This window comes from Brevibacterium oceani (assembly GCF_017948325.1).
GTDB lineage: Bacteria > Actinomycetota > Actinomycetes > Actinomycetales > Brevibacteriaceae > Brevibacterium > Brevibacterium oceani.
Genome location: NZ_CP072846.1, coordinates 4,086,564 through 4,304,299, shown reverse-complemented (window position 1 = coordinate 4,304,299; position 217,736 = coordinate 4,086,564). Strand labels below are relative to the sequence as shown.

Annotated in this window: 189 protein-coding genes, 1 tRNA gene and 4 pseudogenes (1 of these 194 only partly in view); 104 read left to right on the top strand and 90 right to left on the bottom strand. The window is 65.5% G+C overall.

The features are described 5' to 3' along the window. Nucleotides 1-207 precede the first annotated feature (207 nt). From rpmH to J9314_RS19030, 8 genes are all read left to right on the top strand, one after another. Complete coding sequence (rpmH, locus tag J9314_RS19065; RefSeq protein ID WP_166975345.1) at nucleotides 208-345, top strand: 50S ribosomal protein L34; 138 nt, start codon at nucleotides 208-210, stop codon at nucleotides 343-345. A 2-nt stretch (nucleotides 346-347) separates the two neighbouring features. After that, nucleotides 348-713 (top strand): ribonuclease P protein component, encoded by a 366-nt coding sequence (gene rnpA / locus J9314_RS19060; RefSeq protein WP_210603826.1) that lies wholly within the window; start codon nucleotides 348-350, stop codon nucleotides 711-713. Then, nucleotides 697-1,053: a membrane protein insertion efficiency factor YidD gene (yidD, locus tag J9314_RS19055; RefSeq protein WP_246490522.1), complete on the top strand. Its 357-nt coding sequence runs from the start codon at nucleotides 697-699 to the stop codon at nucleotides 1,051-1,053. Before rnpA ends, yidD begins: the two co-directional genes overlap by 17 nt. A gap of 134 nt (nucleotides 1,054-1,187) precedes the next feature. After that, a complete protein-coding gene (yidC, locus tag J9314_RS19050; protein WP_210603825.1) occupies nucleotides 1,188-2,141 on the top strand; it encodes a membrane protein insertase YidC in 954 nt (317 codons plus the stop codon). 8 nt (nucleotides 2,142-2,149) lie between these two features. Continuing rightward, nucleotides 2,150-2,695, top strand: coding sequence for a Jag family protein (locus J9314_RS19045; protein ID WP_210603824.1), 546 nt, complete (start codon nucleotides 2,150-2,152; stop codon nucleotides 2,693-2,695). Continuing rightward, complete coding sequence (gene rsmG / locus J9314_RS19040) at nucleotides 2,688-3,350, top strand: 16S rRNA (guanine(527)-N(7))-methyltransferase RsmG (RefSeq protein ID WP_246490521.1); 663 nt, start codon at nucleotides 2,688-2,690, stop codon at nucleotides 3,348-3,350. Before J9314_RS19045 ends, rsmG begins: the two co-directional genes overlap by 8 nt. 67 nt (nucleotides 3,351-3,417) lie before the next feature. Further along, nucleotides 3,418-4,314 carry a ParA family protein gene (locus J9314_RS19035; protein ID WP_246490520.1) on the top strand — a complete coding sequence of 299 codons (897 nt, stop codon included), beginning with the start codon at nucleotides 3,418-3,420 and terminating at the stop codon, nucleotides 4,312-4,314. 655 nt (nucleotides 4,315-4,969) lie between these two features. Next, nucleotides 4,970-6,247, top strand: coding sequence for a ParB/RepB/Spo0J family partition protein (locus J9314_RS19030; protein ID WP_246490519.1), 1,278 nt, complete (start codon nucleotides 4,970-4,972; stop codon nucleotides 6,245-6,247). A gap of 2,178 nt (nucleotides 6,248-8,425) precedes the next feature. Here the strand turns inward: J9314_RS19030 and J9314_RS19025 are convergent. From J9314_RS19025 to J9314_RS18995, 7 genes are all read right to left on the bottom strand, one after another. Beyond that, entirely contained in the window at nucleotides 8,426-9,514 is a 1,089-nt protein-coding gene (locus J9314_RS19025) for an N-acetylmuramoyl-L-alanine amidase (protein ID WP_246490518.1), read from the bottom strand. Nucleotides 9,515-9,682: 168 nt separating this feature from the next. After that, entirely contained in the window at nucleotides 9,683-10,000 is a 318-nt protein-coding gene (trxA, locus tag J9314_RS19020; protein WP_210603821.1) for a thioredoxin, read from the bottom strand. An 89-nt stretch (nucleotides 10,001-10,089) separates the two neighbouring features. After that, the gene (gene trxB, locus J9314_RS19015; protein WP_210603820.1) at nucleotides 10,090-11,064 is read right to left on the bottom strand and encodes a thioredoxin-disulfide reductase; all 975 of its coding nucleotides are present in this window, start codon (nucleotides 11,062-11,064) and stop codon (nucleotides 10,090-10,092) included. A 177-nt stretch (nucleotides 11,065-11,241) separates the two neighbouring features. After that, nucleotides 11,242-13,755, bottom strand: coding sequence for a protein kinase family protein (locus J9314_RS19010; protein ID WP_210603819.1), 2,514 nt, complete (start codon nucleotides 13,753-13,755; stop codon nucleotides 11,242-11,244). Between the two features lie 22 nt (nucleotides 13,756-13,777). Further along, on the bottom strand, nucleotides 13,778-15,397 hold the full coding sequence (murJ, locus tag J9314_RS19005) for a murein biosynthesis integral membrane protein MurJ (protein WP_210603818.1): 1,620 nt from the start codon (nucleotides 15,395-15,397) through the stop codon (nucleotides 13,778-13,780). 3 nt (nucleotides 15,398-15,400) lie between these two features. Further along, nucleotides 15,401-17,752 (bottom strand): DUF6049 family protein, encoded by a 2,352-nt coding sequence (locus J9314_RS19000; protein WP_246490517.1) that lies wholly within the window; start codon nucleotides 17,750-17,752, stop codon nucleotides 15,401-15,403. After that, the gene (locus J9314_RS18995; RefSeq protein WP_181274264.1) at nucleotides 17,749-18,237 is read right to left on the bottom strand and encodes an NUDIX domain-containing protein; all 489 of its coding nucleotides are present in this window, start codon (nucleotides 18,235-18,237) and stop codon (nucleotides 17,749-17,751) included. Before J9314_RS18995 ends, J9314_RS19000 begins: the two co-directional genes overlap by 4 nt. Before the next feature lie 131 nt (nucleotides 18,238-18,368). Here J9314_RS18995 and J9314_RS18990 point away from each other — a divergent pair, with 131 nt between their 5' ends. The 8 genes from J9314_RS18990 (at nucleotide 18,369) to rplI (ending at nucleotide 27,666) form a co-directional block, all read left to right on the top strand. Then, nucleotides 18,369-19,844 carry a CCA tRNA nucleotidyltransferase gene (locus J9314_RS18990; protein ID WP_210603817.1) on the top strand — a complete coding sequence of 492 codons (1,476 nt, stop codon included), beginning with the start codon at nucleotides 18,369-18,371 and terminating at the stop codon, nucleotides 19,842-19,844. 108 nt (nucleotides 19,845-19,952) lie between these two features. Beyond that, nucleotides 19,953-21,659, top strand: a complete 1,707-nt coding sequence (locus J9314_RS18985) for an AMP-binding protein (RefSeq protein ID WP_210603816.1) — start codon at nucleotides 19,953-19,955, stop codon at nucleotides 21,657-21,659. Between the two features lie 371 nt (nucleotides 21,660-22,030). Then, nucleotides 22,031-24,427 carry a transglycosylase domain-containing protein gene (locus J9314_RS18980; protein ID WP_246490516.1) on the top strand — a complete coding sequence of 799 codons (2,397 nt, stop codon included), beginning with the start codon at nucleotides 22,031-22,033 and terminating at the stop codon, nucleotides 24,425-24,427. 26 nt (nucleotides 24,428-24,453) lie between these two features. Next, nucleotides 24,454-25,806, top strand: coding sequence for a hypothetical protein (locus J9314_RS18975; protein WP_210603815.1), 1,353 nt, complete (start codon nucleotides 24,454-24,456; stop codon nucleotides 25,804-25,806). 146 nt (nucleotides 25,807-25,952) lie between these two features. Further along, on the top strand, nucleotides 25,953-26,243 hold the full coding sequence (gene rpsF / locus J9314_RS18970) for a 30S ribosomal protein S6 (protein WP_025779601.1): 291 nt from the start codon (nucleotides 25,953-25,955) through the stop codon (nucleotides 26,241-26,243). 34 nt (nucleotides 26,244-26,277) lie between these two features. Then, nucleotides 26,278-26,916 (top strand): single-stranded DNA-binding protein, encoded by a 639-nt coding sequence (locus tag J9314_RS18965; protein WP_210603814.1) that lies wholly within the window; start codon nucleotides 26,278-26,280, stop codon nucleotides 26,914-26,916. A gap of 35 nt (nucleotides 26,917-26,951) precedes the next feature. Then, nucleotides 26,952-27,191, top strand: coding sequence for a 30S ribosomal protein S18 (rpsR, locus tag J9314_RS18960; RefSeq protein WP_025779604.1), 240 nt, complete (start codon nucleotides 26,952-26,954; stop codon nucleotides 27,189-27,191). Nucleotides 27,192-27,207: 16 nt separating this feature from the next. Further along, on the top strand, nucleotides 27,208-27,666 hold the full coding sequence (gene rplI / locus J9314_RS18955; RefSeq protein ID WP_181274269.1) for a 50S ribosomal protein L9: 459 nt from the start codon (nucleotides 27,208-27,210) through the stop codon (nucleotides 27,664-27,666). Nucleotides 27,667-27,871: 205 nt separating this feature from the next. Here the strand turns inward: rplI and efeB are convergent, their stop codons facing one another. The 8 genes from efeB to J9314_RS18915 form a co-directional block, all read right to left on the bottom strand. Continuing rightward, the gene (gene efeB / locus J9314_RS18950) at nucleotides 27,872-29,158 is read right to left on the bottom strand and encodes an iron uptake transporter deferrochelatase/peroxidase subunit (protein WP_281412386.1); all 1,287 of its coding nucleotides are present in this window, start codon (nucleotides 29,156-29,158) and stop codon (nucleotides 27,872-27,874) included. A gap of 65 nt (nucleotides 29,159-29,223) precedes the next feature. Beyond that, a complete protein-coding gene (efeO, locus tag J9314_RS18945) occupies nucleotides 29,224-30,537 on the bottom strand; it encodes an iron uptake system protein EfeO (RefSeq protein ID WP_210603813.1) in 1,314 nt (437 codons plus the stop codon). Between the two features lie 64 nt (nucleotides 30,538-30,601). Further along, on the bottom strand, nucleotides 30,602-31,561 hold the full coding sequence (gene efeU, locus J9314_RS18940) for an iron uptake transporter permease EfeU (protein ID WP_210603812.1): 960 nt from the start codon (nucleotides 31,559-31,561) through the stop codon (nucleotides 30,602-30,604). Nucleotides 31,562-31,777: 216 nt separating this feature from the next. After that, entirely contained in the window at nucleotides 31,778-32,374 is a 597-nt protein-coding gene (locus J9314_RS18935) for a DUF488 domain-containing protein (RefSeq protein WP_246490515.1), read from the bottom strand. Then, nucleotides 32,371-32,586 (bottom strand): hypervirulence associated TUDOR domain-containing protein, encoded by a 216-nt coding sequence (locus tag J9314_RS18930; RefSeq protein ID WP_210603811.1) that lies wholly within the window; start codon nucleotides 32,584-32,586, stop codon nucleotides 32,371-32,373. The genes J9314_RS18935 and J9314_RS18930 overlap by 4 nt, the downstream gene beginning before the upstream one ends. A gap of 122 nt (nucleotides 32,587-32,708) precedes the next feature. Further along, nucleotides 32,709-33,884, bottom strand: a complete 1,176-nt coding sequence (gene argE / locus J9314_RS18925) for an acetylornithine deacetylase (protein WP_246490514.1) — start codon at nucleotides 33,882-33,884, stop codon at nucleotides 32,709-32,711. Between the two features lie 198 nt (nucleotides 33,885-34,082). Next, a complete protein-coding gene (locus J9314_RS18920; RefSeq protein WP_210603810.1) occupies nucleotides 34,083-34,904 on the bottom strand; it encodes a class I SAM-dependent methyltransferase in 822 nt (273 codons plus the stop codon). A gap of 50 nt (nucleotides 34,905-34,954) precedes the next feature. Continuing rightward, nucleotides 34,955-35,395, bottom strand: coding sequence for a hypothetical protein (locus J9314_RS18915; protein ID WP_210603809.1), 441 nt, complete (start codon nucleotides 35,393-35,395; stop codon nucleotides 34,955-34,957). Between the two features lie 318 nt (nucleotides 35,396-35,713). On the opposite strand from J9314_RS18915, the gene J9314_RS18910 reads away from it, so the two are divergent. From J9314_RS18910 to J9314_RS18900, 3 genes are all read left to right on the top strand, one after another. After that, nucleotides 35,714-37,030 carry a DUF445 domain-containing protein gene (locus J9314_RS18910; RefSeq protein WP_210603808.1) on the top strand — a complete coding sequence of 439 codons (1,317 nt, stop codon included), beginning with the start codon at nucleotides 35,714-35,716 and terminating at the stop codon, nucleotides 37,028-37,030. A gap of 155 nt (nucleotides 37,031-37,185) precedes the next feature. After that, entirely contained in the window at nucleotides 37,186-37,383 is a 198-nt protein-coding gene (locus J9314_RS18905; RefSeq protein ID WP_210603807.1) for a type II toxin-antitoxin system VapB family antitoxin, read from the top strand. Further along, nucleotides 37,380-37,751 carry a type II toxin-antitoxin system VapC family toxin gene (locus J9314_RS18900; protein ID WP_210603806.1) on the top strand — a complete coding sequence of 124 codons (372 nt, stop codon included), beginning with the start codon at nucleotides 37,380-37,382 and terminating at the stop codon, nucleotides 37,749-37,751. Before J9314_RS18905 ends, J9314_RS18900 begins: the two co-directional genes overlap by 4 nt. A 17-nt stretch (nucleotides 37,752-37,768) precedes the next feature. Here J9314_RS18900 and J9314_RS18895 read toward each other — a convergent pair whose 3' ends face one another. Continuing rightward, nucleotides 37,769-38,422, bottom strand: coding sequence for a TetR/AcrR family transcriptional regulator (locus J9314_RS18895; protein WP_210603805.1), 654 nt, complete (start codon nucleotides 38,420-38,422; stop codon nucleotides 37,769-37,771). 121 nt (nucleotides 38,423-38,543) lie between these two features. On the opposite strand from J9314_RS18895, the gene J9314_RS18890 reads away from it, so the two are divergent. From J9314_RS18890 to J9314_RS18850, 9 genes and pseudogenes are all read left to right on the top strand, one after another. Beyond that, nucleotides 38,544-39,335: an SDR family NAD(P)-dependent oxidoreductase gene (locus J9314_RS18890; RefSeq protein WP_210603804.1), complete on the top strand. Its 792-nt coding sequence runs from the start codon at nucleotides 38,544-38,546 to the stop codon at nucleotides 39,333-39,335. 9 nt (nucleotides 39,336-39,344) lie between these two features. Continuing rightward, the gene (locus tag J9314_RS18885) at nucleotides 39,345-40,559 is read left to right on the top strand and encodes a DUF5938 domain-containing protein (RefSeq protein ID WP_246490513.1); all 1,215 of its coding nucleotides are present in this window, start codon (nucleotides 39,345-39,347) and stop codon (nucleotides 40,557-40,559) included. Between the two features lie 95 nt (nucleotides 40,560-40,654). Beyond that, nucleotides 40,655-42,214 carry an acyl-CoA synthetase gene (locus tag J9314_RS18880; protein WP_210603803.1) on the top strand — a complete coding sequence of 520 codons (1,560 nt, stop codon included), beginning with the start codon at nucleotides 40,655-40,657 and terminating at the stop codon, nucleotides 42,212-42,214. Nucleotides 42,215-42,485: 271 nt separating this feature from the next. Then, entirely contained in the window at nucleotides 42,486-43,235 is a 750-nt protein-coding gene (locus J9314_RS18875; RefSeq protein WP_210603802.1) for an ABC transporter ATP-binding protein, read from the top strand. Then, entirely contained in the window at nucleotides 43,235-44,590 is a 1,356-nt protein-coding gene (locus J9314_RS18870; protein WP_210603801.1) for an FtsX-like permease family protein, read from the top strand. The genes J9314_RS18875 and J9314_RS18870 overlap by 1 nt, the downstream gene beginning before the upstream one ends. 11 nt (nucleotides 44,591-44,601) lie before the next feature. Then, complete coding sequence (locus J9314_RS18865) at nucleotides 44,602-45,981, top strand: FtsX-like permease family protein (protein ID WP_210603800.1); 1,380 nt, start codon at nucleotides 44,602-44,604, stop codon at nucleotides 45,979-45,981. 212 nt (nucleotides 45,982-46,193) lie between these two features. Beyond that, complete coding sequence (gene dnaB, locus J9314_RS18860; RefSeq protein ID WP_210603799.1) at nucleotides 46,194-47,531, top strand: replicative DNA helicase; 1,338 nt, start codon at nucleotides 46,194-46,196, stop codon at nucleotides 47,529-47,531. A gap of 26 nt (nucleotides 47,532-47,557) precedes the next feature. Further along, nucleotides 47,558-48,193 carry a hypothetical protein gene (locus J9314_RS18855; RefSeq protein ID WP_210603798.1) on the top strand — a complete coding sequence of 212 codons (636 nt, stop codon included), beginning with the start codon at nucleotides 47,558-47,560 and terminating at the stop codon, nucleotides 48,191-48,193. Between the two features lie 47 nt (nucleotides 48,194-48,240). Then, nucleotides 48,241-48,426 (top strand): annotated as a pseudogene (locus J9314_RS18850) (helix-turn-helix domain-containing protein); the annotation flags it as partial. Here J9314_RS18850 and J9314_RS18845 read toward each other — a convergent pair. From J9314_RS18845 to J9314_RS18820, 6 genes are read right to left on the bottom strand one after another with little or no spacing between them, the layout of a single operon-like run. Continuing rightward, complete coding sequence (locus J9314_RS18845) at nucleotides 48,425-50,002, bottom strand: class I adenylate-forming enzyme family protein (protein WP_210603797.1); 1,578 nt, start codon at nucleotides 50,000-50,002, stop codon at nucleotides 48,425-48,427. The pseudogene J9314_RS18850 and the gene J9314_RS18845 sit on opposite strands and share 2 nt — an antisense overlap. A 56-nt stretch (nucleotides 50,003-50,058) precedes the next feature. Beyond that, the gene (locus J9314_RS18840; protein ID WP_210603796.1) at nucleotides 50,059-50,988 is read right to left on the bottom strand and encodes a VOC family protein; all 930 of its coding nucleotides are present in this window, start codon (nucleotides 50,986-50,988) and stop codon (nucleotides 50,059-50,061) included. A gap of 10 nt (nucleotides 50,989-50,998) precedes the next feature. Further along, nucleotides 50,999-51,523: a DoxX family protein gene (locus J9314_RS18835; protein ID WP_210603795.1), complete on the bottom strand. Its 525-nt coding sequence runs from the start codon at nucleotides 51,521-51,523 to the stop codon at nucleotides 50,999-51,001. A gap of 16 nt (nucleotides 51,524-51,539) precedes the next feature. Then, nucleotides 51,540-51,962: a nuclear transport factor 2 family protein gene (locus J9314_RS18830; protein ID WP_210603794.1), complete on the bottom strand. Its 423-nt coding sequence runs from the start codon at nucleotides 51,960-51,962 to the stop codon at nucleotides 51,540-51,542. 25 nt (nucleotides 51,963-51,987) lie between these two features. Beyond that, the gene (locus J9314_RS18825; RefSeq protein ID WP_210603793.1) at nucleotides 51,988-53,793 is read right to left on the bottom strand and encodes an FAD-dependent monooxygenase; all 1,806 of its coding nucleotides are present in this window, start codon (nucleotides 53,791-53,793) and stop codon (nucleotides 51,988-51,990) included. Between the two features lie 22 nt (nucleotides 53,794-53,815). Then, nucleotides 53,816-54,664, bottom strand: coding sequence for a fumarylacetoacetate hydrolase family protein (locus tag J9314_RS18820; protein ID WP_210603792.1), 849 nt, complete (start codon nucleotides 54,662-54,664; stop codon nucleotides 53,816-53,818). Nucleotides 54,665-54,773: 109 nt separating this feature from the next. On the opposite strand from J9314_RS18820, the gene J9314_RS18815 reads away from it, so the two are divergent. The 3 genes and pseudogenes from J9314_RS18815 (at nucleotide 54,774) to J9314_RS18805 (ending at nucleotide 56,694) form a co-directional block, all read left to right on the top strand. Next, nucleotides 54,774-55,478, top strand: coding sequence for a GntR family transcriptional regulator (locus J9314_RS18815; RefSeq protein ID WP_210603791.1), 705 nt, complete (start codon nucleotides 54,774-54,776; stop codon nucleotides 55,476-55,478). A gap of 164 nt (nucleotides 55,479-55,642) precedes the next feature. After that, nucleotides 55,643-55,813 (top strand): annotated as a pseudogene (locus J9314_RS18810) (helix-turn-helix domain-containing protein); the annotation flags it as partial. A gap of 32 nt (nucleotides 55,814-55,845) precedes the next feature. Beyond that, a complete protein-coding gene (locus tag J9314_RS18805) occupies nucleotides 55,846-56,694 on the top strand; it encodes a uroporphyrinogen-III synthase (protein WP_210603790.1) in 849 nt (282 codons plus the stop codon). 37 nt (nucleotides 56,695-56,731) lie between these two features. Here the strand turns inward: J9314_RS18805 and J9314_RS18800 are convergent, their stop codons facing one another. Beyond that, nucleotides 56,732-57,229, bottom strand: coding sequence for a GNAT family N-acetyltransferase (locus J9314_RS18800; protein WP_210603789.1), 498 nt, complete (start codon nucleotides 57,227-57,229; stop codon nucleotides 56,732-56,734). A gap of 54 nt (nucleotides 57,230-57,283) precedes the next feature. On the opposite strand from J9314_RS18800, the gene J9314_RS18795 reads away from it, so the two are divergent. The 6 genes from J9314_RS18795 to J9314_RS18770 all read left to right on the top strand — a co-directional run bounded on the left by J9314_RS18795 (nucleotide 57,284) and on the right by J9314_RS18770 (nucleotide 61,434). Next, nucleotides 57,284-57,787 carry an SRPBCC family protein gene (locus J9314_RS18795; RefSeq protein ID WP_210603788.1) on the top strand — a complete coding sequence of 168 codons (504 nt, stop codon included), beginning with the start codon at nucleotides 57,284-57,286 and terminating at the stop codon, nucleotides 57,785-57,787. Between the two features lie 130 nt (nucleotides 57,788-57,917). Then, nucleotides 57,918-58,325 (top strand): acyl-CoA thioesterase, encoded by a 408-nt coding sequence (locus tag J9314_RS18790; RefSeq protein WP_210605776.1) that lies wholly within the window; start codon nucleotides 57,918-57,920, stop codon nucleotides 58,323-58,325. A gap of 76 nt (nucleotides 58,326-58,401) precedes the next feature. Further along, a complete protein-coding gene (locus J9314_RS18785; RefSeq protein ID WP_210603787.1) occupies nucleotides 58,402-59,310 on the top strand; it encodes a helix-turn-helix domain-containing protein in 909 nt (302 codons plus the stop codon). 3 nt (nucleotides 59,311-59,313) lie between these two features. Beyond that, nucleotides 59,314-59,727, top strand: a complete 414-nt coding sequence (locus J9314_RS18780; RefSeq protein WP_210603786.1) for a (R)-mandelonitrile lyase — start codon at nucleotides 59,314-59,316, stop codon at nucleotides 59,725-59,727. A gap of 77 nt (nucleotides 59,728-59,804) precedes the next feature. Beyond that, nucleotides 59,805-60,827: a zinc-dependent alcohol dehydrogenase family protein gene (locus J9314_RS18775; RefSeq protein WP_210603785.1), complete on the top strand. Its 1,023-nt coding sequence runs from the start codon at nucleotides 59,805-59,807 to the stop codon at nucleotides 60,825-60,827. A 37-nt stretch (nucleotides 60,828-60,864) separates the two neighbouring features. Then, the gene (locus tag J9314_RS18770) at nucleotides 60,865-61,434 is read left to right on the top strand and encodes a DapH/DapD/GlmU-related protein (RefSeq protein WP_210603784.1); all 570 of its coding nucleotides are present in this window, start codon (nucleotides 60,865-60,867) and stop codon (nucleotides 61,432-61,434) included. A gap of 80 nt (nucleotides 61,435-61,514) precedes the next feature. Here the strand turns inward: J9314_RS18770 and J9314_RS18765 are convergent, their stop codons facing one another. Further along, nucleotides 61,515-62,738, bottom strand: coding sequence for an amidohydrolase (locus J9314_RS18765; protein WP_210603783.1), 1,224 nt, complete (start codon nucleotides 62,736-62,738; stop codon nucleotides 61,515-61,517). A gap of 79 nt (nucleotides 62,739-62,817) precedes the next feature. Next, nucleotides 62,818-63,438 carry an HAD family hydrolase gene (locus tag J9314_RS18760; RefSeq protein WP_210603782.1) on the bottom strand — a complete coding sequence of 207 codons (621 nt, stop codon included), beginning with the start codon at nucleotides 63,436-63,438 and terminating at the stop codon, nucleotides 62,818-62,820. Nucleotides 63,439-63,574: 136 nt separating this feature from the next. Here J9314_RS18760 and J9314_RS18755 point away from each other — a divergent pair, with 136 nt between their 5' ends. Continuing rightward, a complete protein-coding gene (locus J9314_RS18755) occupies nucleotides 63,575-64,219 on the top strand; it encodes a GNAT family N-acetyltransferase (protein WP_210603781.1) in 645 nt (214 codons plus the stop codon). Nucleotides 64,220-64,340: 121 nt separating this feature from the next. On the opposite strand, the gene J9314_RS18750 is transcribed toward J9314_RS18755, so the two are convergent. Further along, on the bottom strand, nucleotides 64,341-64,532 hold the full coding sequence (locus J9314_RS18750; protein WP_210603780.1) for a hypothetical protein: 192 nt from the start codon (nucleotides 64,530-64,532) through the stop codon (nucleotides 64,341-64,343). 298 nt (nucleotides 64,533-64,830) lie between these two features. Beyond that, a complete protein-coding gene (locus J9314_RS18745; RefSeq protein WP_062240453.1) occupies nucleotides 64,831-65,034 on the bottom strand; it encodes a cold-shock protein in 204 nt (67 codons plus the stop codon). A 591-nt stretch (nucleotides 65,035-65,625) separates the two neighbouring features. On the opposite strand from J9314_RS18745, the gene J9314_RS18740 reads away from it, so the two are divergent. Continuing rightward, nucleotides 65,626-66,687, top strand: coding sequence for an LCP family protein (locus J9314_RS18740; RefSeq protein WP_246490512.1), 1,062 nt, complete (start codon nucleotides 65,626-65,628; stop codon nucleotides 66,685-66,687). Nucleotides 66,688-66,733: 46 nt separating this feature from the next. Here J9314_RS18740 and J9314_RS18735 read toward each other — a convergent pair whose 3' ends face one another. After that, a complete protein-coding gene (locus J9314_RS18735) occupies nucleotides 66,734-67,615 on the bottom strand; it encodes an SDR family oxidoreductase (protein ID WP_210603779.1) in 882 nt (293 codons plus the stop codon). Between the two features lie 51 nt (nucleotides 67,616-67,666). Between J9314_RS18735 and J9314_RS18730 the strand changes: the two genes are divergently transcribed. The 7 genes and pseudogenes from J9314_RS18730 (at nucleotide 67,667) to nrfD (ending at nucleotide 76,535) form a co-directional block, all read left to right on the top strand. Further along, nucleotides 67,667-68,296 carry a TetR/AcrR family transcriptional regulator gene (locus J9314_RS18730; protein WP_210603778.1) on the top strand — a complete coding sequence of 210 codons (630 nt, stop codon included), beginning with the start codon at nucleotides 67,667-67,669 and terminating at the stop codon, nucleotides 68,294-68,296. Nucleotides 68,297-68,334: 38 nt separating this feature from the next. Beyond that, entirely contained in the window at nucleotides 68,335-69,081 is a 747-nt protein-coding gene (locus J9314_RS18725; protein ID WP_210603777.1) for an ABC transporter permease, read from the top strand. A 94-nt stretch (nucleotides 69,082-69,175) separates the two neighbouring features. Then, nucleotides 69,176-69,604, top strand: coding sequence for a thioredoxin (gene trxA / locus J9314_RS18720; protein ID WP_210603776.1), 429 nt, complete (start codon nucleotides 69,176-69,178; stop codon nucleotides 69,602-69,604). Continuing rightward, nucleotides 69,601-70,329 carry a class I SAM-dependent methyltransferase gene (locus J9314_RS18715; protein ID WP_246490511.1) on the top strand — a complete coding sequence of 243 codons (729 nt, stop codon included), beginning with the start codon at nucleotides 69,601-69,603 and terminating at the stop codon, nucleotides 70,327-70,329. The genes trxA (J9314_RS18720) and J9314_RS18715 overlap by 4 nt, the downstream gene beginning before the upstream one ends. 127 nt (nucleotides 70,330-70,456) lie before the next feature. Further along, nucleotides 70,457-73,642, top strand: a pseudogene (gene fdnG, locus J9314_RS18705) (formate dehydrogenase-N subunit alpha); the annotation flags it as partial. Nucleotides 73,643-74,106: 464 nt separating this feature from the next. Continuing rightward, nucleotides 74,107-75,231 (top strand): 4Fe-4S dicluster domain-containing protein, encoded by a 1,125-nt coding sequence (locus J9314_RS18700; RefSeq protein WP_210603773.1) that lies wholly within the window; start codon nucleotides 74,107-74,109, stop codon nucleotides 75,229-75,231. Beyond that, entirely contained in the window at nucleotides 75,228-76,535 is a 1,308-nt protein-coding gene (gene nrfD, locus J9314_RS18695; protein ID WP_210603772.1) for an NrfD/PsrC family molybdoenzyme membrane anchor subunit, read from the top strand. Before J9314_RS18700 ends, nrfD begins: the two co-directional genes overlap by 4 nt. A 753-nt stretch (nucleotides 76,536-77,288) precedes the next feature. Here nrfD and selD read toward each other — a convergent pair. Then, on the bottom strand, nucleotides 77,289-78,275 hold the full coding sequence (gene selD / locus J9314_RS18690) for a selenide, water dikinase SelD (RefSeq protein ID WP_210603771.1): 987 nt from the start codon (nucleotides 78,273-78,275) through the stop codon (nucleotides 77,289-77,291). A 56-nt stretch (nucleotides 78,276-78,331) separates the two neighbouring features. Here selD and J9314_RS18685 point away from each other — a divergent pair, with 56 nt between their 5' ends. The 5 genes from J9314_RS18685 to J9314_RS18665 all read left to right on the top strand — a co-directional run bounded on the left by J9314_RS18685 (nucleotide 78,332) and on the right by J9314_RS18665 (nucleotide 83,969). Continuing rightward, entirely contained in the window at nucleotides 78,332-78,658 is a 327-nt protein-coding gene (locus J9314_RS18685; protein WP_210603770.1) for a hypothetical protein, read from the top strand. 10 nt (nucleotides 78,659-78,668) lie between these two features. Next, nucleotides 78,669-78,763: transfer RNA gene (locus J9314_RS18680), tRNA-Sec, on the top strand. 77 nt (nucleotides 78,764-78,840) lie between these two features. Then, complete coding sequence (gene selA / locus J9314_RS18675; RefSeq protein WP_210603769.1) at nucleotides 78,841-80,250, top strand: L-seryl-tRNA(Sec) selenium transferase; 1,410 nt, start codon at nucleotides 78,841-78,843, stop codon at nucleotides 80,248-80,250. After that, nucleotides 80,243-82,222 (top strand): selenocysteine-specific translation elongation factor, encoded by a 1,980-nt coding sequence (gene selB / locus J9314_RS18670; RefSeq protein WP_210603768.1) that lies wholly within the window; start codon nucleotides 80,243-80,245, stop codon nucleotides 82,220-82,222. The genes selA and selB overlap by 8 nt, the downstream gene beginning before the upstream one ends. Nucleotides 82,223-82,592: 370 nt before the next feature. Beyond that, entirely contained in the window at nucleotides 82,593-83,969 is a 1,377-nt protein-coding gene (locus J9314_RS18665) for an NAD-dependent succinate-semialdehyde dehydrogenase (protein WP_210603767.1), read from the top strand. Between the two features lie 119 nt (nucleotides 83,970-84,088). On the opposite strand, the gene J9314_RS18660 is transcribed toward J9314_RS18665, so the two are convergent. After that, the gene (locus tag J9314_RS18660; RefSeq protein WP_210603766.1) at nucleotides 84,089-85,009 is read right to left on the bottom strand and encodes an aminoglycoside adenylyltransferase domain-containing protein; all 921 of its coding nucleotides are present in this window, start codon (nucleotides 85,007-85,009) and stop codon (nucleotides 84,089-84,091) included. Nucleotides 85,010-85,625: 616 nt separating this feature from the next. Here J9314_RS18660 and J9314_RS18655 point away from each other — a divergent pair. After that, complete coding sequence (locus tag J9314_RS18655; RefSeq protein ID WP_246490510.1) at nucleotides 85,626-86,225, top strand: hypothetical protein; 600 nt, start codon at nucleotides 85,626-85,628, stop codon at nucleotides 86,223-86,225. A 116-nt stretch (nucleotides 86,226-86,341) separates the two neighbouring features. On the opposite strand, the gene J9314_RS18650 is transcribed toward J9314_RS18655, so the two are convergent. The 5 genes from J9314_RS18650 to J9314_RS18630 form a co-directional block, all read right to left on the bottom strand. Beyond that, the gene (locus J9314_RS18650) at nucleotides 86,342-87,340 is read right to left on the bottom strand and encodes an aldo/keto reductase (protein ID WP_210603764.1); all 999 of its coding nucleotides are present in this window, start codon (nucleotides 87,338-87,340) and stop codon (nucleotides 86,342-86,344) included. Further along, nucleotides 87,337-87,810, bottom strand: coding sequence for a MerR family transcriptional regulator (locus J9314_RS18645; protein WP_210603763.1), 474 nt, complete (start codon nucleotides 87,808-87,810; stop codon nucleotides 87,337-87,339). The genes J9314_RS18650 and J9314_RS18645 overlap by 4 nt, the downstream gene beginning before the upstream one ends. Nucleotides 87,811-87,916: 106 nt before the next feature. Further along, nucleotides 87,917-89,182 (bottom strand): M20 family metallo-hydrolase, encoded by a 1,266-nt coding sequence (locus J9314_RS18640; RefSeq protein WP_210603762.1) that lies wholly within the window; start codon nucleotides 89,180-89,182, stop codon nucleotides 87,917-87,919. Nucleotides 89,183-89,306: 124 nt separating this feature from the next. After that, nucleotides 89,307-91,112, bottom strand: coding sequence for a thiamine pyrophosphate-dependent enzyme (locus tag J9314_RS18635; protein ID WP_210603761.1), 1,806 nt, complete (start codon nucleotides 91,110-91,112; stop codon nucleotides 89,307-89,309). 34 nt (nucleotides 91,113-91,146) lie between these two features. Further along, nucleotides 91,147-92,478: an MFS transporter gene (locus tag J9314_RS18630; protein ID WP_210603760.1), complete on the bottom strand. Its 1,332-nt coding sequence runs from the start codon at nucleotides 92,476-92,478 to the stop codon at nucleotides 91,147-91,149. 201 nt (nucleotides 92,479-92,679) lie between these two features. Between J9314_RS18630 and J9314_RS18625 the strand changes: the two genes are divergently transcribed. Beyond that, nucleotides 92,680-93,894 carry a PucR family transcriptional regulator gene (locus J9314_RS18625; RefSeq protein WP_210603759.1) on the top strand — a complete coding sequence of 405 codons (1,215 nt, stop codon included), beginning with the start codon at nucleotides 92,680-92,682 and terminating at the stop codon, nucleotides 93,892-93,894. 182 nt (nucleotides 93,895-94,076) lie between these two features. Here the strand turns inward: J9314_RS18625 and J9314_RS18620 are convergent, their stop codons facing one another. Beyond that, nucleotides 94,077-95,147 carry a DUF2332 domain-containing protein gene (locus tag J9314_RS18620; protein ID WP_210603758.1) on the bottom strand — a complete coding sequence of 357 codons (1,071 nt, stop codon included), beginning with the start codon at nucleotides 95,145-95,147 and terminating at the stop codon, nucleotides 94,077-94,079. 191 nt (nucleotides 95,148-95,338) lie between these two features. Here J9314_RS18620 and J9314_RS18615 point away from each other — a divergent pair, with 191 nt between their 5' ends. Together J9314_RS18615 and J9314_RS18610 are read left to right on the top strand one after the other, a co-directional pair. Continuing rightward, entirely contained in the window at nucleotides 95,339-96,706 is a 1,368-nt protein-coding gene (locus J9314_RS18615) for an MFS transporter (protein WP_246490509.1), read from the top strand. Between the two features lie 32 nt (nucleotides 96,707-96,738). Next, nucleotides 96,739-98,241, top strand: coding sequence for an FAD-binding oxidoreductase (locus tag J9314_RS18610; protein WP_210603757.1), 1,503 nt, complete (start codon nucleotides 96,739-96,741; stop codon nucleotides 98,239-98,241). Nucleotides 98,242-98,300: 59 nt separating this feature from the next. On the opposite strand, the gene J9314_RS18605 is transcribed toward J9314_RS18610, so the two are convergent. Together J9314_RS18605 and J9314_RS18600 are read right to left on the bottom strand one after the other, a co-directional pair. Continuing rightward, nucleotides 98,301-98,873: an SAM-dependent methyltransferase gene (locus J9314_RS18605; protein ID WP_210603756.1), complete on the bottom strand. Its 573-nt coding sequence runs from the start codon at nucleotides 98,871-98,873 to the stop codon at nucleotides 98,301-98,303. A 98-nt stretch (nucleotides 98,874-98,971) separates the two neighbouring features. Then, nucleotides 98,972-100,000, bottom strand: a complete 1,029-nt coding sequence (locus J9314_RS18600; protein WP_210603755.1) for a siderophore-interacting protein — start codon at nucleotides 99,998-100,000, stop codon at nucleotides 98,972-98,974. A 239-nt stretch (nucleotides 100,001-100,239) separates the two neighbouring features. Here J9314_RS18600 and J9314_RS18595 point away from each other — a divergent pair, with 239 nt between their 5' ends. Next, a complete protein-coding gene (locus J9314_RS18595) occupies nucleotides 100,240-101,205 on the top strand; it encodes an ABC transporter substrate-binding protein (protein WP_210603754.1) in 966 nt (321 codons plus the stop codon). Here the strand turns inward: J9314_RS18595 and J9314_RS18590 are convergent. Continuing rightward, nucleotides 101,195-101,749, bottom strand: coding sequence for a TetR/AcrR family transcriptional regulator (locus tag J9314_RS18590; RefSeq protein ID WP_210603753.1), 555 nt, complete (start codon nucleotides 101,747-101,749; stop codon nucleotides 101,195-101,197). The two genes, J9314_RS18595 and J9314_RS18590, sit on opposite strands and share 11 nt — an antisense overlap. A gap of 54 nt (nucleotides 101,750-101,803) precedes the next feature. Between J9314_RS18590 and J9314_RS18585 the strand changes: the two genes are divergently transcribed. Further along, a complete protein-coding gene (locus J9314_RS18585) occupies nucleotides 101,804-102,400 on the top strand; it encodes an SDR family oxidoreductase (RefSeq protein WP_210603752.1) in 597 nt (198 codons plus the stop codon). 134 nt (nucleotides 102,401-102,534) lie between these two features. Further along, nucleotides 102,535-103,335 carry an SDR family NAD(P)-dependent oxidoreductase gene (locus J9314_RS18580; RefSeq protein WP_246490508.1) on the top strand — a complete coding sequence of 267 codons (801 nt, stop codon included), beginning with the start codon at nucleotides 102,535-102,537 and terminating at the stop codon, nucleotides 103,333-103,335. Nucleotides 103,336-103,338: 3 nt separating this feature from the next. Here J9314_RS18580 and J9314_RS18575 read toward each other — a convergent pair whose 3' ends face one another. After that, nucleotides 103,339-103,917 carry a TetR/AcrR family transcriptional regulator gene (locus tag J9314_RS18575; RefSeq protein ID WP_210603751.1) on the bottom strand — a complete coding sequence of 193 codons (579 nt, stop codon included), beginning with the start codon at nucleotides 103,915-103,917 and terminating at the stop codon, nucleotides 103,339-103,341. 160 nt (nucleotides 103,918-104,077) lie between these two features. Here J9314_RS18575 and J9314_RS18570 point away from each other — a divergent pair, with 160 nt between their 5' ends. From J9314_RS18570 to dsdA, 3 genes are read left to right on the top strand one after another with little or no spacing between them, the layout of a single operon-like run. Further along, on the top strand, nucleotides 104,078-105,895 hold the full coding sequence (locus J9314_RS18570; protein ID WP_210603750.1) for a flavin-containing monooxygenase: 1,818 nt from the start codon (nucleotides 104,078-104,080) through the stop codon (nucleotides 105,893-105,895). Then, on the top strand, nucleotides 105,895-107,031 hold the full coding sequence (locus J9314_RS18565) for an SMP-30/gluconolactonase/LRE family protein (RefSeq protein WP_210603749.1): 1,137 nt from the start codon (nucleotides 105,895-105,897) through the stop codon (nucleotides 107,029-107,031). The genes J9314_RS18570 and J9314_RS18565 overlap by 1 nt, the downstream gene beginning before the upstream one ends. Before the next feature lie 32 nt (nucleotides 107,032-107,063). Continuing rightward, nucleotides 107,064-108,419 (top strand): D-serine ammonia-lyase, encoded by a 1,356-nt coding sequence (gene dsdA / locus J9314_RS18560; RefSeq protein ID WP_210603748.1) that lies wholly within the window; start codon nucleotides 107,064-107,066, stop codon nucleotides 108,417-108,419. A gap of 35 nt (nucleotides 108,420-108,454) precedes the next feature. Here dsdA and J9314_RS18555 read toward each other — a convergent pair whose 3' ends face one another. After that, the gene (locus J9314_RS18555) at nucleotides 108,455-111,928 is read right to left on the bottom strand and encodes a hypothetical protein (protein WP_246490507.1); all 3,474 of its coding nucleotides are present in this window, start codon (nucleotides 111,926-111,928) and stop codon (nucleotides 108,455-108,457) included. A 180-nt stretch (nucleotides 111,929-112,108) separates the two neighbouring features. Here J9314_RS18555 and J9314_RS19280 point away from each other — a divergent pair, with 180 nt between their 5' ends. Then, nucleotides 112,109-113,080 carry a hypothetical protein gene (locus tag J9314_RS19280; RefSeq protein WP_246490506.1) on the top strand — a complete coding sequence of 324 codons (972 nt, stop codon included), beginning with the start codon at nucleotides 112,109-112,111 and terminating at the stop codon, nucleotides 113,078-113,080. An 85-nt stretch (nucleotides 113,081-113,165) separates the two neighbouring features. Here J9314_RS19280 and J9314_RS18545 read toward each other — a convergent pair whose 3' ends face one another. Both J9314_RS18545 and J9314_RS18540 read right to left on the bottom strand, forming a co-directional pair. Then, on the bottom strand, nucleotides 113,166-114,500 hold the full coding sequence (locus J9314_RS18545; RefSeq protein WP_210603747.1) for an APC family permease: 1,335 nt from the start codon (nucleotides 114,498-114,500) through the stop codon (nucleotides 113,166-113,168). Nucleotides 114,501-114,603: 103 nt separating this feature from the next. Next, nucleotides 114,604-115,527 carry a LysR family transcriptional regulator gene (locus J9314_RS18540; RefSeq protein WP_210603746.1) on the bottom strand — a complete coding sequence of 308 codons (924 nt, stop codon included), beginning with the start codon at nucleotides 115,525-115,527 and terminating at the stop codon, nucleotides 114,604-114,606. Between the two features lie 155 nt (nucleotides 115,528-115,682). On the opposite strand from J9314_RS18540, the gene J9314_RS18535 reads away from it, so the two are divergent. Continuing rightward, entirely contained in the window at nucleotides 115,683-117,035 is a 1,353-nt protein-coding gene (locus J9314_RS18535) for an aromatic ring-hydroxylating oxygenase subunit alpha (protein WP_343207031.1), read from the top strand. A gap of 173 nt (nucleotides 117,036-117,208) precedes the next feature. Further along, nucleotides 117,209-118,285, top strand: coding sequence for an FAD-binding oxidoreductase (locus tag J9314_RS18530; RefSeq protein ID WP_246490505.1), 1,077 nt, complete (start codon nucleotides 117,209-117,211; stop codon nucleotides 118,283-118,285). A gap of 6 nt (nucleotides 118,286-118,291) precedes the next feature. On the opposite strand, the gene J9314_RS18525 is transcribed toward J9314_RS18530, so the two are convergent. Continuing rightward, complete coding sequence (locus J9314_RS18525) at nucleotides 118,292-118,930, bottom strand: TetR/AcrR family transcriptional regulator (RefSeq protein WP_210603744.1); 639 nt, start codon at nucleotides 118,928-118,930, stop codon at nucleotides 118,292-118,294. Between the two features lie 73 nt (nucleotides 118,931-119,003). Between J9314_RS18525 and J9314_RS18520 the strand changes: the two genes are divergently transcribed. Beyond that, a complete protein-coding gene (locus J9314_RS18520) occupies nucleotides 119,004-119,873 on the top strand; it encodes a quinone oxidoreductase family protein (protein WP_210605768.1) in 870 nt (289 codons plus the stop codon). A gap of 14 nt (nucleotides 119,874-119,887) precedes the next feature. Here J9314_RS18520 and J9314_RS18515 read toward each other — a convergent pair whose 3' ends face one another. Together J9314_RS18515 and J9314_RS18510 are read right to left on the bottom strand one after the other, a co-directional pair. Beyond that, complete coding sequence (locus tag J9314_RS18515; protein WP_210603743.1) at nucleotides 119,888-121,018, bottom strand: proline racemase family protein; 1,131 nt, start codon at nucleotides 121,016-121,018, stop codon at nucleotides 119,888-119,890. Then, a complete protein-coding gene (locus tag J9314_RS18510) occupies nucleotides 121,015-123,138 on the bottom strand; it encodes an oxidoreductase (protein WP_281412348.1) in 2,124 nt (707 codons plus the stop codon). The genes J9314_RS18515 and J9314_RS18510 overlap by 4 nt, the downstream gene beginning before the upstream one ends. A gap of 162 nt (nucleotides 123,139-123,300) precedes the next feature. Here J9314_RS18510 and J9314_RS18505 point away from each other — a divergent pair, with 162 nt between their 5' ends. Continuing rightward, complete coding sequence (locus tag J9314_RS18505) at nucleotides 123,301-123,966, top strand: GntR family transcriptional regulator (RefSeq protein WP_246490503.1); 666 nt, start codon at nucleotides 123,301-123,303, stop codon at nucleotides 123,964-123,966. 119 nt (nucleotides 123,967-124,085) lie between these two features. Here J9314_RS18505 and J9314_RS18500 read toward each other — a convergent pair whose 3' ends face one another. Together J9314_RS18500 and J9314_RS18495 are read right to left on the bottom strand one after the other, a co-directional pair. Beyond that, on the bottom strand, nucleotides 124,086-125,546 hold the full coding sequence (locus J9314_RS18500; protein WP_181274430.1) for an MFS transporter: 1,461 nt from the start codon (nucleotides 125,544-125,546) through the stop codon (nucleotides 124,086-124,088). Nucleotides 125,547-125,914: 368 nt separating this feature from the next. Continuing rightward, complete coding sequence (locus tag J9314_RS18495; protein WP_343207030.1) at nucleotides 125,915-127,507, bottom strand: aminotransferase class I/II-fold pyridoxal phosphate-dependent enzyme; 1,593 nt, start codon at nucleotides 127,505-127,507, stop codon at nucleotides 125,915-125,917. Between the two features lie 165 nt (nucleotides 127,508-127,672). On the opposite strand from J9314_RS18495, the gene J9314_RS18490 reads away from it, so the two are divergent. After that, nucleotides 127,673-128,686 carry a LysR family transcriptional regulator gene (locus J9314_RS18490; protein WP_210603742.1) on the top strand — a complete coding sequence of 338 codons (1,014 nt, stop codon included), beginning with the start codon at nucleotides 127,673-127,675 and terminating at the stop codon, nucleotides 128,684-128,686. Between the two features lie 67 nt (nucleotides 128,687-128,753). Here J9314_RS18490 and J9314_RS18485 read toward each other — a convergent pair whose 3' ends face one another. The 7 genes from J9314_RS18485 to J9314_RS18455 form a co-directional block, all read right to left on the bottom strand. Continuing rightward, a complete protein-coding gene (locus tag J9314_RS18485) occupies nucleotides 128,754-129,212 on the bottom strand; it encodes an RrF2 family transcriptional regulator (RefSeq protein ID WP_210603741.1) in 459 nt (152 codons plus the stop codon). A 110-nt stretch (nucleotides 129,213-129,322) separates the two neighbouring features. Continuing rightward, complete coding sequence (locus tag J9314_RS18480; RefSeq protein WP_210603740.1) at nucleotides 129,323-130,231, bottom strand: sulfite exporter TauE/SafE family protein; 909 nt, start codon at nucleotides 130,229-130,231, stop codon at nucleotides 129,323-129,325. 180 nt (nucleotides 130,232-130,411) lie between these two features. Beyond that, nucleotides 130,412-131,794 carry a tripartite tricarboxylate transporter permease gene (locus J9314_RS18475; protein WP_246490501.1) on the bottom strand — a complete coding sequence of 461 codons (1,383 nt, stop codon included), beginning with the start codon at nucleotides 131,792-131,794 and terminating at the stop codon, nucleotides 130,412-130,414. Then, on the bottom strand, nucleotides 131,791-132,228 hold the full coding sequence (locus J9314_RS18470) for a hypothetical protein (protein WP_210603739.1): 438 nt from the start codon (nucleotides 132,226-132,228) through the stop codon (nucleotides 131,791-131,793). The genes J9314_RS18475 and J9314_RS18470 overlap by 4 nt, the downstream gene beginning before the upstream one ends. Before the next feature lie 68 nt (nucleotides 132,229-132,296). After that, entirely contained in the window at nucleotides 132,297-133,580 is a 1,284-nt protein-coding gene (locus J9314_RS18465) for a pyridoxal phosphate-dependent aminotransferase (RefSeq protein ID WP_210603738.1), read from the bottom strand. Between the two features lie 138 nt (nucleotides 133,581-133,718). After that, the gene (locus J9314_RS18460; protein ID WP_210603737.1) at nucleotides 133,719-135,356 is read right to left on the bottom strand and encodes an FAD-dependent oxidoreductase; all 1,638 of its coding nucleotides are present in this window, start codon (nucleotides 135,354-135,356) and stop codon (nucleotides 133,719-133,721) included. Further along, nucleotides 135,353-135,796 carry a MarR family winged helix-turn-helix transcriptional regulator gene (locus tag J9314_RS18455; RefSeq protein WP_210603736.1) on the bottom strand — a complete coding sequence of 148 codons (444 nt, stop codon included), beginning with the start codon at nucleotides 135,794-135,796 and terminating at the stop codon, nucleotides 135,353-135,355. The genes J9314_RS18460 and J9314_RS18455 overlap by 4 nt, the downstream gene beginning before the upstream one ends. Nucleotides 135,797-135,864: 68 nt before the next feature. Between J9314_RS18455 and J9314_RS19500 the strand changes: the two are divergent. The 4 genes and pseudogenes from J9314_RS19500 to J9314_RS18440 all read left to right on the top strand — a co-directional run. Further along, nucleotides 135,865-136,044: pseudogene (locus tag J9314_RS19500) on the top strand (TetR/AcrR family transcriptional regulator); the annotation flags it as partial. 68 nt (nucleotides 136,045-136,112) lie between these two features. Beyond that, nucleotides 136,113-136,385, top strand: coding sequence for a hypothetical protein (locus J9314_RS18450; protein WP_210603735.1), 273 nt, complete (start codon nucleotides 136,113-136,115; stop codon nucleotides 136,383-136,385). Nucleotides 136,386-136,495: 110 nt separating this feature from the next. Continuing rightward, on the top strand, nucleotides 136,496-137,302 hold the full coding sequence (locus J9314_RS18445; protein WP_210603734.1) for an ABC transporter ATP-binding protein: 807 nt from the start codon (nucleotides 136,496-136,498) through the stop codon (nucleotides 137,300-137,302). Continuing rightward, nucleotides 137,299-138,033 (top strand): ABC transporter permease, encoded by a 735-nt coding sequence (locus tag J9314_RS18440; protein ID WP_210603733.1) that lies wholly within the window; start codon nucleotides 137,299-137,301, stop codon nucleotides 138,031-138,033. Before J9314_RS18445 ends, J9314_RS18440 begins: the two co-directional genes overlap by 4 nt. Before the next feature lie 37 nt (nucleotides 138,034-138,070). On the opposite strand, the gene J9314_RS18435 is transcribed toward J9314_RS18440, so the two are convergent. The 3 genes from J9314_RS18435 to phoA all read right to left on the bottom strand — a co-directional run bounded on the left by J9314_RS18435 (nucleotide 138,071) and on the right by phoA (nucleotide 142,250). Beyond that, nucleotides 138,071-139,567 carry an amino acid permease gene (locus J9314_RS18435; RefSeq protein ID WP_210603732.1) on the bottom strand — a complete coding sequence of 499 codons (1,497 nt, stop codon included), beginning with the start codon at nucleotides 139,565-139,567 and terminating at the stop codon, nucleotides 138,071-138,073. Between the two features lie 174 nt (nucleotides 139,568-139,741). Further along, nucleotides 139,742-140,317, bottom strand: coding sequence for a GNAT family N-acetyltransferase (locus tag J9314_RS18430; RefSeq protein ID WP_210603731.1), 576 nt, complete (start codon nucleotides 140,315-140,317; stop codon nucleotides 139,742-139,744). A 142-nt stretch (nucleotides 140,318-140,459) separates the two neighbouring features. Continuing rightward, nucleotides 140,460-142,250 (bottom strand): alkaline phosphatase, encoded by a 1,791-nt coding sequence (gene phoA / locus J9314_RS18425; RefSeq protein ID WP_210603730.1) that lies wholly within the window; start codon nucleotides 142,248-142,250, stop codon nucleotides 140,460-140,462. A 259-nt stretch (nucleotides 142,251-142,509) separates the two neighbouring features. Between phoA and J9314_RS18420 the strand changes: the two genes are divergently transcribed. The 4 genes from J9314_RS18420 to J9314_RS18405 all read left to right on the top strand — a co-directional run bounded on the left by J9314_RS18420 (nucleotide 142,510) and on the right by J9314_RS18405 (nucleotide 146,313). Next, nucleotides 142,510-143,514, top strand: coding sequence for an ABC transporter ATP-binding protein (locus tag J9314_RS18420; RefSeq protein ID WP_210603729.1), 1,005 nt, complete (start codon nucleotides 142,510-142,512; stop codon nucleotides 143,512-143,514). Between the two features lies 1 nt (nucleotide 143,515). Continuing rightward, a complete protein-coding gene (locus tag J9314_RS18415) occupies nucleotides 143,516-144,382 on the top strand; it encodes an ABC transporter permease (RefSeq protein WP_210603728.1) in 867 nt (288 codons plus the stop codon). 123 nt (nucleotides 144,383-144,505) lie between these two features. Further along, a complete protein-coding gene (locus tag J9314_RS18410; protein WP_210603727.1) occupies nucleotides 144,506-145,711 on the top strand; it encodes a sensor histidine kinase in 1,206 nt (401 codons plus the stop codon). After that, entirely contained in the window at nucleotides 145,708-146,313 is a 606-nt protein-coding gene (locus J9314_RS18405) for a response regulator transcription factor (protein ID WP_210603726.1), read from the top strand. The genes J9314_RS18410 and J9314_RS18405 overlap by 4 nt, the downstream gene beginning before the upstream one ends. Before the next feature lie 180 nt (nucleotides 146,314-146,493). On the opposite strand, the gene J9314_RS18400 is transcribed toward J9314_RS18405, so the two are convergent. After that, nucleotides 146,494-147,618: an ABC transporter permease gene (locus J9314_RS18400; RefSeq protein WP_210603725.1), complete on the bottom strand. Its 1,125-nt coding sequence runs from the start codon at nucleotides 147,616-147,618 to the stop codon at nucleotides 146,494-146,496. Further along, nucleotides 147,615-148,502 carry an ABC transporter ATP-binding protein gene (locus tag J9314_RS18395; protein WP_210603724.1) on the bottom strand — a complete coding sequence of 296 codons (888 nt, stop codon included), beginning with the start codon at nucleotides 148,500-148,502 and terminating at the stop codon, nucleotides 147,615-147,617. The genes J9314_RS18400 and J9314_RS18395 overlap by 4 nt, the downstream gene beginning before the upstream one ends. Before the next feature lie 352 nt (nucleotides 148,503-148,854). On the opposite strand from J9314_RS18395, the gene J9314_RS18390 reads away from it, so the two are divergent. Genes J9314_RS18390 through J9314_RS18380 form a run of 3 tightly spaced genes read left to right on the top strand, consistent with a single transcriptional unit; the run spans nucleotide 148,855 to nucleotide 153,627 of the window. After that, the gene (locus J9314_RS18390) at nucleotides 148,855-151,221 is read left to right on the top strand and encodes a SpaA isopeptide-forming pilin-related protein (protein WP_210603723.1); all 2,367 of its coding nucleotides are present in this window, start codon (nucleotides 148,855-148,857) and stop codon (nucleotides 151,219-151,221) included. A 10-nt stretch (nucleotides 151,222-151,231) separates the two neighbouring features. After that, nucleotides 151,232-152,614 (top strand): SpaH/EbpB family LPXTG-anchored major pilin, encoded by a 1,383-nt coding sequence (locus tag J9314_RS18385; protein WP_210603722.1) that lies wholly within the window; start codon nucleotides 151,232-151,234, stop codon nucleotides 152,612-152,614. Beyond that, the gene (locus tag J9314_RS18380) at nucleotides 152,611-153,627 is read left to right on the top strand and encodes a class C sortase (protein ID WP_210603721.1); all 1,017 of its coding nucleotides are present in this window, start codon (nucleotides 152,611-152,613) and stop codon (nucleotides 153,625-153,627) included. The genes J9314_RS18385 and J9314_RS18380 overlap by 4 nt, the downstream gene beginning before the upstream one ends. Here J9314_RS18380 and J9314_RS18375 read toward each other — a convergent pair. The 8 genes from J9314_RS18375 to J9314_RS18340 form a co-directional block, all read right to left on the bottom strand. Next, a complete protein-coding gene (locus J9314_RS18375) occupies nucleotides 153,599-156,277 on the bottom strand; it encodes a helix-turn-helix transcriptional regulator (protein ID WP_210603720.1) in 2,679 nt (892 codons plus the stop codon). The two genes, J9314_RS18380 and J9314_RS18375, sit on opposite strands and share 29 nt — an antisense overlap. 227 nt (nucleotides 156,278-156,504) lie before the next feature. Continuing rightward, nucleotides 156,505-157,176, bottom strand: a complete 672-nt coding sequence (locus J9314_RS18370; protein WP_210603719.1) for a response regulator — start codon at nucleotides 157,174-157,176, stop codon at nucleotides 156,505-156,507. Beyond that, nucleotides 157,173-158,708, bottom strand: a complete 1,536-nt coding sequence (locus tag J9314_RS18365) for a sensor histidine kinase (protein WP_210603718.1) — start codon at nucleotides 158,706-158,708, stop codon at nucleotides 157,173-157,175. The genes J9314_RS18370 and J9314_RS18365 overlap by 4 nt, the downstream gene beginning before the upstream one ends. 162 nt (nucleotides 158,709-158,870) lie before the next feature. Next, a complete protein-coding gene (locus J9314_RS18360; RefSeq protein ID WP_210603717.1) occupies nucleotides 158,871-159,458 on the bottom strand; it encodes a class I SAM-dependent methyltransferase in 588 nt (195 codons plus the stop codon). Between the two features lie 104 nt (nucleotides 159,459-159,562). Next, nucleotides 159,563-160,438 carry an anti-sigma factor gene (locus J9314_RS18355; RefSeq protein WP_210603716.1) on the bottom strand — a complete coding sequence of 292 codons (876 nt, stop codon included), beginning with the start codon at nucleotides 160,436-160,438 and terminating at the stop codon, nucleotides 159,563-159,565. Beyond that, a complete protein-coding gene (locus tag J9314_RS18350) occupies nucleotides 160,435-161,010 on the bottom strand; it encodes a sigma-70 family RNA polymerase sigma factor (RefSeq protein ID WP_210603715.1) in 576 nt (191 codons plus the stop codon). The genes J9314_RS18355 and J9314_RS18350 overlap by 4 nt, the downstream gene beginning before the upstream one ends. A 228-nt stretch (nucleotides 161,011-161,238) precedes the next feature. Continuing rightward, nucleotides 161,239-161,931, bottom strand: coding sequence for a fasciclin domain-containing protein (locus tag J9314_RS18345; protein WP_246490500.1), 693 nt, complete (start codon nucleotides 161,929-161,931; stop codon nucleotides 161,239-161,241). A 153-nt stretch (nucleotides 161,932-162,084) separates the two neighbouring features. After that, a complete protein-coding gene (locus J9314_RS18340; RefSeq protein WP_210603714.1) occupies nucleotides 162,085-163,746 on the bottom strand; it encodes a molybdopterin-dependent oxidoreductase in 1,662 nt (553 codons plus the stop codon). 126 nt (nucleotides 163,747-163,872) lie between these two features. Here J9314_RS18340 and J9314_RS18335 point away from each other — a divergent pair, with 126 nt between their 5' ends. The 5 genes from J9314_RS18335 (at nucleotide 163,873) to J9314_RS18315 (ending at nucleotide 169,381) form a co-directional block, all read left to right on the top strand. After that, on the top strand, nucleotides 163,873-164,376 hold the full coding sequence (locus tag J9314_RS18335) for an OsmC family protein (protein WP_210603713.1): 504 nt from the start codon (nucleotides 163,873-163,875) through the stop codon (nucleotides 164,374-164,376). Nucleotides 164,377-164,398: 22 nt separating this feature from the next. Next, nucleotides 164,399-165,088 carry a trimeric intracellular cation channel family protein gene (locus J9314_RS18330; RefSeq protein WP_246490499.1) on the top strand — a complete coding sequence of 230 codons (690 nt, stop codon included), beginning with the start codon at nucleotides 164,399-164,401 and terminating at the stop codon, nucleotides 165,086-165,088. 218 nt (nucleotides 165,089-165,306) lie between these two features. Then, nucleotides 165,307-166,236 (top strand): alpha/beta fold hydrolase, encoded by a 930-nt coding sequence (locus J9314_RS18325; protein WP_210603712.1) that lies wholly within the window; start codon nucleotides 165,307-165,309, stop codon nucleotides 166,234-166,236. Then, complete coding sequence (locus tag J9314_RS18320; RefSeq protein WP_210603711.1) at nucleotides 166,233-167,498, top strand: M20 family metallopeptidase; 1,266 nt, start codon at nucleotides 166,233-166,235, stop codon at nucleotides 167,496-167,498. Before J9314_RS18325 ends, J9314_RS18320 begins: the two co-directional genes overlap by 4 nt. Beyond that, a complete protein-coding gene (locus J9314_RS18315; protein ID WP_210603710.1) occupies nucleotides 167,495-169,381 on the top strand; it encodes a S9 family peptidase in 1,887 nt (628 codons plus the stop codon). Before J9314_RS18320 ends, J9314_RS18315 begins: the two co-directional genes overlap by 4 nt. Here J9314_RS18315 and J9314_RS18310 read toward each other — a convergent pair. Further along, on the bottom strand, nucleotides 169,372-170,106 hold the full coding sequence (locus J9314_RS18310; RefSeq protein ID WP_210603709.1) for a TetR/AcrR family transcriptional regulator: 735 nt from the start codon (nucleotides 170,104-170,106) through the stop codon (nucleotides 169,372-169,374). The genes J9314_RS18315 and J9314_RS18310 overlap by 10 nt on opposite strands. A 249-nt stretch (nucleotides 170,107-170,355) precedes the next feature. Here J9314_RS18310 and J9314_RS18305 point away from each other — a divergent pair, with 249 nt between their 5' ends. The 8 genes from J9314_RS18305 to J9314_RS18270 all read left to right on the top strand — a co-directional run bounded on the left by J9314_RS18305 (nucleotide 170,356) and on the right by J9314_RS18270 (nucleotide 178,991). Next, on the top strand, nucleotides 170,356-171,975 hold the full coding sequence (locus J9314_RS18305) for an ABC transporter substrate-binding protein (RefSeq protein ID WP_210603708.1): 1,620 nt from the start codon (nucleotides 170,356-170,358) through the stop codon (nucleotides 171,973-171,975). A gap of 78 nt (nucleotides 171,976-172,053) precedes the next feature. Continuing rightward, entirely contained in the window at nucleotides 172,054-173,019 is a 966-nt protein-coding gene (locus tag J9314_RS18300; RefSeq protein WP_210603707.1) for an ABC transporter permease, read from the top strand. After that, nucleotides 173,016-173,906, top strand: coding sequence for an ABC transporter permease (locus J9314_RS18295; RefSeq protein ID WP_210603706.1), 891 nt, complete (start codon nucleotides 173,016-173,018; stop codon nucleotides 173,904-173,906). The genes J9314_RS18300 and J9314_RS18295 overlap by 4 nt, the downstream gene beginning before the upstream one ends. A gap of 8 nt (nucleotides 173,907-173,914) precedes the next feature. Continuing rightward, nucleotides 173,915-174,931 (top strand): ABC transporter ATP-binding protein, encoded by a 1,017-nt coding sequence (locus J9314_RS18290; protein ID WP_210603705.1) that lies wholly within the window; start codon nucleotides 173,915-173,917, stop codon nucleotides 174,929-174,931. Then, nucleotides 174,928-176,007 carry an ABC transporter ATP-binding protein gene (locus J9314_RS18285; protein ID WP_210603704.1) on the top strand — a complete coding sequence of 360 codons (1,080 nt, stop codon included), beginning with the start codon at nucleotides 174,928-174,930 and terminating at the stop codon, nucleotides 176,005-176,007. Before J9314_RS18290 ends, J9314_RS18285 begins: the two co-directional genes overlap by 4 nt. Next, nucleotides 176,004-177,089, top strand: coding sequence for a tartrate dehydrogenase (locus tag J9314_RS18280; protein ID WP_210603703.1), 1,086 nt, complete (start codon nucleotides 176,004-176,006; stop codon nucleotides 177,087-177,089). Before J9314_RS18285 ends, J9314_RS18280 begins: the two co-directional genes overlap by 4 nt. A 113-nt stretch (nucleotides 177,090-177,202) precedes the next feature. Beyond that, nucleotides 177,203-177,994, top strand: coding sequence for a hypothetical protein (locus J9314_RS18275; protein WP_210603702.1), 792 nt, complete (start codon nucleotides 177,203-177,205; stop codon nucleotides 177,992-177,994). A 133-nt stretch (nucleotides 177,995-178,127) separates the two neighbouring features. Continuing rightward, nucleotides 178,128-178,991 carry a PPK2 family polyphosphate kinase gene (locus tag J9314_RS18270; RefSeq protein ID WP_210603701.1) on the top strand — a complete coding sequence of 288 codons (864 nt, stop codon included), beginning with the start codon at nucleotides 178,128-178,130 and terminating at the stop codon, nucleotides 178,989-178,991. 94 nt (nucleotides 178,992-179,085) lie between these two features. On the opposite strand, the gene J9314_RS18265 is transcribed toward J9314_RS18270, so the two are convergent. From J9314_RS18265 to J9314_RS18250, 4 genes are all read right to left on the bottom strand, one after another. After that, nucleotides 179,086-179,508 carry an OsmC family protein gene (locus tag J9314_RS18265; protein ID WP_210603700.1) on the bottom strand — a complete coding sequence of 141 codons (423 nt, stop codon included), beginning with the start codon at nucleotides 179,506-179,508 and terminating at the stop codon, nucleotides 179,086-179,088. A 121-nt stretch (nucleotides 179,509-179,629) separates the two neighbouring features. Next, nucleotides 179,630-180,004: a hypothetical protein gene (locus J9314_RS18260; protein WP_181275172.1), complete on the bottom strand. Its 375-nt coding sequence runs from the start codon at nucleotides 180,002-180,004 to the stop codon at nucleotides 179,630-179,632. A 270-nt stretch (nucleotides 180,005-180,274) separates the two neighbouring features. Beyond that, nucleotides 180,275-180,730, bottom strand: coding sequence for a rhodanese-like domain-containing protein (locus J9314_RS18255; RefSeq protein WP_210603699.1), 456 nt, complete (start codon nucleotides 180,728-180,730; stop codon nucleotides 180,275-180,277). Continuing rightward, nucleotides 180,727-181,317, bottom strand: a complete 591-nt coding sequence (locus tag J9314_RS18250; protein WP_210603698.1) for an isochorismatase family protein — start codon at nucleotides 181,315-181,317, stop codon at nucleotides 180,727-180,729. Before J9314_RS18250 ends, J9314_RS18255 begins: the two co-directional genes overlap by 4 nt. Nucleotides 181,318-181,508: 191 nt before the next feature. On the opposite strand from J9314_RS18250, the gene J9314_RS18245 reads away from it, so the two are divergent. Both J9314_RS18245 and J9314_RS18240 read left to right on the top strand, forming a co-directional pair. After that, nucleotides 181,509-182,789, top strand: coding sequence for an MFS transporter (locus J9314_RS18245; RefSeq protein WP_246490498.1), 1,281 nt, complete (start codon nucleotides 181,509-181,511; stop codon nucleotides 182,787-182,789). Continuing rightward, nucleotides 182,770-183,639 (top strand): MOSC domain-containing protein, encoded by an 870-nt coding sequence (locus tag J9314_RS18240; RefSeq protein WP_210603697.1) that lies wholly within the window; start codon nucleotides 182,770-182,772, stop codon nucleotides 183,637-183,639. Before J9314_RS18245 ends, J9314_RS18240 begins: the two co-directional genes overlap by 20 nt. Nucleotides 183,640-183,713: 74 nt before the next feature. On the opposite strand, the gene kynU is transcribed toward J9314_RS18240, so the two are convergent. Further along, nucleotides 183,714-184,979, bottom strand: a complete 1,266-nt coding sequence (gene kynU, locus J9314_RS18235) for a kynureninase (RefSeq protein ID WP_210603696.1) — start codon at nucleotides 184,977-184,979, stop codon at nucleotides 183,714-183,716. Nucleotides 184,980-185,272: 293 nt separating this feature from the next. On the opposite strand from kynU, the gene J9314_RS18230 reads away from it, so the two are divergent. Further along, nucleotides 185,273-185,842, top strand: coding sequence for an OsmC family protein (locus J9314_RS18230; RefSeq protein WP_181275167.1), 570 nt, complete (start codon nucleotides 185,273-185,275; stop codon nucleotides 185,840-185,842). A gap of 65 nt (nucleotides 185,843-185,907) precedes the next feature. Here J9314_RS18230 and J9314_RS18225 read toward each other — a convergent pair whose 3' ends face one another. The 5 genes from J9314_RS18225 to J9314_RS18205 form a co-directional block, all read right to left on the bottom strand. After that, nucleotides 185,908-188,076 carry an iron ABC transporter permease gene (locus J9314_RS18225; protein ID WP_246490497.1) on the bottom strand — a complete coding sequence of 723 codons (2,169 nt, stop codon included), beginning with the start codon at nucleotides 188,074-188,076 and terminating at the stop codon, nucleotides 185,908-185,910. Then, nucleotides 188,073-189,122 (bottom strand): ABC transporter substrate-binding protein, encoded by a 1,050-nt coding sequence (locus J9314_RS18220; RefSeq protein WP_210603695.1) that lies wholly within the window; start codon nucleotides 189,120-189,122, stop codon nucleotides 188,073-188,075. The genes J9314_RS18225 and J9314_RS18220 overlap by 4 nt, the downstream gene beginning before the upstream one ends. Nucleotides 189,123-189,385: 263 nt before the next feature. Beyond that, entirely contained in the window at nucleotides 189,386-190,393 is a 1,008-nt protein-coding gene (locus J9314_RS18215) for a helix-turn-helix transcriptional regulator (protein WP_246490496.1), read from the bottom strand. Next, nucleotides 190,390-192,228 (bottom strand): DNA helicase RecQ, encoded by a 1,839-nt coding sequence (gene recQ, locus J9314_RS18210; RefSeq protein WP_210603694.1) that lies wholly within the window; start codon nucleotides 192,226-192,228, stop codon nucleotides 190,390-190,392. Before recQ ends, J9314_RS18215 begins: the two co-directional genes overlap by 4 nt. 92 nt (nucleotides 192,229-192,320) lie before the next feature. Beyond that, complete coding sequence (locus J9314_RS18205; protein ID WP_210603693.1) at nucleotides 192,321-193,532, bottom strand: MFS transporter; 1,212 nt, start codon at nucleotides 193,530-193,532, stop codon at nucleotides 192,321-192,323. Between the two features lie 283 nt (nucleotides 193,533-193,815). On the opposite strand from J9314_RS18205, the gene J9314_RS18200 reads away from it, so the two are divergent. Further along, entirely contained in the window at nucleotides 193,816-194,382 is a 567-nt protein-coding gene (locus J9314_RS18200; RefSeq protein WP_210603692.1) for a Rieske (2Fe-2S) protein, read from the top strand. A 21-nt stretch (nucleotides 194,383-194,403) separates the two neighbouring features. Here the strand turns inward: J9314_RS18200 and J9314_RS18195 are convergent, their stop codons facing one another. The 3 genes from J9314_RS18195 to J9314_RS18185 all read right to left on the bottom strand — a co-directional run bounded on the left by J9314_RS18195 (nucleotide 194,404) and on the right by J9314_RS18185 (nucleotide 196,709). Beyond that, on the bottom strand, nucleotides 194,404-194,778 hold the full coding sequence (locus tag J9314_RS18195) for a hypothetical protein (protein WP_210603691.1): 375 nt from the start codon (nucleotides 194,776-194,778) through the stop codon (nucleotides 194,404-194,406). A gap of 2 nt (nucleotides 194,779-194,780) precedes the next feature. Next, complete coding sequence (locus J9314_RS18190) at nucleotides 194,781-195,878, bottom strand: serine hydrolase domain-containing protein (RefSeq protein WP_210603690.1); 1,098 nt, start codon at nucleotides 195,876-195,878, stop codon at nucleotides 194,781-194,783. A gap of 147 nt (nucleotides 195,879-196,025) precedes the next feature. After that, nucleotides 196,026-196,709 (bottom strand): ArsR/SmtB family transcription factor, encoded by a 684-nt coding sequence (locus J9314_RS18185; protein WP_210603689.1) that lies wholly within the window; start codon nucleotides 196,707-196,709, stop codon nucleotides 196,026-196,028. 103 nt (nucleotides 196,710-196,812) lie between these two features. Here J9314_RS18185 and J9314_RS18180 point away from each other — a divergent pair, with 103 nt between their 5' ends. The 3 genes from J9314_RS18180 to J9314_RS18170 all read left to right on the top strand — a co-directional run bounded on the left by J9314_RS18180 (nucleotide 196,813) and on the right by J9314_RS18170 (nucleotide 202,041). Continuing rightward, nucleotides 196,813-197,778 carry an HdeD family acid-resistance protein gene (locus J9314_RS18180; protein WP_210603688.1) on the top strand — a complete coding sequence of 322 codons (966 nt, stop codon included), beginning with the start codon at nucleotides 196,813-196,815 and terminating at the stop codon, nucleotides 197,776-197,778. 85 nt (nucleotides 197,779-197,863) lie between these two features. Next, a complete protein-coding gene (otsB, locus tag J9314_RS18175; RefSeq protein WP_210603687.1) occupies nucleotides 197,864-200,509 on the top strand; it encodes a trehalose-phosphatase in 2,646 nt (881 codons plus the stop codon). 602 nt (nucleotides 200,510-201,111) lie between these two features. Then, nucleotides 201,112-202,041 (top strand): endonuclease domain-containing protein, encoded by a 930-nt coding sequence (locus J9314_RS18170; protein ID WP_210603686.1) that lies wholly within the window; start codon nucleotides 201,112-201,114, stop codon nucleotides 202,039-202,041. Nucleotides 202,042-202,298: 257 nt separating this feature from the next. Here the strand turns inward: J9314_RS18170 and J9314_RS18165 are convergent, their stop codons facing one another. After that, the gene (locus J9314_RS18165; protein ID WP_181275157.1) at nucleotides 202,299-202,751 is read right to left on the bottom strand and encodes a MaoC family dehydratase; all 453 of its coding nucleotides are present in this window, start codon (nucleotides 202,749-202,751) and stop codon (nucleotides 202,299-202,301) included. 251 nt (nucleotides 202,752-203,002) lie between these two features. Here J9314_RS18165 and J9314_RS18160 point away from each other — a divergent pair, with 251 nt between their 5' ends. Then, nucleotides 203,003-203,542 (top strand): DUF1990 domain-containing protein, encoded by a 540-nt coding sequence (locus J9314_RS18160; protein ID WP_210603685.1) that lies wholly within the window; start codon nucleotides 203,003-203,005, stop codon nucleotides 203,540-203,542. 159 nt (nucleotides 203,543-203,701) lie between these two features. On the opposite strand, the gene J9314_RS18155 is transcribed toward J9314_RS18160, so the two are convergent. The 4 genes from J9314_RS18155 to J9314_RS18140 all read right to left on the bottom strand — a co-directional run bounded on the left by J9314_RS18155 (nucleotide 203,702) and on the right by J9314_RS18140 (nucleotide 208,001). Further along, the gene (locus J9314_RS18155; RefSeq protein WP_210603684.1) at nucleotides 203,702-204,817 is read right to left on the bottom strand and encodes a M15 family metallopeptidase; all 1,116 of its coding nucleotides are present in this window, start codon (nucleotides 204,815-204,817) and stop codon (nucleotides 203,702-203,704) included. Nucleotides 204,818-204,968: 151 nt separating this feature from the next. Further along, entirely contained in the window at nucleotides 204,969-206,255 is a 1,287-nt protein-coding gene (locus tag J9314_RS18150; RefSeq protein WP_210603683.1) for a sensor histidine kinase, read from the bottom strand. Nucleotides 206,256-206,259: 4 nt separating this feature from the next. Continuing rightward, on the bottom strand, nucleotides 206,260-207,234 hold the full coding sequence (locus tag J9314_RS18145) for a response regulator transcription factor (RefSeq protein WP_210603682.1): 975 nt from the start codon (nucleotides 207,232-207,234) through the stop codon (nucleotides 206,260-206,262). After that, a complete protein-coding gene (locus tag J9314_RS18140; protein WP_246490495.1) occupies nucleotides 207,234-208,001 on the bottom strand; it encodes a hypothetical protein in 768 nt (255 codons plus the stop codon). Before J9314_RS18140 ends, J9314_RS18145 begins: the two co-directional genes overlap by 1 nt. A 373-nt stretch (nucleotides 208,002-208,374) precedes the next feature. Here J9314_RS18140 and J9314_RS18135 point away from each other — a divergent pair, with 373 nt between their 5' ends. Continuing rightward, nucleotides 208,375-208,656: a hypothetical protein gene (locus tag J9314_RS18135; RefSeq protein WP_210603681.1), complete on the top strand. Its 282-nt coding sequence runs from the start codon at nucleotides 208,375-208,377 to the stop codon at nucleotides 208,654-208,656. Nucleotides 208,657-208,968: 312 nt separating this feature from the next. On the opposite strand, the gene J9314_RS18130 is transcribed toward J9314_RS18135, so the two are convergent. From J9314_RS18130 to J9314_RS18120, 3 genes are all read right to left on the bottom strand, one after another. Next, nucleotides 208,969-211,326, bottom strand: coding sequence for a heavy metal translocating P-type ATPase (locus tag J9314_RS18130; protein ID WP_210603680.1), 2,358 nt, complete (start codon nucleotides 211,324-211,326; stop codon nucleotides 208,969-208,971). Beyond that, nucleotides 211,326-211,538: a heavy-metal-associated domain-containing protein gene (locus J9314_RS18125; protein WP_210603679.1), complete on the bottom strand. Its 213-nt coding sequence runs from the start codon at nucleotides 211,536-211,538 to the stop codon at nucleotides 211,326-211,328. Before J9314_RS18125 ends, J9314_RS18130 begins: the two co-directional genes overlap by 1 nt. Before the next feature lie 81 nt (nucleotides 211,539-211,619). Further along, nucleotides 211,620-211,913 (bottom strand): metal-sensitive transcriptional regulator, encoded by a 294-nt coding sequence (locus tag J9314_RS18120; RefSeq protein ID WP_210603678.1) that lies wholly within the window; start codon nucleotides 211,911-211,913, stop codon nucleotides 211,620-211,622. A gap of 114 nt (nucleotides 211,914-212,027) precedes the next feature. Here J9314_RS18120 and J9314_RS18115 point away from each other — a divergent pair, with 114 nt between their 5' ends. From J9314_RS18115 to J9314_RS18100, 4 genes are all read left to right on the top strand, one after another. Next, a complete protein-coding gene (locus J9314_RS18115) occupies nucleotides 212,028-213,950 on the top strand; it encodes a 2Fe-2S iron-sulfur cluster-binding protein (RefSeq protein ID WP_210603677.1) in 1,923 nt (640 codons plus the stop codon). Nucleotides 213,951-213,992: 42 nt separating this feature from the next. Then, complete coding sequence (locus tag J9314_RS19360; protein WP_210603676.1) at nucleotides 213,993-215,987, top strand: sensor histidine kinase; 1,995 nt, start codon at nucleotides 213,993-213,995, stop codon at nucleotides 215,985-215,987. An 86-nt stretch (nucleotides 215,988-216,073) separates the two neighbouring features. Beyond that, nucleotides 216,074-216,808 carry a response regulator gene (locus tag J9314_RS18105; RefSeq protein ID WP_181275146.1) on the top strand — a complete coding sequence of 245 codons (735 nt, stop codon included), beginning with the start codon at nucleotides 216,074-216,076 and terminating at the stop codon, nucleotides 216,806-216,808. A gap of 250 nt (nucleotides 216,809-217,058) precedes the next feature. Next, nucleotides 217,059-217,736: the 5' end (the start) of a penicillin-binding transpeptidase domain-containing protein gene (locus tag J9314_RS18100; RefSeq protein WP_210603675.1), read on the top strand. Its footprint extends 1,437 nt past the window's final position; only the first 678 of its 2,115 coding nucleotides appear in the window; its start codon is at nucleotides 217,059-217,061; its stop codon lies off the right edge, out of view.

Genomic DNA, 217,736 nt, shown 5'->3' with positions numbered 1-217,736 from the left:
GGAGCGTGATGTGAAACATGACCCCGCCGTTTGACCGCTCGGCGGCGGCCTCGCTAAGATGGAGTGTCCTGTGTACCGGGCTTCATCCGATTATCCTGATCATCTTTGGCTCTTATGCACAGGAGTGCTCGGCGGTCGAGACTCTCACCGCCGTTTTTTGTGAGAACGCACCGGCGTTCACCCGCAACCTAGAAATCGGAGACTGAAGTGAGCAAGCGTACATTCCAGCCCAACAACCGCAAGCGCGCCAAGAAGCACGGCTTCCGTCTGCGGATGCGCACCCGTGCGGGCCGTTCGATCCTGGCCGCACGCCGTCGCAAGGGACGTTCCGAAGTTTCGGCCTGAGTGTGCTCGACGCAGCACACCGGATCCGCAGCGGCGACGACTTCAGACGAGTCTTCAAAGCGGGAGTCCGGGTGCGCTCAGCCCATCTCATGGCGCACAGCCTGAGAGACACCGATGACGCCCACGCCACTCGCGTGGGTTTCATCGTATCTAAGGCCGTCGGCAATGCCGTGGTGCGCAACCGCACGAAACGGCGCCTGCGCGCGATCATGCGCGACCGCCTCGGTGAGCTGAGTCCGGGCGAGCTGTTCGTGCTGCGGGCCCTGCCGCATGCAGCAGAGGCGGATTTCTCCGTCCTCGACTCCGAGGTCGTCGAGCTGATCGACAAGGCGCGGAAGAAGCTGGATCGCCGTGGACGCCGAGCATGATCTGAGACATGTCTCCGAGGTGCCCCGTCGGCCGGCGGGGTTCTGGCCGACGGTGGGCTGGATCTTCAGCATCGGGCCGAGGATGCCGTTCGTCTGGTTCATCAGGGCGTATCGACTGGTCATCTCACCGCTCTACGGCCAGGTGTGCCGGTACTATCCCAGCTGCTCCATGTATGGTCTCGAGGCCTTCGAGATTCACGGTGTTCTCAAGGGGATGGTGTTAACTGGGTGGCGAGTGCTGCGGTGCAATCCGTGGTCCCACGGCGGGGTCGACCATGTGCCGGGCTCGGCACGGGAGGCCAGATCGGCAGACATCCACCGCGACGATCACCGCAGCTGAGACCCTTTCGACTATGCAGGCCCGACATGCACGGCGCTCGGGACTGCCTCGGGGCACAGAAGTCGTGTCGCGAAGACCTGTGAACAATGGCAAGATTAACGACGCGCAAGAGTCGTTGTAACGAGGAGAACTGAATGGACTGGATGGACAAGCTGCTCTACCCGCTGCAGTGGGTAGTTGCTTGGATCCTCGCGATCTTCCACGAGATCTTCACCGCCATCGGCCTGCCCGCCGACAGCGGGTGGACCTGGGTGCTCTCGATCGCCGGACTGACCGTCGTCATCCGCGCTCTCCTCATCCCTCTCTTCGTCTACCAGATCAAGTCACAGCGCAAGATGCAGCTGCTGCAGCCGGAGATCCAGCGTCTGCAGGCCAAATACAAAGGCAAGAAGGACCAGTACTCGCGGCAGGCAATGGCCGAGGAGCAGATGACTCTGTTCCGCGACAACAAGACGAGTCCTTGGGCATCGTGTCTGCCGCTGCTCGTGCAGATGCCGATCTTCTTCTCCCTCTTCCGTGTCATCCACAACATGCCGCAGGTCGCCAGCGGCGACATCGGAGCCATCGGCGGCTTCACTCAGCAGCTGGCGATTCAGGCCGAGAACTCCTCGGTCTTCGGCATCTTCCTGTCCGAGACCTTCCGCAGCCCCGGCGTTGAGGTCAAGCTGCTCACCGGTGTGCTCATCGTCATCATGGCCGCCACCATGTTCATCACGCAGCGGCAGATGATGGCGAAGAACATGTCCGAGGCCGCAATGGCCAACCCGATGATGCAGTCGCAGAAGATGCTGCTCTACGTCATGCCGCTCGTCTTCGGCATCGGCGGCATCTACTTCCCGCTCGGCGTCCTCATCTACTGGTTGGTCTCGAACTCGTGGACCATGGCCCAGCAGCACATGGTCATCCGCAATATGCCCGCTCCTGGCTCGAAGGCCGAGAAGGAGATGCTTGAGCGCAAGGCTCGCAAGGGCAAGGCGGCGAAGCCGAATGAGATCAAGGGCGAGACCGTTGCCGAGGAGGCCCCGAAGAAGAGCGGCCAGCGGCAGCAGCCTGTGAGCAAGAACCGCAAGAAGAACAAGAAGCGCTGAGGACGAACATGACCGAAGAGAAGATCGACGAGACCTCCGAGCAGACGCCGGAAGAGACCTCGACGAAGCCCAGCCGCGCCGAACTCCTCGAAGAAGAGGGCGAGATCGCCGCAGACTACCTCGAAGAACTGCTGGATCTGGCCGATATCGACGGTGACATCGACATCGACGTCGCCGACGGTCGCGCCCAGCTGTCCATCGTATGCGAGGACGAAGAGGACACGAACCTCGGCACTCTCGTGGGCAAGGACGGACGCACCCTCGGGGCCCTGCAGGAACTCAGCCGCCTTGCCGTGCAGACGCAGACAGGTCAGCGCTCTTGGCTGATGCTCGACATCGACGGATTCCGCAACAGCCGTCGTGAAGAGCTCATCAAGAAGGCCAAGCGCGCCATCGATGAGGTCAAGGAAGGGGCCGCGGGGTTCGCCTTCAATCCGATGAACAGTTTCGAACGCAAGATCATCCACGATCAGGCGGCTCGTGCCGGACTGGTGTCCGAGTCCGAGGGAGAAGGCGACGGCCGTCATGTCGTCATCCGGCCCGCCGATGACTGATCAGACCGACGTCGAATCGGATAGTCCCGAGATCGAAACACCTCCGGCCGGCACCGAGGAGTACTTCGGCGCTGCCTTCCCTGCTGCGCAGCGCTATGCCGAGCACCTGGCGGGCACCGGCATCGAATGGGGTCTCATCGGCCCGCGTGAGGTCGACCGGCTGTGGACGAGGCACATCCTCAACTGCGCGGTGGTCTCCGAATACGTCGACGACGGTGACGTCGTCGGTGATGTCGGCAGCGGTGCAGGCCTGCCCGGCATTCCGATCGCGCTGCTGCGCCCAGAGGCCAAAATCGTGCTGATCGAACCGATGGAACGCCGCGTCGAATGGCTGCGGATGGTCGTCGACGACCTGGGACTGGAGAACGTGCGCATCGTCCGGGCCCGGGTCGAAGAACTCGTGGACGAGGAGATGTTCACGGTCGTCACCGCTCGCGCTGTCAAAGCAATGACGACTCTCATCGAATGGACTCGAGAAGTCATCAGTCCCGGAGGGCGGATTCTGGCCCTCAAAGGCGCTTCTGTCGAGGGTGAGCTGCTCAAGGCGAAGAAGCTGATCAAACGCTATCGTCTGTCGCAGCCCACGGTTCACGTCGTCGATGGGGGCGGCCTCCTCGATGTCCCGAGTCGTGTCGTCGAGATCGTGAAGAAATAGTACGAAGTAGAGTTGGTCTAGGCTGGATCAGAGTCTTGTGAAACCGATGGATGATGGAGTGCGCCCTATGCCGATCATGGACGAGTCGTCTCCCATTGGTGCCGCGATCGCCCGGGACAACCGGCGTGCGGATCGACTGTCGCAGACGACCTTCCCACGGCCCGACTCGACTCGGATCTTCACGATCGCGAACCAGAAGGGCGGCGTCGGGAAGACCACGACGGCGGTGAACATCGCAGCGGCCCTGGCCAATCAGGGTCTCAATGTGCTGCTCATCGACATCGATCCGCAGGGCAATGCGAGTACCGCACTGGGGATCGACCACTATTCCGAGGTCACGAGCATCTACGATGTGCTCATCGACGACGTGCCGATGCGCGAAGCGGTCGCGCAGTGCCCCGATTTCGATACGCTCAGATGTGTTCCGGCGACGATCGACCTTGCGGGCGCCGAGATCGAACTGGTGTCCCTGGTGGCCAGGGAACAGCGTCTGCAGCGTGCGCTGGGCATCTACCTCAGGGAAGAGGAGGAAGCCGGTCAACGTGTCGACTACATCATCGTCGACTGCCCACCGAGTCTGGGCCTGCTGACCGTGAATGCCTTCGTGGCCGCCCGTGAGGTCCTCATCCCCATCCAGTGTGAGTACTACGCGCTCGAAGGCTTGAGCCAGCTTCTCAAGAACATCCAGCTCATTCAGAAGCATCTCAATCCTGAACTCGCGATCTCCACTATTCTGCTGACGATGTACGACGGCCGGACGAATCTCAGCGCGCAGGTGGCCGAGGACGTCCGCACACATTTCCCGGAGCAGGTGCTCGGAACCGCGATTCCTCGCTCGGTGAGGATCTCCGAAGCTCCGAGCTACGGGCAGACTGTCATCTCATATGACCCACACTCGAGCGGTGCACTCTCGTACCGTGAGGCCGCCGAGGAAATTGCGAATCGAGGAGTAAGTCGTGGCTGAACGCAAGAAACGGGGTCTGGGTCGAGGACTCGGAGCTCTGATTCCAGACGCGAACTCCAACGAGCGTCCTGTCGACGTCTTCTTCTCCGGAGGAGAGACGGAACGGGAGGGTGAACAGACCCAGAAGAGTTCACGGACGGCACGCAATGACCCGGCCGCGTCGATGCAGTCGTCCCGCCGTCGCAAGACCAAGGCGGGCTCTGGGCCGAAGACCGCGAACACCGAAGAGTCCACAGGTACGGCGGACACCGGAGCCGGTACGAAGTCCGGCGGAGCGACGAAGACGTCCACCGGTAATGCAAAGACCTCGGACTCGAAATCTGCCAAGGCGAGCTCGACTTCGGCGAAGGCCGGTGCTTCGAAGGTCGGTTCAGCGAAGACCTCGAAGGCAGAGTCGACTTCTGCCAAGTCCGGCGCATCGAAAACCGCTGCATCCAAGAGCGGTACGTCGCAGCCGGTGGGAGCGAAGGCGGGGGCAACGAAGTCGTCCGGTAAGTCCGCCGGCACTCAGGCAGCGAGTTCGAAGGCCAGCGGAACGAAGTCCTCCCCGTCCTCGACCAGAGCGGGTAACTCATCGACCTCTACGAAGGCGTCGGCAAAGGCGGGCTCTGCCAAGGCACCCTCAACGGGCTCTTCTCCGTCGAAGCCTTCTGAATTGGCCGAATCACCTGTCGAGCCCGAATCTGCGGCTCAGACGGCGCGTTCGGTCGATGATGGCATCAAGGTCGATCGTGAGGCTCGTTCAGGCTCTGAGGCTTCGTCTGCGGCGTTTGCCGACGTCCTCGAGGACGTGCGTGAGACTCATCCTGGCGTGTTCACATCATCAGGTCACGAGAACACCGATGAAGCAGCAACTGGTTCGTCGGAGGACGACAGCGGCGTGGATGCCATTGGAGCGACACGCAAGAGAACTACTGATGTAGTGTCGTCTGGCGGTGGTCGGAACTCCGAGACCGCGCCTGCCGCTGAAGCGCCGGTGGCTGCGACTCCTGCTGATTCGGTCCCAGGTGTCGGTGAATCCGGCAAAGACGACGAATTTGGCGATATTGATGAAGCCGACGACAGTTCGGCAAGCGATTCAACAGACTCTGATCAGGCTTATGACGGTGTCGAGTCGATCCCGGACACGGAATTCGGTGAGATCGAAGTCGATCTCATCGATGCGAACCCGCGGCAGCCCCGTACGGTCTTCGACGAAGATCTGCTCGCCGAACTCGTCCACAGCATTCGCGAGATCGGCGTTCTGCAGCCCGTTGTCGTTCGCCAGAAGCCGAGCGATCGCAGCCGCTTCGAACTCATCATGGGTGAGCGGCGTCTGCGCGCTACGAAGGATGCGGGTCTGTCAACGATCCCCGCGATCATTCGCTACGTCGAAGACACCGATCTTCTCCGCGACGCGCTTCTTGAGAACCTTCACCGCGCAGAGTTGAATCCCTTGGAAGAGGCTGCGGCATATGGACAGCTGCTTGAGGACTTCGGCTGCACTCAGGAGGAGCTGTCCGAACGTATCGGACGATCACGTCCGCAGATCTCCAATACGCTTCGTCTTCTGCGTCTGCCTCCATTGGTTCAACGTCGAGTTGCGGCCGGCGTTATTTCGGCCGGTCATGCGAGGGCCATCCTTGGTCTGCGGGACCCGGAGCATATGGAAGTTCTGGCGCAGAGGATCGTAGCGGAGGGACTTTCGGTCAGGGCATCCGAAGAAGCGGTCGTCCTGCTCAATCGCGGTGATTCGATCAATGTTTCACGTGCAACATCGAAGGTTGCTCCTGAATTCTTAGCTGTGGCGGAGCGTCTCGGGGACCGTCTGGATACGAAGGTGAACATCTCCGTCGGTAAGAAGAAGGGCAAGCTGAGCGTCGAGTTTGCGAATCAGGAGGATCTCGACCGCATTCTCGGCCTGTTGGGAATCAGCGAGGCTGCTAGCGAATAAGAGTCTTTGAGTTCCTAATCGTTTCGAACTCGGAACCCCGGCGATTTTGTTCGCCGGGGTTCTCTTCTGTTCGCACGACGAGCGCAGTATGCATCCGGATATGCACTATGGCGTTGGGGTGGGGTCCCGTTCGGCCGTCCTCGCGTCTCTTGGCGTTTCACGTGGAACATTTCGGACTGAATTCCACGGCGTCGGCCCGATGCGCGCTCTTCCTTTAGTAGAACACCCGCGATCCGCTTGTAGCTTCCAGGTGAGCGACAACCGTCGCGGTTTCACGTGAAACATAATTTCTGCTCAGATCTCCGTCCATGAAGTTGCATTATATGTTCACATAGCAGCTGGTTGACGGCCGCATTTCGTGGCAATTGGGCGTTGTCGAAGCTCCAACCGGTTCGCGATTCGACATCAGACGCCTGTCATTGCAAGCCGGAAGGTGGTTGTCTTATGGGAGGTGCGAGCGTTCTTCTGCAGATGGCACCTCGTTCCGACCTATCGTCCTACAAGGGTCTTCGAAAGAACTGCTAAAGAGGACGCGACGTTAGTGCGCCACCTTTGAGCGATCGTGCCCGAAGGGTACGCCCAAGGGTTTTCTATCGCGTCCAACATTTTGGGCTTATGAATCGCTGATGAGTTCATATACAGAGCCCAAACGGTTTCACGTGGAACATTTCGGAGTCACGCAAATTTCGCTTGTTCGGGTGTCTTTGGAATCCCCCAATCGATGCGGAGCCACTACCGGGTTGATTGAAGCTTTACCTGCAACGGGTTCGACGTTCGGTTCTCTCAGCTTTGCACTCGTTTCACGTGAAACGGGATCAGCCGTGGCTATAAGGACAATGTTTGGAGGGTTCCACGTCTTTCATACGTGGTATGTGCAGTATTCGCAATATCTTGCTGAGAGTACACGTCGGACCTGACTGGGAAGACCATTGCTCTGATAGTGGAGGAGAATGAGGCTGGCTCTGTGAGTTGGCGCTAAGCACCGTGTGTCGCACTCGGTCAAGATTCGCCTTTCGCTTCATCCGGATGGTATTGAATGTGGCCCCAGGTGTCGCAGTCAAGATCGTGCTCGGATGAGTTGTTTCACGTGAAACATACGCGGCCGTTCCTTCATAGGTTGGCCAGCACATGGGAATTTGAAGGGTGGTACTGAACCGACTGAAGTACACCATACGCAACCGGAAGACCGCGTCGTGAGGTACCCGTTCCACGTGAAACTTGTTCCTCGGGAGCCGTCGGTAGTGATGCCGGTGGGTGACAGTACGTGGACTAGAGATCGAAATCTACCTGGTGGTCGGATCGGACGGCAGCTCGACAATATCAATTGCTAAGCCCGCAGGACTGGGAGCCCCCCGGGAGCCTGATATCCGACTCCGCGCCAGAAGGAGCCCACGCCGAAGTTTAAACGGGGCGGTTCTGTGTTCCACGTGAACCATCCCCCCGTGGAACATTCACTCGGTAGCTGATGCTGGCCGCGAGCCATGATCTGCGATCGTGACATCTGTTCGTTGGCGGATAGGGCCGTATGACGGACTAGGAGCGGAAAGGCCGATTGAAAGCGACCACCACTCTCTGTAGAGAATTATATGTGAGCTAATGAATGATCGATATACGCCCTGGACGAGGGCACCATCTAGGTAAACGAGATTTCGGCTGAACTCCGTTTCACGTGAAACGGCAGTAACGAAGCAATGGATTCTTCGGCGGCAACAGAGGCTCGACACAATTGGCGCTGGGTGAGCGCACCAATGATGTATGTGTGTTGACATCGGAGTGGGATTCGGTATCCGCTCCAAGCGCGGCAAATGTGGATATCCAACGTGCGTTGGCATGGCAAGTGGTACAGACTGTTTCACGTGAAACACGGGCAGAAAGACGAACTGGCCATCTCACCTAGGGGTCTCTGGCTCTGGGTCTGATTGTTCGTAACAATGCGCGCCGAAGTGGAAGTAGGAGAATATATCAGTTGAGAACCGGATGGAAGTCGGTGGCGCGTGTAGATCAGATCGAGTTCGTGAATGAGTTGAAGCGGGCCGTGTGAGTGCCGAAGCCAGCTAGCTGTCGTCGATAGCGGAGGCCTCGGGGCCTGTGGCCATAGCAGTATCGGCACAAAGCGAGATTCTGGTATCGAGCTGTGATCGCCTCATCTGGCTGGGAGAGAGCCGAATGGAAGAAGGTTCAGCCGAAGGCCTTGATCTCTTCAAGGCTGAGTGTACCGGTCTGAGGATCCTTATCCTCAAGAATGTAGAGACGCTGCAACCCGACCGCAATTCCGTCCGCAATGGAATCACGAATATTCGGATCCTGTAGGCGATCCCGATCATCTTCGTTCGTGAGGTAGCCGGTCACGACGTGGATCTTCGGTGTCTTCAGACGTTTGAGCGATGACCACGTACGGGCATGAGTGCGGCAGTCCAGCATGCCGGTCCTTGCGACGACCTCCCCTTGGATGAGTTCTGCAAGCTTCTGCCCGGTCGGAGAGTTCAGATCGGACTTGCGTTCATGTCCGAAATAGAAGGTTGCGATACCGTTGGCATCCTTTGACTTGCTGACATCGGCCGTCACTGTGATGACAGCAGAAGCGCCAAGACCATCGGCCCTGTTGACCTCGGCGGCATCGCCCTCGAGCAAGATCGCCCCGGCGCCGATCGCCTCGAGACGGCCGACAAGGCGGTTTGCTATATCGGAAGTGACCTGACGCTCGAGTTCGGACTGCTCCTCGGTCATTGGAAGAGTCTCGAAATCTACAACTGTAGTTGCTGCCTCGATGACAAAGGTTCGCCCCACGAGAGACGTGCCGGATGCTGCTACTCGGGCGCGTTCCTGGAGGGCGAAGAGATTGCCGGTGTCTTGGTTGCGATCGATGGCGGCGAGTCCACGCAGGGTCTGGGGTCCCGTGACACCGTCGACCTTCGTTCCCAGGCTCATCTGGAGTTCCTTCACCGCGGCTTCGGTGAGGGCGGCGTATTCGGAGTCGATGCGCCCCGGATAGAAGCCGAGCCCGGCCAGTTGGGTCTGGAGGCGGACGACATCGTCGCCTGTGAGGACCCTGACGGGGTCAAAACGGAGGACACGATCACCCAACTGGAATCGCGCCTGTTCCAGCTCTGAGAATGTCTCAGGGCCTAGCACACCGTCGCAGAGAATTCCCCTGTCCTGTTGGAACTGTCGTACTCCGAGTTCGAAAGCTCGATCGAAATCGGCCGATGCGACGTCCCCGACACTGAGTCCCAGCCGGGCCATCTGTGATTTGAGGGTGGGCAGCATCTCAGAAATGTCGCCACGCGAATAGCGTGGTTGGTTTGTATTCGTCAATGCGTTGCCAATCGTGTGTGAAACGGGTCGAGGGTCAGTGTGCTGGTGCAGGTGTATGCGTGCAGGTGCAGATACGCCTAAGGCGCCTGTTGATACTACAACAGGCGCCTTAGAGATCGATCAGATGAAGTCGGAGAGCTCATCTTCGAGGGCAGGCTTCGGTCGTGCACCGATGATGGTCTTGGCGACTTCCCCGTCCTTGAAGACGTAGAGGGCCGGGATCGAGGTGATTCCGTAGGTGCTCGCGGTCTCAAGGTTCTCGTCGGTGTTGACCTTGACGACATTGAGCTTCTCGGCGTTCTCCTCCGCGATCTGGTCGACGATCGGGCTGACCATGCGGCAGGGTCCGCACCAGGGTGCCCAGAAATCGACGAGCACGGGCTTATCGGACTTCAGAACGGTCTCTTCGAACGTGGCGTCAGTGACTTCTGTCGACATGAGCAGCCTTTCTCTTCAGGAACGGTTTTCTCTATCATGAACAGTGGGTCTGTCGGTTTCATTCCCCACTCGCCCGTGGGCGATGGTGGTCAGGACCCGATGGGAGCGGCCTCGGCTATCGCGGGCTTCTGTGCCGCCTCGAGGTCTGCGAGGTAGTGTTCGGCATCGAGAGCTGCAGAGCACCCGGATCCGGCCGCAGTGATGGCCTGACGGTAGACCGAGTCAATGACATCTCCGGCGGCGAAGACACCTTCGACCGAGGTCTTCGACGAGCGTCCATCCACGCGGAGGTAACCGTCGGCGCGGAGGTCGAGCTGATCGGCGAACAGGCTGGTGCGCGGATCCGATCCGATGGCCACGAACATGCCTGTGACCGGCAGTTCCGAGGTCTCGCCTGTGACGGTGTTGCGGATGGTCAGTCCCGTGAGCGAATCCTCACCGTGGACCTCGGCGACCTCACTGTCGAAAAGGAACTCGAGCTTCTCGTCGGCCCTGGCCCGATCCTGCAGCGCCTGCGACGCGCGCAACTCCTGGCGACGGTGGACGAGAGTGACCTTCGAGGCGAAACGGGTGAGGAATGTTGCTTCCTCGAGAGCGGAGTCGCCACCACCGATGACGGCGATGTGCTGGTCGCGGAAGAAGAATCCGTCGCAGGTGGCACACCAGCTGACTCCGTGGCCGGAGAGCTGCTTCTCATTCGGCAGTCCCAGCTCACGATAGGCAGAACCGGTCGCGAGGATGACGGACTTCGCTGTGTAGCGTGCGCCGAGTGCGGTTTCGATCTCGTGTGCACCGGGGTTGAGCTTGAGGCTTGAGACATCGTCGTAGATCACCTCGGCACCGAACTTCTCGGCCTGCTCCCGCATGCTCTCCATGAGTTCGGGACCCTGCACGCCTGCGGGGAATCCGGGGAAGTTCTCCACATCGGTGGTGTTCATGAGTTCGCCGCCGGCGGTCACCGATCCGGCGATCACCACGGGTGAGAGGTTCGCACGCGCCGCGTAGACAGCTGCGGTGTAGCCGGCCGGCCCCGACCCGATGATCACCAGTTGAGTATCAGTCATGTGAAAAGATCCCTGTTTCTGCTTGCTGTGCCCGGCGCGTCACGGCGTGTCGCGCGGAATGACATTCGTACCTATAACCGTACGGTGCCGAAGACTATTCCGCACCTGTCCGCCTCGAACCAGGCTGCGATCGAACGACCGGCGAGCCGGCGTTCGAACAGCGAGGCCTGCGGTGGCCTACTTGAATGAGACCGAGCTGATGGTCGCTTTGTATCCGCCTTCGGTCTGTGGAAGCTCGGTCACCCAGAGGATGAGCGTGTCCGTGGTGACCTTCTCGTCGAACTTGACCGTGACACCGCCGTCGGAGTCGAAGGTGCCTTTCCCGATGACCTTCGCGTCCTCAGGATCGTCTCCGTCGCGGATCTCGAACTTTCCGCCGGAATTGTCCGAAAAGACCTTGGCCTGGCTGACGGTCGCCTCGTCCTCGAATTGGAAGAGCAGTCCGACGCCCGACTTCAGGTTGCCGAACTCGGCCGAGTTGTAGCGGTCGGTATTCCACGCACCCTCGGCCTTCGGGATCACGTTCTCGGTTTCGCTGTCGTGTTCCTCACCGTCGCCCTCGGGGTCCAGCGACTCGACAGAATCGATCGTCACCGGCTCGGCCTTCGGAGACTTCGTCTCCTTCTTCTTCGTCGGCTCTTCGCTCGGCGCGGACGACTCGGTCACCGGCGTCGACTCGTCGTCGCCGGAGTTGAGGTTGATGACGACGATGCCGAACACGATGACCGCGACGACGACGAGACCGAGGACCAACCACAGGAACGGCTTGCGAGTTGCCGCCGGATCACGGTCCTCAGGGCCTGGGCCGCCCGACGAACCGGATCCGCCGGCGGAACCGCCGCTCCCGGCGGCGGCGCTGTGTCCAGCCCCGGTGCCGGAGGAACCGCCTGCAGCAGCCCCGGCACCCACGGCTGCGGCCCCTGCTACGCCGGCCGCTGCCGCGCCGAAATCGGCCGAGCGTGGCGACGGCTTCGTGCCTTCAGCGGATTCGCTGTGCTGCTGACGGGGTGCGCCCGCAGCCTTGCGTTGGGCCGGTTTGACCGAAGACGAACTTGCGGCGGGACCGGAACCCGTCGACGAACTCGCTGATGAGCCGGCCGACGAACCGCCACCCGTCGATGACGTCGTGTTCGCGGCCGGGCCCGGACCCGCCTCGGCGACGGTGTCCGGCGACAGTCGGCGCATCTCCTTCGGAGGCGAGGAGGCATTGGCCTCCTCCTGCCGGGCCGCGGAACTCGCTTCGAAGGCGGCGAGGCGCCTGCGCGCCTCGTCCTCCTTCGCCTTCGCGATGCGGCGCTCGCGTTCGTACTCTCGCCGCTGGTGTTCGCGCTGCTGTTCGTTCGTCTCGAACATCCCGCCGAGGAACCAGGACCCGTCGTCCTCATCCTCTTCGTTGTCCATGATCACGCGGGTGTCGTTCTCATCACCCTCGTCCTCCGGGACGATCTCGAGAGCCTGAGTGTCCGGGTCGGGATCCTCCTCCCGGCTCATGATCGGGGTCGTGAGGTTCTCGTCGTATTCGTGAGCGGCGTACGCCGAATACTCGGAGTAGGTCTGTTCCGGCTCCCATTCCTCCCACTCCTGGGCGGCGTTGTCGAGTTGCTCTTTGCCGATGGGGAAGCTCGAGGCCTCACGCATCTGCATCCGATCGGCGTAGCGGCCCGTGGTGTTCCCGACGACTCCCGCGGCCAGACCGCGTGTGCCGGGTCGAGTGATGCCGATGCGGACGAGAGCGGCCTGCACCTGGTCCTCACTGGCCCCGGCCGAGCCGTCGGGGCCGGAACCGATCGACCGGGACCGCGGCGCCGGCAGACTCGTCGCCTCATCGAAGCTGCGCGGAGAGCTGTCGAAGAGAGTGTCGTTTTCGGTCGCCGGGGCGCGGTTGACATAGCGCAGGAGCTGCGGATCCCAGTCGTCGATGTAGCCGAGCACCTCGGCGACCGACCCGGGCCCGGGGTCCGAACCGGTGATGATGCCGCTGACGAAATCGTCGAGTTCGTCGGAGACCTCGGGGTTGAGAGCCTTGACCCGCGCGATCCGGGCATTCTCCTTCTCTGCGGGAGGAATGCCGTCGAAGGCCTCATCGCCGGGCCAATACCCGGTCAGAGCCGTGTAGAAGAGCTGGACGAGAGCCAGCGCGTCCCGCCGTGATGCCTTCGTCGGCGTGTAGTCCGTCTGCTCGACGAGCCCGGTGTCCAGCGCCAGTGCCGCATCGACGCCGATGCCTGCGATGACCACCGCACCCTTCGAGGTCAGACCCACCACGCTCGGGCGCAGGAACATGTGGAACAGTCCGCGCCGGGCCGAGGTCACCAGGGCCGAGCCGACCTCGCCGATGAGGGCGCAGGCGGCGTCGACGGGCAGCGGCGAACGCGGCAGGATCTGATTGCACGGGGTGACCGCGATGCGTTTGATGACGATGTAGTCCAGCCCGTTCGAATGACCGACGTCGAGCGTCGGGGCGATGCGCGGATCACCGAGGATCGACACACGGCGGGCTGCTTCGAGGACATCATTGGATCCATCGGCATCGGCGACGAGGATGAGGACGGGTTCGTCGAGGATCGCGTCCAGGCCTGTGCAGACGGCGCCGACATCGGGCTTCTCGGGCAGCCAGCGACGGTCGACAGTCGATACGACGTAACGGCCGGCCACCACCATGCCGGGTTCGATATCGATCAGGGCGACCACCTCCGGTGGGGATTGAAAGGGATCAGGCTGCTTTTCTTAGTTTTCCAGCAACCACGTCAATAATCGAATGCAACTCTCTGACTCTGAGCAAATAGCAAGCTCCGATGAAGAAGGCGAGCATCACGATTCCCACGCCTGCCGTCGAGGCCAACGCCGGCCAGCGGCCGGAGAGAGCGAAGTCCGGGAAGAAGCTGAGGAGTCCGAAGCCGGCACCGCCGGCGACGATGGCCGCGAGGAGGAACTTGAAGTGTGAGGTGAGGATTTCGCGCAGATCGATTTCGCCGAGGCGCTTCTTCAGGACTGCGAACGAGATGATCATCGCCATGAGGTAGCCGAGGCTCATGATCAGACCGATGATCGCCACGGTCACCGACTTCGGGAAGATCGATGCCGAAAGCACCGCCAGGGACTGGAAGACGATCTGCGGCAGCTGGATGAGGAACGGAGTCTTCGCGTCTCCGTAGGCGTAGAACACGCGCTGTGCCAGATAGTTCGCGCTGAAGGGAACGAGGCCGAAGACCATCGTGATGATGACCAGACCGATGGCCATGGCCTGCTCGCGACCAGGACCGGCGATGATCATCGCCACCGGCGAGGCGAGGACGACGAGGGCGGCGAGTGCGAAGGTATTGACCATGCCGACCATCCGCACACCCATCGAGAAGTCGCCGACCACCGCCTCGGTGTCCTCATCGGCCGCATTCTTGGCCAAGGAGGTGAACAGGGCGGTCGCCAGGGACACCGCGATGAGCGAATGCGGGAGCATGAAGACGAGGTAGGCGTTCGTATACGCCGTGTTCGCGGCGTTGCCGTCGCCGGGAACAGAGGCTCCCGAGGCGACGCGGGAGATGATGAGGAATCCGATCTGGCCGATGAGCATCGCCGCGAATGTCCAGAACGCGACCTTCCCGGCCGACCCCAGGCCGACTCCGCGGAAGCCGAACGTCGGCTTGTATTTGAAGCCGATCCGTTTGAGCGGCCAGATGAGGATGAGCGCCTGAGCGACGACGCCGAGAGTCGCGGTGCCGGCGATGAGGGCGATCTTCTCTGGCGTCCACGTGTCGAGGTTGTGCGGGGATGCGTCGTTGCTGCCGAAGACGAGGATGAAGACGGCGAGGCCGGCGATCGCGACGACGTTGTTGAGCACGGGTGCCCACATGTAGGGGCCGAACGAGGATTTCGCGTTGAGCACCTGACCCAGCAGCGTGTAGAGGCCGTAGAAGAACAGCTGCGGCAGGCACCAGTAGGCAAACGCGGTGGCCAGAGCCAGCTGCTCGTGGCTCCACCCGGAAGAGTAGAGCCACACGAGCAGCGGTGCCGCCAGTGTCGCGACGACGGAGACCAGGCCGAGGATGAGGAAGGACAGGGTAAGCAGACGGTTCGTGAAGTCCGTGCCGCCGTCCTCACGCTTCGAAGCACGCACCAGCTGCGGGACGAGCACGGCGTTGACCACACCGCCGGCGAGCAGCATGTAGAGGGTGTTGGGCACCTTGTTCGCGACGTCGAAGGCGTCGGCCTGCACGTAGACCACGCCGATTGCCATGGCCAGCATCGAGGCCTTGACGAATCCGAGGACGCGGGAGGTCAGTGTGCCCGCGGTCATGATCGCCGAGGACCGGGCCAGGGATGAGAAGCCGGACACGTTCTACCTCTTTTCGTTCTCGTCGGTCTGAGCGCGGGCCATCGCATCGGCCAGCTGGTCTTCGGGGATCTTCGGGCGACCTCGGGCGATCGTTTTGACCAACCCGATCACGAACACCGCGGCCAGCGCCAGTCCGATCACCGCTGTGCCGATGTTCTCCCAGTCGGCACGCACTCTGACCATGAGCGATTCGTGTTTGGGTAGGACGACGTCGTCGGCCGAGACCATTTCGATCGTCGTCGGAACGTCCGCATTGGCCAGCCCTTCGACGGGCACGTCGACGCGCATCGTCTCCGCCGGCGGCACCTTCACGGTCGTCGTCTCCTGCGCCCGCAGCTGCGGGGTCGCCGGTTTCATCCGGATCCTCAGGCTCGCCTCGGCGGGGGAATCATTGACGATCGTCACCGGGATCGTCGTCTCCTCCCCGGTCACGAGGAGAACCGAGGATCCCTTCCGCAGGTGCAGGCTGTCCATGAGCTTCGTGCTCTGCTCACGCGCCGCTCCCGCACAGATGTTCGCGTTCCTGCCCAGGGTCCACGCCGCCGAGGTGCAGCTGAGCAGCTCCCGATCCATCCGGATGTCCGCGCTGTCCCGATCGGTGAAGACGCTGTTGAAATCCTCCTGCTCGGCCCGAGTCTGGCCCAGGGATCGCACGGCACGCGCACGGATGTGCGGTGCGTCGGAGTCCGACTGGAGCAGTCCGCGCTGAGTGGAGGGAGAGTCGAGCAGATCGTCGACCCCGGTGGGGGCGATCCAGGGCGCGGAGGTGAGCGTCTCGATCGTGTCCTCCCATCCCGCCGAGGCGGCCGCACGTGGGAGCGGAACGAGCAGTTCGCGTGTGCGGTAGGGGGCTTCGGATTGGATCGCCGCCGACTTCGCGACGAGCTCGGACAGCGCCGAGGCGGGATGATCCGAGGCGATCGCCTCGGCGCTCTGATCCGTCAGCCCAGTGTCCGTGACGAGGGTGTCGATCGTCGACTCCCCATCGTCGGTGGTCGTCGTCTGCGAATGCGCATCGTCGCGGATGCCGGTCGTCGACGGCTGCTGTTCATCGCTGACGATCGCGGTGGAGTTGCCCGTCTTCTCCAGTGCGCGCAGGCCGGACTTCGTCGCGCTGCCGGCCACCGGCCAGGCGATGTCCGCCCGGGCGTCGGGGAACACATCGGAGACGATCGAGCGCTGTTTCTGCGCGAAGTCGCCGAGCCGGTCGATCTTCGTCCCGCGCAGAGAGCTGAGGTCCGGATCGCCGAAGGGCAGGGCGACGATCGTGTGCTTCTGCGCCTCGGATACGAAGTCCTGATACCAGGAGTCCAAGCGTTTGCGCTGATCCTCTTCGGCCTTGAGCTCGGCCGCGCTGGCGTCCTCGTCGGTGTCCTCGGCGGCTCCGGCAGGCGGGGTCTGCGTCTCCGCACCGTCCTTGTCCGCAGGCTCTTCGGTCTCTTCGGGGGCGTCGCTGTCGGGCGGTTCGGCGATCGCGGCTTCGAAGGAGGTCAGCACCCGCGGGTCGATGGCCAGTCCGAGCTTCTTGTGCTCGAGCAGCTTCTTCACCGTCGCGAGCGAACCGCCGTCGGCGATGGCATCGTCGAGGCGGTCGGGGCTGATGAGCCCACCCTCCGAGTGCCCGGGCAGGGTGACGGGAGCGAGCAGACTGACCTTCGTCTGATCGAACTTCGGGCTCGGGTACCACGTGGTGAAGCCGATCTGGGAGGCACGCAGTCCGGTGGAGTCGCCGAGCTGCACGGCCAGTCCCCGCGGACCCCATGAGCTCACGGGCGAGGACTTGCTCAGGCCGAGATCGTCGGCGGGGACTTCGAAGGTGAACTCATACGAGGCGCCGGGGTCGATCTTGTCATCGAAGGTCGCATCGACTTCGGGTGCCTTGGAGTCGTCATCGCTGCGGTTCTTCTCGGCCTTCTTGCGGGCCTCGGGTCCGTCGTGTTCGAGGTCGGCGATGGTCCGGTGCCGTGCCTGACTCTGCTTCCACGCGCTGATGCGCGATTCCGAATCGAGGGTGCGCGTCGACATCTCGAGTCCCAGGCTCGGCTTCTCGATCGCCTTCTTGGTGCCGTTGGACACGAGCCCGCGGACCGTGAGCGTTCCCTTCTCATCGACCCAGGGGGTCACCTCGTCGATGCGGACCGAGACGCCGGAGCCCTGCGCGGCGTCGTTGCCGGATCCATCGGACGCTGATCCATCGGAGCCGGTATTCGCGGTCGGGCTCGCGGCCACGTTCGTCGTGGCCTCCGCCGAGGTGGCCGTGAGGAGCGGAAGTGCGAAAACCGGCCCTGCGAGCAGGAAGAGGATGCTCAGCAGGGCGATGAGGAAACGCGGGCGGTGGACGGGAATGGGTTTCACTGCTCCATTCGGGAGACCATCGGTCGGGCGGCGGCGACGATGCGGCGTTCGTTGGCGAACGAGAGGCGCGAACGCAGCTCATTGAAGGGCACCCATGCCGCATCGATCGCTTCTTGGTCAGGATCATTATCCACGGTCAGCGTTCCCGATTGTGCACGGAGCAGGAAATGGTGGACGAGTTTGTGGATCCGGATGCCGGTGACGGTGAACCAGTAGTCGACGGTTCCCAGGGGGCAGATGATCTGGCCGGCGATCCCGGTCTCCTCTTCGACCTCACGGCGGGCCGCCTCGGCGGGGGTCTCCGTCCCTTCGAGATGGCCCTTGGGAAGGCACCATTCGATCCGACCGGCCCGATTGATCCGGGCGATGACGGCCACGGTCAGCCGCGGATGGGAGAAGTCGACGACGATGCCACCGGCGGAGATCTCCTCCACCGTGGTGCGGCGGGACGTTCGGGGTCCCGGCTTGGGCATCGGTGTGGTCATTCTCCTACCTTAGTAGGCAAAGCTTGGAAGTTCCGTGTCATCGGCGCCCGGTAGGCTTACCGTGACGAGAACTTCCGCCTGCCCGCGGGCGGCACTTGCCGGACGAGCAGGACCCAAGAATAAGGAGCTCGGTGGATCCGCAGACCGCGCACACCCGACTGCACGACAAGCTCGACGAACTCGAGCACATCCTCGGCCCGCTGGGTCAGAGGTTCTCCGAGGCCGGATTCGAACTCGCCCTCGTCGGCGGGTCGGTCCGTGATGCGCTGCTCGGTCGCCCGATGCCAGACCTCGACTTCACCACCGATGCGCACCCGGATGACATCCTGGCCCTGATCAGGGACTGGGTCGACACGCATTGGGACATCGGACGCGAGTTCGGCACGATCGGGGCGGTGAAGTCCGGTGTGCAGATCGAGATCACGACCTATCGCGCCGAGGCCTACGAGTCGGATTCGCGCAGACCCGTCGTGCGCTTCGGCACCGACCTCGATGCCGACCTCGTGCGCCGCGACTTCACGATCGGGGCGATGGCGATCCGCCTGCCGGGCAAGACCTTCGTCGACCCGCATCGCGGCTTCGACGATCTCATCGCCGGACGCATCCGCACGCCCGGAGCGGCCGCAGACTCCTTCTCCGACGACCCGCTGCGGATGATGCGGGCCGCCCGCTTCACCTCGCAGCTGGGCCTCGACCCCGTCGTCGAGGTGGAAGAGGCGATGACGGCGATGGCCGAGCGGATCGACATCATCTCCGCCGAACGCGTCCAGGTCGAACTGTTCAAACTCATGACCGGCATCGACCCGGCCGCCGGCGTCGACCTGCTCGTGCGCACCGGCATCGCCGATCACGTCCTGCCCGAGGTGGCGGGACTGCGACTGGAGACCGACGAGCACCATCGGCACAAGGACGTCTACCAGCACTCGCTGACCGTGCTGCGTCAGGCCGTCGACCTCGAGGCCCGCTACGCTGCGGCGCAGCAGGAGGCCGGAATGGCCGATGACGACCCGCAGCGGCTGCGGGCCCCCGATTTCGTGGTCCGCTTCGCCGCGCTCATGCACGATGTGGGCAAGCCGGCGACCCGGCGCTTCCAGCCCGGCGGCGCGGTGACCTTCTACCACCACGATGCGGTGGGGGCGAAGCTCACGGCCAAGCGGATGAAGGCGCTGCGCTTCGACAAGGACACGACGAAGGCTGTCGGCCGCCTCGTCGAGCTGCACCTGCGCTTCTACGGCTACGGCGATGCCGGGTGGACGGATTCGGCGGTGCGTCGCTACGTCACCGATGCCGGCCCGCTGCTCTCCCGCCTGCACATCCTCACCCGCGCCGACGTGACGACACGGAACAAGAAGAAGGCCGACCGTCTGGCGTTCGCCTACGACGACCTCGAAGAGCGGATCGAGGCGCTCGCCGAACAGGAGGAACTCGCAGCGATCCGGCCCGACCTCGACGGCAAGCAGATCATGGCGATCCTCGACATCGAACCATCACCGCTGGTGGGCAAGGCATACAAGCATCTCCTCGAGCTGCGGATGGAGCACGGGCCTTTGGGACCCGAACGCGCCGAGGCGGAGCTGCGGTCCTGGTGGGAGACGCAGAGCGGGTGAGAGACCCCGCTGAGCTCTTCGCAGCGTGGTGCTGATAGCTTCGGTATCGCGTAGATTTGTGCTCGACGTCACAGCATGTGACGGCGGCGATGATGTGAGGAGACAGCCATGACAGTGACCGAGGAGTTCCGGGCAGCCCGAGACCAGCTGATCGAGCTTCGCACCGACTATGAAGCCGCCCGTTCGACCTTCGAATGGCCGCGCTTCACCCACTTCAACTTCGCCCTCGACTGGTTCGACAAGGTCGCCAAGAACAACGACAACCCGGCCCTGTGGATCGTCGAGCAGGACGGAACCGAGGGCAAGTGGAGCTACGCCGAGCTCTCGGCACGGTCGAACCAGGTCGCCAACTACCTCCGCCGCGCCGGAGTCAAGCGCGGCGACCATGTCATGGTCATGCTCAACAACCAGGTCGAGCTGTGGGAGACGATGCTCGCCGGCATCAAGCTCGGTGCGGTGCTGCTGCCCGCGACCACCCAGCTCGGCCCCATCGATCTGGCCGACCGCGTCGACCGGGGCCGCGCCGAATTCGTCGTCGCCGGTGCCGCTGATGCCCAGAAGTTCGATGACGTCGAGTCCGACGTCGTGCGCATCGTCGTCGGTGCCGACGCCACCCGTCAGCAGGACTACACGTACTCCGAGGCCGCCGAGGAGAGCACATCGTTCGACCCGCAGGGCCAGTCGCGGGCCGATGACCTGCTGCTGCTCTACTTCACCTCGGGCACGACGTCGAAGGCGAAGATGGTCGCGCACTCGCACGTCTCCTACCCCGTCGGACACCTGTCGACTATGTACTGGATGGGTCTGACTCCCGGCGATGTCCATCTCAACGTCGCCTCGCCCGGCTGGGCCAAACACGCGTGGTCGAACATCTTCACCCCGTGGATCGCCGAGGCCTGCGTGTTCCTCTACAACTACTCGCGCTTTGACGCGAACGCTCTGATGGAGACCATGGACCGGGTCGGCGTGACGAGCTTCTGCGCCCCGCCGACCGTGTGGCGGATGCTCATCCAGGCCGACCTCGGTCACCTCAAGACCCCGCCGCAGAAGGCTCTGGGGGCCGGCGAACCGCTCAACCCCGAGGTCATCGACCGGGTCAAGAGCGACTGGGGTGTGCTCATCCGCGACGGCTTCGGCCAGACGGAGACGACCCTGCAGGTCGGCAACTCACCGGACCAGCCGCTCAAGTACGGTTCGATGGGCAAGGCGCTGCCCGGCTTCGATGTCGTCCTCATCGATCCCAGCACGGGCGAGGAAGGTGACGAGGGTGAGATCTGCCTCCGTCTCGATCCCCGCCCGATCGGTCTGACCAGCGGCTACTGGAGCAACGAGGAGAAGACCGCCGAGGCGTTCGAAGGCGGTGTCTACCACACCGGTGACGTGGCTCAGCGTGACGAGGACGGCTACATCACCTACGTCGGTCGCGCCGATGATGTGTTCAAGGCCAGCGACTACCGGCTCTCCCCGTTCGAGCTCGAGAGCGTGCTCATCGAACACGAAGCCGTCGCCGAGGCGGCTGTCGTGCCGTCGCCGGACCCGGTGCGCCTCGCGGTGCCGAAGGCCTATGTCGTCGTGTCCGAGAAGTTCGCCGCCGACTCCGAGACCGCACGGTCGATCCTCGCGTACTGCCGGGAGCACCTGGCCCCGTACAAGCGCATCCGCCGCCTCGAGTTCGCGGAGCTGCCGAAGACGATCTCCGGCAAGATCCGTCGCGTCGAACTGCGGGCGCGCGAGGACCAGCTGCACCCCTTCAGCGGCGAGCCGGGCGTAACCGGCGAGGAATACGCTGACACTGACTTCGACCTCAGGGGCTGACGGGGGCCCGATAGCGTTGGCGGCGCTCGTTCAAGGCTGAGCGCGTCTGTGGATCGGTCCTCCGGTCTGCAGACGCGCTTCGCCTTGAATGACGGAAATGGGCAGGTAAGGGAAGACTGAGATCGTGAATGTGAGCAAACACGCACATGTCATGGTTGACTCCGGCTCGGTGAATTAAAATGCCTGGTGAGAGTTCATATGAGGCATTACTCGATGTACCATTTGGTAACCTCGGCCGGTGATCGGGCGGGTGGTTCAGCACTTTTTCACGGTCTACTAAAGAAGGCGTGCGAAACTGATTTGCGTCTTTGACCTTTTTCGGACCTCGTCGCCACGCATTGCGGCAGGCTGACTGACCTGGAGGACCTTGGGTGGCTAAGGGACAACACACAGCCAAGAACATCGGCAGAAATACGAAGAATCTGCTCAATTACCCCCGTGCGGGTGTGAGCGGGTGGACTCGTTACCTGCCGAGCATCCGCATACTCGTCGTCGGCGGGCTCAGCCTCGTCATCGCGCTGTGCGTGCTCTTCGCCGTCGGATACGCTTCGACGGACATCCCCGAGCCGAACCTCGAGGCGACCGGTCAGACGTCGACGATCTACTACAGCGACGGCAAGACCCCCATCGGCCAGTACAAGGTGGAGGACCGCAAGTCCGTCGAGATCGACGAGATCTCCGAGCCCATGCAGAAAGCCGCGATCGCCGCCGAGGACACCTCGTTCTACGAGAACCGCGGCATCTCGATCAAGGGCCTCTCCCGTGCCGTGGTCGGCGTGGCGACGAACAAGTACGCGGGCGGCGGTTCGACGATCACCCAGCAGTACGTGAAGAACTTCTACCTCACGAATGAGCACTCGTTCGATCGCAAGATCAAGGAGATGTTCATCTCGCTCAAGATCGACCAGCAGCAGTCGAAGGATCAGATCCTCGCGAACTACCTCAACACCATCTACCTCGGTCGTCGTTCCTACGGCGTCGAGGTGGCCGCACAGAACTACTTCGACAAGCCGGCCTCGGAGCTCAACCTCAGCGAGTCCGCACTGCTGGCCGCGATGATCCAGCGCCCGGGGGCCGCCGATCCCTCGGACGACCCCGGTGCCTACCAGGATCGCTTCGACTACGTGGTCAAGAACATGGTCGACGAGGGCTTCATCACCGAAGAGCAGGCCGCGAAGATCAAGATGCCCGAGGTGCGGAAGCAGAACAAGGAGTCCTCCCTGTCCGGCCAGAAGGGCTACATGTGGGACTTCGTGCGGCGTGAGGCGCTGCGCAAGCTCGACATCGACGAGGCGCAGCTCGACCGCGGCGGCTACAACATCGTCACGACCTTCGACAAAGACCGGATGAAGGCAGCCGAGAAGGCCATCAAGACACTGCCGCAGCAACAGCCCGAGGGCATGCAGGCCGGACTCGTCTCGATCGACCCGGACAACGGCGGAATCGAAGCCTTCTACGGCGGCAAGAACTACCTCGATCAGGCATTCAACGCCTCGACACAGAGCCACGTCCAGGCCGGTTCGACGTTCAAGCCCTTCGCCCTCGTGGCAGGGCTGGAGAACGGTGTGCGCCTGACCGACACCTACCCGGGCTCCAGCCCGACATCGATCGACAACAATGGCAGGCCATGGCCGGTGAACAACTTCGGCAATACCAGCTACGGACCCGTCAGCCTTCTCAAGGCGACGCAGTCCTCGATCAACACCGCCTACGCCGCGCTGAACGTGCAGGTCGGGACTGACAAGACGATCGACGCTGCCACCCGAGCTGGAGTCAGTCCTGCCTGTACCAAGAAGGACGTGAAGGCCGGCAACACGGGCGGGTGCACCCTCGATATGGATGCGGCGAATCCGTCGACTGTGCTCGGTGTTCCCAGCGTCAAGCCGATCGATATGGCCTCGGCGTATGCGACCTTTGCCGCCAATGGTGTTCACCACGAGACGCACTCGATCAAGAAGATCAATCAGGGTGCCGAGGACAAGGAAGTGTACAAGGCCGAGTCCAAGGGCAAGCGCGTCTTCGACAAGGCTGTCGGCGCTGAGACCTCATACGCTCTGAGCCAGGTCGTCCAGGGCGGTTCGGGCAGCTACGCCCAGAACCTCGGACGGCCGGCGGCCGGAAAGACCGGTACGACGACCAACAATACGGCCGCCTGGTTCTCTGGCTACACCCCGAACCTCGCGACTTCGGTCGTGCTCTACCGCGAAGTCGATGGCAAGCAGACGTCGATCGGCGCCTATGGTGGCCGCGGCGAGGTCACCGGTGGTTCGTTCCCGGTGCAGGTCTGGACCGACTACATGCAAAAGGCTCTCCAGGGTGAGAAGGTCGAACAGTTCCCGGCCCGCGGCGAACTGCCTGACAAGCCGAAGCCGAAGAACACCAACGCTCCTGCGGCCCCGGAGCCTGAGCCGAAGGCACCGTCGGGTTCCAACAGCGGCAGCGACGGAGACAAGACCAAGGCTCCTGTCGGAGAGCCGAAGGACGATGAGGACGAGAACAAGGACTCGGATTCCAAGGAGGACGAGAAGGGCAAGGAAGAGGGCTCGAAGGACGGGTCCGACGACTCCAAGGACTCCGGTGACAAGGACTCGAAGGATGGTTCTGAAGGCGGCGACGGCGATAAGTCCAGCGGCGGAGGAGACGAAAAGGGCTCCGGCGGCGATGGAGACGACAAGAATGAGAACGATCCGCCCGTTGAGAACCCGGTGCCCAAGCCGCCGGATAGCCCAGGCGACGGCACCGATAAAGGCCTCGGAGGCGACGACTGACCGCGGCTGACCGGTAACCTCGAGTCATGCCTTCGAAGCCCAGCACCCGGATCGCCGAGCCCCTGCTCGGCGGTCCGGTCGGCATTCACCTCGGTGTCGCCGGACGGCGGTTCCGCAGCTCCCAGGCCTATGCGCTGGCTGCGCTCCTCGGGCTGACCACGTTTCTCGGTCTGGCTCTGCAGGGACCGTGTCTCAACTCCGGCTATGCGCAGCCGTCCGCCTCGGCGAGGATGTGCGCCGGCCCCCTGTCCACGGCGTTCACCGGTGAGGTCAACCCCGAGGTGCTCGGTCGCGCTCACGGCGGGGCGGCGGGTCTGGCTCCGCTCGAGGCCCGCCTCGTCGACCTCCTCCACCTGGTCACGAACGACGTCTCACTCTTCATGGTCGTGGTCCTCCTGCTCAACACGGCTGGGATCGCGGCCTTCGGCGCGGGACTCCTCGTCCTCGCCCGTGAACGCGCCTGGCTGATCGCGGTCTTCGCCTCACCGCTCGTCCTCTTCACGCTCGGCTCGACGCTCGATCCGCTGGCGCTGGCACTCGCGGTGTGGGCGATGGTCCTCTTCTTCGGCGCACCCCCGCTGCGTCCGCGCGGATGGCTGGCCGGAGTCCTGCTCGGCATCGCGACGTTCATCAACCCGCTCGCGCTCCTCGTCCTCCTCGCCCTCACCCTGTCCGGACCCCGCCCGGCCCGCGGACTGAAGCCGCGGGATCCGCGGATGATGCTCGCCTCGGCCACGGTCACCTCGGCGATCCTGCTCGTCATCGACATGACGGCGATCGACCGGCTGATCCACTGGTTCTCCGATGCCGTCGACGGCGGCTCGTTCGCCTCGATCCTGGTCATGGCCGAACTCGGCGACACCGCTCTGTGGGCCCCGTTGTGGATCATCGCCAGCGCCGGCGTGGTCCTCGCCGTCACCGTCAGCATGTACATGGTCCGGCGCACCGGCCTGGACCCTGCCGTATCCTCCTGCCTGCTCATCGGCGGCTGCCTGCTGCTGGCACCGGGCCTCATGCCGTGGGACAGCCTGTGGCTGCTGCCCTTCGCCGCGCTGTCCATCCGACGCTGGTGGGTGCTCATCGTCTGGACGCTGGCCGAGGCGGTCTTCGCCGTCGGGATCCAGCTCGGCGACGTCTCCGGCTTCGAAGCCGACAAGGGACTCGACCCCGGCTTCGTCGCTCTCTTCGCCCTCCTGCGCCTGCTCGCCCTCGTCCTCCTCATCATCATGGCCGGCGAGAACCTCTACCGGCGCCGGATCCGCGGTGTGCCGGCTCCGGCGGCACCACCTCGGCGAGGCACCGCGGATGATGTTCGGCATAGGGACGGCGATTCTCGGCTCGAGAACGACCCGCCGCTGGTGGTAAGGAAAGCCACGTGATCGGACATGACAGAGCACGGGCGGTTCGACTAGAATAGTGAGGTCTGTTCCCATTTCGTGACCAGCACGGAAGCGGGACGGACAGGCATATACCCTCCTGCCATGGACCGACCATGGCCGCAAAGACCAGAGGAGGTGGGTGACATATGCGTAAGTACGAGCTCATGCTCATTCTTGACAACGACCTCGAAGAGCGGACGCTGGCTGACACCGTGAACAACCTGATCAAGGTTGTCCCGGCTGAGAACGGCACCGTCGACAACGTGGATATCTGGGGACGTCGTCGCTTCGCGTACGAGATCCAGAAGAAGTCCGAGGGCTACTACGTCGTGGTTGATTTCCACGCCGAGCCTGCAACGACCAAGGAACTCGATCGCCAGCTCGGACTCAACGAGTCCGTCCTGCGCACGAAGATCCTCCGCCCGGACGCCAAGTAAGGCATCTCAGCTACCTCGCTTCAAGGAGCATTCAATGGCAGGCGAAACAGTCATCACGGTCGTCGGGAACCTCACCAGCGATCCCGAACTGCGCTTCACACCCAACGGTGCTGCAGTCGCAAACTTCACCGTCGCCTCGACGCCGCGTATCTTCGACCGTCAGGCCAACGAGTTCAAGGACGGGGAGACCCTGTTCCTCCGCTGCTCGGTATGGCGTGAAATGGGAGAGAACGTTGCCGAATCGCTCACGCGCGGTAGCCGGGTCATCGTTCAGGGCCGACTGAAGTCCCGGTCCTTCGAAACCAAGGAAGGCGAGAAGCGCACCGTCATGGAACTGGACGTCGACGAAGTCGGCCCCAGCCTGCGACGCGCCACCGCCCAGGTGACGAAGAACAACCCCGGCGGCGGAGGAAACTTCGGCGGAGGCGGCAACAACTTCGGCGGAGGCCAAGGCGGAGGCCAAGGCGGAGGCCAAGGCGGAGGCGGCCAGCAGGGCGGCTTCGGCAACCAGCAGTCCTCCGGATGGGGCAACAACCCGCAGGGAGGCCAGCGCCAGGGCGGCTACAGCCAGGGCAACAACAGCGGTCCCGCCGATGACCCGTGGGCATCATCGAATCCACAGAGCGGCAACGGCGGCTGGGGCAATCCCGGCGCCGATGAACCCCCGTTCTGATCCACGTTCAGACATTTCGTTAACAGGAGATACTCATGGCCAAGCCAGAGATCCGGAAGCCGATCAAGAAGAAGGCTAATCCGCTCAAGAAGGGCGAAGCGGCGAACATCCACTACAAGGACACCGCTACGCTCCGTAAGTTCATTTCCGACCGCGGCAAGATCCGTGCACGTCGAGTCACCGGTGTGACCGTGCAGGAACAGCGCGTCATCGCAAAGGCTGTCAAGAACGCCCGCGAGATGGCACTTCTGCCCTACTCGAGCTCAGCTCGCTGATCGGAGGGAAAGAATAATGCCTAACCGCAAAGTGATTCTCAACCAGGAAGTCGACGGCCTCGGTGCCGCCGGCGATGTCGTCGAGGTTCGTGCCGGATACGCACGCAACCTGCTGCTGCCCCGTGGCTGGGCATCCGCATGGTCCGCAGGCGCGGAGAAGCACATCGAGGCTCTCCGCAAGGCCCGCCAGGCCAAGCAGATCGCCGACCACGACGAAGCAGTGAAGGTCAAGGGCGAACTCGAGTCGACCACGTCTCGCATCGAGATGAAGGCCGGCAAGAACGGTCGCCTCTTCGGCGCCGTCACCCCCGCCCTCGTGGCAGAGGCCCTGCACACGGCCACCGGTCGCGATTTCGATCGCCGCCAGGTCGCTCTGACCGGTCACGTCAAGAGCCCCGGCAGCTACAACGCTGTTGTGCGCGTCAGCGACGAGATCACCGCGAAGATCAAGTTCGAGGTCATCGGCAAGGCCTGATCCGAACACTGCACCACCACCGAGGCGGCACCTGAGTTCAGGTGCCGCCTCGGTGTCTTTTGTGGGGGCGTGAGTTTCGGTTCGGCACGGTTTCCGCTGGATAGCCCAGTTCCGGAATTGGGCTTCTCAGCGCAGAATGTGGCGATTGTGCATCGATGTGGGCGAGTGTGGACGAGTGTGGACGGCTGTCTGCGCCCGATGCGCCTCAGGCCAAGAGCTTCTGGCCGATCATCGTGTCGGACTCACCGAGTCCCGGCGGAATCGCGAACAGCGCCGAGGCCTGGTGCTGGAGGTACTCGGTGAGCAGATCCTTGTGCGCCATGGTCTTGAGTATCGGGTAGAACTGGGTGCGCGGGTCGCGGACATAGGCGATGAAGAACAGTCCGGCGTCGAGGCGGCCGAGCGAATCATTGCCGTCGGTGTAGTTGTAGCCGCGGCGCAGCATCATCGCGCCGTGATTGTGCTCGGGAGCGACGATCGCAACGTGTGCGCGAGCGTCGATGGCACGATCACCCTGTCCGTTCTTCGCTGCGAAGTCCAGCGGGGTGAACTCCGCGTCCGCATCCGGTGAGGCCACGGACTGTGGGGCTCCGTAGCGTTTGTCGCGACCGATGATGTCTTCCTGCTCGGCCAGGGAGACACGGTCCCAGATCTCTAAGTACATGTGGATCTTCCGAGCCATGAAGTAGGTTCCGCCGGTCATCCACGCATCCGAGGCGTCATCGTCGCCGGACTGGACCCACAGGTGCTTGTCCAGCTCCTTGTCCCCGTCCTCGGACTTGATGTTGTTCGTCCCGTCCTTGAACCCGAAGAGGTTGCGCGGCGTCTCCTGCGCAGTCGACGTCGACGAGGTGCGCCCGTAGCCGATCTGCCCCCACCGGAGTTTCGCGGTGCCGAAGGCGATGCGGGTGAGATTGCGGATGGCATGGACGGCGACCTGCGGATCGTTCGCGCAGGCCTGGACGAGGAGGTCACCGTCCGATGCATCCGTGCGCAGTGCCTCATTGGCGAACTTCGGCACTCCGTCGCGGAGTACTGCCGGCATCTTCTCGGCCAGTCCGAACCGGTCTCGGCCCTTGTCGTCGACGAACAGGGAACGGCCGAAGCCGAAGGTGATGGTCAGTCCGCTGGCCGGATAGCCCCATGCCTCACCGGAGTCTGCGGGTGGGAACTCGCGGTTGGCGCTCGGGGCACCCCCGACGAGTTCGCCCGCGGTCATCTGCTCGGCCGCGACAGTCCAGTCCTCGAGGAGGAATCTCAGCGAGTCGAGATCCTCGTCGGTGACGTCGAACGCCGCCGTGTACATGTTGTCCTGGGCAGGGGTGAGGATCCCCTGCTGGATCTCGCCCCGAAACGGGTAGCGCAGTTCGGTGGCCGACCGTTTGTCCGCTTTCGCGCCGCGGATCCCGTAGCCGACGGCACCTCCGCCGACGCCGGCGATGCCCAGTGCCCCTGCTGCCCCGCCGAGGGCGAAGAGCCGTCTGCGGTCGATGCCGCGGAACCGGCCGGAGGACTGTTCGTCCGATCCGGCCGGTTCCTTGGCGTCGTTCTGCGGGGTCAGTGCAGCACCGTCCTGGCGACCTTGGACAGGGGCTCGCTCAGTGCGTTCACAGCATCGGAGAACTCCTGCTGGGTCTTCGTGTAGTCCGTGTCCTTCGGAGCCTCACCGGCGTCCTTCTGCACGGTCGCGACCTTCGCATAGTCCTGGTAGAGGGCGTTGCCGTCGTCGTCCTTGCCGTCCTGCTGCTTCTTCAGCAGCGTGTTGACCTTGTCGAAGTTGTGCGTGATGCGCTTCGCCAGGTCGGGGTCCTGGTCCTCGACGAGCTTCTCGACGTTGCCGTAGGCCACCTCGGCGCCTTCAACATTGGCCTTGAAGTCATAGAGGTCGGTGTGGGAGAACGTCTCCTCCTCACCGCCGATCTTCGACAGGGCGACCTCCTCCATGAGGTCGGAGGCCCCGGTGGCGACGTCGGAGAGTTCGAGCTTGAACTTTCCGTTCGCTCCGTCGACCTTGCCGTAGACGAGGTCGTAGAGCTTCTTCGTGTCCGTGTTGAGCTGGTCGGCGACCTTCTTCCGGTCGTCGTCGGAGTCGAAGGCGAAGCCTTCGGACTTATCTGCGAACAGGTCGGCCTCGATGCGGTGCCAGCCGGTCCAGTCGGCGAGCACGTCCGGATCGTTGGGCTTCTTGTCCGCATCGGCCGAGAGGTCCTGGACGCGGGCGTCGAGTGCCCCGTCGAGGTCGCCGGCTTCCTTGATGCCGAAGGACTCCGCGGTCGGCTCGATGCGTTCGTAGTGCTGGCGGGCCAGCGGGAACTGGGCCTTGGCTTTCTCAGTGTCGCCGGAGGTGTAGGCGTCGGTGAACTCCTGCGTGGCGTCGACGAGCTGGCCGACCTGGTCCTTGACGTAGCCGGTGTAGTTCGTGATGGCCTTGTCCTCTTCGGCCTGCACGTCCTTCGAGACCTCGACCTTCTCGCCCTTGGTCACGGCCAGTTCCGCCAGCCCGACGAAGTCGCCGACCATGTTCGGCTTGCAGGCCGTGTAGTACGTGCCCTCGTCGAGCGCCGTGGTCAGGGTGGCGGTCGTGCCGGGGCCGATGTTCTCGCGTTCGGATTCGATCTGCAGCTTGTTCTCGGCGAGGATCTCGAACTCGTTCGGCTTGGTGCCGTTGTTCGTCACGGTGAAGGTGACCTTGCCCGAGGGGAACTCCGCCGGTGAGACCTCGCAGGAGTCATCGGAGATCGTCACGGTGATGTCGCCGTTGCCGTCGGCGTCGTCGGACTTCTTGTTCTGCGGGTTGTCGGTGCACGCCGCCAGCGACAGTGCCAGCAGCGTGGCGGTCGGCAGGGCGATGAGAGCACTGTGTCGTTTCATAGGAATCCTTGTGATGAGTCGGGATGGAGCGATGAGTTGGGACGGAGGGACGGGACGGGGTGGATCAGGGATCGACCGTGGGGGCCGGGGTATCGGGTCGGGCCGTCGCCGAGGTGGGGGCCGCCTCGGCGTGGGATCCGTTGTTTGCGTTGGGCGGAGTTGCGGGAGTCGTCGAACCGTTCGATGTCGCGCGTGTGCGGCCGTGCACCTGGCGGGCGAAGAGGATGATGACCGGCACGGTGTAGACGACCCAGCCGATCGTCTGCAGCACCGTCGGTTGGACGTTGACCTGGAAGATCGCCTGGCCGAGGACGTAGAGCCAGTAGATCGGTGAGCCTGGGCCGGGCAGGGATGAGCTGAAGTCCCAGGAGTGGGTCATGATCCCCGGCAGGACGCCCGCCTCCTGCAGATCCCCGATGCCGTAGGCGAAGATGCCGGCGGCGACGAGGATGAGGAAGTAGCCGGTGACGGAGAAGAACAGCTTCATGTTGATGCGCCTGGACCCGCGGTAGATGATCCAGCCGAGGACGACCGCGAGGACGAGTCCGGCGATGACGCCCGCGGTCGTGGCGAGCACGCTGTTCTCGACCGAGGAGCGCACCGTCGCCCAGATGAACAGCGCCGTCTCGGCTCCTTCACGACCGACTGCCAGGACGGCCAGTCCGACGATGCCCCAGCCGGAAGAGCGTCTGGTCAGCGATGCGGCCATCGACGATTCGAGTTCGCCCTTGAGCTGGCGGGAGTGCTTGCCCATCCAGAAGATCATCCCGGTCACGAGGACGACGGTGACGATCGACAGGGAGCCTCCGATGATCTCCTGCGCCTGGAACGTCAGCGTCTTCGGGCCCCAGGTCAGCACAGCACCGATCGAGAGTGGGATGAGCGCGGCCACACCCACACCGAGCCAGAGCTTCGGCAGCACATCGCGGCGATCGGTCTTGACCAGATAGCCGACGAGGATCCCGATGACCAGGGTGGCCTCGAGCCCCTCCCGCAGCGCGATGAGGAGATTCGCAAGGAACATGCGACCTTCTTCTGTCTGTCCGCCGAGGTGGCAGCACAGCGGTCGCCTCGGTGCCTCACCGGAGACAAGGGGGATCCGGTGGAGAAATGGATATGTCCGAATTTAGCCTTACCTAAGGCAGGCGAAAATAAGTGTACATCCGATCGCAGGGTGCGCAAGGTCACGGGCGTGACTCGATTGTCCGGTACGTCCCGGGGTCGAGGTCAGGTGTCCGTGTCAGGAGTTCGCGGGGTAGGTGAGCGTTCCGTCCGAGCCGACCTCCGCACCGTCACTGAGCTTCGCTGGAACGATATGGCCCTCGCCGAGGATGTGCGAGACCTTCAGATCACGTGCGAGCAGGTGATCGGCGATGATCCGGCGGTGGCAGCGCCACCATACGGCTTCCGCGCACATGAGCGCACAGCGCTCGCCCTCACCCCAGGTGATGAGGGTGGCCAGATCCGTACGGAAGTCCTCGGACAGCGCGTGGTCGGCATAGTTGTGGAAGCTGCGGTTCTGCCACCAGGCATTTGTCTCGAACGGAACGGTGCGGCTGACCGGTCGGCGTCCGGTCAGCCCGTCGAGGCGACGCAGCTCGATCCCGCTCTCGGCGAGTTCGGTGGTCAGGGTGTCGGCGTTGAACTGGGGGTGTCTGTTCGAACCGGGCAGTCGGCGGACGTCGACGACCACCTCGGTGCCGGTGTCGGTGAGCAGTTCGATGAACTCGTTCAGTGAGCGATTCGAGTGTCCGACCGTGAGGAACGGCGGCAGCTCAAAGGTCTCTGCGGAGTCGTTCCGGGTGGACGACATCGGTGTCGGAGAGGAGTCCGTCATTCGTCGAGGAGATGCAGTGCGCTGCCTTTGTGGGCGGCGATGTGATCGGTCTTGTCGCTCTTGATCTCGTACTGAGGCTCCTCGGGCGAGGCGCGGCGGCGGTGACCCTTGTAGTCGAAGTCGGCGGTGTGGACTTTCGTGATGGTGCCCGAGACCTGCCCGGCCTCGGAATTCCATCCGACGTGGTCCCCGACCGAGAAACCGTGTGCCATGATGCCTCCCTGCCTGTGCTGGACCGGCCTGCGATGGATGAACTTCTTCCATCCAAACACGAAGACCGCTCCGGGGGAACCGCACAGGCAGGATCGGCCCGGCACTCGGGGCTCGTTCTGGCTCAGCCCTGGCTGAGGTCGGTGATGAGCGCGTCGATGAAGGTTTCGCAGGCGGCGATCTGCTCGAGTTCGATGAATTCGTCGGGCGCGTGGGCTTGGGCGATATCGCCGGGGCCGCAGACGACGGTCGGGATGCCGGCCTCGGAGAACAGTCCCGCTTCGGTGCCGTAGGTGACCTTGTCATCGGTGGCGATGCCGCCCCAGCCTGCGGCGAGGGAGACGATCTCGGCATCGGCGGGAGTCTCGCATCCGGGGGCGGTGGACTCGATCGTGAAGTTGACCCCGGCGGTCTCGTTCTCGGCGGCCATGGCGCGGCCCAGGCGCTCGGCCTCGTCGCGGAAACGGGTGATGAGGGCTTCGCGATCAACGGAACTGAGCGAGCGGAACTCGAACTGCACGGTCGCCTCGGCGGGGATCGTATTCACGGCGATTCCGCCCTTGAAGGTGTTCGCCGTGACCGAGGTGTAGGGCACGACGTAGGCCTCGTCGAAGGGTCCTTCGGTGCGGAATTCGGCGGCAACGGCGTGGACGAAGGCGACGAATTCGGAGGCGTAGGCGATCGCATTGACGCCTTCGGTCGTGAGCGAGGAGTGCGCGGCGACGCCGTGGAAGTCGACGCGGAAGACGCTGATCGACTTGTGGCCGCGGATGACGCGCATGCTCGAGGGCTCACCGACGAAGCAGCCGCGGGGCGCGAGTTCGGCGTCGGTGATGGCCTTGACGAGGTCGACAGCGCCGACGCATCCGACCTCCTCGTCATAGGAGAACGCGAGGTGGATGGGTTCGCGCAGCTTCGCGGAGGTGAGCGCTTCGAGTCGGGAGAGGATGACGCCGACGAAGGACTTCATGTCCGCGCTGCCGCGGGCAAAGTACTTGCCGTCGCGGATCTCGGGCGTGAATGGCTTGCTCGACCAGTCCTGACCGTCGACGGGGACGACGTCGGTGTGTCCGGACAGGACGATGCCGCCGGTGGTGGTGCCGTCGGCGGCGGGGATGGTGGCGAGCAGGTTCGCCTTCGTGCCGTCCGGGTTCGGAATCCGCTGGAAATCGATGCCGGCGGCGTGGAGGCGAGCCTCGACGTGCTCGATGAGCGGGAGGTTCGTGTCCCGGCTTGTCGTGTCGAAGGTGATGAGATCGGTGATCTCGGCGATGGTGGCCTCGGCCGGTTGTGCTGGCACGACTGCTCCTGACTCTCGGATGCTGATGGCGTCGATCCGGTCGGTGCGCTGCGGGCAGGTGAGGGTCCGGGTGGTCCCGGGGCTCGGCGGGGCCGCGTCTCCCAGGTAGGAGCGGTCCGTGGTCCCGTGTGCAGGACAGCGATGACCAGACTCCTCTCACTCTACGGGGCGCGTTGCTGCGTGGGCTCACCGGCCCCGTCAGTGGGACGGCTGCGCGAGGATGAGCAGGGCCTCGTTGCGAGCCGCGAGCCCCTCGGTGGGGATTTCGGCGTTCATCTCTTCGCGCATGACTGCTCGCTTGACCGGGTCCATCGTCAGCTGAGCCGAATGAGTGAACACCATCGACAGCCAGCCGTGCCGCGAATAGTGCAGGTCTTCGGTGAAAGTGGACTCCCGTGGGGTGAAGTTCATGGCGCGCAGCTGGGCGAGGGCCGGGTGCTCGACGGGTTCGAAATTGTCCGGCGTTGTCGCTGCCGAATTCGTCGCAGTTTCTTGGTTCGCCGCAGTTCCGAGACTCGCGGAGGCTCCCCCACCATGGAAGCGCGAGCTGATGGCGTCGAGTCGCTCCCGCAACTCTCCGCACGGTTCGATATCGTTCCAGGCCAGGGCCAGACTCCCGCCCGGTTCGAGCAGTCCCCTGATCTTCGGCAGAGCGACCAACGGGTCGACCCAGTGGAACGACTGGCCGAAGCTCACGAGGTCGAACGTGCGGCCGCGTGCATTCCAGTCTTCGAACCCAGAGATTTCGACGTCGAGACCTTTGGAGCGGGCGACGGCAGCCATCTCCTCGTCGGGTTCGACCGCCAGGACCTCGGCGCCGGTATCTCTGAGTTGAACGGCGAGGATGCCCGTGCCCGAACCGACATCGAGGACGCGCGGAACACGTGAACCGGGTCCCGCCTCGGCGGCGTTGATCATGGTCGAGACGAGCGCGGCAGGATAAATCGGTCGGTAGGTGTCGTAGTCCGTGGCCACCTCGCCGAAGGATTCCGCTCGCTCACGATTCTCGAAGTACTCCATCCACCGAGCCTATCGCCGGTCGCCGGACATTGTCTGGCTCCTATTCCTCATCAGATTTCGACCGACGCAGGATCGGGGAACTCCGCAAAGCTCAGATCGTCATCGATTGGTGCCAGTTCGAGATAGCTGGGTCGGTCGTCATCGATGAAGAGAAGGAGCATCGCCCCAGCGGTGCCGGCGGTGAGGACGATGCGATTGGACCAGTCTCCGTCGCCTCCTTGGTCATCGCGCGATTCATCGTCGGCGTGAAGGCGGGGACGCATGCCGATGCTTGGGCAGGTCCCGCAATCGCATTCGCTTGTCACCAGGACCTCGCCGAGGTTGTTCTCCCAGAGTCGTCTCTGTTCGGTGGTGATCGGCATCGGTGGATCCCATCCTTCGCGCTGTTCAGGAGTGAACTTCGCGTAGTCGGCTTCGTCGGGAGATGTCGTGGCCGAGCGGATCATCAAGAGTGCAATGCTGCGTTCTCGGGTATTCAGGGGGCGAGCCATAGTGGTTACTCTAGCTCGAGGGATGGGGGCGGGCCTCGGATCGATCGTGGTGGGGAGTGCTTGTGTGCTCATCTCCTACATGCAGCGGCATAACCAACCGGTGCACCGGGGTGTTGTGCCGCGAACGGTGTCCGATGGTGCTTGTGGTTGGGAGTGACGGCAGCGGTGTTGGATGCCTGATTGCGGCTTCGCTGATCTCGCGCTCGGACAGCACGCCTCCCGGATAGTACGCCGAATTCCCAGCTGAGAAAGCGCCCGCGGATGCGGGCCGAGCGGCGTGGTTTCGCTAAAGTCGATGACAAGTGACAAGGGGGAACGATGTCGATCGAGAATGCACCATCCGTGCCGCGCTTCGGTTCCGGCGGCGACGCCGGAGGACCGTCCGAGCTGACGCCGGAGGACCAGGAACGCGCCCGCGGGCTGAAGAAGATGCGCACTCTCGCGCTGTCCCTGCTCATCCTCGCCACGCTCATCTTCCTCTCCACCCACATCTTCACCGACAACACCGGCGTCTGGGGCTTCGTCTCCCGTGCCTCGGAAGCGGCGATGATCGGCGCGATCGCAGACTGGTTCGCCGTCACCGCGCTCTTCCGCCACCCACTCGGGCTGCCGATCCCGCACACAGCGATCATTCCCCGCAAGAAGGACACCCTCGGAGCGAGCCTGTCGGCGTTCGTCGCCGCGAACTTCCTCCACGCCGAGGCGGTGTCGACGAAGATCCGATCCGCCGAGGTGTCCCACCGTGCCGGCCGATGGCTGGCCAAACCCGGCAACCGGGACATCGTCGTCGACCGTGCCGCGGGAGGGCTCGAGTATGTGCTCGCCCGCATCGACGATGATTCCATCAAGGCTCTGACCAGGAACGTCATCATTCCCCGGCTCGTCGCGACTCGGAAGACCCCGGTGTTGGCGCAGCTGCTGCGCCAGATCGTCCTCGACGGAGCTCACCATAGGCTCGTCGACCTCATCGTCACCGAGGCGTACGCGTGGCTGCAGGACAATCCCCAGGTCATCGACGAGATCGTGCACAATCGGGCACCGTCCTGGGTGCCGGACTTCGTCAACGAACAGCTGGCGAACCGTCTGCAGCGCGAAGTCCTCGGCTGGGTCGCCGATGTCCGCGACAACGAATACCACAAAGCTCGTCAGGCCCTCGATGCCTGGCTCGTCGATCTCTCCGACGATCTCGAATCCGATTCGTCGCTGTCGGAGCGCGCCGAAACCATCATCAACGACCTGCTCAGCCAGGACGGCGTCGTCGACTCGGTGCTCGAGATCTGGACCTCGCTGAAACAGCTGCTGCGCGAGGCCATCATCGACGAAGGCGGCGAGGTCCGTGCCCGGATCTGGCAGCTCATCGGTGAATTCGCCGACCGCCTGCAGTCGGATTCGGACTTCTCCCGTCGCATCGACGATCGGATCGCGACCACGGCCGGCGACCTCGCCGAGAGCTTCGGTCCCGAGATCGCCAGCGTCATCTCCGACACCATCGAACGCTGGGATGCGAAGGAAGCCGCTGAGCGCATCGAACTCTACGTCGGCCGCGACCTCCAATACATCCGCATCAACGGCACCGTCATCGGCGCCCTCGTGGGCCTCCTCCTCCACACCGTCATCGTGCTCCTGCCGGGGTGAGTACAGGCCATGGTCGTCATGGTGCCGGATGAGTTCTTCGACGGGAGCCCTCGATTCATCAATCGAACATCGCAATCATCATCTGCTGATGCTAGAATTGATGCTCACGGTCAGATGCCATTCGGATTGCTGATGGCACTGTAGGAGGGGGCGCGATGCGAACCACAGTCACCATCGATGATGAGCTCATGGACAAAGCCGCGGAGATCAGCGGAATCACTGAGCGCTCGGCCCTGATCCGCGAGGCTCTCAAGACACTTGTCAGGGTGGAGAGTGCGCGACGCCTTGCGGCTCTTGGAGGTTCTGATCCGGAGAGTTCCGCGGCACTCCGACGGCGTAACGAAGTCGCATGATCCTTGTCGACACCTCGGTGTGGATCGACCATCTTCATCGACCCGATCCTCTGCTCCAGCGTCTGCTGGAGGTCGATGAGGTCGGATGCCACTCCGCGGTCGTCGAAGAATTGGGTCTCGGTACGCTGAAGTCTCGCAACGACTTTCTCAACGACCTCGAATCGCTGTTCAGGTTTCCCGTTCTGGCTCACGATGAGCTCATGAGCTTCATCGCGATGCGGTCGCTATGGGGTCGAGGGCTGAGCGCGGCCGACGTCCACCTTCTCGGTTCCGTGTTGGTGATCGACGGTGCTCGTCTGTGGACACGCGATAAGAGACTGCTGCGCGCTGCCGAAGAGGTCGGCTGCGCTTTCGTTCACGACGAGTGAGAGTCGAGACTGTGAGATCAGGCGGACTCAGACTCCGCGCTCTGTGAGCACAGTGCCGGGATGAGAGTGGCGATCTGCTCACAGATCCATTCCACCGCTCCCGCGCGACCGGCGATGTGATCGCGCAGCGCGCTTTCGAAGATGCCGTCGAACATCGTGTAGGCCGCACGCGATCCGACCAGCGGCTGATTCCCCGCGAGGTCGGAGAATCGGCTCACCACGCGCCAGATCATGTCCTCGAGGCCACGGTCGATGTCGTAGACGTCCTCGCGCAGCTCCTCCTGGAACATGCTCTGCGACCGCAGGTCGTACCAGAGGCGATGCATCGACGACTCTTCCGTCAGTGTCTGTACGAGCTTGTCGGCGAAGCCCGTGAGGAGGCCGTCGGCGCTCCTCGCTTCCTCGACGACCGAGTCGTAGCGGTGCATGCACTGGGTTTTGTAGTGCTTGACGCAGAAGACGATGAGTTCGGTCTTGTCGCGGAAGTAGTAGTGGATGACTCCGTGGCTGAACTCCGAATTGGCAGCGATCTCGCGCAGGCTCGTTCGGGCATAGCCGAGCTCACCGAGCGTCTGCAGCGCGGATTCCGCGAGCCTGATCCGGCGCTCGTCATAGCTGCCCGTGCCCCGTCTGCTGCGGGCGGGCTTCTGCTGAGATTCGGTAGTGGCCACATCTCGATGTTAGCTTCTTCGGCTGGTCTGGGCAATTGTTTTGGACAGATGGTCTTGACAGTCGTCAAGAATGAATGTGACGCTGAACACCCAACTCGGAAACAACGGCGAAGGAGCCGCAATGACTGCTTATGATCTGACCGGACGTCGAGCTTTGGTGACAGGTGGAGCGCAGGGACTCGGAGAGTCCTACGCTCGTGCACTGTCCGCCTCGGGAGCGAAGGTCGCCATCGCTGACCTGCAAGAACGCGGCGCCGAGGTGGCTGCCGACCTCGGCGAAGGTCATCACTTCGTCAAGCACGACGTCACCGACGACGCGTCCTGGCAGGCAGCGGTCGATTCGACCGTCGGCGCACTGGGCGGGTTGGACATCATCATCAACAACGCCGGAGTCGAGATCACCAGCCTGATCGCCGATATCGACCCGGCCGAGGCGAAGACGATGCTCGACGTCAATGTCCTCGGTACGGTCCTCGGCCTCAAGCACGGATTGCGCGCGATGCGGCCAGGAGGACCTGCCGAAGGCGGCGGAACGATCATCAACGTCGCCTCGGTGGCAGCCACGATCGCATTCCCCGGAATCTCCGTGTACTCAGCGACGAAATCGGCGATCGACCGGCTCACACGAGTCGCAGCGATGGAGAGCGGGAAGCTCGGCTACGGGGTTCGGGTCAACTGCCTCTTCCCCGGTCTCGTTCCCAACGAGATGGGCGCCGGTCTGGCCAATGACGTCTCGGAGCTCGACCTCTTCGAGAGCCCGGAGGCAGCTGTCCAGGCCGTCGTCGAATTGACTCCGTCGGGTCGCTTGGCCGAGGAGCAGGACATCACCGACGCACTGCTGTTCCTCGCCTCCGATGAATCACGGTTCGTCAACGGCGCAGCCCTGCAGGTCGACGGCGGCATGGGCATGTGAGCCCCACCGGTGACCTCCGACAATGCCTCTGATTGCTGCATTGTCGGCGACCCAGCATTACCACGAAGACAGAAGACAAAGGAGACACTGATGTCCGAATCCAACAAACCCGTCGTCGTCTACGGCGCCAGCGGCTACACCGGCCGAATCATCTGCGAATATCTGAGACAGTACGACGTTCCCTTCATCGCCGCCGGCAGGAGCGAGGAGAGGCTCCGCGAGTCAATGGACCGCAACGTGCCCGGCATCGAGACCGCGGACTATGAGATCCGCACCGTCGATACCACGGTTGAGGCCCTCACCGAGCTGTTCTCCGGGGCGAAGGTCGTGCTCAATACGGTCGGTCCGTTCAGCAAGTACGGTCCGACCGTCGTTGAGGCGGCTCTCGCCGGAGGAGCGCATTACCTGGATACCAGCGGGGAACAGGATTGGCTCATCACATGTGAAGAACAGTTCGGCGAGGCCTATGCCGAGAAGAGCCTTCTGCTCTCACCAGGACTTGCGCAGATGTATACGATCGGCGAAGTCGCCGCCAATCTCTGTTTGGAACAGCCGGGGCTCGATACTTTGGACATTGCCGTCTTCTGGGGAGGCAGCCCGACGATCGCGTCGACGCAGACGATTCTCGTCAACGCCGCGACGTCGAAAGCCTACTATCTCGAGCGGAACAAGTACGCCGAGTTCGATCCCAATGAAGGTCTCGTGCCCTTGGTCGTCCCCGGGCAGCATGAGCTTGCTCAATCACTTCCCTGGGGTGGAACCAGCCACCCGGTGTGGTTCAGGAACGACCCTCGGGTCGCCAATGTGAAGGCCCAAGGCGGTGTCTTCAACACTCCTCTCATGCGCGGAGTTCCGGTGATCGTCGCCAATGCCTTGGAAGAGACCAAGGACATGAGCGAGAGTGAGCGCGACCGAGTGCTCACCGAACGTGCCGCAGAAGTGATGAGCGTGATGCCGCCGCGAGAGAATCCACGAGTCAACAAGTCATTGGATTCCGTGCATGCCAGCGGACCGCTCGGCCGCGCTCACTGCGTGATCCACGGCAACAGCAACTATCAGCAGACCGGCCTGCTGCAGGCCTTCGCGGCCTACTACCTCGTTCAGAAAGCACCTCTCAAGGTGGGCTTCGCCTCCGGGTGCCAGGCCTTCGGCCATCGTGAGCTCCTCGGGGTTCTGCGCGAGTTCGGGCTGGTGGCGCCTCCGGTGCTCTCCGTTCAGGCCTGATCCGATACCGAATACCCCTGCGGGGCCACGGACTGCGTGCAGTGGCATCTGCGGCGCATTCGTGGCCCCGCACAGACTATGGAAGGACATGGGAAATGAGGCTCTCCAACTATTTGGACAAAGGTGCGTCCATCGATGTCGATGCTGCGTGCCTGACGACCGACGGTGAGACGCTGAACTACGGGCAGGTGCAGACATTGTCGGTGCGAATCGCCGCTGGACTTGCCGCCAGAGGCGTCGGCCCCGGTGACAAGGTGGCCATCATATCGAGCAATGATCCCTTCGCCTTCACCTGCGTCTTCGGGATAAGCCGCCTCGGGGCGGTCTGGTGCCCGATCAATCCGCGCAACGAAGCGGAGGAGAATCGCGAACTGCTCGAGCTCTCCGACTGTACGGTGGTCTTCTTCGCCGGTGCTTATGCGCAGCTCGTCGAGAAGATCAGAGCCGACCTCCCTCTCGTTCACACATGGGTGTGTCTCGACCAGCAACACGATGACGCGCTGGGTTGGGACGAATTCCTCGACGGTGGTGACGGACGGGATCCCGGCGGGGTCCCGGTGGATGACCTCGCGATGGTCGTCGGAACCGGAGGCACGACCGGCAAGCCCAAGGGCGTCATGCTCACCAATCACAACCTCGAGACCATGACGGCCATCACTCTGATGTCCTACCCGTTCACCCGGACTCCGGTGTACCTGGCCATGGCTCCTCTGACACACGCCGCGGGCGTGCTGTGCTTCCCGATCCTGGCGCTCGGCGGCGAGATCGTCATCATGCGCAGCGCGGACGTCGGTCAGTTCCTATCCAATGTGGAGACACATAGGGTCACCCATTCGTTCCTTCCACCGACGATCGTCTACATGATTCTCGCCGACGCGGGCCTCGATTCGACCGATCTGAGTTCATTGGAATGCCTGTGGTACGGAGCAGCTCCGATGTCTCCCGTGCGTCTTGAGGAGGCGCTCGAGCGAATCGGCCCGGTCATGGCACAGCTGTTCGGCCAGACGGAGGCCCCGATGATGGTCTCCACCATGGAGCCGCGGGACCACTTCTTCCCCGACGGGTCGGTGGCCACGGACCGCCTGCGTTCCGCAGGAAGGCCCTCGCCACTGTGCACCGTGGCGATCATGGATGCCGACGGCTCGATCCTTCCCCGCGGTGAGCGAGGCGAGATCGTCGTCCGCGGCTCACTCGTCATGGACGGCTACTATAAGAATCCCGAAGCCACCGAGGAGGCCACGCGCTTCGGATGGCACCACACCGGTGACATCGGCTACCTCGACGAGGATGACTACCTCTTTGTCGTCGACCGTGCCAAAGACATGATCATCACCGGAGGGTTCAACGTCTACTCCACAGAGGTTGAGCAAGCGCTGCTCTCGCACCCGGATGTGCAGGATTGTGCCGTCATCGGTCTTCCCGACGACCACTGGGGTGAGAAAGTCACCGCTGTCGTCCAGCTGCGCCGAGGCGGTGAGGTGACGATGGAGGAGCTGCGCGCCCACGTCAAGGATCGCATCGGCAGTGTGAAGGCCCCGAAGCGCATCGAGGCCTGGTCGGATCTGCCGCGGTCCAAGGTCGGGAAGGTTCTCAAGGTCGATATCCGTGACGAACTGCTGCAGGCAGATCCGTCGGCCACCCGTCTTGGTGGATGAGCTGAATGAGGTTGCCGACCGTGTCGTCGAGCACTGCCGTGGTGATCGGCCCCATCGTCGTGGGAGCCTGCGTGAACGTCACTCCGTCGGGATCGTCGGGTGAGACCACGGTCAGCCAGCGCGGACCACCCATGTCGATGGCGTGGTGCCTGGAGACTATCAAGCTCAGAGCCCCGACATCGGCTTTCCACCAACAGAGGTTGGGTTTTCCTTCCCCTACTCGTGGGCTGACTTCATGGCCTGCGCAGACACGGTGAGAAAACATGGGGACATGACTTCTTCACCGAATGCTGCACAGCACACCGCTCACCAGAACCCCGCCATCATCAACGCCGGGAACGTCACGAAGCACTTCAACCAGACGTACGCGCTCGCCGGCGTCGACCTCACGATCGGCCTCGGCGAATCCCTGGCGATCATGGGGCCCTCCGGTTCGGGCAAGACCACCCTCCTGCACTGCCTGGCCGGCATCATCCGCCCTGACGGCGGCCGCATCGCCCTCTCGGCCACCGACCGCAGCGCCGCCGCGGACATCACCGCACTCAAAGAATCCGGCCGTACCGCCCTGCGCCGCGAAGTCTTCGGCTTCGTCTTCCAACAGGGACTGCTTCTGCCCGAACTCACCGCCGTCGACAACGTCGCGCTCGCCGCCATGCTCGCAGGGATGAATCGGGCCGATGCCACCCGGCATGCCCACGCATGGCTCGACCGCCTCGGACTGGCCGAACATCTGAACAAACGGATCGGCCAGCTCTCCGGCGGCCAGGCCCAGCGAGTGGCCATCGCCCGCTCCCAGGTCACCCAGCCCGTCGTCACCTTCGCCGACGAACCGACCGGGGCCCTGGATTCCCAGACGTCGACCGAGGTGCTCACCGAACTGCTCGGCTCCACGACCGGCCGCGGCTCCACCCTCGTCGTCGTCACCCACGACGAGAACGTCGCCGCCCGCTGCTCGCGAGTCGTCCGGCTCGCCGACGGTCGCATCGTCGCCGACTCCGCGATGCAGGATGTTGCGCACTGATGAACGTCCTTCCCATCCTTCTCTCCCGACAGACCTTGACCTCGACGACAGCGAGGCTCGTGGGCATCGCGTTCTTCGCGTGCTCGACGATCTTCCTCACCGTCGCCGGCGGCGCCTGGGCATTCACCGACCGTCCTGAAGTCGCCGGATACTCCGAGATCGCCGACCTCTACCAACTGCTCGCGATCTTCGCCACCGTGTTCCTCGTCGTTCCCGCCGTCAGCCTCGGAGTCGCCTCGGCGAAACTGAGCGCCCGCCGGCAGGACGAACGACTCTCCACCCTGTCCCTGCTCGGCGCCGGCAGAGGCACGATCCGCCTCATCGCCGTCGCCGAACCCGTCATCCCGGCCGCGATCGGCATCGTGGCCGGAATCGGAGGCTACCTGCTGGTCGCCTGGCCGCTCAGCTTCATCACCTTCACCGGTGTGCCGCTGGGATATTCGGCCCTCCTCATGCCGGCCTGGCTGCTCGCAGCCGTCGTGGCCGGACTCGTCCTCATCTGCCTGCTCGCCTCACTGCTGGGTCTGCGCAGGATCACCGTCTCTCCGCTGGGTGTGCGCACCCGTGCGCTGGAGCGGAAGTTCCCCCTGATCCGCGTGATCACGGCGATCCTGCTCATCCTCGTCGTGGCGATCGCCGCCTACGTGTCAACCATGATGGAACTGTCGATCACGGCCACCATCGTCTCGAGCATCGCCACGACCGGCCTCGCCCTCCTGCTCATCAGCGTCCTCGGGGTTCTGTGCATCCGCATCCACGCTGGAATCGCGGGCAAGACCGCCCGCGGGCCCGCCTCGGTGATCGCCGCCGGAATGGTCGCCGATGCTCCCGGGCAGTACTGGCGCAGGGTCGCGGGGCTGGCGATGATCACCTTCATCGCCGTCGTCGGCGGAACGGGAACGGCGATGATGCGCAGCAGTCAGGGCGACCTCAGCGCAGAAGAGCGGGCCATCATGGGTCCCTACCAATACCTCGCCGACGATATCTTCACCGGACTCATCCTCACCCTGGCCATCGCCTTCATCCTCGTCATCGTCTCCGCCACGATCAATCAGGCAGCGGACATCCTCGACCGGGCGGACACCTACCGCGAACTCCACGCCGCCGGAATGCCGCAGACGATGATGCACCGCGTCACCGTCCGGGCCGTGATGTCACCGATCCTGCTCGTCACCGTGGTCTCCCTGCTTCTCGGAGGAGGACTCGCCGCTCTCATGGCTTCGGTCGGCGACCTCGGCGATCCGCTCACCATCGGGACCGTCGCCATCGTCCTCGTCGCCGGGGTGGCGATGGTGTGGCTCGGCCTGCAGTTCACCCGTCCTCTCGTCCGCCGCGTCACCGCGGTTCCGGCCTGAAAGGAACACTCATGTCCACCACTATCCGCACCATTCCCCTCGTCCTCGGGCGACGGTCGCTGACCTCGGCGAGCTCCGTCCTCGTCGCCGGCGCGTTCTTCGCCTGCGCCACACTGTTCCTCACGGTGGCCGCCGGCGCCTGGATGTTCTTCCAGATCCCGCCGAGCACCGACCCCGCCGAGGCGGGCATGGACGTCATGTACAAGACCCTGGCCGCACTGGCCGCCGTCCTCCTCGTCATCCCCGCCGCCACCCTGGCCTCGGCCTCGGCGACGCTGTCGGCGCGCCGACAGGACGAACGGCTGTCGACGATGTCCCTCCTCGGCGCCAAGCAGTCACAGATCACGGCACTGGCAGTGGCCGAACCGCTCATGCCGGCACTGGCCGGAATCGTCCTCGGCGTGGTCGGCTACCTGGGCCTGGCGCTGCCAGTCAGCCTCATCCACTTCATGGGCGAGCCCATCGGCTACGGGAACATGCTCATGCCGGTCTGGCTCATCCTCGTCGTGGTCGTCTTCCTCGTCCTCGTCTGTGCAGGTTCGGCGCTGCTCGGTCTGCGGAAGGTCGCGGTGTCGCCTCTGGGAGTGCGGACGAAGAGCCTGGAGCGAAAGTTCCCCCTCGGCCGCATCATCGTCGCGGTCGCCGCCGTCATCGCCCTGCCCATCGTCTTCGCACTCACGAAGGCCGGCCTCGGCGTCGGTTTCATCCTCGGCCTGACCATCGGCTTCCTGGCGCTCGGACTCGTCGTCGTCGACCTCGTCGGCGGTCTGCTCATCCGCTGGTTCGCCCATCTCAGCGGTCGGCGCGCGGCCACTCCTGATCGTCTCATCGCTGCCCGGCTGGTCTCCGATGAACCGAAGCGGTTCTGGCGGCGGGTCTCCGGCCTGGCGATGGCGGCCTTCATCGCCGCCGTCTGCGGTTCCGGTGTCGCCCTGTCCCAGCTCGGCATCGATTCCGCGGAGGACTCCGAGATGGGAGTGGGCGAGGCCGAGATCCATCTCTTCCACGACATGTTCACCGGGGTGCTGCTCGTCATGGGCATCGCGATCGTGCTCATCGCGGTCTCTGCGGTGATCAACCAGGTCGCCGACATCTACGATCGGGCCGACACCTTCCAAGACCTCTATGCCGCCGGAGCCGATCCGACGCTCATGCATCGGGCACTGGTGCGGGCCGTCATGTCCCCGGCGATCTGGGTCTCGCTCGTCGCCGGCGGGCTCGGGCTGCTGCTCGTGTTCCCCCTGGCCGGAGCGGCACTCGTGTTCAAACCGGTCACGTTCCTCACGATCCTCCTCACCGTGGCGGTGGGCATCGGGATCATCCGCGGCGGGCTGCAGCTGACAAAGCCGATCCTGCGCTCCGTGGCCACCGCCGGCCGGGCGCGGGACTGAGGACCCCACCCCATCACCGAGGCGGCTCACCCGGTCGGGATGGGCCTCCTCGGTGATGGTGTCCGTCGGAATCCACGGGCACATCCGTGTCAGTGCCGCGCCCTACGATGGTCGGTGACGGGTCGATGGGACCCTCGCCCGGTCTCCGGGTACAGTTGGAGCGCACCACCTGCGGGTGGGCGTCTGCAACGCTGTGAGGAAGAGGAAAACGAGTGAGCAACGACCAGGGGTATGACGGTCTGAGGACCCCTCCGCAGGACGTCGAGGCCGAGCAGAGCGTGCTCGGTGCGATGCTGCTGTCGAAGGACGCCATCGCCGACTGCGTCGAGACGATGAAGGGCGATGACTTCTACAAGCCCGCTCACGAAACCATCTACGAAGCCGTGCTCGACCTCTACTCCCGCGGTGAACCCGCCGACTCGGTGACGGTCGCGAACTATCTGACGAAGACCGGCGACCTCGCCCGCGTCGGCGGTGCCGCCTACCTCCACACCCTCATCTCCTCCGTCCCCACCGCGGCCAACGCCGGCTACTATGCCGCGATCGTCAGCGAGCAGGCCGTGCTGCGCCGCCTCGTCGAAGCCGGCACCCGCATCGTGCAGATGGGCTACGACGCCGAAGGCGACACCGACGATGTCGTGAACTCCGCGCAGGCGGAGATCTACAAGGTCACCGAACGCCATACGACCGAGGACTACGTCATCCTCTCCGACATCCTCGGCGAGGTGGCGCAGGAGATCGAACGCAACGGCAACACCGACGGTCAGACCGCGGGTGTGCCCACCGGCTTCACCGAGTTCGACAACCTCACGAACGGTCTGCACCCGGGGACGATGATCGTCATCGCCGCCCGACCGGGTGTCGGCAAGTCGACGCTGGCACTGGACTTCATCCGGTCGGCGGCGATCCACAACGATGCGGCCGCCGTGTTCTTCTCACTCGAGATGGGCAAGAACGAACTCGTCATGCGTCTGCTCTCGGCTGAGTCGGAGATCCCGCTGCAGAACCTGCGCCGCGGCGAACTCAGCCCGCACGACTGGACCACCCTGGCTGCGACCGAGGCTCGGATCAACGGTGCTCCGCTGTTCGTCGACGATTCGCCGAACATGGCGCTCACCGAGATCCGTGCGAAGTGCCGCCGTCTCAAGCAGCAGCACGATCTGCAGATGGTCTGTGTCGACTACCTGCAGCTGATGTCCTCGGGCAAACGCGTGGAATCGCGTCAGCAGGAGGTCTCGGAGTTCTCTCGTTCGCTCAAGCTGCTGGCCAAGGAGCTCGAGGTCCCCGTCATCGCGTTGTCCCAGCTCAACCGTGGCAGCGAGCAGCGCACCGACAAACGGCCGATGATCTCGGATCTGCGTGAGTCCGGTTCGATCGAGCAGGATGCCGACATGGTCCTCCTCATCCACCGTGAGGACATGTACGACAAGGAACACGAACGCGCCGGTGAGGCCGACATCATCGTCGCCAAGCACCGTGCCGGTCCGACAATGGACATCCCCGTGGCGTTCCAGGGTGCGAAGTCCCGCTTCGTCAACATGCCGCAGTGATGAGTGCAGGTCGGACGAGAGGAAAGGTGAGTCGGGGCAGCCGGAACCCGCTGACCATCATCATCGTCGGCGCCGTCTTCGTCGTCTGCCTCGGCGGACTCTTCGCCCTCGCGTACTTCTTCCCGTCGGTCCAGCTCATCACGTTCGTCATCGGCGTCTTCGTTCTCATCGGGATCGTCGGCGGAATGCGCGCCATCATGGGGAACTTCTGGGCCTACATCTACACGACCCCGTTCGTCGCATTCGCGCTGCTCGGGGTGGTCATGCTCGGTGAGGACATGGCGCTGACCAAGGTCGGTGAGCCCACCGAGGTGGTCGTGCTCGAGGATCACCTCGAGCAGAAGACCGAGCGCGACAGCACGGGTTCGCATCAGGTCTACACACACGAATACACACTCGAACGCACCGACGGCACTCCGGTCGATGAGCGGATGATCTACCGCGGGAAACAAGGCTTTGACGGTTTCTCAGAAGGTGACACGATCACGGTGCTTATCGACCCCGCGGGAGAAGCTCCGGTCCAGCCCGCCGAAGAGATCGACGTGGACGCCGACATCGGTGTCATCGCGATCGGCGTGGTCACCTCGGGGATAGTGTTCATCATCTGCGGAATCGTCGTGCTGGTGAGGTGGACGCGCAGACCGCCGCAGATGGTTCGCTGAGGCCTGTGCGACTCTGCTCCACTGCGAGCACACCTACTATGGCAGGCATGGACACCACGCCCAATGACCTCCTCGTGCTGCTCGCCGTCTCCCGCACCGCGAAGTTCACGACGGCCGCCCACAACCTGGGGCTGACGCACACGACGGTTTCGCGTCGCATCGCCGCACTGGAGAAGTCGCTCGGAGGGCGGGTGCTCGCCTGCTCCGCAGACGGTTGGGAGCTGACCGAGCTTAAGAGTTCGCCGACGCTTCGGTTGTGGTCGCGTCGAGCTGAAATCTGCGGATTTTGCCGACGCTGGTCTTCGGCAGAGACTCAACGATCTCCCATTTCTGAGGTCGAGCTGCTTTGGGAAGATTCTCAGAGGCGAAAATCTTCAGAGCATCGATCGTCGGACGATTCGCATCATCCTCGGCGACGACAAAGGCCACGGGCACAGTATCGCGGACCTCGTCGGGCGCGGCGATCACCGCGACCTCGAGAACTCCCGGCGCTTCAGCAAGAGAGGCTTCGACTTCCGTGAGACTGACATTTTCGCCGGAAACCTTGATCACATCATCGACTCGTCCGACGAAGGAGAGAGCTCCGTCGTCGTCCACGGAGACGAGGTCGCCTGTCGAAAACCACGTCTGTCCGTCGAAGTCGATGAATGCCTTGTCATTCGCACTCGGATCATCCAGGTAGCCCTCGAACAGGTCTGCCCCGCGGGTGCCCGCGAGCAGCAGAACTCCAGGTTCACCTGTTCGCGCGCGATCACCGGTCAGCGGTGAGACCACGGCAATGCGACGCCCTTCTATCGGGTGTCCGATTGTGTCATGGCAGGGCCGGTCGCTGAGATCACAGCTGACGATTGCTGTAGTCTCCGTCATCCCGTAAAGCTGTCGGGGTCCGGTTCCGCACAGTTGTTCAAATCTTTGGTAGTGCCCTTCTGACAGGTTCTGGGCGTACCAGACATGCGTCAGCGACAAAGGAGGCTGTGCCGGATCCGTGCGGGAGAGAATCATGCGGATCGGCGCGGCGAACAGGCTCGCGTGAGTCACCTCGAGCTCGCGAGCCTGATCGATCCAACGGGAGGCGGAGAACCCATGTGTCATCGCTACCGAGGCGCCGCTGGCTATCGCTGCTGAGAAACAGTAGTACTGGGCATTGCCGTGGAAGAGCGGAAGCGTGACGAACCATCTGTGCTCAGGACGAACTCCGGCGAGCGACGACATGGTCTCGGCAATGTAGGCATAGTTGGCCTGTGTGAGGATGACACCCTTCGGCTCCGAAGTGGTGCCCGAGGTGAACATGACGGCCAGGCGGTCATCCGGGCTCAGCACCGACTCCGAGGACGCGGAACCTTCAGCAGTGATGGCATCGACCATTCGGAGTGGTCCGCCGAGGAGGACATCCTCAGCTGTTTCGGCAACCGTGATGATCGCCATTCCGGCGTCGACCGACGCGCGATAGTCCTCTTCCCTTTGGCTGCCGACTATTCCCACGACAGGCTGCGTCCGTGCGGTCTGACGTTTGAGGTCACGGGGGCTCGACGACGGATCCACCGGGATGATCCAAGCCCCGAGTCGGGCCGCCGCCAACCATACAGCGATGAAGGCGGGACAGTTTCGCAGGCACATGTGGACCCCCGTGCCGGACGACACACCATGGTGGCTCAAGGTGGCGGCAACTGCGTCGGCAACGGCATCGAACTGTGCATACGTGAAACTCGCATCAGTGTAGCCGTCACGGCGGAAGACCAAGAACATCCGATCGCCATGCGCGGATACCGCCGCATTCCAGTGGTCGTTGAATGTTGTCGGATTACTCATCTCTGCTGATCCTTCATGATTGTGCACGTTGTCCCGAATGACGGCTGGCGAGGTTCTCAACGCTGGAGCGGAGGGACGCCCAGATCAAGAAGGCCGTCCGGCACATGACCGTCCCACTGATTGATCCAATAGTCGTCATTCTCATCCCACAGCCGCTCCGGACGCTCCGGGTCGAATACCAGTTCGAGATCGGTGTAGAGTTCGATGACTGCGCCGGTCGGCTCAACGAAATACGCTGCGATGTTGTCCCCTGCCCCGTGACGAACCGGACCCCACGCCAAACGAGCTCCGCGACGAGCGAGACGATCGCCGAGACGGCCGAGGTCCTCAATGCCCTGAGTCTGCCAAGCGTGGTGGTGGAGCCCGACGCGATCGTTCTTGAAGACGGCGACCCCATGATGCTCATTGTTGCAGCGCATGAAGAATGCGACGTCGTGTCCGATGCGGTCGGAGACTCGGAAGTCGAAGATCTCCGCCAGAAAATCGCGCTGAGTGATCGGGTCGAGCGATTTGATGTTGACGTGGCCGAACCGGTTGGGGCCGAATCCCCCGTTCTTCGTAATCGAGTAAGAGGTCTGCTCGGTGTAGATATGCCATGTGAAACCTTCCGGACCGACGAAAGCGAAACCGTCGTCGATGTCGGCCTCGATCGGATGTTCCGAGAGAATCGGATAGCCGGCACGCCTGACACGCTGACGAATATCCTCGAGATGGCCTGGGGTAGAGGCCACGAGTCCGATGTGATCGACGGCGTCCTGAGTGCTTTCGGTATAGATGATCTCGTGATGAGACTGCTGGGCTGCCAGATAGACTTTGCTCTTCTGTTCCTCGACTTCCCGCAGCCCGAGGATGTCTGTGGCGGTGGTGATCGAGGAACCGAGGTCTTTCGCACGCATCGAGACGTATCCGATGGATGAGATCGCTCCTATGGGATTCATGCTGATTGCACTTCCTTTCAACTTCTTTGTCGAATCTGGCCCGGTCATATGTCGGAAATCACGGTGAGCGATGCCGACGCACTGATCGAGAGATCACGATCGTTGTGATTGATGACGCTGCGACGAGGACGATGATGCACGAACCGATCCAGGTGCTGGTCTCTCCCTGAGTCGAGTGCCACACCGCACTGATTGCGTCGTCGAGGCTGTAGGCGCCGGGCCCGGTGAATCCGAGACCGATGGCCAGCACCGCGAGCACGAGGGGATACTCTCCTCCGCCTGCAGAGTTCCAGAAAGCTCCTGACTGGGAAGCCAACGCGTAGCCGGCGACAAACATCGCTGCGGCTGCGATCGCAACGCCCAGAGGGAAGCAGAATCCGATGATCAGCAGAATCGCTGCAAGAGCTTCGGAAACCGAGGCGAAAGGAACCATGATCCGAGAAGGCTCGATGCCCAGGGCCGAGAACAGCCGGCGCGCGCCAAGAGGGCCAGGCCCGTGGAACCACCCGAACAGCTTCTGCGCCGAGTGACCCAACAGAAGCATCCCCAGCATCGCGCGAAGCAGCAGTATGCCGATTTCCATGGCAGTGCTTACCTTCTCATCCCCGGCTCTTCAGCCAGGGATAACGGGCAGTGTCGGCGCTCGCGTAGTCGGGGTCGAGATAGACGAACAGTCGTTGGATCTTATGATCGCGGATGTCGAAGACATCGCACCACGGGCCCGCATGAGTCACTCCTGCCCGCCACTCGACGCCGTCGACAGTGGTTCCGTCGCTTGTGCCCTCGACGACGACCAACTCTTCTTGGATAATGAAGTTCGCATGTGCCAGGTCGTGCTGGATAGAAGCGACAACCGAACCGAGCCCGGCGAAGAACCGCCCTATGTCGGCGTGGCCGCGCACCATCCCGAATTTGGGAAACTGGAACAGAGCGTCTTCGGCGAAGAGTTCGAGAACGTCGCCCCCCGTGTCGACACGCAGAAGAAATTCCTGAGCAACAGATCTCCGCTGTTCGTCTGTCATCGTGGCTGTAGTGATAGTCATCGTGTTATTCCTTCACAGTGACGAGGTCTTCTGGGCCGTTTTCCGGTTTCGCCGAGGTTTCCGGAATCGATAAGCTGAGTATCCGAGCCAGAGTTGCTCCGAGTGCAGCCTTCGGGTCGTTGACGTTCCCTGCGCACCTCCACGCCACATGCCGGTCCGGCCGTACGAGCAGACATCCGGCGTCGCCGACCTCTCGTGTTCGAGACCAATCTCCGTAAACGTCGTCATAGTCGAGTCCATGACCGATCGCTCGCCAGATGAGATCGATGCCGAGGTCGGACGCGAGCGACTCAGCAGCTTCCTGCCAGGACTGTCCGCCGACACCGGTGAGCAGCGTGAACTTGCCGTGCCCCACGAGGTCGAGCGTCGAAATCAGACTACGGTCCTTCTGCACCCACACGTGGGGCAGGTATGCGCCCGGTCGAGTCGTTGCGTGGTAGTAGAGCTCGCTGTCGCGGGCGTACGGAGGAGCGGGCGTACCATCGTTGACGACGGCTGAAGACTCGTAGCGCTGCCCGAGTTCCACACCGTGGGCATGGAACTGATAGTCGTTCTCCTCGAGGGCGTCGTCCATGTTCGCTCGACGGCGACGGCCTTCCTCGCTGTCAGCGAAATACTCGTGTATAGCGCTCCAACCCTCCTCGTCTGTCTGGCCCGGCTCGATACCGAGGATGGAGGGGATCTTGCCGACGATGTCAGCGCTGTCGACAGCCCTGTCGACTACCTGAATACCCACCGGCTGGCGCTCATCGTGGTAAGTTGCGAGGAGACCCTCATCGGCCTGCCCCTGAAGGACATAGGCGAGCTTCCACGCCAGGTTGAACGAATCCTGTATCGAGGTATTCGATCCCAGACCGTTTGCCGGAGGGTGCCTGTGGGCGGCGTCGCCGACGATGAAAGCTCGGCCCCGACGGTATTCATCGGCGACGAGGTGATTGACCTGCCATTTCGAAACGTTCTTGATCTTCACATCAACCGAGTCGTCGCCGATGGCTTTGTGGACGCGAGGAAGCATGGCGTCCACACTCATATCGATCGTCTCGTTCGTCGGATCATACATAATGAGAAGAACGAATTCATTCCATGGGTTAACGGTGATGAATACCCCCGAACCGAGCCAGAAGTCCTTGCCGGGCTGGCACGTCCAGAACAGCGAACCGGCGCGGTGTGAACGATACTGTTCGAGTTCGGCCTCAAACCAGATATTCACGGCGTAGCCGAGCCCTGTCTCTCCACGGAGTGTGAAACCGAGATCGTCGACGACCTTCGAGCGTCCTCCATCGGCTCCGATGACGTACTTGGCTCTGACCTCATACTCTTCACCGGTCGTCCGGTGACGCACCTGAGCGATGACTGATTCGACGTTCTGGCGAATCGAAACGAGTTCAGTGGAGAAGCGGATGTCTGCACCATATCGGTGGGCACCCTGGAGTATGACCGGTTCGAGCAGGTGCTGCGGAGCGTTGCACATCGAGGAGGGACTCGCAGCTTCGTAGTCAGACTTTCTGTCCGGCTTCAAGCCCCAGCTCTTGACGCGAGCGATCTCCTTTCCTGCCAGGCTGGTAGCCCAGACATTGTCGCCCATGAGGTCATGGGGTACCGCGATTGATTTCGCGGCTTCTTCGATTCCCAGATCTCGGAGAACCTCCATCGTCCGCTGATTCGTGATGTGGGCTCTCGGCGTATGGGCGGTGCCGGGATACTTTGTCACAGTGATAGCGTCGATGCCGTACTTGGCGAGGAAAGCCGATGCAGTCAGCCCTGCCGGTCCGGCGCCGACGATGAGGACGTCAGTGTCCACAGTAGTCACGATCTCATCCTTCCGCTCGAGTTCAGGAGATTTCTGCCGGTCGGACGAAGGTCTGGGAGATCGTGCCGATACCTTCGATCGTGCTGACGAGTCTGTCGCCGAGAGCGAGGTACTGTTTCGGTTCACGACCCAGACCGACGCCGCTGGGTGTGCCTGTGAAGATTAGGTCGCCCGGCAGCAAGCGCACCGTCTCCGAGAGCTGCGAAACGAGTGAGGGCACGGAGAAGATGAGGTCAGATGTCCGGCTGTTCTGGACTTCCTCCCCATTGATCGAGCAGCTCAGAGCGAGATCGTCAGGATTGTCGAACTCATCGGTCGTGACCAGCCAGGGGCCGATCGGGCTGAACCCACGATGCGACTTCGCAAGACTGAATTGTGGAGCGCCACCGGCAAGCTGAGCCGCGCGTTCGGAGATGTCCTGGCCGACAGTGAGACCGGCAACATGGCTCCACGCTCGGTCTTCGCTGACATGGTCGGCTTCGGTGCCGATCACTGCCACAAGTTCGACCTCCCAATCAACGTCGCCGTCGACGAGGCCGACTCGAGCGGTGGGGGCTTCGATCGAACTCGGGAACTTCGTGAATACTGAGGGTGCTTCGGGCAGGGACATCCCTGATTCTTCAGCATGTTCACGGTAATTGAGCGCGATTGCGAAGACTTGTCGCGGCCTGGGCACCGGCGCATCCAACCGTCCTTCGTCGAATGGTACCGGCGAGAGCGGCGCCTGTTCGGCCCAGGCGGAGAATTCCTCCCACCTGTCGTAGATCTCGTGCGGGTCCGGTCCGAATCGTCCCCCGCTGGCCTTTGCGATGTCGGTCGCCCCGTCGCTGGTGACGATGACCAGTCGCCCTTCCGAGTTTGCCAGTTTCATCCTTGCTCCTTTGCTATGTGATCTCGATGACAATTATCAGTGTTGCGATGGATTTTCTAAAAGTCAAGAGATTTTAGAAACTTGTGCTCTCGCCTGCTAGTCTGTGGACATGGCACATTCGAAGCACGGGACTCGAGCGGACACGACCTATGAGTCGATCCGGTCGGACATCCTCGCAGGACGCCACCAGCCGGGTGCGCGGCTGAAGTTCTCCGCTCTGTGTGAACGCTATGACGCCGGCGTAGGGGTTGTCCGGGAAGCGTTGTCTCGGTTGGCCGAACAGGGTCTCGTCAATTCCCAACCGCATCTCGGCTTCCAAGTGGTCTCCCTCTCTGCTGACGACCTCTGTGAACTCACCGATGCCCGGATCGAGATCGAGGGAATGGTTCTGCGGCACTCCATCGAAGAGGGTGACGTCGGCTGGGAATCCGGAGTGATCTCCGCCCACCATCGGCTCGAGCGAACCTGCCAGTACGATCAGGACGATCCTGCCAGGGTCAGCGATGCTTGGTCAGAAGCGCATAGGGAGTTCCACCTCGCACTGTTGGGCGGTTGCAGGAACTCGCGACTACGCGCTGTTGCAGCCTCATTGAGGGACTCAGCGGAGCTCTATCAACTCTGGTCCCAGCAGGTTTCGCGGCATCCTCAACGGGATGTGCAAGCCGAGCACAGGGGACTGCTGAACCTCGCGATCGATCGAGACGTGGAGAAAGCGGTCAGTGCGCTCACTGAGCACATTTCGCGGACCACTGAGATTCTCCTCAGTCATCCTGACGCTACAAGTGGGCGCCCCGAGACTGCCGCTCCAATCTGACGATGAGAGCGCGGCGTTGATGTGAGGCACGAAATCAGCCAGTGTGAAGACTCGGCGGAGCTGGCGATTGACGCCTATGGTCTCGAGGGCATCGTCACCATCCGGGCTGCCTGCGAACGATGGGCCGGCTGAGACTCGGGTTCGACTCTGCGGGTGTGCCTACCATGGCAGATGTGGCCACCACGCCCAATGAGCTGCTCGTGCTGCTGGACGTCTCCCGAACCGCGAAGTTCACGACTGCGGCCCGCAACCTGGGGCTGACCCATTCGACGGTCTCGCGGCTGATCGCCGTCTTGGAGAAATGTCTCGGCGGTCGGGTGCTGACCCGTGTTGCCCTCGAAGGACGAGCCGGAGGCAGAATATGAGTATGGACCAGCCCCGCAGCGAAGTCGGCGACGAACTGTCCGGACGACGCATCGTGCTCACCGCTCAGCGGCGAGCAGAACAGCTCGCCTCCGCTCTCGAGAGGCATGGAGCGCAGATCGTGCACGCTCCGACCCTGTCCGTCATCCCGCATATCGATGACCCCGAACTCGCCGCCCGTACCCGCGACCTCATCGACCACCGGCCCGACATCGTGGTGGTCACGACCGGCGTCGGATTCGCCGGCTGGGGTGAGGTCGCCGAGGCTGCGGGCATGCGCGACGAGTGGAAAGCGATGCTCCGAGGGGCACGGATCATCGTTCGTGGCCCAAAAGCCCGAGGCGCGGTTCAGGCGGCCGGTCTGACGGTCGACTGGGTCGCCGAGTCAGAGACCAGCGCGGAGATCGAACAGGTGCTCCTGACAGAGGGCGTCAACGGCCTGCGGATCGCGGTGCAGCACCACGGCGCCGGAGCCGACGGCCTCGACGAGGCCTTCGCCGCGGCCGGCGCCGACGTGCGCTCACTCGTCATCTATCGCTGGGGTCCGGCACCCGACCCGGAAGCCGTGGTCGATGCGGTCGACCTCGTTGCGCAGCGCAGGTGCGACGCCGTGGCCTTCACCTCGGCCCCCGGAGCCGCCGCCTTCCTCGCCATGGCCGAGGAGCAGAGTCTGCTGCCTGCAGTGATCGAGGCGTTCAACGACGGAGTCGTGGCTGCGGCGGTCGGCAATGTCACCGCCGCGCCGCTGTGGGAACGGGGCATCAGAACCGTGATCCCGGAGCGATTCCGCCTCGGCGCCCTCGCCCGAATCCTCGTCAGCGAACTCGCCGCATCGGGGCGAGCATCGCAGTGAGCGGTTAGTCGGTCCTCGACGACAGGCCCGATGAGGGTCACAGCCTCATCGAGAACACCTCGTGGATCGGCGAGGTATGCCGCAGTGACGGGTCTCGTCGCATGCCGAGTTTCTCGGCCACTCGCTGGGACGACCGATTGTCCTGGTGGATGACGGAGACGAGATGCTGAGCGACCGTGAGGTCGCGCGCATGATCACGGCAGGCCAGAGCCGCCTCGGTGGCACAGCCCTTCCCCTGAGCCGCGGCCCTCACGTGATACCCGACTTCGAGATGAGGAGTCCCGTTCACGGTCTGCCAGGTGAGGCCGCAGTCGCCGATGAACTCGCCGTCATGGGTCTCGACCGCCCACAGTCCGAAACCGTGTTCCGCGTAATTGCGCACATTCCAGTCGATCCACGCCGCAGCCTCGTTGCGATCCTTTGGCGCCGGATAGAACTCCATAACTCTCGGGTCGCCGAGCAGTGCGGCCATGTCGTCGAGGTCGGTCATCGACAACTCGCGGAACTTCAGACGAGGCGTCCGGGGAGGGTGCATAGACGTCAGGCTACCCTGTGCCCGTAGGCTGGGACGAGAGACGAAGGGACAGTGATGACACGAATCATGCAGGTCAGCGACAGTCTGGTGGTCAAGGCGGATGCCGCCGCGCTGTGGGAGCAGGTGGCCGATCCGACGCAGATGCCTCGGTGGAGTCCGGAGAACACCGGAGCCAGCACACCCTCAGCTGCGGGGCCCCTGCACGAAGGTGACATCTTCGAAGGGACGAACCGTCGTGGGCCGGCGACGTGGGTGACCGAATCCGTCGTCACCGATTCGACGCCCGGGAAGCGCTTCGCCTTCACGGTGCGTCGGATCGGCCCCCGCTCGCCGAGCATCGAAGGCGCGAATGCGAGCTGGGCGTATGACTTCGAGGATCTCGGTGGGGCGACGCGCGTGACCGAGACGTGGATCGATGACCGCCGGAAATGGCCCGACGCTCTGGCCTGGGTCTTCGACCACATCGTCACGCGCGGGAAGAGCTTCGCGGACTTTCAGCGTCTGAACATCCGACGGACGCTGACGACTCTGAAGGATGACTTCGAACGCGAAGGATGACTTCGAACGGCGGTGACGCGGCCGAAACGACGGCGAAACATCTGCTCGCTACCCTGATCGTATGACAGATACGGCACAGCGCACAGAGACGGCTTCGCGCCCCGAGAGCCCCACCGGCCACGTCGAGGGCATGAACTTCTACACCCGCAAATGGGTTCGGCCCGAGGACCTCAACGCCAACGGCTCCCTCTTCGGCGGCAGTCTGCTGCGATGGATCGATGAAGAGGCCGCCATCTATGCGATCATCCAGCTCGGCAACCATCGCGTCGTGACGAAGCTGATCTCGGAGATCAACTTCCAGGCCTCGGCCAGAGAAGGCGACCTCATCGAGATGGGACTCATCGCCACCCACTTCGGGCGCACCTCGCTGACGATGACGGCCAGGGTGCGCAATATGATCACCCGCAAGTCCATCCTCACCATCGAGAAGATCGTATTCGTCGGCGTCGACGAGGACGGTACGCCGATTCCCCACGGCTATTCGACGATCACCTACGACCGCGACCGGATGCCGCGCCCGCAGATCGAGACCGACTAGAGGAATCGGCAACGCCGCTCAGGGGTGTCCTGACAGGGTATCCCTCAAGGGCGAGGACGCGTCTAGCCTTGATGGCATGGACAACCGAGCCGAAGTGCGCGAATTCCTCATGTCGCGGCGGGCGAAGATCACCCCCGACAGCGTGGGCCTGCCGTCCCACGGTACGAGGCGGGTCCCCGGCCTGCGTCGCAGTGAAGTCGCGACCCTCGCGGGACTGAGCGTCGAATACTATTCGAAGCTCGAGCGGGGCGCGATCGGCGGCGCGTCGGCCGCCGTCCTCGAGGCGCTCGCCGAGGCACTCATGCTCAACGAGACCGAGCGGGGCCACCTCGTCGATCTTGCCCGTGCCGCCGACGGCATTCCGACCTCGGGACGGCATCGGCGTCCCACCTCGCCGGCCAAACCTCCGCACGAAACCCTGCACTGGGTGCTCGGTTCGATCAAGGACGCCGTTGCTTTCGTCCCCAACGACGTTCAGGACATCGTCGCGATCAACGAACTCGGCAGGGCCTTCTATTCGCCGGTGATCGGCGACGGCGGGCGCACCCCGAACCTCGCGCGATTCCAGTTCCTCGATCCCGCATCGAGGGACTTCTATCCGGACTGGGACCGCTTCGCCCAGATGTGCGTGGGGATCATCCGCAGTGCCGCCGGCAAGGATCCCCACCATCGGGGGATCCAGGATCTCGTCGGCGAACTGTCGACGCAGAGCGAGACTTTCCGCAAACTGTGGGCGGCTCACGACGTGCGCACCCACGGATCCGGGACGAAGCGCTTCAACCACCCGGTCGTCGGCGAACTCAACCTGGCCTACGAGGAGCTGAGCGTGACCGCCGAGGAAGGACTGGTCCTCTACGTCTACAGTGCCGAACCCGGTTCTGAGTCCTACCAGAAGCTGCAGCTCCTCGCGTCGTGGAGCAAGTCGCAGGACGATGCAGCCACCGTCGGCTCAACCGACGAATCATCGTTCACAGAAGGGAACTGACACATGTCTCACACGATTCTCCCCACCACCCCGACGGCCAAGAACCCACCGGAGCAGTTCAGCGGCGACGTGTGGGTCGACCCCATCATCTCCCCGCAGGAGGAGGGCCAGTCGACGGTCGTCGCTCGGGTCCGCTTCGCTCCTGGAGCACACACCGCCTGGCACTCCCACGCCAAGGGTCAGACTCTGCACGTGACGAGCGGAATCGCACTCTTCGGCAGCCGCAACGGGGAGATCATCGAAGCCCACCCGGGTCAGACGGTGTACTGCCCCAGCGATGAAGAGCACTGGCACGGGGCGACTCCGGAGAACTTCATGGAGCACATCGCGATCCTCGAGAACGCGGACGACCCGTCGACGACCACCATCTGGCTGGAGCATGTCGCCGACGAGGACTACCACCGTCCGCGGGGCTGAGACCGCCCCACCGCTGAGGGTGCCGCACGACGGCGCCTGAACGAAACGAACCCAAATCCACAACCGAGGAGGCACCTATGCGCGGAGTGATCATGCACGGACCCGGCGACGTCCGGGTCGAAGAACGCGACAACCCCGAAATCCAGGAACCCACCGATGCGATCATCAGGGTCGCGGCTGCCTGCGTGTGCGGCTCAGACCTGTGGCCCTACCGCGGAGCCGATGCTCCCGAGCAGCAGCTCATGGGTCACGAATACGTCGGAATCGTCGAAGAGATCGGTGACGAGGTCAGCACGGTCAAACCCGGAGACTTCGTCGTCGGATCCTTCGTCATCTCCGACAACACCTGCCCGATCTGTGAAGCCGGCTACCAGTCGCGCTGCGTCAACGGCATCTTCGTCGACGGCGGTATCGGCACGCAGGCCGAACTCGCCCGCATTCCCCATGCCGACGGAACGCTGGTCGCTGCGCCGGGACAGCCCGATGACGATCTCATTCCCTCACTGCTGGCCGCCTCGGACGTGCTCGGCACCGGGTGGTTCGCCGCCGATGCCGCCGAAGTGGGACCCGGGAAATCGGTCGCCGTCATCGGCGACGGAGCAGTCGGACTCATGGGTGTCCTCGCCGCGAAGCAGATGGGTGCAGAGACGATCATCGCGATGAGTCGCCATGCCGACAGGCAGAACCTCGCCCGAGAATTCGGTGCCACTCACATCGTCGAAGAGCGCGGCGATGAGGGAGTGGAGAAGATCAGGGAACTCACCGACGGACTCGGCGTCGACAGCGCCATCGAGGCGGTCGGTTCACAGGAATCGATGATGCAGGCGATCCGGTCGACCCGACCCGGCGGGCACATCGGCTATGTCGGTGTCTCGCACGACGTCGAGCTGCCCGGAGGGGAGCTGTTCTTCGGACTCGTCCACCTCCATGGCGGCCCGGCTCCCGTGCGACGCTATCTGCCGCAGCTCATCGACCTCATCTGGAAGCGGGAGATCGATCCGGGCAAGGTCTTCGATCGGACGATGAGTCTGGACGACGCCGCGGACGCCTATGCGGCGATGGACCGTCGCGAAGCGGTCAAGGTTCTGTTGAAACCATGACACCGTCATCAGGCATCCGAGTGGACAGGGGAACTCAGTGGAACTGAACGATCTGCTCACAGCGCTCAACGCCGGAGAGACGATCACGGGCGGCTCGCCCCTGCACGAGGTGATGCATCGCAGCAGCCAGAGAGCTCTGCGGATCACGGCCGAGATCAACGGCAGCTATCACGAACCCGATGAGGTTCGGGCCCTGTTGGCGGATCTGACCGGTCGGCAGATCGATGAGTCCGTGACGCTGTTCCCGCCGTTCCACACGGACTTCGGGCAGAACATCACCTTAGGTCAGCGGGTCTTCATCAACTCCGGGTGCAGCTTCCAAGATCAGGGCGGCATCACGATCGGTGATGACTCCCTCATCGGGCACAACACCGTCCTCGCCACCCTCAACCACGGGATGGAACCGGACCGGCGCGGGGATATGCATCCAGCCCCCATAGTCATCGGCCGCAATGTCTGGATCGGGTCGAATGTGACGGTCCTGCCGGGAATCACCATCGGCGACGATGCGGTCGTCGCCGCGGCAGCAGTGGTGACACGGGATGTTCCCGCGGGCGCCGTCGTGGTCGGATCACCGGCACACGTCGTGCGCACCTTGGGTGACTGAGCGATCGGTGGCCGGGCGGCAACGTCCTGCTGAACGGCAGTCTCGCGCCGACCGGGGACCGCTCGGTTCTGGACCCTGGCTCAGCCGCCGAGGTAGGCCAGCGCGCCGATGACCTGTGCCTTCGTCGCGATCTCGAGGGTCGGATCGATCTCGGGTGCGAAGAACGGCGAATGGTTGGCCGGAACGTCCGTGAGCACGGTTCCCGCCTCCTCGGCGGCCTTGTACTTCTCGGCATCGAAGGATCCGACGAACCAGTAGGCATACGGGATGCCGAAGGCGTTGGGCAGCTCGCTGAAGTCCTCCGAGGCGGTCGCTGGGGTGGCCTCCTGCACCACCTCGGCGCCGAAGCAGTCGGTGAGCGCCTCGGTGACGGTGTCATTGACGGCCTCACTGTTGTCCGTCAGCGGGAACTGGTCGAAGTACTCGAAGGTCGGTTCCTTCGGCGAACCGGCCGCTTCGCATTCGCCGCGGACGATGCGTTCGATCGAGTCGATCACTCGCTGCCGGACGGCGGTGTCGTAGGTGCGCACATTGAGCAGGAGTTCGGCACGGTCGGGAATGATGTTCGACTTCGAGCCCGCGTTCGAGGCGCCGACGGTGACGACGGCGAACTCGCCCGGTTCGGTCTCCCGGGCCACGATCGTCTGCAGTCGGAGGACGATCGAGGCCGCGAGCACGACCGGGTCGACAGACAGGTGCGGCATCGACCCGTGCGCGCCGCGACCGAAGACCGTGATCTTCACCGAATCGCCGGCCGACATCACCGGCCCCGAGGCGGTGAAGATGCGCCCAGCAGGCATCGGCATGACGTGCTGGGCGAGGGCGACATCGGGTTTCGGAATCGCGGTGGTCAGACCGTCGTCGATCATCGCCTTCGCGCCGGCCGCGTTCTCCTCGGCTGGCTGGAAGAGTGCAATATACGTGCCTGACCAGGAATTTCGGTTCTCGTTGAGGAGCCTCGCGGCGCCGAGGAGGGCAGCTGCGTGCATATCGTGTCCGCAGGCGTGCATGACCCCGTCGACGGTGGATGCGTAGTCGAGTCCGGTGTCCTCGGTGACGGGGAGTGCGTCGATGTCGGCGCGCGCCAGCACTGTCGGCCCGTCCCCGTTCTCGATCACCGTGACGCGACCGGTGTTCCCGATGCGTTTGACGTCGAGTCCCAGACCGGTGAGTTCGGACCCGATGCGCTCGGCGGTCTCATGCTCGTCGAGGCTGAGTTCCGGATGCTGGTGGAGGTGTTTGTAGAGGTCACGCTGCCACTCGAGCTGTGAGTCGATGCTGTCCAGGAATTCCGGTGTCGTCATCACTTCTCCTCGCTGCGGTCGCGCCCGGCCGGTCCGGATGCGGACGATACTCACGCTATCAGCGTGGCATCCGAGTCGGTCAGAGCAGTCCCAAGGTCTCAAGATCCCGGCGCAGGGACTGTGCGTTCGTGAACACGTGGCCGATGATGCCGTGCTTGCGGGCTGCCTCGATGTTCGTCGGCAGGTCGTCGACGAACAGGGTCCTGCTCGGGTCGAGATCGAAGCGCTCGAGCAGCAGTTCGAAGATCGCCGGATCGGGTTTGATGAGCTTCTCCCGACCGGAGACCACGACGTCCTCGAGTTCGTTGATGGCCGGAGCGACGGCGGGCGCATGGTGGAAGGTCTCGGCCGCCCAGTTCGAGAGGCCGAGGAGTCGGACACCCGAGTCCTTGAGCTCGGCGACGACCTCGGCCATGCCCTCGATCGGACCGGTCAGTGACTTCTCGAAGCGCTCGTAGTAGCGGGAGACGATCTCACCGTGTCGCTCATCGACCGCGGCCGCGCGAGCGACCACCTCGGCGACGGGGACGCCGCTGTCAGAGGCGGTGTTGAGGGCGGCGAAGTCGGCCTCCTCGGCGAAGGCGCGCCACTGATCGGCACTCATCCGGTCGGCGAGCGGACCGGTCTGATCCCATCCGATGAGCACGTTGCCGAGATCGAAGACGACGGTCGTGGGTGTCTGGTCGGTGGACTGAGGCATCGCGGGGTCTCCTTCGATGAGGGTTCGGCTTCGGATTCCTACGCTACAGAACATGATGACCGTCGCGGATGATGTTCGAGGAGAAGGTGATCATCGGACCATTGTGGAATCTTCGGTGCTCGCTTAGGTTGGAGTCATGATCGGCTACGCGCCACTGCAGATCCGGGTGAAGACGCCCCGACTCGAGCTCGTCGGTGCCGGTGACGACATGCTCGCGGCGCTCGCCCCCCTGGTGCGCGATGGCAAGGTCTTCGCCGAACCCGCCCCCTACGACGGCCCGATGTCCTTCTACGAATCGGACCCCACCGCACGGGTCAACAAGTGGCTGCAGAGCGTGTGGCGCGGCCGCGGACGATTCACCCCCTCGGAATTCAGGTTGGCCTTCGCCGTCCTCGTCGACGGTGAAGCCGTGGGCATGCAGGACCTCATCGCGGAGAAGTTCGACACGTGCGCAACGGTGCTCTCGTTCTCCTGGCTCTCGACCGATGTGCGCGGACGCGGACTGGGCACCGAGATGCGCAGCGCCATACTCCACCTCGCCTTCGCCGGGCTCGGCGCCCGCGAGGCCGCCTCCGATGCCTTCGTCGACAACATCGGGTCGAACCGGGTCTCCGAAGCCCTCGGCTACGAACACAACGGAGTCGAATGGGACATCCGCCGAGGTGAGCCCGGGCTCATCCAGCGATGGAGACTCACTCGTGAGGCTTGGGAGACCAGGCGGCGTGACGATATCGAACTCAGCGGCGTCGCCGACTTCCTCGAGCTGCTCGAGCAGGGGTGATGGCCGGGGCCGATCACGGCGACCACGGTTGTTTCGGCACACTCTGCGCTGATCAGCCCAATTCGGAACTTGGGCTGCTCAGCGGAAAATGGGCCGAACCTGAAGCTGGGGGTGGGTAGGGTCAGCCTGAGTGCTGGGACTGTCGGCGAGAGCGGACGACGGCGAGTACCAGCGCGGTGACCATGAGGACGAGGCTGAGGAACCACAGAAGGGCTGCGAAGCTCTGCAGCTGAGACGTCTGGGACAGTGCGATGCACGCGACGGAGAACATGATGAGGGCAAGGATCCAGCGAGTCAGCTTCGAGTGCCTCATCGTTTCTCCTGTTCGATTGCCCGTTGCCATGGTACTTACGCCACGGAGCCAGTTGGGTTGAGCGTAGAAAAAGCAGGGAAGCATGTCAATAGGTGGCGGTCGAGCTGCATGCCCAACCAGCGTCAGCTGAGCCCGCGCCGCCAGCAGCACGCTACCCAAAAACAGCGATCCTCCGCCCGGCAGCCGGCCGAGTCCGGGAATGCCGGATCGGACGGTTGTTAGGGCGAAGGATCGCCGGTGTTGCTCAGAGGTCTCGATTGAGACCTGCAAAGTCTCTAGGTGAGACTCTCAGGGAGTCTCAGAGGCCGCGGACGCGAGTCGCCTGCAGGCCCTTGGAGCCCATCTCAGAGTCGAACTCGACGTTCTGACCCTCGGTGAGCTCGCGGTAGCCGGAGGCCTCGATCGCGGAGAAGTGGGTGAACACGTCAGCCGAACCGTCGTCAGGCTGGATGAATCCGAAACCCTTTTCCGCGTTGAACCATTTCACGGTACCTGTTGCCATAATCTTTGTATCCTTATTTTTAACTGAAGACCGCTGGTGCGGTCGTGATGGTCGAATCCATTGCTGGATCCGGCTTTCCCGCTGGATGAACTGAATTCTGGATCCAGGTCCAACGAAAAACTGTGGGTGAACCGAGAGCTCGGAGTCCGGTGTGATCATGAGTCTCTGGTGAGAGGCCGTGAGTCTCAGGCGGAATCGTGAAGATGCTCGGTTTCGATCATGCACTCGTAAGTGCTGGATGGAAGTCGCCAGGTGACTGAGAGTCAGACGACTGAGATGGGAAATATGAAAATCATGAGGGGCACGGAAGGCAGACACGCGCCGATGGGCAAACACATGGTGCCGAGCTGAACCTACCTGCTCTGTGAGGCACCACCTGCTCCGCACGATGCTGTGCGAGAACACTTCAAGCCTAACAGAAAGATCGGCAGGTGTCGGCACAGACCGTGTTCACAGGCAGAGATCATCGCCGAGAGTTGGCACACAGTGACACGGAATCGCTGACAGGCTCCACACTGCATGTTTAGGATTGTATGCAAAACATTTTGCATACAATCTGTTTCCATCCCCAACGCAGGAGCCGCCTGAACCGTGGACAACCGAGACGCACCTCTGACAATCGGACCTCGACGCCGTCGGCGTCTGGCCGCGAAGTACCGCAGACGACGCACCTTCGTGGCGGTGGCTGCGATCCTCGTCATCGCGGCTCCGCTGACGATCGCGATCGTGGTGCACGACCTCGGCGCGAACATCTCCTCCTCGGCTCTGCGCGCCCATGACGGGGCCGACGTTCCCGAGAAGCTCACCGATGAGACGAATGTGCTCATCATCGGCTCCGACACCAGGGATCTCGCCTCGGCGCAGGACGACTCGGGGCCCGCCTCGGCGTCGGGATACGGCAGTGCCGAGGGAGCACGCAGCGATGCGATGATCCTTGCGCACATCGCCGCAGACGGCAGTCGCATCGACGCCGTCCAGATCCCCCGAGACACGATCATGGACATTCCCGCCTGCGATGACACCGGCCGCGGGGCCACGCAGGCGGTCCACGGGATGATCAACTCCGCCCTCAACGGCGGACCGGCATGCTCGGTCTCGGCCGCCGAAACCCTCACCGGCGTGCGCGTCGACCACTTCATCAACGTCGACTTCGACGGCTTCGCCGCGATCGTCGACGCGCTCGACGGGATCACCGTCGACCTTGACGAACCGCTCAAGGACCCGAAGGCGAACCTCGACCTGCCCGCCGGCGAGCAGACGATCGGGGGAACCGATGCGCTCGCCCTGGCCCGCACCCGGCACGCTGTCGGCGACGGCAGCGACATCTCCCGCATGGGCAACCAGCAGATGGTCATGAACGCCATCATCGACCGGGCCAAGAGCAGCCACGTGCTCACCCGACCCGACCGCCTCTACTCCTTCCTCGACGCCGTGACCTCCTCACTCGAGGTCGACGACGACCTCGACTCGGTGTCCTCACTGGCCTCGCTGGCCACGACCGCGGCCGCTGTGCCCAAGGACGACATCACCTTCGGCATCATGCCGTGGACCCCGGCCCCGGAGGACCCGAATCGGGTCGTCAAGTCGTCCCAGGCCGACGAGGTCTTCGCCGCCATCAACGCCGACGAACCGATCACCGACCTCGTGAACTGAGCCGAATGGGCCGAATGGGCCGACTGCGGGGATTCGCAGATGGCTCTCAGCGTGAGAGGTTCTCGAGATCGTCGAGCAGCCCGGGCCGCGTCGGTGTCCACCCGAGAGCGGAGCGTGTGTGCTGACTCGACGCGGGCTGGTCAGCGGCGAAGACCGGCCCGAGCGGACCGAAGCTCTCCTCCGGCACGGTGCCCGACGGCAGCCCGAGCCGGCGGCCGAGCACCTCGGCGATGTCGATGACGCGCACCCCTTCGTCGGCGACGGCATGCCAGGACGTTCCACCTTCAGCGGATTCGAGCGCGAGGCGGAAGAGGGCCGCAGCGTCCTGTGCGTGGACCGCCGGCCAGCGTTGGGTGCCGTCGCCCGGGTAGCCGCAGATCCCCGATTCCTGCGCGAAGTTCGCGAGCAGGCCGGAAAAACCGCCTTCGCCGTCGGCGTGCACGGTTCGCGGCAGCCGGATCGCCGAGGTGCGCACCCCCTGGTCTGCCAGTTGGAGGGCTCGGGTCACCGCGACGCTGCGCCCTCCGACGGGGCCATCCGTCGGGAGTGGATCCGCCTCGGTCGCGACTTTGCCCGGCACCGCAGGTGTACCTGCGACCATGACAAATGGTTTGTCCGTGCCGATGAGGCTTCTGCCGAGAGTGTCGATCGCCGAGGCTTCCTCCTCGACGGAGGCCGTCAGCGCCGCGGGAGAACTGAAGTCGTTGCGGAAGGCGAGGTGGATGACCCCATCGGCCGCGTCTGCGCCCGAGCGCAGGACGTCGGCAGAGGAGAGGTCGCCGCGGATCGCCTCTGCTCCAAGCTGCGCCGCTCGCTCGGCAGACGCATCGGACCGGGCGAGGATGCTCGCGGTATGGTCGTTGGCGATGAGCTCCGCGATGACCGCAGAGCCGATCAGACCGGTGCCGCCTGTGATGAAAATGTGCATGGTGTCTCCTCATCGAGTGATAGGACTGAGTCTCATCAGAATACCACCGCGATGGGATTCAGTCCCGTCATCGATCGCGTGCTCACCCGTTGCTACGATGACGGAATGCCCCGTTGGACCCCGAATGCCCGCGATCGTCTCGTTGTCGCCGCTCTCGACATGCTCGCCGAAAACGGCTTCGACGGCGCGACGGTCGCTGAGATCTCAGCGCGTGCGGGACTGACGAAGAGCACCTTCTTCCGGTATTTCCCCGACAAGCGAGAAGTCCTCGCCGCCGGCCAGGACGAAATGCTGCGACTCTTGATCCACGGCATCTCTTCGGCTCCCGCCGAAGTCGGCCCGCTCGAGGCGGTCCGCGCCGGACTCGACGAGGTCTCGACCTCGATGACCCCGTTCCACCGCGAACTCGGTCCACGGATCCGCCGCGTGATCGCGGAGAATGTCGAACTGCAGGAGCGGGACGCGGCCAAGCATCGTGCACTCACCGATGGGATGGCATCGGCGCTGCGAGACCGAGGAGTCGAACGGCAGGTCGCGATCATCGCCGCTCACCTCGGCACCGTGGCGTTCGGCGAAGCCTACGCGGCATGGATCGATGCCGGGCCCCAAACCGACCTCAGCGAACTGGCTCACACCGCCCTCACCGATCTCGGGCGGGCGGCCGGTGCGCTTGCGGACTGATCGGTCCTGCCCCGCCTCGGCGACCGTAGACTGATCACGTGCTGATCGCCGAGGTCCTGCCCCTGCTGCTGGGCATCGCCGTGCTCGTCGTCATCGCGGTGATCATCCTCCGCCTCGCCGAGGTGGGGCTCGGGTGGCTGCCGATCGTCGCGATCGTGCGGGCCGTCGTCCAGCTCGCCCTCGTCGCGCTCCTTCTGCAGGGAGCGCTGAACGCCTGGTGGACCGTCGCCGCATTCATCGCCCTCATGCTCACCACCGCCTCGGTGACCTCCCTCCGCCGGGCCCGGCAGATGCCGCGCGGCCGCCTCGGCGCCCTCACCGGCGTCATCGTCGGATCCCTGACCACTCTGGGACTCGTCCTCGCCTTCGGTCTCGTCGACCGTGAGTTCGAGAGGGTCATCGCCATCGCCGGCATCGTCACCGGCACCTGTATGACGGTGGCGACCCTGTCGATGCGGCGCTTCACCGCGAACCTGCGCACCGGGTCCGGAGAGGTCGAAGCGTGGCTGTCCCTCGGCGCCAAACCACGGCAGGCGGTGCAGCGTCTGCGCAGCGAATCCATCAGAGAGGCCCTGCTGCCGAACCTCGATCAGACGAAGAACACAGGACTGGTCACCCTGCCCGGAGCCTTCGTCGGCGCACTCTTCGGGGGTGCCTCACCGCTCGAAGCCGCCGAGTTCCAGATCGTCGTGCTCGCCTCGCTCATCCTCGCCGGGGCGATCACCGCGGTCCTCGGTACGCACATCGCCGCGGGTGCACGCGTCCTGCCCGCTCCGGAGCAGTGACATCCGGGTCCCGATCACTGATCGACCGTCCGAAACCGGTGTCCGACCGCCCCCGTCCAGTGAGCATTCATGGTCGACCCCTAGACTGGCGCACATGTCTACGATCGAGATCACTCAGGACACCTTCGAATCGACCATCAACGACAACGAGATCATCCTCCTCGACTTCTGGGCCGACTGGTGCGGCCCATGCAAGCAGTTCGCCCCGGTCTTCGAGAAGGCCTCCGAGGACAACCCCGACATCGCCTTCGGCAAGATCGACACCGAGGCCCAGCAGCAGCTGGCCGGACTCTTCGGAATCACCTCCATCCCCACCCTCGTCGCCTTCCGCCAGGGCATCGTCGTCTTTGCCCAGCCCGGCGCGCTCGCCGCACCCCAGCTCGAACAGGTCATCACCGCCGTCAAGGGACTCGACATGGACGAGGTCCGTGCCGAACTGGAGAAGCAGGCCGCCGCCGAGGTTGCCGAGCCGGAAGGCAACGGCCCGGATGCGATCCCGGCCGACCCCGGCGTCGACAGGTGAGCGACCAGGCCGTGAGCCTGACGTCGGAGACACCCGCGACGACCGAGGCCGTCGGGCCCCGGTCGGCCGGTGTGCCGGACTCCGTGGCCGCGTGGGAAGAGCGATACTCCGGCGCGGAATCCGTGTGGTCGGGCAATCCGAACGAGGCCCTCGTGGCCGCCGTCGGTGAGATGACTCCCGGCCGCGTCCTCGACGTCGGCTGCGGAGAGGGCGCCGATGTCATCTGGCTCGCCGAGCACGGCTGGGATGCCACCGGCATCGACCTGTCGACGACCGCCGTCGACCGCGCCCGCCGAGCCGCCGATGAGCGCGGGATCGACGCCGCCTTCGCCGTTGCCGACATCTCCGACTGGGAACCGGAGAACACCGATCGCCGAGGCGGCTTCGACCTCGTCACCGGGTGCTTCCTCCACACCCGCCTGCCCGACACCCGGGAGGAGCTGCTCGCCCGTCTTGCCGCACATGTGGCACCGGGCGGAGCCCTGCTCCTCGTCTCGCATGCGACCATGCCGGACTGGGCGGCCGAGCACGACGAGAAGTTCGAGCACGGCATGGAACACCATCACGAACCTGTGAGCCCGAACGGGGACTTCGCCCTGCTCATCGGGGCCAGTCCTGATCGCTGGGAGATCGAACTCGCCGAGATCCGCACCCGGCCGGTGACCTCACCCGACGGTGACCCGGCCGAACTCGAGGACGCCGTCCTCCTCGCCCGCCGGATCTGACGCGCCCGCCGGATCTGACTGACCTGTCGGAACTGACTGGCTCGCCCGGTCTCACCTCGCAGGACGAAGCCGTCCCACGGCGGCCCTGTTGATGCGTATCGGCCTCGCGAACGACTATGGTTGAGCCATGGCTCGGTTCAGCTTCCTTGAATGGCCGGTACTCCGGCAGTTCCGCACGTCCGATCGGACGGGTCGCGGCGAATCGGTGACGTCCCAGAAGACCCGAGACACCACTCCTCGAACCGCTACGGCCGACAAGGTCGTCCAGTCCGTCTGCCCGTACTGCGCCGTGGGCTGCGGCCAGAAGATCTTCGTCAAGGACGACAAGGTCATCCAGATCGAAGGTGACCCCGATTCGCCGATCTCGCGCGGGCGCCTGTGCCCGAAGGGTGCTGCCAGCGAACAGCTCGTCAACGCCCCCGGCCGCGTCACCGACGTCCTCTACCGCGCACCGCGGGCCAAGGACTGGCAGAAGATCGAACTGAGCACCGCGATCGACATGATCGCCGATCGCTTCCTCGAAGCCCGCCGCAGGCATTGGGAGGACTTCGACGACAAGGGCCACCCGCTGCGGCGCACGATGGGCATCGCCAGCCTCGGCGGGGCAACCATCGACAACGAAGAGAACTACCTCGCGAAGAAGCTCTACACCGCCGCGGGAGCCATACAGATCGAGAACCAGGCGCGTATTTGACACTCCGCCACGGTTCCCAGTCTGGGAACCTCGTTCGGGCGAGGCGGCGCCACACAACCCGTCCAGGATATGGCGAATGCGGACTGCATCATCATCCAGGGCTCCAACATGGCCGAGTGCCACCCCGTGGGATTCCAATGGGTGAGCGAGGCCAAGGCCCGAGGTGCCCGCATCATCCACGTCGATCCTCGATTCACGCGCACCACCGCGATCGCCGATAAGCACGTCCCCATCCGGGCGGGCTCGGACATCGTGCTGCTCGGCGCGCTCATCAACCGAGTGCTGACCGAAGGCAAGCACTTCGACGAATACGTGCGTGCCTACACGAACGCCGCGAACCTCATCAGCGAGGACTATGTCGACACCGAGGACCTCGGCGGACTGTTCTCCGGCTTCGACCCGGAGACGAACTCGTACGACAACTCGACCTGGTCCTACCAGACCGATGAGCACGGTGCGCCCCTGACCGACCCGACGCTAAAGGACCCGCGGACGGCGTTCCAGATCCTCAAGCGGCACTACTCGCGCTACACCGCCGAGATGGTCGAGGAGAACTGTGGGATCAAGCCCGCCGACTTCGACTACCTCTTCGAATCGGTGACGCAGAACTCGGGCCGGGAACGGACCACGTGCTTCGCCTACGCGGTCGGCTGGACTCAGCACAGCCTCGGCGCGCAATTCATCCGCACCGCCTCCATCCTCCAGCTCCTGCTGGGAAATATGGGCCGACCGGGCGGGGGAATCATGGCGCTGCGCGGGCACGCGACGATCCAGGGATCGACCGATATTCCGACGCTGTTCAACCTGCTTCCCGGCTACCTGCCGATGCCCAGCGCCGGTGTCCACGACACCCTCGATGACTACGTCGCAGCCGTCGGCACCCCGGAGACCCACAAGGGCTTCTGGGCCAACGGCCGCAGCTACGCGGTCAGTCTGCTCAAGGCCTGGTGGGGCGATGCGGCGACACCGGACAACGACTTCGCCTACGACTATCTGCCGCGCATCAACGGCGCCCACGGCACGTACCAGACGCAGGTGCGCATGCTCAACGACGGTGTCGACGGCTACTTCCTGCTCGGCCAGAACCCGGCCGTGGGATCGGCCAACGGACGTATGCAGCGGATGGCGATGAGCCATCTCAAGTGGATGGTCGTGCGCGACTTCAGCCTCATCGAATCCGCCACCTGGTGGAAGGACGGCCCGGAGATTGCCACGGGCGAGCTGAAGACCGAGGACATCGAGACCGAGATGTTCTTCATGCCCGCGGCCAACCACACCGAAAAGGCCGGCACCTTCACCCAGACCCAGCGTCTGGTGCAGTGGAGGCACAAGGCCGTCAACCCGCCCGGCGATGCGCAGAGCGAACTCGACTTCTTCTACGAGCTCGGTCAGCGGATCCGCGAGAAGCTGGCCGACTCCGATGATCCGCGCGATCGTCCGCTGCTCGATCTGACCTGGGACTACCCGGTCGACGAGGAGGGCGAGGTCGACGCGGAAGCCGTGGTCAAGGAGATCAACGGCTACCGGGTAGGCGGCGAGGACGACGGCCAGCCGCTGGCGAACTTCAACCAGTACGCCTCCGACGGGTCGACCGCCGGCGGCTGCTGGATCTACGCCGGCGTCTATGCCGGCGGTGTCAACATGGCCGCCCGACGCAAACCGCGCAGCGAGCAGGATGAGACCGCGGCCGAATGGGCGTGGGCGTGGCCGGCGAACCGGCGCATCCTCTACAACCGCGCCTCGGCGGCTCCGGATGGGACCCCCTGGTCGGAGCGGAAGAAGTTCGTCTGGTGGGACGAAGAGGCCGGTAAGTGGACGGGCAAGGACGTGCCCGACTTCCCCATCGATCGCGCCCCCGCGGCGAGGTCGGACCAGGCCTACGGCGGTCCTGCCCACCTCGACGGCGACGACCCGTTCATCATGCAGTCCGACGGCAAGGGATGGCTCTTCGCACCCAGCGGCATGGTCGACGGTCCGATGCCCACGCATTACGAGCCGCAGGAGTCGACGGTCGCCAATCCGCTCTACCCGCAGCAGAACAGCCCGACGAGGAAGGTCATGCGGCGCGGGGACAACCTGTCCGCGCCCGGTGCCGGCTACCCCGGTTCCGAGGTCTTCCCGTACGTGTTCACGACCTACCGGCTCACCGAGCATCACACCGCCGGCGGCATGTCCCGCTGGCTGCCGTACCTGTCCGAGCTGCAGCCGGAGATGTTCTGTGAGATCTCACCGGAGCTCGCCGCCGAGGTGGGGCTCGAGCCCTACGGGTGGGCGACGTTGGTCTCCCCGCGGGCAGCGATCGAGGCCCGCGTGCTCGTGACGAGGCGGATGAATCCGCTGACCATCGGCGGACGCACCGTCCATCAGATCGGCCTGCCCTACCACTGGGGCGTGGGCGGTCAGGGCGCCGTCGTCGAGGGCGACTCCGCCAACGACCTGCTCGGTGTGACGATGGATCCGAACGTGTTCATCCAGAACAGCAAGTACGTGGCCGGCACGATCGTGCCCGGCAGGCGTCCGCGCGGACCGGAGCTCGTCGACTTCGTCGAGAAGTACCAGCGCGAGGCCGGTCTGACCACGGAGTCCGGAAACCAGCAGGTCACCGCGCCCGAATCCGATGTCGAAGCGGCAGCTGCCGCCGGTGCCGGACACAGCGTCGGCGGCCACCCCCATCGCGGAGGCGACTCGGCAGTGGGCGTGACTCCGGGCAAGACGCTCGGCGGGGAGAAAGTCGACGCTCCGACGGCCGAGAGCGCCGATGATCGCACCGGACGGGTCGATCTGCAACCGGTGGAGACGGCTGACGCGAACTCGGCCGACGATGGGGACGCGACCGACGGCGATCCCGATCATGGTCGTGATCTCGACGGATCCGCCGTCACCGACTCCGAGGTCCGAGTCGCCGAGGCGGAGCAGGCGCAGCGTGCGCAGGCTCAGCTCGACGAACGCGCCCGGGAGAAGACCGAGGATGCCGGCGTGAACGACGGCGCCGGCGACGACAGCGCGGGCTCCGGCACGTCGGATGCCGGTGCGGGCCCGGATCAGGTGGACAATGGAACCAGCGATGAAGGGGAGGATGACTGATGTCGGCTTCGACGCTGGACAGCGGCACGGTCGCTGACGGCCACTGGCACGATTCGACGCAGAATCGCAAGGGGTTCTTCACCGACACCTCGATCTGCATCGGATGCAAGGCCTGCGAGGTCGCGTGCAAGGAATGGAACCGCAATCCCCAGGACGGAACCTTCGAGCTGCTGGGCTCCTCGTACGACAACACGGGCAGCCTCGGCGCGAACACCTGGCGTCACGTCGCCTTCATCGAACAGGACTCCGAGCGGATCGAGAAGGCCCGCGAATCCGGGCGGAAACTCGTCAACCTCGGCATGCCCACCATCCGGCCTCGCACCGATGAGAGTGCCGCAGTCCAGCCTCTGGGCGGAGCGCTCGGTGCCGCGGATGAGGGCCGGACCAGCGACGGTCTGCCGACTACGCCGCAGCTCGACGTCGACCTCCTCGCCCCCGGGGCGATGGAACCGGCGGATCTGTCCGGGGTCGACACCACCCCGCCGGACACCGCCGACTTCCGGTGGCTGATGTCCTCGGACGTGTGCAAGCACTGCACGCATGCCGGCTGTCTCGACGTGTGCCCGACCGGTGCGCTCTTCCGCACCGAATTCGACACCGTCGTCGTCCAGAACGACGTCTGCAACGGCTGCGGCACGTGTGTGGCCGGCTGCCCCTTCGGCGTCATCGAACGTCGTGACGACGGCACGATCAACACGCCCACCGACCGTGATGACCGCAAGGCCGCGGACATGGACGTGCCGGATGCGGGCACCGCGAACAAATGCACGCTCTGCTACGACCGCCTCGTCGACGGTGAGGAACCGGCGTGTGCGCAGACCTGCCCGACCCAGTCGATCAAGTTCGGCGACCGGTCGGACATGGTCGACAAGGCGCATGAACGCGTCGCCGAACTCCATGCGAAGGGCCTGACCGAGGCCCGACTCTACGGAGCGAACCCGAATGACGGCGTCGGCGGCACCGGATCCGTGTTCCTCCTCCTCGACGAACCAGAGGTCTACGGGCTGCCGCCGGATCCTCGGGTGGCGACGAAGGACCTGCCCGGAATGTTCGCCCATGCCGGTGCCGCGGCGCTGGGCATGGTCGCGGCGGTCGGCCTCGCGTTCCTCGGGAGCCGCCGTTGAGCACGTCCGAATTCGATTCCTACCGCCCGCCCGAGCCCGAAGGCGGACGTAAGAAGCGTCGCCGAGGTGGCCGTGGAGGTCCCGGTGGACCCGGTGGACCCGGCGGTCGTCGTGGCGGCGGGTGGAAGAACCGCGGTTCCGACGGCAACCGCGAGATGCCGATGGTCGAGGACGTCGAGTTCACCTCGTACTACGGTCGACCGATCGTCAAGGCTCCGCCGTGGGGTCACGAGATCGCGCTCTACCTGTTCCTCGGCGGGCTCGCTGGCGGGTCGTCGCTGCTGGGCCTCGGCGCGCAGGTGACTGATCGGCCGGGACTGCGCATCGCCACGCGGATGACGGCGATCACCGCGACCGGTGTCGGCGGCGTCGCGCTGGTCGCCGACCTCGGCCGACCCGAACGGTTCATCAACATGATGCGCGTGGTCAAGGTGTCCTCCCCGATGAGCCTGGGCACCTGGATCCTCTCGGGCTTCGGTGTCGGATCGGGTGTGACCTTTGCGGTCGAGCTCGACCGGGTGACCGGGCAGAAGCTGCTTCCGCTGGGATCCCTGCGCAAGGTGCTCCACGCGATGGAGACACCGGCGGCCCTCGAGTCGGCCCTCTTCGCCACGCCGCTGGCCGCGTACACGGCGGTGCTGCTCGGGGCGACAGCCGTGCCCACCTGGAACGCTGCCGGTCGCAACGGTCTGCCGTACGTGTTCGTGTCTTCGGCATCGCTGGCTGCCGGCGGTGCCGCGATGGCGCTCGCTCCGGTGCGGGAGACGGGCCCGGCGCGACTGCTCGCGCTCGCCGGGGCTGCCGGTGACGTCTACGCGATGTCGGCGATGAAGAAGCGCATGCACCCGGCCGAGGTCGACCCGATGGAAGACGGCGAACCGGGACACAAGCTCCACCGTGCCGAGAAGCTCCTCATCGCCGGAGCCGTCGGCGCCGCCGCCGTCGAGGTGGGCGCGCGCGTGTTCGCGAAGAAGCTCGGTGGGCGGGGCGTCGGCGGTTCCGGTGTCGGTCGTGCAGCCGGTGCGATCGCGGACGCCGTGAAGAGCGCCGGCAGTTCAGCCGGTGTCGACGGTTCGGCCACGGGCGGCAAACGCAGCTGGAAGACTCGCGCCGTTCTGCGTGGACTGTCCGTGGTCTCGGGTGCCGCGTTGGCGGCCGCCTCGGCGTACACCCGTTTCGGGATGCTCGAGGCCGGCATCGAGTCGACGAAGGACCCCCGTCACGTCGTCGAACCGCAGCGCGCTCGCCTCGAAGAGCGCCGCGCGGCCGGCATCACCGACGACTCGATCACTACCGGCCGGTAGAGGCGGGCGGGCCAGGGGAGTCTGCCCGGGGAGCGCGCGGGCGCGACGTCTGTCTGCTTCCTCCGCGAGCATCCCGCACCGGTATCGACTCCGCCAACATATCGTGACTGCACCTACAGGTGGTTCGGCATCCCTCACCGCTAGCGCCAAAACATCCCGGTTCAACGGGTGGTTTTGACGCTAAAGGTGACGGGTGGCTGTGAGCCTGGCGTCTCCAGGCCCAGAATGACGGGTAGTGGGCGCTGGCTGGGCGCTTTCGGCGGTGAAGTAAACTCCTGAACCTAGATCATAATTTTTGCCTTCAAAAAATTATACTCTGCACGTTTAGACGCTGGTCCGCATCATTTCGATAGAGACCAGCTGGCATGAACGTGCGCGCCGTGGGAGGGCCGAATCTGCAGTGAGGCATCGTCAATCCGGCAAATTATGATTCATTCTGGCTCAGGTGGATGATCATAATTTTTGTACTCCAAAAATTATGTTCGCGGCTAGGGGGACTGGGAACCGTGCACAGCGTCACTCTCCCTGGGTCCGATTCTTCTCTGAGCATCGAGCCGATACGCCGCCTTGAGACCATCGCCGAACGAAACTCTCCTCAGCGCGGCACCTTCGACGGCTGCCAGTTGATACAGATCGAACTGATCCTCGTGGGGATCGTGTTGGCGATGATCAGCGCCCAGAGTATAGGAGGAGTCACTGAGGGGTCCGCGCCAAACTTCTTCCGAAATTCGGGTCAAGTGACCTGCCCGGGCATCACCGCACGTGCACGCCAGATCCGACGACGATCTCACCGATGACCGGATGACCAGGGAGTTCGCCGACAACGAGCAGCCCTCCGGAGGTCTGCGCATCGGCCAGCAAAAGCAAATTATCCTCGGTCACAGAGTCATCCGCGGTCAGATGCGGACGCACCCAGTCAAGGTTCCGCCGCGATCCACCGGAGACATAGCCGGCGGCGACGGACTCATCGACGCCCTCGAGGCGGGGTACCGCGGCCGCGTCGATGACGGCGCCGACTCTGGAGGCTCGTGCCATCTTGAACAGGTGTCCGAGCAGTCCGAACCCAGTGACATCCGTAGCCGCGCGGATCCCGGCGGCCACGGCCGCACGCGACGCCTCGGCATTGAGTGCGGTCATCGTCGCGATCGCCTCTTTGGAGACCTCGCCTGTCTGCTTGTGTCGGTTGTTGAGGATCCCCACACCGATCGGCTTGGTCAGTGTCAGGGGCAGCCCCACCTCGGCGGCGTCATTGCGCATGAGCTCATCGGGATGGGCGATACCGGTCACGGCCATGCCGTACTTCGGTTCGGGATCGTCGATCGAATGCCCGCCGGCGACGGGGCAGTTCGCCTGGGCGGCGACGTCGAGTCCGCCGCGCAGCACCTCGGTGAGCAGCTCCATCGGCAGCACCTCGCGAGGCCAGCCGACGAGGTTGATCGCCGTCACCGGTGTCCCGCCCATCGCGTAGATGTCCGATAGCGCATTGGCCGCGGCAATGCGTCCCCAGTCGTAGGCATCGTCGACGACAGGGGTGAAGAAGTCCGCAGTCGAGAGCACCGCAAGGTCGTCACGGACCCGCACCGCCGAGGCGTCATCGCCGTCATCGAGGCCGACGAGGACATCGGGACCGATCTGACCGACGAGTCCGCGCACCGCGTCCTCGAGCTCACCCGGCGGGATCTTGCAGGCGCATCCTCCACCATGGGCAAACGAGGTCAGACGTTCCTGTGTGGCAGTCATATCGCGAGACTAACACCGGTGATCAGGGCCCGTCGCTGGGTGCCGAAAGGTGGGCAATGAAATCTCGCCGCGCTGCGAATAGTCAGCAGGCCGCGGGCAGCAATCGCTGCAATGCCCTACTCGCGGAGGAGAACTCAAGTTATATTTGCGGTATGACACCGCCGTTCATCAAGGTGAGCCGTGAACTTCGTGATCGGCTCAGGAAGCAAGCGCATGCGGAGCATCGCACGCTTGGTGTGCACCTGGCGCACCTTGCCTCGCTTGAGGATAAGCGGAAGCGCTTCGAACGACTTCGCGCCGAGATAGATGCGACATCAGACGAAGACCTGGCCTCCTACCGCGAGGAGACCGAATGGTGGGAGTCAGTGCAGGTCACGCGGTAGGATTCCGAGTGGAGGCGTCCGTGTCCTGGTGGGCGCCCTGGTCTTCAAAACCAGTGAGACCGAGCATCTCGGTCTGGCGGGTTCGATTCCCGTCCGCCTCCGCCAATGACAATGCTGAGCCGATCGCATCCGCCGAGCACCAGGCAGGATGGCGGTGAACATGCACCGAGGAGGAGGCCCCGATGGTCGAGTCCGATCCGCGTCGCTCCATTCCGCGCACAGACACACTCCTTGCCCTGCCGGAGGTCATCGCCGCTGGCGAGACCCTCAGCCAGACGACGATCAAGACGATCATCGCCGAGGTTCAGTCCGTCGTGCGTGCCGGTGAGATCTCCGTCGCCGAGGTGGCGCCCACCATCATCTCCAGGCTCGGTTCCCGCTCGGCCTCCTCCCTGACCCCGGTGCTCAACGCCACCGGAATCCTCGTCCACACAAACCTCGGACGTGCACCGCTCTCACCCGCCGCCCGGCAGGCTGTGCTCGATGCGAGTGGCTACGTCGATGTCGAAATGGACCTCGTCACCGGCAAGCGCAGCAAACGGGGGACCGGAGCGAAGGCCGCCCTGTTGCGTACCTGCCCGACTGCTGAGGACGCCCTCGTCGTCAACAACGGTGCCGCCGCCTTGCTGCTCGCGGTCACGGCGCTGCGCGGGCGTGGGTCCGCCGTCGGCTCGGCGACCGGATCCGGCCTGGCATACGGCTCGACGGCCGGACCTGACCTGACCGCCGCATCTGGCACAGCTGTCGTGAGCCCGACCGATATCATCGTCAGCCGCGGCGAACTCATCGAGATCGGCGCAGGCTTCCGCCTCACCGACCTCATGACCACCACTGGGGCACGCCTGCACGAGGTCGGGACGACGAACCGCACCCACCTCACCGACTACGCGAACGCCATTGGTCCCGAGTCCGCGAGTCTCCTCAAGGTGCACACGAGCAACTTCCGGGTCGAAGGCTTCACATCGACTGTCGAGGTGAGCGAACTGCGCGGCCTTGCCGATGAACACAACCTGCCGCTCATCGTCGACCTCGGCTCGGGACTGTTCACCCACGACGACGTACTGCCCGACGAACCCGACATCGATGCAGCCCTGCGTGCCGGTGCCGATGTCGTCATCGTCTCCGGGGACAAACTCCTCGGCGGACCTCAGGCCGGCCTCATCCTCGGCCGGAGTGATGCCGTCCAGCGCATCGCGACCCATCCGCTCGCCCGAGCGATGCGCACGGACAAGCTCACTCTCGCCGCCCTCGAGGCGACGATCACGCACACCGGAAATCCGGTCCACGACGCCCTTCATATCGACCCCGATGAGCTGCGCCGACGCACCGGCACTCTCGCCGAGGCGGTCGGTGCCACCGTCGTTCCCCACGACGGTCGGGTCGGCGGCGGGGGAGCCCCCGGAGTACCCCTGCCCGGCTGGGCCGTCGAACTGCCCGAAGACTGCGCCGCCGTGCTGCGCACAGGCGACCCCGCGATCGTCACCCGTGTCCACCAGGGCCGATGCCTCGTCGACCTCCGCTGCGTGCCGGCGGCCGAGGACGACCGCATCGCCGCCGCCATCACCCGAGTGCTCGATAGCCGCCATGACTGACATACCCACGTCCCCGGGAGCCGCGTCCCAGGGTGCCGCGAGCCCCGACAGCTCCGCGGGCCCCGGCACCTTCGTCATCGCCACCGCCGGCCACGTCGACCATGGGAAGTCGACGCTCGTCAACGCCCTGACCGGGATGGAACCCGACCGGTGGGCCGAGGAGAAGAAACGCGGACTGACCATCGACCTCGGCTTCGCCTGGACCACCCTGCCCTCGGGCCGCGAGATCGCCTTCGTCGACGTGCCCGGGCACGAGAAGTTCCTCGCGAACATGCTCGCCGGCCTCGGTCCCGCCCCGATCGCGTGCTTTGTCATCGCGGCCGACAAGGGCTGGCAGGCCCAATCGAGTGACCACCGGGACGCGATCGCGGCGCTCGGCATCACCCGCGGCCTCGTCGTCATCACCCGCGCCGACATCGACCCCGACATGGTCGAGACCACGAAAGCCCAGGTCAGCACCCAACTGCGCGGCACCACGCTCCAGGACGCTCCCGTCGTCACGGTCTCCGCGACGAGCGGGGAGGGCCTGCCCGAACTCATCGACGTCCTCGATGAGGTCACGTCCGTGGCCGAGCCTCCGGCCACCTCGGCGCGGGTGCGCCTGTGGATCGACCGCGCGTTCACGATCAAGGGTGCGGGCACCGTCGTCACCGGGACGCTCACCGCGGGCACCCTGCGCACCGGCGACACGCTGCTCCTCCACGGCGAAACCGTCGACCGGACCGCGACCGTGCGCGGACTCCAGTCGCGCAATTCCTCCGTCGCCGAGGTGACCCCGCAGGCCCGCGTGGCCGTGAACCTGCGCGACACCCCCGCCGAGGGCCTCCACCGCGGTGACACCCTGCTCACCCCCGGCGCCTGGCCGATCGTCGAGGCCCTCGACGTGCGCCGCACGATGGGTGAGCCACTCGACGCCGGGGTCCGCGAGCTCATGGCTCACATCGGCACCGCCGCTGTGCCCGTGCACCTGCGCGCCTTCGACGCCGACCACGCCCGGATCACCCTTGAGCGGCCCCTGCCCCTGCAGGTCGGCGACCGGATCGTGCTTCGCGCGCCCGGCAGTCGCAACGTCTTTGCCGGTCTGATCGTCCTTGACGTCGACCCGCCCGAGCTGAAGCGGCGCGGCGCCGGTGCTCGTCGCGGTCGGGAGCTCGCCGAGCGTCCGGTCGAGGGAGACATCCTCGCCGAGGTGGCCCGCCGCGGAGCCGTCGAACGCTCGGTTCTCGTCCGGTTCGGATTGGCAGTGCCCGGGGAGGATGCGCAATCCGGGGCGGTGCCGGGGGAGGCCACGCCGTCCGGGGCGGTGCCGTCCGAGGCCACGCCGTCGAGGAACTCGCTGCCATCTGCGGTGGAGGTTGTAGGCGGGTGGCTCGTCCACCGCCCGGCGTCGGACGCATGGGTCGAGGCAGCGAAGTCACTGGTCACCCGGGAACTCAAGGCGCGACCGATGTCCGCAGGAGTCCCCGTCAAAGCCATCGCCGAGACGCTGCGACGCGCCAGCCTGCCCCTGCCGGAGTCGTCCTCTGCCGCCGCGACTCGCACGCTGCTCGGCGACATCATCGCCCGCGCCGGACTCGAGACCGCCGACGGCATGGTCCGCCCGCCCGGCCACACCGCCGACCTCGGCGCGGCGGAGGCCGGCATTGCGGAGGTCGAGAAGCGCCTGGCGGCCGATCCGTTCTCCGCTCCGGAAGCCGATGACCTGCGCGAACTCGGATTGGGAGCGCGGGAGCTCGCGGTCGCAGAGAAGGCGGGACGGGTGCTGCGCCTCGGCGATGGTGTCGTCGTCTCACCACGCACCCCTGCACATGCGATGAGGGTCCTCGCCGGGCTCGAGCAGCCATTCACGACGAGCCAAGCCCGGCAGGCCCTGAACACGACGAGGCGGACCGTCATCCCGCTGCTCGAACATCTTGACTCACGCGGGTGGACTCGGCGACTCGACACCACGCACCGCGAAGTCGTGCGGTAGGAATTGCGGTGTGGCGGACGTGGGCGCGCATCGGCGCGGCTCCGTTGGGCCGCCTCGGTGCGGGTGGCGTCGAAATTTCGGCACGCACTCGGCACTCGGCGGAAATTGTATTACAATCATTCGTGGAATGACTGTTCGTGCCCTCTCCGGGCACTCCAGCCGATGGTATGGGTGATAACCGACTGCGATGATTCCTCGACCTGACAGGTGAGGAACGGCGACGCTGCCGCGCATCGATCACGCGACGCCCGGCAGCGCCTCACTCACCGACCCGACCGCAACCGCGACCACCCATTCCCATGACCCGCGATCCCCGCGCCGCCACAGCGCGGAAGACTGCGACGATCGCGATGACTTTCAAGGAGCGCTTATGTCGAACTATCGAGTCCAGAACCCCGCCACCGGTGAAACGATCGAAACCTTCACCGAGGCGACCGACGCCGAGATCGAAACCACCGTGACCGCGGCTCACAATACCTACCTGACCTGGAAAGACACGGACATCCAGGAACGCGCCGGGATCGTTCGCCGCGCCGCCGAGATCTTCCGCGAGCGCAAGGACGAACTCGCGAAGACGATCTCCCTCGAAATGGGCAAGTCCTACGAGGAGTCCGTCGACGAGGTCGAATTCGCCGCCGACATCATCGAGTACTACGGCGTCCACGGCCCCACTCTGGCCACCGACTACCAGATCCCGTCGACGATCCCCGGTGTCGCCCGCATCGAAGCGCTGCCGATCGGCGCGCTTCTCGGCGTCATGCCGTGGAATTTCCCGTACTATCAGGTCGCCCGGTTCGCCGCCCCGAACCTCGTGCTCGGCAACACGATCATGCTCAAGCACGCCGATATCTGCGGCCGTTCGGCCCTGCTCATCGAAGAGATCTTCCAGGCAGCCGGAGTCCCCGCCGGCGGATACTCCCACCTGTTCGCCAACCACGATCAGATCGCCTCGATCATCGCGGACCCCCGTGTCCAGGGTGTGTCCCTGACCGGCTCCGAACGGGCCGGAGCGATTATCGGTGCCCAGGCGGGTCAGAACCTCAAGAAGGCCGTGCTCGAACTCGGCGGCATCGACCCGATGGTCGTCCTCGATGCCTCCGACGTGGCAGCAGTCGCCCGTGAGGCGTGGGAATTCCGCGTCTACAATGCCGGCCAGGTGTGCAACTCGAACAAGCGTCTCATCGTCATGGACGACATCTACGACGACTTCGTTGCCGAACTCGTGCGGCTCGGAACCGGGCTGAAGCCGGGCGATCAGGCGAAGCTCGGCGAGGACGAGTACGTGCCGTTGTCCTCGCGTGCCGCCGCCGAGACCGTCGACGCCCAGGTGAAGAAGGCCGTGTCCGAGGGCGCTCGGGTGCTCGTCGGAGGCGAACTCTCCGAGGGGCCAGCCGCATACTACTCGCCGACGGTCCTCGTTGACGTGCCGCGCGACTCTGAGTCCTACGGTGAGGAGATCTTCGGGCCCGTGGCCACCGTGTACAAGGTCAGCAGCGACGAGGAGGCCCTCGAGCTGGCCAATGACTGCGCGCTCGGCCTCGGCGGTTCGGTGTTCTCCACCGACGAGGCGCGCGCCGACCGTGTGGCCTCCCGCCTCGAAGTCGGGATGACGCACGTCAACACGATCGCCGCAGAGGCTGCCGAGATCCCCTTCGGCGGGGTCAAGCGCTCGGGCTTCGGCCGCGAGATGGGCCCGATCGGCATGGGCGAGTTCGTCAACAAGCGCCTTCACTTCGTCGCGAAGTAGGCCGCTTCAGGCCCCGGCCGTCCGACGTGTGACGGCGAGTGCATAGTTGAAATGCACACGTACTGATTTTCTGCAGTACGTGTGCATTTCAGAGTGACAGTTGCGTGAAGGGCGGCTATTCAGCGTGGTGGATCGGTCCGCACCGCCTCGGCGATGATGTCCTCCATCGCCGAGGCGGCCAGCTCCCTCAACTGCCGACGTGGCGGTACGGGTGGGATCCGCGCTCCGCGGACCTTGGCCAGGGCCACCTCGGTGATGGGGGCATGCTTCGGAAACGCGGTGAGGACCTGGCGCCCGGCGTCCTCCTTGCCGATGATCTCGCCGGTCATCAGCGTGTGGTGCATGCGGGCAGGCCCGAGCACGCACCATTCGACGGTGCCGGCGGAGAGCTGTCGTGGGTAACCGATGAGTCGGAGGGGAAGTCTGCTGACCAGCCCGCTGAGGAATCGGTTCTGGAATCGGCGGGTCGCTGATGGAGCAGCGCGAAGCTGGGCCGCCAGGGGTGACCAGTATTCGCGGAGATTGTCGGCGACCCATGGGCCCAGTCGTTCCGGTTCGGGGTCGAGACCCCAGTCGGCCATCGGGCGGCCGCGGACGGTGATGCCGCCGTCGGCGAGTTCCTTCCACACGACGGGGTTGACGTCGAAAGCGCCACCGGCTTCGAAGATCTCACCGGTGTGGGAGGCGATCGGTCGGATCCGGGTGACCGGCAGCGACACTTCGGATTCCCAGATGAACGCGGTGTTGCAGCATGCGCTCACGCCTTTGCCCGAGGCTGCCCGGGCAGTCAGGCGAGGAAGCTGCGAGAGGTGAAGGGCATGGAGGCGACGGATGAGGTCACTGTGATGGCCCCATTCGTCGGCGATGACTGCCACGAGATCGATGTCGCTGCGACCCGGCCGGTAGGCGCCGAGGGCGATCGACCCGGTCACGGCGCACGCGATGATGCCCCCGGGCAGGGTCCGGTCGGCGGCCCGGAGATAGGACCGGAGTGCCACGGAGACCTCGGAGGGCAGTTCAGCGGGCGGCGTCGTCGACATCTCTCCAGCGTAGCGACCGCGCGACCTATCGGCAGTTGAGTATCGCAGCAGAGCATCGGCAGCCACGTGCGCGTCTGCGCACTGCGCGGTGGCGTGGGCGGTGCACGGTGCGGCGGCGTGGCTGCGCACTCCGCGGCGGCGTGGCTGCGCACCACGCGGCGTTGCGGCGGCGTGGGCGTCGCGGGCACATAACTGACCACTCGAAATGCATACGCGCTGCATAAAGACACCACGTCTGCATTTCGGATGCACAGTTGTGTGAGTCGGCGACTGAAGAGCCTCTGGCCCGCGTCTGCGAACGCCCCGAAGAGCCGACGAGACGCCGGTCACGGGGGCCTGAGTGCGGTGCAGGTGACCGCGGTGCGTTCAACGGATTCCAAGCACATGCTCACTGGGTCGTGACGATTCGTTGCGGAGAGGTGGAGCCACCTCGGTGGTTGCTTGCATTGAACCGCGCCCGCATGTCCGCCAGTGTGGTGTGGGGCGAAAACCGAGCCACCTCCTGTGCCGACCTCAGGGGACACATGTGCGCCGAACTCTGCCGGGACCAGGTCCTGGCGCTCGCCACAACCGACAGCGAAAGTGAGAACAGATGAAGAGCGTGCGCACTCTAGCGGTGACTGCACTGTCCGCGGCCGTCATCGCAGGGGGCCTCTCCCTGGGGGCGGCCACCTCGGCGTCGGCCGATCCGATCACCGGAGGCGTCTCCCAGGACGGCGAGGACTCTGCAGACCAGTCGGCCCAAGCAGGCGACCACGCGGAAGACGCCGGCTCGACCGGCGGAATCGACGACCCGGACGATCTCACCTCCGAGCAGGTCGACAATGCCAAGACGATCATCGCCGTGGGGAAGGGCGCTGATCTGTCGAAGAAGGCACAGAAGGTCGCCGTGATGACCGCACTGCAGGAATCGAGTCTGCGCAACCTCGACGGCGGCGACAAGGATTCCGTCGGCCTCTTCCAGCAGCGGCCGTCGATGGACTGGGGATCAGCGAAGGACCTGACCGACCCCGTCTATTCCGCGAAGGCGTTCTACGGAGTCGATTCGGAGACCGCCAACCCCGGCCTCACCGAGGTCGACGACGATATGTCGATGAAGCCCGGCGACGCGGCTCAGAAGGTTCAGAGTTCCGCCTACCCCGACGCGTACGCGAAGTGGGAATCACTGGCCGGTGACCTCGTCGACGACAACACGAAGGTCGACCCGATCGACTGAGTGGCCGTTTCCCGACGCGGTTGCCGACGCGCGACCGTGTTTGCATCGGCTGCGAACTATAGTCCGCGGCCAAACTTGCGGTCAGGCGGGGGCGCCCACCTCACGAACCGCCCACCTCACGCGCCGCCGGTCCGGCCGTAGCGCTCGCCGGCGGCGGTGAGACCGTCGAGGATCGCGGTGTCTTCTGGGGTGAGCTCGATGTCGAAGGCACCGAGGTTCTCGTCGAGACGATGCGGCTTGCTTGTCCCCGGAATCGGGATCACGTCCTCACCCTTGACGAGCACCCACGCGAGGGCCACCTGCGCGGGAGTCGCCCGGTGACGGGCAGCGATCGCGCGCACCGCATCGACGAGCCGGGCATTGTGCTCCCGGTTCGTCCGCTGCCAGCGCGGCAGGAGTCGCCGGAAGTCGAGGAGCCCCGGATTCATCCCGGCCGCATCGCCCGAGAGCATCCCACGGCTGATCGGCGAATAGCCGACGATCCCGATGCCGAGTTCACGGGCCACCGGCACAACCTCGTCCTCGAGCTCACGTGAGACGATCGACCATTCCATCTCGATCGCAGCGATCGGGTGCGTGGCGTGCGCTGTCCGCAGATCAGCCGGCCCCACCTCGGAGAGCCCGATCTCACGCACGAGACCGCGCTTGACGAGTTCGGCCATCGCCCCGACCGACTCCTCGATCGGGACGTTCGGGTCGATCCGGTGAAGGTAGTAGAGATCGATGACATCGGTGCCGAGGCGCTTGAGCGACGCCTCCGCGCCGCGTCGGAGGTAGGACGGATGTCCGTTGACTCCGATGGGCAGACCGATGACCGGCAGCGTTGTGATCCCGCACTTCGTCGCGATCACCGCATCGTCGCGCCGCCCGGCGATCGCCCGGCCGACGAGTTCCTCGTTGCTGCCGCTGGCGTATATGTCTGCGGTGTCGAGGAGGTTCGCTCCGCGATCGAGGGCGTGCCGGATCGTCGCGGTCCCACCATCGGGGTTGCCACGACCGTAGGCCGTCGTCATTCCCATGCAGCCGAGTCCCATCCGTGGGACGTCCAACTCGCCGAGGCGGGTGCGCGGAATCGTGGTCGTCGACTGGTCGTTCGGGGTGGGCTGTTCGGTCATGGTGTTCCTCCTGTGAGGTAGGCGGTTTTGTGTTCGGTGATGGCCAGGGAGATCTGGAGCTGCGCGATCTGCCGCCGCATGTCTAGCGCGTGGCGGTCGAGGAGGTCGCGCGCTCGGCGGCGTGCGTCGTCCGAATCCTCGCCGAGGTGGCTCTGCAGTGAGGCGATGTCACGCACCGGCAGTCCGGAGAGGCGCAGACGGTGGACGAAGAGGAGTTCGCCGAGGGCATCACGGTCGAAGCGGCGGTGGCCGTTGTCTCGACGCGGAATGGACAGGAGTCCTTCGTCCTCGTAGTAGCGGACCGTCGTCGCTTCGATCCCGATCATGGCGGCGGCTTGCCCGATCGTGAGGTCGGCGACGTCGGGGAGGTCGTCTCCGCAGGATCCGATCTCTTCGGCCGTGGGAGGAAGCCTGCGGCCCGCGGCGATCTCGTCGGCGATCTGCTCGATGAGCAGGTGGTGAGTGGTCATGCCGTCAGGCTAATAGTTCGAGTGAACTGGAAGTCAAGGGGTAGGTCCGACGCCCCGACGGGGACAGGGGCCCGCTGCCTCGCCCGTCCTCAGTACTCTGCCTGCCTCAGCTCAGCGAACCAGCCGCTAGGCGGCGGACCACCTCGGTGAGGTGGTGAAGGCCTGAGACGAGGTCCTCGTCCTTCGTGAACTCGGCGAGGCTGTGTGAGACCCCGTCGACGCTGGGGATGAAGAGCATGACGGTGGGCACCTGGTCCTTCATGTTCGTCGAGTCGTGGCCGGCGACCGTCATCACCCGCGCCGAGGTGAGTCCCAAGTCGTCCGCGGCCGACCGTGCCAGCTCGACTCCGTCTTCGGAGTACGGGTCCTGATCCCAGCTGTGCTCGGCAACGATCTCGATCGACACCCGATCGTCCTCGCTCACCTGGGCGATCGTGGCCATGAGCGAATCATGGGCGGCGGCGATCACCTCGGCGCTGGCCGACCGCAGATCGAGGAGCAGGCTGACCTCGCTGGCGACGACGACCGGTGAGTTCGGGTAGACGGTGAGCTGACCGCACGCGGTGTGCAGCGCGCCGGGTTCGAAGTCATCGACGAGCTCACGCGCGGCGACGACGAGACGCGCCGCTCCGAGGAGGGCGTCCTGCCGGTCGGTCATGAGCGTCGACCCGCTGTGGGCCTGCGCGCCGGTGACCCTGAACTCGTACTTATGGGCCGCCCATGTGGCGTTGACCAGGCCGATCGTCACCCCGTCCTCTTCCATGCTGCGGCCCTGCTGGACGTGGATCTCCGCATAGGAGGCGATGTCCGGTGCGGTGAAGTCCCCGCGCTCGCCCACGTCATCGAGTGCCTCGGCGACGCTGATTCCGTTCGCGTCACGGGTGGCCAGAGCGGCCTCGAGCTCGGCCTTGCCGGTGAAGACGTTGCTGCCCATCATCGAGGGCTTGAACCGTGAACCCTCCTCGTTGAACCAGTTGACCACGGCGAGGTTGAACCGCGCCTTCGTCGGGTCCGCGCGCAGCTCGTCGGCGACGGCGAAGCACGCGTGTGCCGAGGCCATGACCCCGTAGGCGCCGTCGAAGCGGCCGGCCGTCGGCTGCGAATCCATGTGCGATCCCGTGAGCACATAGGGGGCGCCGGGGACGAGCTCGAGGAGCCCGAACTGGTTGCCGATGGCATCCCGGTGGACGCTGAACCCGTGCTCTTCGAGCAGGTCGGCGAACCATTTCCGCTGCTGACCGTCGGCCGCGCTCGCCGCCTGCCGATCGACGCCGTTCGTGCCCTCGACGGCACCGAAACGCGAGTGGACGGTCCAGTCGGCGAGGAAATCTGCTTCACGGTCGGCGCTGATGAGAGAGGCTGCAGTGGTCATGGTGGGTCCTTTCGAGGTGCTGCCGCGGAGGGGAGGCCCGCAGGCGTGGGGGTTGAGGGGTGCGGCGCCGGCATGGCCGGTGTCGAGCGGGGCCGTCGCCCAGACGGGCGTGCGGAGTGGGGCGTCAGGAGGTTTCGTCGCCGGCCGGGGGCATGGTCGCCGGGTCGATGAGGACGTGGATGAGCGCGGGACCGTTGTGCGCCAGGGCGCGGTCGAGCGCGGGCTCGAATTCCGCGGTGGTCTCGACGCGCTCGCCGTGCCCGGCCATCCCCGGTGCGGACACTTCCGGCGCGGTCGGAACGGGCCCGGCCCCCGCCGGGGCGGCCCCGCCGTTCGCACCGGCGTCGTCGAGCGTCGATTTCGCCGAGGCGGCTCCGGAGCGTTCGTCGAACGCCGACATCCAGGTCGCGAAGTCCGGGTTGACCATCCGCGTGCCCGAAGGCCGGCCCGGGTAGTGATTCTCCTGGTGGGACACGATCGTGCCGTACACGCCGTTGTCGATGACGATGATAAGCGGCGTCCCGCCGTGGGCGAAGGCCGTGGCGATCTCCTGCCCGTTCATCAGGAAGTCCCCGTCGCCGCAGATCGCGACCGCCCGGCGCTCGGGGAACGCCAAGGAGGCGGCCACCGCGCCCGGGACCGCCAGCCCCATCGCCCCATTGCGGGCCCCGACGAGTCTGGCCGGCGCGTTGTGGCGGAGGAACCGGTGTCCCCAGATCGTCGCATTGCCTGCCCCGTAGGTGAGGATCGCGTCCCCACCGAGGCGGTCGTCGAGGATCCCGAAAGCCACCCCAAGGTCGACGCCGGGTCGTGTCGAGTCCGGGTGCGTGCCAGACTCCGTGGTCGCTCCCGCACCCGCCTCGGCGTCGGGTCGGTGCGCGGCGAACCGAGATTGGATCGCCGCACGTTCCGCCATCCACGCATCCGTGCGTGCACCCCGCACAGAACCGGCATCGACGCTGATCAGCGCCTCGGCGAAGGTATGAGGTGAGGCGAGGATCTGCTGGTCGATGCGGCCGGCATGCTGCCTGGCCTCGGGATCTCCGGTGACGAGCACGGTCTCGGCGTCGAAGCCGATGGTGTATCCGTCGCTGGCGACGTCGGAGCGGGTGCAGCCGACGAAGACCAGCTGATCAGCCTCGGCGAAACCGGCCGCCACGGCGTCGGCGCGACCGTAGCCGAGCCACCCGGCCCAGGCGGGGGAGCTGTGCGGCAGCGCATCGTAGGCGCGCCAATCGCAGAAGATCGGGATCCCCGCCGAGGCGGCCCACCGAGCGAGGTCCGCCCCGCATCCGGAGTGCCAACCGTCGCCGCCGAGGACGAACGCGGGATGCGTCGCCGCGGCGATGCGGGCGGTCAGCGATTCGAGCTCGGCGGTGGCGGGGGTCGGTGGGGCAGCCTCGGCGATCGTCGGGGTCGGGGCCTCGGTGAGGCGGACGAGGACGTCCTCGGGCAGCCCGACGACGACGGGACCGGGGCGACCGGACGAGGCGATGCGTAGGGCTTCGGCGGTGAGCTCACCGGCGCGGTGTTCGTCATCGATGGTGAGCACGCGCTTCGCCGTCGAGGAGAACCAGTCGGACAGGCCGAACTCCTGGAAGGACTCGCGGGACCGGTCGGAGATCGGGACGAGGCCGACGAAGAGGACGAGCGCGGTCGCATCCTGCCATGCGGTGTGGAGGGAGATCATCGCGTTCGCCGCACCCGGACCGCGGGTGACCGTGGCGATGCCGGGCCGGCCGGTCAGCCGGGATTCGGCCAGCGCCATGAACCCGGCTCCGCCCTCCTGCCGGCACACGACGGTCTCGACGGACGAGTCATAGAGGCCGTCGAGCACGTCGAGGTAGGACTCGCCGGGGACCGCGTAGACGCGTTCGATCCCCGCGGTCTCGAGGGTGTCGACGATGAGGTGGCCGGCGGAACGCGGCATGGCGGGTGTCCTTTCGACGGTCACGGAGCCGGTATCAGTGCTTGAAGCCGGGGAGGTCGACGCTCAGCCTCGGTGCGATGAGTCCGGCGAAGGCGGTGAACAGGGAGAGGAAGACGAGCATTGCGGCGGCCGGCCACCAGTGATCGCCGGCCGAGGCGACGAAGCCGGTGGCGAGCAGCGGGATGAAGCCGGAGAGCATTCCGGCCGCGTTCTGCGCCATGCCCACACCCGTGTAGCGGGTGGTCGCGGGGAACAGGCCGGTGAGCACGGTGCCCGAGGCGGCGTAGGGCAGGGACAGGGTGGACACGGCCAGGGTCATGGCGATGACGATGAGCACCGGCTGCCCGGACTCGAACATGAAGAAGGCCGGAACGGCCACCACCGCCGAGGCGACTCCGCCCCAGAGGATCACCTTGCTCGCTCCATACTTGGTACCCAGGACGCCGCCCCAGATGAGAGCACCGATTTCGACGGCGGCGGCGACCATGCTGCCGAGCAGGAGGAGCGAGTCGTCGTAGCCGAGGACGTTGACTCCGTACCAGACGCAGAACGCGGTGACGAGGTAGAAACCGCCGACGCCGAGCAGGGCCGCGGCCATGCCGATGATGATCTGCTTCCAGGAATCGCGGAAGGTCGTGCGGATCGGGCTCTTCTCGACCTCGCCGGACTCCTCGAGCTGACGGAAGACGGGTGACTCCTCGAGGCGGGCGCGCAGGTAGACGGCGACGACGAGCAGCGGGAGGGCGATGAGGAACGGGATCCTCCAGCCGAAGGAGTCGAAGTTCTCCTGCGAGAACACCAGCGTCATGATGAAGAAGCCGCCGGAGGACAGGATCGTGCCGATCGGTGAGCCGATCTGCGGGATCGCGGCGTAGCGGGCTCGCAGGTGGAGCGGGGCGTTCTCGACGACCAGAGTCATCGCGCCCGACCATTCGCCGCCGACGAAGAGTCCCTGCAGGACGCGCAGGAGTACGAGCAGCGTGGGGGCGGCGAAGCCGATCGCAGCGTAGGTCGGCAGGAGGCCGATGAGGCCGGTGACGACGCCGATGCCGACGATGGTGATCATGAGGACGCGGCGGCGGCCGACCTTGTCACCCATCCGGCCGAAGATCAGACCGCCGATGGGACGGGCCGCGAGTCCCACACCGAAGGTGGCGAAGGAGGCCATGGCGGCAGCGGTGGCGTTCTCGCTGGTGAAGTACTGGACGTTGAAGACCAGTGCCGCCGCGGCCGAGAAGAGGAAGAAGTCGTACCACTCGAGGGCGGTGCCGATCAGCGCCCCGGCGGCGACCTTGTTCGCGTCCTTGATGCTCAGTTCCGTGGTGGCGTTGAACTCGGCGGCTGCCGTGGTGTCCTGTTCGCTCATACTTCTCTCCGTCGAGTCCGGGGGATTCGGCCTGGTCGGCCGGTTCCGGTGGTCGGTGTTGCCGGTGTGATTGCCTGCGCCTGTCGACGGGGCCGACCGGCTGGATTCGACCTTACCGAGTGTCACATGTCCTGATCCAGGCGCATTTGCCGCCGAAACAGTCGGCGTACTTGTGCAGATGCACATATTCTGGAGGGTGTGATGAACGAGCGCGAGGGAAGCGAAGGCCAGCGGCAGGTGCGGGATCAGCCGGAGCAGGACCGGCAAACGCGGGACCGGCAGCTGCAGGATCGACCTGTGCCCGGAGACGAGCGACGCTGGCTCGAACTCCTCGACGCTCTCGACATCGACGAGCTGACCGCGAGGTTCATGACCCGCGTGGTCCGCGTCCCCGGCTACGATCCTGCGCCGATCCCCGTCTCCGAACTGAGGCGAACCGGGCGATCATCGTTCCGCACTCTCATCGACGGGCTGCGGGCCGGCGGCTTCGACGGACCGGTGGCGGTCTCCACCGAGGTCGGGGTCTCCCGAGCACGGGCGGGCATCCCGCTGGAGGCGCTGATGACGGCGATCCGGCACGACTTCAACGTGCTGTGGGAGGTGCTGACCCGGGTGGCGAGCCAGGACGATGCGGAACTCGTCATCCGCCACACGGGCATCGTCCTGTCCACCGTCGACGAATACGTCTCTCAAGTCCAACAGGCCTACACGGCCGAGTTGGCGCGGATGCGCGCCGAGGAGTCCTCGGTGCGGCAGGGCTACATCGCGGGACTGTTCCAGGACCTCGACCCGAGCGAGGAACGGTTGGCCACGATCGCCTCGGCGCTGGGGATCGACCCCGCTGCGACCCTGCACGTCGTCGCAGCCCGCGGGGAGGACATCTCCGCACTGCGGGTGCTCGTCTCCGACGTCGAACGCTCGGGCGGCGAGGTCTTCACGCACCACCTCGGCGATGTGCTCATCGCGTTCACCTCGTCGACGATGCAGGGCCAGGGCATCGAGCAGCGGATCGCCGAGGCGCGGGTGGGATTGGCGACCGCGCCCGAGATCGCTCATCTGCGCAGGTCAGCGCTGACCGCTCGTGACCTCGCCGAGGTGCTGCACCCCGATGACGACGGGGCGATGACCTGGCGACGAGGCTGGGCCAGGCTGGCGTCGCGATCGCTCGGTGAGGCGAGCAATTCGGTCATCGCCGACGTCGACGAGGCGCTCGCCGGGTGCGGGGCGGCCGAGCGGGAGCGGCTGGTCGAGGCCGTGCGTGCGTATCTGCACTCGGGGGGCATCGGGGCGAGTGCGGCCGAACTCTTCTGCCATCGCAACACCGTGGCCAACCGTCTGCGCCGATTCGGCGAGGTCACCGGTGTAGACCCGACGATCCCCGCCGAGGCGGCCCGGCTGGTCGTCGGGTGGGCGTGATTTCGCGACCGCTGCGCCTCGCTCAAGGCGGCGCGCATTTGTCGCGAGGTGCACGGTTCGACATCTGCGCGCCGGCTTGAACGAGCGTTCTGGCTCCACCGAGGTCTCGAGCATAGGCCCATTTCCGGGGCGAGTGGCACCTCAGCGAAGAGCCGCGATCTCGGGCCGGTTGGCGCACCTCTTCACGCGTGCTCACGATCTGCCAGCCCTTCGTAGCTCTGACCGTGGGGCCCGGTCAGAGCGATCGCCTCGCCATCGACGGCGAGGACGAACCGTCCGTCGGCAGCGTGCCCGCCCGAGGCGCCGGCCTCCACCTGCGCCCCGATGTCGGGCAGCACCTGAGCCCCTTCGTTGCTGATCCACACCACGTCCTCGCGCGAGCGCATGAGAGTCTCGAACTCGGCTCTCGCCTCGGCGCCGATATACGCGAGCACCGCACTGTGGAACACGATCGGCTGGGTGCTGGCGGGTACCTCGGCAAGCACGGCTTCGATCGTCTCGAGCAGATCCCCGCGGACCAACCTCGGCGGATCCTCGGCAACGAGCGCGGCCGCTGCGATCAGACGTTCGCGCCGAACATCATGCTCGGGCCAGACGAGCGAACGCAGCCACTCGCGCTCGCGGGCGTCGGTGATATCGATCGGATTGAGATCGATCCCCGCGCGCCACGCGACATCGGGCAGACCACGAGGCGCCGAAGCGTTGCTCAATTCGCAGTCGATGAGCACGGGGCTCGGCCCGCTCGACGGATCGAGCCGGACAGTTCGCGCAGGATCGGGTTCGGCCGTGCACGCCGAGGTGGCGGGACCGGCCGCCTCGGTGATCGTGTATCGGTAGCTGTACCGGTCGGGATAGAGGCACAGCCCCGCTGAAGCGCCGACCTCGATGAGCGCGAGCGGCCCATCGATCCGCGACAGCGCCGGTAGGAGCGTCGCACACCGGCCCGCCTCATTCGTCTGCGTGGATCGCGCGAGCATGAGGTCACGCGTCTGCGTCCAATGCTCGAGCAGCCACGATCGGAGATCCGCATAGGACCTCTCACCAGCACCGAGGTGGCGTGCCGCTGCGAACAGGAGGTTGGCCTGGCGTTTGGGTCGGGGCAGAGCGAGGAGCCGGGCGATGATCTCGTCGTCGGCGGCGACGCCCTCGGCCCAGGCGGTGTAGATCGGGGAGGTGTCGGTGGCCTCGACGCGGGCGAATGTCCGGTAGTAGTCGCGCAGTGTTTCGGCGTCGAGCTCGGTCATCGGCTGCATGTGGCTCCTTCGGTCTTTGTGGACTCAGCTTAGCGAGGCACTGCGCCGAACTTGTCGAGGCCGTCCTTCCCTGTCCCGGTATTCGGCACCCCGGCCCCGAATGCTAGGCGGGAGGGCCCGGCTGACGTACTGTGTTGCCATAGCGTCGTCAGCGGCCATCACAGTGGCCCGGCCTGATCGAGGGAGATCACATGTCATCCGAGGTGAGCCCGTCAGTGAGCGGAGCGACTCCAGCCGATTCGGCGCTGGAGAAACGGACGATGCGCAAGGTCATCGTCCGGCTCATTCCGTTCATCATCGCGATGTACTTCATCAACTACCTCGACCGCACGAACCTCGGCATCGCCGGCCCGGGCGGGATGAACGAAGACCTCGCGATGAACGCGACCCAGTTCGGGTTCGCCGCCGGCATCTTCTTCTTCGGCTACCTCATTCTCGAAGTGCCCTCGAATCTTGCGCTGCATAGGTTCGGCGCTCGCATCTGGCTCGCCCGCATCCTCATCAGCTGGGGTGTCGTCGCGGCCGCGATGGCCTTCGTGCCCAATCACTACTGGCTCTACGCGCTGCGGTTCCTCCTCGGTGTCGCCGAGGCGGGATTCTTCCCGGGCGTCATCCTCTACCTCACGTACTGGTTCCCGACTTCGATGCGCGCTCGTGCCACCGCGCTGTTCATGCTCGCGATCCCGCTTTCGAGCGTGATCGGCTCACCGCTGTCGTCCTGGCTGATCTCGAGCGGCAATTCGGTGTTCGAGGCCTTCGCCGGCTGGCGGTTCATGTTCATCATCGAAGGTGTGCCGGCGATCCTGCTCGGCATCATGTGCATCGTCTACCTCACCGACCACCCACGCGATGCGAAGTGGCTGAGCGCCGACGAGCGCAACTGGCTGCAGGCGACGATGGATGCCGAGGAGAAGGACAAGGCCGAGACTTTCCACTACCCGGTCCGCCGCTCGCTGCTGCAGCCGCGCGTGTGGGCGCTGTCCTTCGTCTACTTCGGCATGGTCTACGGCCTCTACGCCATGAGCTTCTTCCTGCCGACGATCATCTCGGGCTTCCAGGAGACCTTCGGCGTCGAGTACTCGATCGTCGAGATCGGTGTCATCACGGCGATCCCCTACGTCTTCGGCGCGCTCGCCATGTACTTCTGGTCCCGTCACGGAGACCGGACGAACGAACGCGTGTGGCACGTGGCGATCCCGCTGTTCGTCGGTGGTGTGGCGATCCCGATCGCCCTCTACCTGTCTTCGCCGTTCACCACGATGATCGCCGTGACCATCACCTGCATGGCGATCTGTGCGGCACTGCCGACCTTCTGGCCCCTGCCGCAGACCTTCCTCGCCGGTGCCGGTGCCGCAGCGGGTCTCGCACTCATCAACTCGCTGGGCAATTCGGCCGGATTCTTCGCCCCCTACATCACCGGCTGGCTCGCCGACCTCACCGGAACGCAGAACGCCGGCATGTGGGTCGTCGGCGCCGCGATGGTCGCCGCCGGCATCGTCACCCTCATCCTCAAGGCCGCACCAACGCCCGATAACCTGGAGGCGACGCTACGGAAATGAGTCGGCGTCGACCCGGATTCGAGGAGGTCAGCATGAGCAGTGAGCAGACGATAACCGACGGTCACACAGGTGCGGGTGATCGGGCCGCCCCGACCGCCACCTCAGCTGCTGACCCGGCCGCGGACCCGACCGCCAGCTCAACCACGGCGCCACTCGACGATCTCGCCGCCCGACTGAGCGACGGCGCGCTGACGACGGACCCCGACGTCATCGACGCCCACGCCGGCGACGAAGCCCTGTTCTGCCCTCGCGAGGGCGCGATCGCCCTGGTCAGAGCCACCTCGGCGGAAGATGTGCAGGAGGTCATGCGCTTCGCCACCGAGCATTCCGTCCCCGTCGTCCCACAGGGCGCACGGTCGGGGATCTCGGGCGGGGCGAACGCCTCACCCGGGGCGATCCTGCTCAACGTGTCGAAGATGACCGAGGTCATCGACGTCGACCCGGCCGAACGCCTCGTCACCGTCCAACCCGGCATCATCAACCAGGACCTCAAGGACCACCTCGCCCCATACGGACTGTCCTACCCGCCCGATCCCGGGTCGGTGGCGCTGTCATCCATCGGCGGCAACATCGCCACGAACGCGGGCGGACTGTGCTGCGTCAAATACGGCGTCACCAGGGACTACGTTCGCTCGTTGAGGGTCGTCCTTGCCGACGGGGCCATCACCACTCTCGGCCCGCAGACGGCGAAGGGCGTGGCCGGACTCGACATGCGCCACCTGTTCATCGGCTCCGAGGGCACGCTGGGCATCGTCGTCGAGGCGACCCTGCGCCTCATCCCGAAACTTCCCGACCCGTTCACCGCGATCGCGACCTTTCCGAACGAGCGCAGCGGCCTGCAGACCGTGGCCGACTTCATGGCCGCAGGCGGGGTGCCCAGCCTGCTCGAATTCCTCGACGGCGCGAGCCTGCGGATGCTCAACGACTACGGCGACTTCGGCCTCGACGCCGAGGCCGGCGCCATGCTCATCATGCAGGTCGATGAGAAGCCGACCGATTCGGAGGCGGCGATGGAGTCCTTCGCCGAGGTGGCCCGAGCCTGCGGAGCCATCGACGTCGCGTACTCCGACGATCCGACCGACTCCGCGGCCCTCATCACCGCCCGCCGGATGATCCAACCGGCGTATGAGAAGTTCGCCAACGCTCATGGCGGAGGGCAGCTGCTCGATGATGTGTGCCTGCCGCGCACGGCAGTGCCCGAATTCTGCGACCGGCTGGCCGCGTTGCGGGAGTCCTCCGGGCTCGAGATCGCCCTCGTTGCGCACGCCGGAGACGGCAACATGCACCCCTCGGTGTTCTTCGACGCCGGCGATGCGTCGGAGACCGCGAAGGCCGAGGACGTCTTCGCGGAGATCATGCGCATCGGCATCGACCTCGGCGGAACGATCACCGGCGAGCACGGGGTCGGCTACCTCAAACGGGCCTGGCTGCCGAACGAACTCGACGAGGGTTCACGCCGCATCCAACTGGCCGTGAAGAACGCCCTCGACCCGTTGGGGATCCTCAACCCGGGAAAGATGCTCGCCGAGATCTGAGTTGGCCGGTGCCCGGGTCTGCCCGGAACGGGCGCGGGGCCGCGCCCGGCGTACCGCCCTCAGGGCTTAGCGACGATGAGGACGAGCGAGCCCTCGAAGCTCGGCTGGTTCCGCAGGTGTCCGAATCGTAAGTCCCAGGTGCCGTCGTCGAGGTCGCGGCGAAGATCCGTGTCGAAGCGCGCGACCGCCTCATCGGAGACGAAGCTCCACGCGGAATTCGCCTGTCTCGCGCCGGGATCGAGCAGCATCTCGGGTCGACCGAAATACGCTTCGGAGAACCCGTCGACGCAGTTCAGGGGGATCGGTAGCCGAGACACATCGACCGTGCCGCCGAGGCCGACAGCGATCCGCTCGATCGACGGATAGCGCCTCGCCTCGGTCGAGATCGCCTCGGGAGCGTAGTCGGTGAGCCAGAACCGCTCGAGCAGATCAGGGTCGCACGTCATGATGACGACCGGGCCGCATGCCACTCGCCGCAGTTCGGCCAAGCCTGCTTCAAGGTCCCTCCACTGGTGGACGGAGAACGTCGTCATTGCCGCAGCGAAGGCGGGTTCAGGCTGTCGGTAGTTCCTGTAGCCGTGTCCGATGACTCCGTAGTCGGCATCTCCGGCCGAGCCGTCGCGTCGCGTCATGACACCAGGCTAGGCCAAGCCGTCGGGCATAGGGGTCTCAACACTGCCGCATCGGTTCAACGCGGGGGTCGCCAACGGGGCAGTGGGTGAACTCAGGCTCAGCCCTCGGCCTTGCCCTGTCGCCAGTAGCCCATGAATGCGATCTGTTTGCGATCGACTCCGACCTCCTGGACGAGGTAGCGGCGCAGTCGCTTGACCGGTCCGGCCTCGCCGGCGATCCAGGCGTAGAACGGGCGGGCGTCCTTCTCGGTCTCGCTCGAACTGCCCTGGGCTGCCTGGGTCAGCGCGGCCGGGACATCCCAGAGGATCTCCTCGTCGATGTTGACGTCCTCGAGCTCGCGGGCCGGGGATTCCGCGGCAGTTGAACCCTCAGCGGACGCACCTTGGCCGGCCCCCACCTCGGCGAGGGCCTTCGACTCGGCCCGGACGACCTCACGCACGGCCGGTTCGAGCATCGCCCCGAACTCGGCATTGCCGCGCGGCAGCCACTCGATTTCGAAACCGGTCGGAGCGGGGAGGTCGATGATGTCTTCGGCGCGGGGGATCTCGAGAACGGCCTTGCCTCGTACAGCACTGTCCTTGATCGAGTCGAGGATCGAGGCGATCGCCGGCACCGCGGTCTCGTCGCCGGCGAGGAGGATCTGGTGGGCATCTCCGGGCGCGAATTCGATGCCGCCGTAGGGGCCGTCGAAGTCCCGGGCGGGTCCGATGATGTGGAGTGAGTGCCCGACCTCGGCGATCTCGGCCCACTGGGCGGCGGGACCCGAATGCCCGTGCTCATCGGTGTGGAGCACCATGTCGACGACGAGTTCGCGTTCGTCATCGCGCCATTCCCGCACGGTGTAGGTGCGCATCGCCCCGCGGACAGCCGGGTCGACCTGCAGCCAGGCCTGGTACCAGGAGACGCCGGCCTCCTCCTGTTCGGTGAGGAAGCCGAGGAGGTCGAACTCAGGTGCGGTCGCCCCGGCCGGAGGGATGATGAGTTTGATGCGCAGATCCCGCGGATGCGTCTTGGGGCCGAAGCCGGACAGTCCGGGACCGCCGAACGTGATGCGGCGGAACGAGGGGCTGAGGTCCTCGACGGCGATGACCGTGGCTTCGAAGCCGCCGATGGGTGCTCGTGACACAGTTTCTCCTTCACTACCCGAGGTCCTCGGGTTCGTCCCACGATCGACTCTGGATCGCAGGTGCAGCAGTCGGGGACGGCTGACCGTCCACCCCCACTCTACGCCAAAGTAGTAAGGCTAGCCTTTCCAAATAGTGTTAATGTGATCGCGAACCTGTTGAGATCGATCACATCCGAACTGCGATCGTCTCGATCGACAACCCTGTCACCAGCGACTTCACCACCACCGAAAGGCTCTCGATGCATCGCCGTTCGCTCCTCGCCCTGTCAGTTCTCGCTCCTTTCGCCCTCGTCGCCTGCGCCGACGAGAAGGGTGGGGATGCCGCGGCCACGGGATCGACACGGAACTTCTCCTACTCGCCCGAGGGTTATGACGGACTGACGATCGAACTCGACAAACCCGCCGAACGCATCGCCGCAGACTTCTACTCGGCGGCCGGGCTCGCTCAGTACGGCATTAAGCCGGTCGCGGTCTTCGGGTTCGGCCAGAACGAATCCCCGGGCAAGTCCTTCGACTCGGACGGCGTCGAGGTCGTCGGCACCGATATGGAGCTCGACCTCGAGAAGCTCGCCGTCGCCGAACCGGACATCATGGTCGCCTACGGCAATGAGAAGGGCGACGGGTGGACCTGGTGGGACGACAAGGTGAAGAACCAGGTCACCGACCTCGTGAAGTTCGTTCCCGTCAAACTCGCCCAACAGACTCCCGACCAGATGTTCGCCCAGTACGCGGCCATCGCGAAGGCGCTCGGCAAGGAGACCGAGACCGGCGAGATCGCTGAGAAGCGCCAGTCCTACGAGGACGCCCGCAAACGCGTGCGCGAGACCGCGAAGTCGAAGGGATCGCTCACCGTGCTCCTGGCGAACTTCAGCTCGGAGCTCAACTACACCTCGAAGAGCTCCGGGATCGCGGACATGCTCAGCGAGGACGGCATCACCCTCGTCGGCCCCGAGTCCAGCGATGACTCCAGCTGGGCGGAGGTCTCCTGGGAGAAGATGTCCGACTACCCCGCCGACGTCCTCCTTGTCCATGACGCATCCGCCGACTACGAAGACAACCCGGTGTACAAGAGCCTGCCCGCCGTCAAGGCCGGACAGCTGGGGACCTGGGACGATAAGCGCGCCTACACCTATGACGGCTACGCCGAATGGCTCGTCGAACTCGCCGACGTCATCGACGGCGCGAAGAAGATCGTCAAGGATTGACGTGATCCGCCGGCTCGGTGATTCCCCGCAGGATGACGTCGGTGAGTGCTGCGAATCGTGAAGTCGTGACCGGTTGTCGTGATAGGACGAGGAACACCAGTGAGCCGATCAGAGCATCGACGGCGACGGTGATGTCGGCATCATGGCGGACCTCCCCCGCTCTGACGCCGTCTTGCAATCGCCGGGTGAGGACGCTCCTTGCCGGCAGAGTGAATCTCTCCCACAGCCGCTCGCCGACTTCCTCGTTTCCCGCAGCGGCCGAGGCAAGCGCCCTGATGAGGGCGGAACCGCCCGGTTCGTCGACGCTCGAGGTGAACCACCCGACGAGAGTGCGGAGATCGGCGGCGAGGTCGTCGGTTGCTGTCGGCGCCCGTGCCTCCAGCGGAATCACACCGGACAGGACCGCCTCGGCGACGATCTCCGCTTTCGACGTCCACCATCGGTACACCGTCTGTTTGCCGACGCCCGCCGATGAGGCGATCTCACCTACCGATATCTGCTCGTAGCCATCGCTGATGAGCAGAGTCTTCGTGGCTTCCAGCACGGATCTGCGAAACGACTCGCCGGGAGGGCCGGTTCCCTCGGGTCTGTGGCGCACGTGGCCCACACCGCGGGCCTCTCGCCCGAACAGGTCGACGTCGCCGCCGTGCTCGACGTCGATCTGATCGGCGTCGCCAACAGTCTCGACGAGTTCGGAGCAGTGATCGCTCCCGGAGGGTCGGGAGTCGTCATCAGCAGCATGGCCGGATGGCTCGTCGCCGGGCGGATGACCGCGGAAGGGGAGACCGCCCTGGCGCTCACGCCCACCGCGGAACTCCTCTCACTGCCGATGATGCGGGGCCTCTCGGATTCGGGGGCCGCCTACGGCATCGCCAAACGTGCCAATCAGCTGCGTGTCAGCGCGGCGAGTCCGATCTGGGGTCGGCGAGGCGGCAGGATCAACAGCATCAGTCCCGGAGTGATCTCCACTCCGATGGGGCAGCAGGAGCTCAGCGGAGAGTCCGGTGAGGCGATGCGGGCGATGATCGACGGTTCCGGCACCGGCCGGATCGGCACTCCGTCCGATATCGCCGCTGCGGCGGCCTTCCTGCTCGGCCCCGAAGCGAGTTTCATCACCGGCGCGGACCTCCTCGTCGATGGCGGAGTGGTCGGCGGCGTCCGTGCGGGTTCCAGCGTGCCCGGGGACGAAAGCTGACGGAATTCGCCGGTCGACTCCGAATGGACCGTCCGGTCCGACGCGGAACCACCCAGCCAGACGCATGGACGCGCAGCCACGCGTCGGCCCACACATTCAGGCACTGCGCAACACCAGGAGGAAAGGAACACGAAATGACGAACAGCACAGCAGAACAGATGACAGCGACGCCGCAGAACTTCGAGGAAGGTGCGCAGCGTTTTGCCGGACAGACTGTCATCGTCACCGGAGCCGGTTCCGGCATCGGCCGCGCGACGGCGCTGCAGATCCTCGCCGAAGGGGGTCGCGTGATCGCCGTCGACATCTCCCATGACCGTCTCTCCGAGCTCGAGTCAATGCCTTCGGGGGAGAGGGTCGTCACCGTACGTGCAGATGTCACCGACGAACAGGATATCAAGGACGTCGTCGACTCCATCGGGGATTCGCCGATTGCGGGGCTGGCCAACATCGCCGGCATCACAGACGGTCATCGGCCGCTTCATGAGACAGACGACGAAATCTGGCAGAGAGTGATGGCAGTCAACGTCGATGGGCCCTTCCGGCTCACCCGCGCTGTCGTTTCGCGAATGCTCGCGGGCTCCGGAGGTGCCGTCGTCAACGTCGCATCCGAGGCCTCGCTGCGTGGGAACGCGGCGGGCACAGCCTATACCGTGTCCAAGCACGCGATCGTCGGACTGACCCGCAGCGCCGCGTTCCTGTACGGATCCGAAGGCATCCGTGTCAACGCTGTGGCGCCGGGGCCGGTCGCCACAGGTATCGAAGGTGCCTTCGCCTCAGAATACTCGCAGCAGCGCCTCGGGCCCTTCATGCGCATGATCCCGCCGATCGCTGGACCCGAGGCCATCTCGGCGTCGATCACCTGGCTGCTCAGTGCGGAATCGCGCAATGTCAACGGCGTCGTCCTGCCCTCGGACGGCGGTTGGTCGGTGCAGTAGAAGTCACTTCGGCGGTTCGGTGGTGAACAGCCCCCGATGGAGGATTGTGCGGACGCGATCGATTGAGGGGCCTGTGCGAGCCTGACGGTCCATGACGAGAACGGTCATCGCCATCGGGAGGGTGAGGAGCATGTCCGCGGCCGTCACCGACGGATGCAGCAGGCCCTCTCTGTGCGCTGCCTCGACGAGTGGTCCAAGGGCGGCGAGCGTTCGTTCGGAGAGCTCGCTCGTCGCTCGAGTGCTGACTCCATCTCGAGGGTCCCGCGAGATTATCTGAGCGAGCCAGGGTACTTCGAGCTGGACGTCGAGCAGGTAGTGGTAGAGCTGCACCGCCCCGTCGGGTACGTCGGCGAGGGAGGACGCGCGCTGCTCGATGTCAACCACATTGTCGCGCAGCACAGCAAGTGCCAGGTCTTCTCGGTTCGCGAAATGGCGGTGGAGGGTGGTGCGACTCACACCAGCCTCGCGAGCGATCTCATCGAGGGGGACTTCGGTGCCGCGTTCGGCGACGACGCGGCGGGCGGCGTCGAGCAGGAGGCCGCGGTTGCGGGCGGCATCGCGTCGATGGGGAACCTCGGTCATGGCTGCATGCTATCAGCGGTGACGGGCCGCAGCGCTGGACGGTGTGTGGGGCCGATCGGGTGGAAATCTCGGGCCCCAGCTTGCGTACGAAACGTACATATATGTACGGTTTGGATCGTCCGCACTGACCGTGCGGGCCTTCGGGGAAAGGCCCATTGCTATGACCGCTCCTTCGGGATTCACGGAGCTCCCCTTCGACCCCGACGCCTTGCGCGAGAAATACCGCGCAGAGCGCGATCGGAGGATTCGACCGGATGGCAGCTCCCAGTACCTGGCCGCTGCGGGAGAGTTCGGCTACTACGCCCACGATCCCTATACGCCGAGAGCGGAGCGGGGCCCTGTGGCCGATCGTGTCGAAGTGCTGGTGATCGGTGCCGGCTTCGGAGGGTTGGTCAGCGCGGCGCGTCTGCGAGAGTCCGGAGTCGAATCGATGCGGATCATGGATGAGGCCGGTGATGTCGGAGGCACCTGGTATTGGAACCGCTACCCAGGTATCCACTGTGACATCGAGTCATATGTCTACATGCCGCTGCTTGAGGAACTGGGCACAGTGCCCAGTAAGCGCTACGCTCCCGGCGAGGAGATTCGGCAGCACGCGATCGCGATTGCCGAGCACTACGACCTCTATCGTGATACCGCCTTCCACACCCGCGCTACCGAGATGCGTTGGGATGAGGACGTCGACGAATGGATCGTGAGCACTGACCGTGGTGACAGTATGCGCGCTCGCTACGTCATCGTCTCCTCCGGAACGCTGACTCAGCCCAAGCTGCCCGGCATACCGGGGATCGAGGACTTCGGTGGGCATACTTTCCACACCAGCCGATGGGATTACGGCTATACGGCCGGCGATGCTTCGGGCGGTCTTACGGGCCTGGCAGACAAGCGTGTGGGAGTCGTGGGCACCGGTGCCACTGGACTGCAGGTGATTCCGCACCTGGCCCGCGACGCTGAGCAGCTGTTCGTCTTCCAGAGGACTCCGTCGTCGGTCGACGTGCGCGACAACAGACCGACGGACCCCGAATGGGCGGCGAACCTGCGGCCGGGGTGGCAGCGTGAGCGGATGGAGAACTTCCTCTCCATCCTGTCCGGGGAGGAAGTGGATGAGGACCTCACCCAGGACGGTTGGACATCCACTGCGAGACTGCAGCGGAAGATGATCAGCGGTGCGGTGGATACGACTCTCGAACCGACGGAAAGGGAAAGACGGGACGAGCTCGCCGACTTCGCGAAGATGGAGCAGATCCGCGAGCGCGTCGATTCCGTCGTCGCCGACCCCACAACTGCCGCTGCGCTCAAACCTTGGTACAGGTATATGTGCAAGCGACCCGGCTTCAGCGACGAATACCTGCAGGCCTTCAATCGGCCCAATGTCACGCTCGTCGACACCGCGGACCACGGTGGGGTCACTCGCATGACTGTGAATTCGGTGGTCGTCGGCGACGATGATTACGAGGTCGACTGCGTCATCTTCGCCACCGGATTCGAGACCGGTGTCTCAGGCGTCATCTCGGGCACTCTTCCGGTGTATGGCCGTCACGGAGTCGAACTGCTCGATGCGTGGGCGCAGGGGCCGAGGACACTTCACGGATTCTACTCACACGGGTTCCCGAATCTCTTCCACCTGGGATCGCTGCAGAACGCGAACGCGGTCAACTTCGTCCACATCCTCACAGAACAGGCCCAACACATCACCGCTGTGATCGCGGCCGCCAGGCACGCGGGCGCTCGCCGCGTCGAACCGACCGCGGAGGCGGAGCAGGAATGGTGTGAGACCATCCGCGAGGTCGCTGCCGACAACTCTGCCTTCCTCGACGAATGCACGCCTGGTTACTACAACGGCGAAGGGGCAAGGACCGGGAAGTCGAACTCCTACGGTCCCGGGCCCATCGCCTTCCACCGGCTGCTGGCGCAGTGGAGGTCCGAGCGCCTCTCCGAGGTGCTCGTGTCGTGTGAAGTCGAAAGCACGGTGGCCTGATGTTCGACCGTGATGCCACCCCGGTTGCCGGTCCGTCGCGCTCGAGCGGCACTGAGGACGAGTCGACCATCCGGTCGGCGGCGCACTCGACGAGCCGTCGTGCGCGGTTCTCGCGTGGACGATCCTCTGGTCTGACCGGTGGCGTCCTCGTCTCCGTGGTGGCGCTGACGGCCTGTACCGCAGACTCCGGTGCAGGGCCTGCCGCAGAAGCCAAGCTCTCAGCCGTCGAGGAGATCACTGCGGAGAGAGTCCTCAAGGTCAGCGAGCCGCATGAGCAGACGGGCATGACTCTGTTGGAGGGGCCCACATTCGACGATGAGGGTAACCTGCTCCTCGTCGATGTGACGGCCCCGGCGCGGGGAGACAAGGTGATGCGCATCGATCTCGACTCCGACCGGGTGACGCGGTTCCATACCGATGACAAGAGCGCATTCACCTCAGCACAGTGGGGGCCGAACGATGACAGGCTCTATCTCACGGACTATGCCGGAGGGCGCATCATCTCCGTCGGATCCGATGGAGATGATGCGAGAACGGTCTTCGAAGGAGATGTCGAGGGGCGACAGATGCACCCGGACGACCTCGCCTTCGATTCCGATGGGAACCTCTTCGTCTCGGACTCTGCTGCGACCGCCTATCCGGATGCGGAACCCGCAGGCAGGGTCATTCGCATCGATGCCGACAGCTCCGAGGCCACCGTTCTGGCGAAGCGACAACCGAATCCCAACGGGATCTCACTCGGTCCCGACGATGATGAGCTCTGGGTCAGTCAGCTCGATGCCGACCGGATCGACCGACTCCTGCTCAACGATGACCATACGGCGGTGACCACGGGGCACACTGCGATCCACATCGACGGCGGCGCGGCTCAGACGGACTCCAACGGGATCGATGCCGAGGGTAATGTCTATCAGGCGATGCATGGCATCCCCGAGATCCGCGTACACAGTCGTCACGGCCAGCACCTGGCCACGGTCCGCATCCCCGACGGCGACGATGAACTCGAATCCGCGACGAACATCGCCATCAGACCGGGAACCGACGACGCCTACGTCACCGTCAGCGGGCCCGAAGGCGGCTTCGTCTACCGCTTCGATGCTTTGGGGGAGGGCACACGACAATCCAACGGAGGCTGAGCATCTGCGTCTGGCCCGGCTAACATCGGTGCATGAGCGAACTGCCTGACGAACTCAGCACCGACGAGATCATCCGATCCCTGGCAACGGGCCGTCCGACCATATGGGTTCGGTCCAGCCCCACCGAGGCGGCCCTGCCCGATCTCGCCGACGTCATGGACTCCGCGGCGGCCCGGTTCGACCGCTTCGCCCCCTGGTTCGCCGAGACCTTCCCGGAAACGGCAACGGTCCCGGCCGAGCTCGCATCGGCATTCCCCGAGGCCCGCGGCGGAATGATCGAATCGGCCCTGATTCCGGCACCTGCGGCGCAGCATCGCCTCGACGGTCTGTTCGGATCCGAGCTGGGCGGACGGCTGTGGCTCAAACGCGACGACTCCCTGCCGGTGAGCGGGTCGATCAAGGCCCGCGGCGGCTTCCACGAGGTGCTCGAATTCGCCGAGGCGGTCGCCGCCGACCACGGACTCGACGCTCTTGATCCCGCCACCTATTCGACTCGTGAGTTTCGTGAGATCGCCGCGAACAACCGCATCGTCGTGGGCTCGACCGGCAATCTCGGACTGTCGATCGGGATTCTGAGCGCTCGCCTCGGCTTCGCCGCCTCGGTGCATATGTCAGCCGACGCTCGGGAATGGAAGAAGACGATGCTGCGCGACCACGGAGTCGACGTCATCGAACATGCCGGCGACTTCGTCGAAGCCGTCGAGGCCGGCCGTGCATCGGCCGAGGCCTCCGAGAACACGCACTTCGTCGACGACGAGGACTCGGTGAGCCTCTTCGCCGGATATTCGGTGGCTGCCCTGCGGCTGGAGCGTCAGTTCGCGGCCGCCGGAGTGGCCATCGACGAGCAGAATCCGCTCACCGTCTATCTGCCGTGCGGAATCGGAGGCGGACCCGGGGGAGTGACCTTCGGGCTCAGACGCGTCTTCGGCGCTGCGGTGCGCTGCGTCTTCGTCGAACCGAGCCAGGCGCCCGCGATGTTCCTCGGAGTGCGCACCGGTCGGCACAGCGGCATCTCCGTCCAGGACATCGGGCTGTCCGGAGCCACCGCTGCCGACGGGCTCGCAGTCGCCCGACCATCACGCTTCATCGGACCGACGATCGGGCCGCTCATCTCCGGTTTCGCCGCGGTCCCCGACGAGGTCATCCGCGCGGGAGTCGGGGTGCTCCATAAAACCGAAGGCATCGATGTCGAACCCTCCGCGACCGCCGGGCTGACCATTCCGTGGCGGATGGGCGACGTGGCGGCTCAGTCCGCGACCGGGGTCCACCTGGTATGGCTCACCGGTGGGGCGATGGTCCCCGCCGACGAGCGCGCAGCCTACGTCGACGAAGGACTGGGGCTCGTCGAACGGATCAGCAGCCCCGCCTCGGCGATCTTCGTCGACTGAACGGCGTGCCCCGGGCCGGGCTCACGCTGCCTCGGTCACCAGTCCCAGGGATCATCGCTGACGGTGATGACGACCTTGCCGTCGACGATCTCGGCCGTGCCGTTGAGGTCGAAGGTCACGGTGTCATCGAAGGGCTCGTCATCGTCGAAGCCGTCGTAGCTGCCGGTCACGAGCGCCTCACCCGAGGAATCCGAAGAGATCAGCCATGCCGGCCCGCCGTTGGGGCCGGTCGCATCCGCCGGGTCCGAATAGCCGTCGGAGCCGGCCGTGTCATCGGCGACGGTCACCGTCGGATACGACGAGATCGACCATTTCAGGCCGGTGGCATCGTAGCTGTCGGCAAGGGACGAGCCGAACGGACATCCGTCGGGCTGGGCGACCGTCTTCTTCGCGCAGCTGTCGATGAGTGTCTTGACCTGCTTGTCGACCTCAGTGCGGAAGGCGTCGGAGGGCTGGGCGGAAAGCCGCGGCACGTCCTCGCCCTCAGCATCGGAGTCAGCGTCATCACCGAGGAAGGCGCGCACCTCGACGGGATCGGCGGTGATGAGGTCGGACTTCTCGGCCAGACCGATCGTGTAGAGGCCGGGGAAGGCCGGCAGTGCCAGGGCCGAACCGTCGGTGTCGACGTCGATCCCATTGACCTTGACCTTCTGCAGGCCGGGGGTGTCGACGGCGAGGGTGAGCAGTTCGGGGCTTTCGAGTGCCCAGTCGTCGAAGAACAGCGCCTTCTTGCCGGCCTTGTGCAGGGTCAGCGTGCTGTTGCCCTTGGAGCCGCCGACATCGTAGGTGACTTCGACCGTGGCCGTGTCGCCGGAGATGTCGGCATCGCCGACGGTGACATCGCCGGGCAGAGCCTTGGCCCCGCCGAGGATGTCGTTCGTCAGCAGGGTCCGTGACTCCTGCGGGACATCGACGTCGGCGACCTTGAGCGCACCCTCCGCGTCGCCGTCGGAGAGCTCCGAGAAGTACTTCTCCGCTGTCGCCTCGGGCCCGAACATGTGACCGTTGACCTGGGTGACGACGATGAGCGCAGCCACGAGGAGGAGGACCGCGCCGCCGGCGACGACGGAGACGAGCGTCGCCTTCCTCTTGTCGAAGGGCTTCGCAGGAGCTGCACCATAAGGCTGAGTCCCGTCGGCGGAACCGAACCCTGCTGGCGACGAACCGAACGCTCCCGGTGACGCGGCGTACGCCTGCTGGCCCGATGCAGACCCGTAGGGCTGTGCGCCTGCGGGAGTCCCATTGTGAGCCTGACCCGCTGGAGTCCCCTGGGGCGGCTGACTGGGCGGTGACGGGTAGGGCTGCTGGCCCGCACCGGGCTGGGAGCCGTAGGCAGGAGTCGACCCGGGTGGTGGCGCCATCGGCGGTGCCGTCGGCACAGCCGCCCTGGCGAGATCGGGATGGACGAATGCGAAGCGCGGCTCGCTCATGCCCAGGTGGGGACCCCAGTGCGGGTGCACGGCACGGCCGGCGGCGATCCGTGCGATCGCCGGGAAGGTGAGCACGAGCCGGGGGCCGAGCGTGCGCGAGAGGACCTCGATGACTCCGCCCCACACGGCGAAGATGAGGAACGTCCACGCGAGCGGACCGATGCCCGCACGGGCCGCACCGGAACCGCCGAAGAACATGGCCGCCTCGGCGGATCCGGACATCGACATCCGCATCGGAATCGCCAGCAGCGACAGCAGTCCCCATACGAGGCAGAACGCCAGGGGCAGTTTCCACGCGCTCGCCCACTGTTGCTTGTCCGCCTCGACGACGGTCCACGAGGGACGTCGGACGACGGTGGCGACGAAGGTCGAGATCAGCACCGTCACGACCACCACGAGCAGACCCAGCCAGAGCTGGCCGGGGGCATCACGGCTGAAGATCGTGAAGTTCTCCGAAAAGCTGTCCGAATAGAAGCCGAGGTCACCCTGCGCTGTGGCACTGATCCCGCCGAGGTGGGTCAGCGATGTGAGGATGAGCCCCATGTTGACGAAGGTCAGCGGCACCAGCTGTCCCGGCATATCGACCGAGAACGGGAGCACGAAGAGCGCGACGACGGAGAACAGGCCGACGGTGACGACGAGGTGGACCCAGGTGACCAGCAGCGGCGGCACGGCCCAGCGCAGGAACGGAGCGCCGATGGCTTCGGTGCCCTTGAAATGGCCGGCGACACGGCCGGCGATGCTCGTGATGAGAATGGCGAGAAGGGGCAGGAAGAACGACCTAGCGGTGATCGCCGAGAACGAGAAGGTCAGAGTGCCGTCGCTTTCGAAGCTCGAGAAGCGGGCGGCGAAGATCAGCTGCAGAAGGAAGAGCACGAGGGTCATCGTCAGCGTCGAGACCGCGATTCGGATCCACGTGGCGACTCGGTTCGGTGACGGTGCTCTCCGTTCGCTGAGTTTCGTCATCCACCACAGCAGGCCGATGACGAGGATGGTGAGCACCAGCGGGGCCCCGGACATGAAGATGTTCAGCTTCGCATCGAAGGTGTCAGGAGCGTGGATGTCCAACCGCAGCACCGCGGACCCGAAGAGGGACAGGGCGAGGAGGATGAACGGCATGGCATAGCTGAGTCCGTCGAGGTCGAACCCGACGTCCTCCGACATGGACGAGAAGTCCTGCATCGACGCAAGGATCACCGTGAGGATGATCGCGGAGACGATCCCGCCGAGGAGGGCGATCCCCGGTGGGATGAGCGCGGTGCGCCAGGTGGCACCCTTCGCCAGCGCCGAGGTGAACCGTGACGTCGTGGAATTCCCCGGCTGTCCCGGCCCGGCTGGGTAGGGCACCGGCCCCGAGGCCTGAGGATGGGGTGCCATTCCGGGGGCGAACGGCCCCGAGTCCTGCGGAAAGGGTTCCGAGCCCTGCTGATAGGGGCCTGAGGTTTGAGGGAAAGGCCCCGAACCCTGTGCGTACGAGCTCTGTCCGTAGGGATCGGTTCCGTGTGCATACCCGGCAGTGCCCTGGACGTAGGGATCGGTTCCGTGTGCATACCCGGCAGTGCCCTGGACGTAGGGATCAGTGCTCGGAGAATAGGTCCCCGCTCCGGACGGGTTCGGAGCTGACTGAGGAGGAGCCGGTGCAGAGTAGTCGACCGAGGGCGTCGCTGCGGAACCGCCGGACTGGCCCTCGGCCGGTGGAGCCCACCGAGCAGTCTCCTCGGTCGGATCGGCTTCGGGGTCGTCGGCGGCTTCGGGATTCGCCTCGGGGTCGGCAACGGCGTCTGGCTCGTCGGCGACCTCGGACCTCTCGGCGGTCACCGTTTCGTCGGCGGTCTCGGTGACGGCACTCTCCGTCGTCGCCGAATCACCCTGTTCGGTCGAGCGGTCCGTATTCGCCGAACCACCGGGTTTCTTCGACTTGCCCGATTTCGTCGAAGCGTCCTTCTTCGAGTCCTTCGATTTCGAAGGCTGAGTGGACTTCTTCGAGCTGTCCGCCGTGTTGTCGGCGGGCCGCTTCTCATCTGGGCTCTTCGGGCTCGACGGTGTTTCGGGAGTGGTCTCGTCGGAAGGGTCGGTCATGCTCAGTCCTCAAGTGCCGTTGCCGGAAGTTTCCGAATAGTAATTTAAATCGTTCAACTATCGGAACGCTGCAGGTCATATGTAGTACCCAACTTATATTAGGCTGTAAAAGCAGAGGAAGTTATTTTCACGACTTACTCTGAGACAAAGCGTGAGCGACTGAACGATCTGGAGTTGCCGATGAGTGCGAACCCTCCCGGACGCGGAGATGAGAACGAGTGGGACGTCAACGACCGGTCGGGCAGCCAATGGTCGTCGCAACCCGCCCCGCAGTCGAACAACGGGTGGGGCGCGCCGCAGCCGGGACCGCAGCCGCCCCACCAGCAAAGCGGGCCTGCCCAGCCGCAGTCGCGCCCCTACGTCCAGGCACCCCATTCGCAGAGCGGACAGCCGAACCAACGACCGATCCAGCAGGCATACAACCAGGGTGCTCAGCCCTACCCGCAGGGTCAGCAGTCATACTCCCAGGGTCAGCCGCACTACCCGCAGACCGGACCGCAGTTTCAGCAGGGTCAGTACCCCTACCAGCAGCAGGCAAGCCCCGCGCCGAAGAAGCGCGGCGGGCTGATCGCGCTGTTCGCCGTGGTCGTCATCGTCCTCGGCGTCGGCATCGGGTGGGGAGCCGCGAACCTGTTCCCCCGGGACTCCGATGACAACGCCGCTGTCGCCCCGACCGACGAACCGACCGGTGAACAGACCGGCGCCGGTGACGAATCGGCCGCGGCGAGCGAGGACCCTGAACCCACCGAGACGGAGTCGAAGCTTCCCGACGACCCGAAGGAGGCGCTCAAGCAGCTCGCCGCGACCGACGGCAAGGCGGTCACCGACGACCTCGACGGGAAATGGGTGCCGCAGCTGAGTTCGAAGAAGGTCGGCCTCGAGGCCGAGGGCAAGACGTGGAAAGAGCAGGACATCCTCGACGAGCACGAAAAGCTGCGCGAGGAATACCCGCGAGTCAGGCTCGTCTGGTCCGGTGACTTCAGCAGCTTCAGGGAGAGCAACTTCTGGGTCACCGTCGTCGGCATCGGCTACAGCGATCCCGAGGACGCCCTGTCCTGGTGCTCATCGCACGGTCTCGGACCCGACAGCTGCTACGCCAAACAGCTCAACACCTCGGGCGGCGATGAGGGCACGACCCGCCTGCAGGACTGAGAATCACCCTCGCCGAGGCGGCCCAACGGCATGGTGATTCGCTCGCCCGCCGGGATTTGTCAGTGTGCCCCCGTCGCCGAGGGCCTCACGCCTGAACTCCGCGCCGGTTCTCCAGCAGGTACACCCCGATGCCGATGACGAACCAGACCGCTCCGATGATCAGTGCCAGGGGATTGGCACTGACGAGGACCGCGATGAGGAGTCCGGCTCCGATGACGGGGACCACCCCGTGGTTGAACCAGCTCGGTGCTTCGCTTCCCTGCTTCTTGATGAGGAAGTAGCCGACGACGGAGGCCTGAAGGAAGATGAACGCCGTGAGCGCCCCGACGTTGACGATCGAGGTCAGCTGGTCGAGGCCATCGGCCCGGGTCGCAGCCCACCCGGCCACGATGACGTTCCCGCCAGCGGCCACGAGGATCCCCTTCCAGGGCACACCGGTCTTTGGAGCCACCTCGGCGAGGAAGGACGGGACCTGCCGGGACCGCCCCATGTCCATGAGGATGCGGGAGCCCGCGGCCTGCCCGATCATCGCGGAGAACGCCGCGCCGACGGCCTTGGCCAAGGCGAGCAGCCAGTGCAGCCACGAACCCAGCGTCGAATCGACGGCGCTGTAGTAGGCGGCGCCCTCGAGGGAGGGGTCGGCCTGCAGCTCGGCCGGGGACAGCGGCGAGAGCAGGCTGCCCACCCACGTCTGGGCGACGAAGAACAGGCCGGCGAGGACGAGGCAGATGAGCGTTGCTCGGCCGACGATTCTGGGACCGCCTTTGGCCTCCTCGGAGAACGTCGCGAGCGAATCGAAGCCGAGATACGACAGCACCGCCACGGACACGGCCGCGAGCACTGCGGTCACGGAGAACGCATCGACCCCGGTCAGCGGGGTCAGCCAATCGCGGGTCGGCCCGTGCTGGGAGAGGTAGACGATGCCGAGGATGAGGACGAGGGCGAGGACGGCCACCTCGGCGAGGACGACTCCGGTGATCACCCGGGAGGCGACCTTGACCCCGGCGAGGTTGAGCCCGGTGGTGAGGACGACGGCCACAGCCACGAACGCCCATACAGGGATGGTCGGGAAGATCGAGTTGAGCGCGATTCCGGTGAAGAGATACGCGACGGAGGGGATGAAGAGGTAGTCGAGCAGGATCATCCAGCCGGCCACGAACCCGGCTGGCTTCCCGATGCCCGCCGAGGCGTAGGCGAAGACGGTGCCGGCGCGCGGGACCTCACGTGACATGCGCATATAGCTGACCGCGGTGAAGGCCATAACGATCGTGGCGACGATGTAGACGAGCGCTACCGTGCCGCCCGAACGGGCGTCGAGGGTGCCGAAGACGCCGACCGCGGCCGCCGGTCCGATGAAGACGAGTCCGAAGAAGACGAGCTCGGTGAGCCCGATCGTCCGCCGCAGTGTCCCTGTTTCCATGATTCTCCTCGTGTCCGGTCCGCCAGCACAGTATGTCACTCCGGTCGGGTGGCCCCTGGCTGGGGCCGTCGCCGGACCGACCCTGCTCCTGCCTGCCCGGCACTCACTCCGGTTGGGCGAGTTCGGTGGAGACCGATTCGAGGACCTTCAGCGCCGAGGCGATGATCGGCTGCGATCCCGAGCCGCTGCGGATGCCGGTGAGGATCTTCCGCGAAGGCACCGGATCCCCGCGCAGCGGCACCCGGACGACGTCGAAGCCGTCAGGCAGCCTGGCCAGGCGGGGGATGAGCGCGACGCCGAGCCCCGCCGAGACCAGTGCTGCTCCCGTCTCCCATTCGCGTGACTGGTGGGCCTGCTCGGGTTGGAATCCGGCGGCCGCGCAGGCCGTACGCACCAACCGGTGATACGGCGAGCCGGCCCGGTCGAGGATCCACGACTCCTCGGCGGCCTCGCTCAGAGTCACCGCCGATCGTCCGGCCAGTCGGTGACCGGCGGGAACGAGCAGATCGAGCCGGTCCGAGAAGAGCGCGGTCTGTTCGAAGCGGGTGTCACCGCGCGGCGGCAGCGGGTCGGTGGCCACGACGACGGCGACATCGGCGTGCTCGGCCACGAGCAGGTCGAAGCACTCCTCGGGTTCGGCCTCGAGGATGGTGACGTCTGCACCGGGGAAGAGCTCCTTCACGGCGCGCGCCGTCGGCGGCAGCAGTGTGGCCGCGGCGGTGGAGAACCCGCACAGACGCAGTCGACGACTGCGGATGTCGGACCCGGAATCGAGGCCGTCGAGCTCCCCGCGGATCTCCTCCCACCGAGTGAACAGCTCCTGCGACCGCTCGAGGAGGACTTCGCCTGCCCGGGTGAGAATGAGGCCCCGGCCGCGCGGTTCGACGATGCGCACGCCGAGGTCCTTCGACAGGGATTTCAGCTGGTGCGATACGGCCGACGGTGTGTACCCGAGACGGTGCGCCGCCGCGGTCAGGGTACCGACCTCGGCGAGGACGCGGAGGACATGGAGACGCGGATCGATCATGCAACAGTATTGCACGATTCGGATGAAGAATATTCGCTTTTCTTCAGCAGCCGTCTCGCGGACACTGGGGGCAAGGAGCACAGACTCCGTGGCCGCAGCCGGCACAGGGGCCGGCGGGGGAGGCGGCCGACGATCACGACGAGGTGGTGGACGAATTGACTCTGGCACCAGAGCAGAAGCGGACCGATTTCAGCGCGGACAGCCATGACGCGGCCGCCGGATCCGGCGGGCACGGGCGCACCGACATCGACCGACTCATCGACGAACGCGTGCCGGGATACTCGCTTCCGGCGCCGTTCTACATCAGCCCGGAATTCTTCGCCCGTGACCTCGAGGCGATCTTCGCCTCGACGTGGATCTTCGTCGCCTCGACGGCCGAGGTGCCCGAGGCCGGTGACTATCTCACGATCGATGTCGGCACCTATTCGATCATCGTCATCCGCGACGACGATGACGAGATCCGGGCTCATCACAACGTCTGCCGCCACAGGGGCACTCGACTGCTCAACGACCTGTCCGGATCTGTGGGCAACATCGTCTGCGGCTACCATCAATGGACCTACACCCCAGCCGGCGACCTCATCTCCGCGGGCGTCCAGGCCCCCGGCTTCGACCGGAGCTGCTTCTCCCTGCGCTCGGTCAACGTCCGTGTCATCGGCGGACTCATCTTCATCTGCCTCAGCCCCACCCCGCCGGATGACATCGACGAGGTGGCCGATGTCATCGAGCCCTACCTGACCGGGCACGACATCGCCGGGACGAAGGTGGCGGCGCAGGTCGACCTCATCGAGGACTCGAACTGGAAGCTCGTGATGGAGAACAACCGCGAGTGCTACCACTGCGAAGCCGGGCATCCGGAGCTGACCTGCACATTCTTCCCCACCTACGGGTACGCACCCGAGGAGATCCCCAAACGGCTGCAGCCGGTCTACCAGCGGTATCTCGACGCCGAGGCGCAGCTGCACGCCGACTGCGACCGCAACGGCCTGCCCTACGCACTCGTCGAGGAACTCAGCGGACGGCCGACGGGATTCCGCATCGAACGGGCAGCACTCGACGGGAAGGGCGAGTCGTACACGATGGACGGATCGGCCGCCTCGGCGAAGCTGTTGGGCAACCTCGACACCTTCGTCCTGGGCCGGGCCTCGCTGCATGTGCAGCCGAACATGTGGTTCCACGCGATGGGCGACCACGTGGTGACGTTCAGCCTGCTGCCGCTGGCCGAGGACAAGACGCTCGTGCGCACGACCTGGCTCGTCCGGGCCGATGCGGAAGAAGGCATCGACTACGACCTCGACGACCTCACAAAGGTGTGGATCAAGACGAACGAACAGGATGCGGCCTTCTGCGAACGCGGGCATCTGGGAATCGCGTCGCCGGCGTACGTGCCGGGTCCCTATGCACCGACCGAATCACAGGTCGATGACTTCGTCACCTGGTACATCGAACGGCTGAGGGCGCACCGGGAGCAGCGGACTGTGCAGTTGGAAGGAGTTGAGAGGCGATGAGGTACCGCCATTCGACGTTCGCCCAGGCAGCATCCACGCCCGTGGGCAAGGCGACGTTCCGAGTGCCCACTCGGGGCAGGCGGCCTGCACTCGCGGCCGCCGCCCCCCCGGTTCTCGATACGGCAGTCGAACCCGCGCCGGTCGACCGAGTGCACGCTGCTTCAGCTGGTCCCGTGCTCGCCGAACTTCAACTCGATCCCGAACTGCTCACCGGGTTCGTCGACGTCGTCGGCATCACCGACGTCACCCGCGACGTGAAGACCTTCGAACTGCGGGCGGCCTGGATGCCTACCGTCGACTTCGAACCCGGACAGTACGTGACGATGCGCATCCCCGAGCTCGGGTGTGAGCGCTGCTACTCGATCTCCTCGGCGCCGTTCGGGACGAACACCTTCACGATCACCGTCAAACGCGTGGTCGGGGGAGTCGTCTCGACCTATCTGCACGATTCGGTCCGGGTCGGCGACCGCGTCCACGTCGACGGTCCCTACGGCCTGTTCAGCACGAGCTTCCACCCGGCGCAGCGCCACCTGTTCCTCTCGGCCGGATCGGGCATCACCCCGATCATGTCGATGGTCCGCAGCCTGCTGGCCAGGCAGGGCGGTCCGAGCACCGATATCGCGTTCGTCCACAGCGCAGCCACGCCCGTCGACATCATCTTCCGCGCGGAACTCGAGCAGCTCGCCGAGCTCGCCGGGGTCAGCGTCACCATCCTCTGCTCCCGGGACAGCGAAGTCGAGACGTGGACCGGGCGGCGTGGTCGGCTCGATGCGGCAACCCTCGCCGAGGTGGTCCCCGACGCGGCCGAGCGCGAGACCTTCGTGTGCGGGCCGAGCGGATACATGGACGCCGTGCGCCCCCTCCTCGCCGAGGCTGGGGTGGGGCAGGTGCACGAGGAGTCGTTCGTCTTCGCGACGGCTCCGGCTGACCGTGTGGCGAAGGCCCGGGCAGGAGGGAGAGCGGCCATGAGCGCGGCGCCTGCCGGGGCCTGCCACACGATCGACTTCGTGGGCAGCGCTCGCCGAGTCGACTGCGACTCTGACACGACGGTGCTCGACGCCGCCTTGGATGCGGGGCTCTCCATGCCGTCGTCGTGTTCGGAAGGCGCGTGCGGAACCTGCAAGTCCACGCTGGTCAGCGGCGAGGTCGAGATGAATCATGCCGGCGGCATCCGCCCCAAGGAGATCGCGGCCGGGAAGTTCCTGCCCTGCTGCTCGACCCCGCTGACCGACCTCGTCGTCGAGAGGTGAGTCAGCTCATCCGCGCGCGATGCCGACCACGACCTTCTGCGCGCGGGCGGTGAGCTCGTCGAGTTCGTGCCCTTCGAGCCGCAGCCACTGTTCGAGCTGAGCGGCCGAGAGCACCGCCATGATCGCCTCGGCGCGGAACCGGGCATCCTCGGGATGCTCTTCCCGCACGAGCACCTCGACGTGCAGGCGCCAGAAGGGGTAGACGATCCTGTCGAAGCGCCCGCGCGGACTCGAGGCCTCGGTGAGGAGTACGAGGTCAAGGTTGTTCGAGATATGCCGGATGTAGGCCTCGACGAAAGCCGCCAGCCGCTCGGTCCCGGGCGCTCCGGGCCCCAGCGGTGGGGGCCCCTGGAGCATCTGTGCGTGCATTTCGCGGACTCGATCGTCGAGCAGTGCCGAAGCGATCCCGGCCTTGTCAGTGAAGTTCCGGTACAGCGTCCCCTTGCCGACCTGTGCGCGTTTGGCCAGCACATCCATGGTCAATCCGGCAACGCCCACCTCGGCGATGAGCTGGGAAGCCGCATCGAGGACTTTGCGTCGATTTCTCATCGCGTCCGCCCGCTGGGGCTTCGCCGTCGTCGCCAGAGGAAGAAGCGGCGACGCCCCTCTTGTGGAATCGGACTGCGGTCCGTTAAGGTCGCTCATATACGGACTATAGTCCGTATCTGAGACGTACACGCAGACAGCCGACGACACACTCGAACCCGGGGAAGGCCAGCTGCTCGTCGAGCTTACGGTCTCCGAAGTGAACTTCCTCGACGTCGTCCAGCGCCGAGGTGCACTGCCGACGCCCTTCCATGCCGGTGTCGAAGGAGTCGGTACGGTCACCGCCGTCGGTGGCGGAGTCGAGGCCTTCAACGTCGGCGACCGCATCGGCTGGATGGCCGGTGGTCAGGGCAGCTTCTCCGATCATGCGCTCGTCGCGGCCGACAAGGCTGTCCCGCTGCCGGATGACATCGACGATGAGACGGCGGTCGCAGCGCTCATGCAGGGCATCACCGCCCACTACCTGACCACCGATACATTTCCTGTTTCCGCAGGTGAGGTCGTGGTCGTCCACGCCGCAGCTGGCGGACTCGGCCAGATTCTCACCCAGATCGCCGTGTTCAAGGGCGCCACCGTGATCGGCACGACGTCGAGCGAGGAGAAGGCCGAGATCGCCCGTGCCAACGGTGCCGCGCATGTCTTCGGCTACGAGGACTTCGCCGAACGCGTCCGCGAAGTCACCGACGGTGAGGGTGCCTCGGTGATCTACGACGGCGTCGGGGCCACGACTTTCGAAGCCGATCTCGAGGCAGTGCGGACTCGCGGCACGATCGTCGTCGGCAATGCGAGCGGACCGGTACCTCCGGTCGACGTGAACACGCTCAACACGTCCGGTTCGCTGTTCCTCACTCGACCGACGGTGGCAGACCATGTCCGGACCCCCGAAGAGCTGCGTGCTCACACGGACGAGGTCTTCGCGTGGATCCGCAGCGGTGAGCTGAGGGTCAGCATCGGAAAGCGATTCCCCATCACCGAGGTGGCCGCCGCCTTCGATGCCCTGGAGTCCCGTGCGACAACCGGAAAGATCGTGCTCGAACACTGAGCGCTGAGCCAGGCTCAGCGGAGCACGAAGCCCGGCACCAGGTCATCGAGCGGGTCGATCTCGAACGTGCAGGCAGCGACCTTGTGCGCGGTTCCGGTGACGACCGGGATGACGGAATCGAGGCCCGAACGGTCACCGGCCGCACCGTCACCGGCCGAACTGACCTCCTCGAGCACGCGAGCGTGGAAGCGTGTGCCGACGATCGAGTCGTGGACGAGCGTCTGACCAGGGGCGAGCTCCCCGGTGGCATGCAGGGCCGCCACTCGGGCGGCAGTGCCCGAACCGCAGGGAGAGCGGTCGACCTGACCGTCGGCGAAGACCGTGACATTGCGCTGGTGGAGCTCGCCAGTGGGCAGGGTTCCCAGGCGGTCGACGATGATCGTGCCGTAGACCCCCGAGAGTCGCTCGTCGTCCGGATGCACGGTGAGCGGATGGTCCACCAGTCCCGCTTTGATCTCACGGCCGAGCCCGATGAGCTCGGTGAGATTCTCGGGCCGAACCACGCCACCGCCACAGCTCGCGCTGCCATCGCTTGAGCCGCCGGCTCCCTCCGCTTCCGCCTTGTCCGTCTTCGAGCCGCCCGCCGGTGCCGCGCTGAGCTGGGTGCCGTCGACGACGGCGTAGAGAGCCCCTCCCCACGCGAGGGCGACGCTCACCGGGCCCCGACTCGTGGGAACCGTGATGCCGGTGCCGACGAGCCGGCTGGGCACATTGACGAAATCCACCGAGGTGGCCCGTCCCTCGTCGTCGGTGTGCACCTGCGCGCGCACCCGCCCCGAGGGCACATCGATCGTGACCTCGGTGATCCCGGACGGGTCGAGCGTGACGAGTCCGGATGACACCGCCCACGCCCCGAGCGCCATCGTTCCGTGCCCGCAGGCCGTGGAGAATCCGTCCTTGTGCCAGAAGAGGACTCCGAAGTCGGCTCCGTCGTCATCGGGTTCGGTGATGAATCCGCCGTACATGTCTGCATGCCCGCGCGGTTCGAAGCACAGCAGCCGCCGCAGTCCGTCGCTCTCGTCATCGGTGATGGCGTTCGCCCGCTTCTCGGCCACGGTGACGCCGGGGAGGGGCACCGGCGGTTCGGCCACGATCCTGAAGGGCTCACCCGCCGTGTGGTAGTCGATGGTGGTGCAGACGTTCACAGTCCCATCCCCGCCCGCAGTCCCTCGAGCACGGCCGCATGGACATTCCGCGAGGCGACCGCGTCCCCGATCCGGTAGAGCGCGAACGATGCGTCCGCCTCGGCGACGGGGGAAGTCGGCGGCGGTTCCGCGCCCGCCGCGGCACCAGCATGAGCGCTGGTGGCTGCGGTGGGATCCGGCTGCGGCCGGCCGCGCACCCACGCGTCGAGGTCCGTCGCCCCGTGATTGGTCGAATGAGGTTTGAGCGCGAAGTAGACCTCATCGTTCGGCGTCGTCCCGAAGTCGACGACCACCGCATCGGTGACGATCTCGGTCTCCCGATCCGAATAGTCGCTGCGCAGGTTCGCCACGATCTCCTTCCCGTCGATCCGCGGCTTCTCCGTCAGACGTTCGCCGAGGCGGACCTCCACTCCGAATTCGGAGAACACCTGGAGATAGGCCGGGGAATTCATCGACCCGACATCGATGCCGATCGAGCGTTCGGGGCTGACGTAGGTGACCTGCCCACCGCCCCGAGCCAGGCGTTCGACGGCGTCGAGGGCGGGGTAGAACCCGTGATCGTCGAAGACGAGCACCCGCTGCTTCGACTTGAGCCGGTCGTCCATGACGTCCCAGACGTCGAAGCTCGGCCCCTGCTCACGGAACGGATACCCGGCGTCGGGGACCCCGCCGGTGGCGACGATGACGACATCGGGGTCGAGCGCGAGGACGTCGGCCGCCTCGGCGAAGGTATTCAGCCTCAGGTCCACGCCGTGCTTGGCGCACTGCTGCACGCGCCAGTCGATGATGCCGATGAGATCCCGCCTGCGCTGGGATCGGGAGGCGATGCGGACCTGACCGCCGGGGGCGTCATCGGCCTCGAGGACCGTCACACGGTGCCCGCGGACGGCCGCGACCCGGGCGGCCTCGAGCCCTGCGGGGCCGGCCCCGACGATGACGACGTGCTTGGGATCGGAGCCGATGTCGTGAGGGATCTCCTGCGGCAGATCCGCCTCCCGGCCGCTGGCGGGATTGTGGATGCAGGTGGCCGAACCGGAGGTGTAGATCGAGTCGAGGCACATGTTCGCGCCCACGCAGGGGCGGATGTCCTCTTCACGATGCTCGCTGATCTTGGCCACGAGGTGCGGATCGGCCAGCTGCGCGCGGGTCATGCCGACGAGATCGAGGCACTGGTCTTCGATCGCGTACCTGGCGGTGGGGACATCGGCGATGCGGGCGGCGTGGAGGACGGGGATGTCGATGGCCTTGCGGATGCGACGGCAGGTCTCGAGCCACGGCGCCGAGGGGGTGCCCATGCCGGGGATCGCCTCGGCGAGCTCGCGGTCGGAGTTGATCATCCCGACGTTGAGGTTGAGGAAGTCGATGCCGTGGTCGGTGTAGGTCTCGAGGATGTCGACGGCGCGGTCCTCGCGCATGCCGTCCTCACGGCGTTCGTCGACGGCCATGCGGATGCCCACGAGGAAGTCCTCCGGCACCGCCGCCTTCACGGCGTCGATGATGCGCAGGGGGAAGCGGATGAGGTTCTCCAGCTCTCCGGAGTACTCATCGTCGCGGTCGTTGAGCCAGGGGGCGAGGAACGAGTCGATGAGGTGGCCGGCATGCATGATCTCGAGCCCGTCGAGACCGGCCTCGGCGGCCCTGGCGGCGGCGGACGCGAAGTCGGAGACGATGCGGTCCATGTCGAAGTCCTCAAGGGCCTTCGTGAACGACCGGTGCGCGGCCTCCCGCGTCCGCGAGGCCGAGACCAGGGGCAGCCAGTCACCGGCGAAGTTCGAGGATCGATGACCCAGATGAGTCGTCTGGATCATCACGGCCGCACCTTCGTCGTGGCAGTCCTGAGCGAGCGCGGCCAGCCAGGGCACCACCTCGTCGGTGGTCAGGTCGATGTTGCCGAACGCGGCGGGCGAATCCTTCGACACGATGGCCGAGCCGCCGATCATCGTCAGCCCGACCCCGCCGCGGGCCTTCTCCCGGTGATAGAGCCGGTAGCGGTCCTTGGGCATGCCGAGTTCGGTATAGGCGGGTTCGTGTGAGGTCGAGACGATGCGGTTGCGCAGCGTGAGTGGTCCGAGCTCGAAGGGCTGGAGCAGGGGGTCGGCGGTCACGGGTTCCTCCTTCATTGCAGGAACGTCCTTGGTCGGCGCCCGCGGGGAGATGTCCCGCGCCGTCGACCGGTTCACATTCAGGTAATCGATTACCGATTACCTGGTTCCATCGTGCGTCTGCGCGGTTATGCTGTCAATAGCTTTCAGGCAGTTCTTCGATGTGGAGGTGGAGTCGACGTGGATCGTGAAAGGCCGCAGGCGCAGTCGCTGCGAGAGCATGCGCTGGCGATCATCCGTGACGCCATCACCGCCGGTGACCTCGCCGAGGACCGGATCTACTCCGCTGCCGGGCTGGCCAAGGAACTCGGAATGTCGCTCAGCCCGGTGCGTGAGGCGATGATGTCGCTCGTCACCGAGGGGACGGTCGAAGCTGTCCCGAACCGCGGCTTCCGACTCGTCCCGATCACCGAGGATGACCTCGAGGAGATCATCCGCATCCGTGTGCTCCTCGCCGTCCCCGCGGTGCGGCACCTGTGTGAGACGGCAGCTGCGGCGGAGGTGGCCCCGGGAGTCACCATCGCCGAGGCGCTCGCCCGCTTGCGTGAGCATGCCGAGGCCACGATCGTCGCCGCCGAATCCGGTGACGTGGCCGAGTTCTACACACGCGACCGCAGGTTCCACGAAGCGCTGCTCGAGTTCGGACTCGGACGGAGGGCGGCCGAGATCAGCCTGCGGCTGCGCGACCAGTCGCGCCTGTTCAACGTGCGCTCGGAGATCGATGACATCGCCGTCGACTCGGCCAGAGAGCTGCCGCGCATCGTCGACCTCATCGAGGCGGGCAAGGCCGATGACGCCGGCGAGCTCGTCACGTCCAACCTCTATTTCTTCAAGCGCGGCAACTGACTGGTCGGGCAACGACAACGGCCGGCGTCCCCGCGGAGACGCCGGCCGTGTTTCGAACTCAGCCGTCGGAGCGGCTCAGCCGACTGACGATCTGTCGGTCGAGCCGCCTCGGCGCCGGCTCACTTCGCGGCTTCGTGGATGACCGGGATGGGCATCGTATCGGGGTCGAGGTCGGGATTCTCGTCCTGACCGGCCACGAGCGCGACGGCCTCCTCCTTCGTCTCCACCGTCGGGAAGGACCCGAGCAGCGGACGGCGTGCGGACTCCTTGATGAAGCACACGGCGACGAAGGCGATCACGGAGAAGAACATGATGTAGAACGCCGGCATGTACGAGTTGCCCGTGACATCGATGAGCGCCTGAGCGAACAGCGGGGTCGTGCCGCCGAACAGGGACACACCGAGGTTGAACGTCAGACCCATCGCACCGTAGCGCGAAGCCGTCGGGAACAGCGCCGGCAGCGTCGAGGCGAGGCAGGCGATGTAGAAGCCGGCCGGAACCGCGACCATGAACAGCGCAACAGTCACAGCGGTCATCGTGCCGATCTGCATGACAGCGAAGGCCGGAACGATGAGGACGATCGTGGCACCGGCGGCGATCATGAAGACGAACTTACGGCCCATCTTGTCCGAGAGCTTGCCGATGAGCGGCAGGCACACGGACATGATGATGAGCACCGGGATGGTGACGACGGCGGCCTGGATGTTCGAGACCTTGACCGTCTCCTCGAGGTAGGTGGGCATGAAGCTCGTGAGTGCATAGCCGACCGTCTGCGAACCGGCGACGATCGCGATGCCGAGGAGGATCTCCTTCCAGAAGTGACGGACGACGCCGATGAGGCCGTGGCGGGCGTACTGGTCGTCCTTGTCCTTCGTGATGAGGCCGGCATCCTCGTTCGCCTCGAAGCTCGGGGTCTCGGGGATCTTCAGACGGAACCAGATGGCGACGGCGCCGAGCGGGATGGCGATGAGGAACGGGATCCTCCAACCGCCGTCGAGCATCGCGTTCTCGCCGTAGATGCTCGTGCTGATCACGGTGGTGATCGCCACGGTTCCCGCGCCGGCGGCGAAACCGAGGTAGGAGCCGACATCGAGCCAGGAAGCCCAGTAGCCGCGCGACTTGTCGGGCGCGAACTCCGAGACGTAGGTGGTGGCACCGGCGTACTCGCCGCCGGTGGAGAAGCCCTGGATCATCTTGAGCAGGTAGAGCGGGATGATGACCCACAGCCCGACCTGGGCCGCGGTGGGCAGGACGCCGATGAGGGCGGTGGCGGTGGCCATCGTGGCCATCGTGAAGAAGAGGATCTTCTGGCGGCCGACCTTGTCACCGAGGGGTCCGAGCACCATGCCGCCGAGCGGGCGGACGAGGAACGAGACGGCGAAGCCGAGCAGGGTGACGAGCAGACCCATCTGTCGGTCCATGCCTTCGGTGAACACCGAGGTCATGGTCACGGCCAGGTAGCCGTAGACACCGAAATCGAACCACTCCATGAAGTTGCCGACCGTGGTGCCGCCGATGGCGGTGCGGATCGACTTGGTTTCGACGACGATGCAGTGCTCTTCCTTGAGCCGCTTCTTCATCGCCTTGCGCTCTCGACGCGAGGGTCTCTTGCCCTCCGGAGTGGAATCAACGTGTTCAGTTGTCATGAGTGGGTCCTCATTTCGACATATTCATAGCCGCCGAGAGGGGCTCGACGGCGAGGCGTTCGGTTTCGAACAACGCGAAACATCCTTACGTGCTCGCATAGGTGCGTCAATAAAGTGCGTGAGGCAGGTCACAATCATGAGTATGGCAGAAACGTGTCTGTGTGGCGTCGGAAATGTGAAATTCGCAGAAACACGGAAGGCCGTTGTTCCCAGTCGGGACAACGGCCTTCCGTGGATGCGGGCTGAGTGGAGCCTGTGTGGATGTTCGGTGCGATCGGCCGCCGAAGACGGCCACTGTCGGCTCAGAATTTAGTCACACGAAAGTAACCTAATTCGGGATCGACGGCCCCGCGGACGTGCCCCGAGGGGCTCGCGGCCACGGCTTGGAGGAAATCGACGGTCTCCGCAGTGATCTCCTCGCCGGGCAGGACATTCGGAATGCCGGGCGGATAGGCGGCCAGCGAGCTCACGCTCACCCGGCCGACCGCCTCGGCGGCGGGAACGAGTTCGGAGTCGGCGAAGAATGCCTCACGGGGCAGCATCGCCAGCCGTCCCGCACTCGGCAGCGGAGGAAGCGCGCCGCGGGCGTTCGATGAGGTCGCGGAGTCGGAATCGATCCCCGCCGAGGCGGCCCTGTCGTCCCGATCGCCCGTCGCCACGGTCTCAAGCCGCAGCGTCTCGAGCGCATCGATGAGGCGGGAGATGTCCGGGGACTTCCCGATCCCGATGAGGGCGACGAGCGTCGTGGCCGTCGACATCTCGGGGAAGATGTCGAAATCCTGGGCCAGGCGCTTGCGCACCGTGTGGCCGTCGAGGCCGGTGGCGGTGATGTCGATGGGCAGGCGGAACGGGTCGATGTCGACGACATCGGCATGGCTGAGGAACTCGCCCGAGAGCAGGTGGTAGCGGTCGGTGGCCTCGATCTGGGCACGCACGTGGCGGATGTTCTCCAGTGACTCGGCGATCGCCTCTCCGGAGGTCATGAGTTCCCGGCGGGCCAGGTCGATCGAGGCGAGCAGGTGCGCGTTCTCGCTCGTCGAGGACGTCATCATGAAGGCGCGGGCCAGTGCGGGTTCGAGCCGGGCGGCGAGCTCGGTGTCGCCGAGGTGGAGCAGCGCGGACTGGGTGAGTGAGCCGGCGAGCTTGTGCGTGCTCATGATGACGATGTCCGCGCCCTGGGTCACCGGCGAGGCCGGCAGGTCGGGGTGGAAGCCGAAGTGCGCGCCCCAGGCTGCGTCGACGATCAGTGCCGCACCTGCGGAATGGGCCACCTCGGCGAGGGATTCGACGTCGGCGACCGCACCGAAGTAGCTCGGGGTGACGAGGTAGACGGCGGTGACCGGTTCGGGGTGATTTCGGATCGCCCGGCGCAGGGAATCGGGGGTCACGCCGTGGGCGATGCCGTTGACCTCGTCGACGTTGGGGTAGACGAAGCCGGGGTTGAGTCCGGCGAGCACGATGCCGTCGATGAAGCTCGAATGAGCGCTGCGCTGGGTGACGACGCCGGAGCCGAGGGTCCCGACGGCAAGGGCGGCCATCCGGTTGCCCTGCGAGGAGCCGTTGGTGAGGAACCAGGTGCGGCGCGCGCCCCAGGCCTCGGCGGCCAGGCGCAGCGCTTCGTCCTTCGGGGTGTGCGAGCCGAGGTCGATGCCGTCGAAGAGCGGGGGGATGTCCAGGGAGAGGGTGTGCTCGCCGAAGAATTCGGCCTGACCGGCCGAGATGCCATCGGCAGTGCCGCCGTGTCCGGGGGTGGACAGGAACAGCGAATTGCGGTCCGCCGCGTGCGCGAGCGCTTCGGCGTAGGGGGCGCGCGACTGCGCGTCGGAGGGATGCGGCATCGGTCCCACGGAGGAGTGCGGGGCCGGGGGCATGGGGGAGTCATGATGCACGGTCATGTCTCCAGATTAGGGAGACCAGTGGTGCGAGGAGAATAGCAACTTTCCTCCCATGCTCTATAGTCAGTATTGAACTCAAACTGGGCTCAATGAGGGTTGTGTGGAGCTCGCAGCAGGCTCGTTGACGACCGGGCAGCGGCTCGACGAGGATCAGAAGGGGAAGCGATGGAACCGCTGGACACGCGCGGCCTCACCGCTCTGCGGGCCGTCGCCGAGGCCGGGTCCGTGGCCGCCGCGGCGACCTCGCTGTCGTGGAGTCAGCCGACGGTCAATCACCATCTGCGCAATCTGGAGAAGGCGCTGGGTGCCACACTCATCGAACGCAGTCCGCGCGGATCGCACCCGACGACGGTGGGCAGCCTCGTGGTCGCTCGGGCCACGGAGATTCTGGGACTGTGCGACCGCCTCGGCGCCGAGGTGGCCCTGTGGCGCGATTCCCAGGCGGTCCCCGTCCGGATCGGCGCGGTGCCCACGGTCGGCGCCCGGGTGATCCCGCGCCTGCACGATCAGCTCCAGACCCGCCCGCGCTGGCAGACCCGCGACGAGGCGGTCGCCGGGGATCGGACCGAGGTGCTCACCGCGGCGCTGGATGTGACGATGGACGAGCACGCGAAGCTCGTGGCCCGGCTCGAGTCCGGTGACCTCGACCTCGCGCTGCTCGTGTCGACCGACATCGACCGAACGTGGATTCCGACGACGCTGAGTGCGACGCACCTCTACTCCGAGCGGCTGTTCCTGTGCGTGCCGAGGTCCATCGGCCCCATTGCCGTCGACGCTCAGGGTCTGCCCGATCTCACGGTGCTCGTGTCCCAGACGTGGGCGTTCAGCATCGATCCGGGCGACGCCATCGACGAGGTGGTCCGCTCCTTCTGTCTGGCCGCGGGCTTCGAGCCGCGGGTGGGGATGCGGATGGATGACTACGCGGCCATCAATCGGATGATCTCGGCCGGCCTGGCGGTGGCGATGATCCCCGAGTCCTCGCTCTCAGCCGATGCGGATATCGAGGTCATCCCGATGCCGCTGAGCGCCTGCCGTCGCGACGTCCTGTTGGTCTCCCGGTCCGCCTCGGCGCAGTCGGCGGGTGCGCGGACGCGGCACGATCCGATCGTCCAGGCTCATGATTCGGCCATCGCCGAGGTGGTCGCCGACGTCCGTACGGTCACCCGGCGCTGGCGGTGAGGGTGGGCTGTGACTCCGGGCCGAGCGGGACGCCGGCGCGGTACGTGAGAGCTGTGCGCGGGCAGACTCAGTGCGGGTTCCAGGCGTCCTCGATCGCGACCTTGTCGGTGACCGCCTCGGGCAGCGATTTCTCGGCGAGGTGGGCGATGGTCACGTGTTCGAGCACGTCGCGCAGGGAGTAGCGGGCGGCGATCCACACCTGCTGGAGTGACTCGGCGGTCGAGTCGTAGCTGACGTTCTCGGGGCGCTGGCCGTAGATCGAGACGAGGGGGCCGTCGACGGCGCGGATGACGTCGGCCACGGACACCTCGGCGGCGGGCTTCGTCAGTCTCCATCCGCCGGACTTGCCGCGGACGGAGGTGAGGATGTCGACGCGGCGCAGATCGGCGAGGATGGCCTGGAGGAAACCCTTCGGGATGTCCTGCCGTCGGCCGAGCTCATCGGCGCTGATGGGTGCACCGTCGTCCGTCGCGGCGATCTCGATGAGAGCGCGCAGCGCGTAGTCCGACTTGGTGGTCACCCTCATGCCGTCATCGTAACAGTGGGTGTCGGCACCGGTGCGCCCGCCGCCGTCGACCTCGGGCCGCCGCTGTCGACCTCGGGCCGCGAGGGCACGTGCCGTCGGCGGCGTTCGGGTCAGGCTCCGCCGACGGGAACGACCTCGGCCGCCTCGGCGGAGTCGTCCTTGCGCACCTTCCGCTCCACGCGACTGACGTGGACGAGCAGGGCGACCCACGCGAGGGCGAGGACGATGAGCACCGTCGAGAGCACCGGCGTCGAGGCGCCGAGTGCGATGGCGATGGTGCGCGCATTGGTGAGGATGATGATTCCGCCGGCGGCGACGGCGAGGATGCGGGCGGGCAGGATCTTCACCAGCCAGGCAGCGAAGGGTGCGGCGATGATCCCGCCGATGAGCAGGGCGGCGACGATCGTCCAGTCGATGCCGGCGTGGCCGAGGGCGAACAGGAAGCCGAGCGATCCGCCGACGGCGACGACGAATTCGCTGGTGTCGATCGAGCCGACGACCTTGCGGGGTTCGAGGCGGCCCGAGGACAGCAGCGTCGTCGTGCCCACCGGTCCCCAGCCTCCGCCGCCGATGGAGTCGAGGGCGCCGCCGACGAGGCCGACGGGGACGAGGAGCTTGGCTCCGGGGCGGCCCTTGAACTCGGGGCGACGGCCGCCGAGGGCGAGGAAGCGCCAGATCACGTAGATGCCGAGGGCGAGCAGGATCCCGGAGATCCAGGGGGTGGCGCCGTCGCCGTTGAGTCCGGAGAGGAAGGTGGCCCCGGCGAAGGCGCCGATGAAACCGGGGACGGCGAGGATCGACACCGTCTTCCAGTCGACGTTGCCGAAGCGGTGGTGAGAGATCCCCGAGACCAGCGTCGTGCCGAGCTCGGCGAAGTGGACCGCCGCCGAGGCGGCAGCCGGGGCGACGCCGGCCGCGAGGAGCAGGGTCGTCGAGGTCACCCCGTAGGCCATTCCGAGCGATCCGTCGATGAGTTGGGCGAGGAGACCGACGAATCCTAAGACGATGAGCTGCCGCATGGTGGTGCCTTTCCACGAGCCGAATATTGTTGAGCAATTCGTTCTCGCACCACAATAGCTACTAAGTCCAGTAAATAACTACACTATGACTTTCTGTGACGATCGGGTTGTCTGCGGTGGCTGACATTACGGAGGGCGGCATGGCCCGGCGCAGCCGTCCGCGCAGGCGAACCTCGAGACTTACAGGGCGAGGATCGCGGGGACGGTGAGCACTGCGACGTAGTAGCCCATGAATTGGACGCCCGCGTGCATGCCGATCATCCGGTTGAACAGGCCACCGACGAGCCCGACGGTGATTGTCACACCCAGGGCCAGCAGGCCGCCCTCGTAGAGGCAGATGACGCAGATGAGGGCGGCGAATCCCGCGATGATCGCCTCGTGGGAGACCGAGGTCATCACCCACGTCGCTGCCCGGTGGGCGTTCTTCATCACGAAGGGGTAGGCGATCGCGATGGCGATGACTGCGGCGATGACGGCGAAGAGCGCGAACTGCCCGGTCGTGAGCAGGTCGTGGAGGTTGTTCGTCTCGCCGGTCTCCGTATCCAAGGTATAGACCGGCGGGGCGTTGAAGAGAGGAGCTGCGGGTCCCGCGGCGACCGGGGAGAGCGGCAGGCCGATGGCGATGAGCGGGATGAGCGTCTCGGCGAGATAGGTCGACTCGGTGGTGCCGTTGCGCACCGTCGCCACGGTGGTCAGTCGGTGGTAGCCGTTCTTGATCCGACTGCCGACGATCTCACCCATGAGTACGGCCATCGCCACCGGTGAGAACACGAAGGTCGCCGAGGTGATCGCCGCCGAGCCGCTCGTATACGCCAGCTGGGTGCGGTCGAGGACCTTGAGCGGGTTGGGCAGGCGCCCGCCCGGCCGGCGGACGTCGGGAGCGAGTGCGAACTCGCGCTTGCCCTCCTGGCGCATCGCCCGCCGACCCGCCGGCGAGAGCGAGGCGAAGAGATCGAAGATCAGCGGTCCGGTGGCGATGCCGAGGAAGAACGAGGTCGTGAACGTCGTCTCCTTCTGCTCCATGATGAACGCCTGCAGGCCGACGATGACGAGGACGAAGGGAATGAGAGCGACAACGGCGCCGAGGCGGCCCTTCGAGGTGTACGCGACGAGTACGGCCGCTGCCGCGAAGATCCACGGAGCCACCGCCTCGATCGCCTCGGCGAAGGGGGTGAGGATGAGGGCGAAGATGATGGACAGCGGGATCGCGATGACCACGGCCACGACCCCGCCGGAGATCGCCTTCTGCAGCGCCAGGTGCGGAACTCCAAGTGCGCGCAGCAATTGAGCCTCGCGCAGCATCGGCACGGCCGTCGTGTCACCGGGGATGCCCAGCAAGGTCGTCGGCACCGCGTGCGAGATGTGTTTGGCGATGACCGCGGCCAGGAAGAAGGCGATGACACCGGCAGGTGGGACACCGAGCAGGATCACCAGCAGGGCGATGGGGGCGACGGTCGCCGTCTCGTCGGTGCCGGAGATCAGCCCGATGCCGGTGAACAGGACGGCGGCCAGGAGGGCCATGCCGATGGCCCAGAGGACGGGTTCGATGAGTTCGGCGCTCACTTCTCGCGGTCGCTTTCGTGTCCGTCGGGCCTGTCGGTGCGGCGGGATTCGTGATTGTCGACCAGAGCCTCGAAGAGACCGAGCGCGCGCACTTCCTCTTGCACCGCCTCGGGGAGTTCGCGGGGATCGCCGAGTTCGCCGTACTCCTCGACGACCTCATCGATGATCTCCTGCCGGTCCCGGGTGTCGGCGGTGGAGGTGGTGATCACGCGCTTGGGTTTGAACAGGAACCCTGTGATCACAGCCCCGAGGATGCACCCGAGGATGCCGATGAGCAGGGCATAGGAATGGCCGAGCTCGGTGTTCCCGACGGCGGCGAAGAGATGGTCGGCGATGAGGTAGGACGAGACGGCGATCCCCACGGAGATGGCGATGCCGCCGGTGAGATGCCGGGAGTCGACCGTGTCGTTCCACACTTCGATCAGGTGCGGCATCCTTACCCGCCTTCGCTTCGGTGATGATGGTCCTGAGTCAGGATACCCATCATCACCGCGCGCCGACCTCAGCCCGCGGCGGCGGAGCCCTTCACCGCAGTGTTCTCGCGCACGACCGGCAGCTCGCAGGTCGTCGACGCCACCTGGCGGTAGCCGGACAGGAATGTGTCGAGCCGTTCGATCGCCTCGGTGAGCACCTCGACCGACGGCAGGGTGACGAGGCGGAAGTGGTCGGGCCTGGGCCAGTTGAAGGCTGTGCCGTGGGAGACGAGGATCTTCTGTTCGCGCAGCAGATCGAGGGCGAACTGCTCGTCATCGGTGATTCCGAACTTCTCGACGTCGAGCTTTGCGAACATGTACAGCGCACCGTCGGCACGGTGGGCCGAGACGCCGTCGATCGAGTTCAGCCCTTCGTAGGCGACCTGCATCTGCGCGCCGAGGCGGCCCGTCGGCAGGACCAGGTCTTCGATCGACTGATGCCCGCCGAGCGCGGCCTGGATCGCATGCTGAGCCGGCACGTTCGAGCACATGCGCATGTTCGCGAGCAGTTTGATGCCCTCGAGGTAGCTGTGCGCCTCCTCGAGCGGGCCGGTGATCGCGAGCCAGCCGGAGCGGTAGCCGGCGACCCGGTAGGCCTTCGACAGTCCGGAGAACGTCAGGCACAGCACGTCGTCGCCGGTCAGGGTGGCCATGTTGACGAGTTCGATGCCGTCGTAGGTGATCTTCTCGTAGATCTCGTCGGAGAAGACGATGAGGCCGTGGCGGCGGGCGATGTCGGCGATCTTCTGCAGCGTCTCCTTCGAGTACACCGCACCGGTCGGGTTGTTCGGGTTGATAACGACGATGCCGCGGGTGCGTTCGGTGATCCGAGATTCGAGGTCGGCCAGATCCGGCTGCCATGCGTTCTCCTCGGCGCAGCGGTAGTGGACCGGGGTGCCGCCGGACAGCGCCACCGAGGCGGTCCACAGCGGGTAGTCGGGACCGGGCACGAGGATCTCGTCCTCGGGATTGCACAGGGCCTGCAGGCTGAGCGTGATGAGTTCGCTGACACCGTTGCCGAGGAAGACCTCATCGGTGCTGAGATTCCGGATGCCCCGAGTCTCGTAGTACTGGACGACGGCGCGGCGAGCGGAGAGGATTCCGCGCGAATCCGAATACCCCTGTGTGACCGGGAGGTTCGCCGCGATGTCCTGGACGATCGCCTCGGGGGCTTCGAATCCGAACGGGGCAGGGTTGCCGATGTTGAGCTTGAGGATCGTGTGCCCGGCGGCTTCCATCGCCTGGGCCTCTTCGAGGACGGGTCCCCGAATGTCGTAGAGGACATTGGCCAGCTTCGACGACTGCCTGAACATGTGAACCGTGGAACCTTTCATCCGACTTCTGCTCCGCCTCCCACGCTAGGCCCTCGCCGAGGTGGTCCTGACCAAACAGAGGCCCGTTTCCCAGACCTTTGCCGGGCCCGGCGGACCGTTGTGCAGACCTTTCGTAGCTCAGGTCACACGGCCCGAAGCCTGATCATGGGGCTTACGCCACTGTGGACCGTGACCTAGGGCGGTCGCAAGTGCACTGCTGACAGCAGACACTGGGTCGGCGAGGCCCTTCGGCGCTCGCCACGCGATGACGTGGTCGGGGCGGACGAGGACTCCGTCGCAATCGGAGCCAGAGTAGATCCGATCCCACACCTGTCGGTGCTCTGCCGCGGCTGAGCCCGGAGCGACGGTACGGATGGCGAGAGCGGCAGGCGGCCGTTCGCTCAGCGCTGCCGCCGTAGGACTGCGGTCATCGGCGATGAAGGTGAACCGGACAGGATCGAGAATGCCGAGTGTGCTGCGGGAGGAAGTGGACAGGGCGATATGTGGTGCGCGTGTGCCCGGCCGGCCGCTCGGGTCGCGGGGATCTTCGACAGCGCTGGTCAGTGCGTCTATGGCGGAGTCTGCTTTTGCGGCTGTGTCAGAGATCGGCGGATAGGCAGATCCCAGGGACAGCGTGGCGGAATCGATCTGCTCCGGCGGAGCAGGCTGGCCCGGCGTTTTGCGCGACCTCAGCAGCGCCTGTTCGACGATAAGGCGTACCAGCGGGCCGCGCTCGATCTCATAGGAATCGAGCAACCTGCTATCGGCTTCCCCGCGACACACTGCAGCAAGTTTCCAAGCGAGATTATGGGCATCCTGGACTCCGGTGTTCCCTCCGAAACCGCCGTAGGGAGGCATCTGGTGGGCGGCATCGCCGAGGAGGAAGATCCGTCCCGCCGACAATCTCTGCGCTACATAGGCGCCAGTGCTCCAAGTAAGCACGCTGTCGATGTGCGGGTCGAGCTCGGGCAGGCCGGTCGCCGCCCTGATGATGGAGGCGAGCTGCGTCGACAGGTCCGTTCCGTTGCTCCACTCGGGGCGTTGGTGTGTTCCGAGCTGCCATTGCCGTTCGCTCTCGTTTCCGCGGGCGAAGAGGAACGCTTCGGCATTGCGGGCCATGAGCGCGTCGACGACTCGGCCATGGAGGGCAGGCGACAAGTCCGCGGAGAAGAGTGCACTGACGGCGGTTCCCGGCACCGGTTCACCGTCGAGGCCGATTCCGAGATTCCGCCGGATCGTGCTGCGGGCACCGTCGGCGGCGAGGAGGTAGCGGGCGCGGAGTGTCGACACGGTACCGTTGCGGTCGAGCCGGGCACTGACTTCGTGCTCGCCCTCACTGATGTCGCTTGCCTGCGTACCGAACAGGACTCGGGCCCCCAGTTCTTCTGCGCGGGTGCGCAGAATGGGTTCGATGCGCTGTTGGTCGCAGGAATAGGGTGTGAAGGGACTCAGGTGAGCAGCCGCCGATTCGTCATCGGCAGGAGGCACCCACTGATCGTGCTCGGCGGAGAGATCGGCCGCGACAGCGAACCCGCCGTTCGGCTCCCCGGCGGTACGGATCTCATCGTCGATGCCGAGGCTGCTGTAGAGCTCCATCGACCTGACGGTGACGAGTCGGGCCTTGGGGTGCAGAGATGTCGACGGATGTCGTTCGACGACGGTGACGTCTACGCCGTGCTGAGCGAGGAAGGCGCCCGCAGCGAGACCGACGAGGCCGCCGCCGATGACGAGGACGTCGCAGGCGGTTTCCTGCGGTGTGGTGGCCCGCGTGGTCACGATGAACTCGGGCGGTTCGTCTCGGCGGTGAGAGAAGAGGTGAGACGAGTCAGCTGGCCTGCGAATACACTGACTTCTTCGTCCGTCCAATCGCTGAGGTGTATGGCGAATCCGCGCGTGAGTTCTCCCCGAAATCGATCGCGCGCCTTCTGCCCGTCCTTCGTGACGTCGATGGAGTACGAACGGCCGTCCCCGGAATGTCTGAGTCGGGTGACGAGGCCGTGGTCGGTCAGGTCTGCCACTGCACGGGTGATTGACTGCGGCGGGACATGGAGTTCGTGAGCTGCTTCGGACGGGGTGATCGGGGACTGCGCAGCCAGATTGAGCACTCCGAGTCCTATGGGCCCCAGATCCGTCTCGGTCGCGGCGCGACGTTGTAGAAGGGTCACCCGCTGCAGATCGCGGATGATCGTCCAGATCGCATCATGTAGTTCCACCATGGAAGTATATTGAAGGCGGTTGAACCACACAACGCGCAGCAGCTGGAGATCCTGGGACCGCGTGCGTCTTCGGGGCACTCATCTCAGCCCTTCATCTGGTGTTGACCGGGACCCCGCGGGAGCGGCTGGGAATAGAGTTCGCCCACAATATGCTATGCATGGCAGGTGTTCCCGATCAGGAGGCGAGCGAGATCGCCGGTCGTGAACTGCCGCCGTTGCCAGCTCTGCCGACGAGCGCTGGCAGCTGAGCGCACCAGGCCGACATCGTCGCAGCCTCCTTGTGGCCGGAGCACCGAGTCATGGAAGGAGTATCGGAATGGCTCGGAAGAATGATTTCCTCGATAAGGCACAGCAGGTCAACGAACGTCTTGACGAATTCGCGTCGAAGGCCAGCGGACCGGATGTCGCCTATGGAGCGACTCCAGGCTATGTACTCGACGACCCTGAAGGGAAAGCACAGGCCGCCGCAGACGGCGAGGGCGTCACGCTCTATCGCAATGCCGACGGCTCCCACGAGGCGGTGGATGAGTCGAATATACCTGAAGTCGACAGGCCGAATGCCGCTGCGGACGATGAGTCCGAGGGTTGAGTCAGGCACGGACTGAGGAGTCGCAAGCAGACTGACGGAGGCCCACGGCGGCATTGCCCAAGGACACGTCTGCCTTGACGGAGTCAGCGCCGGGGTGTCTCATTCACCGTATGAGTGACACAGCGGTCGAGGTGAGAGGACTGCGGATCCGGCGCGGACGCCGGACCGTCATCGACGGCCTCGACCTCACGGTGCCGCGCGGTGCCATCGTCGGACTCCTCGGCCCCAGCGGCAGCGGCAAGACGACGCTGATGCGCGCGATCGTCGGCGTGCAGATCATCGCAGGCGGAACGGTCAGCGTGCTCGGGCAGCGGGCCGGATCCGCACCGCTGCGCCACCGGGTCGGGTACATGACGCAGGCGGCGAGCATCTACGAGGACCTCAGCGTGCGAGCCAACCTCCGCTACTTCGCTCGGGTACAGGGAGCCCCGAAGTCCGATATCGAGCGTGTCCTCGAGCGCACCGACCTGATCGGTCAGGCCGATCAGCTGGGCCGGACGCTTTCGGGCGGGCAGGCGAACCGGGTGTCCCTGGCCGCCGCGATGCTCGGGAGCCCCGAGCTCCTCGTCCTCGACGAGCCCACCGTCGGCCTCGACCCGGTGCTGCGCGCGGATCTCTGGGACCTCTTCCGCAGCCTCGCCGAAGAGGGAACGACGCTGCTGGTCTCCAGCCACGTGATGGACGAGGCCACCCGCTGCGATCGGCTGGTGCTCATGCGTGAGGGCTCAGTCATCGCCGATACGACACCGCGCGAGCTGCTCTCAAGCACAGGAGCCGCCTCGGCGGAGGAAGCATTCCTCGACATCATCGAAGCGGATTCGGCAGGGCGGGGCCGGACCCACCTGCTCTCACGTGAAGGCGTTGGATCCAGCGATGACGGACGTGGCAGGGATGGACAGAAGCGAGGCCGGCGATGAACCCGCGGCGCACCCTCGCGACGACCGGACGCGTGCTCGTCCAGATTCGCAACGACCCGCGTACGATCGCGCTCCTGCTCATCGTGCCCAGCCTGCTCATCGGCTTGGTGGCGTGGATCTTCGACGAGACAGATACCTTCGCCACGATCGGGCCGGCGATGCTCGCGCTCTTCCCGTTCATCGTCATGTTCCTCGTCACGAGCATCGCGACCCTGCGCGAACGCCGCAGCGGAACGCTCGAACGGCTGCTGTCGATGCCGCTGGGGCGCGGCGACTTCATCCTCGGCTATACGCTGGCCTTCGGCTTGCTCGCCGTGGTGCAGACGGCCGTGGCCGTCGGCTACGCAACGTTGGTGTGCGGGCTCGAGATCGAAGGATCAGTCGGTCTGCTCTTCGTCGTCGCGATCGCCGATGCTCTGCTCGGCACAGCCTTGGGGCTGCTGGCCAGCGCCTTTGCCCGCACGGAGTTCCAGGTCGTGCAGTTCATGCCCGTGTTCGTGTTCCCGCAGATCCTGCTCGGCGGGATCTTCCTGCCACGTGATCAGCTGCCGGACGTGCTCGAGACCATCGGAGACTGGCTGCCGCTGTCCCATGCGATCGATGCGCTCAATGCGGTCTCGACCGGCCACGAGGATGACGCCTATATCTGGCTGCGGGTGCTCTTCATCGTCTGCTGGATCGTCGGAGCCATCATCGTCGGCTCGCTGACCCTGCGTCGCCGGACGCCGTGAGGCATGGTGACGGCGCGGACAGTTGCGAGCAGGGTCGTCAGTTCTTTCCAGACCCCATCGGCTCGGTGCGGTCGGTCAGCTCGAAGGGCCGGCGGCCCTGGCCTCGCACGAAGGCGAAATAGCACAGCCACAGCGCGACGACCCAAAGCAGACCGACCCACAGTGCCGGGCGGGAGTCGGGAACGATGCCGACCATGACGACGACGAAGACGATGAATGCGACCGTGATCCACGAGCCCACCGGCCACAACGGCATGGGGAATTCGCTGGGAAGACGAGCCTCCTCGGCGATCGCTTTCTTCATCCGGATATGGGCGGCGAGGATGACCAGCCACACCAGCACCGTGGCGAAGGTGGCCAATGCCCCGAGCAGGAACAGTGCCTGGTCTGGGTAGAGGTAGTTGAGGACCACGCCGGCCAGCAGCGCGACGATCATCGTGATCACGGTCATCACGGGCACGCCATTGCGGGAGGTGCGGGCGAAGGAGCGCGGAGCCTGCCCCTGTTCCGCCAGGCCATGGAGCATCCGGCCGGCGCCGAAGATGTCGGCGTTGATGGCCGACAGGGCCGCCGTGATGAGAACGACCTGGAGGATGGCCGCGGCAGCGGAGAAGCCGACGGAGTCGAAGATCGCGACGAAGGGGCTGATCTCGGAGGTGATCTGATTCCACGGCAGAATGCACATGATCACGCCGAGGGTGAGGACGTAGAAGAGGAGGATGCGCACCGGCACCGAGTTGATCGCTTTGGGCAGCACCTGCTTCGGGTTCTGGGCTTCTCCGGCGGTGACGCCGATGATCTCGATGCCGCCGAAGGCGAACATCACGATCGTGAACGATGAGAGCAGACCCCAGAATCCGTTCGGAAGGAAGCCGCCGTTGTCGACCAGCGCCTGCGGGCCCATCTGGTCGTGGTCGGCGATGCCGAAGCCGAAGATGATGATGGCAATACCGGCGGCGATGAGGGCGATGATCGCGACGATCTTGATGAGCGCGAACCAGAACTCAAGCTCGCCGAAGACCTTGACGCCGATCATGTTGATGGCGGCGATGAAGAAGACGACGGCGAGCACCCAGATCCACCGCGGGACTCCCGGGAACCAGAAGCCCATGTACACGCCGATCGCGGTGGCGTCGAAGACGGCGACGAGGACCATCTCGAAGGCGAAGGTCCAGCCGACGAGGAACCCGGCAAAGGGGTGGATGTAGCGGGAGGCGTACTGGCCGAAGGACCCGGAGACGGGGTGGCGGACGACGAGTTCGCCGAGGGCGCGCATCACCATGAACACGGCAGCCCCGCCGATGATGTAGGCGAGCAGTACTGCGGGTCCCGCCGCTTGGATTGATTCCGAGGAACCCATGAACAGGCCGGTGCCTATGGCCGAACCGAGGGCCATGAAACGGATGTGGCGGGCGGTCAGGCCTCTGTGCAGGCCGGCGTTCGCCTCGTGACCGTTCGCGGATTCGTCGACGCGTTCGCTGTTGCGGTCGTACGCGGGGAGCGCCTCGTTGCGGTCCTTGTCGGCTGGAGCCATCGGTGTCTGCTGTCCTCTTCTCTCGACTGCCCGTGGCCGCCTTCGTGCCCACACGAACGTGTGGTCCGGCGCCACGGCCACCTCAGGCTCTCATGTCGGGAGAGGGCCTGAGCGCGGGTGTCGGGACAAAGAGTCCGAGATCTCAGAAAATCGTGTCAGATGGCAGACTGCCGGTCAGGCCGTCTGGCGGTCGCTGGCGAGCATCCCGAAGATGAGGGTGTCCGTCCATTCGCCCTTCGACCACCAGTCCTTGCGCAGGTGCGCTTCCTGTCGCATCCCGGTCCGTTTCGCCAGGTTCGCCGAGGCGGTGTTCCGGGAATCCATCTGTGCGAATACCCGATGGAGGCCGTAATGGTCGAAGGCGACATTGAGGACGGCGATGGCCGCCTCGGTGGCGAAGCCGTGTCCGCCGGCGGCTGGGTCGAGGATCCAGCCGATTTCCGCCTTCTCGTCGCTGCCGTCTTCGAGCCAGATCGCGATGTCGCCGATGACGCGTGAGCCTTCGAGCGAATCGAGGCCGTCGGCGGTCTCGATGACCAGCGCCAGAGCTCGGGATTCGGTCTCGAGGCCGGTGCGGGGGAGACGTTCGGCGACTTTGGTCTCGGCTACCTCGGCGGTCCATGGATCTTCGAGGAGAAACCGGGAGACGTCCTCGCGGGAGTAGATGGGAAGATGCACCTCGGCGTCGGACTCCCGGTACGCGCGCAGTCGCAGTCGGTCGGTGGTCAGGGGCAGCTCGAGGGGTTCCATGTGCTCACTCTGCCAGGTCGACCTGAGTGGGGGAAGGACGATGCCGGACGCTTCGCTGGGAGCGTCCGGCATCGTTCGCGGTCACACCCGCTGAGGTCGAGCGTCGGGTGGTGCGCCTGGACTCAGGTGCCTCACCATAGGCTCAGGCGGGGAGGATGCCGCGGCGCTTGGCCATGCGGACCAGGGCCGACCCTCCGATGATTGCGGCCACGCCGAAGAAGATCGCGGCACCGATCTCGACGCCGGTGCGCGGCAGCGTTCCGCCACCGCCGGCCAGGCCCGAACCTTCGCCACCGTCGCCGGAACCGGCATTGCCTTCGCCGCCCTCCGAGCCGCCGTTCGCACCGCTTCCGCCGCCGGTCGCGTCGGATGAGCCGTTGGAATCGTCGGCCCCGGTGGTGTCCTGGGAGCCGGCCGAACCGTCATTGCCACCGGCATTCGACGAGCCTGAGGCATCGTCGGAACCGTTAGCGTCAGCACTTCCGGTCGAATCATCGTTGCCGTTTGCGTCGTCACCCGGGTCTCCGGGCACCTCGGCATCACGGTCGAGTCCGAGGCCGTCGGCGATCGTGTAGTGCAGGTCCGTCTGATCGGTCAGCCCGACGACATTGGCCGCGCCCGGCCCGTACGCGGCGATGCGGATCTGCGTGCCGGTGTGACCCTGTGACGCTTCCTCGTCAGCGGTCGCATAGTTCATGGTCATATCGGTGCCGTCGACAGTGGTCAGCGTCCGGGTGAGGCCCGGAGTGTCCGAGCCGGCGGAGACGATCTGGCTCGTGTGAGCGTGATCGGCTGTCGTGACGACGAGGGTCTCGCCGTCCTTCTTCGCGAAGTCGAGGGCGGCCTTGACCGCCTCGTCGAGGTCGACGGTCTCACCGATCTGACCGCACGGGTTGGCCGCGTGGTTTTCCTTGTCGATGCTCGCTCCCTCGACCTGGAGAAAGAAGCCCTCGTCGTTGTCGAGCAGGTCGACGGCCTTGCTCGTCAGCTGATCGAGCTTCGGCACATCCGCGGTGCGCTCGGGGTTGTTCTTGCACTTCACGGCCGGTTCGGTGCCGCCTCCGTGGGTGGCCTTCGGTCCCTCCCAGCGAACGGGGAAATTGCCCTCTGTGAAGAGACCGAGCACCGGTGCGTTCTGGTTCGCCTCGGTCACACCTTCGAGCGAGTCGGAGTCGTTCACGAGCTGGTAGCCGCGCTCCTCCGCCTGCTCGCGCAGCGTCTTGTCCTTCCAATCACCGGCCACGGCCTTCTGCTCGAAGGAGGCTGAACCGCCGCCGAGGACGACGTCGGCGCGAGCATTGAGGATCTGTTCGCTGATCGAGCCGAGTCCGCCGTTCTCCAGCGCCTCGCTCGAGCAGTCCTTGCTCGTCTCCTCAGGTCCGTAGCAGCCGCGTTCGCTGATGTGGGAGAGTTGGGCGGCCGGCGTCGCATCCTGGATCTCCGCGGTCGAAACGTCGCCGGTCTTCATGCCCTTCGCGCGGGCCATCTCGATGAGCGACTTGTGCGGGTTGCCTCTGCGATCGACTCCGAGAGCCCCGTTGTAGGTCTTCGTCCCGGTCGACCAGCCGGTGGCGCTCGCCGCGGAGTCGGTGACGTAGTCCGGCTTGCCGGTGTCCCTGTTGACCGCGTATGTCGTGTACTGGCCGGTCAGCGGCAGTTCATCGAGACCGTCGAAGCGTCCGTGGGCGCCCTTCGCATAGTTGCGCGCGGAGGTGATCTCCGAATCGCCCATGCCGTCACCGATGAGCAGGATGACGTTCTTCGCGCCGGAATCCTCCACCGCGTCGCGGATGACGTCGGTGTTGTCGCCCTCGAGCTGACGAGCTCCGCCGGGGGCATCGATTCCGGAAGCCTGGGCGGGGCTGGCGGTTGCGAAGAGCGCGAGTCCGAGCGCTCCGGTCGCCGCGGCGAGACGCAGTGTTCTCGAGGGCATTGTCATCCTTCCGACGGTGGGAAGCGCCCGCCGAGGCGACGGTGCGCGAGCATACCCGCCCAACGTACTCAGCCGATTCGCAGACAGTGTGGAGGAAAGATGAAGGGCAAGTGAACTTCCCAGCGTGGCTTGTCTTCTGTGTGCAGGCGGGCGAGCGAGTGCTCGCCGCGGCTACGGAGTGACCGGTGACAAATGGCACCCCTGACCTCGTGACAAATGGCATCATCGCCCTCGCGTCCGGATTCCTAGTCTGAAGGACATGAACACAGACACGACTTATCCAGCCACAGCGGATCACCGCATAGCCCCGGGGCAGATTGCCGACGCCGTCTCCCTGACCGGACTCTCGAAGTCCTTCGGCGACCTCAAGGCCGTCGACGGCCTCGACCTGAACATCCGCCCCGGTGAGGTCGTCGCCTTCCTCGGTCCCAACGGCGCAGGCAAGACGACGACGATCGACATGCTGCTCGGACTCTCCCGCCCCGACGCCGGAGCGGTCGAGATCTTCGGCATGCCGCCTCGGCGGGCGGTCTCGCGCGGCCTCGTGAGCTCGGTCATGCAGACCGGCGGACTCCTCGATGACCTCACAGTCCGCGAGACCGTGGAGTACACCTCGGCGGTCTTCGCCTCCTCCCTCGACGTCGACCTCGTGCTCAAACGAGCCGGCATCGCCGACATCGCCAACGCCACGGTGAAGAAGTGCTCGGGCGGGCAGAAACAGCGGCTGCGCTTCGCCATGGCCCTCCTGCCCGACCCCGCGCTCATCGTCCTCGACGAACCGACCACCGGCATGGATGTCACCGGACGCCGCGACTTCTGGCACGAGATGCGCGCCGACGCCCTGACCGGCAAGACGATCCTCTTCGCCACCCACTACCTCGAAGAGGCCGACGAATTCGCCGACCGCGTCATCCTCGTCGCCGGCGGCCGGATCGTGGCCGACGGTCCCTCGCACGAGATCAGAGCCATGGCCGCCGCGAAGACCGTGAGCGCGACCCTGCCCGTCTTCGATACGGAGCCCGACACAGAGTCGGGCACGAACGCCCGCGCCGAGGTTGCACCCGGTGTCGCTGGGATCGTCGACCTCCTCGGCGGGTTGGCCGGGGTCGAATCCATCGACGTCCAGGGGCGGCGCCTGAAGATGCGGACGAGTGATTCGGACACTGCCGCCAGGACGCTGTTCGACCATGCCTGCACCGACCTCGAGATCTCCTCGCACTCGCTCGAGGACGCCTTCATCAGTCTGACCACGAAAGGGGCCTGAAATGTCCACCCAGCCCAGCACTACTAAGTCCGGCACAACCAAGCCCACAAGCACAGGCAAACTCGGCACAACCAAGCCCAGCGCAACCTCGGCGAGCTTCCTCGACTCACTGAGCGAGCGCCGCCCACCGAGCTTCGGCGGATTCTCTGCCACCCTGCTCCGGCTCGAACTGCTGCGGAAGCTGCGCAATCGGCGCACACTCATCTTCACGATGATCATGCCCGCGGTCTTCTACCTCATCTTCGGGGTGTCGAATCGGGGCGAGATGCTCGGGGACACGAACGCAGCGCTCTACATCTCCGTCTCCCTGGCGACGTACGGGGCGATGGTGGCTACGACCACTGGCGGTGCCCAGGTCGCCGTGGAACGGGCACTCGGCTGGAGCCGCCAGCTCGCGCTCACGCCCCTCCACCCCGCGGCCTACATCCTCACGAAGGTGATCGTGTCGATGATGCTCGGTGCCGTCTCCGTCATCGTCGTCTTCGCACTCGCCGCGATCACCGGAGTCCACGCCCCGCTGGGCACGCTCCTGCTCTCCGGACTCCTCGTCATCCTCACCTCCTCGGTGTTCGCGGCCTTCGGTGTCATGCTCGGCTACCTGCTGCCGGCCGAGAACGCCATCCAGGTCTCGAGCATGGTCCTCGGCATCCTCTCCCTCATCGGCGGACTCTTCGTCCCCCTCGAGATCTGGCCGAAGACCCTGCAGACGATCGCGCACTTCACCCCGGCCTACGGTGCCGGAGAGATCGCCCGCGCACCGCTCGGCGGGGGTTACGATCAGTGGGCAGTGGTCAACGTCGTCGTCTGGCTGGCGATCTTCGTCGCAGGCTCCGCGTGGGCACTGCGCAAGGACACCGCACGAGTGTGAGCCGGTGCCTGGCAGACACCGACAGCGGTGGTCGTGGGCTCTACCGAGAGCCCACGACCACTCTGCAGTTCCGCGAGACCGAGTGGTTCCGAGGCAGCAGCGACGACGAACGAGGAGGCAGTGATGAGCACTGAGACCTACGAACGTCCCTTCACGTTCATGAGCTGGTTCTTCCCCATCTTCTGGCTCGTCTTCCTCGCCTACCCACTCAACGCCTCGTGGAATCTGGAAGGAACCGCGCGGGCGTGGGGTCTGGGCCTGACGATCATCTTCGCCCTCGTTTTCTACATCGCCATGGTGGCCGGCGGTGTCGGCCTGGGGGCGTTCTCCCGCACCGTCCGCGATGCGACATCGATCCCGACGCGTCGAGCAAAAGTCGTCGTCAACGCCGCCATCGCCGTCATGGTGGTCATCACCGTCATCGTGGTGCCACTTGTCGGCGAGGAGGGGTTGTCATTCCTCGCCTACATCTCCGTCCTCGCCGTGGTGTCCATACGGAAGGTGATCCCCGGACTCGTCATCGCGGCCTCGACCCTCTTGGTCGCCGAGGCGGCCCAACGTCTCGTACCCGGGTGGACTCACGATTGGGCCACGACCTTCGGCATCTCGATCTCTGGCTTCGCCATGGTCATGGCACTCCTTGCCGGGGACCGGGCCCGAGCCGCCCGGGCCTCGGAGGAGGAGAACCGCCGCCTCGAACGTGAGGCCGAACGGCTCCGGCTCTCCCAAGACGTCCACGACGTGCTCGGACATTCGCTCACCGTCATCGCGCTCAAGGCCCAACTGGCCGCGAAGCTCCAGGCCGCCGGCGCCCCCGAGGCGGCCACCCACATCAGCGAGATCGAGACCCTGGCCCGTGGTGCGCTCGCCGACGTCCGCACGACGGTGCAGGGCACCAGGCGGATCTCGCTGGCTGAAGAGCTCGTGACGGCGACGCGGGCACTGCGGGCCGACGGCATCACCGTCGAAGCACCCACCTCGGTTGACGGAGTCGAGACCGAACTGCGCGAACTCTTCGCGTGGGCGGTGCGCGAAGGCAGCACGAACGTCCTCCGACACGCTCGAGCCGGGCGCTGCACGATCACGCTCGGTCCCACCCGATTCGAGATGCGCAACGACAGCACTGGGAGGACGACCAACCTCGGCGAGGTGGGCGCGGGAACCGGCCTGCAGGGACTGCGCGAACGGGCGCGAGCGGTCGGCGCTGTGGTGCGCACCCAGAAGACCGACGACGGTTTCGTCCTCACGGTCGCCCGGGAGGCTAGTGGCGACGCGGTCGCTCGCGACGAGGGCGGCGTCGTCGCCCGCGACGGGGAGGCACCGCAATGATCACCCTGCTCATCGCCGACGATCAGAGGATGGTCCGTGAGGCGCTCGCCGCTCTGCTCGGCATGGAGGCCGACCTCGAGGTCGTCGCCCAGTGCGCCCGTGGCGACGAGGTGCTGCCGGCCGTGCGGGAGTCCCGCCCTGACGTCGCCCTCCTCGACGTCGACATGCCGGGTCCCGACGGCCTCGAGGTCGCTGCCACCTTGAACAAGGAGTTTCCGCAGGTCAAGGTCATCATCGTCACGACCTACGGGCGACCGGGATGGGTGAAACGGGCGATGGACGCCGAGGTGGACGGATTCATGGTCAAGGACGCACCGGTCGAGCATCTCGCCGAGGGCATCCGCCGGGTGATGTCGGGTCTGCGGGTCATCGATCCCGAGCTCGTCGTCGAATCGTCGATGCACGGCGCTTCTCCGCTGACGGAGCGGGAGACCGACGTGCTGCGAGCGGCGGCCGACGGTGCCAGCGTGGACGAGGTCGCCTCGACACTGTTCCTGTCCGCCGGGACCGTGCGGAATCGGCTGTCGGCGGCGATCGGGAAGACGAACGCCCGCAACCGCGCCGACGCCGCACGCATCGCCCGAGACAACGGGTGGCTGTAGGTCAGGCCCGTCGTCGTAGCCGCCTCTGTGCCCTCACGCGGCCGTCGGGCACGTGACTGTGCATCAGAAGTGTGAGCGTACTGATTTTCATCACTACGTGTGCACATCGGGCATACAGTAGCCGTGCCGCACCGACCGGGCCGCACGCTGGCAGTGCCGCACACCATCCGGGCCGCTGGCTCAGCGTCGCCGCAGCGCCTGGCCCCACGACAGCTTCAGCCCCGACTGGAGGATCGAGCGTTCGAAGATCCGGGTTGCCACCAACAGGGCGAGCAGTGTCGTCGCGGCGAGGATGAGCAGCGAGACGAGCGGCTCCCACCATGCGATCGTGCCGAGGAAGACTCGCATCGGCACGGCCACCGCCGCCGAGAACGGAATGTAGCTGAGCACCCCCATGACCGTTTCGTTCGAGGAGAAGATGATGACGGCCATATACGGCAGGAAGATGAGCATCATGATCGGCGTGCTCGTCGACGGCAGGTCCTCGGTGCGTGAGACCATCGAGGCTGCGGCCGCGTAGAGGGCGGCGACCATGACGAAGCCGATGATGAAGAGCGGGACGAACCAGGCGATCGGTTCGGCGACCTTGCCCAACACGAGGTCGTTCCCGCTGATGGCGGCTCCGGCGAGGACCGCGACCGCGGTGAGTCCGATCTGCGCGAAGGCGAGGATCGTACACGCGATGACCTTGCCGAACATGAGTGCCCGCGCCGAGGTGGAGGCGAGCAGGATCTCGACGATGCGTGACTGCTTCTCCTCGACCACCGAGGAGGCGATCGTATTGCCGAAGGTCATCGCCGCCATGAAGAACACGAGTCCGAGGCCGAGCCCGATGAAGTATGTCAGGGCCGGATCCGGAGCGTCGGGGTCGAGGAGTTCGACCTCAGGCGTGAGGCTGAGCGAGCCGATGAGCGATTCCGGGGCCGACCGGAGCGAGAGGACTGCAACTCCGGTCGGGGAGTCCTCCGAGTCGACGACCGCGGCGTCGACCTTCTCGGAGCTGACGAGGGCTTTCGCCTCATCCACATCGTCGACGACGACAGGTTCGATGTCCTCGATGCCCTTGACGGCTTCGGCCCCCGCCGAGGTGACCGCTACCTTGTCCGTGGAGGAGAAGAGTGAGGGCAGCGCCCCGGAGACTCCGACGAGGACCCCGAGGATGACGATCGAGAGGATCGTCGAGATCATGAAGGCCTTGGATTTGAGGCGGACCATGATCTCGCGTTCGATGACGAGGCCGATGGCGGTGGTGAAGCCGGCACGGTTCGCGGCTGTGTCTGTTCGGGTCAGGGTTTCTGTGCTCATGACTGTGTGACCTCCTGGAAGAGCCGGTTGAGGGGGACGATGTGCGGAGCGAACGAGGACACGGAGGACACGTCGAGCGCTTTCCTCAGGACCGCCTCGGCGGTGGTGGAGTCCGGTGCTGCGAAGCGGACCCAGTTCCCGTCGAATTCGATGACGGTGATGTCGGGGATCTCGCGCACCCACCCCATGTCCGCGTCGGTCTGGAGCGTCCATTCGGGTGAGCTGCGTTCGCGGCGCAGTTCGTCCGTGGTGCCGGCGGCGATGAGGCGGCCGTCGTTGATGATGACGACGTCGTCGACGAGGCGTTCGACGAGGTCGAGCTGGTGGCTGGAGAAGAGCACCGGGGCGCCGGAGGCGGCGAAGGAGGTGAGGACTGCCAGGGTGCGTTCGACGGCGGTGGGGTCGAGTCCGGAGAACGGTTCGTCGAGGACGAGGGCCTCGGGGTCGTGGATGAGGGCCGCGGCGATCTGGACCTTCTGCTGGTTGCCGAGGCTGACTGCTTCGAGGGTGTCGGTGGGTTCACCCTTGAGGTCGAGTTCATCGAGGAGTTCGAGCCCGCGCTTCTTCGCGGCCTGGCGCGTCAGTCCGTGGAAGCGGGCGAGGTAGACGAGCTGGTCGATGATCGGCATCTTCGGGTAGAGCCCGCGCTCTTCGGGCATGTAGCCGATCGCGCTGCGGTGAGCCGGGGTGATTTCGGATCCGTCGATCGTGATGCGTCCGGAGTCGGCGGCCAGCACGCCGAGGAGGATGCGCATCGTCGTGGTCTTGCCGGAACCGTTCGACCCGACAAATCCGGTCATTCGGCCGTCGCCGATGTCGAAGCTGAGGTCGTGCAGCACCTTCTTGTCGCCGAAGCTGCGGTTGATGTTCTCCAGGGTGATCATGCTTCAACGCTATGCGGAGATCGGTGTTCTGGGATCAGCCGAGCGGGTGAATTCGTGCCCCTGCCTGCGGGGGAGTCGGGCGGGGCGGAGCAGGTGGGATCAGCAATATTTCGAAGATTGAAATTCAAACTACTGAGTAGTTGAGCGAGTAACTACTCGGTACTGGGGTGACTACGGAACTCTTGCTGAAGAGTGCCTGCTGAGCAGTGTGATTGATCGTGCAACTACATATCTTGAAAGAGCTTGACCAGCTCTTCACTCCGCAACTCTGATATCGGTGCCACGTTGCCGTGCATCGTCAGGGATTCGAATCGGGCTGGAACACCTTGCTCGACTTCGAAATGAGGGATGTATGACCCGGGTACGTCTGCGTGTGCGCGCCCTACTGGCTGCGCTGACGGCGCTCCTCGTCGTGCTTTCGGGTATGACCATGCTTGCGGCGGAGCCTGCTCAGGCGGCTCCGGTCTCGATCAACTGTGCGCCAGGAACTGCCTACTCGGTGTCGAGTGACGGGCAGATGTGGAAAATTACGAGTGGCGGTACTTCGAAGGTGGGCGACCCTGCCAGGGACGTCACCGGCTTTAACGGGCTGGGCATCGGCGATGATGGAAAAACGGTTTATGCTCTTAACCGGTTATTCGTCCAGAATGGATCTGACTCGGGCGTGACCGTCTATCGGCTCACCACCGGAACGGGAACATGGTCATCAGTTAGTCGCCAGCGGTCGGTGAGCGGGATCAGCCTGATCGCTGGTGCTGTAGACCCATTGACGGGAAGCTATTATTTCGGCGGGTACAGCACCGATGGGAAGTCATTCAGTCTATACGTCTTTGACCCCTCGACAGACAGCATCACACTCAAAGCGACGGTCGACACAAGTTCGAACTACAACTCGGCGTCGAATGGAGATATGGCTTTTGACGCCAGTGGCAATCTCTTCATCGTCCGAGGAGTCGGCACGAAGACCACGGTTTTCAGCCTGAGTAAGGCTGCGCTCGACAAAGGCAACAATCTCTCGTTGAAACCTTCTGTGAGCGGTCCTTTCGATACCAGCGACAAAGTCAATGGTGTAGCTTTCGACGCCAACGGTACCGCTTACTTGGGCAGCTCCGATGATGTCAAGGCATTCGATATGCCAGGTTGGTCTAACGGTACTAATTTTTCCACTAGCTCTGGAAAAGGTACAGACCTTGCCTCATGCTCTCCTCCGCCTTCTGTGACTCTTATGAAGAATATTCAAGGGAGGCGAGCCAAGGCCGGGGATCAGTTTGAGCTGACGCTCAAGGAGGGCAGTACTGGGCTAGGAAAGGCTGTCACAACTGGCGATGATGCCGATCTTCAAGACGACGATGAGGAAGTTGTCAGAGTGGCGACAAAACCCGGGGCGGAGCTGACATTGAGCGAAGCTGGGGTAGGCGCGACCGACCTCGCCGACTATGAAAGCAGTTATTCATGTTCGATCAAGGGCACAACAACGATCCTATCGGAGGGCAATAGGGCAACTGGCACGGTCACCATTCCCCGCACAGGCAAGGAAATCGTCTGCACGATCACCAATGCTCCGCTGACCGCCAACGTCTCGATCCACAAGGACGTTGTCGACGAGAACGGTGAGAACAAGAAGCCCGGCAAAGACTGGGCAGTCGGTGCGAAGGCGACAGCCACGTCCGACACTGTGTCCTCGAACCCGACGGCAACCACGCAGAAGACCGATGCAAACGGTGATGCGAAGTGGGGCCTGAAGTTCTCGAAGACGACCGGTCGTGCCACCGTTGCGGTCTCCGAAACACAGCAGGACGGGTACGAGTTCAAGAGCGGCAGCTGCGACATCACTCGCCTTGACGGGTCGAAGGCCACGACGAAGCTCACGAGCGACAAGAGCACCGACCTCACCGGAATCAAACCCGGCGATGACGTCAAGTGCTCCTACCTCAACAAGGTCAAGGACACGACGCTGACCCTGGTGAAGAAGGTCGACAACACTGCTGCAGCCGGCACTGCCAAGGACACTGACTGGACTCTCAAGGCCGAAGGTGACGCAGCCTCCGGCAACAAGACGATCGAGGGCAAGACCGGATCGGAGTCGGTGACCAAGGCGAAGGTGAAGTCCGGTAAGTACGCCCTTTCTGAGGCCGGAACCCCGAAGGGCTACGAGGCCTCGGACTGGGACTGCAAACCGAGAACCGGATCAGGCGTCGTCACCTCGGACAAGAGCTCCGTGACTCTGAAATCCGGCGACGATGCCACCTGCACCATCACGAACACCGCGAAGACCGGTGCCGTGACCTGGGGCAAGACCGACGAATCCGGAAATGCACTCAAAGGCTCGGTCTGGACCCTCACCGATCCCGACGGGAAGTCGACGGAGATCGAGGACTGCGTGGCCGCCTCGGCGGACAAATGCGCGGGCGCCGATAAGGACCCGGCAGCCGGCAAATTCTCCGTTGACAGACTCAAGTGGGGCAAGCACACCCTCGTCGAGAAGAAAGCCCCGGCCGGATACATCCTCGACGACGCACCCCACACGTTCACGGTCTCCGGACCCGACCTGGAGAAGAAACTCGGGTCGTACACCAACGAGCAGAAGCCCCCGGTGGCACTGCCGCTGACCGGCGGAACCGGAAGCCAGATCTACCTCATCGGCGGAGCAGCACTGCTCGCCGCCGCCGGTGCCATCGCACTTCTCAAGGGCCTGCGCCGCAGGAACCGGAAGCACTGAAAGGGAAACAATGAAAAACAGGAAATCAGGTCTGTTGCGGCGTCTGACCGCGGTGGCCGCCATCGCCTCGCTGAGCGTTCTGGGCATGGCCGGCACCGCGCAGGCCGCTGACAATGTGGGCAACATCGATTCCGGTCGGACCGGCTCGATCATCATCCACAAGTACGACGGCAGCTACGGCACCGATGGGGGTGACGGATCGGCGATCACGGACACCTCGAAGCTCGGCGAACCGCTGAACGGCGCCGAATTCACCGTCCAGAAGGTCACAGACAAGGGTGGCCAGGCCGTCGACCTGACGACCCCCGAGGGCTGGGACCTCATCACCGGTCTCAAGGCCTCCGAGGTCAAGGCCGGCGGATTCTCGCTGGGCAACGGCGTCGCGAAGACCACCGCAAACGGCGGACTCGCGACCTTCGAAGGTCTGCCGCTCGGCCTCTACCTCGTCACCGAGACCAAGGCTCCCGCGAACGCGACCTCGACGACTGATCCGTTCCTCGTCACGCTTCCGCTCTCGCAGGACAACGGCAAGTGGCTCTACGACGTCAACGTCTACCCGAAGAACTCGGTGAACAAGACCCAGCCGACCAAAGAGGTCTCGAACCCCTCAGCACCGATCCTCGGTTCGACCGTCGACTGGACCATCACCGCACCGGTTCCGGCCGCGAACAACGGGTACAAGAAGTTCGTCATCACCGACAAGCTCGATTCCCGCCTCGGTTTCGTTTCCGCCAAGGTCGCGGGCTTCACGGAGGGCACCGACTACACGCTCGCGAACAACGGCGGCACAGTGTCCATCACCTTCACAGCGACCGGACTGAACAAGCTCGAGGGCGGTAACAAGGTCGTCGCCACGATCACCACGAAGGTCACCTCCCAGGGCGACGGCACCATCGAGAACACCGCCCTGGTCAACACGAACGACTCCAAGGTCGAGACCCCTGCCGTGAGCACGAACTGGGGCTCGCTCAAGGTCATCAAGCACGTCGCCGGCGACCAGGGGCACACCCTTGCCGGTGCCGAGTTCGACATCTTCTCCGATGCTGCCGGCAAGAACAAGGTCGCTTCGGTGAAGACCGCAGCCGACGGCACTGTCTCCGTCACCCTGTGGGTCGGCAACAATGACGACACCACGCAGAAGTACTGGGCCAAGGAGACCAAGGCCCCGGCCGGCTACATCCTCGACGACTCTCTCAACGAGGTCACCGTCACCGCCGGTGAAGTCGCGAGTGCCTTCGAGTACAAGTTCGCCAACACCCAGCAGGGTCACCCGGACCTCCCGCTGACCGGTGCTGACGGCAAGCTGCTCGCGATGATCGCCGGCATCGGCCTCATGCTCATCGCCGGTGGTGCAGGCATCGTCGCAGCCAACCGCCGCAAGAATCAGGTGTGACTCACTCACCTGAAGGCAGGCAGACCACCGAGGCTGCCGTGCCGGGTACGGCCACGCGGCGCCCGTCCACCGACGGGCGCCGCTGGCGCGTGCCGATTCTCTCCCTCGTCGTCGCGCTCATCGCCCTGACCGGCCTGGGCATCTGGACCTACCCGAGCGCGGCTGCGTGGTTCTCTCAGCTCGATCAGTCGAAGATCATCGACAACGCCGCGGACGGGACCGCCGGAAACCGCGCCGAGAACGCCCACCAGATCGCTCTCGCCCACAAGTACAACGATGCCCTCGAATCCGGAGCCAGTCTCGAATCGAATCAACGGCTGCCGTCGGGCGAGGGCACCTCGGCGAAAGGCGCACCCGCGTACGAGGACGTCCTCGACGACGGCGGGCCCGGAGTGATGACCCGACTGCGGATTCCGAAGATCGACCTCGACCTGCCCGTCTACCACGGCACGGACGATGCCACCCTGCTCAAGGGGCTCGGCCACCTCGAAGGCACGAGCCTGCCCGTCGGGGGAAAGGGCACACACTCGGTCATCACCGGCCACCGGGGACTCGCCGAGGCGACCATGTTCACGAACCTCGACAAGGTCGGCAAGGGGGACCGGTTCACGCTCACGACCTTCGGCGAGGTGCTCAGCTACCAGGTCGTGAGGACTCAGGTCGTCGATCCCGATGAGACCGAATCGCTGGGCACGATCCCCGACCGGGACCTCGTCACCCTCGTGACGTGCACCCCGCTGGGCATCAACTCCCAGCGCATCCTCGTCACCGCCGAACGCGTCTACCCGACCCCTGCCGCCGACCGCGAATCAGGTCTGGCCGAATCGGACCTGCCGGGCTTCCCCTGGTGGATCGTCATCATGGCAGCAGGCCTGGTGGCAGCCGGCATCTACGTGTGGTGGTCGGGCCGTCCGGTGCGGCCGAAAAGGGCCGACGCGTCGAATGAAACGAAGACAACCGGTGCAGCGACCGGTGCGAAGTCCACTAGCGCCGCGCGTGGTCCGAAGCATTGATCCGGCCGGTGTCGCGCAGCGTGAGCATCAACCGCGGAATATCACGGCGACGCTCCGCCCCGAGCTTGGCCCGAGCCTGCAGCACATGCGATTCGACGGTGCGCACCGAAAGCACGAGTCGCTGGCTGATCTGCACGTTCGTCAGCCCTTCGGCGACGAGGCGGCACACCTCGAGCTCACGATCGGTCAGGGTCACGGGCGGTGCTGCCGCAGAGGCAGCTCCCGCCGTGTCTTCCTTCGGCTGCGGATCTTCCGGCGGAATGGACGCCCGCTGCCGCAGCGCGTCCAGGGCCTCTCCGGCCATCCGTGCCCGAGCGCTGAGTCGCTGTCCGAGAAACAAGGCTCTGGCCTCGGCAAACGCATGTCGGGCGGCACCGCGGTATCCGACCTTCTGCAGCTCCCGGCCGGCTGCGAGGAGTTCCTCGGCATCCTCGTCCGCTGCGGCTTCGATATGTCGGCGTGCGGCCCGGGGGCCCGGCATGGTCAGGGTCTCGACCTCCGCGGGTAGGGACTCGCGCGCCTCGGCGGGGCTGATCGTGCCGTCGAGCACGCGGGCATGAGCGAAGATGGTGTGCATCCACGCGGGCATCGGCCCGGGATTCGTCGCCCCGGGCCCGAGCAGGAACGACGCGAGGCCGTCATGGAGTCGGTAGCCCTCGCACGGGGCACTGTCGGTGGTCGAGGCCGGGTTGTAGAAAGGCGCGTTGCTGCGCTGCCATCGGCCGAGGGTGTCCCGCAGACCCCAACCGACCGCGAACAGTGCCGGGGTGACCGTGTCGGCCACCGCCTCGTAGTCCCGGGCGGCGAGCTCGGTCTCTCCGTCGAGCAGACGTTGGATGCCGATGCACCATGCGGTCGTCGCGCTCAGCTGCCATCCGCTGTGGGCTGAGGCTCCTGTCGCCGAAGCCAGAAGGGTTCGGGTGGCGAGTTCGGAGCGCTGCGGTTCGACTCCGGCCAGCAGGCAGTTGACGGTCGCGCCGATGGTGAAGAACCAGGCCATCGTGAAGGTGAAGCCGCTGAGCGGTCGCGATCGGACGGTCGTGATCTCGGCGATGAGGTCGAGTCCTTCGGCGGCGGCAGTCATCAGCGCTTCGGCGTCATCGGTCTTCAGGTGGTACTGGCACAGTGCGGCGAAGGCCATGAGTCTCAGCGACCACGGTGCGGCAGGAGAATCGGCCACCGCGCGGGCGTCCTCGACCCGGGTCATCGCACCCCCGGTGAAGGAGGACACGAGGTTCGAGAACCCGGGAATCTTCGGTTCGACCTCCTCGGCGAGGAAATCCGTCCACCACCGCGGCAGCTCGCGTTCGGCCGACAATGCCGTCGCGGCCGTGGTGAGGAGTTCGTGGACGACGGGATCACGTTCGCGGCCCATGGCCCCGAGGCCGATCCCCTTCCTGATCATCTCGAGTGCTCCTGCGCGGTCGCCTCCCAGCAGGAGCGCCGTGATCATCTGCAGCTCCCATTCGAGGAAGAGCGGATCATCCTGCACCGCATCTTCGACGATGTGGAGCATGATCGTCGCTTCCAAAGGGTCGCCGAGGCGGTTGAGCGAACGTGCCGCCCTGAGCAGCAGTTCGGTGCGGCGCCGATCGATGTCGAGGCCCTCGTTGATGACGTCCCTGGCCAGACCGATCTCAGCGGCCTCACCGACCGGGTAGCCGGCCTTCCACAAGGTCGTCAGGCGGCGTTCGAACTTCTCCTCGTCCGCGGCGTCTGCCTCGCCGAGGGGCTGGTTGGCCAGCGCATCGACGTGCAGCGACGAGACCGCCACAGACGCGCGGCCGCTGACATCGAATTCCCGTGCCAGGCGCATATCGATGAGCCGGGCGATGACCGCATCCCCGAAGAGCTGCTTGGCCGTGCGGGTCGGCATCGGACTGAGGTCGCCGAGGCGGCGGGCAGCGATGAGAGTCGCGGGGCTGTGCTGTGAGAACCGCGTGGAGACTCGTGACAGCACCCGGTTGCCGAAGAACGGGGTGCCGATGCTTGCGTGAGGATAGTGCCGGGGCACCCTGTGCGGATTCGTCTCCGCCCAGGCGATGAGATCGGCGGCGACGATCGGCTTGCCTCCGGACAGCGCCGCCAGGGTGCGCAGCTGCAGGTCATCGAGGGGAATGGTCGCCGACAAGCCCGTGACCAGCGCCAGGGATTCGCTTCCGGTGAGCCGGGCCAAGTCGACCCGTTCGAGTTCTCCGCTGCTCCACCCGTCGGCGATCTGCCCGAGGACACCGTCGTCTCCGCCGCGGACGGTGCGCAGGTGGTCGCCGTCGAGGAGGTAGGCGATCGGCACCGGGGAGGTGTGGAGTGCCTGGTCGATGACGGGTTCCGCCGCATCCGTGAGGAGGTGGGCGCCGCTGATGATCCGCGGTTCGCACTTCGAACGGCCGGCATCGACGAACCGCGCGACCTCCTCGGCGGTGGTGTGGGCACTGGCCCGCAGCAGAGTCTGGTCAGGCTGACCGAGTGCGGCGGCCAGCGAGCGGGCGAAGTCCAGGGCTCCGTCACCGGGCAGGCAGACCACGACGACGGAGCGGCCGGATCGGAGGTGGTCGACGATCTGGGCCGATTCGCGGCTGCGGGTCGGTGCGAGGTGCACCAGCCGGTCATAGGTGGGGTCGACGGGGGTGATGCCGTCCACACTGTGCATAGGTGTGCAGCCTTTCCGGTCTGCGAACCGGATCGGCCGTGGGAGCTGCGATGCCGTTCGCTGGGGGAGACCGTCAATGCGGTGGTTGGGTGTCGGTGGGGAGGAGCGAACCGCCCTATGACGGTTCGATGAGAGACATATTACTCCCGTTGTGACCGAGACTGTGACCGATGTCCATAAAAGGTGCCGATCCATCCGCCGAGGCGGCCCGCGGTCCCCGACTCATCTCACCCTGCCCGGTCCTGCCGCCCGATTGCCACGACTCCGTGCTCGTAGGCCCAGATCACCGCGTGGATGCGGTCGCGGATGCCGAGCTTTGCCAGCAGATTCGACACGTGCGTCTTCACCGTGGCGTCGCCGACGAAGAGCTGAGAGGCGATCTCAGAGTTGCTCGCTCCGGTCGCGACCAACCTGAGCACCTCGAGTTCGCGTTCGGTGAGCTGCTCGAGCTCCGGGGCCGTGGGGGTGATCGGCTCCGGCGTGGACACCGAGCGTTCGATGACGCGGCGGGTCACCTCGGGGGAGAGGAGTCCGTCGCCGGCGGCCAGGGCGGTGACGGCGTCGATGAGCTGTTCGGCCTCGGCGGTCTTGAGGAGGAACCCGCTCGCGCCGGCGGCCAGAGCCCGGAACAGGAAGTCGTCGCGGTCGAAGGTGGTGAGCATGAGGACGGCTCCGCCCGAGCCGCGACGGACGATCTGCTCGGTGGATTCGAGTCCGTCCATGACCGGCATCTGCACGTCCATGCAGATGACGTCGGGGGAGAGCTCGAGGGCTTTGTCGATGGCGATCTGCCCGTTCTCGGCCTCGCCGACCACGGTGATCCCGTCCTCGCTTTCGAGGATCGTGCGGAAACCGGTGCGGACCATCGATTGGTCGTCGACGAGGAGCACTCGGATCATGGGTGGGCCCTCTCAGCGTGTTCAGAGTCGGTGGATTCGGAGCCGCGCGGCTCGGGAGCCTTCGCGGTGGGTGCGGTTTCTGCGGCGGGGCCGCGGCCCTCGGTCTGTGGGAATTCGTCCCGGGGTCCGAGCCCATCTGCCGTGCTGCGCGGGTAGGGGATGCGCGCGCGGACGAGCCACCCGCCGCGGGATTTCGGACCGGCCTCGAGGCTGCCGCCGAGGGCATTCATGCGCTCTCTCATCCCGACGATGCCGAGTCCGGTTCCCTCCGACCGACGGACCGCACCGGCGCGGCGCTCGTGTGATCCGTGCGCTCGCTCTGTCGTCGAATCGATGCCGCGGGAGTCGGGATTGCGGGAGTCATGACCGCGGGAATCGCTCACCTCGACCTCGAGATCAGCGGTGCCGTAGCGGACACGTACGGCCACCTCGGCGCCGGTGCCCGCATAGCGGGCGCAGTTCGTCAGGGATTCCTGGATCACTCGGTAGATCGACATCTCCGTGATCGGGGTCAGCGGACGCGGTCGCCCGACCGTGGTGTACTCGACGGTCTGGCCGAATCGTTGGGCCGATGTGATGAGCTCGGGCAGATCGCCGAGGCCGGGATTGCCTTTGACCGACGACGCTGCCGGTTCGTCGGACGTGCTGACCCGAGCGGTGTCCGTGTTCTCGAGCGGGTCGGCAGGTGTGTGCGTGTCGCGGAGTGTGTAGACGAGGGCGCGGAGCTCATCGACGGTCTCACGGGTCGAGGACTCGATGACCTGCAGCGATTCCTTGGCTTTGTCGGGGTTCTTCTCGAGGCTGCGGCGTGCTGCTGCCGCGTGGATGCCGACCCCGGCGATGTGGTGGGCGACCCCGTCGTGGAGTTCGCGGGCGATGCGCACGCGCTCCAGGTCAAGTGCCTGGCGGGTCAGCTGCTGTTCCTGTTCGCGGACCTCCTCATTGGCGGCTCGGAGTTCGCCGAGCAGGCAACGCTGGGCGTAGGCCCGATTGCCGAAGAGCCACGCGCCGCCGAAGAACACGGCGTTGATGAGGAACGTGACCCCGGTGGCCGCTGCGAACTGGACGAAGGTGAGATCACCCAGATCCTGGAACTGCAGGGCGGCGGAGACGACGACATAGACGAAGATCGCCAGACACAGCAGGCAGCGCGAGACGAACGCCACCCGCCGGCTGAGGCGGAATGCGCCGATCGCATAGACGGAGATGAAGAGAGCGATCTGGGAGACGCCGGGCTCCATCATCTGCAGAATCTGCGCAGTGACGTAGAGCGCGGTGATGAACCAGGCCACGAGATTCGGGAAGCGCCGCCTCCACAGGAGCGGAACAGTGACGATGATCGAGAGCAGGCAGGCGACCCACAGTGGGGCCTTGAACTCCCAGAATCCGCTGCCGGAATAGAGCACGGCGAACACGAGCGACCCGGCGGCCAGCGCAGCCACGAGCCGGACATCACTGCGCGTGGGGCGACGTTCCTCGTCTGAAATCACGCGCTCCGGCTGGTGGGCCGGATCGTCAGCTGTCTCTGCCATTCCCTCAGCTTAGACAGTCTCCGTCTGCGAGGACATCCGTCGCAATGGGGATTCGGCGGTGCGCGCTCCGCCCTGCGACGGAGGGTTGACACTGTGTTGGAGGAAGGGCAAGGCGCTGGAGTCGGGCACAGTACTGAGGGCGGGCGCAGTGCTGGACCCGGCTCAGGGTTTCTCCGCCACGACGACGGCGAGGTCCCGGTGCTGCCAATGCGCGTGCGGTGTCAGCCCCGCCTCTGCGAGCCAGGTCAGCTGGTCATCGAGAGAGCTGGGAGTGTCGTCGATCCAGTCGATCTGGGTGACGACGTCTGCCGGGTCGGCGGGTACGACGAGGTCGCCGAGGACGAACCGTCCGCCGGGTCTGAGCACCGCTGCGATGCGAGCGAAGAGGTCCGCCTTGCCGGCACCGTCGAGGTGATGGACCGCGAGCGTCGACATCACCAAGTCGAAGGGGCCACGCGGAAGCGGATCCTCAAGGCGATTCTGCCGCAGCTCCGTGCGCTCCGGGTCGAGAGCTTCTTCGGCAGCGGCGAGCATGTCGGCACTCGCGTCGATGCCGAGCAGTTCCGTCTCCGGGAGCGCTTCGAGAACGCGCTGTGCGGTCAGACCGCTGCCGATGCCCAGATCGAGGATCGACCTCGGTCGTCCCGCTGCCGCTGCGGCTGCCACTTCGGTCTGCAGGCGAGGATAGTCAGGGATCTCCTCGGCCATGAGCGCCTGGTAGGTGTCCGGATCCCACTCGAATTCGGTCATGTCTGCTCCTTCGCCGACGGTGGGAGCGAGCCTACTCGGCGAGGTCCGGAGCAGTCACGCCTCGGTGCCGTCGATCTGCCGCGAGCAGAACTCTGCCGCCGGACCTACAGGTCGATCGCGACAACCGGGTCGGTGGTCGGCTGCTTCGAACCGCCCTCGGGTTCGACGGTGATGCCGAAGACGCTGCCCTTCGCGAACTTCTCGCCGGCGATGGTCACCGGCTGATTCGACATCAGACCGGCGCTTTCCGGGCCGTCGGCGCCGATGACCCACATCTGCATCGACTTTCCGGCCGGTGGCCGTCCGATGTCTTTTGGACTGAGGCGGATGAGCTGCTCGCTCTCGGAGGAGAGCACGGTGACGGTTCCGCCGTCCGGTATATCTGCGGTGCTCGTCTTCAGGTCACCAGCCTCCATGAGGCGGGCCGAGTCATCGAGCTGCTGCTGAGTCGCGGCCAGGTCCTCTTCCAGCTCGTTCTGCCGCTGATTCTGCTGCCAGACGGTCGCGCCGAGACCGGCGGCGACGACGATCGCGGCTGCGGCTGCGGCCCAGGGCAGCCAGGAACGTCGGCGAGGCTGAGCCCGGCCCAGGTCGTCTGCGCGGGCGTCGGATCGGCGGGCCTCCCGATGGGCGCTGAGCGACGTCGGCGCGGGCGGTGCCTCGGCGAAGGTTTCCGCGGCAGCCGGTGTGGGCGAAACCTCACCGACCGGTGGGGTTTGTACCTCGGCTGTCGGGGTCGACTCTGCGGCCGGTTCCTGCTCATGGTTGTCAGGGATGCTGAGAATCGCGTCGCGGGCCGCCGCGCTGACCTCGGCCGGTTCATCGGATTCGGCCGTTTCGGCCATGACGTCGGCATAGGAGGCGACTTCAGAGCGGAATTCGGCGTCGGCTTCGGCCAGCGCCTGAGCCTCGGCGAGTTCGTCATCGCTGAGCCCGCCGAGAGCCAGCCCGGCAGCCAGATAGTCACGATCTGCGCTCATCGGCTTGCCTCCAACTCTTCTCGCAGCTTCTTCATTCCGTCCCTGATCCGTGACTTGATGGTACCCAGCGGCACCTGGAGATTCTCCGAGATCTGGGTGTGGGTCATGCCCTGATAGAAGGCCATGACGATCGGTTCGGCCTGCTCATCCGGCAGGACCTGCAGAGCCGAGACGGTCCGGTCGGACTCTGCGCGGGCGATGACTGTCTGCTCCACCTGGTCACTGGCCGCGACAGTGGTTCGGAGCCCGTCCGCTACGTCCCTGTCCTGTTGGGCCTGGACGCTGCGCACACAGTCGATGGCTCGTCTCCGGCACAGGGTGACCAACCAGGCTCGTCCGCTGCCGCGGCTCGGGTCGAATCCCGAACACCGAGTCCACACCTCGGTGAAGCAGTCCTGGAGGACCTCCTCGGCGAGGGACCTGCTCTTGACGATCCGCAGGATGACGGCCATGAGGATGCGGGAGTGGGTGGTGAACAGCTCTTCGAATGCGGACCGGTCACCGTCGGCGATGCGGATCAGCAGGACACCGCCGGGATCGGCGGAATCCGCCGGCTGGTGATCAGAGCTCATTGCCCAATCATGCCATGCATGCAGAAATCGATCACACCTTTCCCAGGTGAGCGAGTCGGCAGGGGCGGGCGTCGGCGTCGGGCCGTGCCCTGCTGGAATGGTCAGCAGGCGATCGCATGAAGCCCCACGAACCGGCGAGGAACTGATGGCGGCCGGGAGCCGATCCTGTTGCTGCTGATCGGTTCCCGGCCACTGCATCGTGGTGCTCTCTCGCTGCGGGCTCTTCGGTCACTTGTCGGGCATCATCACACCGTCGACCATGTAGACCGTGGCGTTGGCGGTCTTGACGCCGCCGCAGACGAGACCGGCATCGTCGAACTTCATGTCCTCGCCCTCGCCGGAGATCTTGACCTTCGAGCCCTCGACTGTCTCATGTTCGCCGGCGATCTCATCGGGTGAGAGCTGACCGGGGATGACATGGTAGGTCAGCACCTTCGTCAGCATGTCCGAATCCTTGGCCAGCGCGTCGAGGTCGTCCTTCGGCACATCGGCGAAGGCATCGTCGACCGGAGCGATGACGGTGAATTCGTCGCCGTTGAGGGTGTCGACGAGGTCGACATCGGGGTTGAGCTTGCCCGAGACCGCCTTGGTCAGGGTCGTGAGCATCGGGTTGTTCGAGGCGGCAGTGGCGACAGGGTCCTGGCCCATGCCCTCGACAGATCCGGCCCCGTCGGGGTTCTCCTCGGCGTAGGTCGAGCAGCCCTTGCCGACGAGGTCGGTATCGTTCATGGACGAGTCGCCGGATTCGTCGGGCATCTCGGATTCGTTCGAGTCAGCCGGCTGGGATTCGGAGCTGCCGGAATCCGAACCGGACTCCTCTCCTCCGGAGCCGGAATCCATGCCACAGCCGCTGAGAGCCAACAGGCCGATGGCTCCGGCCGAGAGGATAGTGGCGGTGCGAGTGCGAAGCAGTGTCTTCATTGTTCTTCTCCTGTTAGCAGTGATGCGTGTTCGCGCACAGCTGTGAAGTGATCTCCATTGCTCGCTGTGTACTGGGTATTCGCAGCGGGTGCGCATCCGGATGGGTGAATCGGGAAGAAAGTTGAAAATCTTCTCGCCGAGGTGACTCTGCGCTCATTCGACGCGGAACTGGATGTGGTGGTGGCCGGTGGCCGAATTCGGGATCGAGTCGCGACGTTTCGCCGTCTGCACGGTGCCGTCCTTGTCGGTCGCGCGGACGGTGAGCGTGTGGGTGCCCGGTTCCACCTCGGCGAAATCGGCACGCCACTGCCTCCACGTGTCGATCGTGACCTCCTCGGCCAGCTCTGCCTGCGTCCACTTTCCGTCGTCGATCTTGACTTCGACACGTTCGATGCCCGAACGCTGCGCCCACGCGGTGCCGCCGACCCGGATGTCTCCGGCGGAGACCTTGGCCAGCGGCTTCGGCACCTCGATGCGGGAGGCGACGAGGATGGGCGCCTTCTCGTCCCACCCGCGGTCGGTCCAGTAGGCGGTCTTCTCATCGAAGCGGGTGACCTCGAGTTCGGTCACCCATTTGGTGGCGGAGACGAATCCGTAGAGTCCGGGGACGACGAGGCGGGCTGGGAACCCGTGTTCGGGAGCCAGCGGCTGTCCGTTCATCCCGACCGCCAGCAGGGATTCGCGGTCATCAGTGAGCGCCTCGATCGGGGTCGACGCGGTGAAACCGTCGAAGGAATGCGAAAGGACCATATCGGCATCAAGACTCGGGTGCGCACGGGCGAGGAGTTCACGCACGGGGAAGCCGAGCCAGGTCGCATTGCCCACGAGCCCACCGCCGACCGGGTTGGAGACGCAGGTGAGCGTGATGTGGTGCTCCTCGAGAGGCAGGTCGAGGAGCTCGTCCATCGTCAGTGTCACCTCTTGATCGACCATTCCGTGGATCCGCAGGGACCACTGTTCGGGGTCGATGACCGGAGGGGCGAGAACCGTGTCGATGCGGTAGAAGTCCGCAGCTTCGGTGACGAAGGGAACCGTGCCCTCGACGTCGGTGCTCGCGGCCGCAGGGATCGCGGCGGCCCTCTTCGCCGGGGTGGGCAGGACCAGCTTGGCGACCGCCGCTCCGGCGTCCTGTGCGAGGGAGGCAACGGTCTGACCGACCGCGATGGTGACGGCGCCGATGGTGCCGACGGCTCCGGCCAGGCCGAAGAAGCGGCGGCGACTGAGCGGGTTCGATGTCCGTGAACCGGGCGCAGGGCCGGGCTCGGAATCGGGCTCGGACTCGGGGCGATCGGCCGCCTCGGCGGGATCATCCGGGACGGCGGTGCCCTCGGCGTCGTCGACGGGACGGTGGGCCGCCTCGGCGGAGGTTGCGAACCCGCCGAGCCGCAGCAGCAGGGCGAAGACGGCGATGCCGACCGCGAGCCCGACGAGCGTGGGGATGACATCGAGGGCACCCGCCTCGGGGCGCAGGATGATGACGGCGAGGGGGACGAGTCCCGCGATGAGCAGAAGTCCCATGCCCAGACGTCGACGGGAGGCGGCCACCGCTCCGATGAGACCCGCGAGGACGAGCGCGCCGAGGCCGGTGGAGAGGACGAGGACGAGCTTGTCATTGTCGCCGAAGAGGGCGATGACGGGTTTGATGGCTGCCGGGGGAGCCAGGGGGATGATCGCCTGCCCGAGGGTGAGCAGGGGTGCGGCGCTCGGGCTGAAGGCGCGCGCGAGGACATCGGCGAGGCCGAACATCGCCAGCGTCGCCGCCAGCCCGGCAACTGCGCCGCGGAGGCGGGGGTGGACACGTCGGGTTCCGTTCATAATGGTCATTCGGAGCGGTGCCCGCTGCGGATGGGTGCGGGTCGGCACGGACGGATCGGACTGAGGTCACGGTCCATTCATCGAAAGCACAATGAACTTGTTGCGTGCCTGTCGTAGCATGGTGCAATGACTGAGAACCCCGGATACGCCCAGCCGCAGGCTCGGAGCGACGATGCGGACGAGCCGAAGAGCCCGAGCGCGCCCATCTACACCGCCAAGGTCGAAAACCTCGGCGGCACCTCCGGCGAGGTGCGAATCGAAGATGGTCAGACGCTGACCACGGCCCCGACCTCGCACGTCGAAGACGGCAACAATCCCGAACAGTTCCTCGCTATGGCGTGGTCGACCTGCCTCGGTGAGACGCTCAAGGTCGTGCTCGCCGTCAACGAACTCGATGCTCTGTCCCGAGTGCGGGTCGAGGTCGAACTGCACAAGGAACCCTCCGGCAACGGCTTCTACTTCGCGCCGCACGCGTTCATCTCCATCGACGGAGTCTCGGACGAGGACGCAGAGAAGTACGCCGCCCGCGCCCACGCCCGCTGCCCGATCTCGAAGCTGCTCATGGGCAAGGGGTCGCCGGTCGTCGACATCGAACCGTACAAGAACCCGGACAACTTCCAGCTCAGCTGAGCCGACCAGCCCGGGAGCCGATGTGGAACTGACCCTGCAGGAAGTCATCTTCCTCGCACTCGACCTCACCGGCACCTTCGTCTTCGCGGTCTCGGGTGTGCTGCTCGCGGCCCGACGCAACTTCGACATCACCGGTGGACTGGTGCTGGGCACGATGACCGGCATCGGCGGCGGGATGATCCGCGATGTGCTCCTCGATCGGGTGCCGAATGCGCTCGCGCAGCCGATCTACCTCGCGCCTCCGCTGATCGCGACCCTGCTCATCTACATCATCGGGTCGCACATCTCCCGCGCTCGGATCTGGATCGTCGCCTTCGACGCGATGGGGCTCGGGCTCTTCAGCGTCACTGGGACGACGATCGCTTTGGGTGCCGGTGCGAGCTTCCCGGCCGCGCTGCTCATGGGAGCGCTGACCGCGTGCGGCGGTGGGCTCATGCGCGATGCCGTGGCCAGCGAGGACCCTGCGATCTTCCGCGGCACCGACCTCTATCTCATCCCCGCCCTGTTCGGGTCTGGGCTGACGATCCTCGCCGAGGTGGCCGGGCTGCTCAATGGAATCACTTCGCTCATCATTGCGGCCGCCGCCTTCGGCTTCCGCATGCTCGCATGGAAGCTGCAATGGCGGGTGCCGCAGCCGATGCGGCAGTGGTCGTATCGGGAGACCGGACGGAAGGTGAAGAAGCTGCCGTCGGTGTTCCGGAAGCCGGACTGATCGGTCACCGCATCACGGCTGATGCTCGCGGCACAGGCGCTGCTGTGCTCCCAGCCGAGGTGCCACTCTGCTCACAGCCGCAGTGCCGCTGTGCTCGTTTCCGGGTTCCTCACGGCTCGTCTGCTCGGCGGTTTGCACACCGATCGAGGGTCGCCCCTACCGCCTTCTCATCGTTTCGCAACTAGTATAGTCTATGGAATTGACTAAGGCTTTTTCCAATGATGGGAGGCACCAGCACCATGCTCGAAGGATTCGATCCGATCAGCAGCTCGCGCTCCGATGTGTGCGTCCGCGGTCTGATTGCGGGGTCAGGGCCACCGGTTCTGCTGCTGCACGGCTATCCGCAGACGAAGCACATGTGGCATCTGGTCGCACCGGCGCTTGCGCAGCATCACACCGTCGTCCTCGGCGATCTTCGCGGGTATGGTGACTCCGACAGACCGGAGCAGAGTGCGGATCGCAGCACCTATTCCAAACGTGAGATGGCGGCTGATCAGCACGCACTCATGACCTCGCTCGGTTTCGACCGGTACTCCGTTGCCGGACACGATCGGGGCGGACGTGTTGCCCATCGTCTCGGGCTCGACCAGCCGAATGCGGTCGAACGCCTGGCCGTGCTCGACATAGTCCCCACCCTGCATATGTTCGACAATGTGGACCGATCCATGGCGAGCTCCTACTTCCACTGGTTCTTCCTCGCCCTGGAGAACGGGATGCCCGAGGCCCTCATCAGGGCCGACCCTCTCACCTGGCTGCGAAGTCGGTTCGCGGGGCGTTATGCCGGAGGTCGTGAGATCGATCCGAGCGCGTTTGAGGAGTATGCCAGATGCTTCACGGCCCCGGGAGGGGTCGAGGCGTCGACTGCCGACTACCAGTCGGCCGCGACCGTCGATCTCGACCACGATCGCGCCGACCGTGAGCGCGACCGGCGTCTGCAGATGCCGCTGCTCGCCCTGTGGGGTGAGAAGGGGTACGTCGGGAGGAATTTCGATGTCGTGGAGGTGTGGAGGGACTACGCCGCCGACGTCGGAGGTGTGGCGGCTCAGTCCGATCACTACCTGGCAGAAGAGGCACCCGACTTCGTCATCTCCGAGCTCACGGAGTTCTTCGGTTCGGAGCGTGATGAGGACGGAGGGCGAGAATCGTGAGCGGCACTGACGTTCGTCTCGAGCAGGGAGACTGCACCGAAGCCGAGGTCGTCGAATCACGTCTGCGGACCTTGGTCGACATCGAGTCGCCCACTGGGCATCGGGACGGTATCGCGAAGTGCCTCTCACACATCCGACATTGGGCCGGCGAGGCGATCGGTCGCAACGGTGAGATCCGGGAGATCGACGGTTTCGATCACCTGTACATCGAGGGGGCGAATCCTGGCGGAGTGCTCCTGCTCGGTCATGCCGATACCGTCTGGCCGGTGGGAACCCTGGAGCGGCTCCCATTCACTGTCGCCGACGGTCGTGCTCGCGGTCCGGGTGTCTTCGACATGAAGTCGGGACTGGTAGCGGCAATCGGCGCACTCGAAAGGCTCGGGGCCGAGGGATTCGGAGGAATGGGCGACATCTCTCTGCTGGTCACCGGCGATGAGGAGACCGGATCTGTCACCTCCCGTGAGCTCATCGAGCAGGCGGCCGCTCGTTCACGTGCTGTGCTGATCTTGGAGCCGAGCCTCGACGGTGCAGTGAAGATCGCTCGCCGAGGTGCGGGGATCTACCGCGTCGGACTCCGAGGCCGGGCCGCGCACGCGGGTCTCGAGCCCGAGAAGGGTGCCAACGCACTCGCGGAGATGGCCGATATTCTTCAGAGGCTCTCCCGGCACTCGGATGATGCGCTCGGCACGACAGTGTCACCGACATTCGCATCGGCCGGTACAGCAGTGAACACCATTCCCGAGGACGCCGAGGTGGCCTTCGACGTTCGTGCGTGGAGCCTCGACGAACTCGAACGCGTCGACTCCGCATTCAGGGGCACCCTCCCGCGGGACCCCGAGGTCACCCTGACGATCGACGGAGGCATCAACCGACCGCCGCTGGAGCGTGAGCACTCTGAGGCACTCTATCTTCTGGCACGCGAGGTCGCAGCGGATCTCGGCCAGACCCCGCTCGACGGCACAGAGGTGGGAGGCGCTTCCGACGGCAATTTCACGGCGGCGCTCGGTACGCCCACACTCGACGGGCTCGGACCATTGGGAGACGGTGCCCACGCCGAACACGAATGGGCGGATCTCCGGTCGATCATCGAGCGAGCCGACCTCGTTGCCGGCCTCATTCGACGCATTCGTCTGCTGCCGGACGATGAGCTGCCGACCCCATGCTGGGACGGGGAAGCACGCCATGACCACCCAGCTGTGGGCGCGAACCACCCGACCGATTTTCAGAACCATGGCACTACGACCAGAGGTGAGAAGCAATGAACACTCGAAAAGATTCCACGTCATCGAACAGTGGAAGCTCAACGGCGACGTGGGAGAAGCGCTTCCATACGCCCTACCTGCATGCGGTGAGACCGGCGACCGGAGACCCACACACGGCGCTTGTCATCGAGAACCATCGCGATGGTGTCAAAGGGCGCCTCCTCACGACACACGCAGGGAATACCGGGCTCTCCGACATCCTGCCCATCGCGGTGAGTTTCGAGTCCTTCCTCTCACCCGACGGGCATTGGGTCGTCTCCCTCGATGACGGCGGGGGATCTGAAGTCGGCGGGCTCCTCGCCCGATCGGTCGACGGGGCTGAAGTCGTCCCTCTGACACCTGACCGTGAACCCTACGTCATCAGGGGAGTGGAATTCTCGGCCGACGGATCGACGCTTCTGGCCACCATCGTCGATGATGAGGGCTTTCACCTGTTGTCGATACCCGCACACCCATGGGGCGAAGCGAAGGTGATCTGGTCGTCCCAGAATGAAGCATGGTACGGCCACATCTCCGCCGACGCGAACCTCGTCTCCGTGGACTCGACCGATCACAATCCTGGGTGGCGTCGGACCGCGGTCACCGTGGTCGATGCGCGCACCGGCGAAGAGATCGCGGTATGCAATGACATGAGCGATGGCGGGCCGGTGCGTGCCGTGCGCTTCTCCCCGCTGCAGGGAGATGACAGGCTGCTGCTGAGCACAGAGAAGAGCGGCTTCGCCAGGCCCGCGCTGTGGTCACCTGCCACTGGAGAGCGAGTCGACTATCCGTTGCCAGCGCTCAATGGGGAGGTGCTCGCTCTCGACTGGGCACCTGAGCACTCCCAGATCCTCCTGCTGCACATCGATGAGGGCATCCATCGCCTTCTGCTCCTCGACACCACCGATGGAAGCGTGTCCACCGTGAGGCAGGGCACCGGAAGCTATGCCGTGCCCGATGTCGCTGCGGAATTCGCCTACAGTGCCCAGTCCTACCTGGGCCAGGATGGAGAGGTGTACGTCTTCGAGCAGTCATGGAGTCGTCCTCCGACGCTCATCGGCATCGATGCCGACGGGCGAACCAGCGTCGTCATCGAACCACCCGACCTTCCTGAAGGGTCTCCTCTCAGTTCCGAGCTCGTCACCAGTGCGGATGGGACGCCGGTTCAGGTGTGGTGGGCGATTCCGTGCGGAGAGGTGAGGGGGACGATCCTATCGATCCACGGGGGACCCAACCTCGTGACCCCCGACCACTACTCCCCGCAGGCACAGGCCTGGCTGGAAGAGGGATTCGCGTTCGCCTCTCTCAACTACCGCGGCTCTGTGACATTCGGTCGGGAGTTCAGGGAAGGTTTCTGGACGGGGTACGGTGACCGTGAGATCGCCGATATCCGAGCGGTGATGGATCGGCTGAGGCAGCTCGGTGTCGCAGACCCTGCGTCGAGCTTCGTCACCGGTGCCTCCTACGGAGGTCACCTCACGCTTCTGTCCATGGGCCGACTGCCCCAGTACTTTGCGGGAGGGTTCGCCGTGGTGGCGATGGCCGACTGGGCTACAGCCTTCGAAGAGATGAATGCCGCGCTCAGGCCCGTGTGGGAGAAGGTCCTTGCCAATGGCACGCTGAGCTTCGACGATGCCTGTGCGAAGTTCTCAGCGACCAGCTACGTCGACGAAGTGCGAGGATCTGTCGTGCTGTTCCAAGGGGCGCGTGATTCTCGGACTCCGCCTGCGCAGGCCCGGAAGTACGTCGAGAAGCTGCAGGCGAGTGGGGGAGATGTGTCAATCGAATGGTTCGATGCCGGACACTCGCCGATGGGCATGGCCATCGAGCACGAATGGTTGGAGCGTGAGCTCGAGTACGTGGCCCTCACCGAGTCCTCGACGAGGTGGTCCGATCATCCCTGATCGGCAGCGGCCTCGGCAAGTGCCTCGAGCCCTTTGATGAGCACCTCGAGCCCGGTGTCGAACGTGCTGGCATCTCCGATGCTCAGCGGGGGCTGGCCGGCAGCAGTGATGGCGGGAAAATCCGCGGAGTCGAGGCGCTCGAACTGCATCCGCCACGCCAGTTCGTCCTCGCGTCGCACCTGTTCCGGCAGGCATCGGGATGCTGCTTCGATGCTTGAGAGTGCGCGAACGTAGTTGCCGAAGACCCGTTGATACTTGAGTGCGTCCGCATGGTCGAATCCCGCGTCGAGGAACGCTTGGAGCGTGTATTCCATATTGCTGAACTCACGAGGCATGCGGGTGGTCCTCGACGCCATCTGCTGAGCCAGCTGGGGGTAGCGAAGGTAGTGCTCGTGGACAACGCGCGCGGCGATCCTCAGATCCTCCCTCCAGTCGCCGGTGGGGACGAGGGACCCGAGGTACGAACGATCGCGCAGGGAATCGATGAGCGCGAGGACGAGCTCGTCCTTGTCTTTGAAGTGGCGGTACATCGATGTGGGGTGGGCCCCGAGTTCGGCACCCAGAGACTGGAACGTCAGCCCGTCGAGGCCGTCGCGTTCGGCAATCGCCTCAGCGGCCTCGAGGATGACGGCACGGTTGAGCGAATCGCGCTTGCGTCTGGTGCGGGCCGGCGCCTCGGATGTCGATCGGCGCGTGCGGTCCTCGGATCTGCCGGAGTTCGTCAAGGTGTTCCCATCGTCGTAGCCCTGTGCCCTCAAGGATAACTGCAGTTGAGACCAGCACGAAGCACCCTAGCCCATAAGTTAGTCACGCCTATTGACTAAACCTATTGCTATCTCTTCGGTACGGCATTAGTCTGTTGCTACGACCGGGAACCGCAAGGGCCCGGGAGATGGCGGAAAGGAAATTCGATGATGAGTTTCACCCGGTCGCGAGTCAGGCACAGACTGCGCGCAGCTGCGAGTGTCGCTCTCGTGCCTCTCTTTGTGCTCACCGCGTGTGCGAACGGTGAGGGCGGCGTCGATCAGAACATCGCAGACGACGAACAGATCGTCATCGGCGCCGAGCAGGAGCCCGATTGCGCGGACTGGATCGCAACGTGCGGCAGCAACATCTGGGGCTCCTACACGATGCGGATTCCCACCCTTCCTCGAGCCTTCGATTCGCGCAAGAACGGAGACGCCTGGGAACTCGTCGCCTCCGATCTCCTGTCAGACGATCCCGAGGTCGAGATCACCGAGGACGGAAAGCAGATGATCACCTATCGGATCAATCCCGAGGCTCGGTGGTCCGACGGAGAACCGATCACGGGCGAGGACTTCGTCTACACCGGGCTGCAGATCCGTGACGGCGACGACATCTTCGACAAGTCCGGATACTCCCTCATCGAATCGATCGATGCGCCGGATGAGAAGACCGCAGTCGTCACCCTCGAGACGACGGACGGTTCCTGGAAGAAGCTCTTCAGCGGTGACTACTCTCTACTTCCCAGCCATATTCTCAAGGATGAGGATCGGGCCGAAGTGATGAAGGACGGCTACGACTTCTCCGGCGGTCCGTGGCGAATCGAATCGTGGGTCAAAGGGGTCTCGGTGACGCTTGTCCCCAACGAGAACTACTGGGGCGAGAAACCGAAGCTGAAGAAGGTCACGTTCCAGTTCATCACCGACACCGCCGCCGCGTTCCTTGCACTCAAGAGTGGTCAGGTTCAGGCGCTCTATCCGACGCCCCAGCTCGACGCTATGAGCCAGATCGAATCGGGAGTGCCCAACACCGACATCGACGTCGACACCGATTCCGGGAACCTCGAGGCACTGTGGATCAACAACGAGGCATTCCCTTTCGACAGCAAGCAGGTGCGTCGGGCATTCGCGCGCTCGATCGACCGTGGATCGATCGTCCAACGCCTCTATGGTCAGCTCGGTGTCGACCGCGTTCATCAGAGTTTCCTCACTCCTCTCAACAGCGCCTATGCACGTGATGACTTCTCCCGGTACACGCGTGACCTCAACGCTGTCGACGAGCTCATGAGCGATGACGGATGGGTGAAGAACGGGCAGGGGGTCTGGGAGAAGAATGGCCGACCGGCAGAATTCAGAATCACCACCCAGTCTGGGAACAAGCGCCGTGAACTCGCCGAACAGATCATCCAGAACCAAGCCGGTGAGGCAGGTTTCACAGTGAAGATCGCCAATGTGTCCGGCGCCGATCTCTTCTCGACCACTGCTCCCAAGGGCGACTTCGAGGTCGGACTGTGGACGATCATCGATACCGTGCCCGAGCCCGGCCTTGGATCTTCGTTTCGGGCGAAGACCATTCCCAGCGAGGACAACGGATTCTCGGGAATCAACTTCACGCGCACGACCATCCCGGGCGCCGACGATCTCTTCGACACGGTCTCGCAGGCAACCGATGACCGTGAGAAGATCGCGACCTCCCATCGGTTGGAGAAGATGATCGCCGAGGCGGTTCCCGGCATCCCCCTTGACACCATTCCCAATATCGTGATGACGAGCAGCAGGGTCAACGGCCCGGTCGAGATCAACCCTGCCGAGGGCCCATTCTGGAATATGGAGGAGTGGACCCTTGACTGAGTCAGCGACATCGCTTTCGAGGACGATGCCCACCACCGGGCAAGTCGAACTCGGATCCCGCGCCGGAGGCCGTCAATTATGATCACCTATGCCTTACGCAGACTGGCCTATTCGATACCCGTCATCCTCATTGCCTCCTTCCTTCTCTTCTGGGCGGTCCGTCGAGCCTTCGACCCGTTGAGCAGACTCAGACTGAGTCAGGATCCAACGGCCATCGCTCGCGAGACGCAGAGGCTGGGCCTTGACCGAACGATTCCCGAGCAGTACTTCATCTGGTTCAAGGACTTCATCACTGGCGACTGGGGAACCAGCACGCGTACCGGCAGAGACGTCGTCGACATGATCACGGGTGCGGCGGGACCGACCATCCAGCTCATCTTCTGGGGAGTCCTCCTCGGCGCGCTCATCGCAATAGCGGTGGGAACCTATTCAGCCGTCAAGCAGTACAGCGTCGCCGACTACGCGTTCACCGGTGTGTCCTACATCGGCATCGCCCTTCCCGCGTTCTGGTTCGGCCTCCTGCTCATCCAGGTATTCGGGGTGTGGCCGGTTCAGCTCTGGAACCTCTCCGAACCGCCGCTCTATTTCGTCGGGCTCCATTCGGTGGGTCATTCCGACGTCTGGGACTATGCTCGGCATCTCGCCCTTCCTGTGGTGACCATGACGATCACCCTGGTGGCGAGTTGGAGCAGGTACGGACGAGCTTCGATGCTTGACTCCCTCACCAGTGACTATGTTCGAACGGCGCGGGCAAAAGGAGTGCCGAAGCGGCAGGTCGTGATCAACCACGCCCTTCGCAACTCGCTCGCCCCCTTCGTCACAGTGGTCTTCCTCGACGCGGGAATCCTCCTCGGCGGTCTCGTCGTCACCGAACAGATCTTCTCGATCCCAGGGATGGGAAAGCTTCTCCTCGACTCCCTTCTCGCCGGTGATGCCCAGGTGCTCGTGCCATGGATGATGCTCGTTGCGATCACCATCGTCATCTTCAACCTGCTGGCAGATCTCAGCTATGCCTACCTCGACCCGAGAGTGAAGCTGTCATGAGTGCACGTCAATCGACCGTCACCACCAAGTCCACCAGATCATTCGTCGGTCAATGGGCCCTCTTCCGTCGTCGGTTCCTCCGCCACAGGCTTGCTGTGACCGGTCTGATCGTAGTGGCGATCCTCGTCATCGTCTGTTTCGGGGCACCCTGGATCGCCCCGTTTCCGGAGAATCACCAGGACCTCATCACCGGTTCCACCGGACCGAGCACGGAGCACTGGTTGGGAACGGATGAACTCGGACGCGACTTCCTCAGCCAGCTGCTCTACGCGGGGCGGATCTCGATGTCGGTCGGGCTCGGGGTGGGACTGCTCTCGACCCTCGTCGGGGTCCTGCTGGGTTCGCTGGCCGGATACTTCGGCGGTTGGGTCGACGAACTCATCATGAGACTGGTCGATCTCTTCCTCGTCGTTCCGCCCATTGCCATACTCGCACTCGTGCTTCAGGGATTCGGCAGCTCATCGGCGACGATCGTGCTCGCTCTGAGTGCATTGGGCTGGACCGTCATCGCACGCGTCGCAAGGTCCCAGGTGCTGTCTCTGCGCGAGAAGGAGTTCGTCGATGCCGCCATCGTCCTCGGAGCCTCCCCGCTGCGGGTGATCATCCGCCACATGATTCCGAACCTCGCTGGGGTGATCGCTGTGAACGTGTCCCTGGCAGTGGCCGCCGCGATCATCACTGAATCGACTCTGAGCTTCCTCGGTTTCGGGGTTCAGCCTCCGGACTCCAGCTGGGGCAATATGCTCAGCCAGGCAGCCGGGCTCCTCGGCACACCCCAGGTCCACCTGCTTCTCTACCCGGGCCTGCTCATTCTGCTCACGGTGCTCTCGGTGAATTTCATCGGTGATGGACTTCGTGACGCCCTCGACCCGCAGACCAGACGATGAGGCCGCAGATGACAGTCACTCAACAGCCATTGCTCACTGTCGACGACCTCGGAGTCGTCTTCTCCACGGACAACGGTCCGGCCACCTCGGTGGGCGGCCTGAGTTTCGACCTCTATGCGAACGAGACGCTCTGCCTGGTTGGGGAATCCGGCTCGGGCAAGTCCATCACTTCGATGGCGATCATGGGTCTCCTCCCGCGCACGGCTGAGGTGACCGGCTCGATCAGATTTCGCGGAGATGAGCTGCTGACCAAGACCGACGGTCAACTGCGTGAGCTGCGCGGGAGCAGGATCTCCATGGTGTTCCAGGACGCTCTCGCTGCACTCAATCCGGTGAAGACCGTCGGCGGACAGCTCATGGAGGCGGTGCGGGTGCACGCGCCGAAGCGCAGCCGGGCCGAGGAGCGCGCGCGGGCGATCGAACTTCTCGACATCGTCGGAATCCCCACTCCGGACCAGCGGGTCGACCAATACCCTCATGAGTTCTCGGGAGGAATGCGACAGCGGATCATGATCGCCATGAGCATCGCCAACGATCCCGATGTGCTCATTGCCGATGAGCCGACGACGGCTCTCGACGTCACCGTTCAGGCGCAGGTGCTGGAGGTGCTGCGCCGTGTTCAGGAACGGACGAATTCCGCGCTGCTGCTCATCACCCACGACCTCGGGGTGGTCGCCGGTCTCGCGGACAGAGTCCTCGTCATGTATTCCGGGAAGAAGGTGGAGGAGGGTGAGGCAGAGGATATCTTCTACCGTCCGTCCCATCCGTACACTCTCGGCCTGCTCGAGGCGATGCCGCGGCTCGATGAGAGCTCCGGCGATTCGCCGCTGTACTCGATTCCCGGTTCGCCCCCGGACCCATCAGAGCTGCCGCCGGGCTGTCGATTCGCGCCCAGGTGCCGGTTCGCGGTGCCGGGAACGTGTGATTCCTCGCCCATTCCCGAGCGAGAAATCAGTGATCGCCACTCGTCCGTCTGCCTGAGAATCGATGAGGTTGCGGCTGTTCGGCAAGGAGAATCGACATGACCAGCACACTCGAAGTCCTCGACCTCGTCAAGGAGTTCCCTGTCAGATCGGGACTCTTCCGCAGGCGCACCGGCACGGTCCACGCCCTGTCAGGAATCAGCCTCGAAGTCCCCGAGGGCACGACGTTGGGGATCGTCGGAGAGTCCGGCTGCGGCAAGTCCACCCTGGGACGGTCCATCGTGGGACTCCACGATATCGACAGCGGCAGCATCCGACTCGGCGGGCAGCCGATCGAATCGGCAACCGGTCAGGAACTGCGTTCTGTGCGACGCCGGGTGCAGATGGTCTTCCAAGACCCGTTCGCGTCCCTCAACCCCAGGCTGACGATCGGCAGCGCGATCATCGAGGCACTCGAGATCCATGGGCTTGCGGCCGGTCGCCGCCGAGAGCGAGCACAGGAACTCATGGAGATGGTCGGGTTGCGACCCGATTTCGTCCAACGCTATCCGCACGAGTTCTCCGGCGGACAGCGGCAGCGCATCGGCATCGCTCGAGCGCTCGCCGTCGAGCCGGAGGTGCTCGTGCTCGATGAGCCGGTCAGTGCTCTCGACGTCAGTGTGCAGGCAGGTGTCCTCAACACGCTCAAGGAACTCCAGGGCGTGCTCGGACTCACCTACGTGTTCATTGCCCACGACCTCTCCGTTGTCAGGTACCTCAGCGACGTGGTGGCCGTGATGTACCTCGGCAGAGTGGTCGAGTCGGCTCCGACCGATGAGCTGTTCTCCGCTCCCGAACATCCTTACACCAAGGCCCTGCTCTCAGCGGTGCCGATTCCTGATCCGCGTATCGAACGGGGCAGGGAGCGTATCACTCTCACAGGAGACGTGCCGAGCCCGCTCAGTCCCCCGAGCGGGTGCCGTTTCCGCACACGGTGTTGGAAGGCGACAGAGCAATGTGCCACTGAGGTTCCTCTCCTGCGTACGATGTCAGACGGAAGCCGCGTGGCTTGTCACCACCCTGAGTCGGAGGAACCGACTGAGTCGGTGTCAGCAGCGTCGTTGCTGAAGCGGCCCACGGAGATTGCGGACCCGACAGGTCCCGCGCAGACCCAGAGGACGGAAGCAGGTTCCCGATGAGCTCAACCCAGTCGATCGCAGTCATCCCCGGTGATGGAATCGGGCAGGAAGTGATGCCGGAGGGGACGAAAGTCCTCGAGACAGCGGCGAAGAAGTATGGCATCGAACTCGATTTGGTCGACTTCGACTTCGCGAGCGCGGGCTACTATCAGGAGCACGGGGCCATGCTTCCGGAGGACTGGTTCGAGACCCTGCGCGGCTACGACGCGATCTTCTTCGGTGCCGTGGGATGGCCCGAGATCGTGCCCGACCACGTTTCCCTCTGGGGCAGTCTGCTGCAGTTCAGACGCGCGTTCGACCAGTACATCAACCTCCGACCCTGTCGACTGCTTCCCGGAGTCCGAAGCCCATTGGTCGGCTACGAGCCCGGTGATGTCGACTTCTACGTGGTGCGGGAGAACACCGAAGGCGAGTACTCCTCGATCGGCGGCAAGATGTTCGAGGGCACCGATCGGGAAATCGTCGTCCAGGAGACCGTGATGACGCGCACCGGCGTCGACCGTGTGCTCAAGTACGCCTTCGAGCTTGCGCAGTCCCGCCCGAACAGACACCTCACCTCGGCCACGAAGAGCAACGGCATCTCGATCACGATGCCCTATTGGGATGAGCGCGTGAAGCTCATGTCCGAGAACTACCCGCAGGTGGACCGGGACCAGTTCCATATCGACATCCTCACGGCCAACTTCGTCCTCAAGCCCGATCACTTCGACGTCGTCGTCGCGAGCAATCTGTTCGGCGACATCCTCTCCGATCTCGGTCCTGCCTGCACGGGGACCATCGGCATCGCTCCCAGCGCAAACATCAACCCCGAGGGCGACTTCCCCAGCCTCTTCGAGCCGGTCCACGGTTCGGCACCCGACATCGCGGGGAAGGGAATCGCCAATCCGATCGGTCAGATCTGGTCGGCGGCGATGATGCTCGATCACCTCGGCGAGACTGCCGCCGGCGCAGCCGTCCTCGCCGGGGTAGAGAGCGTCCTGGGAACCGGTGAGGCGAGTGTGCTCACCCCTGACCTGGGCGGACACGGCACGACCTCGGCACTCGGGGATGCCGTCGCCTCGGCGGTCCTTTCACAGGTCTGAGCCGGACCGGGCGGCTGCGACGGGTGGGACGCTCTGCGGACGATGCCGGTACGTTGCAGGTCTGGCACACTGAACCGCACGCCTGACGTCGTGCCGTCGGGCACGATGAGATCATGAGCGATTCCGTCCCGACCCCGCGTCCCGAGGAACCGATTCCATCCTGGAGCTACGACTTCTGGAGAGTCTTCGGACTCAAGGCCTTCGCCGTGGTTTTCTTCAGCCTGACGGTTCTGCTTTCCCATTTCGGACTCTTGCGGAAGAACGTCTTCTCCGATCCGATCGAAGCCGATGCGCTGTGGTTGGGCATCTGCGTCGGACTCATCGCCGTCCTCTACCCCTTCCTCCTGATGAATACTTCGAGCGCCGACTTCGGTTATCGCCGTCAGGGTCTCGTCCGCCTGTTGGTGTTCGGGATTCCGCTGGCTGCGGTCATGGAGGTGCTCATCATGATGACATGGCCTTTCATGCTCGGCGACCGTGCGGTCCCTGGCACTGTGGCCGCCGATCTGGCTGCCGATCCGAGCAGCATGGTCCTCGTGTTCCTCTATATCATCGGCTCCACCACGTGGATGCTCGTCGTCATCATGGGGTTGGCGTTCGCCCCGATCTGGCTGAAGATCGTTCTGTTGCCCGTCTACATCGGCGCGATCTTCGCGGTTGAGTTCCTCGGCATCAGAATCTTCGAGAACTCGGCCTCCGGCGGCCTCATCATCGTCTGGGCGGCTGTCGCCGTCTGCGGTTTGGCAGCGGTCGGTGCCTTCGCCGCCCTGCGCAGCGTCCTCGATCCGGCTCCTCGGCAGATGACCGAAGGGGAACGCATGGAACTCTCACGCCGCCAACGAGTTGAATTCGACTGGCACTCTGGCAACGACCATTTTCGGAACGGCGCTCAGGGCTGGAGTTGAGCAGGGGGGAGTCACCAGTGAACGGCACCGGTGTGGATGAGCAGGCCTCCTCATGGGGGCGGCCTGCGACGTCAGTGCCCCGGCCCCGTCCGCACCTGTGGACGTTCCCGGGTCCACCTGCAAAGATGAGCGTATGAGCACAGAGCCTGAGACACAGTGGACCGAGGATCCGGCACCTCTGTTGGCGGTGCGCAGGGGCTTCCGACTCGACGACGTCGGTTCGCGCTCGACTCCCGGCTACGACGGGAACAAGAAGTCAGGTCGGGAGGATCTGGGTGCCTGCGTCGGCGTACTCAGCGATCTTCAGGAGCGCCTGTTCGCCGCCCACCACGAGGCGGATTCCGGGCCTGCGGTCCTCCTCATCCTCCAAGCGATGGATACTGCCGGCAAGGGCGGTATCGTCCGCCATGTCGTCGGTTCCGTCGATCCCCAAGGCGTCGAGCTCGCCTCCTTCAAGAAGCCCACCGACGAGGAGCTCGCCCACGACTTCCTCTGGCGCATCCGCGCGCGCGTCCCGGGCCCCGGGATGATCGGCGTCTTCGACCGGTCCCACTACGAAGACGTGCTCATCGGGAAAGTCCGCGGTCTCGCCGATGAGGAGGAGATCGAGCGCCGTTACGACGCCATCAACGACTTCGAGACTGAACTCGCCGAGGCGGGGGTGCGCATCATCAAGGTCATGCTCCACATCTCCCCGGAGGAGCAGAAGGACCGACTGATGGAGCGTTTGGACCGTCCCGACAAGTACTGGAAGTACAACCCGGGTGACGTCGACGAACGTCTGCTGTGGCCCGACTACATGAGGGCCTATCAGGCGGTCTTCGACCGCACCTCGACCGAACTCGCACCGTGGTACGTCGTTCCTGCCGACAGGAAATGGTATGCGAGGCTCGCAGTCCAGCGACTGCTCATCGACGCCCTCCACGACATCGATCCGCAGTGGCCACCGGCTGACTTCGACATCGTGGTCGAGAAGAAGCGCCTGGCCGAGAGCTGACGGTCTGCTCCGGAAGGCCCCGCGTACCGAAGTTCACGTCTGAGCGGAGCGCTGGGCCACCTCGGCGAGGGAATGGCTTGACCGGATCGCGAGCTCAGTCGCGGCGAATGCTGAAGTCGACGTTCGTCGGGTGTTCGACGGTGCGTGAGACCGTGCAGTACTTGTCATGGGAGAGGCCGACGAGCTTCTCGATCTGAGAATCGGCGCGCTGGCCGTCCTTGTCATCGGGGAACGCGAGATCGAAGTCGAGGTGGACGTTGTCGAGGCGGGAGGCCCCATCCTCGTCGAGCTTGTCCGCGGTCGCGGAGACGTCGAACTTCGTCGGTTCGGTGTGGCGGCTGGTGACGGTGTCGACGTCGATCGACGAGCATCCGGCGACGGCGGCGAGCAACAGCTCGACGGGGCTCATCAGGCCCTCACCGCGGCCGAATTCGACGCTCGCCCCGTTCGGTGCGGTGGCACGGTAGTGGTTCTCGGCGATCCTGGTCAGTTCGATGCTGCGCTTGTCTTCGCTCATGCCCCCATGATGCCACCAGGCGTCAGCTCACGGTACGCCGGGCGATGATCCGGTGCCCAGCCGGATCTGCGCCGGTCGGACCGACCCCATTTGGGCCGTCCCTGCCGGCGCGCTGGGTGGATCAGGCCGCCTCGGCGCCCTTCGGGGTGCGACGTGCGGCGATGAACGAGCGGACACCGGCGACGATGTAGGCGATGAGCAGGATGAAGGTCAGCGTGCTCGAGATGATCGCGAGGGGGACCTCGGCGGTGCCGGCGAACAGATCACCGAGTTGGAGGACTCGGGAGAACGTGCCGATGACGCCGAGGAGGGCGACGACGAGGGCGATGTGCACGCCGATCTTCGGGCGCTTGATGCCGATCCACCCGCAGATGACGAGGACGACGCCGAGGAACGCCGGGATGAGTGCCGTCACGCTGGCGAAGGCCGCAACGATCCATCCGATCACCCCGATGAGAATGAGGATGATTCCGATCCAGATGGTGGTCTTGGCCATGTCAGTCGTCCTTTGCGCAGAGGTGCCGGTCGTGCGGAGCCGGTCGTTGTGAACCAGTGGTCGGTGAATCGCGGTGGCGCCCTCCGCCGTCGAGGCCGCGACTCGCCGTCCATTCTAGTGAGACGTGCGCGCGGGGGAGACCAAAGTGCCCAACCTCACACCGCCGAGACAACGGTGGAGTGCCGAGACATCTGTGGCATGCGCCGTTGTCTCGGCGCTCCACCGTCGTTTCGACCAGCTGGCGAAGCCCGCAGACGTGCGCTGGGTGCCTCAGGGCCGGCGATCGGGTGGGGTGTCCGTGGTCGGCAGGCCGGCGGCTTTCCACGCGTCGAATCCGCCGATGACGTCGACGACGCGGGTCAGCCCCATCTGCCTGAGGTTCCAGGCGGCGAGGGACGAAGAGTAGCCATGGCGGCAGATGAGGATCCAACGTCGGTCGAGGCTGTCGGCTTCTGGGATGGCCCAATCGAAATCCGGGTCGAGTCGCCACGGCAGGACGGTGAGGTCGATGGCGAACGATCCGGGAATCGACGGGGCGCTGTCGCGGTGGACCTCGGTGCGCACGTCGACGATGATCGCGCCGGCCCGCTGCTCGGCATGAGCCTCGGCCGCGGTCAGTCGCTCGATCACGGCCCGCGCGCGTGCCAGCAGCCCCATCGAACCGGGAGGGTCACCCGGCTCGCCGACACCACGGAACTCGGTGCCGCCTCGGTGGGGGAGCGTCATCGGTGCGCGAAGTCGACGTCGGCTGCCGTCTGCACCGCTGCCTTTCTGCCGGCTCCGGATTCGAAGCCCCAGTAGAGGTTCGTGTGGGAGACGACTTTCTCCGGTTCCGGCGCGCCCCATGCGCTGAGGTCCTCGGTGGTGTGAGCGTCGGAGACGAGGGTGACGTCGTAGCCGCGAGCGAAGCCGCCGTGGATCGTCGAGCGGATGCAGGCATCCGACTGGGCGCCGGTGACGACGAGGCGACCGATGTCCTTGCCGGCCAGCACGTCCTCGAAGTCGGTCTCTTCGAAGGTATTGCCGTGGGTCTTCTCGACGATGGCCTCTCCTTCAGCGGGGACGAGGGCTTCGACGATCTGCCACTGCTCGGTGCCCTGCGGAAGCTCGCGGGAAGAGTGCCGGACCCACACGATATCGGTGCCATCGGCGCGGGCACGATCGACGAGGTCAGAGATCGTCGAGACGACGTTCTCGGAATTCCACGATGCCTCCATCACCGCATTCTGGACATCGACGACGATGAGGGCGGTGTTCGGGCGGTCGGACGGCAGCGGAGCTGATGCGGATGCTGTGGGGGGCGTTGCGGTCATGGCGATCCTCCTTGATTGAGACAATCCTGCTCCGGCTTGGTCCCGCGATCAAGGGGAGTTGCCCGTTCTTTCCGAGGTGGCCGGTGGGGAAGCCAGCGGACGACGGAACGTTGGGCCACCTCGGCGAGGGAGAGTTCCACGGTGCGGAAGGTCACCTCCGTTGCTGTCGTCGGGGTGCCAGAATGGGACAGGTGAGCGGAGATGAGATGAGCGGCGGCCGCCCGGGGCCCCGGCGATTCAGCGTGCTGCGCAGTTGGTCGACGGCACCGTACCTTGTCGGCTCGGGGCTGGCGATGATGGGCGACAACATCGAACACGTCATCACCTATTGGGTGCTGTGGCAGAAATTCGAGTCGCCCGCGCTCGTCGGGTTCCAGCTCATCAGCCACTGGCTGCCGTTCCTCCTGCTGTCGGTCTATGCCGGTTCGCTGGCCGAACGCTTCGACTGCCGCAGGCTCATCCAGATCGGGCAGGGACTGTTCATGCTCGTGTCGCTGTGCTGGGGCATCCTCTTCCTCACCGACTCCCTGCAGCTGTGGCAGGCGTGTGTGCTGCTCGTCATCCACGGGCTCGCCGGCTGTCTGTGGGGCCCGGCCGAGCAGATGATGCTCCACGACTTCGTCGACCGTGAAGAACTGCCGTCGGCGGTGCGGCTCAATGCGACCTTCCGCAGCCTCGGCATCCTCTTCGGACCGGTCGTCGGATCGGCACTGCTGCTCGGGCTCGGACCGACATGGGGAATTTTCGTCAACATCGTCTTCTACCTGCCGCTGACCATCTTCCTCATCCGCACTCCCTACACCGGTCACCTGCGCAGCGGCGGGGTGCGGACCGCGCGGACCACGCTCATCCAGTCGCTCAAGGTCCTCGCCGAGGTGCGCCACAACCGAGCGATCATCGGCATGCTCCTCCTCGCCGCGATCGCTTCGATCACGATCGGTGCGGTGCTCCAGACCTCGATGCCGGTCTTCGGCGGACTGCTCACCGGTCCCGGTGGAGACAGCGACTTCACTTACGGAGTGCTGCTCTTCGCGATGGGAGCCGGTGGGGTCCTCGGGGGGTTCCTGCTCGAGGCCACCGGCTGGGTTCCGCCGACACCGGCGGCCGCGACGATCGCCGCCTCCGGTCTGGGAGCGTCGTCGATCGTCTTCGCCTTCACCTCGCACCTGTGGCTGGCCGTGGTCATGCTGCTCCTCGCGGGAGTCTCGAAGATCACCGCCGAGTCGACGGAGATGGCGATCATCCAGCTGCAGGCGCCGACGCATATCCGCGGTCGGGTGATCGGCTCGTACGCGACCTTCGGCCCCGGGATGCAGACGTTCTCCGGTGTCACCGTCGGCGTGCTCGGCACGATCGCGACGATCCCGCAGGCCGTCATCATCGGCGGCACGATCCTCGTCATCGGAGCGGCAGCCATCGGAGCCTACGTCCTCACCGGGAGACCCAACCCCCATGCCCCAATTACTACCTGACGGCGGCGCAGCAACCTGGCGCCACGTAGCTGGGCCGCCGTCACCGACGTCTGCGCGGTCATTCGAGGCTCACACGATCGGGTTCGCCCACATCAAGGGGACGCGGCACGAGCTTCGACCTGGTGCTGTCGTCGACGCCGGCGGTCCGATCGGTGACCGCGAGTTCTGCCTCGTCGACGTCGAACGTCGGACGGTGCTCAAGACCGTGCAGAATCCGAAGCTCATTCAGATTGCGACGTCCCTTGTGCGTGGTGGGGATGGCGATGATGGCAGTGAACGCGGCAGCGGATTGGCTCGCGACGGCGATGAGTTGACGATGGTCCTGCCCGACGGATGTTCGGTCAGCGGTATTCCCAGTGGATCGGGTGAGCGGCTGACCTGCGACTATTGGAAGCGGCCGGTCGAGCTTGAACTCACCGAGGGCCCGCACTCGGATCTCGCATCGGAGTGGCTCGGCACACCGGTGCGTTTGGCCAGAGCACCCCGCGGCGCAGTTGTCTACGGGTCACCGATCTCGATTGTGACAACGGCGTCACTGCGCGATCTGAGCCGACGAATGGCGCAGTCGCATCCAGGCTCTCCCGATCTTGCCGCCGAAGCCGCACGATTCCGCGCCACTGTCGTCATCGACACGGACGAACCCTATGTGGAGGAGACGTGGGAGGGTGTGACGGTCAACCTCGGCGATCTGAGAGTGAGGATCGGAACTCCGATTCCGAGGTGCGCCGTGATGGACCTCGATCCGCTCACCGGCGAACGCAACGCCCCGGTGCTCAAGACCCTGGCCGGTTACCGGCCGAGGAACCACGCGGGCGAACCGCTCTTCGGTGTCTACGCTGACGTCCTCTGATCCCATCGCCCAAACACCGGTGACGGCGGCCCAGCTACGTGGCGCCAGGTTGCTGCGCCGCCGTCAGGTAGTAATTAGGTGACGGCGCCGCGGGTTTTGAACTTCGGGTCGTCCCAGAGGCGGTTGTCGAGGATATCGCGCAGGGCCTCGACGGTGTCCCAGACGTCGGCGAAACCGAGGTAGAGCGGGGTGAGGCCGAAGCGGAGGATGTGCGGCTCCCGGTAGTCGCCGATGATCCCGCGGGCGATGAGGGCACTCATGATCGCGAACCCCTCGGGGTGGGTGATCGAGACCTGCGAACCGCGATCGGCATGCTCACGCGGAGTGACGATCTCGACCGGATGGTCCGACAGCCGGGACTCGACGAGCTCGATGAACAGGTCCGACAGGGCCAGGGACTTCCGCCGCACCTCGGCCATGTCGACCCGGCCGGCGACGTCGAGTCCGAGCTCGGCCACCGACATCGACACGATCGGCTGTGTGCCCGTGAGGAAGCGGCGGATGCCGTCGGCCGGCGCGTAGTCCGGGCTCATCTCGAACGGTTTCGCATGGCTCCACCAGCCCGACAGCGGTTGGGCGAACCGATTGACCAGCTCCTCCGCGACCCAGGTGTACGCAGGGGAGCCCGGCCCGCCGTTGAGGAATTTGTACGTACACCCGACCGCCATGTCCGCCCCGGACCCGGCCAGGTCGATCTCGAGGGCACCGGCCGAATGGCACAGGTCCCACATGACTCGCGCTCCGCCGGCATGGATCGCCGAGGTGGTCGTGGCCATATCGAAGAGCCGACCCGTGCGGTAGTTGACGTGGGTGAGGACGACGAGGGCGACCTCGTCGGTCATGGCCTCGGGGAAGCCCGCGGTGACCTCGGCGTCGTCGACGAGGCGGACCTCGTACCCGTCGCCGAGCTGCTCGGCCAGCCCCTCGAGCATGTAGATGTCGGACGGGAAATTCTCCCGCTGGGTGAGGATGACGCGGCGGTCGGGGGCGTCCACGGCCTGCATTCGCAGTGCCGCCGAGGCGGCCTTGAACAGGTTGATCGAGGTGGTGTCGGTGACGACAGTGGTCCCGGAACCGCCGCCGATGATGCCGGCCACCTTCTCCCCGAGCGTGGCCGGCAGATCCCACCAGCCGGCAGAGTTCCACGATCCGATGAGGTCCGTACCCCATTCATCGGCGATGACCTTCTGCGCTCGTTCGGCCGCACCGACCGGACGCGGGCCCAGCGAATTGCCGTCGAGGTAGATCGTCTCAGGCGGGAGCAGGAAGTCCTTCCGGAAATCGGCGAGCGGATCGGTGCGGTCGCGAGCCTCGCAGGCCGCGCGGTCAAGGGTCGTCATCGGTCACCTTCGTCTCGACGGAGTCCAGGGAATCGTCGGCAGCCGGCGAATTCGCCGACCACCACGTTGCCTGGAGGGGTTCCCTGCCAGATTACACACCCGGAGGGGTCGGCCGTCCACGACGCTTCCCGGGCCGGCGGGCCCACCCTCATCGCTGTTTACGGAGCCCGTCTGACCTTCTGTGACTCGATATGACGAGGAGAAGTCGGCGCGTGGCGAATTTCGACGACGACGCCCGACCCCACGACGCGGGCTTCCTAGTCTGAGGGCACCAACCTGAAGGAGGGGTCCCGATGACTGCCACCACCGATACCACCACACCCGAGGCCACGACCGTGCCGATCAGCGCCGAAGACCGCGCTGCCCGACTGACCGCGGCAGGACAGGGATGGGGTGAACGCATCGCCGCCTCGGCGAAGAACGCGCAGCTGACCTTCACCGCGAAGGGGCGCGCCGAGGGTTCGGTGTCCTCGGTGATCAAAGCGGGCAAGCACACGTTCACCGTCGACGAACCCGCCCCGCTCGCTGGTGACGACGCAGCGCCGAACCCCGTCGAGTATGTCCTCGGTGCCCTCATCTCCTGCCAGGTCGTCGTCTATCGGCTCTACGCTCACAACCGCGGATTGACGATCGATGATCTTGAGATCACCGCCGAGGGAGACCTTGATGTCCAAGGCATCTTCGGTATCGACGAGGATGTTCGCCCCGGATTCTCTGCCGTGCGCATCTCCGTGAAAGTCACCGGCCCCGACTCCGAGGAGGCCTACCAGGAGCTGCAGCGCACCGTCGACGCCCACTGCCCCGTCTTCGACATCGTCTCCCAGCCGACACCCATCGACGTGACGGTGACGAAGGCGAACTGAGCGCGGCCCCGAGCCGGGTGCTGTGCCCGGAACCGACTCCGAAGGCGAACTGACCCCAACCCCCGTCATGCACGGGATCGGCGCAGCAGCCACACGAAGTACGGGGCGCCGATGAGCGCGATCATCAGCCCGGCGGGGATCTGCGCCGGGCTGATGACCGTGCGCCCGATGGTGTCAGCCGCGCAGACGATCACTGCCCCGATGAGCACCGTGGTGGGGATGACCCTGCGATGCTGGGAACCGACGAGGAAGCGTGCGAAGTGCGGAGCGATGAGTCCGACGAAGCCGACGACTCCGACGGCGATGACACTGGCCGCAGCGAGCACGGCAGCCAGAGTCAGCGCGATGAGTCGGGTGCGGGCCGTGCGCACTCCGAGCAGCCTCGGCGTGTCATCATCGAGGGCCAGCAGATCGAGCGTGCGCGACATGACGAATGCGAGAGGAATGGCGGCGAGAAGGACGAGACCGATCGGCAGAGAATCGAGGTCGACCCGGCCGTAGGTGGTGCCCGAGAGCCACGTGAAGAGCCGCGGGGTCTTCCACGGATCCACGCTGAGCAGGAGGAACGTCGTCACAGCGGAGAGCACGTAGCCCATGCCGATGCCGATGAGGACGAAACGGTCGGGCCGGAAACCACCTCGCCACGCCAAGCCTGCGACGATGGCGAAAGTGATGAGACCCGCGAGGACCGCTGCGGTCACGAGCAACGGTCGGGACCCGCCGAGAAGGGTGACAGCCACCGCCCCACCGAGGCCGGCACCCGCCGTGATGCCGAGGATCCCCGGCTCGGCCAAGGGGTTGCGCACCGTCGACTGGACGAGGCAGCCGGCTAGCCCGAGCCCGGCACCGGCCAGGCAGGCGGCGAGGATGCGGGGGACACGTTCGTTGAAAGCACGGTCGATGAGCGCCGGGGCGTCGTGTGAGAGCCACAGGGCCACATCGCCGAGGCGCAGCCACAGACTTCCCGCGAGCAGTCCGATGGCGACGACTGCGATGAGGCACCCGGTCGCGACGCTGAGGACGATGACGAACCGGCGCGAACTGCGCAGCCGACCGGTGACGCTGGCAGCCTGCCCGGCGCTTGCCGAATCGCGCAGCCGCATGGCCAGGACGACGATGAGTGCTCCGCCGAGCAGCGAGGTGGGGATGCCCGTCGGAATCGACGCGGCCCCGGTGGGTGAGAGCACGGCCCGCACACATGCGTCGGCGACTATGATGAGCAGCGCGCCGATGAGTCCTGCGACCGGGAGCGCGAGCATATGCCGGTGCAACGCGGGAACCACATGCGCGAGCAGCCGGGTGAGTACGGGTGCCCCGAGACCGACGAAGGCGATCGGGCCGGCCAGCGTGACCGAGACCGCGGTGAGCACGACGGCGAGGACGACCGCCGCCAGCCGGGTCATGCGCACGGGAATGCCGAGGCTCGCCGCAGCGTCCTCCCCGATCCCGAGCACGTCGAGGCGACGGGACAGCAGCAGCGCGGCGATGAGGGCAAGTGCGATGACCGGTGCCGCCCGCAGCGAACCGTCGAGGTTGAGCTGCGAGAGCGAACCGCTGCCCCAAGCGTAGAGGCCGACGGTGTTCTCCTTGAACAGCAGGAGCATCATCCCGGTGCCGGCCTCAAGGGCCATAGCGATGGCCGAACCGGCGAGGATGATCCGCGTCGTCTCCTTCGTCGCCGCCCGGCCGGCGAGTCCGAGCACGCACAGTGCCGCCGTGAGCCCTCCCGTCGAGGCGACCGCGCTCGAGGCCCACAGCGGCAGGGTCAGTCCCGCGGCCGCCAGCACGGTGAGAGCGAAATGCGATCCCGACGCGACCGCCAGGGTGTCGGGCGAGGCCAGAGGGTTGCGAGTGATCGACTGCAGCAGGCAGCCGGCCACCCCGAGCGCCAGGCCGACCGCGACTCCCGCCGCCAACCTGGGCAGGCGGGAGCCGGCGAAGATGTCCGCGACGGGAACGCCGTTGACGCTCGGCACGGCAGCTCCGGAACTGCCGGAATCAGGATCGCCGAGGCGGCCCACCTCGCCGATGAGCGCCCGAACGATGTCGCCCAGACCGACCCCGGACGTGCCCTGCGCAAGGTGCCACAGGGCTGCCGCCGCCAATGCGAGGACGAGGCAGACAGTGACACCGAGGGTCGCGGTCACCGAAGCCGCCGAACCCCGCGGGGAGGTGCGGACCTCCGCCGAGGCGGCTGGTGACGGGGCAGTCCGCCCCGTCGCCGATTGCTTCACTTCGTCAGCAGGTCTGCGTATGCGTCGACGGCCTGCTGGGTCGAGCGCGGTCCACCGGCGCCCCAGACGTTCGGGAACTCATAGGAACGGCCTTCTTTGACCGCGGGCAGGTTCTTCCAGATGCTGCTCTTCTCGAGTTCGTCGACGTAACCCGAGGCTGCGTCGTTGGCGTAGAAGAGGTTCGCTTCGCCGACGGCCGTGAGTCCTTCGATATCGGTCTGGGCGAGGCCGTAGTCAGCATCGAGTCCTCCGGTGCCGTTGGACTTGTTCACCTTCTCATTCCAAACCGGGTGAAGCCCGAGGTCCTTGCCGAGTTCGGTGAACAGCGCGCCGTCGGTGTAGGGGCGCAGCGAGAGGTTGCCGCCTTGGATCCAGCCGTCGAAGAAGAGGAAGTCCTTGGTCTCGAGATCGACCTTCGCGACGTCCTTCTTGCGCTCTTCGACATTCTCATCAAACTCCTTGAGCACCTGATCTGCCCGTTCTGTGCGTCCCGTTGCCTTCGCCACCAGGGAGAACACGTCCTTCATGTTGCCGACGGGGTCCTTGGGATTGTTGCCGCGAGCGACGATGACAGGCACGTCCTGCTTCTCGAGCTGATCGAGGATCTCCTCGTCCTTGCTGAAGCCTTCGACGATGATGAGGTCGGGGTCCGCCTTGTAGATCGAGTCGAGGTCGGGTTCCTCGCGGGTGCCGGCACTGGCGGTGTCCTTCGGCAGCTTCTCCGCGCTCACCCAGGTCGAATACCCGTCCGGGTCGGCGACCGCGACCGGGTTGACGCACAACGTGAGGGCGTCCTCGACCTCCTGCCATTCGAGGATGGCGACACGTTCGGCTGGTTTGTCGAGTTTGACCGTGCGGCCGACGCCGTCGGTGATCTCGACAGGGTCAGTCGAGGTCTCCGTGGTGTCGTCAGCGCAGCTCTCGGATGCCGGCGCCGAGGTGGCTGATCCGGCTTCCTCACCCACTGCGGTGGTCCCGCAGCCGGCGAGGAGAGCGAGCCCGGCAGCTCCGATTCCGATGGTGGTGAGCAGGCGAGGTGGTGTCATGGCACTGTCCTTCAGGTCTCAAGGTGATCGGCGGCGACCTCGCGACATGAGAGAGGCGTGCGCCGATGGTTTCGGTGATCGTGCCCGCCGTTCGCGGGCCGTGTGTGGCGGCGACGATGCGCGAGCAGCCCGAACGGGCGTGTGCCACGTTAGGTGAGTCTAAGCTCACTGGTGGATGTCCGCAATGAAGATATGAAGACAGATGATTCGTGAAAATGGACAGATTGATGAGGGTTCGGGTACTGAGCTGATGAGGACGTGTTCTAGAGGGAGGTGCGGGAGACGAAGGCACCTGGCGTCATTCCCATGACTCTGCGGAAGGCATCGATGAAGGTCGATGTCTGGGTGTAGCCGAGGGTCTCGCCTACTTCGAGGACGGATACTCCCTCCCCAAGCAGCTCGACGGCTTGATGGATGCGCACGGCCTGCCGCCAGCGCGCGAAGCTCAAACCCGTACTCGAGTGGAACGCACGCGTGATCGTCCGCGCACTCACCTGCAGCCGCGCCGCCCAGTCTTCGATGGTCCGTTCGTCGCCCGGATCGTCGATGACCGCCTCGGTGATGGCGGCGATGCGCGGATCGTCGGGGACAGCGATGGCGAGTTCACTGTCGGTCGGTTCGAGGACGTCGAAGATGACGGCTTCCGCACGCGACCGTGCGGCGGGGTCGAGGTCGGTGCGGGTGAGGTGGATCAGCAGGGACTGGAGCACGGGCGTCATCGCCACCGTCGTCGCCGAGGCGAAGGCGGGCTGGAGGGTGGGTGGAGGTGTCGCTGCCGCGTCGAGTGCTCCACCGTCAACGCTGTCGGCCCGGTCGGCGGAGACGCCATCACGCTCGGCGTGGTCCTTACGGCCACCACGGTCGGCAGATCCCGTCGAAAAGAAGGCATCGAACAGTTCGATGCCCGGGGTCAGCCGACCGGAATGGGTCTGACCTGCTGGTATCCAGAGTCCGAACCCTTCGGAGGTGGTGAAGATGCGGTTGCCGATGCGGGCGGTCATCGTGCCGCGACGCACCCAGACGAGTTCGTGGGCGGGGTGCGAATGCGGCTCCCACCGGGTAGGTTCCGCAACGTAGTGGGATTCCACGATGATCGTGAACTGCTGCGGTGCCCCGGCAGGCAGCTCGACAGTGTGGCCGTTGAGGGCTCGCGCCGATCCGCGCCAGGCACCGCGCGCCGCATCGTCACTGCGGGCGGAATCGTCGCGCGCAGAATTCTCCGTACGCGCCGAAGACCCACTGCTCACCGAATACCGGCTGCGACCGCTCACGACCGCGAGTGCGCCTCGATGACCTCGAGCACGTCCTGACCGTAGCGCTCGAGCTTCTTCAGGCCGACACCGCTGACCTGGCCGAGTCCTTCGATCGTCGAGGGGCCGACCTCGACGATGCCGTAGAGCGTGGCATCGGGGAACACGACGTAGGCAGGAACTCCCTGTTCCTTCGCCTGTTCGGCCCGCCAGGCCCGCAGCGCTTCGAACAGCTCCGTGCCTGCGGCATCGAGCGTGACCTCGGAGCCGCCTCGGCGTGAGGATCCCGCCCTTTTCGATCCGGACTTACGAACGGGATCGACACGCATCGACACCGTCGTTTCCCCACGCAGCACCGGGTCCGCGGCGGGACCGAGGACGAGCACCCCGTAGTCGCCGTGGGATTCGAGGAGTCCGCGGGCGAGGCTCTGGCGGACGACGGTCTTCCACTGGCTCTCGGACAGATCCTCGCCGACGCCCCACACGCTCAGACTCGCATGGTCGGAAGCACGGGAGCGGTCGTTGTCGTTGCCGCGCAACACGTCGATGACCTGACCAGCACCAAAGCGCTGACCGCGTTCCCGGTCGAGACGGATGACCGTCGACAGCAGCTTCTGCACGGCCACTGTGGCGTCCCACGTGGTCGGGGGAGTCAGGCAGGTGTCGCAGTTGCCGCACGGGCCCGACTCCTCGTCGAAGTAGCGCAGCAGCTGGACGCGGCGGCAGTCGACGGTTTCACACAGAGCGAGCATCGAGTCGAGATGACTCATCGACCGCCGTTTGTGCGCCTGGTCGCCCTCACCGGATTCGATGAGGCGGCGCTGCGAGACGACATCGCCGAGGCCGTAGACCATCCACGCGTCCGCGGGCAGCCCGTCGCGACCGGCTCGTCCCGTCTCCTGGTAATAGCCCTCGACCGACCTGGGCAGGTCGAGGTGGGCGACGAAGCGGACATCGGGCTTGTCGATGCCCATGCCGAAGGCGATGGTCGCGACCATGACGATCCCGTCCTCGCGGAGGAAGCGGGCCTGATTCGCGGCCCGCACCTCGGCGGGCAGTCCCGCATGGTACGGCAGGGCGGTGATGCCGCGGGCCGCGAGCGCCTCGGCCAGCTGGTCGACTCCGCGGCGGGAGAGGCAGTACACGATCCCGGGATCCCCGGGATGTTCGGTGGTGATGAAGCTGAGCAGCTGGGACCGCGCGGAGGCCTTCGGCTCGATCCGGTAGGTGATGTTGGGGCGATCGAAGCTCGCCACGAAGTGCTCAGCGCCCTGCAGGTGGAGGCGCTCGGTGAGTTCGGCGTGGGTGGCCGGGGTCGCCGTGGCCGTGAGAGCGATGCGCGGGACGTCGGGGAAGCGTTCGGCCAGCACCCCGAGGCCCAGGTAGTCGCTGCGGAAGTCATGCCCCCACTGGGACACACAGTGGGCCTCGTCAATCGCGAACAGGGAGATCTGCGCCCGCTGCAGCAGCTGCATCGTCCGCGACAGCACGAGGCGTTCGGGGGCGAGGTAGAGGAGGTCGAGTTCACCGTCGAGGAGCTGCGCTTCGACCCGGTCGGCCTCGTCGAAGTCGAGGGAGGAGTTGAGGTAGGCGGCGCGCACGCCGAGGTTCTCCAGCGCCGCGACCTGATCGGCCATGAGTGCGATGAGAGGGGAGATGACGATGCCCGTGCCGGGTCTGACCAGGGCAGGGATCTGATAGCACAGTGACTTGCCGCCGCCGGTGGGCATGAGCACGACCGCGTCGCCGCCGCCGACGACCTGGTCGACGATGGCACCCTGCTGTCCCCGGAACTCCTCATAGCCGAAGACATCGTGGAGGACATCGAGCGGCGAGGTCGTGGCGGAGGAGGTCATGTCCTCCACCCTAGTTCACGACCCTGACGCCGCGCCTGGGCCGTACCGACGTCGGACCCGCGGTCGTGCCGAAGCCGCGCCTCGCCCGCCCCTCACTTCGCAGCGAACCGCCCGGAGGCCAACAGTCCGACCACGCACACGCAGGCCACGGCTGCGGCGAAGACCGTGGTCGATCCCGCCAGTCCGATCCCCGAGGCGAGCAGTCCGGCCCCGACGGCCGGCAGCGACATGGCGAGGTAGGCGACGATGAAATACGAGGTGGTCGCCTCGGTGCGTCGTTCGGGCTGGGTCGCGGTCGTGATCGCCCGCATGCCCGTCATGAACACGAGTCCCTGTCCCATTCCGGCCAGCAGCGAGGAGACGATGAGCAGGATGAGCGAGCCGGTTTCGAGGGCGATGACGAGGGCGGCCATGCTGATGATCATCGTCGTCGATCCGAGCATGATCAGCGTCCGGTCGGCGAGGTCGCGGAAGATCAGCTGAGCCGTCGCCGAGGCGCCGAAGAGGAGGAAGACGACCGTGCCGGTGACCGCGGGGGAGGAGACGTGCAGGGTCTGACCCATGAAGTTCGGGGCGATCGCCGAGTAGAGCCCGCACAGCGTGAAACCCGCGATCGCGCCGGGGCAGGCGGCGAGGAAGATGCGCCTGGACTCCGCGGGGATGCCGGGCAGCTGCAGGCGCAGGGCCGCCGGATTCGGCTGGACCCGGTCGCGGACGATGAACAGGGCGAGCCCGGCGATGACGAGCGTGATCGCGTTGACGAGGAACGGAGTGAACAGGGGGCCGGGGGCGAAGCGCGCGAGCAGTCCCGCCATGAGGATCCCGAGTCCCAGACCGCCCATGTTCGCCGCCGTGGCCAGCGACGCCGCGAGCCGGTGACGCCCGGACGGAGCGTTCTCCAGCACCGTGACCGTGCCCGTGGCCGTGAAGATCCCCGCGGCCAGTCCCGAGAGGACGCGGCCCGTGTAGAGCAGCCCGAGGTGGCTGCCGATCATGAACAGCACCGCCGAGGCGATCGACAGGACCACCCCGGCCGCGAGCAGGGGACGCCGGCCGATGGCCTCGGAGAACCGTCCGAAGAGGACGAGGGAGGCGATGACCCCGGCCGCGTAGATCGCGAACAGCACGGTCGTCTGCGCGTTGCCGAAGCCGAATTCGACCTCGTACTGCGGGTAGAGCGGAGTGGGCAGGGTCGTGCCCATCATGACGACGGCGAAGACATACGCCGAGGCGGCCAGCCCCCATCCGGACGCGGCGCGCGGGGCCGAGCCCCACCCGTTCGTCGACATCGTTTCATCGGGCACTGCCGCACCGCCTTCCGTCTCGTGGGTCTGCATGCTCGCCGAGGTGGCCGACCTCTCGCCGAGGTGGCCGACCGTTTCCGTCGACCGGATTCCCGATCGCTTCCCCGCGAATTCCCTCGCAGGTTCCCCTGCTCAGAGGTATCCGCGCTGTTTCGTTTCCGCGAATTCGCCCAGGTGAGTCCTGGGGCGATGCGCGAGCATCGAACCGTGAGCGATTGTACGCTGGAACGAGGACGTTCATGCCGTGGTGTCGGCATGCATTCGCGAGAGGGAGCAGGACCCGATGAACACGAGCACGCACAGCCCCATCACCGCAGACCAGCCCGGCCCCGCGCACCAGACCGCACCTGCAGACCGGCCGGCCACCGCAGACCAGCCGGCCACCGCAGACCAGAATGCCACCACGCACCCGACCCCGCGCGCGAACCCGAGCCGACGCCGCGTGATCCGCACGGCGGGCGTGGCCGGAACTGCGGCGGTCATCGGCTCCTCGGTGGCGGTCACCTCGGCGTGCTCATCGGATGACGGCGGATCGCAGGACCAGGGATCGACGCCGGCGCAGGATGCGACGGTGGCCGCCTCCGACGTCCCGGTCGGATCGGGCACGGTCATCGACGAGGCTTATGTCGTGACCCAGCCGAAGAAGGGCGAGTTCTACGCCTTCACCTCGGTGTGCACGCACCAGGGATGCCAGGTCAAGCAGGTCACCGCCGAGGCCATCATCTGCCCCTGCCATGCCTCGGAGTTCTCGGCCTCCACCGGAGAAGTGATCAACGGACCGGCCGAGGAGCCGCTGCAGAGCTACGAGGTCTCCGAGAAGGACGGCACCCTCACCGTCAAGGGCGGCTGAGCCACCCAGCCACCCGGCTCGTCAGAGGAACAGGCCGGGCACGACGAGTGCGCCGGCGATGAGGAGGGCCAGCAGGGCGGAGAATCCGAATCCGGTCGCCTCGGTCCTGCGGGCCTTCTCGTCCGCGGCCCCCCACGGCAGATCCGGCCACACGAGCGCAGCCCGGAAGACCGCGACGACGATTGCGAGCATGCCGGCCAGCCATATCCACACGAACCAGTCGGCCCAACCGCCGAAGGGCGTGATGAGGCGGATGAGCAGCACGAACATCGTCGCCGTCGCCATCCCGGAGAGCACGCCGAGGCGGGTCTCCGAGCGGTGAGCCCGGAGCGCGACGAATGCTCCCCATGCCACGATGGCCGCACCGACGACCGCCGAGATGAGTTCGGGGTTCATGATCAGGCTCCCTTCTTCGAGATGATCGATGCGGCGACGTCGACATCGTTCGCGGAATCGTTCAGGACGACGATGCCGCGTCCGGATTCAGCGTCGAAGCCGAGGAAGGACCGGTACCCTCCCGTGCCGCCGTTGTGCCAGGTGAGGTTCGGGCTTCGGTTCTCCGTCGTGAACCATGCCCAGCCGATGCGGTCGGAATCGTCGAAATCCTTCCTCGGTTCGGCCGCCTCGGCGCCGGGAGCACTGCCATCGCGCACGGCGCGCAGCCAGATCGCCATGTCATGGGTGGTCGAGCGGATCGCCCCGGCCGATGCGGAACCGCTCATCGTCCACGGCGCGGCCGGCAGGCCCGAGGCCGTGTACCCGTGGGACAGCCCCTCGGCGGAGTTCGGGACGAACGTCTCCTCCATCCCCAGGGGCTCGGTGAGGCGTTCGGCGACGAGGTCGGCATAGTCCTTCCCGGTCACCTCGGCGATGGCCTGCCCGAGGACGGCGAAACCGAAGTTCGAGTACTCGGGCTCGGCCTTGCCGACCTCGACCGAGCCCAGACCGGCCACGACGTCCGCGGCGTCCCCGCGATAAGGGTCCGTGTGAAGGTAGTTCGCGAGGGTGGTCGCCACACCGTCGCCGAAACTCGCGGCGGGCACCTGCGAGGGCAGACCGGAACGCTGCATGGCGATGGACTCGAGGGTCACCTCGGCGACCTTCCCATCGAGCCGCGGCCACACCTCGCCGAGGCGGGTGTCCGCATCGATCTCTCCGCGGTCGATCGCATCGGCGAAGAGGGCCGCGGTGAAGGTCTTCGTGATCGAGCCGATCTCGAACTCCGTGTGCTCGTTCGCTCCGGTGCCGGCGAAGGTGACCTCGTCGCCGTCGATGTGGGCCGCGGCCACGTGCTGCCAGTGCTTGCTGCCCAGCGCCCCTTCGAGTTCGGACATGAGCGCGGCGTCACCGGTGGGCGCGCCTTGGAATCCGCGCGGCCACGGGGTGATCGCGGCGAGGACGACCGCGGTCAGTGCGGCTGCGATGATCGCGGCGATCCGGCGCCGAGGCGGCGCCCCGGTCGTCGTGGATGTGCTCGGTGAATCGATGGTGGGCATCGTTCCTCCTGCTGGTGAGGGGCCGGAAGTGTGCCGGTCGAGGTGGCGCTGTCAGTTGTGGGGTGGTGTACGGGTTCGACGTGGGCATGCGTTGGATGTGGCGGGCAGGGGATTCGAAGTCGCCGGGCCGAGAAGCGGTGCGTCGGGTCAGTGCGTGCCGATGAGCACGAGCGTGAGCAGCGGGATGATCCGCTGGGCAGGCACCCGCCAGTGTCCGCGGCGGGCGTTTTCGAGCCAGCCGGCCGAGGCCAGGGCGTGGACATGGTGATAGATCTGTCCGGTCGTGCCGAAGCGCTCGTCCTTCCCGAGCTCGGCCACGGTGGTCGTTCCCTCGTAGATCGACTGGAGCAGCTGCAGGCGGACGGGATGTCCGAGCGCGGCCAGGGGGCCGGCCGCCTCGGCGAAATCGATGTCGTGGAGTCCCTCACTCGACATTCCCATCTGCCAGGAGACGGGGCTCTCGGCGCCCGGGGGAGTCGTGTGCCCGGCGTAGGTCACCCCGTCGCCGAGGTGGTTCACCAGTCCGTGCAGCGCCCAGAACGTGTCCGCGTCGCCGGGGAGGGCAGTGCTGCCGGTCGTGTCGCCGGCAAGCGCGTGGTTGGCGTCGGTCGTTCGGTTCGCGGCATGAGCCGCATCGCCGGCCGAGCCGTCAACGCGTCCGGACCCGCTCGAGGCCGAAGCGGCCCCTGTTGAGGTGCCGGTCGCGTCAGCCGTGCCGGTCGCGTCGGCCTCGAGTTCGGCGACTCGGCGTTCGAGCTCGGCGAGGCGGTCGGCGACGTCGGTGTGGCTGTCCTCGTGGTCGCCCTGCTCGGATGACGATGTCGGTTCCATGCCACAATCATACATATATTACGTAATTACGTAAATACGGTTCATGGGGCTGAGAGAGGGCTGATCGGACAGACCCGGCCGGGAGACTTAGACTGGTGCCGTGATGAGTACCGAAGAACCGCGCACCGAATCCACGCCCCAGCGTTCCGAGGCCTCCCCCGAGGCCGTCGCCGCGGCGAAGCGGTTCGGCGCCCCGATGATCGTCCGCGGCATCCTCGGCGTCGTCTTCGGCATCGTCACCGTCTTCTGGCCCCGCGATGCCACGAATCCCGCACAGCTGAGACTGCCGACCGACGTCGTCGACCATCTCGCCATCGCCTACCTCATCCTCTTCGCCCTGGTCCTCGTGTTCGAGGCCGTGCGCGCACCGCTGACCATGCGCACCGCGATCTACGGGCAGGCCGTCATCACCGTCCCGGCCATCGTCTTCCTCTTCCTCGCCGACCAGCCCGCCGAACTGCGCGCGGCCCTGAGCATCTGGGCCCTCCTCCACGGTGCGCTCGAGTTCTGGAGCTACCGACAGCTGCGCAGCCAGCCGATGGCCTCCGACTTCCTCATCGCCGCCGGGGTCCACGTGCTGCTCGGCGTCATCCTCATCTTCGGCGACGGTATGGAGGCGCTGTCGATCCTCGGCTTCACCGGCGCCGCCACCCTCATCGCCGGCGTGATCTTCATCATCGGCGGCTACTCCCGCCTGAGCAAGGCCCGGCAGCTCGCCCGCCGCACAGGCCGTTCTGACCTGGCCGACCGTCCCGAGCAGATCGATACCCCCACCGAGGCGACCGCATCCACCTCCGCCAGCGACGATGCCAAGTCCGCCCCCGCCTCGGCGCGGGTCGACGACGAATCCGATATCGCCGATACCCCGGTCGCTGAGACCGCCGATACCAAAACTTCCGACACCACAGCCGCCGACCCCACGGCCACCTCCTCGGGGTCAGCCGCCGGCCCCTCCGACGACGAGGCTCCCGCCGGCGACGAGACTCCCGCCGCTGATTCCGACCCCTCCGACATCGAGACGTCAGACGACGAAACCCCCGACGAGACCGCCACGAAGAATGAGCCCTGATCGGCAGGACCTCTCCTGACCGGCAGCACGGGAACACCGCCCCGACGCCCAACGGCACCGAGCCGACCGAGACATCCGAGGTGACATGAGCACTGTCGAGCACGAGAGCGCAACCGAATCCCGACTGGCCACCATCGCCGCCTCGGTGAGGTCGTCCGAACTCCTCGGCGACCTCGCAGAGGCCAGCCGTGCACTCGACCCCCTTCTGTTCCGGCGTCTCTTCGAACTCTCCCGCGCTCCGTCCCTCCTCGTCGCCACCGACTACGACGGCACCATCGCCCCGATCGTCGACATCCCCAGCCAGGCGTTCCCACTGGAGAGCTCGGCCGACTCACTGCGCGCGCTCGCCCTCCTGCCGACCACCTCGGCGGGGGTGATCTCCGGTCGCAGCCTCCGCGACCTCGCGGCCATGTCGCGACTGCCCCGGGAGGTCCACCTCTTCGGATCGCACGGAGGGGAGACGGACACGTTCACCGTCGACAGTCTCGACGAAGGGCAGCGGGCGACGCTGGCCGACTTCCGCGCCGACCTCACCCGCTCCCTGCCTCGCGAGGTCATCGAGCACAAGACGACCGGGGCCGCCGTCCATCTGCGCGGCCTCGCCGAGGCGGAGCGGAACCGCATCGAGGCAGCGGTCGAGACGCTCGCGGCCGCCCATCCGATCCACCCGACCCGCGGCAAGCAGGTCATCGACCTGTCCGTGGTGCCTTCGTCGAAGGCCGATGCGCTGACCCGGCTGCGGGAGCGCACCGGAGCCGAGTCCGTGGTGTTCATCGGCGATGACACCGCTGACGAATTCGCCCTCGAGACCCTCGGCGACGCCGACCTCGGACTCAAGGTCGGCGACGGCCCCGAGATCACGCACGCCGACTTCCGGCTGCGCTCGCCGGACGAGGTCTCCGTCGTCCTCGGGGCCCTGTTCGAGCTGCGCAAATCCTGGCTCTTCGGCCGCCGGGCCACCCCGATCCAGCGGCACAGCCTGCTCGGCAACGGGCAGTCGACCGCGCTCGTCGACCCCGCGGGCAGCATCTGCTGGATGCCGCACCCGCTGCCGCACTCGGCATCGATGTTCTCCGAGATCCTCGGCACCGAGGCGGCCGGATTCTTCGCCGTCGCACCCGCCTCGGGAGCGGCCCCGATGACGCAGCGCTACCTCGGGAACTCGACGCTGCTGGAGACCCGGTGGGCGGGGCTGAGCTGTGTCGACTACCTCGCCCCGGTCGACGGGCACAGCGATGACACGATCGTCGTGCGCGTCCTCACCGGCGATGCTCCCACCCGGATCCGCTTCTCCCCGCGCCTCGACTATGCGACCGTGCCCACCCGCATGGTCCGCAGCGCCGACGGAGTGTCCGTGCTCGGCACCTCCGAGCCGATCGAACTCCACGCCCCGGGCCTGGACTTCGAACTCGTCGAGACCGGAGACTCCCACACCGCCGAGGCGACCGTCGTTCCCTCCGAGCAGCCCGGCAGCCGGGTCGTGCTCGTACTCGCGTGCGGCACAGGCACCGGCGATGCCGGCTACATGGCCACCGGCGGCGAACACCATGTGCGCGACCGCGCCCTGAACTTCTGGACGAACTGGGTCGAGTCGCTTCATCTGCCCGGCCACCACCGCGAAGAGGTCATCCGCTCGGCGATCACCCTGCGCGCCCTGTGCCACGAACCCACCGGCGGAGTCCTCGCCGCCCCCACGACCTCCCTGCCCGAGGGCATCGGCGGCGTGCGCAACTGGGACTACCGGTACACGTGGCTGCGCGACGGTTCGATGACCGTGCGCGCCCTGCTCGCGCTCGGTTCGACCGGGGAGGCCGAAGGATTCCTGTCCTGGCTGAGCAGGATCCTTTCCCGTACGGTCTCACCCGAACAGCTCCACCCGCTCTACGCCGTCGACGGTTCCGCCCTGACCACCGAGGCGGTGCTGGCGGACCTGCCCGGATACGCCGGATCCCGTCCGGTGCGGGTCGGCAACGCCGCCGAACACCAGGTCCAGTTGGACGTGTTCGGCCCGGTCACGGAGCTGCTCGACGAACTCAGCGGCCACCTCGGCGAGCTTCCCGATGATTATTGGACACTGACGTGTCAGATGGTCGAGGCCGTCGGCAAACGGTGGTTCGAGGCCGATCACGGGATCTGGGAGGCCCGGCGTCCGCCGAAGCACAACGTGTACACGCGGGTGATGTGCTGGGTGACGGTCGATCGGGCGCTGCGGATCGCCGAACGGTTCGACCGGGAGCCGCCCGGGGCGTGGCGGCAGCTGCGCGAGGAGATCGCCCAGGACGTCCTCACGTACGGCTACGACGAGGAGGTCGGAGCCTTCACCGTCGCCTACGGGGAGAAGGACCTCGACTCGGCGGCGCTGTTCGTCGGGCTCTCGGGGCTCGTCGCCGCCGATGATCCGCGGTTCGTGGCCACCGTCGATGCGGTCGAACGGGAGCTGCGGGTCGGCCCCACGGTATTCCGGTACCGCTACGACGACGGGTTGCCCGGCCTCGAGGGCGGATTCCACATCTGCACGACCTGGCTCATCGAAGCCTTCATCAAGGTCGGGCGCATCGACGACGCGTGGGACCTGTTCCGGCAGGTCGACAACCTGCTCGGGCCGACCGGTCTGCTGTCGGAGGAGTACGACCCCGTCGCCGAGACGCACCTGGGCAACCACCCGCAGGCCTACTCGCACCTCGGCTACATCCGCGCAGCCCAGCTCCTCGACGAGCACCGTCCCGCCTGAAGCTCGTTCGCGCGGCCGGCGCGTCGGGTGTCCCACCCGCACCGCTTGCGTCCCGCGGTGCGTGGGGCGAAGCGCGGCCGCGGGGCCTGCCCGGCGCGAGCGACGGCCGAGTCGCTCCCTGAGCCACCTGCCGCTGTTTCATGCGCTGCCCGTCGTCTCGTCAGCGAGATAAGTGGGTTCAGATTGCCATTTTCGACGCAGAAATGTGCATTCTGAACCCACTTATCTCCAGCTTGTTCCTCCGTCCACGGGCGCGGGGAGCGATCAGCGACTCGTACATACTTCACCTGTGGATAACGCAGCTCTGTCCACAGGCAGGTATTCGCCTCTGGCTTTCTTCCTTTATGGTGAGGCAGTCTCAGCGCATGGAGAATCAGGCGCCGGTTTCTCAGCCACTCGAAGCTGCCCAGAGGGCCGACCGGCACAGCGGTGAGAAGCCCAACTCAGGGTCCGGGCCGAAGACCAGCTCGCGGATGAGCCCGCGGGCGAACCCACAGCACGACAAGCGGGCTGACCTTCGGGCCAACTCGGCTGGCGTATCGACGGCACCCCCGTCACCGCGCGACGCCCTGAAACCGCGGACGCTGCGGGTCCGATCCTGGATGGAGAAGCCGCGCCAGCTCATGACCGCGGCGGTTCCGTTCACACGGGCGGACGGCGTATCGCGGGGAATCACGCGCCGCGCACTGGAAGATGAGCGGAAGTATAAGCAGCTCGATTACGGCGTGTGGGTCGAAACCGTTCCCACGACTCGGGTCGTCGCTCCGACTTGGGCGGATACCGAGTGGATCGAAGAACGAGTGAAGCTGTCGGGTCTGGTCTGCGTCGACCCGGATATCGTCGCTTGCAATGTCACTGCGGCACGGTTGTACGGCTTACCGGTGCCGTGGAACGCCGACGCGCGGATGCATGTGGCCCGCGAGGACAAGAACCTGTTCAAGCATCGGAAGAATGTTGTCTTCCATCGCTACGAATGGCTGCAGTCGGAGAACTTCTTCGGTCTGCCACTCATCACAGCGGCGCAGCTGTTCGTCGAACTCGCTCGAGTACTGACGGTGGGGCAGCTCGTGGAGCTCGGAGATGCTGCCGTCGGCCGATGGCATGGTGGGCCACTGACAACCATCGACGAGATTCGCGCTGAACTTGCTTCCCGCTGCCGAGTGAAAGGACGTCTCACGGCTGAGCGTGCACTCGACTTGGTCCGAGACGATGTGGATTCGCCGCCGGAGACGAAGCTGCGACTGCAGCTCATCGACGCTGGACTGCCTGAGCCCGTGGTCCATCCGACGGTCATGTGCTCGCTCATCGGCGTGCATCTTCACCCGGATATGGGCTATCCGCCGATCAGGCTCGCCATCGAGTACGAGGGCGATCACCACAGGAGCTCGCCCGCCCAGTTCGCTGAGGACAATCGCCGTATCTCCGCTCTTCAGGCAGAAGGGTGGACGGTCATCCGAGTTTCGAAGAGCTCTGACATGATGGAGGTTTGTCGCTTGATCGCGCACCATCTGCGCGCTGGGGGAATCATCTGATCACGCGACCCGGCCGCTGTACCGGTCGGCTGGCGCACGGTTCAGCCGCTGCGTCGGTCAGCGAGAGATAAGTGGGTTCAGATTGTCCAAATAGAGCCGGAAAATGGCAATCTGAACCCACTTATCGTGCGGGCGGGCGCTCCGGCCCTGCAGGCGTGCGGCTCAACGTGAGAGGAAGGCTTCTGCCGAGGGCGCGCGGTGCCGCCGTGGTGCGCGGAGAGTGCGGGGCGGCGCCGGTCCACCCCGCGTCGTAAGTCTCACTCGACGAGGAGGGTGACCACCTCGGCGATGCAGGCGGGGCGCTCCTGGCCCTCGATCTCGATCGTGTGCTTGAGGACGACCTGGGTGCCCTTGTCACCGCGGCTGACCTCGTTGACCTCGACCCGGCCGCGCAGGCGTGAGCCGACGACGACGGGCTGAAGGAAGCGGACCTTGTTCAGCCCGTAGTTGACGCGGATGGACACGCCTTCGATCGTGAAGATCTCGGACGAGAACTTCGGGACGAGAGCTAGGGTGAAGAATCCGTGGACGATCGTCGCTCCATAGGGGCCCTCGGCCGCGCGGGCCTCGTCGACGTGGATCCACTGGTGGTCGTCGGTGACGTCGGCGAAGGTGTTGATGGCATCCTGGTCCATCGTCGTCCACTCGGAAGTGCCGAGTTCCTGACCGATGAGCGATTCGATCTCGTCGATGCCGTTGATGGTGCGCATGAGGGTCCTCCTTGACTGAGCGGACAATCGATTGAAAAGCGTCCTCCCCAGCATCATACGTGGCCGAGCGTTCAGTGCCACCGGGTCGTCCGGACTGTGAGTCGACCGTGGGGACAGTTGAGACTGTGAGTCGATTGCAGGGGCCGCCGAGGCTGTGAGGCGACCGCGGAGGCAGCCGAGGCTGTGCGTCGGAGCCGGTCGCTGGGCTGTCGAGACTGTGGGCTGGTCGCGGGTCAGGATAGGTTGGAGGAATGGCCGAACCCGAGTACGACCGTCCCGATACGCTCACCGATCCCCTCTCGCCGAGGTGGCTGGAGCGTCCCGACGGCTACCGGCACTTCGAATCCGCGTACTTCGTCGGACGCGGGAAGGAGACCTTCGAGCGCTGCGCCGAGGAGCTCCTCCATTGGGAGGTCAAGACCCGCAGCGGCTTCGAGATCGCGCTCGGTGCGGGCGATGGGGCCGACGGGCAGAGGCCACCGCGAGTCGAGGCGGGACAGGAGCCGACGATCCGAGTCAGGCTCGGCCCCTTTCGGCTGCCCGAACCCTCCCGCGTCATCGACGTCATCGAGACCGAGGACCGGCGTGGCTTCACCTACGGCACGAAGCCCGGGCATCCGATCACCGGCGAGGAGTCGTTCATTCTCATCCGCACGCGCGACGATCGGGTGTTCCTCGTTCTGCGGTCTGTCTCACGCGCGGGTGCAGGCATCTGGCGTTTGGGCGAACCCTTCGTCCGGCTTGCTCAGGTGGTCTATCGTCGGCGTTACGGTCGCGCACTGCGTCGATGATGACGACGGGTGACGATCGTGCGAATCGTCGCTGAGATCAGCAGCCAGAGAGGCGAGGCCGGTCCGCGCTGAGATCAGCGGTGTGAGACAGGGGATCTGGATCCCGTGCTCGCTTCGGCATGGAGCCCGTGCTCGGACCCGGGATCAGGACGGCGCGGCTCAGTTGCCCTTGATCGACTTCCGGGCCGGCGTGTACTCCCAGTGCCACGGCTCGTACTTGGAGGACTTCGCCCAGTCTGGATTCTCCCACCCGTATTCGTCACCGTGTTCGACCAGCCAGCTCCAGGCTCCGGTCTTCGATGCGACTCCGCCGCCGAGGTCGAGGGCGATGCCCCAGCCGTGCAACGAGGTTCCCGGCTTGGCGGCCAGTCCCGGTTTGCGGCCTGCGACGGAGAGCTGACCGTCCAGGTCACGGTAGGAGTCGGTGATCTCGAACTCCTTGCCGGTGTCCTTCTTGTAGGCGGCGTTCATCTTCGCGAAGGAGACAGCAGCGTCCGCGCGGAGCTGGTGGTCTTCCTTGCCCAGATCGCAGAGCCATTCGTCGGGCAGTTCGCCGTTGCCGACGGACTTGTCGAAGTCCTGCTTCTCGTCGCAGCCGGGCAGCGCGCTCTTCTTGATCGCACGGCTGGCCGCCTCGACGTTCTTCTGCTTCGCGCTCGGCGCGCCGATCTCGATCGAGGACTTGCCCTTCGAGTCGTCGACCTGAGCGTCGACCTTCTCCGGGCTGATGGCTGCGGATTCGCCGGCGGCCGTGGGGTCGGTCTTGACTTCGGCCCCACCGCCGAGGTTGTTGATGAGCACCGTCGCCGCGGTTGCGGCTCCGGCCACGGAGACGGCGGCCAGTGTCGATACAGTGCGCAGCCTCTGCTTGCGCACGGACTTGAGGAGGACACCGTCGGATCCGCGGGCTCCGGCATCGCCGGCGCGGACCTTGCGGGAACCTGCGGTGCCGAGGGATCCGAAAGTCGAGGACGACCGCGGCTCGGCGGCCTCCTTGGCCATGGCGGTACGTCGCGGCGAGGGTGTTTCCGCGCGAGCCTCGGCGGCCATTGCGGCGCGGCGCGGGGAGAAGGGAGCGGCAGCCGGCGCTTCGGGAGCGGCGGCGGGAGAAGAGATGTCGCGTTCGGTGTCAGTGGAGGGCGCAGTTGCGGGGGCGACCGGCGTCGCACCGCTGCGGTCCGAAGTGCGATGGCGTGAGAACAGGGACGAGGACCGTCGCCTGTGCAGATCCCGTCGACGCACTGGTGCTTCCGCGTTCGAGGATGACTCTGACATAACTCTCCGTGTGTGCCGCTGACTCGTCGAGGCTGCCGGACGTCCCGACTGCTTCAACACAACATCACAAAATTGTAACGGTCATATTTACAAACTGTCATATTTAAGTGATGAGACACACGTCGAGGCGGGGAGGGCCACCTCGGCGAGGTTATTCTGTTTTGCTCTCCATGTACTGCGTGAGGGCGCGATCCTGGGCGTCTTCGTCGGGGAAGATCGCCTCGGTGCGGGCGCCGCCGGTGACGGGATCATTGCTGAAGACCAGCGTGATGCCGAGCAGGCGGGCCTGGCCCTGGGCGATGACGAGGCCGAGGCCCATGCCTCCTCCGCCGGCGGAGACGAAGCGGGTCGGTCCGGTGTTGACGATGTCGGGCGGGTAGCCGGAGCCGGAGTCGGTGACGATGATGCTGCGGGTGCTCGTCTCCAGGCGGATCGGGTCGCCGCCGTGCTTGATGGCGTTGACGAGCAGGTTCGAGATGATGCGTTCGAAGCGGCGGACATCGGTGACCAGGGTCGAGTTGAGGGCCGCCATGTGCGTGTCGATCGTGTGCCCGGCCAGGGCACCGGAGGCCTCCATCGTGCCCAGCAGCGACCGGATCGCCTGGTCGACGTCGACGCGGGTGAACTCGGGGTTGGCCCGTCCCGCGTCGAGGCGGGAGACCTCGAGGAGGTCCTCAACGAGGATCTGCATGCGCTGGACGCGGTCCTTGACGAGTTCGGCCGGGCGGGAGTCCTCTTCGAGCAGATTCGCCGCGTTGACCAGGCCGGTCAGCGGGGTGCGCATCTCGTGGGCGAGGTCGGCGGTGAAGCGCTGCTCGGAGTCGATGCGCTCGGTCAGCCTGGCCACGGCCGTGTCCACCGCGGTGGCGAACGCCCAGACCTCTTGGTCGGATTCGTCGATGACGTCGGCGATGCGCGTCGACGTGTCACCGCCGGCGATCTTGCGGGCGGCCTGCGCGCCCAGGGTCAGCCGCCGGGAGATGCGCCCGGCGACGATCGAGCCGACGCCGCCGACGACGAGCGCCGAACCGATCATGCCCACCAGCAGCGCCTGGTCGATGCGGCCGATGAGCTCCTGACTGTCCTTCGTCGAGGCCCGCACGGAGATCACCTGGGTGTACTTGCCGACCTCGATGGGAGCGGCAGCCCACACGATCTCCTCGCCGTCGACCTTGGACCGGATCGTCACGGACTGGCCCTTGAGCGCCGAAGCACGCGCATCCTTGGGCAGCTGCGGGTCGTCGATGCGGGCGTTGAGAGTGAGCACGCCGGTTTCGGAGAAGATGTTGGTCGCGTTCGTCAGCTGTTCGGTCACCGTCGAGCGCATCCGATCGTCCTCGGCCCGGGCCGCGGACTGGCGGAGCACGATCGAGCACGAGAGGACGGCGATGATCACCGAGGCGACGATGAGGAGTGAGATCTTCCAACGCAGCGACATGCGATCAGCCTGCGAAGCGGTATCCGAATCCGCGCACGGTCTCGATCATGCTCGCCCCGATCTTCTTCCGCAGGCGCTGGATGTGGACGTCGACGACGCGGGAGTCACCGGCCCATTCGTATCCCCAGACCGTGAATGCGATCTTCTCACGGGAGTACACGTGTTCGGGCTGTTCGGTCAGGAGCAGGAGGACACGCAGCTCGGTCGGAGTGAGGTGAACCTCTTCGCCGTCGATCTCGACGGTCAGACGCCCGGTGTCGAGGACGAGTGAGCCCAGCCGGGTGCGGAACGGACCGAGTCCGTCGTCGGCGGACCCGGGCTGCACAGCTCCCGGCTGCACGGACGGGGCCCCGTTCGGACGCGGAGGAACGCCGGCATCACCGCCGATGGCCTCCTCCTCGTCGGCCTCTGGGCCGGTGGTGAATTTCCCACCCGCGCCGAGGTAGGTGTCATCGGATTCGAGCTGCGCTCGCAGTCGGTCCCTCGTGTCCATCCCGGGGCTGGCACCGAGGACCTCGGGGATGCCGTCACCGGTGACCATGCCGCCGGGGCCGATCACGGTCTCGTGCTCATCGGCCGCCTCGGGGGCGGGGGAGTAGCCGAGCTTGTCGGTGCCGGTGGTGATGAAGCGGCGGACGACGGCGCGGATACGGGCGTTGAGCACCTGCATGTCGAAGGGTTTGGTCAGGTAGTCGTCGGCCCCGGCCTCGAGAGCCTGGACGATGTCGATGGCGTCGGAGCGGGCGGAGATGATGATGATCGGGATCGTCGAGCGTTCGCGCACGGCACGGCAGATGGAGGCGCCGTTCATCGTCGGCAGCATGAGGTCGAGGAGGAGGACGTCGGCGCCGTTGGCGGAGACGAATTCGTACCCCTCGCGGCCGTCGGCGAATGCCGAGACCGTGTAATCGAAGCGTTCGAGCCCGATCTGGGTCGTTTCGCGGATGACCTCGTCATCTTCAACCAGAACAATATGCATTACGTTTCTCCATTAAGCCGCGTGAGGCGTTGACCCGGTTCAAACCTACCGTCATGCAGGCGAAAGACCTGCACCGACCACCCCGACGGGCAGCAGGCATCGTCCCCATCGGCGAACATCGCCTCCTGCACGACCACTGTGCCCCTCTTGCCGGGGCTGAGCGTGAGCTGGTTGCCTGTGGCGATGAGTTCGAGGCGAGGCTCTCCGTCGTGCTTGCTGATCACTGCACCGGCGATGGTCTCGTCCATCTGCTTCGGATTGGCCACCGTGACGAGCTGGAACTTCTTCTTGCCGTTGAGGAACGGGGTGGAGAATTTCAGGCACTTGTCACAGTCATCGACGACCTTCGCCGTCTCAGGGGCGCTCCCGGCCACCGCGACTCCCGAGGAGTCGACGATGAGTTCGCGGATCTCCTTGAGGGAGAACGGTGCGTCCGGCGGGCCGGAGTTCTTCTTGTCGGGTGCGAAGAGAGACGGCGAGGGGTGGGCTTCGGGGGAGACCTTGAGACCGCGGTCGGGTCCGCAGGCCGTGACGGTGAAGACCATGACGGCGATGAGCAGGACGGTCGCGAAGGTCCGCAGCGCGGCGGGCGGGTGAGTGGCGGCGCGGGGGTTGCGGATGCGGGAGTGAGCAGTGGTGACGCTGGGTCGGGTGGTGACGATAGTGGGGTGGGCGGTGCCGGCGCGCTGTTCGCGACCAGGCGGGGCCTGGCCGGTGAGAATTGGGCGCAACGCCTCCCCGGAGGCGTGTCGAGAGGGGATGGACACACACTCATTTTTGCCTGTTCGGGGCGAGTAGTCCACCCGATGAGCTGTGCAGGCGAGTCGGATCGCACCGGTATGACCTGCGGTCGGGCGGTGTTCGCGAGTCTCAAGGCGACTTGGTGCCACCTCGGCGAGGGCGCCAGGTCGGGGATGGCCGAGGGTGTGGCGGGGCGGCGGTCGGAAGAAGGAGCGGCGAGACGGGGACGCGTTCCGGATCGGTTCGGGGTGGGCCGCCTCGGCGAAGTTGCTGGGGCGGGGTCGACGACTCGTCCGGGCCGCCTCGGCGGACGTGGAGGGGCGGGGATGGACCGGGTGGCGGCGATGATCTCGGCCACGGAATGGGACTGTTCTCAGGTGGGATCGGTAGGATGGAGGCATGGCGCCAACGAACACCCCGAAGAAGAAGTCCTCAGGCGGCAAGCCCACGAGCACCGTGTCGTACAAGGACGCGATCAAGGTCGGCGTCGTCTGCGCAATCGTGACCCTCATCCTCGCGCTCATCGTGACCCGCGCATGGCAGGACGGACGCGCCTTCGGCAACGCCTTCATCTACGCGGGCGCGGCCTTCGTCATCGTGTCAGCCTTCGCGAGCTTCCTCAACTGGGTGATGCGCAAGGACACGCAGAACAAGGACCAGTCCTTCCCGGTCCTGCGGTAAAGCCCGCACCCTCCCACACCCGGGTCCTCCCAGGCGCGCGACCGCTCCTCGGGCCCGGTTCCACCAGGCGTCTCCGTTCCCCGGGCCGTCCCATCCACGTGATTTTCGAGGGAAGGGAATGTCGGTTTCGGTAGCGAAATCCAACATTCCCTTCCCTCGAAATTCTTATCCGAGTGGACGGTGGGTCCGTCCTGAGTCCGTGCATTCCCGGCTCAGTCCGGCTCGGCTCAACCGGCTCAGTCCGGCCGGCCCGGCGCTGCCCGGTCCAGGCTTACTCGGCCCGGCCCGGGCCTGCGTCTGCCATCAGCGACCTCAGCGGAACCGGAGGAGGCGGAGGCTGTTGAGGATGACGAACACCGATGAGAACGCCATCGCGGCCCCGGCGATCATCGGATTGAGCAGGCCGAAGGCCGCGAGCGGAATCGCAGCCGTGTTGTAGGCGAAGGCCCAGAACAGATTGCCCTTGATGAGCCCGAGCGTTCTGCGCGAGAGCCGAATCGCCTGCGGGATCTGCCGTGGATCAGACTTCACCATCGTGATGTCCGAGGCCGCCATCGCCGCATCCGTGCCCGAACCCATCGCGATGCCGAGGTCGGCTCCGGCCAGGGCCGCGGCATCATTGATGCCGTCGCCGACCATCGCCACGGCCCGACCCCGCTGCTGGAGTTCGGCGATCACGGACACCTTGCCTTCGGGGCGGACATCGGCGCGCACCTCGTCGATGCCGAGCGACTCGGCGACCACCTCGGCGGCTTGGGCGTTGTCCCCGGTCAGCAGCACGGTGTCGAGTCCGAGCGAATGCAGCTCGGCGATCGCTTCCGCCGCGGACGGCTTGGCCTCGTCGGCGACGAAGCTCAGCCCCCGGAACTCGCCGTCGATCGCCAGCGCGATGATCGTGGCTCCGCGCGGAACCGACTCGGCCGCGTAGTCGACCGTGATGCCGCGCTCACGCAGCAGGTCCGGACGACCGGCGAGCACCTCGGCGCCGTCGATCGTCGCACGCAGTCCGCCGCCGGGAATGTTCTCGAAGTCGGTGAGCGACGCTCCAATGTCGAGATCCGCGGACGCACTGCGATCTGCGGACGCACTGAGATCCGCGGCAGCCGCATCGACGATCGCGCGGGCGATGGGATGTTCGCTGCGTGACTCCAGCTGCGCCAGCGTCGCGAAGTCACGTGCCGAGAGTTCGGAACCGGTCAGGCTCATCACGCCGGTGGTCAGGGTTCCGGTCTTGTCGAGCACGACGGTGTCGATCGAACGCGTCGACTCGAGCGCCTCCGGCCCGGACACGAGGATGCCCAACTGGGATCCGCGCCCCGAGGACACGGCCAGCGCAGTCGGCGTCGCCAGTCCCAGCGCACACGGGCAGGCGATGATGAGGACCGTGAGCGCAGCATGCAGGCCCATCGCCCACTCGCCGGTGGTCAGCCCCCAGATCAGCAGCGTGAGCACGGCGATGCCGAAGACGATCGGCACGAACACGGCCGAGATCCGATCGGCCAGACGCTGCACCGCCGGCTTCCCGGTCTGGGCGCGGCTGACGAGGTCGGCCATGGCCGCGAGCGTCGTGTCCGCACCCACCCGGGAGGCTCTGACCTCAAGGACTCCCGACGTGTTGATCGTGGCACCGGTGACGCTGTCGCCCGGGGCGACCTCGACGGGCACGGATTCGCCGGTGAGCATCGACTCGTCGACGGCCGAATGGCCGTTCTGCACCTCACCGTCGGTGGCGATCTTCTCTCCCGGACGGACGAGGAAGACATCCCCGACGCGGAGCTGGTCGATCGGCACCTCCACCTCGGTGCGGGAACTGCGTGCGCTCGCCTCGGCACCGGGGCCGCTCGCGCTCGCCTCGGCACCGGGATTGCCCGCGCTTGCCGCCGGAACCGCTCCGTTCGAGTCCCCGTCCGGCGAGTCAGAAGTGCCGGCCGCGCGCAACACCGTCGCGGATTTCGCGCCGAGATCGAGCAGCGCCTTGAGCGCGGCCGTCGCCCGGGTCTTCGCGCGATCCTCGGTGAGCTTGCCGATGAGCAGGAACACCGTGATCGCCGCGGCGGCTTCGAACCACACGTGATAGTGACCGGGTACGTTCCAGCCGTAGCCCTCGGCCAGTGCGCGGCCGAGCGTGACATAGGAGTAGCCGCTGGCGACGATGATGCCGACGCTGACCAGCGTGTCCATCGTCGTCGACCCGCCGCGCGCGGCCTTGAACGCCGCCGTATGGAACGGCCAGGCGCCCCACGTGACCACTGGCAGGGCGAGGATGGCGGCGATCCATTGCCAACCGGCGAAGTGCCATCCCATGACCATAGAGATCGCGACGATCGGCACGGCCAGAATGAGCGAACCGATGAAGCGCGGACGCAGGTGGCGGGGATCGTAGTCGACGATCTCCGGCCCGGAATCATCCGAACCGTCGGACTCACCCGAATCCCCGGAACCTTCCGAGCCCCCGGCCGGTCCGCGGACCGTCGCCCCGTATCCCGCCTTCGCGACGGCGGCGGTGATCTCGTCGTCGTGGAGATCGGAGTCGATGACCACGTGCGCGGTCTCCAGCGGCAGGTTGACCTCCGCGGTGACCCCGCCGAGGCGGGAGAGCTTCTTCTCGATCCGCGCCGAGCAGGACGCACAGGTCATTCCCGTGATGTCGAGTTCGACCTCGCGCGGCATCACTTCACCTCGTAGCCGGCCTCGTCGACAGCGGCACGGATCGCCGCATCATCGAGTTCGGCCGCCGAGGTGATCGTCACCGGGGACTCGCCCCCGGGGTTGAGATCGACGGCGACGTCGGTGACGCCGTCCAGCGCGCCGAGTTCTTCCTTCACCGCGGCTTCGCAGTGTCCGCAGGTCATGCCCGAAACGGTGATGGTCGTGGTGGTCATTGTGTGTACTCCATTCAGCGATGAGGTGCCCGATCTCAGCCAAGTCAGCTTGAGTCCCAGGGGAGGTCAGCTCCGGCTGGCTCAGCTCTTGATGAGGCGGGCGATGGCGGCTGATGCCTCCTCGATTTTCTTCCGCGCGGCTTCGTCGTCGCCGGATGAGGCGGCGTCGACCACGCAGTGAGCGATGTGCTCTTCGAGGAGGTTGATGGAGACCGCGTGCAGCGCGGCTGTCGCGGCGGAGACCTGGGTGAGGATGTCGATGCAGTACTTGTCGTCATCGATCATCTTCCCGATGCCGCGGACCTGACCTTCGATCCGCTTCATCCTCCGCGCGAGAGCGTCCTTCTGCGGGGTGTATCCATGATACTCAGTCATGATGACACCGTATACCCCTATAGGGTATGAATCAAGGGAGTCCCGCGCCGAGGCGGCTGTGCGTTTGGTCTCACCATGACTCCCGCGTGCGCGCCGACTCCTACAATCGGAGGTATGCGTGTTGCCAGCCTGTTCCGCTTCCCGGTCAAGGGATTCCCCGCCGAGGAGCTCACCGCGGCCCGCGTCGTCAAGGACCGCGGAATCCGCGGTGACCGCGTCGCCGCGTTCACAAACGGCAGCCTCGACATCCCCGACGACACCTGGCATTCGTACTCCGCCTTCACGGTGCTGAAGAACGACACCGACCTGCAGAGATGGCAGGTGTCTGTTTCTCTCGCCGAGGCTGCCGAGTCCGAATCGACGACCGATCCCGCCCAGCCGGGTGGGGCTTCTCTCGCCCACGTGGCCGAGTCCGATTCGACGACCGATCCCGCCCAGCGGGGCGGGGTCTCTCTCGCCGAGGCTGCCGGCCCCGAGGCCGCGACCGTGACGCTGACCGATCCGCACGGAGAGTCGACGACCTTCGACACGGACGATCGGGAGGGCAGGGCCGCCTCGGCGGAATTCCTGTCCGAACGGATACCCCCTCAGGGTGACTTCCCGCGGGTGCTGGCGGCCGCGGACCAAGGGATGTTCGACTCGCAGAAGTCGGGGATCTCGATCATCAACCCGGCCACGGTCGCCGCGATCGCCGACACCGATGAGGGCCGTGCGGCGCTCGGCCTCACTGATTCTGCTGCGCACGGCCCCGCCGGCCTCGACCCTCTGCGCTTCCGCGGGAACGTCCTCGTCGAGGGCCTCGAACCATTCGAGGAGTTCGCGCTCATCGGGCAGGTCATCCGCCTCGGCGGGGTGAGACTCGCGATCCGCTCGACGATCGAACGCTGCCCGGCGACCACCGTCAACCCGACCACCACCGAGGTCGACGTCAACGTCCCACGACTCCTCAACTCCGCCTGCGGGCACCTGCACTGCGGAATCTACGGGCAGATCCTCGACACCGGGGGCGTCGCCGTCGGTGACGAGATCACCGTCGAAGGCCCGGCCCCGCGCGAACTGGTCAAGGTCGCACGCACACCGCGGTTCATGACCGTGACGGGCAAACGGCAGATCTGCAACGACATCGTCGAGGTGGCCCTGCGCGACGACCTCGGCTGGATCCGCGAATTCGACGAGCCGGGCACCAATCTGCGTGTCCATCTCGACCTCGGCGCCCCGTTCTGGCGGACCTACACGATCACCGACGTCGACGAGGACATCGTCCGCATCGCCGTGCGCACCCAGGGCAAGGGCTCCCGTGCCGTGGCCGCACTCGAGGCCGGGCAATCCGTCCTCACCTCCGGACCGCACGGAACGATGACCTCCTCCCGCGTCTTCGGCGGCACGACGGCGCTGGTCACCGCCGGAATCGGCATCACCCCGAGCCTCGGGCTGCTGCGCGGCGACGGCTTGGCAGACCTACCCGCCACCGATCGGATCCGCCTCTTCCACGTCGACCGCGACCACCGCACCGCCTGCCTGTGGAACCGCCTGCAGGACCGCGCCCACGCCGGACCCGTGCCCGTCGAGACACATCACCGTGACACCGCGACCGCCGGACGGCCGAGCCACCGCGAGCTCGTCGACTGGGTCGCCGGATGTGACAACGTCATGGTCTGCGGGCCCCGCGACTTCACCGCGGCCGTGTTGGCCGCCGCCGACGAGGCGGGGGTCCCGGCCGTCCACCAGGAAACCTTCGCGTCTCCGAACACGGGCATGAGCGAAGTCATCGCCGGATGCTCGCCCGCCCAGGTGACGCTCGAGAACTCGGGGACGAGCTTCATCTGGGAGCCCAAGGAGGGCACCCTGCTCGAGTCCCTCGAGGCGCGCGGATTCCGTTCGCCGAGTTCATGTCGCGGCGGTTCGTGCGGCACCTGCGCGGTGTCCCTGGCGGCAGGGTCGGTGCTCTACCCGGTCGAGCCGGCCGCCCGGATCGATGACGACGAGGTGCTCGTGTGCTCGGCGGTGCCCGCCGGACCGATCAGCCTGGCCCTGTAGAACCCCGGCCGAGGGCCGGTGAGCGGTGGCACAATGGGACGCATGCCCAAGGAGAAGCGAACCGTGCTGTCGAAGGGATTCGCCGGATCGGCGGGTGTCGCGAGCCGGTGGTTCCGCCTCGGCGTGGCCGGCCGGATCATGTTCGGCAACTCGGTCATGCTCGTGGGCATCATGGTGCTCACGACGAGTCTCCTCTACATCCAGCTCTCCCAGCTGAACACGAAGCGGGAACAGGACCTGCTGCGATCGGCGGCGGACAACATGTCGATGTCGCTGGGCCTCGTGGGCACCGGCGAGGCCGGCAACGACGACTTCCTCGACGCCGAGTCCCGGGCCGATGTCGGGACCATGCTGGGCAATGTCATCAGCCAGTACGGCTTCGACGTCGCCGCTGTCGTACCCATAGACTACCTGCTCACTCCGCCGACCCTCGGCTCGCCGGATCGGCAGCAGGCGCTCGAGGACAAGATCGCCTCGGCGAACTCCGGCAAGATCCCCGAGGATTCGATCGACCAGCTCGCCCAGTCCGTCGATGAGGATGCGATCAAGGACGGCCGTTCGAGCGTGCGATTCATCGACGACGGCGGTCCCGGTGACGGCACCATGTACGTCATCACCCCCGTCCACGCCGAACACGTCGGTGCCGACGAGGTGGGGCCCGACACCGTGGTCGGCGCCGTCATCGTCGGGGCCTCCGCCGATACGGTCCGGGAGGGCTTTCTGCCCCAGGGCCAATGGCTCATCGGCATCGCCGTGCTCACCCTCGTCCTCGGGATCGGCTCGTCGTGGGTGACCTCCCGCGGTCTGCGGCGGGTCACCGGCGACTACGGCGCCGAGGAGCTCAAGAGCATGCTCGACTTCTACTCCTCGGTGCTCAAGGCAGTCTCCGAAGGTCTCCTGCTGGTCGATCGGTCACGCGGAATCGTGCTCATCAATGCCGATGCCCGCGAACTGCTCGGCCTGCCCGCGGGGGAGGGGGCGGCGAGCTCGGATGCGTCCGGCGCGGCGGATGGCGTCCCGGAGGGCGGGGCCGGCGCGGCGGGAGATCCCGGCCCGGCAGGCCACGCACCCCCGGCGAGGGACGCAGCCCCGGCGGGGGACGCGAACCCGGCCCCCACCTCGGCGGCGGAGATGCCCTTGGACGAACTCGACCTGCCCGAGGAACTCCACGATCTGCTCGCCTCCGGGCGGTGGGCCCGCGACGAGATCCACTACACGGACGCTCGGGTGCTCGTGGTCAACCAGCAGCCGACCGACGCAGCCAGCGACACCTGGGTCGTAACCATGCGCGACCATACGGAACTGGCCGAGCTCTCCGGCGAACTCGTCTCCGTCCGTTCGTTCTCGGACTCCCTGCGCGCCCAGACCCACGAATACGCGAACCGGCTGCACATGGTCGTGTCCCTGCTCGAAACGGGGCACGTCGATGAGGCCATCGACTTCGCGGCCAAGGACATCGACGATCTCAACCGGGTCAACGGGGACGGATCGATGACCTTCGACCACCCCGTCCTCTCCGCCCTGCTGCTGTCGAAGATCGCCCAAGCCGCCGAGGTGGGCATCGAGATGACGGTCGACACCGCGGATCTCACGGGCAACCTCGGCGGGGACGACCGGGATCTCGCGACGATCCTGGGCAACCTCATCGACAATGCTTTCGACGCACTGAGCAGGCAGGACGTGCTGTCCGAGGACAAGCGCGTGCATGTGCACCTGTCCGGTTCGGGCGGTCCCGGCGGATTCACGATCGAGGTCAGCGACGACGGGCCGGGCATCGACGAGGAGCACCTCGATGCGATCTTCGAACGCGGCTGGTCGACCAAACACGACGGCGTCGAGACCGACCAGGGACTCGGCCGTCAGCAGACGGGAACCCGCGGAGTCGGGCTGTCGCTGGTGGTGCAGGCGATCCGCCGCCTCGGCGGGGCCGTCGACGTGCAGGGCCGCGGTGAGGAGTGCGACCGGTTCAAGGGCGCGGTGCTCACGGTGTGGCTGCCGGATGCCAACGTCGGTGCGGGCGGAGTCCACGGAGAATGATGTCTCGAGGAACCGGTGCGGGCGGTGTGCCCAGGCTGGAACACAAACCGCCGCCGCGGCGCGGAGGGGTTGGCTAGACTGGCGGCATGTCAGACACAACCATTCCTGAGTCGAGCATCGGAGTGCTCGTCGTCGAGGACGAGGTGGTCGCTGCGCGTGCTCACGCGAAGTACCTCGATCGCCTCGACGGCTATCACGTCGCGGGAGTGGCGAAGAATGCGACTCAGGCGATGGCCGCTCTGACGGGCCAGATCTACGGCCTCGACCCCGCGGGCATCCACCTGGTGCTCCTGGATATGAATCTGCCCGACGGGCACGGACTGCAGGTCTGCCGTGCCATCCGGGGCCAGCGTGTCGACGTGGACATCATCGCCGTCACCGCCGCCCGGGACATGCAGATCGTGCAGGAGGCCCTGTCCTATGGGGTCGCGCAGTACATCATCAAGCCCTTCACCTTCCCCGTCTTCAAGTCCAAACTCGAGGCGTATTCGTCCTTCCGCAACCGCCTCGGCGGGGATTCGAACGAAGGTGAAGTCACCCAGACCGAGGTCGACAAGGCGATCTCGGCGCTGCGCACCCACACCGTTGCCGCGACCGCGAAAGGCGTGCCGGATGCGGTGCAGGACGAGGTGAAGACGCTGCTGGGCGACAATCCCGGCCAGTCCGCCGCCGAGGTGTCCGAAGGTCTCGGAGTCTCCCGCGTCACCGCCCGCCGCTACCTCGAATCCATGGCCGACGCGGGCATGCTCGAACGTCGTCCCCGCTACGGTGCGGCGGGCCGCCCCGTCCTCGAATACACCGTCGTCGCCGACGCGAACTGAGCCCGGCGCGAACTGAACCGGGCGCGAACTGAACCGGGGGCGAATTGAACCAGGCGCGAACTGAACCGGGCGCGTTCGAACTCGCGGCGTCTGCCTCCCGCTCGTCTGCGCCAGGTGGGCATTCTGGTCCACAGGTCCTGCCAGGCGACCATTTCGCCCACCTACGGCCGCATGCTCCTTGCGACCGTGAACCCCAACCGACGGCACCGTAGCAATAGACATTGCAGAAACCTCGGTAGAGGATGGACCTATGTCGAAGAAGTCGCGAGTCTGGTTGGCCATCGCCCTTGTCCTCGTCCTCCTCGCCGGTGCCGGTGTCTTCGCGATCCTCCGACTTCCGATGCTGGCCTCCACCGCAGCCGAGGCCGCGGCCCGCGATCTCGCCGAAGAACAGCCGTCATCCGATATCTGGCATGAGAAGGAACTGGCCCAAGGCACCTTCGACCGGGTCACGAAGTCCTTGGGCAAACGAGTCGATCTGCGCTCGGTCACCGTCGATGACGTGACGGAGTCCGACGGCCAGACGGTGGCGACACTCGATTGGACCTGGGCGAACTTCGATGGTGAGGCCTGGAGGTACAGTTCCGAGCTGCCGCTGGAGAAGCACGGCCTGTTCTGGTGGGCGGACCTCACCGAGAGGGCCATCCACCCGAAGCTCGGCAAAGGCGGCAGCTTCGAACTGCGGGCGAATCCGGGCAAGCGCGGAAAGATCCTCGGCGCCGACGATGAAGTCCTCATGGAAGAGGGGAAGGTCGTCGACATCGGAGTCCACCCGAACCGGCTCGAACCCGACACCCTGAGCACCCTCGTGAAGAAGCTCAATGACGGCGTCGACTCCCTCGACCTCGACGCCGACGACCTCGATGACACGGTCGACAAGGCCGAGGGCAATCAGCTCGTCCCCGTCGTCACCCTGCGCGAAGACGAC

Bases quoted from the DNA above. Each gene is read 5' to 3' on its own strand.
- yidC (WP_210603825.1), top strand. From the start codon at position 1,188: ATGGACTGGATGGACAAGCTGCTCTACCCGCTGCAGTGGGTAGTTGCT.
- J9314_RS19045 (WP_210603824.1), top strand. From the start codon at position 2,150: ATGACCGAAGAGAAGATCGACGAGACCTCCGAGCAGACGCCGGAAGAG.
- rsmG (WP_246490521.1), top strand. From the start codon at position 2,688: ATGACTGATCAGACCGACGTCGAATCGGATAGTCCCGAGATCGAAACA.
- J9314_RS19035 (WP_246490520.1), top strand. From the start codon at position 3,418: ATGCCGATCATGGACGAGTCGTCTCCCATTGGTGCCGCGATCGCCCGG.
- J9314_RS19025 (WP_246490518.1), bottom strand. From the start codon at position 9,514: ATGCTGCCCACCCTCAAATCACAGATGGCCCGGCTGGGACTCAGTGTC.
- trxA (WP_210603821.1), bottom strand. From the start codon at position 10,000: ATGTCGACAGAAGTCACTGACGCCACGTTCGAAGAGACCGTTCTGAAG.
- trxB (WP_210603820.1), bottom strand. From the start codon at position 11,064: ATGACTGATACTCAACTGGTGATCATCGGGTCGGGGCCGGCCGGCTAC.
- J9314_RS18995 (WP_181274264.1), bottom strand. From the start codon at position 18,237: ATGACCACACCGATGCCCAAGCCGGGACCCCGAACGTCCCGCCGCACC.
- J9314_RS18985 (WP_210603816.1), top strand. From the start codon at position 19,953: ATGACAGTGACCGAGGAGTTCCGGGCAGCCCGAGACCAGCTGATCGAG.
- J9314_RS18975 (WP_210603815.1), top strand. From the start codon at position 24,454: ATGCCTTCGAAGCCCAGCACCCGGATCGCCGAGCCCCTGCTCGGCGGT.
- rpsF (WP_025779601.1), top strand. From the start codon at position 25,953: ATGCGTAAGTACGAGCTCATGCTCATTCTTGACAACGACCTCGAAGAG.
- J9314_RS18965 (WP_210603814.1), top strand. From the start codon at position 26,278: ATGGCAGGCGAAACAGTCATCACGGTCGTCGGGAACCTCACCAGCGAT.
- rpsR (WP_025779604.1), top strand. From the start codon at position 26,952: ATGGCCAAGCCAGAGATCCGGAAGCCGATCAAGAAGAAGGCTAATCCG.
- rplI (WP_181274269.1), top strand. From the start codon at position 27,208: ATGCCTAACCGCAAAGTGATTCTCAACCAGGAAGTCGACGGCCTCGGT.
- efeO (WP_210603813.1), bottom strand. From the start codon at position 30,537: ATGAAACGACACAGTGCTCTCATCGCCCTGCCGACCGCCACGCTGCTG.
- efeU (WP_210603812.1), bottom strand. From the start codon at position 31,561: ATGTTCCTTGCGAATCTCCTCATCGCGCTGCGGGAGGGGCTCGAGGCC.
- J9314_RS18935 (WP_246490515.1), bottom strand. From the start codon at position 32,374: ATGACGGACTCCTCTCCGACACCGATGTCGTCCACCCGGAACGACTCC.
- J9314_RS18930 (WP_210603811.1), bottom strand. From the start codon at position 32,586: ATGGCACACGGTTTCTCGGTCGGGGACCACGTCGGATGGAATTCCGAG.
- J9314_RS18920 (WP_210603810.1), bottom strand. From the start codon at position 34,904: ATGGAGTACTTCGAGAATCGTGAGCGAGCGGAATCCTTCGGCGAGGTG.
- J9314_RS18915 (WP_210603809.1), bottom strand. From the start codon at position 35,395: ATGGCTCGCCCCCTGAATACCCGAGAACGCAGCATTGCACTCTTGATG.
- J9314_RS18910 (WP_210603808.1), top strand. From the start codon at position 35,714: ATGTCGATCGAGAATGCACCATCCGTGCCGCGCTTCGGTTCCGGCGGC.
- J9314_RS18905 (WP_210603807.1), top strand. From the start codon at position 37,186: ATGCGAACCACAGTCACCATCGATGATGAGCTCATGGACAAAGCCGCG.
- J9314_RS18900 (WP_210603806.1), top strand. From the start codon at position 37,380: ATGATCCTTGTCGACACCTCGGTGTGGATCGACCATCTTCATCGACCC.
- J9314_RS18890 (WP_210603804.1), top strand. From the start codon at position 38,544: ATGACTGCTTATGATCTGACCGGACGTCGAGCTTTGGTGACAGGTGGA.
- J9314_RS18880 (WP_210603803.1), top strand. From the start codon at position 40,655: ATGAGGCTCTCCAACTATTTGGACAAAGGTGCGTCCATCGATGTCGAT.
- J9314_RS18875 (WP_210603802.1), top strand. From the start codon at position 42,486: ATGACTTCTTCACCGAATGCTGCACAGCACACCGCTCACCAGAACCCC.
- J9314_RS18870 (WP_210603801.1), top strand. From the start codon at position 43,235: ATGAACGTCCTTCCCATCCTTCTCTCCCGACAGACCTTGACCTCGACG.
- J9314_RS18865 (WP_210603800.1), top strand. From the start codon at position 44,602: ATGTCCACCACTATCCGCACCATTCCCCTCGTCCTCGGGCGACGGTCG.
- J9314_RS18845 (WP_210603797.1), bottom strand. From the start codon at position 50,002: ATGAGTAATCCGACAACATTCAACGACCACTGGAATGCGGCGGTATCC.
- J9314_RS18840 (WP_210603796.1), bottom strand. From the start codon at position 50,988: ATGACCGGGCCAGATTCGACAAAGAAGTTGAAAGGAAGTGCAATCAGC.
- J9314_RS18835 (WP_210603795.1), bottom strand. From the start codon at position 51,523: ATGGAAATCGGCATACTGCTGCTTCGCGCGATGCTGGGGATGCTTCTG.
- J9314_RS18830 (WP_210603794.1), bottom strand. From the start codon at position 51,962: ATGACAGACGAACAGCGGAGATCTGTTGCTCAGGAATTTCTTCTGCGT.
- J9314_RS18820 (WP_210603792.1), bottom strand. From the start codon at position 54,664: ATGAAACTGGCAAACTCGGAAGGGCGACTGGTCATCGTCACCAGCGAC.
- J9314_RS18815 (WP_210603791.1), top strand. From the start codon at position 54,774: ATGGCACATTCGAAGCACGGGACTCGAGCGGACACGACCTATGAGTCG.
- J9314_RS18805 (WP_210603790.1), top strand. From the start codon at position 55,846: ATGGACCAGCCCCGCAGCGAAGTCGGCGACGAACTGTCCGGACGACGC.
- J9314_RS18800 (WP_210603789.1), bottom strand. From the start codon at position 57,229: ATGCACCCTCCCCGGACGCCTCGTCTGAAGTTCCGCGAGTTGTCGATG.
- J9314_RS18795 (WP_210603788.1), top strand. From the start codon at position 57,284: ATGACACGAATCATGCAGGTCAGCGACAGTCTGGTGGTCAAGGCGGAT.
- J9314_RS18790 (WP_210605776.1), top strand. From the start codon at position 57,918: ATGAACTTCTACACCCGCAAATGGGTTCGGCCCGAGGACCTCAACGCC.
- J9314_RS18785 (WP_210603787.1), top strand. From the start codon at position 58,402: ATGGACAACCGAGCCGAAGTGCGCGAATTCCTCATGTCGCGGCGGGCG.
- J9314_RS18780 (WP_210603786.1), top strand. From the start codon at position 59,314: ATGTCTCACACGATTCTCCCCACCACCCCGACGGCCAAGAACCCACCG.
- J9314_RS18775 (WP_210603785.1), top strand. From the start codon at position 59,805: ATGCGCGGAGTGATCATGCACGGACCCGGCGACGTCCGGGTCGAAGAA.
- J9314_RS18765 (WP_210603783.1), bottom strand. From the start codon at position 62,738: ATGACGACACCGGAATTCCTGGACAGCATCGACTCACAGCTCGAGTGG.
- J9314_RS18760 (WP_210603782.1), bottom strand. From the start codon at position 63,438: ATGCCTCAGTCCACCGACCAGACACCCACGACCGTCGTCTTCGATCTC.
- J9314_RS18755 (WP_210603781.1), top strand. From the start codon at position 63,575: ATGATCGGCTACGCGCCACTGCAGATCCGGGTGAAGACGCCCCGACTC.
- J9314_RS18750 (WP_210603780.1), bottom strand. From the start codon at position 64,532: ATGAGGCACTCGAAGCTGACTCGCTGGATCCTTGCCCTCATCATGTTC.
- J9314_RS18745 (WP_062240453.1), bottom strand. From the start codon at position 65,034: ATGGCAACAGGTACCGTGAAATGGTTCAACGCGGAAAAGGGTTTCGGA.
- J9314_RS18735 (WP_210603779.1), bottom strand. From the start codon at position 67,615: ATGCACATTTTCATCACAGGCGGCACCGGTCTGATCGGCTCTGCGGTC.
- J9314_RS18730 (WP_210603778.1), top strand. From the start codon at position 67,667: ATGGGATTCAGTCCCGTCATCGATCGCGTGCTCACCCGTTGCTACGAT.
- trxA (WP_210603776.1), top strand. From the start codon at position 69,176: ATGTCTACGATCGAGATCACTCAGGACACCTTCGAATCGACCATCAAC.
- J9314_RS18700 (WP_210603773.1), top strand. From the start codon at position 74,107: ATGTCGGCTTCGACGCTGGACAGCGGCACGGTCGCTGACGGCCACTGG.
- selD (WP_210603771.1), bottom strand. From the start codon at position 78,275: ATGACTGCCACACAGGAACGTCTGACCTCGTTTGCCCATGGTGGAGGA.
- J9314_RS18685 (WP_210603770.1), top strand. From the start codon at position 78,332: ATGAAATCTCGCCGCGCTGCGAATAGTCAGCAGGCCGCGGGCAGCAAT.
- selA (WP_210603769.1), top strand. From the start codon at position 78,841: ATGGTCGAGTCCGATCCGCGTCGCTCCATTCCGCGCACAGACACACTC.
- selB (WP_210603768.1), top strand. From the start codon at position 80,243: ATGACTGACATACCCACGTCCCCGGGAGCCGCGTCCCAGGGTGCCGCG.
- J9314_RS18665 (WP_210603767.1), top strand. From the start codon at position 82,593: ATGTCGAACTATCGAGTCCAGAACCCCGCCACCGGTGAAACGATCGAA.
- J9314_RS18660 (WP_210603766.1), bottom strand. From the start codon at position 85,009: ATGTCGACGACGCCGCCCGCTGAACTGCCCTCCGAGGTCTCCGTGGCA.
- J9314_RS18650 (WP_210603764.1), bottom strand. From the start codon at position 87,340: ATGACCGAACAGCCCACCCCGAACGACCAGTCGACGACCACGATTCCG.
- J9314_RS18645 (WP_210603763.1), bottom strand. From the start codon at position 87,810: ATGACCACTCACCACCTGCTCATCGAGCAGATCGCCGACGAGATCGCC.
- J9314_RS18640 (WP_210603762.1), bottom strand. From the start codon at position 89,182: ATGACCACTGCAGCCTCTCTCATCAGCGCCGACCGTGAAGCAGATTTC.
- J9314_RS18635 (WP_210603761.1), bottom strand. From the start codon at position 91,112: ATGCCGCGTTCCGCCGGCCACCTCATCGTCGACACCCTCGAGACCGCG.
- J9314_RS18630 (WP_210603760.1), bottom strand. From the start codon at position 92,478: ATGAGCGAACAGGACACCACGGCAGCCGCCGAGTTCAACGCCACCACG.
- J9314_RS18625 (WP_210603759.1), top strand. From the start codon at position 92,680: ATGAACGAGCGCGAGGGAAGCGAAGGCCAGCGGCAGGTGCGGGATCAG.
- J9314_RS18620 (WP_210603758.1), bottom strand. From the start codon at position 95,147: ATGCAGCCGATGACCGAGCTCGACGCCGAAACACTGCGCGACTACTAC.
- J9314_RS18615 (WP_246490509.1), top strand. From the start codon at position 95,339: ATGTCATCCGAGGTGAGCCCGTCAGTGAGCGGAGCGACTCCAGCCGAT.
- J9314_RS18610 (WP_210603757.1), top strand. From the start codon at position 96,739: ATGAGCAGTGAGCAGACGATAACCGACGGTCACACAGGTGCGGGTGAT.
- J9314_RS18605 (WP_210603756.1), bottom strand. From the start codon at position 98,873: ATGACGCGACGCGACGGCTCGGCCGGAGATGCCGACTACGGAGTCATC.
- J9314_RS18595 (WP_210603754.1), top strand. From the start codon at position 100,240: ATGCATCGCCGTTCGCTCCTCGCCCTGTCAGTTCTCGCTCCTTTCGCC.
- J9314_RS18580 (WP_246490508.1), top strand. From the start codon at position 102,535: ATGACGAACAGCACAGCAGAACAGATGACAGCGACGCCGCAGAACTTC.
- J9314_RS18575 (WP_210603751.1), bottom strand. From the start codon at position 103,917: ATGACCGAGGTTCCCCATCGACGCGATGCCGCCCGCAACCGCGGCCTC.
- J9314_RS18570 (WP_210603750.1), top strand. From the start codon at position 104,078: ATGACCGCTCCTTCGGGATTCACGGAGCTCCCCTTCGACCCCGACGCC.
- J9314_RS18565 (WP_210603749.1), top strand. From the start codon at position 105,895: ATGTTCGACCGTGATGCCACCCCGGTTGCCGGTCCGTCGCGCTCGAGC.
- dsdA (WP_210603748.1), top strand. From the start codon at position 107,064: ATGAGCGAACTGCCTGACGAACTCAGCACCGACGAGATCATCCGATCC.
- J9314_RS18555 (WP_246490507.1), bottom strand. From the start codon at position 111,928: ATGACCGACCCTTCCGACGAGACCACTCCCGAAACACCGTCGAGCCCG.
- J9314_RS19280 (WP_246490506.1), top strand. From the start codon at position 112,109: ATGAGTGCGAACCCTCCCGGACGCGGAGATGAGAACGAGTGGGACGTC.
- J9314_RS18545 (WP_210603747.1), bottom strand. From the start codon at position 114,500: ATGGAAACAGGGACACTGCGGCGGACGATCGGGCTCACCGAGCTCGTC.
- J9314_RS18540 (WP_210603746.1), bottom strand. From the start codon at position 115,527: ATGATCGATCCGCGTCTCCATGTCCTCCGCGTCCTCGCCGAGGTCGGT.
- J9314_RS18525 (WP_210603744.1), bottom strand. From the start codon at position 118,930: ATGAGCGACCTTAACGGACCGCAGTCCGATTCCACAAGAGGGGCGTCG.
- J9314_RS18510 (WP_281412348.1), bottom strand. From the start codon at position 123,138: ATGAAGGAGGAACCCGTGACCGCCGACCCCCTGCTCCAGCCCTTCGAG.
- J9314_RS18500 (WP_181274430.1), bottom strand. From the start codon at position 125,546: ATGAAGAAGCGGCTCAAGGAAGAGCACTGCATCGTCGTCGAAACCAAG.
- J9314_RS18495 (WP_343207030.1), bottom strand. From the start codon at position 127,507: ATGACCGTGCATCATGACTCCCCCATGCCCCCGGCCCCGCACTCCTCC.
- J9314_RS18490 (WP_210603742.1), top strand. From the start codon at position 127,673: ATGGAACCGCTGGACACGCGCGGCCTCACCGCTCTGCGGGCCGTCGCC.
- J9314_RS18485 (WP_210603741.1), bottom strand. From the start codon at position 129,212: ATGAGGGTGACCACCAAGTCGGACTACGCGCTGCGCGCTCTCATCGAG.
- J9314_RS18480 (WP_210603740.1), bottom strand. From the start codon at position 130,231: ATGCGGCAGCTCATCGTCTTAGGATTCGTCGGTCTCCTCGCCCAACTC.
- J9314_RS18470 (WP_210603739.1), bottom strand. From the start codon at position 132,228: ATGCCGCACCTGATCGAAGTGTGGAACGACACGGTCGACTCCCGGCAT.
- J9314_RS18465 (WP_210603738.1), bottom strand. From the start codon at position 133,580: ATGTTCAGGCAGTCGTCGAAGCTGGCCAATGTCCTCTACGACATTCGG.
- J9314_RS18455 (WP_210603736.1), bottom strand. From the start codon at position 135,796: ATGGTGGAACTACATGATGCGATCTGGACGATCATCCGCGATCTGCAG.
- J9314_RS18450 (WP_210603735.1), top strand. From the start codon at position 136,113: ATGGCTCGGAAGAATGATTTCCTCGATAAGGCACAGCAGGTCAACGAA.
- J9314_RS18445 (WP_210603734.1), top strand. From the start codon at position 136,496: ATGAGTGACACAGCGGTCGAGGTGAGAGGACTGCGGATCCGGCGCGGA.
- J9314_RS18440 (WP_210603733.1), top strand. From the start codon at position 137,299: ATGAACCCGCGGCGCACCCTCGCGACGACCGGACGCGTGCTCGTCCAG.
- J9314_RS18435 (WP_210603732.1), bottom strand. From the start codon at position 139,567: ATGGCTCCAGCCGACAAGGACCGCAACGAGGCGCTCCCCGCGTACGAC.
- J9314_RS18430 (WP_210603731.1), bottom strand. From the start codon at position 140,317: ATGGAACCCCTCGAGCTGCCCCTGACCACCGACCGACTGCGACTGCGC.
- phoA (WP_210603730.1), bottom strand. From the start codon at position 142,250: ATGCCCTCGAGAACACTGCGTCTCGCCGCGGCGACCGGAGCGCTCGGA.
- J9314_RS18420 (WP_210603729.1), top strand. From the start codon at position 142,510: ATGAACACAGACACGACTTATCCAGCCACAGCGGATCACCGCATAGCC.
- J9314_RS18415 (WP_210603728.1), top strand. From the start codon at position 143,516: ATGTCCACCCAGCCCAGCACTACTAAGTCCGGCACAACCAAGCCCACA.
- J9314_RS18410 (WP_210603727.1), top strand. From the start codon at position 144,506: ATGAGCACTGAGACCTACGAACGTCCCTTCACGTTCATGAGCTGGTTC.
- J9314_RS18405 (WP_210603726.1), top strand. From the start codon at position 145,708: ATGATCACCCTGCTCATCGCCGACGATCAGAGGATGGTCCGTGAGGCG.
- J9314_RS18400 (WP_210603725.1), bottom strand. From the start codon at position 147,618: ATGAGCACAGAAACCCTGACCCGAACAGACACAGCCGCGAACCGTGCC.
- J9314_RS18395 (WP_210603724.1), bottom strand. From the start codon at position 148,502: ATGATCACCCTGGAGAACATCAACCGCAGCTTCGGCGACAAGAAGGTG.
- J9314_RS18390 (WP_210603723.1), top strand. From the start codon at position 148,855: ATGACCCGGGTACGTCTGCGTGTGCGCGCCCTACTGGCTGCGCTGACG.
- J9314_RS18385 (WP_210603722.1), top strand. From the start codon at position 151,232: ATGAAAAACAGGAAATCAGGTCTGTTGCGGCGTCTGACCGCGGTGGCC.
- J9314_RS18375 (WP_210603720.1), bottom strand. From the start codon at position 156,277: ATGCACAGTGTGGACGGCATCACCCCCGTCGACCCCACCTATGACCGG.
- J9314_RS18370 (WP_210603719.1), bottom strand. From the start codon at position 157,176: ATGATCCGAGTGCTCCTCGTCGACGACCAATCGATGGTCCGCACCGGT.
- J9314_RS18365 (WP_210603718.1), bottom strand. From the start codon at position 158,708: ATGGCAGAGACAGCTGACGATCCGGCCCACCAGCCGGAGCGCGTGATT.
- J9314_RS18360 (WP_210603717.1), bottom strand. From the start codon at position 159,458: ATGACCGAATTCGAGTGGGATCCGGACACCTACCAGGCGCTCATGGCC.
- J9314_RS18355 (WP_210603716.1), bottom strand. From the start codon at position 160,438: ATGAGCGCAGATCGTGACTATCTGGCTGCCGGGCTGGCTCTCGGCGGG.
- J9314_RS18350 (WP_210603715.1), bottom strand. From the start codon at position 161,010: ATGAGCTCTGATCACCAGCCGGCGGATTCCGCCGATCCCGGCGGTGTC.
- J9314_RS18345 (WP_246490500.1), bottom strand. From the start codon at position 161,931: ATGAAGACACTGCTTCGCACTCGCACCGCCACTATCCTCTCGGCCGGA.
- J9314_RS18340 (WP_210603714.1), bottom strand. From the start codon at position 163,746: ATGAACGGAACCCGACGTGTCCACCCCCGCCTCCGCGGCGCAGTTGCC.
- J9314_RS18335 (WP_210603713.1), top strand. From the start codon at position 163,873: ATGACTGAGAACCCCGGATACGCCCAGCCGCAGGCTCGGAGCGACGAT.
- J9314_RS18325 (WP_210603712.1), top strand. From the start codon at position 165,307: ATGATGGGAGGCACCAGCACCATGCTCGAAGGATTCGATCCGATCAGC.
- J9314_RS18315 (WP_210603710.1), top strand. From the start codon at position 167,495: ATGAACACTCGAAAAGATTCCACGTCATCGAACAGTGGAAGCTCAACG.
- J9314_RS18300 (WP_210603707.1), top strand. From the start codon at position 172,054: ATGATCACCTATGCCTTACGCAGACTGGCCTATTCGATACCCGTCATC.
- J9314_RS18295 (WP_210603706.1), top strand. From the start codon at position 173,016: ATGAGTGCACGTCAATCGACCGTCACCACCAAGTCCACCAGATCATTC.
- J9314_RS18290 (WP_210603705.1), top strand. From the start codon at position 173,915: ATGACAGTCACTCAACAGCCATTGCTCACTGTCGACGACCTCGGAGTC.
- J9314_RS18285 (WP_210603704.1), top strand. From the start codon at position 174,928: ATGACCAGCACACTCGAAGTCCTCGACCTCGTCAAGGAGTTCCCTGTC.
- J9314_RS18280 (WP_210603703.1), top strand. From the start codon at position 176,004: ATGAGCTCAACCCAGTCGATCGCAGTCATCCCCGGTGATGGAATCGGG.
- J9314_RS18275 (WP_210603702.1), top strand. From the start codon at position 177,203: ATGAGCGATTCCGTCCCGACCCCGCGTCCCGAGGAACCGATTCCATCC.
- J9314_RS18270 (WP_210603701.1), top strand. From the start codon at position 178,128: ATGAGCACAGAGCCTGAGACACAGTGGACCGAGGATCCGGCACCTCTG.
- J9314_RS18265 (WP_210603700.1), bottom strand. From the start codon at position 179,508: ATGAGCGAAGACAAGCGCAGCATCGAACTGACCAGGATCGCCGAGAAC.
- J9314_RS18260 (WP_181275172.1), bottom strand. From the start codon at position 180,004: ATGGCCAAGACCACCATCTGGATCGGAATCATCCTCATTCTCATCGGG.
- J9314_RS18255 (WP_210603699.1), bottom strand. From the start codon at position 180,730: ATGACGCTCCCCCACCGAGGCGGCACCGAGTTCCGTGGTGTCGGCGAG.
- J9314_RS18250 (WP_210603698.1), bottom strand. From the start codon at position 181,317: ATGACCGCAACGCCCCCCACAGCATCCGCATCAGCTCCGCTGCCGTCC.
- J9314_RS18240 (WP_210603697.1), top strand. From the start codon at position 182,770: ATGCCCCAATTACTACCTGACGGCGGCGCAGCAACCTGGCGCCACGTA.
- kynU (WP_210603696.1), bottom strand. From the start codon at position 184,979: ATGACGACCCTTGACCGCGCGGCCTGCGAGGCTCGCGACCGCACCGAT.
- J9314_RS18230 (WP_181275167.1), top strand. From the start codon at position 185,273: ATGACTGCCACCACCGATACCACCACACCCGAGGCCACGACCGTGCCG.
- J9314_RS18220 (WP_210603695.1), bottom strand. From the start codon at position 189,122: ATGACACCACCTCGCCTGCTCACCACCATCGGAATCGGAGCTGCCGGG.
- recQ (WP_210603694.1), bottom strand. From the start codon at position 192,228: ATGACCTCCTCCGCCACGACCTCGCCGCTCGATGTCCTCCACGATGTC.
- J9314_RS18200 (WP_210603692.1), top strand. From the start codon at position 193,816: ATGAACACGAGCACGCACAGCCCCATCACCGCAGACCAGCCCGGCCCC.
- J9314_RS18195 (WP_210603691.1), bottom strand. From the start codon at position 194,778: ATGAACCCCGAACTCATCTCGGCGGTCGTCGGTGCGGCCATCGTGGCA.
- J9314_RS18190 (WP_210603690.1), bottom strand. From the start codon at position 195,878: ATGCCCACCATCGATTCACCGAGCACATCCACGACGACCGGGGCGCCG.
- J9314_RS18185 (WP_210603689.1), bottom strand. From the start codon at position 196,709: ATGGAACCGACATCGTCATCCGAGCAGGGCGACCACGAGGACAGCCAC.
- J9314_RS18180 (WP_210603688.1), top strand. From the start codon at position 196,813: ATGAGTACCGAAGAACCGCGCACCGAATCCACGCCCCAGCGTTCCGAG.
- otsB (WP_210603687.1), top strand. From the start codon at position 197,864: ATGAGCACTGTCGAGCACGAGAGCGCAACCGAATCCCGACTGGCCACC.
- J9314_RS18170 (WP_210603686.1), top strand. From the start codon at position 201,112: ATGGAGAAGCCGCGCCAGCTCATGACCGCGGCGGTTCCGTTCACACGG.
- J9314_RS18165 (WP_181275157.1), bottom strand. From the start codon at position 202,751: ATGCGCACCATCAACGGCATCGACGAGATCGAATCGCTCATCGGTCAG.
- J9314_RS18160 (WP_210603685.1), top strand. From the start codon at position 203,003: ATGGCCGAACCCGAGTACGACCGTCCCGATACGCTCACCGATCCCCTC.
- J9314_RS18155 (WP_210603684.1), bottom strand. From the start codon at position 204,817: ATGTCAGAGTCATCCTCGAACGCGGAAGCACCAGTGCGTCGACGGGAT.
- J9314_RS18150 (WP_210603683.1), bottom strand. From the start codon at position 206,255: ATGTCGCTGCGTTGGAAGATCTCACTCCTCATCGTCGCCTCGGTGATC.
- J9314_RS18145 (WP_210603682.1), bottom strand. From the start codon at position 207,234: ATGCATATTGTTCTGGTTGAAGATGACGAGGTCATCCGCGAAACGACC.
- J9314_RS18135 (WP_210603681.1), top strand. From the start codon at position 208,375: ATGGCGCCAACGAACACCCCGAAGAAGAAGTCCTCAGGCGGCAAGCCC.
- J9314_RS18130 (WP_210603680.1), bottom strand. From the start codon at position 211,326: ATGCCGCGCGAGGTCGAACTCGACATCACGGGAATGACCTGTGCGTCC.
- J9314_RS18125 (WP_210603679.1), bottom strand. From the start codon at position 211,538: ATGACCACCACGACCATCACCGTTTCGGGCATGACCTGCGGACACTGC.
- J9314_RS18120 (WP_210603678.1), bottom strand. From the start codon at position 211,913: ATGACTGAGTATCATGGATACACCCCGCAGAAGGACGCTCTCGCGCGG.
- J9314_RS18115 (WP_210603677.1), top strand. From the start codon at position 212,028: ATGCGTGTTGCCAGCCTGTTCCGCTTCCCGGTCAAGGGATTCCCCGCC.
- J9314_RS19360 (WP_210603676.1), top strand. From the start codon at position 213,993: ATGCCCAAGGAGAAGCGAACCGTGCTGTCGAAGGGATTCGCCGGATCG.
- J9314_RS18105 (WP_181275146.1), top strand. From the start codon at position 216,074: ATGTCAGACACAACCATTCCTGAGTCGAGCATCGGAGTGCTCGTCGTC.